A 220,622-nucleotide genomic window follows, 5' to 3' on the forward strand; every position below is an offset into this window, starting at 1 on the left:
AAGTTTCCCATTTGTTGAAGCACTTAGCAAATTAGCCATCAAGCACTGTAGAGTGGATATCGGCAAATTGGCGATAAACTACTGGCGTAACAACAAGGACGCAAGCGGCATTGAAGCTTATATGGCAGACGCATTAGCACCTGCTGTAAACCATGGAGATGATACTCCTGCACGTGATGTTGTGCTATACGGTTTCGGTCGTATTGGTCGTCTACTTGCCCGTTTATTGATTGAACGTACAGGTAAAAGCAACAAAATGCGTTTACGTGCCATTGTATTACGTGGCGGTAAAAAAGGTGATTTAGAAAAGCGTGCCAGTTTATTGCGCCGTGATTCAGTACACGGACCGTTTAACGGCTCAGTTGAAGTTGATGAAGACAATAACGCCATCATCGCTAACGGTACGTATATTCAAATCATTTATGCCAATTCGCCAGACCAAGTTGATTACACTCAATACGGCATCAACAACGCGTTAGTCGTTGATAACACCGGCATTTGGAAAGACGAAGAAGGTTTAGGCTTACACCTTAAAAGCCCAGGTGCAAGCAAAGTATTGTTAACAGCACCCGCTAAAGGCGCAATTAAAAATGTGGTTTATGGCGTCAATGAAAACGATATTTTAGACGAAGACACGATTGTATCGGCGGCAAGTTGTACCACTAATGCCATTACCCCAGTCCTCAAAGCGGTTAATGATAAGTATGGTATTGAAAATGGTCACGTTGAGACCATTCACTCTTATACCAACGACCAAAACTTAATCGATAACTATCACAGTGCTGAGCGTCGCGGTCGTAGTGCGCCATTAAACATGGTTATTACTGAAACTGGCGCAGCCAAAGCGGTTGCCAAAGCGCTACCTGTTTTGGCTGGCAAGTTAACCGGTAACGCGATTCGCGTACCAACACCAAATGTGTCTATGGCGATTATCAGTGTGAATTTGAATGCTGAAACCAACCGTGACGAGTTAAACGAATACCTTAAAGACATCGCTCTGCAGTCTTGTTTACAAAATCAAATCGACTTTACCGAGTCAACAGAAATTGTATCAAGTGACTTAGTGGGTTCACGTTATGCTGGTGTTGTTGACTCGCAGGCGACCATTGCAGAAGGTAAGCGTGCCATATTATATGTGTGGTATGACAATGAATTTGGTTACAGCTGTCAAGTTGTTGGTGTGATGCAAAAAATGTTGGGATTAACCACATTATCTTTGCCAAATGCTTAAGATCAGTTTAGTTAGCTGACGGCTAACTAATAAAGTTTAGATAGTAATAGCACCTCAAATGAGGTGCTTTTTATATTATGCCTTTTAGCACTTTCAAATATTGTAGTTAACGCATCATTGATTGAGTCATTAGTGACGATAATTTGTGTTAAATTATCAAATAATCAGCACAATGACGATTTATGCATCAAACAGTCATTTTGTTGCAATAATACTGTTGTTATTGATTGACTATCCAGACCAAATCGGTAGAATGCCATTCCGCAGTCAGGGGAAACATCCTCAGGTTGTAATGATTGAAAATGCGGCATTAGCTCAGTTGGACAGGTTGAAAGGCGATACCTTTCTTACAGATTTAATACAGCGTTTACGAAGATTGAAAATGCGACATTAGCTCAGTTGGACAGGTTGAAAGACGATACCTTTCTTGCAGATTTAATACAGCGTTTACGAAGATTGAAAATGCGACATTAGTTCAGTTGGACAGGTTGAAAGACGATACCTTTCTTACAGATTTAATACAGCGTTTACGAAGATTGAAAATGCGACATTAGCTCAGTTGGTAGAGCGATACCTTGCCAAGGTATAGGTCATCGGTTCGAACCCGATATGTCGCTCCAATTTCTTATCTCCTCCGATGGATTTGATTTTGGAAAGCATGGCGCGATGGCAGAATGGCTATGCTGCGGATTGCAAATCCGTCGATCTCGGTTCGACTCCGGGTCGCGCCTCCACAAAATTGCGTTTAATGGTTACTATTAGTAACGGTTAAAACAACACTTTGCCCGAGTGGTGGAATCGGTAGACACAAGGGATTTAAAATCCCTCGCTGAATAAGCGTGCCGGTTCAAGTCCGGCCTCGGGTACCATTATTTATAGTAAGAAATTACATACGTAAGTATGGTGCAAAAAAGCCTCGACATTAGTCGGGGCTTTTTTGCATCTGCCATCTGAGCTTTAAGGTTAATGGTTAAAGTCACAAGCAAAATCCCTCGCGCTCTGGTTGAACATCAGGCGTGCAAGCGCAAGTCCGGCCTCGGGTACCATTATTTATAGTAAGAAATTACATACGTAAGTATGGTGTAAAAAAGCCTCAACAGTAGTTGGGGCTTTTTTACGTCTGAAATTTGAAGTTGATTGCTCAGGATTAAAGTCACAAGCAAAATCCCTCGCGCTCTGGTTGAACATCAGGCGTGCCATTCTTTGCTATCAAGAGTAGTCCGGCCTCGGGTACCATTATTTATAGTAAGAAATTACATACGTAAGTATGGTGTAAAAAAGCCTCAACATTAGTTGGGGCTTTTTTACGTCTGAAATTTGAGTTTGATTGTTAAGGATTAAAGTCACAAGCAAAATCTCTCGTGCCAGGTTGAATGTACAAGTTATGGGGAAAATAGTATGTTGATGCTTGGTTAACTATTCAATAAGTTATTATGTTTAATATCGTTCTATGGATGGAGCCTAAACAATGGTTATGTTTTTTCTAACAGTTTCAGTAATATTTATTATTCTTAGTGCATTACTCAGATTTAGACATATTTTATTTGCATATGTGATTGGTAACATTTTGTTATTTATCTATTTTGCAATTTCTGGTCAAGTAGGTGGGTGGTTTATTTTAATTTATCAAATACCCGCCCTTGTACCTGCTTTTCTTGGTATTTGTATCGGAACAGCCATCGGTTATAACGTTAGACCGATTATTGAGAGTAAACTATCAATAATCGGTAATAAGTTGAGTACGCGAGCAACAAAAATGCAAGCCTCTGACTCAGCTTTAAATTTAAATGGTACACCTAGAACTTGTATTAATGCTGAGAATGATGATCTACTCGACAAAAATGATATTCCAACTAAATAGTCGTTATATTAACTATAACAAGAGACTATTACGTTAAACTAAATTCAACTGTGAACTTGAGGCTGATTGAACATTTTTACAAATGAGTGTGTGAGCTGGCCATAACTTTTCAGGCACATTGGACCGATAGGAATATTGGAAATATATGAAATGATCGTGGCGATAACAACAGAGCCAAAAACACCGGGTTCCCGGCTCAAAACATTGCCGGGACGACGAGAAATTTTGTATAAATCAGTTCTATGTCTTAACTAGCAAAGGTGCTTCTTCGTCATTTTGCTCATAAAGCACAATCTGCAGGAGCATAAGTAGTAAAAAATAGGATTGATACGATATGTTTAGCCTAAGTCATCTTGGGTGAGGTTATGCACATTTAACGGAATAATGTCGTGTTATCTATGGAGAGTCATGTGCGTAAATAAAAAGGCAACCTCGTGGTTGCCTTAATTTTGCTTGTTGATGATTGTTTTCACGGCTGGTTATAACGGTTTAATCATCATAATGATCATTATCTATCGCCTGTTGACGCTGCTTTTTAAATTGTGCGTCTTCAAAAGCTGCGTTGATTTCTTCAAGTACAGAGTCAATATCGGCAGCATCAGTATCATCTTCAAATACACCTGTGAGGACAGTGTCTGGTTCAAGTTCACCTTGTTCGTACAGGGCCCACATTTCTTTAGCGTATTTTGTTTGTAGCAGCTCTGGAGCAAATTGGCCGTAATATTCGGTCATGTTATTCACATCACGATACAACATGGCTCTGGCATTGTTGTTAGCCGATGCATCGACGGCTTGTGGAAGATCGATGATCACTGGGCCATGACTATCAACTAATACATTAAATTCAGATAAGTCACCGTGCACAATACCGGCACATAGCATACGTACTATGTAGCCCATCATAGTGTGATGTTGTGACATGGCTTGTGCATGGGTTAAGTTAACGTCGTTTAAACGTGGAGCCACATCGCCATTGGCATCGGTGATCAACTCCATCAATAATACGCCGTCAAAACAACCGTAAGGCACAGGTACGCGTATCTTTGCTGCAGCGCATTGATACAATGCATCCACCTCGGCATTTTGCCAGGCTTTCTCTTGTTCTTCGCGACCGTATTTCGAGCCTTTTTCCATCGCGCGGCCACGACGGCTATTTTTGGTTTTTCGTCCTTCTTGATATTGTGCCGCTTTTTTAAAACTTCGTTTAGCGGCTTCTTTATAGACTTTAGCGCAGCGAATATCTTTGCCACACCGGATCATATAGACGGTAGCCTCTTTGCCACTCATCAGTTGGCTTATCACTTCATCAACGAGACCATCGTCAACCAGTGGTTGTAATCGTATAGGGGTTTTCATAGCGCTCGTTATACCTTAGTTACGATGATGATGATATATCTGCCGTAACTATTTTTATCTCATACCCAATCAACTTTAAGATACATGTTTAAGAGCTTCACCGTGTTTTCAATACTCGGCGTGTAAATGCGTTAATACTGTTCATAATACGCTTGCCAAAACTTAATATCATAATGAGTCAAAAGTGAATCTAATTGATTAGGGCTTGTGAGGTTTACTTGCCAAAAGATGATATTTAATTTATTTAGTCGAGTGTATTTATTCTGTCCCGCTTTTTATGAGCATAGTGTGACTAAAATAGTGCTCGGTTAACGGGTTATATTGATCATTACGGTGAATATTTGAAGCAAGGTTGCGTCATCAAATCAGTGTAGTACAGGGGATTTCACTATTTAATATTTAGCTTTCGTGGGCAAGCTTAGTCATTGCGGGGACTGATGTGTTGGCTTCTGTGTATTGACGTTTCGCTACAACCTCAACTCCTTTAGTGGATAACTTAAGGTTGAGATCTGACTCTGGTACACAACAGCAGGGTAAACACTCGTTTGCTTTGAGTTCAGCTAATGGCGTAGTGAGATAACTGACTTCACCTGAAATCACTGTGGTTTTACAGGCGCCGCAAAACCCATTGCGGCACTCTGAAAAAACTTTTACCTTTTTCGACTCAAGCGCTTCTAATAAGCTTGAATGTTTGCCGTCAAACAAGATAACGGGTTGACCTTTCAAGCTTACGATTGGGGCTTTTTTAAAAAATTTCTTATAAGTCAAAGTCTAAAAACTCATCGCCATCGACAGAAGAATCAATTTGTCCGACAAGGTAGGAAGACACTTCAACTTCTTGTGGGGCAACTTGAACCGCATCACTTTCTAACCAGTTCTTCATCCACGGTAGTGGGTTTGAAGATTCTTCGTACGGTTGTGGTAAATGCACTGACTTCATGCGTTGGTTAGTAATATATTCAACATACTGACACAAAATTTGTTCGTTTAGGCCGATCATAGAACCGTCTTTAAACAGATACTTAGCCCATTCTTTTTCTTGTTCAGCGGCTTTAACAAACAAATCGTACGCTTCTTGTTGACACTCAATGGCAATTTCGGCCATTTCGGGGTCGTCTTTACCGCCTTGCATTAAGCTCAGAATGTGCTGAGTGCTGTTAAGGTGTAAAGCTTCATCACGGGCAATTAAGCGAATGATTTTGGCGTTACCTTCCATTAAGCGGCGCTCAGCAAAAGCAAATGAACAGGCAAAGCTCACATAGAAACGAATGGCTTCTAGTGCGTTAACCGACATCATGCACAAATACAGTGACTTTTTAAGGATACGTAAGTTAACGGTAATTTTTTCGCCGTTAATGACGTGAGTCCCAGAACCGTGCAAGTTATGCACTTGAGTGAGCTTAATTAAGTCATCGTAATATCGGGCAATGTCACCTGCGCGTTTTAAAATATGTTCATTTTCAACAATATCGTCAAATACCACTGATGGGTTATTAACAATATTACGGATAATATGGGTATATGAGCGCGAGTGAATGGTTTCAGAAAACGACCAGGTTTCAATCCAGGTTTCTAACTCTGGTAAAGACACTAAGGGTAAAAACGCCACATTTGGCGAGCGACCTTGAATAGAGTCCAGCAAAGTTTGATATTTAAGGTTTGAAATAAAAATGTGCTGCTCGTGCTCTGGTAATGCACCAAAGTCGATTTTGTCACGGCTGACATCAACTTCTTCAGGGCGCCAGAAAAACGATAATTGTTTTTCAATCAGCTTTTCGAAGACTTCGTATTTCTGTTGATCGTAGCGAGCCACATTAACTGATTGCCCAAAAAACATGGGTTCTTTAGTTGAATCGTTAGGTGTTTGACAAAATGTTGAGTAAGCCATTATTTAGGTGTCCTGAAAACGCATTTCAAAAAGCGGGGATGCCCCCGCTAATAATTCCATTAGATGATTAAATCTTGCAAGCACCGCCTGCGCAACCGTCATCTTCTTCCTCTACGGCAATCAAGTCGTCAAACTGATCTTTCGCGCCGTCACGGGTGTTATGATAATACAAAGTCTTAACCCCTAACTTGTACACACTTAACAAATCTTTAAGTAAGGTTTGCATGGGTACACGACCGCCTTCAAAACGGCTTGGGTCGTAGTTAGTGTTAGCTGAAATCGCCTGGTCTATAAACTTCTGCATAATGCCAACAAGTTGGATGTAACCATCATTGTTTGGCATGTTCCATAACAATTCATACTTGTCTTTAAGTTGTTCAAAGTCTGGTACGACTTGCTTTAATTGCCCGTCTTTACTCGCTTTAACACTGATTAAGCCGCGTGGCGGCTCGATACCGTTAGTCGCATTTGAAATTTGCGATGAGGTTTCAGATGGCATTAATGCAGACAAGGTTGAGTTACGTAAACCATATTGTTTAATGTCGCTACGTAATGTTTCCCAATCCATGTGTAATGGCTCGTCACAAATCTTATCGAGATCACGCTTGTAAGTGTCGATAGGTAAGATACCTTGCGAATAAGTTGTCTCGTTAAATAACGGACACGCACCTTGTTCTTTTGCGAGGGTCATTGAAGCTTTCAATAGATAGAACTGAATTGCTTCAAAGGTTTTGTGGGTCAGGTTGTTAGCTGATCCGTCTGAGTACTTCTTGCCATTTTTAGCAAGGTAGTTAGCAAAGTTAATCACACCAATGCCTAAGGTACGGCGGTTCATGGAACCTAATTTTGCAGACTTGATTGGGTAATCTTGATAATCCAATAGGTTATCAAGGGCACGCACTGCAAGATCGGCTAAAGGCTCAAGTTCTGATAAATCCTGAATCGCGCCTAGGTTTAATGCTGACAATGTACATAATGCGATTTCACCATTTGGATCGTCGATGTTAGTCATTGGCTTAGTCGGCAAGGCAATTTCTAAACATAAGTTAGATTGCTTAATTGGTGCGACTTTAGAGTCAAATGGGCTGTGAGTATTACAGTGATCCACGTTTTGAATGTAGATACGGCCAGTAGAGGCACGTTCTTGCATCATTAATGAAAACAGTTCTACCGCTTTAATTTGTTTTTTACGGACGTTGCTGTCTTGTTCATACTGTAGGTATAAGCGTTCAAATTCAACTTGATCTTCAAAGAAGGCGTCGTAAAGACCAGGCACGTCTGATGGGCTGAATAAGCTGATGTATTCGCCTTTAATTAAACGTTGGTACATTAATTTGTTTAACTGCACACCATAGTCAAGGTGACGTACACGGTTGTCATCAACACCACGGTTGTTTTTAAGGACCAGTAGTGACTCTACTTCTAAATGCCATAATGGGTAGAATAGGGTAGCTGCACCACCACGAACGCCGCCTTGAGAACATGACTTAACCGCGGTTTGGAAGTACTTATAAAAAGGTAAGCAACCTGTGTGGAATGCTTCGCCGCCACGAATCGGGCTACCTAACGCGCGGATACGACCTGCGTTAATACCAATACCTGCACGTTGGCTGACGTATTTAACAATAGAAGATGCCGTTGCGTTGATTGAATCTAGGCTGTCATCACATTCGATTAAAACACATGAGCTGAACTGACGTGTTGGAGTACGTACGCCAGACATAATTGGTGTCGGCAATGAAATTTTGAATAATGACGTCGCATCATAAAAACGCTTGATGTAATCCAAACGAGTGTCTTTTGGATAACGAGCAAACAAACAGGCCGCCACAAGAATGTATAAAAACTGCGCGCTTTCATACACTTCATGTGTGACACGGTTTTGTACCAGATATTTACCTTCTAATTGCTTAACAGCAGCATAAGAGAAGTTCATATCGCGCCAGTGGTCGATATAGCTGTCTAAGGTGTCGATTTCTTCACGAGAGTAATCAGCTAAAATATGGGTGTCGTATTTGCCCATTTCCACTAAACGCGTCACATGATCGTACAGCTTAGGGGGCTCGAACTGACCAAAGGCTTTTTTGCGTAAATGAAACACAGCTAAGCGAGCCGCTAAGAATTGATAATCTGGCGATTCTGGCGAGATTAAATCAGCAGCGGCTTTGATAATGGTTTCATGAATGGCTTCTGTTGGAATGCCGTCAAAAAACTGCAGGTGAGATCGAAGTTCAACTTCAGATACTGAGACGTTTTTTAATCCCTTGGCTGCCCAAGTGATTACGCGATGAATTTTATCTAAATCGATATTTTCACGTTCGCCACTGCGTTTAGTGACTGTCATATTGCTATTCATTGAAGAGAGGCCTTGGTTCTATATCAGGTCATGTGATCATGTTCTGGATGCTGTAGCTTTGATTCGATCAGAACAAATCACAAAACAGTTCCATGTTAAAACAATCAGTGTGAATGTATTTACTACAATGTCGATTGACAGTACATGCAAATACAAACTACGTCTTTTGTGCGACAACGGCGTAGTGTTTTGATTGTTACCCACACACAAGATATGGTGTTATTTATTAACTGAGATACAAGATAGTGAGGTTTGAGTTGATTTGCAAGCCACAATTGCATTAACTTCTTGTGGATAAGTTGAGGATAACGGCAAGGGTTAGTAACGACTAACCCTAGAGCCCAATTTTTTATAGTGTTTTTGATAGGTGATGTTTTTTTAATCGATAGATTAGAAAAATTTGATCGCTAAAATAAGCAGCGATCAAAATAATCAGCCCATTTTTAGATTGATCTTTTACCCTATTTGATCTGCGACGTTGGCCGTAATCAATTGAGTACAATCATTCTTAATTTGGTTGCAATTCACCACTGGTTTATTCAACAAAAAATTGCTTTAACGACGCGCCGTGTTCAAATTGGCGTTTAGCAGGCCACAAATGTGGATTGTCAGCTGCAGACAAGTATCCCCATAATGCAACGCCACCATGCATGTTGGCATTGTCAGCGGCCACTAAGTCACGCTCAGCATCACCAAGATATAAAATATGCTCTGGCGGGATAGCGATTTGCTGTGCCGCTAACAACATTGGCGCCGTATGGGGTTTGGCGTGGCGAGTACTGTCACCGCTTACCATCGCTTTAAGGTGAGGCGTTAAGCCTAGTTTATCAACCAGTGGCCGAGCAAAACGTGCAGGTTTGTTGGTGACCACTCCATAAGGAATGCCTTGTTGGTCTAATAAAGTGAGCAACTCTGGTAAATCATCAAATAAACGACTGTACTGACCATTGATGCGGCCATAATGTTGTAGCAGTCCTTGCTGAATACTGAGCTGTAAGGCTTCATCGGCATCAGGAATCGCGGTTTTAACCAGAAATAAACTGCCATGGGACGCGGCATGACGCATTTTTTCAAGGGGTTGAGCACTAAAACCGGCATCATCTAAACTTAAATTAAGTGCATAGATTAAATCTGGGGCAGTATCAGCAAGTGTACCGTCAAGATCAAATAGCACACCTTTGACATCATTTTTATGCACTGAATGATTCCTTTTATCCTGAGTGGAATGAAATTGAAGAGCAGAGCACCGATAAATCTACCATTTATCGGTGTTGTTAAACTGACAAAATGTTTAGTCGATTTTTTGTGTGGCAATCATGTAGTTAACATCAACACTACTGGTGTATTTAAATACCCCAGAAAGTGGATTGTAGGTAATGCCGAGGGCGTCTTTACACAATAAATCAGTGTTATCTACGAGTGCCATGAGTTCAGATGGACGTAAAAACTTGCTGTGGTCGTGAGTGCCGACAGGCAACATTTTCAATAGATATTCTGCACCAATAATGGTTTGCAGGTAAGACATCACATTGCGATTAATGGTCGAGAAAAACACAAATCCGTTAGGTTTAACCATGTCGCAACACGCCTGGATAACCGATTGTGGATCGGGAACATGCTCAAGCATTTCCATACAGGTCACAACATCATAGTATTCGCGGTGGTTATCGCGGTGTTCTTCTGCGGTCGTTTTAAGGTAGTTTACTGTTACCCCAGAATCTAACGCATGTAGCTTAGCCACTTCTAATGGTTCTGTGCCCATGTCGATACCGTCTACATTTGCACCGATACGTGCCATGCTTTCAGATAAAATCCCGCCACCACAGCCAACATCTAATACTTTTTTACCAAATAGGCCGCCTGAGGTTTGATCAATATAATTTAAGCGCAATGGATTGAGTAAATGCAGTGGCTTGAACTCACCATCAAGATCCCACCAAGTTTGTGCCATGGCTTCAAATTTTGCGATTTCTTGTGGATCAACATTGGCCGTTAATCGTTCAGCGTGTGACATAAGCTAACCTAAGTGTCTAATAATGTATGGCGGTTATTATAACGATAACCTTAGCGAATAGTAGTCAACAATGTGCTTTTGCCAGGTTGCGCTGGTTATAAAATCACCGTTCAGCATTGTCGCTGACTATTTTTATAAACCAAAGCGCTTAAAGCTGCAGCAGATTGGCTTATATGTCGGCATATATTAGTAAGAGACTAAACTAAGTTTGCTGAAAATATTGGCTTTTTTATAAATTTTGCCCTGCATAGTACATTTGGCCGGTGTTTGCTCTGGCGACAATAAATATCTGTGTTAGAATGCCAAATCACGTTTTTAAGCTAGATAATAATATGGAACATTTATTGTCAGCTAATTTTAGGGGAACGCGCAGTTTATGACTGATCTGGCATCATCTATTTCGCCAATTAATATCGAAGACGAACTTAAGAATTCTTACCTTGATTACGCCATGAGTGTAATTGTAGGTCGTGCATTACCTGACGTCCGTGACGGTTTAAAACCAGTTCACCGTCGCGTATTGTTCGCCATGAGTGAATTAAAAAACGATTGGAACAAACCATATAAAAAATCCGCTCGTGTTGTTGGTGATGTAATCGGTAAATATCACCCACATGGTGATACCGCTGTCTACGATACGATTGTTCGTATGGCGCAACCTTTCTCGCTTCGTTACACCTTAGTTGACGGGCAAGGAAACTTTGGTTCGGTTGACGGTGACTCTGCCGCAGCAATGCGTTACACCGAAATCCGGATGCAAAAGTTGGCGCACTCGTTACTTGCCGACCTCGAAAAAGAAACCGTCGATTTTGTTCCTAACTACGACGGCACAGAATTTATTCCTGCAGTATTACCCACACGTGTACCTAACCTGTTAATTAACGGTTCATCAGGTATTGCGGTGGGTATGGCGACCAATATTCCGCCACACAACTTAACTGAAGTTGTTCAAGGCTGTTTAGCTTTAATCGCAGAGCCTAGCTTGTCGATTGAACAGCTTATGGAATACATTCCAGGCCCTGATTTCCCAACAGCAGCATCGATTAACGGTCGTAAAGGCATTATTGATGCTTACAAAACCGGTCGCGGCCGCGCGGTGATGCGTTCTAAAGCTGAAATTGAAACCGAAGATAATGGCCGTGAACGTATTATTGTTCATGAAATTCCATATCAGGTGAACAAAGCTAAGCTCATTGAAAAAATTGCTGAGTTAGTTAAAGACAAAAAGATTGAAGGCATTAGCGGTTTACGCGACGAGTCTGACAAAGACGGTATGCGTATCGTGATTGAAATCAAGCGCGGCGAAGTCGGCGAAGTTGTATTAAACAATTTGTATGCTCAAACGCAAATGCAGTGTTCTTTTGGTATTAACATGGTGGCATTGACCAATGGTCAGCCTAAATTGTTTAACCTTAAAGAAATGCTTGAGTGCTTTATTCTTCACCGCCGTGAAGTGGTGACACGTCGTACCGTGTTTGAACTGCGTAAAGCTCGCGAACGTGCTCACATTCTTGAAGCGCTTGCAATTGCATTGGCTAACATCGATCCCATCATTGCCTTAATTAAAGCCTCTCCAACACCAGCTGAAGCGAAAGTGAAGTTAGTCGCTCAAGGGTGGGAATTAGGCCATGTTCAAGGCATGCTTGAAAAAGCTGGCGATGATGCTGCACGCCCTGAATGGTTAGAGCCTGAATTCGGTATCCGTGACGGCAAATACTATTTAACCGAGCAACAAGCGCAAGCGATTCTTGAATTACGTTTACACCGTTTAACCGGTTTAGAGCATGACAAGATTTTAGCTGAATACGAAGATCTATTAGTGCTCATTGCAGGGTTATTATTGATCCTTCGTAGTCCTGAGCGTTTAATGGAAGTCATCAAAGAAGAGCTAGAAGAAATTCTAGAACAATATGGTGATGCCCGTCGTACCGTGATTAACGCTAACGAAATTGACATGAGTCTTGAAGACTTAATCAATGAAGAAGACGTTGTGGTCACTTTATCTCACTTAGGTTATGCCAAGTATCAGCCATTGTCTGACTACCAAGCACAACGCCGTGGCGGTAAAGGCAAGGCTGCAACCAAAGTTAAAGACGAAGATTTCGTTGAAAAACTACTGGTTGCTAACACCCATGACACCATTTTGTGCTTCTCTGACTTTGGTAAAATGTACTGGCTTAAAGTGTACCAGTTACCGCTTGCGAGCCGCACAGCACGTGGTCGTCCAATTGTTAACTTATTACCACTGGCTGATGGTGAGCGTATTACTGCGATTTTACCTGTACGTGAATACGCTGATGACAAATACATCATCATGGCAACCGCAGACGGCACCGTGAAGAAAACGGCATTAACTGCGTACAGTAACCCTCGCGCAAACGGCATTATTGCTGTGAACCTAAAAGATGGCGACCAACTAATTGGCGTTGATATTACTGAAGGTAGCGACGACATTATGTTGTTCTCTAACGAAGGTAAAGTGGTTCGCTTTAACGAAAAAGCCCGCGATTCTGAAACTGGTGAAGTGAAGATTGATGCTGAAACCGGTGAAGAAATTATTGCACTGCGTCCAATGGGTCGTACTGCAACCGGTGTGCGTGGTATTAAGCTTGAAGAAGGGCAAAAAGTGGTATCACTGATTGTACCTAAGGGTGATGGCGCAATCTTAACCGTAACCGAAAATGGTTATGGTAAGCGTACTGAGCTAAGTGAATACCCAGCGAAGAGCCGTGGCACTAAAGGTGTTGTATCCATTAAAGTGAGTGAGCGTAATGGCTCTGTAGTGGGTGCAGTACAAGTGGGCGAGTTTGACGAAATCATGTTGATCAGTGATAAAGGCACCTTGGTTCGTACGCCGGCAGAAGGCGTATCAGTCATTGGCCGTAACACCCAAGGCGTGACCATTATTCGTACTGCTGAAGACGAGAAAGTTGTTGGCTTACAGCGTATTGAAGAAATTCAAACTGAAGAACTGCTTGATGCAGATGGCAATGTGATTGTGCCTGCCGATGTGATTGAAGGCGAAGTCGCCGAAGATTCGTCAGCTCAGCAATCTGCAACAGATGTAGCTGATGATGCAGAAGGTGACGAGCAGGAATAACCTGAACGTGTCATCAAACATCAATAACGGGCGCCTAATGGCGCTCGTTTTATTTTGCGGAAAATTATTCATCAAAATAGGCAGATAAAGGCCTATTCAATAACGAATAAAGCCCTTAGTATTAACGGCTATTATGATATCATCATATGCTGATTTTTTGTCGACAGTGCATATGATTGCTATGAGTACAAACTGAATCAAGGAGTTGTCTGTGAGCGCGATTTATAATTTCTGTGCGGGTCCTGCGATGTTACCTCAAGCTGTAATGCAAAAAGCACAACAGGAATTAATCAATTGGAATGGTCTTGGTGTCTCCGTGATGGAAATAAGCCATCGGAGTAAAGAGTTTATTGCGTTAACTGAGCAAGCCGAAACGACATTGCGCCAGTTAATGCACATTCCTAAAAACTATCACGTGTTATTTATGCACGGTGGTGGCCGCGCTCAGTTTTCTAACGTGGTGAACAACTTTTTAGGTGACAACGGCCGAGCGCTTTACCTCGTGAGTGGCCAATGGTCTTCAGCTGCGGTAACTGAAGCACATAAATTGGTCGGCGAAAGCCAAATAGACAGCCTTAATATTGTTGAAAAAGTTGACGGGCTAAACCAAGTTAACTTACCCGATCTTAATGCTATCGATAAAGACTACCGTTATGTGCATTACTGCTCTAATGAAACGGTTGACGGTATTGAAATATTTGAAGAACTGGACAGCCCATGGCCAGTAGTGGCCGATCTGTCATCAACCATTATGTCGCATGATATTGATGTCAGTAAATATGGCCTTATTTATGCTGGTGCGCAAAAGAACATTGGCCCATCAGGTTTATCGATAGTGATTGTGCGTGACGACATGCTTAAGTTACCAGCGTTACCACAGTCTTCAATCATGGATTATCGTGTGGCGGTTGAGCATGGCTCCATGTTTAATACGCCACCAACGTTTGCATGGTATCTCGCATCAGAAGTATTTGCTTGGTTAGCGGCTAATGGCGGCGTGAGTGCCATGGCTGAAGTCAATCAGCAAAAAGCGGCATTATTGTATGATTGTATCGATTCAAATCCTTTTTATAAAAATGGTGTTGCGCCTCACAATCGCTCACGCATGAATGTGACGTTCCAATTGGTTAATGACGCGCTTGATGGTGAGTTTTTAAAACAAGCAGAACAGGCCGGTTTAGTTGCCCTAAAAGGTCATCGTATTGTCGGCGGCATGCGCGCCAGCATTTATAATGCAATGCCATTAGCGGGTGTGCAAAAACTGGTCAACTTTATGAACCAATTTGCCACGCAACACGCTTAACGGCTGTTGCGATTCATCACGCCTCGATTGAGGTGTAAAATCAAAAAAGATCCCGAAAGGATCTTTTTTGTTTTGTGTAGGGCCTGTTGATTTTTCAAGGTTGTTTTTGCAGCGAATTGTTGGCCATTACTCATATACAAGTGCGCGGCAGAGACTTAGAGGTGTAGTTATTCTACATAAAAAGTCGATAACGCCGTAAAAATGGCCAACAAACGCTGCCCGAAGGGTTCGGCTAAAAACGTTTTACTCTTTGTTGAATGACTCTTTGCAAATAAAGAGTTGCTTAGATGACCAGGCATCAATCCATTCGTCTCGATTAAAATGTTTTTAACTCGAATACATTAAACCAGCAAAGTTCAACAGGCCCTAGTGTAAATGTGGATACGTCATCACTTATCTTTGCACAGTTTTACGCTTAAATACGTGTTTGTTAACCCCTTTTTAACCGCATAAGATTTATAGTCTTTCCATGGTGCTGACACTCATGGAGAACCCAATGACCACCCCAACAGTAACTAAAACGCCTATCCATAAGGCCAGTATTAACCCATTACAAATACCTAAATCGGCCAAGTTGGCAGTGGCTTACTTCTTTTTCATGATCGTGCCGTTTGTTATGGCACAGCTTTTAGGTATGGAAATTGAAGGTCTATATACCCGTTTATTAAGCGCGGTTAACTTAGTCGCAATGAGTGCGTTCTTTTTGCAATTTCCCCTTGCAGGACGCATCAAACCGTTACCTTTGTTCGCCAATATTGACTGGGGGATCACCAAGCACAAACAGTTCGGGCAGTATTTAGGCGTGTTCTTTTTCTTACATCCCATATTGATTTTGCTGCCCAAAGCAATGATGTCGTTTGACGATTTTAGTGTCAGTTTTGTCAGTGCAATTACCTCACAACATCTATTAACAGGGATGCTAGCTTGGTTAGCGATGGCGGTGTGGGTGTTGATGTCGGTGTTGAAAGATAAACTCAATATCACATATGAAACCTGGCGATTACTGCATGTGATTGGATTTAGCATTATCGCTACACTGGCAACATTGCATATCACTACGGTAGGCAGTCATGGCCAGTATAATCAGCAGTTTAATGTCATTTGGTGGCTGCTTTATACCGTGTGTATGACATTGATTGTTTACAATTATGTCATTAAACCGCGTTTTATTAAGCAACATCCTTATGCGATATCTCATGTTGAAAAAATCAATGAGTGTGATTGGCAAATCAATATTGCACCGACCACCTCCAATGCGTTGGCATATCAACCTGGGCAATTTGTGTGGCTCAATACCACGGGCAACCCTTACAGCGTAGAGCAACATCCATTTTCAATTGTACAAGGTGCAGAGCAAGGCCAATTAGGGTTTATTATCAGAGCATTAGGGGATTATACCTCGTCACTTGAACAACTAACGGTAGGCCAAACCGTGTTTGTTGATGGCCCATACGGCAGTTTGACATTAGATCAAAGCCAGCTTGCAAGTGGTATCACATTAATCGCTGGCGGAGCGGGGATTGCACCTATGTTAAGTCTGTTACGTCAGCTTGAAGCACAGCAGGATCCACGTCCGATCCGTCTACTTTATGCTAACCGTAATCAGGCGCGTATGGTGTATGTCGATGAGTTAGTCGAACTCGAAAAATCCATGAGCAACTTTAAAGTGAAACTAATATGTGAACAGTTAAATGTGCATGATGAAAGCCTACCGCGTCACCTCGTCCCAGGGTTGATTAATCAAACGCTGATTAATACCACTATGACAACAGGAAAAGAATCACAATGGTCGTTTTACATATGTGGGCCAAAGGGGATGATTTCTGCAACGACAACCCATTTACACCAGTTAGGTATCACTCAGCCACAAATCCATTTTGAACAACTTGCATTTTAGGAGCGCAATATGCCGATTAAACAAATTTCTGGGTGTATTGGTTGTGAGGCTTGCGTTAAAAGTTGTCCAACCGATGTTATCCATATGAATAAAGAAACGAATAAAGCAGAAATACGTTATCCGGAAGATTGTCAAATTTGTCATTTATGTAGACTGTATTGCCCCGTTGGGGCTATCACAATCACGCCCGATAAAAGTATCCCCGTTATGGTTTCTTGGAGGTAATGATGAACCCTAAAGCTCATTTATCGCGTCGCCAGTTTATTGGTATTGCGGGTGGCATTGCTGGGGCCGCAGCATTAGCCAATATTGCGTTTGATGCACCCGCACAAGAAAATAAACCTAAAATTGATACGCATGATTTTACGGTTGAAAATCGCCACCTTGATGTATTGGTTATTGGCGGAGGTATGGCTGGTGTGTTTGCAGCAGTTAAAGCCCACGATGCCGGCGCTAGCGTCTTAATGGTGTCTAAAGGGCGTGTCGGCAGTTCAGGCTTAACCCCTTTTGCCAAAGGTATTTTTAGTTACGATAAAGCCAATGCTAGGATGAGCATTGATGAGTTTGTTGACGCTGTGACAGAATCGGCCATACAAACCAACAACCCGGTGTTTACCAGACAACTGGCCGAACATTCTTATGCGCGGGTACAAGAATTAAAGGATTGGGGATTTTTCGACTCACCACTCTATAATCACAGTTTTATGAAGCCGCTAAGCGAGCGTAATATACCGATTGAAGAGCGCATGATGATCACTCATCTGCTCAAACAAGATGGCCGAGTTGTTGGCGCATCAGGCTTTAGTTTAGATGAACAAAAAATCGTGCATTACCATGCAAAAACCGTCGTATTATGCACCGGCTCTGGTGGGTTTAAACCCAATGGTTTCCCGGTATGCGACTTAACCCACGATGGTACTATCATGGCCTATAAAATAGGCGCTAAAGTCACTGGTAAAGAATGGAACGATGGTCATCCGGGCTCGGCAAAAAATTCGGGGTCAAGCTACGATAACTGGCATGGACAAATTGAAGAAAAACCATCAATCACCTCAGCGCAAATCAACCATCACTTGGGTGTAGACATGAATTATCAAGCGTACACGCAAGGTGCGCCCGTCATGATGATGCCACCTAGGCCTCAACGCCCAGGAGAGACGGTTACACAACCAGATAAAAGCCACAAAGATGTTTTTCCAGCAGGGCCATTTGTGCCAGCAGCATTTAAGCAATCAGGGCCTCCACCTAAACCACCAGAGCAAGGCTTTTTACGCAGCTTGGTGTCAAGTAAAGGCCATTCAGGCCCACCAGGTATGGGCGGAGAGCAAGTTGGCGGCTCAAGTGCCGGGATGGCCATCCATAAATCTGAAGGCTTGGTGCCAATCAATGCACAAGGGTTGTCGACTATTCCTGGGTTATATGCGGCAGGTGATGCCTTAGGTTCTTATATGTCGGGCGGTATTTATACCCAAATAGGCTCATCGTTAGCGGGGTCTGCTGTACAAGGGGCTATTGCAGGAGCTGCGGCAGCCAATGACAGTCTCGGCATGGCCAGTAAGTTGGATGTGTCTGAACAATATTTGGCATTGGTTAATCAACAAATTTTAGCGCCATTAAAGCGGGACCGCGGCTATAGCCCCGCTTGGGTGACTCAAGTGTTGCAGGGGGTGATGATCCCAAACTTTGTACTTTACATCAAAAAAGAACGAATGATGCAAGCCGCGTTAGCGTATGTTGAGGAGCTTAATGAGCACCATGTACCTATGTTAATGGCTGACGATTTACATACGCTTCGCTTAGCGCACGAAACTGAAAATATGATCATCACCGCAGAGATGAAACTCAAAGCATCCATTATGCGCAAAGAAAGTCGCTGTAGTCATTACCGTTTAGATTGTCCTGATATTGATTACGAAAACTGGCAAGCGTGGATAAACATCTCTAAAGATGAAAATGGCAACATGGTGTTAGAAAAACAACCATTTGAGAGTTGGCCAAATTTTAGCTAGTTTACTGCTTTAAGTTATTTAGCATCAGACAAAATAAAGCCGACTTTCAAAGAGTCGGCTTTATTATTAGAGTCAGTTCAACCAGACGCTATTTGATGACTGCTGCGATTGATTTTGCCAAATAATCAACGTTTGCTTCGCTAATACCCGCAATGCTAATACGGCTTGAACCGACCATATACACACTGTATTGCTGTTTTAACATCGCAACTTGTTCAGGGGTTACCCCTAAAAATGAGAACATGCCTTTTTGACGTGCAATAAAGCTAAAGTCACGTTCAACACCATTAGCAATTAGCTGATTAACCAGCATCTCACGGTTGCCGTTAATACGGTCGCGCATCACTTTAAGCTCGTCTAACCATTGCTGTTTAAGGGCTGGGTTACCTAAAATCGTTTCGACTATAGCTGCGCCATGAGCAGGCGGCATAGAGTAAATACAACGGATCACATACAACAACACTGATTGCGCGATATCTGCCGTAGCGCTGTCTTTTGCCACAAGGGTGCAAGCACCGATGCGTTCACGGTAAAGGCCAAAGTTTTTAGAGCACGAGCTACATAAAATCATGCTTTCAACTACCGCAGCCATTTGGCGCACACCGTAAGCGTCTTCGTCAACACCATCACCAAAGCCCTGATAAGCCATGTCGATTAACGGTGTAAATCCTTGCTTAACGGTAACCTTAACCACTTCGTCCCATTGCTCGATCGTTAAATCCATACCACTTGGGTTATGACAACACGCGTGTAATAACACCACATCGTCTTTACTTATGGTGTTTAAGGTTGCGATCATTTGCTCAAACTTGAGGCTCTTGGTGTCGTAATCGTAGTATGGGTAGGTTTTAACAGTGATACCCGCCGCTTCAAATAAACCAGTATGATTGGCCCATGTCGGGTCGCTCACCCATAAAACCGCATTAGGATTACAACGAGCAATAAAGTCAGCCGCTACGCGCAAAGCACCGGTTCCGCCTGGGGTTGATACTGTACGTACTCGGTTGGCTATAAGCGCACTGTGGCTGGCACCAAAGGCTAATTCAGCCATTAACTGATTAAAGGGGGCTGACCCCGTTGGGCCGATATAGACCTTGGTGGTTTCGGTGTCTAAACGAATTTTCTCTGCAGCTTTAACACAGTCTAAAATAGGAGTGTGACCAGCAGGATCTTTATAAACCCCAACACCTAAATCCACTTTATTGGGATGGCTGTCTTCGCGATATTGTGTCAAAAGCCCCAAAATGGGATCAGACGGTAAGGCTTTAAGGGTATCAAACATGAATGGAACCTTATATTGACTATTTGCACTAAGCATAACGCGCTTTAAACACAGAGTTAAAGTCATAATTGGTTGCGTAGATAATTAATTGCTCATTGAGATTTTTTCAATTGGAAACTTAAATGAACGGACAAATAATACTGTCATATCGAGAGATTATCTGCTGTAATGGTGCTCCATTACAGTGTTTGTTCGATATTAACGTGCAGTCACGGTGTTAACGACATAAATATTCAATTTTATGCTTGATATCACGGTGGCGATCCGTATTTTATAAACATCAATGCGTCGCTCGCAAAAAATGAACACTGTAATGAATTTGTGCCACTTGATTTACGCTGTTTGGCAATAACTGAGTGATGTTTACCACCAAGATTAATCTGAGGTTAATCTGTAGCAAAAGAAGAAAGCGAATGAAGCAACTGCGTCTTAACCCAATTACATGCATCAACGGCGAAATTAATATTCCTGGCTCTAAAAGTATTTCTAACCGTGCATTACTGTTAGCGACACTTGCCAAGGGCAGTACCACTCTCACCAATTTACTCGATTCAGATGACATTCGTTATATGCTGGCATCGTTGAAGCAACTGGGTGTTCAGTACAGTTTAAGCGACGACAAAACCGTGTGCGTGGTTGAAGGCAACGGCGGACCACTATCGTCTGACACCGCTCAGCATTTATTTCTAGGTAATGCTGGCACCGCAATGCGCCCTTTGTGCGCGGCATTGACGTTAGGTCAGGGCGAATTCACGTTAACCGGTGAGCCTCGTATGGAAGAGCGTCCTATTGGCGACTTAGTCGATGCACTGCGTCAATTAGGCGGTGATGTGACATACCTTAAAAACGATGGTTTTCCACCATTAACCATTAATGCAACGGGACTAAACGGCGGTGACGTTGAAATTGCCGGTGATTTGTCGAGCCAGTTTTTAACGGCTTTATTGATGGTTGCACCGCTAACCAGAGACAGCGTAAACATTAAAATTAAAGGCGAGTTGGTGTCTAAGCCTTATATCGACATTACCATTGCCTTAATGAAACAGTTTGGTGTTGACGTGATTAACCATCAATATCAGCGTTTTGAAATTAAATCCGGTCAACAGTATGTGTCACCCGGTAAAGTGTTAGTAGAAGGTGATGCGTCATCTGCTTCGTACTTTTTAGCTGCCGGTGCTATCCAAGGCGGTGAAGTAAAAGTGACTGGTGTAGGGCGCTTAAGTATTCAAGGTGATGTGAAGTTTGCCGATGCGTTAGCGCAAATGGGCGCCGATATTGAGTGGGGCGATGATTACATTATTGCCCGTAAATCACCGTTAACAGCCATCGAAATGGACATGAACCATATACCAGATGCGGCGATGACCATTGCTACCGCAGCGCTGTTTGCTAAAGGCACGACTAAACTGACTAATATTTACAATTGGCGCATTAAAGAAACCGACCGTTTAGCCGCAATGGCGACAGAGCTGCGCAAAGTAGGCGCAATTGTTGATGAAGGTCATGACTACATAACCATTACGCCACCGGCTCAGTTAAACACGGCCGATATCGATACCTACAACGATCACCGTATGGCGATGTGTTTTTCTATGATGGCGTTTGCAGATTGTGGCATAACCATTAACGATCCAGACTGTACCTCTAAAACATTTCCAGATTATTTTGCCCAGTTTAGCCGCTTAGCTAAATAAATTTATTACGGCGGTATAGCTGTCGCCCTGGAATGTTTCTTTACAATGTAAAAGGGCGATCTTGGTTTTAATTATTTAAAATTCATCAGTAATTAACATTTATTTGTTATACAATGCGCGCGCTTAATTTGGTAAACCCCTTTTTACTTTCAGGGAAGATAGATTTTTTCGGAGGAAATTATGTCTGAACGGTCTCCAGTGATCACAGTTGATGGCCCTAGCGGTGCAGGGAAAGGGACGATATGCCAATTATTGGCACAGCATTTAGGCTGGCATTTATTAGACAGTGGTGCAATTTATCGTGTGTTGGCGTTAGCCGCTATTCATCATGATGTCGAACTAGAAAACGAAGAAGCATTAACACTGTTAGCAGCCCATCTTGACGTACAGTTTTTAACAGGCACCGATAACGATGCCATTAAGGTCATTTTAGAAGGCGAGGATGTGACCAGCACCATTCGCACTCAAGAATGCTCAAATGCTGCCTCTAAAGTGGCTGCACTACCGCGAGTTCGCGAAGCATTATTACGTCGTCAACGTGCATTTTGTGCCGCGCCAGGTCTCGTTGCCGATGGTCGCGATATGGGCACGGTAGTTTTCGCCAACGCGCCGGTAAAAATCTTTTTAACTGCATCCGCTGAAGAACGGGCGCAAAGACGCTATAATCAGTTGCAGGACAAGGGCTTCGATGTTAAAATCGACCGCCTTTTAGCTGAAATTATCGAGCGAGATGACCGCGATATTAATCGTGCCGCCTCACCGTTAGTACCAGCTGAAGACGCACTTGTTATTGATACAAGCGGCGTAGGTATTGACGACGTATTAAAGCAAGTGCTTGAATATGTTGAACAAAAAATTACTGTAGCTTAATCGAATTCCCGATTAACGTTTACAGTAGGTATTCGTGTTAAGGATGATACGAATAATATTACTAGACTCCACATCTAGGATGGATGGTGGTTTATTTAATGAAAGTAACCTAAAACATGACTGAATCTTTTGCTGATCTATTTGAACAATCCCTTCAAACTCTTGAGTTCCGTCCAGGTTCTATCGTTCGTGGTACTGTTGTTGCCATCGAAAACGGTATGGTACTTGTTGACGCAGGCCTTAAGTCTGAAAGCCCAATCTCTGCTGACGAATTCAAAAACGCACAAGGCGTTTTAGAAATTCAAGTAGGCGATGAAGTTGACGTAGCGCTTGACTCTGTTGAAGATGGCTTTGGTGAGACTCAATTGTCTCGCGAAAAAGCTAAGCGTCATGAAGCTTGGATCGTTCTAGAAAAAGCGTACGAAGATGCTGAAACTGTAATCGGTATCATCAATGGTAAAGTTAAAGGTGGTTTCACTGTTGAATTAAACGGTATCCGTGCCTTCTTACCAGGTTCTCTAGTTGACGTGCGCCCAGTTCGCGACACCGCTCACTTAGAGTACAAAGAATTAGAATTCAAAGTTATCAAGCTTGACCAGAAGCGCAACAACGTTGTTGTTTCTCGTCGTGCAGTTATCGAATCTGAAAGCAGTGCAGAACGTGATGCACTTCTTGAAAATCTACAAGAAGGCCAAGCAGTTAAAGGTATCGTTAAGAACCTTACTGACTACGGTGCATTCGTAGATTTAGGTGGCGTTGACGGTCTATTACATATCACAGATATGGCGTGGAAGCGTGTTAAGCACCCATCTGAAATCGTTAATGTTGGTGACGAAATCAACGTTAAAGTACTTAAGTATGACCGTGAGCGTACTCGCGTATCACTAGGTCTTAAGCAACTTGGCGAAGATCCATGGTTAGAAATCAGCAAACGTTACCCAGAAAACACTAAGTTAACTGGTCGCGTGACTAACTTAACTGACTACGGTTGCTTCGTAGAAATCGAAGAAGGCGTTGAAGGTTTAGTACACGTTTCTGAAATGGATTGGACTAACAAGAACATTCACCCATCTAAAGTTGTTAACTTAGGTGATGAAGTTGAAGTGTTAGTACTAGACATCGATGAAGAACGTCGTCGTATTTCTCTAGGCCTTAAACAGTGTAAAGTTAACCCATGGGATGACTTCGCAACTAAGTTTAACAAAGGCGACAAAGTATCTGGTAAGATCAAGTCAATCACTGACTTCGGTATCTTTATCGGTCTTGACGGTGGAATCGATGGTCTTGTTCACTTATCTGACATTTCTTGGAACGGTACTGGCGAAGACGCAGTGTCTGAATACAAGAAAGGCGACGAAATCCACGCTGTAGTTCTTTCAGTAGACCCAGAGCGTGAGCGCATCAGCTTAGGTGTTAAGCAAACTGAAGATGATCCATTCAACGCATACTTAGCTGACAAGAAGAAAGGCACCGTAGTTAACGGTACTGTTTCTGCTGTTGACGCAAAAGGTGTTACAGTTGAATTAGCAGATACAGTTGAAGGTTACATCCGTGTAGCTGACATCTCTGCAGAGCGTATCGAAGACGCATCTACTGTATACTCAGTAGGTGATGCAATCGAAGCTAAGTTCATGGGTGTAGATCGTAAGAACCGTTCTATCAGCTTATCTATCAAAGCGAAAGATGAAGCTGAACAGAAAGAAGCGATCGCGACTCTGAACAAGCAAGACGATGCTGTAATCAGCAACGCTATGGCTGAAGCTTTCAAAGCAGCTCGTAAGTAATCGAAATCGTCTGTTGTATGGGGACGTTGTCCCCATTAGGCGACTGTGTTTGGCTTGATAATATGGGATAGCAAAGATGACAAAATCTGAACTTATCGAAAAACTCGCCACTAGGCAGTCGCAACTGTCGGCGAAAGAAGTGGAAAGTGCAATCAAAGAAATGTTAGAGCAAATGGCGACAACATTAGAAAGCGGTGATCGTATTGAGATCCGTGGCTTTGGTAGTTTTTCACTTCACTATCGTGCACCACGTACTGGCCGTAATCCTAAAACAGGTACTTCTGTTGAATTGGAAGGTAAGTATGTACCGCACTTTAAGCCGGGTAAAGAACTGCGCGAACGTGTCGATGCTGTTAATCTTTGATTAACGCTTTAATAAAAAGCCTCCTTTTGGAGGCTTTTTTGTATCTAATCACAGTCAATGCTGGTCAGTTTAGTAAATTTCTTGGATAATCATTATATTGATGCGTATACATGGAGAATAACGTGAGATCTTTTATTGTCATTGTACTAATTGGATTGCTGTTTGTTTTAGCCTTATTGTTTGGTGCTAAAAACGAACAAATTGTAACCTTGAGTTACTTTATTGCCGAAGGTGAATACCGTTTACCCGTGGTATTGGCGAGTGTGTTTTTTAGTGGCTTTATCATTAGCTGGATATTTGCCAGTTATTACATTATCAAACTGAAACTGGCATTACGTAAAAGTAATAAAGCACTTAAAAAATTTACCACGGTTGATGCAATAAACATCGACGTACCCGCTAAGGATCAAGCTGTCTAGTATGCTAGAAATCTTGTTCTTGCTATTACCCATTGCCGCTGGATACGGTTGGTATATGGGGCGACGCAGTATTCGCCATAATGATAGCCAACAAAGTAAGAAATTAAGCCGAGACTATTTTACTGGGCTTAATTTTTTACTGTCAAATGAGTCAGACAAAGCTGTAGACTTATTTATCAGTATGTTAGATGTAGACGATGAAACCATTGATACCCATTTATCATTAGGGTCATTGTTCCGTAAGCGTGGTGAAGTGGACCGTTCTATTCGGATCCATCAAAATTTAATCGCCCGGCCTAGCTTAACCAATGAACAGCGCGATATTGCCATGATGGAGCTAGGTAAAGATTACATGGCGGCAGGCTTTTACGATCGAGCAGAAGAAATCTTTATTAATTTGGTTAGCCAAGACGATCACAGTGAAGAAGCTGAAACTCAGCTGATTTTAATTTACCAAGTCACCAAAGAATGGCAAAACGCGATAGATATTACTAAGCGTCTACCGCGCAAGCGCCAGCAAGCGTTAAAAAATACCACCGCACATTTTTATTGCCAACTTGCCGATGAAACACCTAACGACGTAGACAAAATTAAAAAACTGCAACAGGCCATAAAACAAGACCCTAAATGTGGTCGAGCTTGGTTAACGCTTGCCAAAATTTACCTCGACGCTGGGCAGTTTGAGCAATGTAAACAAGCGCTGTCAGAACTCAAAGTGGCCGATATTGATTTATTTGCCGATGGCATTGCTATCGCAAAACAAGTCTATCGTGATACGCAAGACCCTGAAGGGTTTCAAGAGCTACTTGCCAAAGCGATTGCCGACGGTGCCGGTGCCAGTGTCGTGGTTGCACTAGCCGAACATAAAATTACCTTGAACCAACATCAAAGCGCCGAAACCTTGATGCTCGATAATCTATATCGCCATCCGACCATGAAAGGGTTTCAGCACTTAATGAAACTACACATCAAACAAGCAGAAGATGGTCAGGCAAAACAAAGTTTATCCATGCTTGAGCAGCTTGTTGAACAACAAATTAAATTCCGTCCTAGCTATCGCTGTACTGCCTGTGGCTTTCCATCCCACGGTTTATATTGGCATTGTCCGTCATGTAAACAGTGGGGCAGTATTAAGCGCATTAAAGGCCTTGACGGTGAATAAAACCACTGTACTTTCGACACATAATTATATTTGCACTAACACATGCTATTGCCGCTGGAGTTCTAATGACTGATAAATCAATTGTAGTTGCCCTCGACTATGACAATAAAGCTGACGCGCTGACTTTCATTGATAAACTAGACCCTGACATGTGCCGTTTAAAAATCGGCAAAGAAATGTTTACCTTGTTCGGCCCGCAATTAGTGAAAGACATTCACAACCGTGATTTTGATTTATTTTTGGATTTAAAGTTTCACGACATCCCTAATACCGTCGCGAAAGCGGTTGCTGCAGCTGCAGAGTTAGGCGTTTGGATGACCAATGTGCATGCCAGTGGTGGTTTAGCCATGATGCAAGCGGCAAAAAAAGCATTGCAGCCATATGGCAAAGACGCGCCATTATTAATCGCTGTAACGGTATTAACCTCAATGTCTGATGAAGACTTAGCCTTGCTAGGCATTAACGTGCCTGCGTTTGAACATGTGCTACGTTTAGCTAAATTAACACATCAGGCAGGGCTTGATGGTGTGGTATGTTCCGCGCAAGAAGCAAAATTACTTAAATCGTCATTTGGCCAGGATTTCACCTTAGTGACACCAGGTATTCGGCCTGCTGGTAGTGATGCAGGCGATCAACATCGGGTGATGACACCGCCACAAGCGATTGCTGCCGGTTCTGACTACTTAGTGATTGGTCGTCCGATTACCCAAGCCACAGATCCACTTGCAGCATTGACAGCAATCCATCAATCTTTACAGCTGTCGTAACATTAACGGCAATATCAATAAGGGATGATTATGACTTCAACAGGATTTTCAGCTGCATTTGATTACACTGGTAAAAATGTGGTTGTGGTGGGGGGTACCTCGGGTATCAATCTGCAAGTCGCCATAGCGTTTGCCAAGGCTGGTGCCAATGTAGCGGTAGCCAGTCGCAGTATTGATAAAGTGAATGCTGCAGTTGCCCAACTTAATCATGTCAACCCGAATGCTGTGCACATGGGGGTGAGTTTCGATGTCCGTGATAACGATGCATTAACCCTAGGCTTTAACGAAATTGCAAAGGCTTATACTCATATTGATGTGTTAATCAGTGGCGCGGCTGGAAACTTCCCTGCCAGCGCAGCTAAACTGTCAACCAATGGGTTTAAATCCGTTATTGATATTGATTTAATAGGCAGTTTTCAGGTGTTAAAACAAGCTTATCCGTTATTGGCACGCCCCAATGCCAGTGTGATACAAATTTCTGCGCCACAGGCCTTTATTGCCATGCCATTGCAAGCGCATGTGTGCGCCGCAAAAGCGGGCGTAGATATGTTAACTCGTACATTAGCGTTAGAATGGGGCGTTGAAGGTGTTAGAATTAACTCCATTGTGCCTGGCCCAATTGCCGACACCGAAGGGTTTAACCGATTAGCACCAAGCGATGAATTACAACAACGTGTGGCTAATAGCGTGCCATTAAAACGAAATGGTCAAGGACAAGATATCGCCAATGCGGCCTTGTTTTTAGCCTCAAACATGGCATCTTACATTACAGGCGTAGTATTACCGGTCGATGGTGGTTGGTCATTAGGTGGCGCCAGTATCGCGATGACCGAATTAGGCGACATTGCCGCCAAACATGGCTTATAGATATTCATTTTTAAAGGTAACAAATCATGGCAAATGCATTACAAGATCAATTACTCAAAGCCGGTCTTGCCAGTAAACAAAAAGTCCGCGACGTGAAAACTCAAAAACGTCGTGATAAAAAAGCCAAAGTTGATGACGGCAGTGCCGAACTTAAAAAGCAAATTGCCGAACAAAAGTTACAGCAGGCTAAAAAAGATAAAGCATTAAATGAAGAGCGCTTTGCACAAGCGTCTGAAAAAGGCCAAGTTCGCGGCTTAATTACTGAGTTTTCTAAATTTGCTATCAACATTCCTAAAGATGCTGAACTTAAGTTTAACTACACCTTAGAAAATAAAATTTACTCGTTATACATTACCGATAAAATACAAGCTGAATTGCTTAACGGCACCTTAGGCATTGTGCGTCATGAAGATAAAAGCTATTTAGTGCCACACAAATTGGCTGAGCGAGTCAAATTATTAGTGCCTCAATGGTGTGGTTACTTGTGGGATAAAGCCGCAAAAGATGCGGTCGAGCAGGTGAGTGATGCCGACGATCCTTATGCAGATTACGCCATCCCAGATGACTTAATGTGGTAATCAATCCCCTAAAAAAGCCTCTTTAATAGAGGCTTTTTTTGTATAAAATATTGATGCCCGTTCAACAATAATCATTACAACACGTTTTCAGCAGCTGGTTTTGCCGTTAGGGCAAGCACTTGCTGGCAGTACGCTAAATGATGGCGGATATTATCTAAAAATTGTGATGCCTGATAATCCACTAAATACCAATAACTGGCTTGCGTTTGCGGCTGCTCATTATAAAACAGCGCTTCAGCGGTGATTAAGTCATCTTGTGTCGCATATGACAACCAGTGCACGCTGGGTAAATTACTTAACGCCGCTAACAATGCATATTGTAAATCAGGCTGAGTAGGGCGCTCAGAGGTTACTTGCAAAGCCAGAGCATTGGATGTGGCTACATGATATGTTGGCTTAACATCGCTATTTTGGCGGCGAATATAATCACTCAATAACACTTCAAATGGGTTGATGTCAGGTTGCGCAGCTTGAGTATTAAGCTCTTCAGGAATGGTCGCTTGATCAATCAATAACCCCGGCCAGTAAATATGCGGGTTAGTGAGCTGTAATCCTAGTGCAAGTCTGCGCTCCCCTAACCAGTTATGTATCATGCAAGGTAAGTGATCCTGCTCGTTTAGCGTGCGCGAGCGGTTAAGCGATGGCATTAGCGACATACGGTGTACCGTCAACTCACTGGCTAAAATTGACATTAAAAAACAGGTCACAAGCCCTGATGAAGGCCAACAATGCAATTGCTGCTCGAGGGTTTGTGCGACTTGGGTTAATAGCGCAACTAATTGTTGATCATTAGGGCTGTTGCTTACCGCAAACGCATGAGGTGACTCTGCACAAGGACCATTACCAATATTAATGACATTCTCAGCCTCATGTTCAGTTGCATTAAACACAAACGTATGGCCGATGTCAGCAGGTTGCCATGCGCCAGGTGCATTACCTATCACCGTAACAGATTGGTAAGGATTGAGGTTGTTATCTTCTGGTGTGGCGGGATCTTGTGGGGTGTGCATTCAGTCTGGTTCGCTTTATAACGTATCGAAAATCGAAGCGTATCATTTCATTATTAACCTGATAGCGCTGGGTTACAGATAATTGTAACCCATTGATCTTGCATTATGTCGATAATCTTAGCGAAATGTTAAAAGGTCGTCTTAAAGGAATGCATCCGCTGATTTTTACTCTGTGTTATCGCTATTAGAAAGGGAACAACCATTACTACATAGCAACGCCTTAATCAAAAAAACGCTGGACGCATTCTGAGTGGTCACTTATTAATGCAGATTGGTAATAGATTAAAAACCCTTTCCATTTTGTTACGCTTTAGTATAAATTAAAACAACTGTTTTAATTATTTGTTTAAGAGAGCCCTATGTATCCGTATCAAGCCCCATTAAAAGACATGCAATTCTTGCTAGAAAACGTTTTTGATGCACCAACAACTTGGCAGCAGCTTCCTGCAATGGCAGAAACGGTAGATTTGGATACTGCATTGGCCATATTAGATGAATCAGCCAAAATTAGCCGTGATCTACTGCAACCTTTAAATCGAAATGGCGATGAGCAAGGCGTTGTTCACCGTGGCAATGACATTATTACCCCAGATGGTTTTAAAGAAGCGTATAGCCAGTTTGCCGAGGGCGGTTGGGTGGGTTTATGTGGTGAAGCTGATTTTGGTGGTATGGGCATGCCGAAAATGCTGGGTGTGTTAGTGGACGAAATGGGTTACAGCACCTGTAACTCTTTTACGCTTTATAATTCGCTTACAGCAGGCGCGGCGCTGTGTATCAATGCACATGCAACGGATGAGTTAAAACAAACCTATTTACCCAATTTATATTCTGGCCAATGGGCTGGCGCGATGGACATGACCGAGCCACACGCAGGTTCTGATTTACGCGGTATTCGCACTAAAGCTGAGCCACTTGAAGATGGTAGCTATTCAATTACCGGTAATAAAATATTTATCACTGGTGGCGATCACGACCTAGCTGAAAACGTTATTCATTTAGTGTTGGCCAAGTTACCCGACTCTAATGGTATTTCATTATTTTTAGTGCCTAAAATTCGAGTCAATGCGGATGGTAGCCTAGGCGAAGCTAATGGCGTTACTGTAGGTTCAATTGAACACAAAATGGGCCTAAAAGCGTCAGCTACGTGCGTAATGAACTACGACAATGCTGTAGGTTACCTCATTGGACGGCCTGCACGTGGCTTAGTGTGTATGTTTACTATGATGAATTACGAACGTTTAGCCATTGGTTTACAGGGTTTAGGCAATGGTCAAGCGGCTTATCAAATGGCCAGCGATTACGCCAAAGAGCGTCTTCAAGGCGTTGCGGCTGAAGGGTCACCAACAGGGGCGACCTCTGATCCTATTATTGTGCATGGCGATGTGCGTAGAATGCTGCTGACGATCAGAGCCATGACAGAAGCGGGTCGAGCACTATCTGTGTATACCGGTAAGCAACTCGATTTAGCCAAATACGCCAGCGATGATGTGCAAGCCAAAGCTGTGCGTTATGTTGGTTTGTTAACGCCAGTATCGAAAGCCTTTTTAACTGACCGGGGCTTAGATGCCACTGTCATGGGGCAACAAGTGTTTGGTGGTCATGGTTATATCCGAGAAACCGGTATAGAGCAGTTTGTACGTGATACGCGTATTGCACAAATTTATGAAGGTACCAATGGTATTCAGGCGATTGACTTTTTAGGTCGTAAAGTCACTGGTGACAATGTTGCAACCTTGACAGAGTTTGTGGCAGACGTGAACACGGGTCTAGCTGAGTTATCTCAAGCCAATGCCGATCATAAAGCAACAGTAAGCCAAGTCTTTGAAGAATTATTGGCCACAGCGAATTACATCAACAACAATAAACACGAACAACCTGCACTGGTTAACTCATGTGCGGTCGACTTTTTAGATGCGTTTGGTTATGCACTTTATGGCTATTTCTGGTTGTTAATGGCAGATAAAGCCAGCGGTCATGAAGATGCAACCTTTGCCGCACAAAAGCAATATGTAGCAGATTTTTATATGGACAAGTTATTGTCTAAGTCTCAATACCATTTATCGCAAGTTAATCAAGGCGATAAGTCTATCATGGCTATGCCAGCTGAGATGTTCTAAGCATCAATGTTAGTCACAATATGTTAGTCGCTATTTAGGTGATAAACACCAGCAAAGCCTTCCACTGGAAGGCTTTTGTATTTATGGCATGTTGCCAATAGCGTTACTTATTACTGCGTTTCCAGTATATAAATGCCACGATAGCCACTAAGGCAATGGCTGGTGCAAGATCCATTAAGTGATGAAATAATCCAACACCACCATGTCCCTCATGTGCCATAGCAAGAGTTGGAGTAGCGGCAAGAATAAAGGCAAGTGATAAGTATTTCATGATGTAGTCCTTTTATAGTGTGTACTTTTTTTTAACGGTGTATGTCATGGCTGCGAAGATTGTGACACGTTAGGTATCGAGTACCAGTTGCATTAACATCATGTCTTCTCCATCAACCACTAAGGTTTTATTACTATTACAAATAGGGCAGATTATGGTGCGCTCATCAACCTGCGACTGTTGGTTGCAATTGTGGCACTGCAATACCAATGGTTGAATATTCATCACCAGTTTGGCGTGATGGCAAATGGTATCAAGCTTAAAGGTTTCAAAGGCTTGAGCTAATAAAGCTGGCTCCACGCCACTTAACATACCAATTTTGAGCTCTACCTGTTCAATGTGTTGCGCCTGATGTTGTTGCGCAAGGCTTTCGCATTGTTCCATTAACGACATCACTATCGAATATTCGTGCATTAACAAATCCTTGGCAGTAATTCGCCTTGCGGTAAATCCAAATAACGGCTGCTGCCCCAAGGCGTGTTCAAAATGACTTTCCCAGGTTGCTTTGTGGTGACATGGCCAATGATTGCTGCCTGTTCACAATGACCATAACGTTGCATCACTTCTATAGCACCGTGGGCAATGTCTTTCGGTACTGATAATAAAAAGGTGCCTTCATTAGCTAAATCGTAAGGTTCAAAACCAAATAACTCACATAAGCCTTTTACTTCATCGCATACGGGGATGGTGGTTTCATCGACACTGATACCCACATTAGATGCCACCGCCCATTCATTTAATACCGCTGAAATACCGCCTCGAGTCGCATCGCGCATTGCATGGATTTTAATGTTCGCTGCCAGTAGTTGCTCAACAACAGGCCACAGAGTGTCACAGTCACTGTGAAGAGAAGACTCAAGGGTTAATCCGTCACGTGCCATTAAAATCGCAGCGCCATGACGACCTATATCTCTAGAGACAATAATCGCGTCGTCTATCTGTAAGTTTTTAGCCGAAATATCTGGGTTTAAAATACGTCCAACGCCTGAAGTATTGATAAATAGTCCATCAGCACAGCCTTTAGGCACCACTTTAGTGTCACCGCAGACAATTCTTGCACCAGATTTATGTAACTCTTCGGCCATGCTGTTCACAATGGTGTTTAAGTCATCAAGAGCGAAACCTTCTTCAATAATAAAGCTGCAACTTAAGTATTCTGGTTGAGCAGCCATCATCGCAAGATCATTCACTGTACCTGCGACGGCTAATTTACCGATATCACCACCCGCAAAAAAAAGTGGTGAGACAGTGAAAGAGTCGGTGGTAAAAGCGATATGACCACACATGTTTAATTTTGCGGCATCTTCTTGCGAGGCTAAAATAGGGTTATTAAACGCTTTAAAAAACATCTCAGTAATTAACTGATTCATTTCTTTACCGCCGCCACCATGACTTAGTTGTACTGTCTTTCTAGTTGCCATTTTGCACCTCTCCATAGCGATAATAAGCGTTACAAGCTCCTTCTGAGCTCACCATACAACTGCCCAATGGCGTTTGTGGTGTACAGCCTCGACCAAAGACTTTGCAATCCTTTGGATTAGACAGTCCACGTAAAATGTCGCCACATTGGCACGCTTTATGGTCATCAATTTCTGCTGTAGGTAATACCGCAGCGTAGATACGTTCGGCGTCTCGGTGTTGATATTCGAGCTTTAAACTAAGAGCAGAGCGGGCAATAGGCCCAAGTCCGCGCCAACGAAAGCTGTCACGTACCGTAAAGTATTTGTCCACCAGTTGCTGTGCTGCTAGGTTGCCGTCATAGGTCACTGAACGGCTGTATTGATTCTCTAGTACAGCTTCGCCAGACACTTTTTGTTTCACAATGCGTAAAATGGACTCCATGACATCAACGGGCTCAAATCCAGACACGACCACAGGTGTGTTGTAGGTGTCGACAGCAGGCTGATAAATTTTAGCGCCGCTAATCACGCTCACATGTGCCGGACCAATAAATGCATTAACCTGAGCACGGCTGTCTGCCATTACCGCATCAATAGCAGGAGGAACAAGTACATGATTAATGTGAAACAATAAGTTAGGTATGTTTTGTGCCTCAGCCTGAGCGATTAGCGCTGCGGTCATCGGGGCTGAAGTTTCAAAGCCGATGGCAAAGAAAATCACTGTTTTATCTGGGTTGTCACGGGCGATGTTTAATGTATCGAGGGGATCGTAAATAGGGCGGATATCGCAGCCCTGTGAGCGAAATTGCGCCAGGCTTCCCATAGACCCAGGCACTCTTATCATATCGCCTAGGGTGACTAAAATTACATCGTCCTGACTGGCAAGCACTGCGGCATGGTCAATACGCTCTTTTGGCATCACGCAAACCGGACAGCCTGGCCCATGAATAAAACGAATGTTGTCTGGCAGCAATTGCAATAACCCATATTTCATAATGGTATGTGTATGACCACCACACACTTCCATGATGTTAATTTGCTCTGACGTTTGTGCTGCTTGCTCTCGAATTAAAGCCGCTAAATGACCAATTGTTTTCGGATCTCGAAACCCTTGATAGAAGTCATTAAGGGTGATCATTACTCTGACTCCAATTGCATTTTTTCGACAATGTCTTGGTATAAATCGAGACTTTGTTGTGCATCTTTCTCATCGATTTTATTCATCACAAAGCCAATATGGATGAGTACAAAATCTCCTTCTGTTAATGGCTCTGTCATTAAATGACTACTCACACGGCGACGAACACCTAATGTGTCAACCGTTACGCTAGCATCGTCATGTATTTCAACAACTTTTGAAGGAACCGATAAGCACATGATTAGCGCTCCAGATTATCTGCAATCCAATGAGCAAAGGCGTTCATTGAGTCAGAATTTTTCACTGATATGACAAAAAGTTCGACATCAGGGTTTAATTTTTGCAGCTGAGCTTTGGCTTGCTCGATACTAAAATCAAAGTAAGGCAGTAAGTCCGATTTGGTAATTAACACCACATCCGCGCGGCGAAACATCACCGGATATTTTTCAATTTTGTCATCCCCCTCAGGGACAGACAACAAGACGATATTTTTGTGGGTGCCAACATCGTAACTGGCGGGACACACTAAATTCCCGACGTTCTCCACAAAGCAAATGTCGATGGGGTTGAGGTCAATATGGTGTAATGCGCCATGCACCATAAAGGCGTCGAGATGACAGGCTGAGCCAGTTTGAATTTGATATGCATTAATCCCTTTGGCAATTAAGCGGTCGGCATCACGTGAGGTTTCTAAATCGCCCTCAATCACCGCAAATTTATGATTAAGGTATTCGGGTAGGCATTCTAGTAACGTGGTCTTACCGCTACCAGGGCTACTCATTAAGTTAAATGCAGTGACATGTTGAGCCGCAAAATGATCGCGGTTGTGTTGCGCTTCAATATCATTTTTATCCAAAATTTTATGGATAACCGCCAACGTTTTCTTGTCGTTTAATTGAGGGTTGCTATGAAGTTGACTATGATGATCGCCATGGGAATGTTGATGCCCCGCATCGTCATGAGTGATAGAACAGCCGCAATCTTTGCACATGTTATTTCCTTGTAAATCTAATTTAGCTTAGCTCTAGTGTCAGATAACTAACACATGGATTCTTTGATGCAAGTCAGCTTTTAATAAAAACAAAGTGAACAAGCGCAAAATCAAGATGAATTTGTGATCTGCTCCACAGTAGTAATCTTGTAAACCATGCAGTTTGTATTCTTTTTTAATGCTTTTTTTGTGCCCATAAGTTTGCGCCATACCATAATTGCCCCAGTGCAATACCGCCATCATTAATAGGCACATGTTGACTGGCTAATACCTGATGATTGGCGAGTTTACTCTTAGTTAAACATTGACTGAGTAACGTTTTATTTTGAAACACCCCACCACAAAACACTTGAGGATAGTTACGGTAATCTTGTGCAACACAATCAATCTTATCAGCTATTTCAGCCATAAATTGCCAACAAACTTGCTGAGTTAACCGTGCAGTCGTTAATGCAAAATCTTGTTGGTGCGCCGCTAACACAAGTTGGGTAATAAATTGGCTGCTATGCCACTCAATCACTTTACTGTCTTGTGCTTTGGGGGCGGGATGTTGCGATAAGTTAATCTCATAGATCGCACAATTAAGCTGGCTGCCTTGATCGGTTCTTTGTTGTAAATATTGATTAGCTGCGGTTTCAATCATCATTCCGGCTTGGCCTTCATACTGGGTATGTTCAATTAAATTAAGCCCCACAGCCAAGGCATCAAATAAGCGACCCACCGAGCGGCACCTAATACAATGACTGTTATTTACCCATAACCTATGTAAATTCGCCACGGTTTGCGCGCCCAAATGCTGAATGGCGTTAATGGGTAAATTTAATACCTGCTCGAGGGATAAATGCTCAAATAACAGTGCCAATAATATGCGAACTGGCTGCTTAATGGCTTGTTCACCGCCAATCAAGGTAAACTCACTAAAATGGGCGAGGGTCGTAAAGCCATTCATGTTGGCTAGCATCACCTCGCTGCCCCATAACGTGCCATCATCGCCAAGTCCGGTGCCATCAAAACTCACCCCAAAAACTGGTTCTGTGTGCTGGTGCACAGCCATTACAGACAATACATGAGCGTAATGATGTTGAATGCCAACACATTGATGACTGGGTAAAGCATGTTGATGCTGATACGCCTTTGCCCATTGCGAAGGGGCATATTGTGGATGATTATCATGAACGACATGGCTAGCGTTAAAGTCATATAATCGGGTAAACGTAGCCAAACTTTGGTGAAAATATTGCTGAGCCTCAAGGCTGAATAAATCACCAATGTGTGGCGACAATATCATGTTTTGGTCAAAGCCAAAGGCGACTGCATTTTTTTGTTGAGCCCCTACTGCCAGCACATGGCTGGAGCCAAAGCTATGTTGAGCATCAAGGTTAATTGTCAGTGGAGCATAGCCTCGCGCTAAGCGGATCACTTGGAGCTGATGATCGACCACTTGTACCACGCTATCATCACAGGCATTAATAATGGCTCTGTTATGATTTAATATTGCATCAACAACATGGCCAAGGTGACGCTTAATCTCCGCGCTATCGCCAATAATTGGCTCACCGCTTCGATTCGCACTTGTCGCCACAATGGGAACACCAACCCGTTGCATCAATAAATGATGCAGTGGGGTATAAGGTAAAAATACCCCAAGCCTATCAATGCCTGGAGCCAAGTGTTCACTCAGGCCCAATGGGTTAACAGGTAACTTGGTCAACAACGTAATGGGTTTTTCAGCACTGCTTAATAAATCCCACTCGGTTTGATCAGCAGTCACGCACAATTTGGCTTGGTTTAGGTCTTTAACCATGATGGCTAATGGTTTTGCTGGGCGCTGTTTACGCTGGCGTAGCAAAGCTACGGCGTCATCGTTGGTGGCATCACACACCAAATGAAACCCACCTAAACCTTTAATGGCCACAATGGCACCTTGCTTAATCAGTTGGGCGGTTTGCGTTAGCAGATCACTCTGATTTAACTGACCATTTTGAGCTAAAGCGTTAAATGATGGCGTTAAAATACTCAATTGTAATTGAGGCCCGCATTGTGGACAGCTCACTGGCTGTGCATGGTAGCGCCTGTTTAGCGGATCTGTGTAAGATACCGCACACTCAGGGCACATATTAAAAGCTGCCATAGCAGTATTACAGCGATCGTAAGGCAGAGCATTGATAATGGTATAGCGCGGTCCACAATTAGTGCAGTTGGTAAATGGGTAATGATAATGACGATTATTGGGGTCGTTAATCTCGTCTAAACAATCCTGACAGACACTTTTGTCGGCCGATATTGCTACATTGGCATGTTCACCAGGCAAAACGTGACTATCGATAATGCTAAATGAGTTAAATCTAACATCAGTGCAGCTAGTTGTTTGCTCAATAAAGTCAATACGGGCAAGGGGGGGCGGGCTGCTTTGCAGTGTATTGATAAATGAATCAATAGCAGCAGACGGGCCCTGTAACTCAATCGTCACACCTAAGTGATTATTGAGTACTGTGCCAAATAAATTAAGTTCTGTGGCAAGTCGATACACAAAGGGCCGAAAGCCGACCCCTTGTACAATGCCTTTAACAAATACAGTCATTTGCATTGAGTGGTTACCGATTTAAATTGCGTAAATTTAAGGCCTGAGACACTCATTACCCCCGACGCTGTTTGAGATACAGGCCACCTACGGCAATATTGACCCCATCAAGATCCAACAATGGGTTGAGTTGCAACGGGTAGTTTTTACCAATACGTAAATGCACACGTTCAGCAAGCACCGGATTTGCAAAGTCACTGCCGGCGACCACCAGTTGTTTAACGCCAACATTTTGATCCACATGCTCAATCCAATGACTGAGATAATCGGCAAACGAGTCATGAAACGCAAAAGCCAGCTTGGCTAAGTTGGCATCGCCAGCCAGTTTAAAACTCATAAGCGAACCTAGTGTTCTGCACCAGTTGAGGCTGCGGTGGGCCATGCCTTTAGTGAGCGGAAAATCAATTCTAGGCGCATTATTGCCTTGATAAGTCATTGCTAACGCGATAAATCGGTCGGCCAGTTCAGCCGCACTGACCGGCTTACCCTGATGACTATTGATTAGGCCAGCACCAATAATCGCCGCTGCCACAGCCATTAATTGCGTTAATGCGCTGTCTTTGTCCGAGATATGTAAATCCAGTAGCTGGTTATATTCCGCTGGGTGTAACTGCTTAAATTTATCGAGTAAGCTTTTTTGAGGCGAATCCAACAAGCTATGGCACACCTCATATCCGCTGTTAGGTAACGTAGGTAACTGAAAAAATAACGCTGCATCACTTTGGCTGTCAACGGTGACAATTTGGCTGGCATGGTGCTGACCAAAATATAACACCGCGGCATTTTTGACATACAGCGGCTTGCTATGTGGCTCATGCTCATGATGGCGTAACAAGCCTGCCGACATTGCACATAAACTGTACTTTATGTCAGTGGCGCTAGTTTGCTCTACAGGTTCTGTTTGTGGTTCTTGTAACGTTACAACTTGCCATTGCAGTTGATTGTTGGTGCTTTTAGCTGAAAATTTATGTTGTTCTGTTTTATAGTGAAATTCATCGTGCAAACAGGTCAGGTTGCTTGGCATTGCCATGTTTCCTGCCTGTAAATCTGCTGTCGGTATCCAGTATTGCGCAACACTGGCTAATCTTAATGGTGGGTCAATGTGCGGATTGACCTTGTTTAATTGATTGACATATACCCAATGAATACCTTTTTGGCGCAGTATTTCACAGAGGATCACCAATAAGCGGTTGTCAGCAAACTGAATATCGTACAAGGGGGCGTGTAAATTAGGATGATCGCTACAAGGTCTAACCCGGATTAAGGGTTTTTCAATGCTCGACAGTGCTAATACTTGGGGGTCAGAAACACAAAATTGGCTATTGAGCGAATTAGGATTACAAATTAATACCCTAGGTTGTTGGTATTCAGTCAAGCTTGCATTGTTGTTCAATATGCTTAATTGCAGCCCTAGCATGGGTAACGCAAGCACCTTATCGGTTAACAAACTGTTTGCCATGGCGGCAATGTCTGCACGAGTCAACGATTTAAGTTCACGACTCAGTTTATAGTGACCTTTACAATGTTCACAGGGCAAATTAATTTCGCCAAATTGTGGATGTTGATTATCGCCAAATTGCGGTTGACAGTGCTGACAAAAATACAAAGGTAAGCCTTTATGATGTTTAACACTAAAAGCATTTGTTGACCCCGACTTAGTATCAATACGCTTAATTTCGGTTTGTTGTAACCACACCGACAGTAAAAAATCTGCAGCAATATCGTCAGCTAATTGTTCGAGTTCGGCTTGGGGAGCACAGGCTTCTATAAAATAACAAACCGCACCAGTGTCCACATTGCTCTCACGGCCTATGCTGATATTCAGTTTATCTAAGTGTAAGTATTGGTTGCATAAATGTGCATATAACGGCACAGGTTTTTGGCAAACAAAATTAAATCGAATGTTATGGTTACGCGTCGACATAGCAACCTCGTTTATAGGCATCAGGGATGACCTGCTCGATAGTTAAATCGGCCTTGCATAGGTAAGTAAAGCCAAGGGTGTCCATATGAGCAAGCAGGGCTTTTTCCATTGTTGGGATTGCTTGCAACAGGTGAGGTGTTAAGCCTAACGTCATAGGTTCAATTACCGTGGGAGTGACGCCTAAAACAAAGGTGTGTGGTCTGTCGCCAACAATGTCCATCATGTTTAGCGTTTGTAGCATTTCAACTTCGTGAGCACTGCCTTGCCAGTCAATTTCAGCAGGAGCATGGTCAAAATCAAAAAAGTACACTTCACCCGGCCCCACATCCACGCTATTGACCGTGTCGACGACGATTAAGTGATCATACTGGCAAATGATAGGGATAAGCCCTTGGGCCAAGGTGCCGCCATCGACAATATCGAGTTGATATTGCGAGTGGTTAAATTGATATTTATCATTGATATAATTGACAAAATGTACGCCGACTCCTTCGTCGGCGTACAATACATTGCCTATACCTAACAGCAATATTTTTTTCACGCTAATTAATGATCCTTATGATAATCGTAACCTGAAACAATGGAGTCGACGGAGTTATGTTTGAAGCGAATACCAGACCACACCGCCATATACACATGGATAACCACAAAGATGATAAATGCCCAGGTTAAATAGTGATGATAAATGCGAAGGTTCGCTAAGCCGCCACAAAGAGCCGTAAACCAGGCCGCCATGTCTACTAATAAGCCACCTACACCTAAATGGTATACGTTGGCATAAAGTGCCAAACCAGTAATCACCATGATGAGTGCCACAAATGAAATCGCCACATAGGTCATAAATTGCAATGGGCCATATACACCCGCTTTATGCAAATTACCCATCCATATGTAGGATTTAAGCTGCACTATCCAACTGTTAAAACTCATAACATCTTTAAATGATTTTCTTTCTATGTCATTACGACTGAAGAAAAACAAATAAAACCGCACGAAAGTGATACTGGTGAGTAAAAAGCCAAACACAATATGCGCAAATCGGATCCAACCTTGTACCAACACATCTGTACTTTCAGGTGCCACCAAAAATGGCCACGAGATATAAAACCCCGTGATCACTAATACCAAAATGGCCAAGGCACGTAGCCAATGAAATATGCGAATGGCCGGAGTAAATATCAGCTTCCTATTGTGGGTTGCGATATGTTCCATACTTTATCCCTCCTAATCCATTGGCCTAATTAAAATCCGTTAGGATCAATTTTGAATTGGCCAAGCGTTTGTTTGTTGTAATCCATCACATGGACAGAACACGCCATACAAGGATCGAACGAATGGATAATACGAATCACCTCCAGTGGCTTAGTAGGATCTTCAAGTTGTAAGCCAATGAGCGATGCTTCATAAGGGCCCATTTTTCCACGTGCATCAACGGGGCCAGCATTCCACGTTGTGGGCACCACAGCTTGATAGTTTTCAACTTTACCGTCTTTAATTCGTATCCAATGGCTAAGCATACCGCGGGGCGCCTCAATCATGGCGTACCCTTCGTAAACCTGATTAGGGTCAATGTCGGGTTTAACGTAAGTTGACTCATCCGATTGTATATTGGTCAGTAACGCATCAAATGTGGCTAAACTGGCTTGACCAACAAGCACCGTTTGCAGCATACGAGCGGCAGTACGACCAAGAGTGGTAAACAGCGCGTCTAATGGCAACCCTGTGCGAGCAAGTAAGCCATCAACAGCATTTACAACCGTTTGATTGCCACGGGCGTAGTTCACTAACAAGCACGCAAGAGGACCCACTTCAACTGGCTCGTCTTGATAGCGTGGCGACTTAACCCACGAGTATTTACCGTCACCGTCTAAGGTCGGTAATTTGCCATACACAGTATCGCGTTCCACAAACCCAGTGTAATCAGGAATGGTAGTGCCTTCGTACGGATGCTGAGGGCCATCGGCTTTGTACCAAGCGTGGGTCACATCCTCGCGGATAAGGTCTGGATTGATGTCCATGACATTGGCTAAATCACCTTTAATGATCACCCCTTGATTAAACAAGTATTCTCCGTCGGCCATGATAAAATCATCGCCACACAAGAAGCTGTTCACATTCACGCCGCCAAGCACACTGGCTTCTGTGCCAAAAGCCTCTGCTGCCATGACAATGTCAGCTTGATAAGCACGTTCAATAAAATCTTGAACGATGGCATGTTTTTGTTTCCATTCTTGTAAACGAGCTGGGCTTAGCATGTCGCGTACAGAGGTAACACCACCCACCACAATCGATTGTGGGTGAGGGGATTTACCGCCAAAGATGGCGAGCATTTCGGCAGCAACACGCTGAACTTCTAATGCTTTTAAGTAATGTGATAACGCAATCAGGTTTTGTTCAGGGCTAAAGCGATAAGTACCATTACCCCAATAGGCATTGGCAAATGGGCCGAGCTTGCCGGTTTCTACCAAACCTTTCACTCTAGCTTGTACTGCTTTTAATTCGCCTTCACCCGCCGCAATCGGCGCATCAGAGTATTGCATTGCCACTTTGGCGGCTAAGGCAGGGTCGGCGCTTAATGCCGACACCACATCCACCCAATCTAGGCCATGTAAATGGTAAAAATGCACGATATGATCATGCATATACAACGACGACTGCATTAAGCTACGTAAGTACTTCGCATTGAGTGGAATTTTTACCCCTAATGCATTTTCAACCGCTTCAGTACCACAGCGATAATGCGAATAGGTACACACGCCACAAATACGCTGCACAATTAAGCCCACATCCATAGGTGTGCGACCTTTTAATATCACTTCAATACCGCGCCACAAGGTCGATGATGACCAGGCTTTAGTGATGACATTGTTGTCATCCACTTCAACTTCTACGCGTAAATGGCCTTCGATACGGGTGATTGGGTCGATTACGACACGTTTACTCATGATTATTCCTCCAAAGGCTTAGCAAATACGCTAGCAACTGCATGGGCGCCAATACCAACAACGGTCGCACCTAAAATAACCGCTCCAATAGTGTCAGCGGTGGCATCAATGCCATGTAAAAGTTGACGTCCAAGCGGTTTCTCAAAATCCGCCATGTCATCCCAGAAATTCGGTTCAGAACAGCCCATACAGCCGTGACCGGCTAACACAGGCCAACTGGTATGGTGATTAAAACGCTCGGTAGGACAATTGTTATAGGTATAAGGTCCTTTACAACCCACTTTATATAAGCAATAGCCTTCTTTGGCACCTTCATCGCCAAATTCTTCAACAAACTCACCGGCATCAAAACGGCCCCGACGCTCACAGTTATCATGAACCCGTGCCCCATAAGCCCATTTAGGACGGTTAAACATGTCAAGCGCGGGCAACTTGCCAAACATAATGAAGTACATGAGCGTGCCCACAATGTTCTTTTCACTCGGTGGGCAACCGCCTAGGTTAATCACGGTTTTATCTACCACTTCATGTATGCCTTTCGCGCCCGTTGGGTTTGGCGCTGCAGCTTGAACCCCACCAAAGGCAGCACAGGTACCTACTGACACAATTGCTGCGGCATTTTTAGCGGCTTCTTTGACAATGTGCAGCCCAGTATGCCCCTTACACCCCACGGTTAAAAATGCACCGTTGTTGGCTGTGGGCACAGCGCCTTCAACTGCGAGCAAATAACGGCCCTTGTAGGTTTCTAATGCATGCTCTAGATTTTCTTCTGCTTGCCAACCGGCCGCGGCCATTAAGGTTTCGTGATACTCAAGCGAGATATGATCAAAGATTAAAGTGTCTAGATTGGGTGAGTCGGTTCGGATCAATGACTCAGAGCATCCAGTACACTCAGCCATATGTAACCAAATTAACGGTACACGATCGGCTAATTCAGCAGCTTGGGCCACCAGATTACTAAAGGGTAAAGGGAGAGCTAACATTGCGGTGACCGAAGCGGTCCATTTAATGAAGTCTCGGCGAGAGATGCCTAGGTCGGCCATTTTTTGTTGTAATGTTAAAGGCTGACGTTGAGCAAATTGACGTAAATAATCAATCCGCTCTTGGCCTTGCTTATAAAGGGCTGCATGTGTGTCCATGTTGATACCTTCTACTTAATGTAGCGCGGGGCTAATAAATAATTGCTTTCCATCAGTATCAATATTAAAACTCAGCAAAAAATCATCATTGATGTAAATCAACTTGTTTAAAACTCTCTTAACATATCCTTTATATTTGTGTCTAATTTATGATGATGATCAAGTTAACGAAATTGCACGTGGACAAATTGTCGCAATCGCATAATGCTCCCATAATGTGATCTCGATAAGGTGTTATCTGTCTATTATTAAATCTATAGTCACTCTCTATTCAATATTTGCAGGGTCATTCCTTGTTTTCTCACGGTATAGACAATAAAGTGTCGGCTATAAAGGCATAGCATTTTTTAATAAATCTTTAACAAATAGGGCGTGGGTTTGGCAGATAACATAGCATTAGTCATCGATTTTCTTTTTGAGCATAAATTGTTTTTCACGGCGCTAATCATCGTCATTATTTCATTGATTAAACACGTCATTATTACGGCAATCCGGGGTGATGTTGCATTTTTGTCTGATGTGCAGCGTAAATGGATGTCTCGGACTAAAAATGGCGTTTTTGTACTCACCATTTTGATATTGTTTTTATTGTGGCAAACCGAGGTAAGCAAATTTGCATTATCAGTTACAGCCATTGCCATTGCCTTTGTGATTGCTTCTAAAGAAATCATTCTGTGTTTTACTGGTTCGATTCAGCGCGCCAGTTCACGTTCGTTTGTCATTGGTGATTGGATTGAGGTGGGCAATATTTATGGTCAGGTGATTGAGCACAACCTAATGGCGACTGTCATTCAAGAAATTGATCTACAAAATGGCCAATATCATTTCACGGGTAAAACCGCGACATTACCTAACAGCATGTTTTTTACCTATGCTGTTAAAAACCATAACTTTTTGAAGCGTTACGTTTATCACCATATTACGATCACCGTAGCCAAATTTGACAACTTGTACCCGTTATTTCCGGCGTTAACCAAACAAATTGAACACTATTGTGAAGACTTTATTGAAGTTGCTAAACGCTATAACGGCGTGATTGAAAAGCATGCTGGCGTCGATTTACCAGGAAGTGAACCGCATATCCACGTGACCAGTGGTGCCACTGGTGAGCAAAATGTACATATTATGATATTTTGTCCAACCGAGCGGGCGATCGAATTAGATAACTTAATCCGCCAAGATTTTATGCAAGCCTACCAACAGCGCTTTGGGCAACAAACCCAACAGTAAGGTAATAAGTGGCTTTACGTGCATCGGCGAAGAGTGACACTTCGCCGATATTTTTATCTCTAAGGTTTTTGAGTGGCCACAACAGGTTGTGTTAAGGGGGACTTATGCTGAAATTTGATATAGATAAACAATGAAAAAATGACTATCCCGCCTCCAATTAGCTTTTGAGTTTCAACCACTTCCCCTAGAAAACTAACAGATAAGATCAAGGTCCAAATAGGTTCAAGAAGCATGATTAATGAAGCTTTTTCAATCTTAACGCTGAACTGTCCTAGGGTTTGAGATAAGTAGCGAATACACGTCGCAACAAATGTCGATACCGCAAACCAAAACAAAATGTGGCTATTTAAATGCACACTTTCAGGGCTCATAATCAGCATAACAATAAGACCGACACTGCCTATCATAAACAATTGCACACAAATGGAGGTTAGTGGCTTAACGCTGTTTAACACCTGTTTGTTGAGCACAAAATGCAGCGATAACAGCACCGACGACAATAAGAAAAACCATTGGCTTGTTTCAATAATCCAACCATCGGTTAAGGTCAGCAACATAATCCCAATACATGTGACCGGTAGCGTAAGCCAAAAAATACGTGGTGGACTGATTTTATACAGCAGCCATGAAATAAACGGCGCAATGATCATCGCTAGGCTCATAATAAATGCACCTACTGACAAGGTATTAGAGATAGAAATCGCATAAACCCACACCTCAATAGAGGCTGCCAATACTAAACCCACAGTACAAAGCGACAAAACCTGTTTAAACCTTAAGGCAAAAACTTGCTTAAAACAAAACGGTAATAAAATAATGCTGGCCAGTAAAAATCGGGCGGTAACAAAGGTTTCGCCAGGTACTTCTAAAATCACTAACTTTGAGGCTATCCAGCCTATACCGGCCAAAATAGTGGACAGTAAAATCAATAATTCACCACGGTATGATTGTGTGTTAATCAAAGTAGGACTTCCAAATTGATGACAGGGTGATGAGGAGTGTCAAATACTAACAAAAATAAGAGGTCGCTAAAATAAAAAAGCGACTCATCAGAGCCGCTTCTTGACTTAATTTACAATGTTAATAAGTGATTAACGATATTGATTTTTAAAGCAATTGATTCAAGCAATCAATTGAACATGCTTAACTAGCTTGCACTGTATTCTGGGTAATCAGTTAGGCCTTTTTCTGCGCCGCCAAATAATGTCTCAGGTGTATGCGACGTTAAAGGGTAACCGTGTTTAATGCGATTAGGTAAATCTGGGTTTGATATAAACGGGCGACCAAAACCAATCATATCAGCGAGTCCCGCTTCAATGGTTTGCGCAGCCGTTTGTGCGTTATATCGACCCGCATAAATTAATATGCCTTTATATGCCGCTCTCACAGATTCTTTAAAGCCTTTTGGGGTTTCTGGCGCATCATCCCAATCGACTTCAGCAAAATGAATATAAACCACATTGAGTTTATTCAATAATTTAGCCGCCGCGACATAGGTTTCAACAGGGGTGGCATCAACAGTACCATTGAGTGAGGTAAACGGGGCTAGGCGCACGCCAACTCGTTCAGCGCCAATGGCTTCAGATACCGCCGCCACCACCTCAGCAAGAAAACGCAGGCGATTTTCAATATTGCCGCCATATTCATCAGTACGGTTATTGGCATTTGAGTCAATAAACTGATTAATTAAATAGCCGTTTGCAGCATGTAATTCAATGCCATCAAAACCTGCTTCTATGGCATTCAACGCAGCTTGGCGGTATTGATCGACTACATGGTCAATATCAGTTTTTGTCATTGCGCGAGGCATCACTACATCAACAAAACCGGGTGCATTTGAGCCATCATCCACAAATACTTTTACATTTTCAGCTTTAAGGGCAGAGGATGAAATGGGCTGTTCGCCATTAATGTTATCGGGGTGAGTCACACGGCCAACATGCCAAAGCTGGGCAAAAATGGTGCCGTTGTTAGCATGCACAGCATCAGTGACTTTTTTCCAGCCAGCAATTTGCGCCGCACTGTAAATACCTGGTGTCCAGGCATAACCTTGGCCCATGGCTGAAATTTGTGTACCTTCTGCAACAATAAGGCCTGCAGAAGCTCGTTGGGCATAATATGTGGCCATTATGTCGTTGGCTTCGTTGCCCGGTTGTGTGGCACGCGAACGGGTCATTGGCGGCATCACAATACGGTTTTTCAAGCTTAAATGACCCAGTTCAATGGGTTGAAATAATGCATCTGACATTGGGTATTCCTTGCAAAGTAGTAGATTGAACTTGAATTAGTTAGATTGGGTCAATATCTGAAATGACATAAAAAGGGAATAAGGCTAAATGTATTTTTTCAGCGCATCAGCAAAATACAAACGAGCCTGACTGATGAAAGATGAATCACAATAGTGATATGTTACACCCACTGAATGAAAGATTTAAATTATGATAAATTATCAATTTAATAATTTTTTGTTATCACTCTCAATCAATTAACGTAAGTGGGAGGTCAGGCTTAGATATTGATAATCGCTATTCATCATCAATCACCATCGCTTCTTTAATTTCATCACTACTGAATCCCTTGCGTGACAAATAAGCATAAGCTTTCGATTTTTCTTTATAATCAGCTAAGTTATAACGCTTTTTGGCCAGCTCATTTTTGCAGCTTTGATAAAAATCGACGTCATCAGACAAACTGAGTTGATACACCGTTTCTTCAAAGTCAGTCACATCGATCAGCCGTTGTTTGAGTTCTTGTAAAATGAGGGTTTTACCTTTGCCTTTATTGAACAGCTTGATTATCTCTCGGGCTAAGTCGGCTTTGTCAGCTTTAATGGCCAATTTTGATCGCAAGGTATCACGTTGTGGATGTTGAGCTAACGCGTGGTCAATTTCGGCTCGCGAAAAACCTTTAGTGGTCATTTGCGAATAGACTTTTTCTTTGCTGGTGGCACCAAAGTGTTCAAATTTGCTTTGTAATTTGGCACTCGCCATGGCAAACGGATCAACATTTTGTGCATGCATAACATGCTCGATGGCGCTTTCGATGTCTGCCAGCGCAATACCGCGTTGTTGTAATTTACGTTTTATTGCACCCGAGCCAATCTCATTGCTAAACGCCAGTTCACAATAGCGCACCGCGAAATCAACATCTTGTTTGAGATAACCGCCTTCAATTAACCTCGCCAATACGGTGTCAATCCATTGTTGGTTATCGGTTTTGCGTTCAAGCTTACTGCGGATTTCATCGATGGTGAAATCTTGCTGGCTTAAATGCCAATACGCACTGTTAAACACGTTATCAATGGTTTTGGCTTGTCGAAGTGGGGGGCGCTGCATAATCGTTTGTCGATTGATAGTGAATTTAGCCACATTCTAGCAGAATGTGGCATAGGTTAGTTGTACATCAACTGCTCGTCTTATTCTTGTTTATGATGTTGTAAGATGATCAACAACAAAAGCCCTGTTTTTGGCCATAAACCACATGATGCTGGCTAACGCGCCAATGCTAAATTGAATAATTCCTAAACTGTGGATTAAATTATCTGGGTGTAATGTCACCAATGTCATCCCAATCGCACCGGCCATCATAGAACAAAACTGGATCACCGCTACCGCAGAACCAGTGTCACTAGTATGCTGCTCTAGCATTAAGTTAATACCCGGTACACGGGTGACAATGACCATTAATGTTGCCGGCGCGGCTAGGCAAGCAAACAGCCAGGGCGATAAGTGACCTAGGTTGTAAGTGAGTATGCCAATCAACATTAAAATCAAATAACACACACTAATAATGTTACTGACCTTAACTCGGTTAGATAATTTGATATAAATGGTTGGGCCAAATGAGGCAAAAAAGGCATTAAAGGCGAACGCATAACTGAAGGTTTGTTCAGACAAACCAAAACCGTCGATATAAATGTATGAACCGGCCGCTAAAAATGACATTAAGGTCATTGGTGGCAGAGTAAAAATCAACAGCAGCGAAATAAATCGAGGGTTATTTGACACCACTGCTAATCGGCCCCATGAACGCAATATCGAACCTGTATAACGTTTCGGTATGGTTTCACTAAACCCACAAGCAAGCACAGTCGAAAAAGCACCAAAAATAGCCAGTGCACTAAACATCATATGCCACGAGCCTATTTTTAATAAAAATGCGCCCAGTACAGGGGCGATCATCGGTGCAATAATCACTAACGACATTATCGTCGCCATAATTTTTTCGCGCTCGCGGCCATTGTATAAGTCTTTTACGATGGCGGTGGCCACCACAGTGACAGCACTACCACCAAAAGCCTGTATAAGCCGAGCACCAATCAGCATCTCAATATTGTTTGCCATTGCACACAACAAACTGGCCAGCACATAAATCCCTAAACCCAGTAACATAATGGGTTTACGGCCAAATTTTTCACTTAGTGGTCCCCAAAATAATAACCCCAGTGCATACGTGACAAAGTAAACACTGAGGGTCAGGTTAACCATGGTTTGCGTGGTATTCAGCATCTCAACCATCGTAGGTAAGGCCGGTAAATACAGATCGGTTGTTAACGGTGGAAATGCGCTGACAATCACCAAAAAGAACAATGTGCCAGATGAGCCTAACAAGGGTTGTTTAACGTTCAATCTTATACTCCAACTGATTGCAATTTATTCAAAACGATAACCATTTAAATTGACAATATATTTTATCTTATAGTGGGTTAAGGCAGGGTTAAGCTGAAGCATTTTTTTGGAAAACAACCATTAATTTTTATATTTCAAAACATATTGTTACATACCTATTTACATTCAATTACGTTGTGCAGACATAGTTTTACAACACGCCATGTAAAATTATCTCATTAAAATAATGTGCTCAATGTCTAGTAGAGTAAACCTTGAGTATTTTTGATGTGTTCACGTTCAAAATGACTCAGTGTAATTAACCCATGCTATACCAGTGGATGTGTCTAAAACATGAAAAAACCCAGTAGAAAAAAGCTGATTATTGTCATCATTGCGATTGTGCTGATGGCCGCAGGAGGTGCTTATTATGTTGTTAATCCCGCCAGTCCAGCTCCTAGTTACGCCACTGAGGCGGTACGTCGTGGTAATATTGAAAACAGTGTGCTGGCAAACGGCATGCTTCAAGCCTCAAAACTCGTTAGCGTGGGTGCGCAGGCGTCGGGGCAAATCATCAATTTACCCGTGACACTCGGGCAGCAGGTTAAACAAGGTGAGTTGATAGCTCAAATTGACAGCTTAACTCAGCAAAATACGCTTAAAGAAGCGCTTGCCTCCCTCAAAAGTAACCAAGCAGAATACCGAGCAAAACAAGCGCAAATCAACCAGGCTCAACAAGAGTTTGCTCGCCAACAAGTCATGCTAGCCGACAATGCCAGCTCAAAAGCCGATTTTGAAAGTGCACAAGCCTCGTTATTAGTTTATCAAGCCGAACTCGACCAGTTAAAAGCTCAGCAAGAACAGGTCAAACTCAGTGTCGAAAGTGCACAACTTAATCTTGGCTACACCACAATTAAAGCACCCATGGACGGCATGGTGGTTTATACCGCAGTGACCGTGGGGCAAACCGTTAACTCATCACAATCCACCCCAACCATAGTGGAGTTAGCCGACCTAAGTAAAATGACGGTTAAAGCGCAAATATCAGAAGCCGATGTGATTAAGGTTAAACCCGGACAAGCGGTATATTTTACCATTTTGGGCCAGCCACAAAAACGATTCAATGCAACTCTGCGCGCCATTGAACCCGGGCCGACCATTATGGATGGCGACGACAGTAACATGACCTCAAGTGATACCGACGCTATTTATTATAATGGCCTGTTTGATGTCGAAAACCCTGACGGTATTTTGCGGATCGGTATGACCGCGCAAGTCTCTATTGTGCTTAATCAAGCCGAAAACGTTATCTTGGTGCCATCGCAAGTGTTGCAACGTAATCCTGGGCCAAGGCCCAGCTTTAGCGTACCTGTGTTAGTGAATGATAAAATTGAATATCGCAATGTCAGTGTTGGGATTAACAATAAAGTGAATGCCGAAATTACTGAAGGACTGCAAGAAGGCGATCAAATCGTGCTCGGCGCGCCATCATCGGATACCTTTAGTAACAAAAGAGGCAATCGCCGCCCACCGATGGGATTTTAAGTCATGAATGAACCTTCTTTACTTAATATCAGTGGTGTTTATCGCTCTTTTAGTGCTGGCGAGCAGCAACTTACAGTATTAAAAGACATTCACCTCAACATTAAGCGTGGCGAAATGGTGGCGATTGTTGGCGCTTCAGGCTCGGGCAAATCCACCTTAATGAACATTTTAGGCTGCCTAGACAAACCCTCTACAGGTCAATATTTCATTAATGGTCAAGACACCTCCACCATGGACGCTGACCAACTTGCGCAGTTACGCCGTGAACATTTTGGTTTTATTTTTCAACGTTATCATTTGTTGGGCGATCTTGATGCCGTGGGTAACGTTGAAATGCCAGCCATTTATGCCGGAAAAGATAAAAAACAGCGCACCGAACGCGCCCAACGTTTATTGTCTCGTTTAGGTCTTGCCGATCGGCTTGACCATAAACCCAGCCAACTCAGCGGCGGACAACAACAGCGTGTGAGTGTGGCGCGCGCACTGATGAATGGCGGCGATGTGATTTTAGCCGACGAGCCAACCGGCGCCCTTGATAGCCACAGCGGTAAAGAGATGATGAGCTTACTGCAAGAGCTGCATCAAGATGGTCACACCATTATTTTAGTCACCCATGACATGGATGTTGCCCACTTTGCCGATCGCATTATTGAGCTTAAAGACGGTGTCATCATACGTGATGTCATTAACGCACAGCCAACAGCACAACAAACATTGCCACAGGTGAGTACGGCCAGTACCTCATGGTTAAACTGGGACCGTTATATCGAAGCATTTAAAATGGCCTTGCTTGCCATGTTATCGCATCGGTTACGCACCTTTTTAACCATGCTCGGCATCATTATTGGTATTGCCTCTGTGGTGTCAGTGGTAGCGCTTGGTGAAGGCTCGCAGCAATCTGTGCTAGAAAACATCAGCTCCATGGGAACCAACACCATTGATGTGCGATCTGGCACAGGCTTTGGCGACAGACGCTCGGCTAGAATACGCACCTTAACGGCGCAAGACAGCGAATCACTCAAAGTGTTGCCCTATGTCGACAGTGTGACACCTTCTATTAGTAGCGCTGGCACCATTCGCTATGGTAACCAGGCGGTATCAGCCAGTTTCAGTGGTGTTGGCATCGATTACTTTAGGGTACGAGGCTACACATTAGCAGATGGCCAATATTGGGACGACGCCAGTGAGACAGACATGGCACAACAAGCGGTGATTGACGACAACACCCGCAAATCATTGTTTCCTGAGCGCACAGCGGTCGGCGAAGTGATTTTTCTAGACGATTTACCCGTGCGAATTATTGGCGTAACCCAAGCCAAAGAAAGCGCGTTTGGTAACAGTGATTCACTGAATGTGTGGGTGCCTTACACCACAGTGTCTGCCCGTATGGTCGGTCAGCGCTACCTCGACAGTATTACGGTGAGAATTGATCAATCGGTTTCAAGCAGCGCAGCAGAGCAAGGCATTATTGCACTACTAAAAATGCGCCACGGTACGGAAGACTTTTTTACCATTAACACTGACACCATTCGTCAAAGCATCGAAAAAACCACCCAAACCATGACACTATTGATCTCAGCCATTGCCATTATTTCGCTCATTGTGGGTGGCATTGGGGTGATGAACATTATGTTGGTGTCTGTTACCGAGCGTACCCGAGAAATCGGAGTGCGTATGGCGGTAGGGGCAAGGCAAGGGGATATATTACGCCAGTTTCTTATTGAGGCGGTGTTGGTGTGTTTGTGCGGCGGCGCCATTGGCATTGGCCTTGCGTACTTAATTGGCCAAATATTTGCCTTTAGCGGCGGGAGTTTTCAAATGATTTACTCTACAACTTCGATTGTTGCCGCATTTGCCTGTTCAACATTAATTGGTATTTTGTTTGGCTTTTTACCGGCCCGTAATGCTGCACAGCTCGATCCCGTTGATGCATTAGCGAGAGAATAATAATGATAACGCCAAGAGATACATTCAAACTGTCTAGTATAGCCCTATGCCTAGTGCTTGTGAGCGCCTGTAGCAGTTTTACTCACACAGAATTTACCCCACCTGAGGTGACGATACCTGATAGCTGGCAAAGTGTTAGCGTCAATCAGCACGTTAAACTTGATCCCTGGTGGCAACGTTTTAATAACCCAGAGCTTAACCAGCTTATCGAGCAAGTGTTATTAACCAATAACGATTTAGCGCTTGCCACGTTAACCTTACGCAGTGCAAGGCTACAAGCGGGGTTAACCGACACACAGCGCTACCCACAAATTAATGCCAGCGTGAATGGCGACAAAACCAAAAGTCTTGATGGCGGGGCAAGCGTAAGTGACTATGGCACTAACGTATCACTGAGTTACGAAGTGGATTTATGGGGCCGAGTTTCTGCCGACATGGACGCGGCTAAATGGGCCAGTTTAGCCAGCGAGCAAGACAGAGAAAGCACCGCCCAAAGTTTAGTGTCTACAACGGCAATATTGTATTGGCAAATTGGCTACCTTAAACACAGCCTTACCCTAAGCCAAAAGAGTATTGATTATGCACAACAAACCTATGATCTTGCACAGCGTCAATATCGTTCAGGTGCCGTTTCGCAGCTCAATGTATTTGAAGCAAAACGCAGCCTAGCAGGGCAACAGGCAAGCCATAGCGAACTTGAGCAACAACTGGTTGAAGCGCAAAATGCCTTAGCCATTTTGTTTAATCAGCCGCCAACTCAAATGGGCATTCACATTAAGCAGTTGCCAGACAGTGAATTGCCTAGCATTGCAGAAGGGATCCCAGCAGATGTGTTAATTCGCAGGCCCGATGTGAAATCGGCACTTTATCAACTTAAATCGGCTTATTCAGCAAAAGATGCCACCTTTGCGGGGTATTTACCCACGTTGTCGCTGTCGGGGTCGTTGGGGACATCATCAACTGAGCTCAAAGAGTTATTACAAAATCCCATTGGTACGCTGGGAGCCAATTTACTCTTGCCCTTTGTGCAATGGAACGAGATGCAATTGTATAAAGCGCTGGCTACCGTTGAGGTTGAGTCTGCCGTTGTAACATACAGACAAACCTTATATAACGCTTTTAAAGAAGTGGATAACGCCATTTCTGCACGGCAGCATTATCAGTATCAAGCACAAAAGTTACGTGAACAATATGACGCCGCGACACAAGCAGAGCAGATTTATGCTAGCCAATACCGCAATGGCGCAGTGAGTATTCAAGACTGGTTAGATGCACAAGAAACCCAGCGAAGCGCCGAAGTCTTGCTGTTAGCCAACCGCTATAATTTGTTTAGCGCCCAAGCGACCTTGTATCAAGCCCTTGGCGGCAGTGATATTGCGCCGCCAATCACCAATAACTGATGCTTTGGTGCAACGAATGCTTTCGTGCTTGCACCATAAACATAGCAAGCACGATAAACCTTGTATCAGCAGCACAATCCAATATCAGCCATGATATTGGATTTTTGTTTTAGTGATGGTTTTTAACTTGTTTGAACATGGCTATAACGTGATTACAGCTTCACGTTTGGTCACTCATATCAGGATAGAGTTAAACCACTGCGCATTAATAAGTGACCACTCAGAATATGCTCAGCGTTTTTTGATTATGTGGCGATATTCAATGTAAAAGAAATAGAGTTTATAAGAATAAAGTGTACTGGATGATTTATCGTGTTGTTTACTGCGTATGTTTATTCATTTGAATAAATCGGGCGTAATAAAATACTAAAGCAGGATAAAATCATATTGTTTAGATTTATCTTATGTATTTGGGTCATTCCTTAACACCATTTTTAGGTATTAAAACCCACTTACATATGAGTCTTTAGTGATGTGCACACACTAGGTTAAGCGTGTTGTATTATGGAACCAATTCCAAGATGAGATCACTGAAACGCCAAGCCTTACCCGCGCTTGCCTTAGTGCTCACTCTATAAAAAATACAGAGTAGCATCACTAATTGGGTATAAAAATTAGCTATATATGAGCGGATGTTCAAAATCTACGGTAAAATCAATTTATAGTGCCTTATGTGTACAATAATTTATATTTAATTAATCAATAAGTATAAATTAAAGTGAGTATGCATGGGTGATTATCAATATTAATTTAGCTGGCTGGCAATAAAAATTTATCTGCAATATTGAGTTTTGTAAAAATAAATAACGGCTGGTTTAATTATATTCAATAATGATTTTAGGATAAAATAATGAACAACATAATTAATCCAATATTGTTAGCCAGCACAATATGCCTAATATTATCTTCATTCTACGCCCAAAGTAATGATGAAACGCCTAATGTCAACTCAGCAACACCCGCACATCCGCCAATGATGGAAGTCATCAGTCGCGGCGAATATGCTGGTGCCAAAGCGTGCGGTGCTTGCCATCAGCAAAAATACAATGACTGGGCAGGCTCGCGACATGGCTCTATGCTGAGAAAGCTCTACACCGATGGCAATACCATTACCGCGCCATGGGGCACCGCAGAAACCCCACTGACGTTTAAAGACAGTGGTAATCACCAATACACCTCATACATGAAAGGCGACAAATACTGGGTAACGCTACATGATGCCGTAAACAGTAAAAACGATCTCGACTTTCAAATTGATGTGGTTGGCTACAAAACAACGCAAATGTTTTTAAGTTGGGACGAAGCCAACCAAAACTACATCACCATGCCATTCATTTATTGGGACTGGCAAGACAGTAACCCAAAACAACCGTCTCCAGATAACCAATGGACGCCATTAACAAGCGGTATATTCTTTTATAATGCCGACGGCAGTTTATTTACCGGAGACAAACTTGAGCTAAGCAAGCGCGCCTTTGGCTTTACCAACTTTTGCATGGAGTGCCATAGCACAGGTTTTGAGGTTAGCAGCTGGGAAGTGCAAGATACGGCATTAGGTAACCGTGTTATCACCGTCGACAATACCAGTAAAACCGTTGAACTTGGTATCGCTTGTGAAAAATGCCACGGGCCAGGAGCAAAGCATGTGCGCACTCAAGATGCAGATGACATTATTCAGCCAATTAACGAACTCACCGGCGAGAAAGCTGGCGACCAATGCAATGTATGTCATATCGCGCCAATATCATTAAATAGCCCGGCAGCGAATCAAACGGGCTATGGTTATAAGTTTAATCATAACGACCCATTAGGACACGGTATGTTTCCCAATGTAGGTGATGACTTAAAAGCGTTTCAAGGTTCAGCACCTTACAATGTCAGTTACTGGCCAGGCACTAAAATTAGGCGCCAAATTAGAACTCACGCCTTAGAATTAGCAGAATCAAAACATGGTGAGGCAGGCTTTACTTGTGTGACATGCCATGACCCACACTCACAAAAACTTAAGTTTAACGGCGAACAAGACAGCGATAAATTATGCAGCAGTTGCCATGCTGAAAAAGACAGTGATGCACATAAACTTAACGCCCATAATGCCGTCGACATCAAATGTACTGATTGTCACATGCCATGGATGAAACATGCTGGAGGACGCGGACACCGTTACGATGGCCGATCACACTCTTGGGATTTATTAACCCCAACAGACTCGTTAAAAGGGTTTGACTTGTTACGACCCTATACCGAAAAGGGCGCAGATCCTGATGCACAATTAACCAAAGATTGGCAAAGTATTCAGGCCATTAAAAACTTATGCTACGACAACTTCAATTACCCAATTAACGTCGTAGGTTGTGTTAAGTTTGATATTTTGCCCAATGCTTGTTCAAGTTGTCATACCGACGAATTTCCAACACCTGGTGTCTTTACTGATGCAGAGCGTGCAAAATTAGTCGAAGGTGAAAAACGCTTAAAAGCCTTTAAAAAATTAACTCAGCAAGATTAAGCAGTATGTAAAAGTAAACAAAATAAAAAATGCCACTCAAGCAACTTGGGTGGCATTTTTATATGCAATATAAATCAATCATCACCTACATACTATTAAGATTGCCTAACAATCCAATATAGCTATAACCCTTGGATTTATAAAAGGCTAACTCCACTTTTTTAAATGAGTCGACATAGGCCGCCACCAAAGGCGTAAACGCAATAATCGCAAAAATGTGCTTAACCTCACCATCGGGTACAAAGCCCACAGAATGTATCAACCAATGTGTTAGATCAAACATCCTAAGAAAGATAATAGCGAACAACCCTAAGGCTAGAGAGATAAACAGCTGACACCATAAACACCGATCAAAACGCCAAAGTAGCCGAGATATATTAGAAAAGAAAAAGACATAAGCATAAAACCCACCAAGTAACATAACCGCTAATATATCCAGGGTTTCAGGCATTAAAAAATAACTAAAAGCGGGGATGACATACCAAATTATCCTCTTTTTATAAACAATAACAAATTGTTCTGCTTTAAGGATGATGTCGTTGGGTAATGAGCTGACGCGTTTCATGTTGGTTTGCTCTGTTTTCACCTTAACGATGCCACTTATGCTATTTCATCTTTACTAAAAGTGCAGCTAATTGGCTAAGTGCACCCTCAAAATCTAATTCATCAATCGACTGACACAGGGCAATGACATATGGTGCAAATGGGCTGTCTTTCGCCAACTTTGCTTGCACAGCCTGGCAATAGTCAACAGCATTAAGATTGGCTTCCAGTAAGTGTTGTTTAAGCGTATTAAGCTCAGCGGTTAACTGTGTTAGCGAGCGTGCTTCAGAAGCGTTTTCCGTTGATGCGATGGGGTCAACGTGGGTTGATGTGGCTAAAAGTGCATGGATTTGTGCTAATTCAGCTTGAGCGAGTTGGGTAATATGTTGGCCTAAATTGGCGTACTCGGCAGTGTTATCTGTTGTGCCATCAAGCTCGGTTAATTTACGTTCCCAATCATACAATGCTAAATGTAATGAGGTCAGTCCTGCGGTACCGGCAGTGCCTTTAAGGGTATGTATTAACACTAAAAGCTCACTCATTTTGCCTTGTTCAGCCAGTTGCTGAATGTCGAGTAGTTGTTGGGTGAGGTTTTTTTCAAAAATGGCAATCAAACGGCGATAAAAAGCTTCATTACCGGCAAAGGGGCTAAGTAAATCCTCTAGATTTGTAGGCTGTATATCGCTAAGCGACTGTGAGGTACCGACCATTTTGTTGGCTTTCATTACATCGAAACTCTTAGCTAAAGCAGGCGGTTAATCATTGTTTTTAATGCCTACTATGAGTAAATGTTGAAATACGAGAAATGCATTTAGGCAATATCAGTGTATTTATTCAATGGCTTAGTTTGCTTCATTAACAATAATAATACAATATTAGAGTCAGTTGATGCTAAACCTATCAAATAGGAGCCCAAATGCAATTAGATAAAATTTTACACGTAGAAGATGATGAGTCTATTCGTGTAATCGTAGAAATGGCGCTAGCCGATTTATCTGGATATACACTGGTTTCTTGTGATGGTGGAAAAAGCGCATTAACCCAGATAGATCAATTTACCCCAGATTTAATTTTACTCGACGCCATGATGCCAGGCATGGACGGTTTACAAACCTTAATTGAGTTGCGTAAAAAACCGCATTGCCAGCATATTCCTGTGGTATTTATGACCGCGCGAATTCAGCAAACCGAAAAACAAGAATACCTTAATGCAGGCGCTGTAGACGTTATTGAAAAACCGTTTGATGCAATGACCCTAGGCGATAAGCTCAACACTATTTATCAAGCTTATCTTTCGTCGTCCGACAGTGATGTCACGGAGTAACCCATGCAAGCGCCAGATTTACCTAAAAATGAGCCAAGCCGACTGAATTCATTAAAGCAAACTGGCTTGTTAGACACTCAGCCAGAACCACGTTTTGACCGCTTAACGCATTTAGCTCAACTGTGTTTAGGCACTGAAATTGTATTAGTGTCATTAATTGATGCAGACCGACAATGGTTTAAATCTAAACAGGGCCTTGATGCCTGCGAGACAATCAGAGACATCTCATTTTGTGGCTATACAATATTAGGCGAGGGTATTTTTGAAGTACCAGATGCATTACTCGATAACCGTTTTGCGGATAATCCTTTAGTGCTCAACGCCCCTCATATTCGCTTTTATGCCGGTGTGCCACTCGTCAGTGACGGTGAAAATATTGGCACACTGTGTTTTATCGACAGCAAACCACGGCAATTTACCGACAAAGAGCGCCAAATAGCCACAGAAATGGGCAAAGCGATTGAACAAGAAATACAAGACAGATTACAAGAACACGCCCACGAGCAACTTGCTGCAAGAGAACAAATGTATCGCTCAGTGCTTGAAGGGACTCGTATTGGTACCTGGCAGTGGAACGTACAAACCGGTGAAACCGTGCTCAACGAACGTTGGGCAGACATCATGGGCTTCACACTAGCGGAACTCGAACCTGTTTCAGTAGACACCTGGTTAAACCTGTTGCATCCAGATGATGTTGCCGACTCAGAAGCTCAATTAGAAGCCCACCTCAGTGGTAAAACACCATTTTATGACATTAAATGCCGCATGAAACACAAACAAGGGCATTATGTGTGGGTGCATGACCGAGGTAAAGTGGTCGCGAACACTGCCGACGGTAAACCATTAATGATGTATGGTACTCATGCTGACATTACCCTACAGCAATTGAGTGAAATCGCATTACAAAAAAACCGTGACGAGCTGTATAAATTAACCCAACAGTTACCTGGTGTGGTTTATCAATATCAATCATGGCCAGATGGCCGCAGCGCCTTTCCTTATGCCAGCTCCGGCATTGAAACGATTTATGGTGTCACCCCTGAAGAAGTGCGCAGTGATGCTACCAATGCATTTGCTAAAATTCACCCTGATGATTTAGAGTTGTTAGTCAACAGCATTGAACGCTCAATTGAAACCCTCAGCCTCTGGGAACTTGAATATCGTGTCATTGCTGATAATGGCTCGTCTAAGTGGCTTTCGGGCAGTGCCACACCAGAAAGAATGCCAGACGGCAGCACCTTGTGGCATGGTTATATTCAAGACATTACCCAAACAAAAGAGCATTACCTCAAACTTGAAGAGCTAAACCAGCAACTTAAAATAGCCCAACAAAGCCTCGATTTGGCCAGCGAACAAGCACAAATCGGCTATTGGCAAGCATCGCTAAAACACGGCACATTATGGTGGTCGCCAATGATCTACCAAATCTTTGGCTTAAATGAGCAAGACTTTAATCCCAGTGTGTCGCTGTTTAAAAGGGCACTTCATCCCGATGATGTTGTAAAAGTTGAACAAAGTGAAGACCAAGCCCGCATCACAGGCATTCACAATGTCATTCACCGTATTATTCGGCCAAATGGCGAGGTACGTTGGGTACATGAGCTAGGGCAACTTGTCTCTGAAGATAAAAACCCAGACTTAATCATGATAGGCTCGGTACAAGACATTACCGACAGGATGAAATTACAAAAGATTAAAGATGATTTTATCTCAACGGTGAGTCATGAACTGCGTACACCACTGACTTCCATTGGTGGCGCATTAAACCTATTACAATCGGGTAAAATTATCAGCCTGCCAGAAAAAGCCCAAAAGCTGATGGATATTGCCAGCAGTAATTGTATGCAGCTGAGCCGATTAATTAATGACTTGTTAGACATCGAGAAGCTGGCCGCCGGTAAGATGTTATTTGAAATGAAACCGTTAAACGTGCCGCCACTTATACAGCGTGCGCTTAATGACCATCAACCCTATGCCGATCTACACAATATTACCCTAGCGTTGCAACATGCTCCCCAAATCAACGATATAAGAATTTACGTTGACGAACACCGACTACTGCAAATTTTGACCAATTTTTTATCAAATGCCGTTAAGTTTTCACCTCAAAATGGCAAGGTAACCTTGTCTGCTTCAGTGATAGGTAATCAAATTGAAATCGCCGTGCAAGACCAAGGCAGCGGTATACCTGATGATTTTAAAAGCAGAATTTTTGAAAAGTTCTCACAAGCAGACGCCAGTAGCTCAAAAGCAAAAGGCGGCACAGGTTTAGGCTTAGCATTATGTAAAGAACTCACCGAAGCCATGCACGGTAAGATTGGCTTTGACTCAAGCACGGAGCAGGGTGCTCGTTTTTATGTGCGATTTGCTTTAACAGATTAACCCCTTAACACTAAAATCCCAGTGTTCGTTAATGCCCACTGGGATTTTTATTAGCTTGTGGCTCATAGATTAATGATTACTTATTGGGTGTTGTAGCTGCTTTACTCAACGATTCAAGCACATTACTGATTTTATCAAGCACCGCATCACAACCTTTAATGTCATGACGTTGTTTAAGATACTGCGGATTGTTATACGACAACCACACTTTATTGTTGGCATCTTCTGTAATTAACACTTTTTGCGGTAAATCAATAGCCACCTGCTGATTGCACTGCATTAATTGAGTGCCAATTTTAGGGTTACCAAAAATAATCACCTCAGTAGCAGGTAAACTTAACTCAACACCTTCAGCATTTTTTTGATGATCAATCCGCGCAAATACCGTAAAGCCCTTATCCTTAATAATCGACTCAAATCGGTCTGCTGTGATTTTAGGCGAAAATTGACTTTGATGACTCATCAAACTGTCGACAGCAAACACTGCCGTGCTGGTGAATACTGAGGTTGAGGTAAAAAACAGCGTAATCGCCAGCGAGAGATTTTTGATCATACAATGCTCCATTTGTAATGTTTAAGCTAAATGCTCAAGCCAGATGCTTATGTTAAAACTAGCACTAGAGATTAGCTACTAGAGATTAGCGTTTAAATACAACATATCGCCAAAGTCCTCATGAATATAAGCACTAATATAAGCACTAATATAAGAAATAACGATCCTATTTTGCTGGTGGCCGTAAAAAGCTAGCGGTGACGAGATTAGACTGACTACACACTTAATTATCAACCCCTATTTTTGACTATGCATTCACTTATCTGCATGTAAGTTAAAAAATTACCGAGGGTTATACTTTTATCTTTGCATAAGTTTGAATAAATATTCGTTTGCTGATGTTCATTCTAATGAGTGTTTAAAGCAGGTAAATCAATCGTTCTAGTGGTAGATAATCAGTCACTATGTGTAGATATACATGGCATTCTAGTTGTAAACTATCCGAGCAAATCCCTTGTTTAATAAGAGGTTCAGTTTTTTTATAAGAGGTTCAGTTTGGCGTCACATCATTCACTGTTAAACCACCAGCGCTACTTTGAACGCATCGGCCCAGACTATCGTAATGGCGCCTCGGTGAGCTTTTTAGACATCAAACACACCTTTGGTTTACGCCACATTCGCGTGGGTAAATGGGTTAACCGTGAAGAGTCTGCACTGGCCGCCAATTTGATTTTTGATTCCATGGCCGACCTTGCCAATATTCTACGCGTACCGCCCGAGTTAATTGGCCTGCGCGGTAGCCTCAGGTTTGCCTTTGGTTCAGGCGGTCAAAAAGGCGTACAGGCACATTACTCACCCGCTTATAAAGAATTAGCGCTAGCCAAAAATGCCGGAGCAGGGGCATTGGCCCACGAATTTTGGCACGCCTTTGATCACTACATTGCTGATAAAATGTTTATCGACGACAGCCTATTAAGCCCAGATGGTTACATGAGCACAGCAAACCGCTTTGCCTGCGCCACCGACCACTGGCTAGCGGATAAAAGCATGGTCAACCATCCGTTAAATCAGCAATTATCTAAGTTATTTCAAATCACTTTTTTAAGCGCCAACGGCCAAGAACCCCACGACTATGTTCGCCGCTCAATCGCATTAGACAAACAGCAAGCTTGCCACTATTTTGCCAAACCCACTGAAATGATGGCCCGCGCCTTTGAAGCCAGTATCGAAATGTATTCAGAAACCCACGCAGAGATAGCCAACCCATACCTAGTCAACAGCACCATTAACTCACCACTGAGCAAACACGGCGCCTACCCAGACGCCCAACACAGCGCGCAAATCTATCAAGCATTAATGGCTTATTTTGAACCACTGGGAATTGCATTTGATAAGCAGACGAATGGTTAAGCGAAAGGTAACAAGTAACAAGTAACAAGTAACAAGAAATAAGTGGACACTTAATCACAAGATTAAGCGGCATTATTTATTACTGCTTTTTATTACTGCATTCTGACGTTGTTACTCAACAAAATCAGCTGCATCTAACACCTGCTTTAAACGCGCAAAAGTAACCATGCTTTCATTGGCAATCATGGGGGCATAGTCAAGGTTATGTGCGTTGAGTTGGTATTGACCATTTGGCAATTTGCTCACTTTTCGCAGTAAGTATTGATTGTCTCCGGCTTCATCTTGGATTTCGATCGCCATGATTTTACCGGTAATCGAGCCTGCATTTATTGCTGTAACTCGTTCAAGTAATAATAAATCACCATCGTGAATGGGATTCTTACCGCCATTCATCGAATTACCGCTTGCTGGGGCAATAAAATGAATGGATGGGTCGAGTCGATTAAAACTCGAATTTAACTTGCGGTTTTCGCTATGCTCATCAGTACCCGTTTTAAAATGGCCACAAGCAATTTTTAAGTCAGGGTAAAAATTGATCTGCTGAATAGGTTCTTGAGGCTGATTTTCAGCTAGCGTAATGACATTTGCTGATGATTTTTTCGTGTTGGTCTTAGCGGCTTTTCGTTGGCTATAACGTGCAAGTAATAACGCGGTTAACTCCCGCATTGCCGTTGATAAAGTATCAATATCTGTGCCTGCAATATCAATATTTGCGTGAAGACAATCAGCCTCAACTTTAAACCAAGATTGAGTATCGGTGCTATCTTGTTTGCTTAAAAAAGTAATAGGGTTGCTTAACCAGTATTTTCGCCATTTTGGTGAGTCAGACTCGACTTGTTGTAAATCAGCTTTAACATCTTGGGTCCACAAATTTGGGTAGCGTTTAAACACTTGCCAACTTTTAATACAAACTGCGTCAATACTCGGTGGTGTGCGTAAACCATCCAACTCAATAAATGCTTCAAGTAATATGGCTTTGAAGCTTTTACTCATTGAGGCTTTTTCAACACCGCGGCTTAAAAATGTCAAATAGGGTGTTAATGTCTGTAAGGTTTTATCATCTTGCTCTTGGCTTAACACCAATTCAAACCAACTACCAAATTGCTGGGTTAATTTACCCCATGAATAATCACTATGATAAAATTCTGTTGCAGTAGGGCGATGGCCTAAATCATCTTTAAGCAATTGATATTGTTGATCTGCGTTAGAGTAATCAAGTTTTAGCTGTTGCCAAAAGTTAATCAGTTCAGGAGCAATATTAATTACACAATCAGGGTGCAGTTTCGGATCATTAAGCCGCTTTACAGTTTCATTAATATTTTTGGATTGCAATAACGCCATTGGTCGATTCAAAAAGCTGATGTGATTACCAATAAAGTCGATAACCGAAACAAACTGTTTATTGGTGTCGGGTGATGTGCGTAATCCGCGCCCCAATTGTTGTAAAAACAATATTTTAGACTCGGTGGGCCGTAAGATTAATATGGTGTCAATTGAAGGTAAATCAGTACCTTCATTGAATAAATCGACCGAGAAAATCACCTCGATTTTACCTGAAGCCAGCAAGTTTAACGCTTCTGCGCGTCTTACGTCTGAATCACTGTGCACTGACACCGCTTTTATGCCTCGAGCGGCAAACCAATGAGCCATAAAATCGGCATGGGCTTTAGAGACACAAAAGGCTAATGTTCTTTGCTGCTTGTGTGTTTGCCAATGGCTAAAAACATGCTTAGCCCGCTTTTGTGTGGCAAATGTAAATTCAAGAGCCTTGGGATCAAACTTACCGTTACGCCATGGTAAGTCTTGATAGTTAACTGTGTCATCATTGATGCCTTGGTAGTGAAATGGCACCAAAATACCTAATTCGATACCATCAACGATGTTCTTTTCGTACACCAAATTGTTATCGCATAAAGATAAAATATCCGCTTGATCTGTGCGCTCTGGCGTGGCTGTTAAACCTAATAAAAACTGCGGGGTAAAGTGGTTTAATAATGATTGATAACTACTGGCACCAGCATGATGAAACTCATCGACAATCACATAATCAAAATGATTTGGACTCACCTTATTGAGGTGTATTTGCTGACCTAATGTTTGAATTGATGCAAACACAATATCGGCATCAACGACTTTGGTTTTTGCATTAAAATGGCCGCTGACAAGTTTAGGTAATAATGACTTAAATGTGCGCTCTGCTTGCAGTAAAATTTCTTCTCTGTGCGCAACAAATAACACTTTACGAGCGTTAAATTGTTGCACATCAAATGCCGCTAGCCATGTTTTACCCATGCCAGTTGCTAATACCACCAAGCCTTTTGATTGCATTTGCCGACGTGTATTTGCAAGGGCTGCTAAAGCTTCTTGCTGGGCAGAGTTTGGCGCAGGCTCTTCCGGTTCCACTTCATTAACAATTGCAAGTGGCGGCTTAACCTTTTTACGTTTGTCGGCATAGCGATTGATAAATTCATCGTTAAGATGAATCGATTGCTGATGGTTAAAAATCTGCAAAAATTGTTGGCGGATATAGTTAAAATCATTGGGATCTTGGTTTTCAATCAAATCATGTCGTAAACACCATTCGAACGCATGGGTAAATGCGGCTTTACTGATGTTGTTGGAACCCACATAAGCGCAACCTTTGTCTGCTTGATCCTTTCGCTGTTGAATGAAAATGTAGGTTTTCATGTGAAAGCTTTGGCCACTTTTACAAGTGAATATTTTGGTTTTAGCACCACGAGACTGCAAAATCATTAGGTGGCGTAATGCCACTGGATCGGTAATGTAAAGGTAGTCAGAAGTGACAATATCAATAGTTGCTTGGCGTTCTAATGCATCTGACAAGGCATCAAAAATTAAATCCAGCCCAGAACGTTGAATAAAAGAAACGGAAATTTCAATACTGCTTGCTCGGTTGATTGCTTGCAATAATTTAGGTAAAAACGGGTCGTCCAAACCACCGCTAGTTAATACAGGTCCTTCTGCTAACTTCATGTTGTTTCTCTACTTTGAGGTCTTAATAAGAATGGCATTCAGCCACTTTTCGTTTTCTCTACCAGGGCGAACATCGGTTGTAACCCAGGTTTGTTTAATGTGTAAACCTGAGCCTTGTATCCATTGCTGAAGCAAAGATTCATTTGCATCAGTAAAGGAACGCCCATTATGAGTTCGCTCTTGTACGCCATATTTGAAAGAGCAATAAAATACACCATTTGCTACCAGTGTGCTGGCTAAAGTCGCAAATGTACTGGGTAGGGCATTTGCTTCAACATGAAGTAAAGACGCGCAGGCCCAAATCCCGTCAAATTGATTTGTTTTGTCTATTTCGTCAAAACGACACACCAAAACGGGTTGGCCAATAAATTTAGCTGCGGCGCTAGCCAGTTCACTGCTTGCGTCAATGGCGGTTACAGTAAAACCCATTTCAATAAACGCTTTACTATCACGGCCTGAACCACAACCAGCATCCAATATACGTGCATTCTGTTGAAGACATTCTATAAATGGTTGGTAGAGTTCACTCACATCGGCATTAACCGTTGTGTCAAAAAAGCTTTGGGAATGCTGATTGTAAAACTCGATGGTAGACATAACTAAGCCTATGATTTAATTAATTTGATTCTAGCTTAAATATAACAAATGGCTCAAGCACTGAATTGGTATTTACTAAACAAAACCGCATTTAAATACCGTCGTTAGCGCTTAAACCATCGGAGTCATCTGATGTGGTTAATTGAGTGGTGGTACACATCGATAATGACTCAAAGTGATCTGTTGATTAATAATGAACTTTAGCTAATGATAAGATTTTTTGTATTATTAACAATGCGATACAACGATAAATAATAATGGCTATATTGCTCTGATGGTGTAATGTTGTTTTTGTAAACAATCTCGGTGTTATCAGCGTGTTTTTACGCAGAGCATGATTTCGGATAAGGATATTGGAATGAAGTTTCAAACATTAAAAGATAAACAGCGGCTTATTCGTGGTGAATTTTGTGAAGGGCTTGCGTTAAGAGTGCATCGGTCTCTTAGTTGGTTAGACAAGTCTGAACATTGTGATGATAAAGACAGCCAGTTTATTTTTCTTTGGATTGCGTTTAATGCGGCTTATGCGCAGGACACAGAGGTGTTAAGGCATACAGAGTCTGAAGCATTTTCGAAGTTTATTAATAAGTTAGTTGACCTTGATACAAACAACCAGATTTATACTCTGCTTTGGCGTGAGTTTTCATCTAGCATTAGGGTGCTATTAGATAATCAGTTTGTGTTCCAACCTTTTTGGGATTTTCATAACGGAAAAATACCTGAACAGGAATGGCAAACGCGTTTTACTAAAGCAAAGGCGGCTGCAAATTATGCCCTTGCAACTAAATCGACTGCCACATTAACGGCCATCATTTTACAGCGCCTATACACCTTAAGAAATCAACTTATTCACGGTGGCGCGACCTGGCAAAGTTCGGCAAATCGTAACCAAATTCGAGATGGCGTTGCTTTATTATCTAAATTTATTCCAATTATTATCAATATCATGATGGATCACCCAAAAGAGTTGTGGGGTGATGCTAATTATCCTGTGGTTAACATTTAGCTCTTTTAGCCAATGGGGCGTTACTGTGGTTCTAGGCCCTCATCCTCAAGTGCTTGTATTGGGGGTCACAGTGTTAAGAGCTAAGTGTTGATTTTGTTTTTTATGTTGCGTAAGAGCTAGAGCGAACACCTGGATTCCTGCTTAAAAACATTGCAGGAATGACGGATGGTATGGCATTGCAGGGATGACGGGGCAATCGGCTAGCGCTGAAAATTGCAGGTGCGGTGCATCAATAATCAACCTGTTTAATTACGCTGATCGCGGTTAGCCCTCGGCCTTTTTTGGAGGGTACTCGGTGGCCGGTGTCGGCATTGGTTTTCATGGTTTGGATAAACTGATTCATTTGTGGGCCAATACTGATGTGTAGCGGGCGGTCTTTGCCGTAGTAGTAGAGACGGTCGAATTTAAGGTGTTCACAAATCCATGCTGCAACTTGTTGCATATCAATGGGTGTGCCAGCAGGGCTATTGAGTAAGGTGAAGTCGCATGCCGCACCTAAACGGTCGCAGATGATTTTTTGATTTTTATTGGTTTCGTGCGAGCAATGTTGGTCAAGTTGTGGAGCGATGTGCGGGTTTGGGTTTTTAGCGATTAGCCGCGCAAGTTCTGGTGAGCAAAATCCATAAGTTAAGGTGATTGGCCCAAATTGGTCGACGATAGGGTCGAGTAATTTAGTCGCCAATGCACTGAGTGCGCGCCAAGTATCAGGTTGTTTAGGTAAGTTTTCAATTTGATGCAATTGTGCCGTGCTGCCGCAGTTTATGAGGTTTGCATAAGTAAAGTGGCGGCTGGCTTTGCCATTGATATTGTAAGTAAACAATTAAGGTCCATTTAGTGTGTGCACATTGGCTGTAACCATACCCTGTATTGATTATGCTGACCAGATAGTCGTGCTAATTGAAGTCGCAATATGTTGATAAAGTTATGACGTGTGATCGGTTTAGATTTAGCAGCAACGCTTTTGCATGGCGGTATTGATAATCTTGCTTAGTGACCATTTGTATTACACTCTGTATTTTTTTAACTTGTTCAATAGCGCTTAAAGGATAAGGTGTTGTTGTGAAGATTTTGATGGTTAACGTTAACCCGTTAAAAAAAAGCCCAAAACCGTGGTGGTTTTGGGCTTTTAGCATAGCGCTAGTGGAATAAACAAAGCTTGATAGAGGCTTATATGCTCGTTAGCTACGCCTTGTATTGCGGGTAGTCGCTGTATCCTTTTGCATCACCGCCATACAAGGTGAGGCGTGCGTCGGCGTCAAATTCAGCAAGTGGCCAGTTATGGTAGAAACGTTCAACCAAATCTGGGTTAGTGACATAAGGCGTGGCAAATGCGACTAAATCTGCATACTGTTTGGCGAGCAGTACTTGTGCTGTCTCTTTGGTTAACTTGCCTGCAATCATGATTGGGTTTGGGTAAACCTCGCGTACTTGTTGGCGAAACGATTCTGGCACGTTAAGGTACCGTGAGATGTTTTCAGAGAAGTGCACGTAGGCTAAGTCTAATTTCACCATGTTTGCCAATGCTGCTAGCGTTAACTCAACAATTTCTGGATCTTCTTCTGTAAACCCTTCAATGACATGCGGTGAGAGTCGCACAGCCACTTTGTTGCCTCCAATTGCATCGGCTACTGCGGTTAACGTTTCTAATAAAAAGCGCATTCTATTTTGTTGACTGCCACCATATTGATCTTGGCGCTGATTACTTTCTAAGTGTAAAAAAGTGTCAAACAAATAGCCGTGTGCTGCATGAATTTCGACACCATCAAATCCAGCTTCAATGGCATTTTTAGCGCTTTGAACAAAGTCGTTAATGGTATTGTTGATATCTTGTTGTGTCATTGCTTTTGGTTGTTCGGTTTCGATCATGCCAAAACCACCTTCTGGCAATGGACCAAACACTTGGTCGGGGATTTTAATCGCTGAAGCTGCAACAGGTTGTTGGCCTGAAATGCTTGAATGACTGCGACGACCTACATGCCATAGTTGGGCAAATATCTTACCGCCGTTTGCATGTACCGCTTGAGTGACTTGTTTCCAGCCTTCAATGTGTGCTGCGGTATAGATGCCTGGGGTCATTGAGTAACCACGACCCACTGATGAAATGGGGGTACCTTCACTAATAATTAACCCTGCACTGGCTCGTTGCTGGTAATAATTGGCCATCATTTGGTTAGGCACATCACCTGGCTGTGAGCTGCGTGAGCGTGTCATTGGGGCCATGACAATACGGTTGTTGGTGTTGAGTGATGAGCCGTTAAAAGGTTGAAACAGTAAATGGTCTTGTACGTTGTAGGTTGGATAATCTGTTAAGCCTACTTCGCCACCACCAAAAAGGGTTTCGGGCACGTGTTTGGCTAATGGATAACCTTGTTTAATGCGTTCTGGCAGATCGGGATTGGCGACAAAAGGGCGACCAAAACCAATCATATCGGCTAAGCCTGAGTCAATGGCTTGATGGGCTTTATCGCCATTGTAACGGCCAGCATAAATGAGTACGCCGTCAAATGCGTTACGTAAACCTTGTTTGAATGAGACGGGGGTGTCTGGCGCATCGTCCCAATCTACTTCGGCAATATGTAAATACACAATGTTATGTTTGTTCAGTAATGCCGCCGCTGCTGTGTATGTGTTGATTGGGTCTGCATCGACTGTGCCGTTGAGTGTTGTGAGCGGGGCTAGACGCACGCCGACACGATTAGCTCCTATGGCTTCAACCATGGAACCGACCACTTCATCAAGAAAGCGTAAACGATTTTCTAAGCTGCCGCCGTATTGGTCGGTGCGTTGATTGGATTCTGAATCAATAAATTGGTTAATAAGGTAACCATTGGCAGCGTGCAGTTCGATACCATCAAAGCCTGCTTCTATTGCGTTAATGGCCGCTTGTTTAAATTGTGCAACGACTTGTTGAATATCTTCTATGGTCATTTCGCGTGGTTGTGCGGCATCAACAAAACCGGGGGCATCGGTATTGTTGTCGATAAATACTTTGACGTTTTGTGCTGTTAGTGCAGACGATGAAATAGGTTGCTGTCCGCCGATGTTGTCTGGGTGTGTGACTCGTCCAACATGCCATAACTGGGCAAACATGGTGCCGCCTTTGGCATGGACGGCATCAGTCACTTTGCGCCAGCCTTGAATTTGTTCTGCGGTATAAATTCCCGGAGTCCAAGCATAACCTTTACCCATGGCTGAGATTTGGGTGCCTTCTGAAATAATGAGTCCTGCTGTGGCGCGTTGTGCATAGTAAGTTGCCATTAAATCATTCGCTACGTCACCGGGTTGGCTAGCTCGAGAGCGAGTCATTGGTGGCATGACAATACGGTTTTTTAGGGTGATATCGCCAAGTTGGATGGGTTGAAAAAGAGAAGTTGTCATTTGTGAGCCCTCATAAAGAATTGGCTATAGGTTACCAAAACATGAGGATTGTATTTATAGCACTAATAGCAAATCATCTTTGTTAAAAATGAAATAATAAGTTAGGGGCATTCGCATAAAAAAAAGGCTAAAACCAAGACCAAAGGTTTATACCAATCTGCATTAGAATTTGCTTTTTTAGCGAAAGTTATCAGCGAGGTATTCGAGGCAGCCTAAAATAGATCACATTTTAATAAGGATTGATATTAGGTGTTGAGCAGGCGTAAACGCATTTTATCGGTTTTAATCGCGATGTTTATCATGTGTCTTAGCGTGCTTTGTCGAGTTCGATAATTAAAGTGCCATTTTAGCGGTTAAGGCAATGATAGTGATCTTATGAGGGCGTGTGGTATTGGGCTTTAGTTTGAAGGTCGTTTTTTAGAGCGTCTACGGTCGATAAATTAAGTCACGCAATATGAACCCAAGCCATCGACAGCGCGTTGTTGATATTTTGATATCTGGAAAATAAAAAAAGGTCTTCATTACGAAGACCTTTTCAATGTTGCATTTATTAAGCCTTTATTGGGCAATGCAATAGTACTATTTTGCTAGTTTAACAAAGTAATCAAAGATTTCAGGTACGTTACCGTTACCTAAGCCTGCATCAAATGCAGCTTGTAGATTAGCTGATGAGCCTTCTGCAATTTTAGATTCTGTGCCTAAGTCTTCTACCATTTTTAAGAAGTAGCCTAAATCTTTATTCGCGTTAGCAATTGAGAAACCTAAGTCACTTACGCCATCTACCGCGTAGTTTTTACAAAACTTCATAAACGGTGAGTTAGAGGGGCCGGCTGACATGATGTCGAACAGTTGTGCACGGTCAACCCCGGCAAGTTCTGCTACAGCAAAGGCTTGTGACATAGCACAAACGGTGGTCATGCCCATAAAGTTATTAATTAACTTAGTGGTGTGGCCTGCGCCTAATGCACCAAGGTGGAAGACGTTTTCGCCTTGGTCGTCAAGTACAGGTTTAACCTTGTTAAAGGTGTCCATGTCGCCAGCGGCCATGATGTTTAATAAACCGTCTTTTGCGTGTGCAGGTGTACGGCCGAGTGGGGCGTCGATCATACCTGCGCCTTTAGCGGCAAGGTCTGCACCGATTTTGCGTGTAGATGATGGGATTGATGTACCAAAATCAATGAGTACAGCACCTTCTTTAATACCTGCTAGGATACCGTCGTCGCCATATACAAGTTTTTCAACGACTGCAGATGTGGTTAGACACAACATGACAATGTCACTTGCTTCGGCAAGTGCTTTACCTGAGGTGACTGCGTTTGCGCCACGTGCAACACACTTTGCTACTGCATCTTGGTTGAGGTCCATTACATTAAGTTGATAACCTCTTTTTTGTAAGTTCTCAACCATGTTGCCGCCCATAAGGCCAAGACCGATGAATCCGATGACTGGCTTTGTCATATCTAACTCCTACATATATTGGTTTTGCTTAACTGAGTGTTGTAAATTGCAGCCCCTTAAGTTGGTTTTCTATGTGTATGTTATTTACATAACCTTAAGGTTTAGCGATTTGTTATTTCGAATTTTTTGAACCCGTATAGTGGCAGGATTTTGACCTGCTTACCAAGCTGTCTTACAAAATGGTAATAGACCTAACTCTTGTTGTCAAACAATTACTAACAGTTGGACTGACAAACTTAACTTAGTCGCAATTTTGTGTGTTTTATATACTCATTACAGCAAGTTATAAATTGTGCAAACAAGGTTAACGCGTCATCTTTTATGGGTTTATAGTGTCGTTTAGCACTAATTAACGGTTATTTTAATGGCTAAAGGCTTGATATTATCAGTGTGTATTGTCAGTTTGTTTGCGCACAAATGCGATGACGATGTTAGGTTAGGGCATAAGGTGTTGTGACAATACCATTACGTAAAAACAAACACTTTAATCAAAAGAGCCTATCAACTTGATAGGCTCTTTATGTTGTTGGCTATTAGAACTTAGCTCGAACGCCTAGTGTGTATCGTTGGTCAGCTTCGCTGTATGCCCACACTGAGCCTAGCTCTGTGGTGTATTCAATTGGCTCACCTGTTAAGTTTACTGCGTTGGCAACAACGGTAAAGTGCTCGTTGATGTCGTAACTAACAGAGAAGTCGAATTGTCCACGTGCTTCACGGTAACTATTACCTACAGTAGGGTCGTAGTTGTCTGCTGTAGGGTCGTTTTGGTTAAATACGTTGTAACCTAATGCACCTACAGTTTGTACACGCTTAGTGCTTTGGTCATCTAAATAACGGTCACGCCAGTTGTATGCAAGGCGTAGTTGTAAGTCTTCACCTTCCCAGTACACTTGAGTGTTAGCAGTATGCTTCGAGATATTCAGCAATGGGTTGCCGTCTGGTTGCTCACTGTCTGCGTAAGTGTAGTTAGCGTTAACCCCTAGGCCTGACCAAATACCAGGTAAAAAGTTAAACTGTTGTTGATAACCAAGCTCTAAACCGCGCACTTCACCACTACCGCCGTTAACGTCTGTTTCAATCACAATACCGGTACGACCCGCTGCTTTTTCAGCATCGACATAGGCTAAGCCTTGGTCTTCGGTTGCATTGATGATGTCGCCTTGGCTTTCACCTGCAGTATCAAGTAAACAGATATTGTTCCACTGTGTGGTGTTTTGGCCTGAAATGGTGCTCGAGTCGGCTAAACAGCTACTGTCGGTTTGGGTGAACGATTTAACATCTTTATAGAATAGTGCTGCAGATACGATACCGCCGTCACCAAAGTAGTGTTCTACTGATAAGTCATATTGCGTTACACGGTAAGGATCTAATTGGTAAGAACCTTGAGTACCGGTTACTAACGAGTTATCGATAGACAGTGCAGGGCTTAACTCATCAAAGTCAGCACGACGCATGACTTTTGCTGCCGCAAAGCGTATTAAGGTTTCTTGTGACAAGCTATAAGTCACGTTTAAGCTTGGTAAAAAGTCTGAGTAGTCATTTTTACCGGTATCAAGTACTTTGTTTCCGTTGGCATCAACTGAATCGACAATGCTTGATTCCAATTCTGTTTGAATATAACGACCACCGACAACGGCTGAAATGTCTTCAAAGTCTAAATGGAATTGCGCGTAGATTGCGCTGGTTTTCTCATTAATGGCTTTGTAAGCACCTGTGTCTTCTACCATGTTGTCAGCTAATGAGCCGTCCATCGCATAAGATGTGCCTGCTAACATTTGTTGTACTAATGCATAGGTTGCTTCAGCATCTTGTAGTTTTTCAGCATCGTAAACATTGTAGGTCAGTAAGTCGTTTTGTCCGGCAATGCCTGTTTGGTCAAAAGAGTTGTCCATGTTAATGGTTTTAAAGCTGTCAGCGATAATGGCGTTATCAATCCAAGTAGGGCTGTATAAACCGTCTTCGTTGGTGGCTCTTTTATAAGCATCTTTTAAGGTGTTACCGTTTGGCTTAAGGTCAAAGCGGTTTGCAGTGTAGTCTCGGTCAGTAAAACGAACACCAGTTTTAACTGCTGTGACAAAGTCGAGGCCAATATCATTGATTTTAAGGTCAAAACGTAACGCTTGTTCTTCGTTGTCTGTATCTAGCGTTTTGTGGTAAAACTCACGGAAAACAAGGTTGTCTGGGTTGGTAAGCATGCCGGTGTCAGCAAACACATATGACGGAATACCACTACCACTCGTTGAGCTGCCGGTACTGGTGTGAGTCACTAAATCTAATGTTGGCTCTGTACGTTCAATTGGACGTAAGTTGAATTCTGAAGCCGTTTGGCGCTCTTCTGATTTTGAAATTGAATATTCACCAGACACTTCAAAGTTGTCGTTAATAACCCATTCTGCACCAATGGCATGAGAGGTTGTTTCGTTGGTGGTAAAATCACTCCAAGTTTTAGGAATGGTGAGTACGCCGGTTAAATCATAATTATGCAGCTGACCATTACTGTCATAATAAGAGTCGCTACGTGGTGATACTGAGCCACCGACGTCAAGAATAGAGTAGGCAGCTTGGCCACCATCTAATTCTGTCGCATTCATGTCGAGATAAACGTTAAGGTCTTCGTTTACTGGTGCCCACTGTAATGATATGCCGTAAGCGGTACGTTCACGCTCTTCGGTTTTTTGTTCAACAGTGCTTTCTGTACGGCGTAAGTATTTACCGTTAGGGCCGCCAGATACATCAACTGTGCCGTCACCATCAATATCAATGTCGTCTTCTAAAGTGACTTTGTTAAAGAATTCATCACGACGTAATTCGCGATCTTGATATGACAAGTTAATCGATGCACCAAAGGTACCATTGTCGCCTAAGTCCCAGTTATCACCCATTGCTGCAGTGAAGTTAGGCGCAACGTTTTCTGTTTTGTCGGCATATTCGCCGTCAAGTGTGATGGCAACGAGTGGCTCAGAAAGTTCAAGTGGACGTACAGTTTGCATATTAACTGTACCGCCAAGTGCACCTTCAATCATTTCTGGTGTAGGCGACTTAATGACTTCAACTGTTTTTAAGAAGCTTGAAGGGAAGTCATCTAGGCTAATACCGCCACGTCCAGGACCTGCAGTAGAGCGTCCGTTAAGGAGTATTAAGTTTTCAGATACACCACGAATGGTCACTGACTCGCCGACACCAAAGTCGGATTCGATTGACACACCAGTAATACGTTGAAGTGCTTCAGCAATGTTATTATCAGGTAATTTACCAATATCTTCTGCAACGATAGCGTCAACAATACGGCTGTCTGTACGCTTTAATAGGTTAGCGGCTTTTAAGCTGCCAAAAATTCCGCGTACTGCTATGACTTCAATTTCGCTTGTGTCTACTTCTTCTGCTGTTTGCTCAGTATCAGCAGCAAATGCGCCAGGCATAGTTAATACTGCCGTTAATGTGGCACCAAAAATGGTAATGTTAGTCGCTTTAAATTTAGAGTTACTAAACAATGCACTTATTTTATTAAGCTTCATAATTCCCCCCAAAGAATTTATATTTGGTATGACAATCCGGTCTACCAATTCTTGTTGTTTTATTCAACAGCAACATTTATATAACACGAAGTTGGTGAATGCAATCTATATTACCAAATTATTAACATTGTCATACCAAGGTCTATGTCGTGGTCATTTGTCTTATTGGGCACTACTTCAAGGGTTTGCGGCCAATTTTAACCCTAAATGGGTAGGTATTTATCACGAATGAAAAAACACAATCCCAGATAGCATTAACGAAATCGCTACATTCGTTAATTTTAAGTGTGTCGCTTTGGTAATGTGTTTGGTTGACCGCGTTTTAATTATTGGTATTACCTGTGTCTAATTTCAGTGTCACAAAGCATTTGCGACAGACAATAAACATCGTGTAAATCATCTTACGTTTAAATTGCGGTATACCAAGGCGATATTTTGACCTAAGAACGATGCCAATTTCGCATGATTTGTTTGTTAGTTTGGTGATGTATTGATGCAATTTTTCCGTGTCGATTATTTATGGGATTGTGGATTTGATGACAAAATCTAATCGAAAGTGTTGACCACTTGGCACAATCATGAGGATTGTTTATCTCTGGTGGTGATGTGTTTGTAGAAAGACGGTTATCGTGATGATGGGCTGTTACCAAAAATATGCTCTTGTTTTGACTCTAGCCATAATGGGTATTGGGCCATGACTTTGGTGAACATGTTGCTTTGCAAATAGTGGTTAAGCCAGTGGCGTAAATGTGGGTAAGGTGCTTGTCGGTACCATTGACGCTCAACTCGTGCAAACTGACGAATAAACGGCATTAAGGCTAAATCGACGAGGCTAGGGTTGTTTGACATTAAATATTGATGTTGTGTTAAGCGTAATTCGAGCTTGCTGATATATTGCTCGCAAGCTTGTCTATCGGTAGTGAGTGTCGGTTCATGATATCGTTTGGCGCAGCGGTATCGCTCAAGGAGCCCTTTAAACTCTGTATCAAACTGAGTGATCATCGCAAGCATTTCGGGTAATGCGTTAGCTGATTGGCTGTGAAGATAGTTATTGGGGTCTGTTTGAGAAAAGGCCCACTGCATAATGGCGAGGCTTTCATCAATAACATCACATTGGCCAGTCACTGTGTTGGCTTTGAGCACTAATACCGGCACGGTGGCTTTGGGTGATGCGGCTAGTAGCTCAGCGGGTTTATTGCTTAACACTAAGTCACGAATATACACTTGCTGACCAGATGCATAAATTGCCAACCTTGCGCGCATTGCATAAGGGCAGTTTCGTAATGAGTAGAGCACAGGCAGTGTCATGATGTGTTCTCTTTTTGCTGTTGTTAACGCTGTTATTACGATGATCGCACTGGTATTGGGTTAATTTACGCTGACTAAATCAAAGCTTTACACCAATACCTGGCGTGTGTTGGCAATATAGTGATGGATCTGTTGTTCTGTTTTGCTGTCGATCATTTTTTCTGGAGCACGATTTTCGGGGCATGGCATCCGAGGGGTCGTACCAAAGAGTCGGCAAATGAGCGGCCGTTGTTCATAGACTTCGCAGCCATTCGGGCCTAAATGCACACAGTTCCATTCCGCTAGTGCGGCGTCATGCTGCGCATCGGTTTTAACGGGTAATCTGGCCATTTCAGCAGATGAAGTGGTGACAGGCCCGCAGCAATCATGGCAGCCAGGTTTGCATTCAAAAGAGGGAATACGCTCACGGAGCAGATCGACTATTTCGATGTCATTATTCATATCGTGACTTCTTTTTTGTTAACTTTTTTATTTATATTGTGATTTTTAGCTATTGATTTGCTTAAACTTACATCGATCAAAAGCGTATCACATACCCCATCCGTTCAGCCATCTTGTTACCATTTAGGTTGATATAGTTGATACTGAATCAATGGGGTGGGCTAAATGCGGTCGGCTTTATAACCCTTGTTGATATTGTGCGTTGGTTGACACTGTCACTAATTGGTTAAGTTGTACTTTGGCTTCGCTGACACCTTTTAGCACGTTTTCAAAATGGTTAACCAATTGCAGTTTGTCTATTTCTGCTTTTGAACCTGAACCTATGTTGGTTAGGTCAATAAAGAACTCATCAAATAAGTGGGATAAGTCTTCTACTGCTTCAATATTTAAAAACTGTTCATGGTTATATATGCTTGGGTAGCCACCTTTTTGTTTGTCGACCGCAAATGAAATGCCTTTAACATTAGTAATGGTGGTGGCTTTTTCACATTTAAGCATGCAGCCGTCTTCAATACTGGGCTTGTTACAACCTACCGTTTGCTGGAAAAAGCATTGGCGGCTGGTCATCATCAAAATGGGGTGATAGATACTGTAGAGTAATTTAAAGTTTTTCGGTCTGGCGATGTTTCTAATTTGATTACGGTTAATCTCGTTAGAAATAAACGCACCGGCGCAATATAAATGCTCTTGCAGTGTCAGTAATGCGTATGAGTTAGTGGTATTTAAAAATGGCCCAGCTATCCATTCTATACCCATTTCACAGGCTTTAAATGCCACGCCGGTATTATTACTGACAATACGTGCAGGTTTTACCGCTTCTAACAGTCGCACTGCTTCTGTGTAGTCTTTACCAATCAATACGGCCGGAAACCACGGGATTAACCTTGGGTTACGTAAAAATATGTCGATGTATTTATTGTCGTTTTTCTTAAAGCTTTCTGGCAGTTTAAAGTAAATGTCGGCATCGGTAACATCGCATAAATGAATGTCTTTCTCATCGCTGATTAGCAATGATAAGGTTGGTGTCTCGGTTACTTTTGGGTGTTTAATTAACTTGGGCAATGTAACTGCGCCAATGTATTCCCGCTGTGTAAGTTGCAGTAATAATTGGTTTTTAAGCTGCGTGAGTTGGCTAAACGGCAGTGTTAAATCGGTATCTAGGTTATCGAAATTAAACGGTTGTAACGAGTAACCTGTGCTTTTTAAAGTCTTAAAGCGTTTTTCAATTGCTGCTTCATCAATAAATGACTCCGTCGCTTGTGTGAGCGCAGAGCTTGATTCAAGCACAAAGTGCTGCTCTGGCGTGGTGACCGTAATCGATAATGTTTGGCCCGCTTTACCCGCAAATGCGAGGTTTAAAGACGGTTTTGCGATGCTTAAATGGTTAATTTTTTCAGCAACCAATTCAACGATGGCATCTTTAGCGGTTGATAATGTGTGTTGTGCTTCCTGGATTTGCACCACAGAAATAGCATTGCTGACGTCGTTGGCATGTTTAAAGCTGTTATCGCGCGGATTGTCGATAAACATGTCTTTGGTGAGATTACCTTTTAGAAATGAGTTGGTAAAATCGCGGTTAAACACTTTATATAGGTTTGAGTCGTCGGCCAATAACTTGCCGGTGTCGACAAACTGGTCAATTTGCTTGCGCCAAGTGTCTACCACGGTGTGGACGTATTGCGCGCCTTTAATTCGGCCTTCAATTTTTAATGAATCAACCCCAGCATCGACTAATTCGGGTAAATCGAAATAGGCTGAATTGTCTTTTAAATTCAACGGAAACTTATTTCCTGCTGCGGTGATTTCATATTCGTCACGACACGCCTGGCTACAGCGCCCGCGGTTACCTGAGTTACCGACACTCACTGAGCTTGAATAACACTGACCAGAGAAAGCAATACACAATGCGCCGTGAACAAACACTTCAGTGAGTACACCATGATCGTGTGCCACGGTGGTGAGGCTTTTAATTTCACCCAGGTTTAACTCACGCGATAAATTGACACGCGTGGCGCCAATGGTGGCTAAGAAACCAATTTGACCTTCATTATGTGTCGTCAACTGGGTTGAGGCGTGAATGGCTAATGATGGGAAATGTTTGCTGACTAGGTTAAATAACCCTAAGTCTTGCACTATGATGCCGTCGATGCCGGTATTAACCAGTTGATTAAGTAATTTAACTAAGGTGGGGACTTCGTTTTCCAGAATAACAATATTCATGGTTAAGAAGACTTCACATTGGTATTGGTGGGCTAGGGCGATCACTCCGATTAAGTCATCGAACGACAAGTTAGCCGCTCGGTTACGTGCGTTGAAGGTATCTAAGCCACAATATACGGCATTGGCGCCGGCTATGATTGCCGCTTTGATTGCATCGACGTCTCCACCGGGTGCCAGTAATTCGATTTTTCTCTTCATGATAGGTTCGCTTTGTTAGTCCGTTAATAAGGATGGGTAAACGTCTATACGATGTTGCTAAACCGCGATGGTCATCTGGTTTAAAAGTAAAAGGCCTCTATTGTGGCTTAAGTACGCCATCAATAAAGGCCTTCATTACATCGCTAACTGCGATGAATCGCAAGCTTATTAGCCGTTATGACTTGTTTTCGACCTCTGCTTGGCTTGCAAGATATTCATCATAAGTACCCTGGAAGTTAATCAGTTTTTTATCTTTTAAATCAATAATACGGTTAGCAAGTGAAGATACAAATTCGCGGTCATGACTCACAAATATCAAAGTGCCTTCAAATAATTTCAAGGCTTGATTTAATGCTTCAATCGCTTCCATGTCCATGTGGTTTGTCGGCTCGTCCATTACCAGTACGTTAATATCCATCATCATTAACTTACCAAATAATAGACGGTTTTTCTCACCACCTGAACAATTACGCACTTTTTTATTGGCGTCATCTTCAGTAAATAACAATCGACCCAACATGCCGCGAACCATTAAATCATTGTGTTTTGGTGTACGCCATAACGACATCCAATCAAATAAAGTCATGTCATTATCGAAGTCGGCACTGCTGTCTTGCGGGCAGTAACCAATGGCGGCATTTTCTGACCACTTGATGCGACCATGATTATGTTGGATTTCATTGACTAAACAACGTAGTAGAGTTGTTTTACCGACGCCGTTTTCACCAATAATCGCCAGTTTAGAACCCGCCTCTAAGATGAGGTCGCCATGTTCAAATAAGACTTCATCAAAACCATGACCTAACTCTTCAAGCACTAGGGCTTGGCGATGTAGTTTTTTCGATTCGGTAAAGCGAATTGATGGGGTAATACGGCTAGATGATTTAACATCATCAAGTTTAATTTTATCCATTTTTTTAGCGCGAGAGCTGGCTTGTTTGGCTTTAGAAGCATTAGCACCAAAACGGTTAACGAAGTCTTGTAACTCTTCGATTTCAGCACTCTTTTTGGCATTACCGGCTAATAGTTGCTCACGAATAAGGCTTGATTGCTCGAGAAAGTACTCGTAATTACCAGGGTAAATACGTAATTCGCCGTAGTCGATGTCGGCCATATGAGTACACACTGAGTTCAAAAAGTGTCTGTCGTGCGAAATGATGATCATGGTGCACTTACGCTTGTTTAGCTCTTCTGCTAACCAACTAATGGTATGAATGTCTAAGTTGTTGGTGGGTTCGTCGAGTAACAAAATATCTGGGTTGGCAAACAATGCTTGTGCTAATAACACACGCAATTTCCAACCTGGAGCGACCTGCTGCATTAAACCAAAATGAAATGACTCTTCGATACCTGCTTCTAATAAAATTTCACCTGCGCGGCTTTCTGCTGTGTAGCCGTCCATTTCAGCAAATTCGCTTTCAAGATCGCCAACACGCATGCCATCTTCATCGGTCATTTCGGCTTTGCTATAAATGAAATCACGCTCTTGTTTGACTTTCCATAACGCAACGTCACCCATGATCACGGCATCAACTACGCTGTATTTTTCAAAGGCAAACTGGTCTTGGCTTAATGTACCCACTTTTAAACCTGGTGTGATAGATACGTTGCCAGAGGTTGGGGCTAACGCGCCACTGAGAATTTTCATGAATGTGGATTTACCACAGCCATTCGCGCCAATTAAGCCATAACGATTGCCATGGCCAAATTGCGCCGAAATGTTTTCAAACAACGGCTCAGGGCCAAACTGCATAGTAATATTAGCGGTAGAAATCAAAACAAGTTTCCATAGAGTGGTACAGCATCGTTATCGACAAACAGTAGCGTTGTGAAAATAAGACTGATAGGGCTTAAGACATAAGGTCGCGGATTATACAGGGAAGTGCTCGATTGTCGATTTATTATCTATGTTACTTAGGTTTTAGGAGATGAACCAACAACCACATAATGTGCGGCTGTTGGTTAAGAATGAGTTAGCTAAAAATGCGATTTACTGCGCCAAGGACTTTATCTTTGCTGGCGCGAAGACGAGAATCGTCTGATTGATCTATCCAGCGCACGATGCCTTGTTCATCAATTAATATTGTAGTGGGTATCGCCATTGACCTATAACTAACAAACCCACCAGTTATCGATAGACCTAATACGTTAAATACCTTTTAGAATTAGCCCTGAGTGTTTTGTGGTGTTCAACATTGTATTAATGAGTTGTAGCCACCACTATTCTCCTTTGTGTGAAAAAGATTTTTAATTATTGTTTAACTGGCATGTTTGTGAGTGACTTATTTAATAACAGCCAGCAGAAAACCAAACAGCTGTTTGTTTGAATTAATAAAAAATGTTCATTTTTGAGAAATGATTCACAACAATAAGTAAAACAAGTGCCGTGCTGAGTTATTTTCACGTTAACCAACTGTTTTACGCTTATAATCTCAATATATTACAGCTTACTAATTTTACGTTGTGTATTTCATTTATTATGGATGATGACGCCGGTATTTTGTGACCTTGTGTTTTAACATAATGTGTATTTTTTATTGTTAATGTGATGTTTTCACTGTTTTTAGATTCAATGGAGTACGGCTAACTATGGTTTTGAGAGTCAAAACTAATGCGATTACATTGCTTGTTGTGGGAATGCTGCTCCTTTTTTTGTCGCCGACTTTGATTGCACACAATATTGACGAGAATGATCAATCCTCCATTGTGTTAACCAAACAAGAACAACAATGGTTAGCTGAAAACCCTGTGGTTAATATTGGTGTTGACGGCTATTTCCCACCTTACAGTTATTTTAATGAAGATGATCAACTTGTAGGGCTAGCGATTGATATTTTATCATTAATCAGTGTTAAAACAGGCATTGATTTTGTCATTGATGACGAGCATAAATGGCAAAACATTGTTGAAAATTTACAGCAAGGCAATATCGATGCTATTTTAACAATGGTAAAAACACCTGAGCGTGCACAAGCTTACTTTTTTACTACACCCATCATTTACAAGTCTTTAGTGGTGATCACGCAAGTGCATAATCACCACATTACCGACCGAGAAGATATCGCTAATAAAACCGTTGCTTTGGTTAAAGGGTATCAATATTCCGACAGTGTTGGGGAAGAGTTCCCGAATATCATACCTGTTTATGTTGATACTATGCGTGAAGCCTTTGAATTAGTTGCTGCGGGGCAAGCCGATGCCACCATTAGCTTTTTAGCCGCCGCCAATTACTTTCAATTAAAGTATGCCTATAACGATTTAAAAATTGCTGCATTTTACGAAAAACATAACGCTAATGATGCCATTGCGGTAAGTAAAACTAAGCCGTTATTGGCGAGTATTTTTCAAAAAGGGATTGATTCACTCACTTCGCAACAAAAAAAAGCCCTGAATGAAGCATGGGGCGCCAATATTAAAGCCCCTAAGGATTATACTGAGCTCATTGAGTTTGCTTTAATTTCTGGTTTGTTGATGTTGCTTTTAAGCATTTGGGGTTTACAAGCCAAGCGACATAACCGTGATTTGGTTAAAGCTAATCAAAATGCTGAAGCGGCGAATTTAGCACTAAAAGATCTTAAAGATAATTTGCAGCAATTAGTGGCTGATCGCACCCAACAGCTTACACAAAGTGAAAATCGTTATCGGGGTTTGGTTGAGTCATTAGAAGATGAATATATTTTCTATCAACACGATACCAAGGGCTTTGTCAGTTATGTCAGCCCATCTTTAACACATATCCTTGGGCATCCAGTTTCAGGTAAAGGGGGATTTTATCATCAATTTTTAACAGACAGTCCTAAAAATCAGGATGTTGCCAGTTATGTCGAACGTATTTTACAAGGTGAGTCTCTGGCACCGTTTGAAATTGAGTTAAATGATACAAAAGGCAATGTTCATACCTTCGAAGTTCTTGAGCGCCCCATGTATGATGACAATGGCAAATGCATTGGGTGCGAAGGGATTGCACATGATGTTACTGCGAGAAAACTGCAACAAGATAAACTGTTTTATTTGTCACACTATGATGATTTGACTGGATTGGTTAATCGTTACTATTTTAAAAAGTTACTCGATGATGACATTCAAAATTGTAAAAATAACGGCCAATCTTTGGCATTATTATTTTTAGATTTGACCCGATTTAAAGTGATTAATGACAATTTTGGTCATACTGCAGGCGATTATATTTTAAATCAGGCTGCCTCGAGAATTGAACAACACGTAAAGGGTAACTTTGTCGTGTCGCGTTTTGCGGGTGATAAGTTTTGTATTTCGTTGCCGAATACTCTTGCTGCAGATGCAAATTTAATGGCTATTGAGTTGATTGAAGCATTTCAACCGCATTTTGAGTTCCTTGAACAAACCATCATTATTGGCTGCCGGGTAGGGATAAGTTTGTTCCCTCAAGATGGTCTTAATGCCGAGACATTGATTAGTCATGCGGATTCTGCTCTTTATGAAGCGAAAAAGAACCCTAATTGTGTGGCTTTTTGTAATAAAGAAATGGCGTTGTACAATAAAAAACGTCATGTCATCGAGCAAAATTTAAGTAAAGCATTATTTGTAAATGATGATCTGTTGACACCTCAACTCTTTGTTGTGTATCAGCCTTTAATGCGTTTGCCTGAATGTCAATTAGCCGGCTTTGAAGCGCTTGTGCGTTGGAAACACCCTGAATTAGGTGTTATTTCACCAGCGGAATTTATCCCTATTGCAGAAGACACAGGGTTAATATTTACGTTAAGTGATTGGGTCGTCAATAGCGTATGTTTACAGTTAGTGGAATGGCACAAACGAGGATATGATTTTAAAAGAGTGTCGGTGAACATCTCGGCTCTTGAGCTAATGAACGTTAAATTTGCGGAAGATTTACTCAGTTTAGTGGTTAAAACTGGGGCAAAACCGAGTTGGTTTAAATTAGAAATTACCGAGACCGCTTTGATGGCTATTCCAGAGCAAGCCATTGAGATTTTACAAAAGTTAACCAAGGCTGATTTTCAAGTCGCTATTGATGATTTTGGTACAGGGTATTCGTCACTGAGTTACCTTAAGTCACTACCCGCAAGTACTTTAAAAATTGACCAATCATTTATTCGTAATTTAATTGAATCCAGTGAAGATCAAGCTGTGATAAATGCAGTGATCAGCATGGCACATTCGTTAGGGAAGCAAGTCACCGCAGAAGGCGTTGAGCAGCAAGAGCAACTTGATTACCTCGTTGCACATGGCTGTGATGTCGCCCAAGGATATTTCTTTTCACGGCCGATAAATGCCCATGAAGTGAGCCGATTATATTTTGAAGTTTGAACGCATTTAAATGACATTCAATGTTGTTCGTAAACGTTAAATACTTGGCGGTGATTTGATTAATTAGCGGCGCAGTATGCTTTGTTGCTATTATAGTGTTATGTGCCACGTTGGCAGCGAAGACAACATCGGAAATACCCATGGTAGAAGAGCAACAAAACAATCCATTACATGGACTTAAGCTTGAAACATTAATAACAGAACTGGTTGAATGTTATGATTGGAAAATTTTATACGCCGCATTGAAACTCGAATGTTTTAACCTAAATCCTTCGATTGAAGGTTGCCTTAAGTTTTTGAAAAAAACCGAATGGGCCCGTGAAAAAGTCGAAAATTTTTATTTATATCGATATAAGCGCATGCCTAAAGCAGTAGGCGATCAGTTTGATCTCAAGCCACGTGAACGGGGTTTTGCTGCAGGTATAGTGCCGCGTAAGCCAATGGAGCTTACTTTTGAGTCTATCGCGAGAATGCACGCCCAAGCGGCCGAAAATTTTGAAGCAAATCGTAACGCTAAAGGCCCTAAAAGTTCAGCTAAAGCCCATGGTAGTCGTAATAGTAGCGGTTATGAAAAGCGCGTTACGTCTGGTAAATCATCTAACAGAGCTCCCTCAGCCGATCCAAGTAACCCTTGGGGTAAATAATCTCATTGATACTAAAAAGCCCTGAATCATCAGGGCTTTTTTTGTACTCGTTTTATTTATTTAGAGCTTAATTGGCAATCGAAAGATCAGATTCTGCGGCAGCTAACATCGCGAACTCTTCATCAGCATTTTTAGCGACGAGTCGCTTTGAACTGTAGCCAAAGTAATAAGTCGCACCAATCACAAACAACCCCATGGTGAACAAGAATGCACGTGGATCAAATGCATACACACCGGTTAGTGCAATTAATGACAATACTAAGGCAATGCTAGAGGTGATTACACCTCCGGGTGTTTTGTATGGGCGAGCTAATTCTGGTTGTTTTATACGAAGTAAAATATGGCTAAGCGCCATTAATGCGTACGATACTGTTGCACCAACAACGGCCATTGCTAGCATCAAGTCGCCTTCACCGCTCAGTGATGCAATAAAGCCAAATATTGCAGGAACAATTAACGCGCGAGCAGGGACTTTACGTGAAGTGGTAATCGATAACGCACGTGGTAAATAACCGGCGCGAGATAACGCAAAGACTAGGCGACTATACCCATAAATAATCGAGAAAAATGAAGCAACTAAGCCTGCTAAACCGAGAATGTTGACTATGGTGGCTAAGCTGTCATTGCCAGTCACTTTTAATGCATCAACTAAAGGTACAGCGCTCGCACCCATTGTTGCAGCACCGCCAACGCCTGGTACTAATACCACCACGAGCAAGGCTGTAAATAATAAAAATATCATTGCACCAATAATCCCTTTGGGGACATCCTTTGCTGGGTTTTTAGCTTCTTCGGCGGCTAATGGTACACCTTCAACAGCCAAAAACAGCCACATCGCAAAGGGTAATGCTGCCCATACACCGTACCAACCTAATGGCAAAAATTCACTGGCTCCGGCTGCATCAGTAACGGCAACATCGTACAAGTTACTGGCATCAAAATTAGCCACTAACACCACTGCTGTAGCAATAATGGCCAGTACCGCTAAACCACTGATTACCATCATTACTTTTAATGCCTCGCCAACACCGGCTAAGTGGATGCCAACAAACACTAAATAAAACACCGCATAAACCCAAGGGCCATTAAAGCCAAGCAGTTCTTGTACCGCAGAACCAATAAAAATAACAATGGCAGCAGGTGCTAGGGCGTATTCAATTAATACTGCTAACCCCGTCAAATAGCCACCAGCAGGTCCCATGGCTTGACGTGCAAAGCTGTATCCGCCACCCGCAGCGGGGATTGCCGCTGACATTTCTGCCAATGAAAGGACTAACGTTAAATACATCACTGCCATTAAGATAGCGGCAATGGCAAAGCCACCCCAACCAGCTTCGGCGATACCGAAATTCCAACCTGCGAAATCGCCTGAAATAACATACGACACGCCTAAGCCTGCTAGTAAAATCCAGCCTGCGGTGCCGCCCTTTAATTGCCGTTTGGCAAGATACTCTTGGTTATCTGACATGATGTTTCTCCTGGTTTATTATTTATAATTCTGCGATTAAAAAATTAGTTGTTTGTTGTTGATTTTCGATCACATCATCTTGAGTGCGATCTTTTAGGTCTACTCCTGTAAGTTGACGTTTTCTGGCTTCATTTATTAAGTATTCAGCCTTTTTTGCGGCTTCATTGAAGCTGAGACCCGCGGGACGAATATTAGAAATACAATTACGATAAGCGTCTGTTAGCCCTGTTTTTGGGGACCAGGTCATATATAAGCCAAGGCTATCTGGGGAACTTAAGCCGGGGCGCTCGCCAATAAGCACTATGACTATTTGGGCGTTAAATATTTCACCAATATCGTCACCAATGGCCACACGACCTTGTTCAACGACTGTAATAGGGGCGAGGGTAAGTGGTTTTTGCTGTTGGTTCAGTCGTGTTAACAATGCATTAATAAAGGGTTTAGCATGGCTTTGAACCGCTAATGACGATAAGCCATCTACGACTACAATGGCCAAATCGAATCGTGGTGTTGGTGCTTCGCCCTGATTGAGATGTTTAACTAATGAGTGACGACTTGCATCTGCCAGTTTTCGGCCTAAGTCTGGACGTTGTAAATAGGTCACTCGATCATGTGCTTGACTTGCTACAACTAATACAGGAGTCGCATTCGCTAATAACGGAATGGCGTTAAGCTGGGCTGTTAACGCACTTACCTCTAATGGTAAGTTAACGGCATCACGAGCCTGCGCATGTGACAATTGAAAGGCTAATAATTCAGCTGTTGGTAAGCTGATTCCCGCGCGGCCAAGCCCTATTCGAGCATCGGTAAATTGGCGTAAATCTCGCCATGGGTTAGCAATGACGGCCCCATTTTGTAATTTTTTTGGGTTTGTGGATGTGTAAACCGTTTGCTGATCTGAAGGAGGTTTCATTAGCAGCCTCCTTGTAACGCACGCAATGGTTTAGCAAACGCGCTGGGTAAATCTGTAGATAAAATGGTGTTTTGCATGATGTTCATGTGCATTAACCACTGTTCAAATTCAGGTGATGGGCGAGAACCTAATACACGGCGTACATACAGGGCATCGTGAAATGAGGTAGTTTGATAATTAAGCATTATGTCGTCTGAGCCTGGAATACCCATCACAAATGAACACCCCGCGACACCTAATAAGGTTAGGAGATTATCCATGTCATTTTGGTCTGCTTCAGCATGGTTGGTGTAACACACATCGCAACCCATAGGTAAACCGAGTAATTTGCCGCAAAAGTGGTCTTCTAATCCTGCGCGGGTGATTTCTTTTCCATCGAATAGGTATTCAGGGCCGATAAATCCCACCACGGTATTAACTAACAATGGTTTAAATTTGCGTGCAACAGCATAAGCTCGCGCTTCACAGGTTTGTTGATCTAGCCCATGGTGTGCATTGGCTGACAATGAACTCCCTTGGCCGGTTTCAAAATACATGACGTTTTGGCCAACAGAGCCACGATTAAGGCTCAGTGCAGCTTGTTGAGCTTCAGCTAAGGTATTTAAGTTAAAACCAAAACTACTATTAGTAGCCTCTGTACCGCCGATGGATTGAAACACTAAGTCAACCGGTGCGCCGGCTTCAATGCATTCAATGGTATTGGTGACATGGGTGAGTACACAACTTTGAGTCGGAATTTGATATTTTTGGATAACCTCGTCCATTAATGTCATTAATTTAATCGCTTGCGCCACGTTATCTGTGGCGGGATTAATACCAATAACGGCATCGCCATTGCCATAGAGCAAACCGTCTAACATTGACGCTGCAATACCGTTAACATCATCGGTTGGGTGATTGGGTTGTAAACGGGTAGAGAGGTGACCCGGTAGGCCGATAGTGTTTCGAAATGCGCTTGTGACATGACATTTTTTAGCAACGAGAATCAAGTCTTGATTGCGCATTATTTTGCTCACAGCAGCAGCCATCTCTGGGGTAATGCCCATTTTTACTGTCGCCAAGATTTCTGGGGTAACGTAATCACTTAACAGCCAATTGCGAAAGTCGCCAACGGTTAGGTGACTAATATGACTGAAGGCCTTGCTGTCATGATCATCTAGGATCAGCCGGGTAACTTCATCTTGTTCGTAAGGAATTAATGCCTCATTCAAAAAGGTTTTTAACGGTAAGTCTGCCAATGTCATTTGTGCTACCGCCCGTTCTTTTGCAGAGTGTGCAATAACGCCCGCTAAACGATCGCCAGAACGATGAGGTGTGGCTTTTGCCATAAGCTCAGCTAAGTTGGCAAATTGATAAGTTTGGCTACCTAATGTGTAGCGATAAGAATGACCCATTCGTAACCTCAATACTTTATGTTGTGGTATAGCTTTTGCTCTGATGTTGATTAACCCAATGACTTTGATGTTTTAGCGCAGCTTAAAGCGTACCAACTGACTATCAAATTTTGGCAAAAGTCGATTTAATGTTTATTTTCAGCTAGATAAAGTTAGGTTTTTGTCAAATATTGTTAAATGGTATGCGTAAGATGTGAGTTAAGGAGGCCCCAATGCAGTTCGACAACGTGCATGACGCACCACAAAAGCACATAGTGCAAACGACTGACGTTGATGAGCAGGCACATAATTTAACCTTGTGGCAGCAAATTTATGATCAAACCAGTAATGGTCAGTTTTATGGTTGTATAGAAGGGATTGATTATCCAGATTCACACGTATTTAAAGAATTTACACAGCGGGCACTCAGGCAGCAGTGTAATATTGCCCCTGAATCGTTATGGCTTGGCATTCCAGCACTATCTACCGACAGTAAAATAAATGGCTTACAAGTAGAGTCACATCATTTTATGTGCCGTAGTAGTGATTGTGAGTTTGAATTGATCACCCCAGATGATTTCGATATTTATGGTGTGGTGATAAATCGAGACACATTGTTAACAATGGCTGATATTCAAGGGTTAACGCTTAAAGATGTCTCGAATCAATGCTGTGCTCGCTTAGCGACAAATCCTACAATACTTGCGCAAACACGCACCACGATTGAGCAGCTTATCAGCCATAATCATTTGGGCTTACACACGCAATTACAACAAGATATACTCAACACTCTGGTATTAACATTACTAACTGATAACCATGTAAACCAACAGATTGCGCCAAGTTATCATCATAGGTTAACGGTTGTTGAACAGGCAAAAGACTACATTCAGCAGCATCCTCACCAGGCGATAACCATCACCCAATTGTGTCAGCATACCCATGTGAGTCGCCGCACTTTACAATACAGTTTTGAGTCTATTTTAGGGATTAATCCATTACGATTTTTACGCTTAACCCGCCTCAATAATGTTAGGCGAGAGCTAAAAAAACCGCAGCAAGATAAGCCTATTGCAGTGATTGCAGCCAATTGGGGCTTCTGGCATCCAGGACAATTTACCAAAGACTACACAAAATTATTTGCTGAGAATCCATCTCAAACTCGAAATCGTTTTCAATATTGAACGTAAATTTTCTTATCTTCGTATCACACTTACACTATTGTTATATTTTGTATGTACGACAAGCCACATTTAAAGTAGAGGGAACCTATGCAACAAGATAAATCTAACATGATTCCGCAACAAGCGTTTGACTGGTATGACGCTTATGCTCATGGTGGCATGGATCGTCGAACCTTTATTGCTAAGCTTGGTTCGTTAGTGGCACTTGGCTATTCAATGAGTGTGTTAACGTCTGCTTTATTACCTAATTATGCATTGGCTGAACAAGTGTCGTTTAATGATGCAGATATTAAGGCCACGTACGTTAATTTTGACTCGCCTTATGGACATGGTAATGGCCGAGGTTACTTAGTTGAACCGGTTAATAAAGAAGGGCGCTTACCTGTGGTGCTGGTAGTACATGAAAACCGCGGTTTAAACCCTTACATTGAAGATGTCGCGAGGCGATTAGCCAAAGCGGGTTTTATCGCTTTAGCGCCCGACGCATTGTTTCCCTTAGGGGGATATCCTGGTAACGATGATGAAGGCCGTCAAATGCAAAGCACGCTGGACAGAACTAAAATCGAACAGGATTTTGTCGCAGCGGCTGAGTTTTTAAAAGCCAATCCACGCAGTAATGGCAAATTAGGCGCGGTTGGTTTTTGTTTTGGCGGATATATTGTCAATCATCTTGCTGCATATAAACCTGATTTATTGCAAGCTGGGGTGCCGTTTTATGGCACACCGGCTGAAAAAACATTAAGGGCCAATATTAAAGCACCGTTACTCATTCAATTAGCTGAACTTGATGAACGTGTTAATGCAACCTGGCCAGAATATGAGCAAGACTTAATCGCAGCTAAAGTGCCTTACACCTTGTATATGTATGACAAAACCAATCATGGGTTTCATAATGATTCGACCGCAAGATATGATGAAGCAAATGCAGAACTGGCATGGCAAAGAACGTTAGCTTTTTTCACCCAGCATTTGAGTTAATTGGATGCTGCTAATAGTGGATGGATTGACGAGTCAGTATTATTTAGGATGATTCTCCAGCTCAAAAAATATTCGAGACGAGTGAATCATCCTGAGCAATAGTCAATACGATATTAATGGCTAGCGAGGTACTAATCTTTTGTTGATTTAACGGCATTGGACGCTGCAAGTATCATCTTATTTCTTAGCCATTTGTTAGCGGGTTCTTTATCGACATTAACGTGCCAATACAAATGAATGCCTATTTCGGGTAAATCCACTGGCATGGGATGAGTGGCTATGTCGAGCATTTCACTGTACATCTGAGCGGCGGTTTTGGGTAAGGTTAGTAGCATGTCATTGTTTAATATAACTTTACAAGCAGATAAAGCCTGCTGACAACGCAGTGCTATTTTGCGGTGATAACCCATTCGTGATAACTCAAAATCCTCTAAGCCCGGTCCTGTCGAACGAGAGGATACCAATACATGATCAAGTTTCAGGTAGGTGTCTAAATCAAGCGTTGTGGACAGTGCTGGGTGGTCTTTGCGAGCCACTACCACTAATTGATCGCGTTGCAGTTGGGTATGGCAAATGTTGCTACTAACAGGTAATAACGCATCAATGGCTAAATCAATATCACCACTGGCCAATTTGTTTTCTAACTCGCTGCGGTTCACGCGTTTATTACTGTTTAAGTGGATTGCAGGCGATTCGACCGAAAGGTGTTCTTGCAAAATGGGTAAATAATAGGGTTCTAACGAACCATGTAATGACAACGAAAAGCTTTTGCGAGACGTCAGCGGTTCAAATTGTCTCGATTGTACCAAGCACACTTGTAACTGGTGCAAGGCTTCTCGCACGTCATCAATCACATTTTTGGCCACAGGAGTGGGCCGCATTTCGTTACCTTGTCTGATAAACAAAGGATCATCGAAATGATTACGTAATTTACCTAAAGAATGACTGACCGCGGGTTGCGACAAATTGAGTACTGATGCCGCTTTCGTAATATTGCCTTCGCAATATATGGCATCAAACACCACAAACAAATTCAAATCAATTTTCATGCTCACTCCATTGAATTAATGACAAATTAACTCACTTGTCACAACGCATGTTATCTCGCTAATAAACAACATGATATGCACAACCAACTATTTAAATGACAAATAGTAGGGTATTAGAACTATTCATTTGTTCAATTTAGAGCTTGGGATTAGCATAGTCAAGTAGATTCGATTCAGCGCATTATGGTTTTCAGTCGCGCAACAATTAAGTTAGAGACTCACAATGGCAACGATTTATTTGATCCGACATGGACAAGCCTCATTTGGCAGTAGTGATTACGATCAACTGTCTGACAAGGGGAGTCATCAAGCTGCGATACTTGGCCAATATTGGCGTTCACGACCATTGCCAAGTAAATATTATTGTGGCGATTTATTACGCCATGGCCAGACCTTGTCACATTTTGCTAAAGGCTTAGAAACTGACGCTGCGCCTATGGTGATACATTCAGGTTTTAATGAATTTGATCATGTTGATATTTTGCAAAAGTTTAATGGTGAATGGCATCATTTTGCAGAAAAAACCAAGCAACTACAGGAATATGAGCATCCCAAAAAAGCCCTTCATCACGAATTTTATCAGGCATTAACTCGGTGGATGAGTGGCAAACATGATTTGGAATACAAAGAAAGCTGGCCACAGTTTAAAAGCCGCTGCATCCGCGCTTTGAAAGATATTATTGAACAAGAGCTCGCTTCTCGGCGAGCATTAAATAGTAGCAAACCTGATGTTAAAGGTAATGCAAAGCAAGCCAAAGACATTTTAGTGTTTACCTCTGGCGGTACTATTTCAGCCATATTGCAGCACATGTTGCAGCTAAATGATAAACAAACCCTGGCCATTAATCAGCAAGCCAGAAACACCAGCGTCACTAAGATATTGTTTTCGGAAAAATTGTTAAGTGTTGATTATTTCAATAACTACAGCCACTTAGAACAAGCTGGTGAAGAGTGGATAACTTTTAGGTAAGGGTACAGATAAGCATTTACACCCTCTGCGGTGCTACACATGATAACGACAACAAGGACATAAAATGAATACTGGTAATTTGTTTGATTTAACAGGGAAGGTGGCGTTGGTTACAGGTGCAAGCCGAGGGATTGGTGAGAGTGTGGCTAAAGTATTGGCGCAATATGGTGCCCACGTTATTGTTTCTAGTCGTAAAATTGAAGCATGCCAAGCCGTTGTAGACCAAATTATTGCCGATGGCGGCAGTGCCCAGGCCATAGCGTGTCATATTGGTGAACTCGATCAAATTGATGCTATTTTTGCAGCCATTACGGAGCAACATGGCAAGTTAGATATTCTGGTGAATAATGCGGCGGCCAATCCCTATTTTGGTCACATTATTGATACTGATTTAGCTGCTTTTCAAAAAACCGTTGATGTGAACATTCGCGGTTACTTTTTTATGTCGACGCAAGGCGCAAAATTAATGAAAGCCAGTGGCGGCGGCTCGATCATTAACGTGGCGTCTGTGAATGGGGTTATTCCTGGTGATTATCAGGGCATTTATTCAGTCACTAAAGCCGCTGTGATCTCAATGACTCAGGCATTTGCCAAAGAATGTGCCCAATTTAACATCCGTGTTAATGCCTTACTGCCTGGCGGTACAGACACAAAATTTGCCTCAGCATTGGTAGACAATCCTGCCATTTTAAAACAAATGATGCATCACGTGCCGATGAAGCGCGTTGCGCAGCCTGACGAAATGGCTGGCACTGTGTTGTATTTGGCCTCAAACGCTTCAAGTTATACAACCGGTACTGCCATCAATGTTGATGGTGGCTATTTGATTGGTTAATGCAGCTCAACAATATCCATATCAATAATAAGAACACTTTTAGGAATGAATGATGACTAGCACTCAACACACTGGCATTAATAAGCTATTTGAATCGTTTTCAAATAAATCATTATCGCTTAAAAACAAAACGGTAATGGCACCAATGACCCGCGCGTTTTCGCCTAACTATGTCCCAAATGATGAGGTTGCAGGTTATTACCGTCGCCGTGCAGAAGGGGATGTGGGATTAATTATTACTGAAGGCACCTTTATTTCCCATAAAGCGGCCAACGGCTATGAAAACGTACCCGCCATTTATGGCGAGGCTGCGTTAGCCGGATGGAAGCATGTGGTTGACGAAGTGCACGCTGCAGGCGGCAAAATTGCGCCTCAGCTTTGGCATGTTGGCGCAGTGAGAAAGCCCGGTATAGGCCCAGACAAAGAAGCTCCTGCATACAGCCCATCTGGATTATACAAACCTGGTGCACCTAATGGCGTTGCCATGACACAAGCTGACATTGACGAAGTCGTCGCGTCATTTGCCCAAGCTGCGCTTGATGCAAAAAACATTGGTTTTGATGCGATTGAAGTTCATGGCGCACACGGTTACCTCGTTGACCAATTCTTTTGGGAAGGCACCAATCAACGCGATGATAAATACGGTGGTTCGCTAGAAAATCGTACTCGCTTTGGCGTTGAAATTGTTCAAGCCATCCGCGCAGCAGTGGGCGAAGACTTTACGATTATCTTCCGTTTTTCTCAGTGGAAACAACAAGATTACACCGCAAAACTGTGTCAAACCCCTGAAGAGCTAGCCACCTTTTTAGGCTTATTAAGCGATGCGGGTGTAGACATCTTTCATGCCAGTACTCGCCGTTTTTGGGTTCCAGAATTTGAAGGCTCTGATCTAAACCTTGCCGGTTGGACTAAAAAACTGACCAACAAACCTGTCATCACCGTGGGTAACGTTGGGCTTGACGCTGACTTTATTGGCGAAGGCAATGCTGATTTGTCTGGCACTTCAAACCCTACGGGCATTGATGAATTATTGGTGCGTTTAAATAACGACGAGTTTGATTTAGTTGGCATTGGCCGTGCGTTATTGGTTGATCCGCAATGGGTAAATAAAATTAAAACCAATGCCATCAATGAGATTAAGCCGTTTAACAAAAAATCATTGATGTCGCTGAGCTAACCCATTTGCAGCGATTGATTAGCGCCACTTATTACGCACTAAGTTCCAGTAAAAGGACAGCATATGAATTTTGAATACAGCGAAAAAGTTCAAGGGTTAATTAACCAGGTCAACGAGTTTATGGATTTGCATGTTTATCCGGTTGAGGACGAAATGCACAGGCAAGTTGCCCTTGAACCTTGGTCAACGCCGCCGTTAATGGAAGAGCTTAAGGCCAAAGCAAAAGCACAAGGTTTGTGGAACCTGTTTTTACCTGTGGCATACGGTCAATACAGTGGCGGATTAACCAATTTAGAATATGCACCATTAGCTGAAATTATGGGTAAGGTCATGTGGGCGCCCGAAGTGTTTAACTGCGCCGCGCCCGACACAGGCAATATGGAAGTATTGGCTAAATACGGCAGTGAAGCCCAGAAAAAACAATGGTTAGAGCCACTGCTTGAGGGCAAAATCCGCTCTGCATTTGCCATGACCGAACCTGAGGTCGCCTCAAGTGATGCAACCAATATCGAGTTAAGTATTGTTCGCGATGGTGACGAATATGTTATCAATGGCCGTAAGTTTTACATCAGCGGCGCCTGTCGTAAACAATGCGAAATCATGATAGTGATGGGCAAAACCGATCCAGATAATGCCAATCGCTACATTCAACAATCTCAAGTGCTTGTACCAATGAATACCCCGGGCGTTAAGGTGGTGAGGCCAATGCAAGTGTTTGGCTACGATGATTCGCCTGAAGGCCACGCTGAAGTGACCTTTACCGACGTGCGGGTGCCAGTTGACAACATTATTGTGGGAGAAGGTAAAGGGTTTGAAATCGCCCAAGGCCGATTAGGCCCAGGACGAATTCATCACTGCATGCGCTCAATTGGCATTGCACAGCGTGCTTTAGATTTAATGTGCAAACGCGTCAGTGAACGCATTGTTTTTGGTCAGCCGATGATTAAGCAGCAATCGGTTCGCGAAGACATTGCCAAATCTGCCTGTCAGATTGAACAGGCACGGTTAATGACCTTAAAAGCGGCGCAAAAAATGGACACAGAAGGCAACAAAGCGGCGAAAGATTTAATCGCCATGATTAAAATTGTCGCCCCTAGCATGTCACTTGATGTTATCGATCGCGCCATTCAATGTCATGGCGCCGTGGGTGTTAGCCAAGATACCTTTTTAGCGCATGCCTGGGCTGGTCAGCGAACCCTACGGTTAGCCGATGGCCCTGATCAGGTGCACATGATGCAACTTGGTCGTGATTTAGTGAAAAAAGTGACGCAATAACTTTGCCGGCAGGCCAACAAGCGCTGGGGTGAGTTGGCCTGCCATTATTATTGATGACTCTCATTGATCAAATAATAAGAGTATTGACAAATGCCACATACGTTTCCAATTGATAATGAAAAGCTTAGTGCTTATTTGCAGCAACATGTTGATGGCTTTCAAGGGCCTATTAGCCTTGAAAAGTTCTCGGGTGGGCAATCTAATCCTACTTATAAAGTGACTGCACAGTCTGGCGTGTATGTATTACGCCGCCAACCACCGGGTAAGTTATTAAAATCGGCCCATGCGGTTGATCGCGAATACCGCGTACTCGATGCTCTCAAAAACACTGCTGTGCCGGTTGCTAAGGTTTATCACCTGTGCGAAGACACGAGTGTGATTGGTTCGATGTTTTATTTAATGGAATATTGCGATGGCAAGGTGTACTGGAGTGCATCGTTAGCAGAGGTTGACACCAATGAACATCGAGCCGCTATGTACGATGCGATGAATAAAACCCTCGCGTCACTGCACAGTGTCGATGTTGAAGCCATTGGCCTAAGCGATTTTGGTAAGGCAGGTAACTATTATGAGCGTCAATTGGGGCGCTGGACCTCGCAATATCGCTTAACTGAATTGCAAACCATCCCTGCGATGGATGTGTTGATCCAATGGCTTGAAGACAACTTACCGCCAGATGATGGCCGTGTGTGTCTTGTGCATGGTGATTTTCGTTTAGACAACATGATGTTTGCCAAAAACAACGTTGAGATCATTGCGGTGCTTGATTGGGAGCTTTCAACCCTAGGCCACCCGTTTGCCGATTTAGCTTATCAATGTATGCAACTGCGAATGCCTGCAGGCATGGGGACGATTGACGGCTTAAAGGATGTCGATAGAGCCAGTTTGGGCATTCCGAGCGAAGAAGAATATGTTGGCCAATATTGTCAGCGTATGGGCATTGAACGTATCGATAATTGGGCGTTTTATTTAGCGTTTAGCTTTTTCCGTTTAGCCGCAATTGCTCAAGGTGTGGCTAAACGCGCCACCGAAGGAAATGCCTCTAACGAAAACGCCAATAAAGTCGGTTCGTTTGTTGCGCCACTGGCAAAAATGGCATTACAAGTCATCAACACCGCTGAATAACCATCAAAACAACAAGACCATCAATGACAGGAGTTACTCGCATGGATCCATTATTAGATTTTACTGGCAAGGTTGCCGTCATCACAGGTGCTGCACAAGGTTTTGGTAAGCTACTGTCGCAGGAACTGGCTAAGCGTGGCGCAAAATTAGTGATAAGCGACATTAATGAAACTGGCGTGCATCAAGTGGCTGATGACATTGCTGCCACGGGCGCTGAAGTGGTCGCAATGAAATGCGATGTATCAAAAGATGAGTCCTGTAAAGCCATGGTCGATACCGCGCTTGAGTATTTTGGCCGCGTTGATATTGGGGTTAACAATGCCGGGATAGCTCACGAGTTTATGCCACTGCACATTATTGATGAGTCGATAATGGACCACCAATTTGCCATTAACGTTAAAGGGGTTCAGTTTGGTATGCGCCATCAAATAGCCCAAATGCTTAAACAGGGTGAGGGCGCCATTTTAAATGTCAGTTCAATGGCTGGTTTAGGCGGCGCAGCCAGAGGCAGTGCCTACTCTATGGCTAAACACGCCGTAATTGGCTTAACCAAAACCGGTGCGGTTGAATATGGCCGCGACAACATTCGTATCAATGCCATTTGTCCTTTCTTTACCTTAACACCTATGGTGACCAACTTTGCTGACGAAGAAAAGCAAAAGAAAATGGCCCGTGGTGCGCCAATGAATCGATTAGGTGAGCCGAAAGAAATTGTTGCGGTCATGCTCATGATGTTATCGCCAAGCAATACCTACATGACAGGGCAATGTATTGCCGTTGATGGCGGCGTGTCTGCATTTTAAACCGCGGTGATATTAGCCGTCACCTTTGGAATACGTAAAAATAAGAAGAGAATATTATGCCTGCAACATTAATGAATGAACGCGATCTCGAGTTTATGCTTTACGAGCTGTTTGACAGTGAAGGGTTAGCAAGCCGCGAACGTTACCAAGATCATGATCGCCAAACCTTTAATGAAGTCATTAACACGGCAAAAGTCATTGCTGAAAAACATTTTCTTCCTATTCGCCAAAAACTTGATACCCATCAGCCCACGTTTGATGGCAAAAAAGTGCATATTATTCCTGAGTTAAAAACCGCAATCGATGCTGTTAATCATTCCGGTATCGGCTCTGCCACTGCCGATTACGACGTTGGCGGCATGCAACTGCCGCCCATTATTGCCAGTGCTGCATCATCGTTTTTAACCGTAGCGGGCGGTGTGGGCATGGGCTACAACATGCTGACTACTGCCAACGCTAATTTATTACAAGCACATGGCAGTGATGAGCTTATCAACACTTGGGTTAAGCCGATGCGAGAGGGCCGCTTTATGGGCACCATGGCCATGACCGAACCCGGCAGTGGATCGTCTTTAGGTGACTTAATCACCAAAGCGGTAAAAGCTGATGACGGCACTTATCGAATTAGCGGCAATAAAATTTATATTTCGGGTGGCGATCATGATTTAAGCGACAACATAGTGCATTTAGTGCTGGCGCGAATTCAAGGCGCGCCTAAAGGGGTAAAAGGGATTTCATTGTTTGTTGTGCCAAAGTTTTTACTCAATGATGACGGATCCATTGGTGCAGATAACGAAGTGGCGCTTGCAGGTTTGTTTCATAAAATGGGCGGCCGGGCACAAACCTCTACAGCACTGAGTTTTGGTGAAAAAAATGGCTCAGTGGGTTACTTGGTTGGTGAAGAACATTGTGGCCTTAAGTACATGTTCCACATGATGAATGAAGCCCGCATTATGGTGGGTACCAGTGGTGCGGTTCTGGCGGTGGCCGGTTATCAATATTCAGTTGATTATGCAAAAAACCGACCTCAAGGACGCTTACCTTCGTGTAAAGATCCGCAATCACCTATGGTCAATATTATCGAGCATGCAGATGTAAAGCGGATGCTGCTGGCACAAAAAGCCTATGCTGAAGGTGCAATGGCATTGGTGTTATACGGCACCCAATTAAGCGATGATGAACACACTGCCGCCACAGAAGAGCAGCGACAATATGCCCATACCTTATTAGATTTTTTAACGCCCATCATTAAAACCTGGCCATCTGAATATGGGCCTAAAGCCAACTCACTGGCAATACAAGTGATGGGGGGACACGGTTATATTAACGAGCATCCTGTTGAGATGTTTTACCGTGACAATCGTTTAAACCCCATACATGAAGGGACTACCGGGATCCAATCGTTAGATTTACTCACCCGTAAAGTGCCAATGAATAAAATGCTGGGTTATCAGGCGACACTAAATGAAATGCGCAAAACCCTTGATGAAGCTAAGCAATACAATGGTTTGCAGCAGATGACTGAGCAGCTTAGTGAGGCTCTGACCACGCTTTCAACCACCACTGAGGCGGTATTAAGCGCCATGGCCACCAAAAATATTGATTTGGCGTTATCCAACTCGGTTAAATACCTTGAGCTATTTGGCCATGTCATTATTGCCTGGTTATGGTTAAAGCAAAGTATTGTAGCCACTAAAGCCTTAGCGGAGCAGCCCCACCAGGACGATGTGTATTTTTATCAGGGTAAATTACAAGCTGCACAATATTTTTACCGCGTTGAGTTACCAGAGATCAATTTGTGGTCGCAGTTGTTAATACACACCGACAGTACCAGCTTTGATATGCAGCCAGAATGGTTTTAACTATATAATTGATTTATATTAATTTAAGTTGATTTGTCATTAAACATTATCCATCAAATGGGTAATGTTTTTGTTTTTAAGCGTGCAGCTAAAAAGCATTTACTATTCATATTGATAATAACTAAGTATCAAAACTATTCATTTGTTTAATTCGTTTACCCCAATTAGCATGAGATATCGCTTAAATTTCATTCATGGAACGTACTGTTACAGTACCAAGGGGAACGGAAATGCCAACAGTGATCCATCGTAACGACATTGCTCAATATATTGGCCACCAAGCCGCGCCAACTCATTGGCATCAAATTAATCAACAGCAGATTAACCAATTTGCTGATTGCACCTTAGATCACCAATTTATTCATGTTGATGAAGAAAAGGCTAAAGCCACGCCTTTTGGGTCAACCATTGCCCACGGGTTTTTATCGTTATCCATGCTGTCGCATTTTGCTGAGGAGTTTAGCGTGATCATCGACGGCTTTTATATGGGATTAAATGCCGGATTCGACAAAGTGCGATTTTTGCAACCGGTTACCGTTAATAGCCGGATTCGAGCGCATGCTAAAACCTTGTCGATAGAAGAAAAAAAGCCTGGGCAATTTCGTCTATCAACTGAAGTGACCATTGAAATAGAAGGCGTAGATACCCCAGCATTAGTGGCTGAGTGGATTTCGGTGCAAATGGTTAAGTGAACAAACAAGGGTTAAGTATCACGTTAACCACAAAATGAAACACAACGCTTACCTATAACAATAAAAATGATACAGCAAATTAGGGGAATCAAGATGACTATTAGTTTTGCAGGACAAGTGGCTATCGTAACAGGCGCAGGTAACGGGCTTGGGCGCTCACATGCATTAGCTTTAGCTAAACGCGGCGCTAAAGTGGTGGTGAATGATCTTGGTGGTGCGCGCGATGGTAGCGGCGCCTCTTCTGCAGCCTCACAAGAGGTGGTTGAATTAATTCAAGCCATGGGCGGCGAGGCCATCAGTCATGGCGCTAATGTGGCCAACTTTGATGAAGTGCAAGACATGGTGCAGCAAACCATGGACAAATGGGGCCGTGTCGACATTTTAATTAACAACGCTGGCATTTTACGTGATAAGTCTTTTTCGAAAATGACATTAGATGATTTTAAGCTGGTGATGGATGTACACGTTATGGGGTCAGTTAACTGCACCAAAGCAGTGTGGGAAATCATGAAGCAGCAACATTATGGCCGAATTGTAATGACCACCTCATCTAGCGGCATGTACGGCAACTTTGGCCAATCTAACTATGGCGCAGCCAAAATGGCAGTGCTTGGCTTAATGAATACCTTAGTTCTTGAAGGTGCAAAAAATAATATCCGTATTAATGCATTAGCTCCCACCGCGGGCACCCGTATGACCGAAGATTTAATGCCCGAAGAAATCGTTAAAGCCTTTGCGCCAGAGGCCGTCACAGCCGGCATGCTGACCTTGTGTGATGAAGCCGCACCTAACCGGTTTATTCTATGCGCTGGCGCTGGCGGCTATTCAAGTGCCAGTATTTTTGAAACCGACGGCTGCTTTATTCCCACCGCAAAACAAAGCCCAGAAGCTGTACGCGACAATTGGAACCAGATAACCGCGCAAGACAATCAAAAAGCATTAGTGTCGGGTGCGCAACAAGGTGAAAAGTTTATCATGAAAGCCATGGCGTTCATGAAATCGCAAACCGTGTCGTCTTAGCACGAATATATTAAGGTGGCGTAAATAACCTGAGCTCGGGATAATAAATGCCTTTCAAACAGTCCTTTGCCCTGCTCACTGCGTTGAATCGACTTACAATAGGCTAGCTATTGACGCGTCAATTCGCCTTGTTAGCAGAACAAATGACAAGCTTGAAAGTGAGAATGGGTAACATGTTGATTTTAAATAGTATAAGTTCATCCCTTATCCCGAGCTCAGGTTAAATAGATATGTCATTAGACATTGCAGATTAGAACGTCACCAAACCATTTTTATAGTGAATCAATGATTGAATAATAACAAGAAAGGGATTTGTCATGAGAGAAGCCGTCATAGTATCAGCCGCCCGCACGCCTATTGGCAAAGCTTACCGTGGGGCATTTAATGATTTATCAGCGCCTACATTATCAGCTGTAGCAGTAAAAGCCGCCGTAGAACGTGCACGTATAGATCCCAACGAGATTGATGATTGTATTTTTGGTGCCGCGCTGACTCAAGGTAATCAGGGGATGAACTTTGGTCGCCAGGTGGCTATGGCTGCTCAGTTACCTGTGTCTGTGGCTGGCATGACGGTTGATCGCCAATGCTCGTCAGGCTTGATGTCGATTGCTATTGCCGCAAACCATATTGTCGCAGACGGTGCTAACGTTGTTGTGGCCGGTGGATGTGACTCAATCAGTTTGGTGCAAAACGATAAAATGAACATGCACCGCGCCGTAGACCCAAGTGTTAAAGCTTACCGACCAGCCATTTACATGCCCATGCTTGATACTGCCGAAATAGTGGCTAATCGTTATAACATTTCGCGCGAACGCCAGGATGCCTATGCACTCACGTCACAACAGCGCACCGCTGCTGCTCAGGCGTCGGGAAAATTTGATGATGAAATTGTACCGGTAAGCTGCATTAAATTGGTCATGGACAAAAACACAGGTGACATTAGCCAAGAACCTGTTACGTTAACTCAAGACGAAGGCAATCGTCCGTCAACCACTATTGAAGGCTTAGCCGGCTTAAAAGCGGTAAAAGACAATGGTTCAATTACTGGCGGTAATGCCTCGCAATTGTCAGATGGCGCAGCGGCAGTTGTTGTTATGGAGCGTGGGTTAGCAGAGCAACGCGGCCTTAAACCATTAGGTGTTTACCGCGGTATGGTGGTTGCTGGGTGTGAACCTGACGAAATGGGCATTGGGCCGATTTATGCCATTCCTAAGTTGCTTGAACGCAATGGCTTAACCATGGATGACATTGGTTTGTGGGAAATCAATGAAGCCTTTGCGGTACAAGTCATTTATTGTGCAGACAAATTGGGGATCCCGGCAGACAAGCTCAACGTCAATGGCGGGGCCATTTCAATTGGTCACCCTTATGGTATGAGTGGCACACGCATGGTGATGCACGCATTAATAGAAGGTAAACGTCGCGGAGTTAAATACGTGGTGATTAGTATGTGTATTGGTGGCGGTCAAGGCGCAGCGGGTTTGTTTGAAGTGTTGTAAGCGTTTAGTTGCTTGTTTGAAGGTCATCATAATAATAAAAACGGCGATAGTTTTCGCATCATAATAAAGGGGACAGTATTATGGAAAAAGTTTGGCTACAAAAGAGTTACCCGCCTGGGGTTGAGTTTGAAATCGATCCAGATAAATACAATTCGTTGGCAGAATTGTTTTTTAAATATACCAAGCAATATGCAAGTAATACGGCATTTATCAATATGGATGTCAGCATAACCTATCAACAACTCGAACAACAAGCGACAGAATTTGCGGCTTACTTGCAAAACGATTTAGGCTTAGTCAAAGGTGACAAGTTCGCCATTATGATCCCCAATGTGTTGCAATATCCTATCGCCTTATTTGGTGCTTTAATTTCAGGGTTAACCGTTGTTAACGTTAATCCTTTGTACACCGCACGAGAATTAGAACACCAACTTAAAGATTCGGGTGCAAAGGGCATTCTCATTCTAGAAAACTTTGCCCATGTATTACAGGCTGTTATCAATAATACAGACGTTAAACATGTTATTACCACCAGTGTTGGGGACAGGTTAGGCTTGATTAAAGGCGCGTTAATTAATGGCGCAATCAAGCATCTTAAAAAACAAGTTCCACCTTTTGTTTTACCTAATGCGGTTAAGTTTAATGATGCCATGGCCAAAGGCAGTAAAAGCACATTTACGCCTGTCGACATAACGGGTGCTGATTTAGCCTTTTTACAATATACCGGTGGTACGACAGGCCCTTCAAAAGGTGCGATGTTGACGCACCGTAATATGGTGGCCAACCTTGAACAATCAAATGCGGTGACCAAAAATGTCTACGAAATTGGCAAAGAGTTTATGGTTACGGCATTGCCGCTTTACCATATCTACGCATTAACCTCTAATTGCTTGGCCTTTTTACCCTTTGGTGGTCAAAATTTACTGATCACGAATCCACGCGATATGCCTGGTTTTGTTAAAGAGTTAGCCAAGTATAAATTTACCGTTATCACGGGAGTCAATACCTTATTTAATGGTTTGCTTAATACTCCGGGTTTTGATCAATTAGACTTTAGCGCACTTAAAATGGGTTTTGGCGGCGGTATGTCTGTACAGCGTCCTGTGGCTGAACATTGGGAGCGAGTGACTCACTCTAAATTATTAGAAGGTTACGGCTTAACAGAATGCGCACCATTAGTCACGATGAGTCCGTACAATCAAGAAAAATACAATGGCTCTATTGGCTTACCTGCATCGTCTACTGATATTCGTTTAGTTGGCGCTGATGGTGAAGATGTTGCCTTGGGCGAGCCTGGCGAAATGTGGGTGAAAGGCCCGCAGGTCATGAAAGGCTATTACAATCGCCAAAAAGCCACCGATGAAGTGTTAAGAGACGGTTGGTTAGCCACGGGGGATATTGCCACCATGGATGAAAACGGTTTCTTTAGAATCGTTGACCGTAAAAAAGACATGATTATTGTGTCGGGTTTTAATGTATTCCCAAATGAAATTGAAGAAGTCATTGTGGCCCATGAAGGTGTGCTTGAAGCCGCTGCGGTGGGGGTGTCATGCGATGCCACTGGTGAGCGGGTAAAAGTGTATATTGTGCGTAAAGATCCCAATCTTACTGAGCAAGATATTTTTGATCATTGCGCCGAAATGCTCACCAATTATAAGCGCCCTAAAATCATCGAGTTTATGGACGAATTACCCAAAAGTAATGTCGGTAAAGTATTGCGTAAAGACTTGCGTAGTAAGGCATAGCTAATCCACAGCACTGAGTCGGTTGTATAGCGACTCAGTGTGTCTTTTTTCCTAAATCAACGACAGTTAATCGTCATGCCGCGGAGAATCTTCACGTTAACCAGATTCACTTTGGCATTGCGTCGCTGTAAGAGTCAGTAACCATTATTATATGTTAGAAATTTATGCCGGTGACACGGCCTTAAAAACAATACAACAAGATGGCTTTTCTCCTGAGCTATTTAGCGCATTTTTAGGTGCCAGCGGTGGCCCCAAGTGGTTCACCTTGTTTGGCTTAGACAAATATCTTTTTGGCGACTTTTTTAAAGACAGACAACAGCCATTAAACCTAATAGGCTCGAGTGCGGGGGCCTTTCGTGCTGCATGTTTTGCACAAAAAAATCCGGTTGCCGCCATAGAACGTTTGGCTAAAAACTACAGTGAAACCGTGTATTCAGATGATAAAAAGCCACAACCGCTGGAGATTACAACCAAGGCATTTGAGTTACTCGAACAATTATTTGGCGCAACAGGCGCCGATGAAATCGTCAATAATCCAGTATTTAAAGCGCATTTTATAGTGGCTAAATGCAATGGTTTTGTGGCTTCAGAAAACAACCTTAAACAAGGTATAGGGTTAACCAATAGCTTTATTCGTAATGCGCTAAGTAGGCCGTTACTTAAAAGCCAGTATGAACGGTTTATTTTTCAACATTATCAAAGTGATTTAGTGATAAATGACCCAGATAGTATTCCGACTACCGTCGTAGGTTTATCTGAGCAAAATATCAAACGCGCCTTGCTTGCGTCAGGCTCTATCCCGATGGTGATGCAAGGGATTAAGGATATTCCTGATTGTCCACCCGGTATGTACCGAGATGGCGGCATTATCGATTATCATTTTGACTTTACTATTCAAAATGAAGGCTTAACCTTGTACCCACATTTTAGCTCCACCTTAAAAGCGGGATGGTTTGATAAAAATTTGTCTCGCAATGTCAGATTACAACATTACGATAAAACCGTGTTGCTTTGCCCCTCTGCCGAGTTTGTTGCATCGTTGCCATATCAAAAAATTCCCGACCGCAAAGACTTTATTGAATTAACACCCGAGCAACGAATTAAGTATTGGAAGCAAGTGTTTGTTGATAGTGAAAAATTAGCGTTTCACTTTAAACATTTTTATCGTAACCAGAAGATCAGCAGCATTAAACATATTAGCCAGCTTTTTAGCTAAAAATATTTATATAACGCCTAATACAGGCACCTAACTAACAGAAAATGAGAGTGTACACATGAGCACATTTACTGCAATCAATCTTATCGCTCGTCCACAAGGCGGCCCAGTAGGCCCAGAATTATTTGAAGTAGTACAAAAGCCGATGCCAATCGTTGCCGATGGTCAATTTCTCGTTAAACAGAGCCATATGTCACTTGATCCTGCCATGTTTGGCTGGATGAGCCCAGACACAGAAAGCTATATTCCACCCGTTGAGTTAGGCGAGGTGATGCGCAGCTCAGGGATTGGTGAAGTGGTTGAAAGCAAGCATCTAGACTTTAGCGTGGGTGATCGTGTAATGGGCATGATGGGTTGGCAAGAATATTTTTTAAGTAATGGCCCAGGGTTAAACAAAGTGACCGCGCCATTACCCGATGAAGCCATATTGTCAGTTTTTGCGTTACCAGGCTTAACGGCTACCCAAGGACTTTTTAATGTGGGTAAACCTAAAAAGGGCGAAACCATTGTGGTTTCAGGTGCGGCGGGCTCAGTGGGCTCTATTGTTGGACAGCTGGCGAAAGCGGATGGATTAACGGTCATTGGTGTTGTTGGCAGCGATGAAAAAGCAGAGTGGATTGTAAACGAATTAGGTTTTGACGGTGCCATTAATTACAAAACAGATGATATAGAAGCCAAGCTTGTGGAGCTAACGCCAAAGGGTGTTGATATCTATTTTGAAAACACGGGCGGTCCTATTCAACATCATGTATTCGCCAGAATGAATGCCCATGGACGCATAGTGGTGTGTGGCATGATTGCTGATTATGCTAAAGCTGTGCCTGATTTAGGCCCTAATTGGATCCAGGTGATCAAAAAGCGCCTCACTATCCAAGGCTTTACTATGCCAGACCACTTTGGCGATGTTCCGGCCTTATTACAAAAACTGACACCCTATGTCATGAATGGACAGATTAAGCATCGCGCGCATGTTTTAGAGGGACTTGAATCAGCAATGACCGGACTTAATTTGTTCTTTACGGGTGCTAACAAAGGCAAATTAATCGTTAAAATTTAATCATTAATTCATTAGCACAACCGACATCTGGTTGTGCTGATTGATTGAACATCTGGCCAGCAGGTAAACAATATGAGCGAAATCAATACCCATTATCGAAATTGCAATATCTGTGAGGCCATGTGTGGCTTAGAAATTAGCTATCAAGATCAGCAAATTATCTCTATTAAAGGCGATCAACTTGACCCATTTAGTCAAGGTTACAATTGCCCCAAAGCATTAGCGTTAGAAGATTTTTATACGGATAACGACCGTTTAAAAACCCCAATAAAACGCACGGCCTCAGGTTGGCAAGCCATTAGTTGGGATGATGCGTTGACTGAAATTGTCGATAAATTCAAAAGTATTCAGCAACAACATGGCAAAAATGCATTAGCGGTGTATTTAGGCAATCCCAACGCTCACAGTTTAGGCAATGCGTTATTTCTCAAACCGTTTATGAAATCACTCGGCACCCTTAATCGGTTTAGCTCAGCCTCTGCCGATCAATTACCGCATCATGTGGCCGCAAATTTTATGTTTGGCGCAGGCATGTTAATCCCCGTGTCTGATATTGACCGAACTAATTTTATGTTAATTATTGGGGCAAACCCTGTCGTGTCGAATGGCAGTATGATGACCGCACCAAATGTTATTGGTCGCTTAAAAGCCATCCAAAAACGCGGTGGCAAAGTCGTGGTTGTCGACCCGCGAAAAACCCGCACCGCTAAAATAGCCGATCAACATGTGTTTATTCGCCCTGAAAAAGACGCCTTTTTACTGCTGGCATTGATACATTGTGTATTTGTGCATAACAAGGTCAATTTACGTCATTTAAGCGACAAGGTTGAAGGGTTAGATGACGTCGAAAACCTAGTGAAAGATTACTCGCCAAATGTTGTCAGTCCATTAGTGGGCATTGCTGCAGAGGAGATTGAATCCTTATCAGCGCAAATGTTAGCTGCAGACTCAGCTGTTTGTTATAGCCGCATGGGGGCATCAACCCAGTCATTTGGTGGTATCTGTTTATGGCTCACTAATGTACTCAATATCATTACTGGTAACTTTGATCGCGCTGGTGGGGCAATGTTTCCACAACCAGCTTTTGATTTATTGCGTAATCACCATGCGGGTCATAAAACATCATTTGGTCAACATCAATCACGCGTGCGTAAATTACCGTTTTTTAATGGTGAATTTCCAGTCGCAGCGTTAGCTGAAGAAATCCAAACACCGGGTGAAGGCCAAATTAGAAGTTTGATTACGGTTGCTGGTAATCCTGTATTATCTGCACCGAGTGGTCATCAGCTTGCCGCGGCATTTAACGAGCTTGATTTTATGGTGTCGATTGATATCTACCTCAATGAAACCACCAAATACGCTGACATTATTTTACCGGGCACCACGGGTGTCGAAAACTCACATTTTGATATTTTCTTTAACTCGTTTTCTGTTAGAAACACGGTTAAATATTCTGCGCCGCTATTTGAAAAGCACAGCGATCAACGTAACGATTGGCAAATATTGAAAGAGATTTCTGCACGCATGCTCAATATTGGTGCCGACGACCCAATGCAGCAAGTTACCCCTGAAATGATTTTGGATATGGAGCTTAAACAAGGTCCATATGGCAAGCAGGGCATGAGTTTGAAAAAATTAATCGATAATCCACACGGCATTGACATTGGCCCATTAATGCCATGTTTATTAGAGCGAATTAAAACCACTAATGGCAAGATTGATTTATTCCCGCAGGTGTATCGCGACGATTTACCGCGCTTGCAGGCGGTCATGACTCAAACCACACGTGATAATCAATATCCATTTGATTTAATCAGCCGACGATTAGTGAAAAGCCACAACACTTGGACCCAAAATTCAGAGCGGTTAATTAAAGGAAAAAATCCTTGTACTTTAGAGGTCAATTCTCTTGATGCCAAAGCACTGGGTATTGAGCAGGGACAAGTGGTTACTGTTACCTCAGCCGTGGGAGAAATTAACATAGAAGTGGTCATCACAGATGATATTCAGCCAGGCGTTGTCACCATGCCGCAAGGGTGGGGTCATAATCAGCAAGGCACCAATATGTCTGTTGCCCAGACTCAACCTGGCGTGAGCATTAATGATTTAACAGATGCTAAACGAGTTGATATGCTGACAGGAAACGCGGCGTTTAATGGCACTCCAGTTGCGATCAAGCTTGCTTAATGATTCAAAGTATAAACAAAAATAACGAATGAATAGAAAGGTTAACCATGTTTAAAAGTACCCAAAACTACATTGCATCAAACGACCTCACATTAGCGGTTAATGCCGCCATTGCGCTCGAAAAACCGTTATTGATAAAAGGGGAGCCTGGCACGGGTAAAACACAGTTAGCAGAAGAGTTAGCGTGCTCACTTAACTGTAAACTGTATCAATGGCATATTAAGTCGACCACGAAAGCCCAGCAAGGTTTGTATGAATACGATGCCGTATCTCGCCTGCGTGACAGCCAGTTAGGTGATGCCCGTGTACATGACATTAGCAACTACATTGTGAAAGGTAAGTTATGGCAGGCATTTGAAGAAGAACAACGCCCCATTTTATTGATTGATGAAATCGATAAGGCCGACATCGAATTTCCTAACGACTTGCTGCAAGAGCTCGATAAAATGGAATTTTATGTCTATGAAACTCAACAAGTGATTAAAGCAAAACAACGTCCCATTATTATCATCACCTCTAACAACGAAAAAGAGCTGCCCGATGCCTTTTTAAGACGTTGTTTTTTCCATTACATTAAGTTTCCGACCAAAGAGGAAATGGCCAAGATCATCGATGTGCATCATCCGAATGTTAAGCAGGAGTTGTTACAGCAAGCATTAGAGGTATTTTTCGATTTGCGTGACGTCAATGGCATTAAGAAAAAGCCGTCAACATCTGAGCTCATTGATTGGTTAAAACTGCTGATATCGGACGACATTTCACAACAGACCTTACTGAATAAACAATCTGACATCGTTCCGTTGTTTGGCGCATTATTAAAGAATGAACAAGATGTGTCGTTGATCGAAAAACTGGCCTTTATGAGCCGCAGAAACAGGTAGTATAGCTGTGTTTATTGATTTTTTTCTCACCCTAAAAAAACACAAAGTACCGTGTAGTTTGCGTGAACTACTTGATCTTATTGCTTTGCTTAAAAAAGGCGTGGTGTTTGCTGACGTTGAAGCGTTTTATAATTTAGCCAAGATTGTCATGGTAAAAGATGAGATCTATTACGACAAATACGACAACGCCTTTGCTGAGTATTTTCAAGGTATCGAACATATTGATATATTTGACAATATTTTACCAGAGGACTGGCTGCGTAAAGAGTTTGAAAAACATTTAAGCCAAGAAGAAAAAGACCAACTTAACGCACTTGGCGGTCTTGAAGAGCTAATGAAAACACTGAAAGAGCGTTTAGAAGAACAAAAAAAACGTCATGCTGGTGGTAATAAATGGGTTGGTACAGGTGGCACATCGCCTTTTGGCGCTTATGGCTATAACCCTGAAGGCATACGAGTGGGTCAGGATAAAAACCGAAATTACAGTGCGGTTAAAGTCTGGGATAAACGCGAGTTTAAAAACTTTGACCAGGACCGAGAGCTTGGCACCCGTAATATTAAATTGGCCCTTAAAAAGTTACGTAAATTTGCACGAACAGGTGCCAGTGAAAAACTCGATATTAATACCACTATTCGCTCAACCGCTCAAAATGGCGGCCTGCTCGACGTACACATGGAGCCAGAGCGTCATAACGCGGTAAAAGTGCTGATGTTTTTTGATATCGGCGGTTCAATGGACGATTACATTCATACCTGTGAAGAGTTATTTTCTGCCGCGCACAGCGAATTTAAACACTTGCGCTTTTTTTATTTTCATAACTGCTTATATGAAAGAGTATGGCAAGACAATAATCGCCGGTTTGATAAAACCATCGAACTAGAAGAAGTGTTACGGACTTTTTCGTCTGACTATAAAGTGATTTTTGTTGGCGATGCTACGATGGGGCCATACGAGATTATTGCCAAAGGTGGCAGTGTTGAACATTGGAATGAAAAACCCGGAATAGACTACATGAATCGGTTACTTGGTCATTTTCATAAAGTGGCCTGGCTAAATCCACAGCCAGAACAATACTGGCAGGTGCATCATTCAATTTCGATTATTCAAAAGCTGGTTGGCAACAAAATGTACCCTTTGACAGTCGATGGCATAGGCCGGGCCATTAAAGACTTGAGTTAATCTCATATCAGGTTAGTTAATTCATATTAAGGACAGCTATGTTGTATCACGGATTATCGATTATGTTGGCCCCAGTGTTGATATTACAAGGGCTCAAAGTGCGCCGCACAACCCCAAGACTTGCAGAGCCAGAAGGCGAACGTGTCGGTCAAACCGGGCCAAACCCCACGTTAAAATTATTGATTTTAGGAGACTCTGCAGCAGCAGGCGTTGGGGTGACAAATCAAAGTGAGGCGTTATTGGGCCAAATCCTTGAGCAATTAAGCCCCAAAGTAGATGTCAATTACGCTTTATTTGCTAAAACAGGGGCAACCACATCAAGTACCTTACAAGCACTCAATGAGCCGGTTGAGTGTAGTCATCCCATACTCGGGCAAACGCATTTTGATGTTATCGTCACGTCATTAGGGGTTAACGATATTACCTCATCGGTGAGTTGTGGAAAGTGGGTACAGCAACAACAGCAATTTTTTGAACTCATCAGAGTGCGTTATCAACCTAAACTGATCCTCGTAACGGCTTTACCGCCATTGGGGTTGTTTCCGGCATTGCCCAATCCACTTCGGTGGAGTTTAGGCAAACGTGCAAATCAGTTTAATCGCAGGTTGCAGCAATTAATATTCAAACTTAACCAGCAGGGCAATCGAACGAGTCAATTTTCCATGATTACATTGCCCTTAGACAACCCACAACCAGAACTATCTATGCTGGAATTTATGCGCCAAGTGATGGCGAGCGATGGGTTTCACCCAGGCGCACCCATTTATAATGCATGGGCGAGTTTAGTGGTAGAGCAGATAGTTGATGGTGGTGTTGTCCCAACGTTCGTTTAGCCACTAATACGTAAGGTAAGCATGAGATTAATCTGTATCGATTTAGTGGGGCTATATTACTGTTTGGTATTTTCTAAAAATTGAATAAACTCTGCTGCCGATACATACCAAATATCATCTTTGTTTGAGATAGTCCGAATAAGCTTTTCAGCGTAATCCCAATTATTATTTTGGGTCTTTTTATCAAACTCCCAAGCGTGGCCCCATATCATCATCACGGTCAGTTTTTCGCTTTTAAGTGCGATATATTGTTCAACTAATGGCATTGCTTTTTCGTGGTGTACAGTAGGGTTCCACTCCATATGGTTTTTGGGTAGTTCAAAATTATGGGTATCGTTTGTGGTTCTTGCATTAGTCAATCCAGTTTGTTTAACTAATTGCATGGCGGCGCTATCGTACGAACCTAAAGGGTAAGCAAATGATTTTAAGGGGCTGCCTTTAATCGGCGCTAAAATTTGTTGATCGCGAGAAAGTTGAAATTTGAGTTCTGCTTCGTTTAAGCCAGCAAAGCCAGGATGTGAGTAGCTGTGACTTGCAATTTCATGGCCTTTGTAAAGCGACTTGATTTCATCAAGGTTAATGTATTCACCTTCTTTGCCAGTAAAGGCTTTCATCCAAGGTAGTTTTTTACCAAACAACCCAGAATTTAAGTTAAATGTACCAATAACACGATATTGATTAAATAATTCAACCAATTTTCTATCTTGAATAACACCATCATCATAACTGAATATAACGGCTTTTGTTGCCCCGTTTGGGTAGTTGTGTATGGGTTTTTCATCTGCAAGGCAAAAATTTATAGCTGCAAAATAGATGATAAAAATATACTTCATTTTAACTCTGCCATTATTGGAGCCAGTTGCTCCGCCCATAGTGCGTAGCCTGCTTGATTTAAATGTGTCCCATCGGTAGTGAGAGCCTTGTTCATTGTGCCATTTGAGGATAAAAATGCAGCATGTAAATCGATATAGGTAAAACGTGCGTGTTTAATCATTTTGATTTGTTGATTAACGGTTTGCACCATGTCAGTGATAAAAGCGCGATGATCAGGCAGAATACTTTGCACAAAAATAGGCGTATTAGGCAGGGCTTCGTTTAGTTGTATTACGATGTTTTCGATGTTTTCACTGACAGACGATAAGTTTTTTACTTGTTTAATATAATAAAAATTATAAATATCGTTTACACCTATTTTTAAAAATATCGCCTTAGGTTGTGTCATTTTTAATTCGTCTAGGCGAGCCAAAACACCATAGGTCGTGTCACCGCTAATACCACGGTTTCTCACTCGCAGATCATTAAACCTAATTGCCCAATTTAGCCCTTGCTCTGTAATACTGTCGCCGATAAATACAATATCATTTGATCGCAAAGGCTGTAATGTAAAATGTGCAATTCGTTCTGAGTAATGATTTTTCAGCCAGTCAGATTGATAAGGGATTGGTTCTTCGGCATTTGCATGAACACTGGCAACGCCAGAGCATACAAAAAGCAAAAAAAGAACAAATGATGTGTTTTTGTGTGAAAATTGACTTCGTTTAACGTCCATAAAAATACCGTACTTACCAACATACTCAAATTACAATGTATCGATTAATGCCAGATTTTGATATGTATTACATTCGTATTCAGTCAATATCGGTTTTCTATCAATAAGTAAATTTATTAGCTTAATACCATCAACATGGCCATATATGACATTTTTTAAAATGTAAATTTAGCCACTTAGTGAAAAGCATGTGTTTTTGCCTAGGCGCTTACATATTAAGAATCGGTGAACAAAAATCAATCTAAAAGACTATGTTGAGAAAATTAGAGCTATTTTAATATATTATTGTTGTTTGGTTTATTTTTACATTTTATCTTGAGCCTTTTAAGGTGCAATTTAAGTTTTTATTTGAGTGTAAGAGTCATTAAATTGCTTTAGTTCAGAGATATAGGAAATGTAGGGTGATGTTAATCAATAACACAAAGGTCGGCTTTTATCGGAGAGCCGCTCAATAAGCTGTTAGGTGTTTAATTCGCCCGATACCTAGAGCATTTCTTTATTTGGGCGAACAAAAGGTAACAGTATGACAAAATTAATTGGCATTATTTCGATTATCAGTTTGTGGCTATCAGCTAGTGTTTTCGCTGCGGATGCGCAGCACTGTGTATTACTCGACGATAGCTGGGGAAATAGCTGTGGCTCTCCAGACTCATTGCAAATTAAAGTAAAGAACGGTTGCTCGCAAACGATTTATGTGAAGATGTGCATAGAAAAGAAAGATGGGAAATGGAGTTGTGGTAGTGATTCTTCGCTTGCCCCAGGTAGAACAAATACCGGTTTTTACACATGTCATGCAACAAGTCGGTACAAGTGGTCTGCGTGCACTGGTGGCTATAAAGAGTGTGGATTTAAGAACCTGTAACATCTAAATAACCTTAAACCCCGTTTGCTTGGTGGTCAAAATAAGGTTTATAAAGGTGCCCACGCGGTTACCGTCTTGGTAGCCGTGTATACAAAATTGTCTGCGTCAATCATGACTTAAAGTAATTTCGTGAGGTCAGGGTAAACTTTTATAAACAATTCAAAACTTGTGCCTTAAGCTAAATTCTATCTAAAATTAGTCAGAAGTCATGACTGGAATTACTCAAATCAAACCTGAAATTGAGGCACTTGAATCCTTTACACAAAAGAACACGTTAACTTATCATTGCCTGTCACATACATCTTAGCCACACACATTTTAGCCAAAACTAAAAAACACAACAAACACTTGGAGCCCAGCTCAACAGCTCTGCTGGGACGACAAGAAGTGGCTTAGTAAGTTTACTATCATCTAAGATTAAGCCTGAAAAACATTACTGCTTGTTATAACTCACCCGATAAATTGCATTGGCAAAGTCATCTGATATTAAGATTGAGCCGTCAGTAAGGGTCATCACATCCACTGGGCGGCCCCAGCTTTGCTCACCCTCAAGCCATCCGGTAGCGAAGGGGTTGTAGGCAATGACTTTATTGTCTTTAAGCTCAACCTGCATAACACGATAGCCGACTTTGTTAGTGCGGTTCCACGAGCCATGTTGGGCAATTAAGATTGATTGCTGAAAAGCTGAAGGGAATTGACTACCTTGATAAAACTCCATGCCTAATGCCGCAACATGAGCGCCTAACGTTAATACCGGAGGCGTGTTGAGTTTAGCTATTTTGGCGTTTGTGAAATCAGGATCATTAATGTTTGTGTTGTGCACATAGGGAAAACCAAAATGTTGCCCAATTTGAGTAGCATGATTAAGCTCATCGTCGGGTAAATCGTCGCCCATCATGTCGCGGCCGTTGTCGGTAAACCATAGCTCGCCCGTAACGGGATGAAAATCAAACCCAACACTATTACGCACACCTTTAGCCACAATCGTGGTTTGTTTAGTGTCGACATTGAGTTTTAAGATGGACGCAAAAGGTAAATCACTTTCACATACATTGCAGGGTGCGCCTACGGGAATATATAAGTGTCCATCTGGCCCAAAGGCAATAAATTTCCAGCCGTGATGGGCTTTGCTGGGCAGTTTATCGAAAACTAATTCGGGTTTCGCAATAATGGGTAGTGATGCCTCAATAGCTGGGTAACGCCAGATCTTATCCACTTCAGCGACATATAGGCTACCGTTATGATAAGCAAGTCCGGATGGCATAAACAAATCTTTCGCAATAATGATTTTTTTATCGGCTTTAAAGTCATTATCATTGTCTATAAGCGCATAAACCTTGCCTGCTTTGCGACTGCCTACAAAAACAGTTCCGTTTTCACCAAGGGCCATCTGTCTCGCATTCTCTACATTCTCGGCATATAGATCAATGGTAAATCCTGCAGGTAATTGAATTTTATCAAGAGGCAAAGCCATCGTTGAGCCGATAAACACCAGATTACAGGTTAGGGCAGTAAATAATGTGGCTATTTTCATAATGGCGTGCTCCTATTTATTGACTCACTTGTACGACGTTTTTTTACCAATCTTTGATTATCTCTTTGACTATGGCTGCGGTGTTTTCAGGCTGTTCTAATGGGAACATATGGCCGCCCTTTGGCAATGCGATTAATTCAATATTATTGAGCTTGGCAAAACGATAAAAATGTTTAATCGGAAAGATTGTGGTGTTTTCACCGTAAATCAGTTTTGCAGGTACGGTTAACTTGTTTTTGTACTTAGCAAGATTAGTCGGTAAATGCCTAAAAATATCCGCTTCTACGGCTGGAGAGAAGGTCAGCTCTAATCGTTGATTTCGTCGTATCGCTCCCGAATGTACATAGTCTTGTAGGCAGCGGCGATCAAAGTTTTTAAACAAAGCCTTCTGTGAAAAATATTCAACCAAATTGGTGTTTTCTGGCCATTGGTTCTGCCGTGTTTTTGCTTTACCGGCAGGGGAAAGTTTATCAATATAAGGCGTACGCTTAATAACACGCAATAAATGCGAAAACGCGCCGGTGACAACGGGTGGATCTAACATCACTAATCCACGAAACAACTCTGGGTGTTGGCAGGCGGCAATAAATGAAATAACGCCACCAAATGAGTGCCCAACACAAATCACTGGTTCATTTTGTTTTTTAATAAATTCAATTAATTCAGTGACAAGGTGTTGCCAGTTGTTGTGTATGGGGTACCGCGCATTATGGCCAAATTGATTGTGGGCAACAGTGCGATAGTCGTTTTCAAATTCAGTAAGCAATGTTTTATAGCTTCCCGCTGGAAAGCCGTTTGCATGCACAAGATTAATTAAGGGTTTTGTCATTGTTTGCTCTACAGAGTTAGCGATATTGTCGATTAAATTTATTCACTTATAAAACGAATTAATTGGCAATCGCACAATAATATCCCATGCTTAAAATATTTTTGTTGGATCAATTTGAAGCAGCTCAGCAAATTGCGGTTCGCGCTTTTGTGCTTTGGCTGTAAAGATTTCCATCATGTCGTTTTGTGGTTGAAACATGCCACTTTGCCACACCGACATATAATTTAAACTGTCGGCGACACTGTGATCACGGGCATAGTTAATCATTTCTTTACAACCCGCGACAGCTAAGGGCGAGCGGGCGGCCATTTCTGCTGCGATGCCTAAAACAGCACTAAGCATTGACCCATGGTCGTCATACACTTGATTAACTAAACCGGCTTGCTTGGCTTCTGCCGCAGGCATTCTGCGACCCGTGTAGGCGAGTTCTTTTACTAAGCCAATAGAGATAAGCTTTGGTAAACGTTGTAATGTGCCCACATCGGCGGTCATACCGAGTTTGGTTTCTTCTATGCTAAAAAACGCGTCGCTGGTGCAATAACGGCAATCGGCTGCAGTGACCATATCAACGGCGCCACCAATGCAGCCACCTTGTATGGCCACAAGTACCGGCATGCGGACTGTTTCAAGGACATTAAAGCAATCTTGTAATTTAAGAACTAATCGGCGTAATTGCTCGTGTTTACGGCCTAATTCGATATTGTCATCATTGTTGTTTGCACTAAACACGGCTAAATCCATCCCGGCGCTAAAATGCTTGCCAGTTGATGAGATCACAATGGCACGAGCCGCAGATTGATGGTTAATCTCCTGAATGACGCTTGGAAATTCATGCCAAAAGTCGACATTCATTGAGTTAAGTTCATCTGGTCGATTAAGCACGATATGGGCGACTTTATTGTTAATCTCAACGGTAAGAGTGTTATAGCTTTCCTGTAGACTCATGGTGATATCCTTATACTATTTTCGTTGTTAATGCGTCATGTTCTATTGCAGCATCTAAGGCTGCTAGAATGTGCTGACGTTCTTTTAATTTTGTCCCGTGATGGGCTTTCATATTCAGTTGTTGCATTTGGCTTGCTACTGCATGTGCGCTTTTCATGAGTTGCTCAGGGGCGACAACGAGATCTAGAAAGCCTGCGTTTATAGCGGCTTCTGGGCTAAAAAGCTCAGCATTAATGACCGCGCGCGAGAGGTAATTAATAGGAATTCGATTACGCGCAATTTCAATACCAGCCTGGTGCATTGTCATGCCGATGGCCACTTCGTTTAACCCAATTTTAAACGTGCCACTGCAGCCGATGCGATAATCACAGCTCAATAATAAAAAGGCACCTTTAGCAATAGCATGACCACTGCACACTCCAATAATGGGAGTGGCGAAGGCCAGCATTCTGCGAGATAACGTTGAGCCTGCAGTGACCAGTGCCATTGCCTCTTCTGGGCTTTTTTTCATGGTGTTTAAATCGTATCCGCCTGAAAACATCCCAGGCTGTCCTGTGAGTATCACCACAGCATTTTGTTGCTCTGCATCATCTAGCGCGAGATTTAATTGGGTAATGACCTCCGGCGATATGGCATTCACTTTGCCATTATTTAAGCTGATGATATGAACATTATTTTCTATCGCTATATCGATTAATTTCATGTTGCACCTAATGGGTTTGTTTATTGTTGTTAGTTTTTAACCACGGAACGAGTTAACTGCCTCGCTTTTACATACTTAGCGTTCAACATACCGACTAAAATACCCGCAGTAAATAGCATGGTTAGCGTGTAAATAGCCGGAGTGAATGACATTTTATAATTGGCGAGTAGGGTTAGTGCCATAAACATAGATAACGTACTGTTTTGCAGACCGACTTCGATAGTGATTGATGTTCGCTGCGCAAAATTAAGCCCGAAATATTTACTCGAATAGTAGCCTAAAAGCATGGTTGAAATATTAAGGATGACTGACACTGGTCCTGCTGCAATTAATGCAGGAATGACAATATCTTGTTGAATATACGTCAAAAAAATTATCAATAAGGTTAAAAATAAAATACCAAAACGTGACACATGCACCTGGGTGCTTTCTGCTATCTTTGGGGCGTATCGTCTCACTAACATGCCTAGTGCAATAGGGACTATAGTCAGTTTCATCAGGCTTATCATGGTGGCGATAATGGGTAACTGAAATTCACTGCCTTCACCCATAAAGTGAATAAGGGAGTAATTGAGCACCACTGGTATTGTGAACACAGTAATTAAACTGGCTACAGCGGTCATAGTGACCGATAAGGCCACGTCGGCTTTAGCCAAGTGTGAAAACATATTGGACGTTGTGCCACCGGGGCACAATACCAATAACATCACTCCAACGGCGTATTCAGGTTCTAACGGCATAATATTGGCCAATGCAAACCCAATGATAGGGAGCAGTAATAATTGGTTGGTTAAGCCAATGGCCACCGCTTTAGGATATTTAACGACTCGCTTAAAATCGTTAACCACTAACGATAAACCCATTCCCATCATAATCAAAAAAATACATATAGGAATCACTTGTGTATTGACTAACGTTATCAGTTCCATGTTGTCCATAATAACCTCGAGTAAACCTTGTTTAGTTAAAGAAACATCCGTTCATACACGTAATTCATGACTTGTTAGGTAAGATTATCTGACCGATAGACGCCTCTGCGCTGCCAGCCAGTACGCTTTGATAAACATCATTTAGATTATCAAGTTGGTGGGTGTGTTTAATTGAAATTACGCTTTTACAAAAAGCGATATATTGTAATAAAGCCAGACTCATTTGCTTCATGGTTTCGCCAGCGCCCCAATCTAGAGTGCGCTTTTTCAGCTGTGTTGGTGCAAAAAAGAAGGTAGGGGTTGCGCCTGGAAGTTCAGTGCTTTGAGCGGTTTGGTCGAGCTCAATGTCATGATGTTGTGTCGCGCCGATGCGACAGGAGTATTTAAGCTTATCTGCAAAATGATGATGTATTGCAGCTAAAATGGTTTTGCCACCTGCCATATCCACCAGTATTGAGCTGACATTATTTGCTAGGTCTTGGATGCGTTGATAACTGATGACTTTGTCATAGCAATTGAGCCTTTCTACAAATGCTATGTTGGCCTCCGAAGTTATGCCTATCGCGGGGCGATCACCCCGTTGCTTAATGTTAAAGGCGAGGGCAATACTGGTTTTACTTGATGCACTGGTGATGAGATATTGTTCGGCATCAAAATACTGGTTATCGCACATAAAATCATCAACTAACCATGAGGTGGTAAATAATCCTCTAAGTAAAATGTCGTAATCTTCGTTTTGTGGTTGATAAAATGGATTGGCACTAACACGGTCAAACTTACTGTATACCGGTGACAAAACTTCTCTGCATGGGCTGATATCGCTAAAGCCTCCCTGATTAACTTGGCCAGCTAAAACGATGAAATGCGTTGCCATAGGCATAAAGCCCCATACTCTTTCGCCGATTAATACTTGGTCATGTTTTGATGCGATAACTTCTGCATAGCCCATGACGGGTAAACGTCCCCAATGTTGTGGTTTGCTTGATGGAAAAAAATGCCAGTAACCCAATGCATCACCGGTAATACCATAGCTAATGTTATTTGCTGTGAGTGCAAACTTGTCTATCCGCAAAAGCACTTCGTTATGGGCTAAGGGGGCTGATACCGATAAGTCGATGATCCGAGTTGTGCTTAAATTATGTTTTTCGACTTCAAATACGCATGCTCGGATTTGATTTTGTTCAATCTCTGTCATAACACACCTTTATGGTTATTATTTTGATGGGTTTATAAATTCATTGATTGCTTGATTCACTTCATCGGGGCGTTCGTGTTGGATCCAGTGACTGGTATTGGGAAATCGTTTGATAGTGCAATGTGCTACGTAATCGAGTAATCCATCGAGGTTTTCATTAACGAATGCCAAATCTTGCTCGCCCCAAAGCACCAGCGTAGGTATGTTTAGTCGAATATTGGGGATTTTGATTTCACTCGTGGGCTTAACTTGAGTTGCACTGGTTGAGTGATGTTCACTTTGCTTATGAGCGGTTTCTTTCTCCGCCAGTTGTGGCATTGCACGATAATATTGCAGCATGCCATTAATCGCGCCCGGTTGCTGCCAAACATGGCGATATGTGTCGATGATCTCAGGGGTAAAAAATGCACTCGTTTGACACTGAAAAATATTATCAGTGAGATAACGGTAATGATGTTGAGTTAATAATCGTTCACCATCGCTGCCTATAAGTTCATGAATATAATTACTTTTACTCCGTTGGCGAGGGTTGTTGATCATTTCGCGAGTAAAAGTACTGGGATGAGCGGCATTTAGTATGATCAATTGCTGTAAAAGATGTGGTTTAAACGCTGCTAATGGCCATGCGATGGCGCCACCCCAATCATGCGCCACCAACGTAACAGGATGGTCTGGACTTAATGCAGTAATGAATTTACTGATAATATTAATCAGATTAGGCAGGGCATAAAAGTCAATATTTTGAGGCTTTTCGCTGAGATTGTACCCCGGTAAGTCAGGTGCAATAACCCGATATTGTTTGGCAAAAAACGCGAGTTGTTTATTCCATGTTCCCCAAAACTCTGGGAATCCATGTAAAAAAACAATCGTTTCTATCGATGGTTGAACGGTCTGAGGGCCTGACTCAACATAATGAATATTGATATCATCGATTAGTATATGGTTATGTGTGAGTGTCATATGCAATCTCAATGTTAAAACCAATTAGCGTTAAGTCAGCTCAAATCGCAGTTGTTTAGTCAAAAAATGTTACTGCAGTCTCTAAGGTTTCACGTTCAGTACGGGTACGGTTAACAGCGGCGTTATCATCGGCATAGCCAAAAGACATACCAAATAAAATGCCACGCTCATCGGGTAAACCTAAGATTTCACGAACCGGATCGGGAAATTGCCCTAATGCACCTTGCATACAATTTGCCACGCCATGTTCTGCCATCACTAATGATAAGGTTTGCGCATAAATGCCTAAATCGACCGCACCCATAATGTCCAGGTACTTATCCATAGTAAAAAATACCGCATGGGGCGCATCAAAAAACTGCCAGTTACGTACCATGGCCATTTGACGGGCTTTTTTGTCTTCTCGGGTAATACCCACTGAGCTGTATAGTGCATTTGCAGAACCAAATTGACGTTCACGGTGTACACTTTGATATTGCGGTAACCAATTAAAGTCAGGATTGGGGGTTGCACCGCTCATTAACGTTTCAATAAATTTTGCCTTTAATTTATCTTTCGTCGCACCTGAAACCACACAAGATTGCCAAGGTTGTACGTTACAGTTTGAGGGTGATAACTGAGCACTGGAAAAAATCTGTTTTAAAACATTTTCTGGTACAGGCTTGGGTTGAAATGCACGAACGGAATAACGATTTTGTAAAATAGATTCTATAGACATAGTGACAACTCTTATTGTAATTAATCATGTGGTTGATAGTGTAATTCTGTGTACTAATATTGCTTGTTGTTCAACATCTGCGGCATCAGAAATTGCTGATACCGCAGAACATTTTTTAAACATGGAGCTAATTAAAATTGATAAGCAATATTGGCTCCAAAGGTACGGGGTTGATTTGGATAACCATTAAAGCTACCTGCTTGAATAGGCGGTGGAAAAGCCGACAACAAATACTCGTCATTGGTTAAATTACGTACCCACAGTTGCACACTCACGCCATTGTCAAATGCTAGGCCAGTGCTCGCGTTTACGGTATTGACTTCGCGCGTTAATGACTCAGGTGTGTTTTCTGCTACTTTGACGTCGCTTTCATATAAATAATCAGCACGTAGGTAACCATCTGCGCCGTTAAATACCTCAAAGTTATACACCACACCGGCAGAAATACTCACTTCGTGAATGCCTGCTGGTTGTTCACCGGATAAATCAACCGGCCCCTCTAAACCCGATGCCCCTTCAAACGAATCATAAACGGGATCAAGGAAGGTGCCTGCTAAGGTGAATGACCAATCGTCGCTGAGGTTATAGTTGGAGTCGAATTCAAAGCCTTGGGTACTTTGCTTACCCGCATTCGCTAACACATAGCCGGTGCCGATAAAGATTGATGATTGAAAGCCCTCAATGGTTTGGTCAAATAAGGTAGCGTTAAAGGAGCCATTTTCAAATTGGGTTTTAATACCAATCTCATACACCATAGCTTCTTCAGGCGATGCATAACGGCCACCGTACACCTGGTTTGGCTCTTCTATCCCCGCCGTAGTTAATGCCGCTTGATCTGCCGCAAATGGGCTAGAGTATCGCGATAAGTTCCACGATGAAGCCTTAAACCCTGTTGCGGCAGTAGCAAACACGTTAATGTTGTCGTTAATTTCGTAAGATAAACGCAACGACCAAGTGGTTTTACTGTCATCGGTTTTATTGTTTTCAACGCCATTGGGTAGGCCTAACATGGGTGGCAAAAATTGTAAGCTTTGTAAGGTAGGCACTGCTGGCGCTAATGTGGGGATACTGCCAATAGGTACCCCAAATAACGTTGGCTCGGTGGCTAAATCTAACGACGAGAATACGTCGGTATTATTTTGCGCAATGGTCACTTCTTTTTGATCATTGGTGTAACTGACCCCAAATATGGCAGTAAATTGATCATTGATGTGGTAATCAAAGCTGGCAAATAATGAATAGGCGTCATTTTCTTGCTCAAAGTCTGAACTGACAGCCGATGTATTAGAGAAAAAGGTGCCTGGATCCAATCCATATACTCCTTCAACACCACCGAGTAGGCCCGGAGCTCCACCCGCAGCCATTAACACATCAAAATAGTTACGGATGTCATTGCCGTAATATAAGGTGTCGCCAGTGGTGACTTCTTCATGAAATAAGTATGCACCAAACATCCATTCAAGCTTCTGCTCACCTGTAGAGGTTAAGCGAAACTCTTGGGTGATGGTGTCTATGTCGGTGTAACCGCCTTCAGTCAAGATGTCTAATGTGGTGTAATCTACATCATTCATAAAATCAGATTCGTTATTACGTATCGCACTGATTGAGGTGAATGAGTAACCGTCAAAATCAACATCAAGTTGCAGCGACACGCCACCGTCTTTCACCTTGTTGATGGGGTCAGAATTGAGGGTAGATTGATAAGCAAATGAACTGGTTTCATCCAAATCCATCCCACCCAGTGCTCGAACTGCGGCAGTTGTTGGGCCATTTATTGAGTTTTCGACGGTACAACATGCTTCTTCAATTTCACTGTAGTCTGCAATGAGACGAAATTTGACATCTTCAGTCGGTTCAAAAAGGGCTTGGCCGCGCACGTTCCAACGATCTTTGTCGTTAACATCTTCTAAACCAGAAACCGATTCTGTGTAGCCATCGCGAGTATTGAATCCACCCGATACACTAAAGGCCCAATTGTCATTAATGCCATTGGTGTAATAGCCTTTCATCACTTGTTGATTGTAATTACCGATGCCGGCTTCAATTTTGCCATGTTCATAATAAGAAGGTTCACGCGTGGTCACACTAATGACGCCTGCTGATGCATTTTTACCGAATAAGGTACTTTGTGGGCCGCTCAATACTTCAATTTGTTGCAGCCTGGGTAAATCGCCAATTTGTGCGGCTGCACGTGAGCGGTAAACTCCATCAATAAATACCCCAACAGAGGGTTCAATACCGGTATTATTAGTGCCATTACCAAAACCCCGAATGGCAAAATTGGTATTGGTTGAACGTTGTAACGGTGTGACGCGTAAGGTGGGCACTAACGTTTGTAAATCATCGATGTCCATAACCTTTGCCTGCTCAATGGCTTTACTACTGACCACAGTGACTGCAACAGGAGACTCTTGTAATCCTTTAGGTCGTTTAGACGCGGTGACCATAATGCGTTCCATATCCTCATCTTGCTTTACCGCTTCTTCTTCGGCAGCGTTAACTGTTGAAGTCAGCACCCCAAAAACCGCAAGTGAAAGAATAGAGTATTTGAAAATCTGTGACTTATTATTCATTTATTTCCCCAGATAAAGACTAATCGTTATTAAACAAGCTAACTAATACGTTGAATTACCAAAGAGATATACGACGCTTAAGCGTTCTTGTTTGTGATGTATAAATATCGATCTTTGTAAAACAGCTTTATTCAATAACAACAAGGGGGAACCTTCAGGTAGTAACTTTCTTAACCCAAATTTACCTGAAAATACGAAATTACCACTTATAGTGAACAATTAACCGCAAATTCATGCTAGGACGAGTCGCAACATTAAACAAATCAATTATTTTAATAAGCTACTATTCATTTAAAGAATAACGTGTCAGTAAATAAGTGTTTTTACTCAAATTTTACGTCAAAGAGGCATTGTGAGTTGTCTTAACGCTGCAAGTAAGGTTAATTTAAGTAAGTGACTCTAGTCCTTACTAAGCCTCAACTATAGATTTCGCGAATGTGAACATATAATTAATATGCATTTGGATAATATTTACAGTTCACTTAGCATCAAGGTTAACCTTTATAGTTGGTTAGTTTGATCAACTCATTTATATGCAATTGGACTGATAAATACTTGGAGAGCAACAATGCCTGAATACAAAGCCCCCATCCGTGATGTTAAGTTTGTGATGCAAGAATTGCTCGAGTGTGAGGCGCACTATCAACATTTAGGTTATCAAGATGCCACGCTTGATATGGTTGATGCCATTATCGGCGAAGCAGCAAAATTAACTGAAGAAGTGGTCGCGCCACTAAACCAAATCGGCGATCAACAAGGATGTACATGGAAGGATGGGGTGGTCACCACACCTGATGGATTTAAAGAAGCCTATGCGCAGTATGTGGAAGGTGGATGGCCAACGTTATCACAATCTGAAGCATTTGGTGGTCAAGGCTTACCTCATTCGTTAAACATCAGTATTGCGGAATTATTCTCAAGTGCAAACCACAGTTTTGCAATGTACCCAGGCTTAAGCCACGGCGCATTAGCAACCATTGAAGCCCACGGCACCGAAGCCCAAAAGCAACAATTTATGCCAAACCTTGTTGACGGAAAATGGACCGGCACTATGTGTTTAACTGAGCCACATTGTGGTACTGACTTAGGCATGCTGCGCACCAAAGCTGAATTACAAACTGATGGCACTTATTCGTTAAGCGGTACTAAAATATTTATTTCCGCGGGAGAGCATGATTTATCAGACAACATTGTTCACATTGTTATTGCCCGAATTCCTGGCTCTCCAGAAGGTAATAAAGGCATTTCGTTATTTATCGTTCCTAAATTTAATGTGAATGAAGATGGCACAATTGCGGACCGTAATGGTGTCAATTGTGGCTCTATTGAACACAAAATGGGGATTAATGGTAACGCGACGTGTGTGATCAATTTTGATGGTGCAACTGGTCATCTGATTGGTGAGCCTAATCGCGGTTTAAAATGCATGTTTACCTTTATGAATGCAGCCCGAATTGGTGTAGCTAACGAAGGTGTTGCCGCCGCTGAAGCATCGTTCCAAGGTGCGCTTGCATACGCTAAGGATCGCCTACAAATGCGCTCCATTAGTGGCGTAAAGAATCCAAATGGCCCAGCCGATCCGATTATTGTACACCCAGATGTTCGTAGGATGCTTTTAACGCAAAAATCGATTGCAGAAGGTGGTCGTGCGTTAGTGTCTTACTTAGCGCAACTCGTTGATATTGGCCATGCAGAAAAAGATGAAACCGTAAAAGCCGATGCAGAAACTAAACTTGCATTACTTACACCAATTGCCAAAGCGTTTTTATCTGAGCTTGGTTTTGAATGTACTAGCCACGGCGTACAAGTGTTCGGTGGCCATGGCTTTATTAAAGAGTGGGGCATGGAGCAGCTGATGCGTGACACAAAAATCAGTTGCTTATATGAAGGTACAACCGGTATTCAGGCACTTGATTTGTTAGCCCGTAAAATCATTGGTACACAAGGCGAAGTGTTAAAGCCGTTTTCTAAAGATGTGACCGTATTTTGCCAGCAAAACATGGACAATCCTGCCATGGCTGAGTTTATTAAACCTATTATGGCCTATGCCAAAGAGTGGCATGAATTAACCGTACTGATTGGCGGTAAAGCCATGAAAAACCCTGATGAAATCGGCGGTGCGTCGGTTGACTACTTAATGTATGCAGGTTATGTCACCCTGGCTTTTTTCTGGGCAAAAATGGCAAAAGTAGCGCAAGATAAATTGGCCGCAGGAACTACCGAAACTGCGTTTTATGAAGCAAAAATCAAAACCGCACAATTCTATATGCAACGTATGTTACCCAGAGCAAAAGGTCATGCAGCCTGTATTCAAAATGGCGTAGATTCAATGATGGCGCTAGACAGTGAACATTTTGTATTTTAAACGTGTGCTGTAATAACAGATTGTAAATCGTTGCCGTCTCAATAAAATCGTAACGTGGATGCGTTGCGATTTTTTTTGACTCATTTTTAAAGAGGACGTAATGATTGTCGTTATTCAAAGGCAAAAAAAGCCCTGTTGTCTATTTGCTTATTACAAAGCAAGACAAAGGACTCATTGAGATTATATTGCAAAAGATGAGATACACTAACCTTGATAGGACAGGCCGTCTCTACAGAATAATTAATCGACAGCTAGCATAACGTTTGACGCTTTAACAATCGCGTATGTCGTCGAACCGACTTTCAAATCAAGTGATTTTACAGCTTGGTTAGTGATAATCGAAGCAATTCGCTCACCACCAGATAATTCAATTGTCACCTCAGAATTAACAGCACCCATTTCGATTGATTTAACCGTTCCTTTCAGCTGATTTCTAGCACTTATTTTCATGTGTTCTCCGTCTAAAATTTATGAATGAATAACCGTATTTCCAATACTGTAAATGATTGTAGTCATATTTATGATTGCAATATCTATTTAAATCACTGAAAAACAGCATCGGTCACATTTTTTATATCGTCATCTGTCGGTTGAACGCATTGACATAGCGACAAAATCCAAGGGTAAATCCTCATCAATTTGTGTCCACTAGAGCGTGCTAATTAATTGTGGCATCGTTTAAATTGACCAATTTAAAACGGTAGCTACAAAAGCTAATGATGCATTGCTAACAATATATTTTGTAACCAATTCGTTACTTTTCTTTAGCCCTTAACTCCGTTGTAGTGCTTACTTTTATGCTAATTCGGGTATAGTGAGACTTTATTTATCTATCAAAAAGGGACTTGGAACATGTCAGGCAAAGTGCTCAGTTCAATCATTCCGTTGATTGTGTTACTCCCAATGACGGCCGCTGCTGATTCTTGGGTTGATGTGAGTAATCAGTACACTAATAAACAAATCAAACTAACCAGTGAGTTTCAACCAGAAATGGCTAGCTCGATAGGCATTGTTGAAGCTGATGAACTGTGCAGCAACATTAGTCGGGCACAACAAGATAAGTATTTAACAACTCTTAAAGCCAGTAAAAAAACTTTGCTCGCTGCGCTTAACACCGAAACGTTACTGCCTGTACGTCAAGACCTGAATATTATTATTGATGATATTGATCAATCTATTGCTACCGCAGCGCTAGACGATAAATACATGTTGCCTTGGGTCGATGTGCCGTTGATTATCTTTCGAGGTGTATCAGCGTTATTAGATGGGCAAATGCCTGAAACACGTAAACAGGCGGCAATAACACGTTTAGCCTGTTACGTCGGCAAAACCGGTCAACCAGCGTTAACCCATCAAGCACAAACCTTATTTGAAGCTGCGTTAACCAATGACCAGCTTATCGGACCAACCAAAGAAGAAGTAGAGCAAGCACTGGGCAGAACGGATAAATTGCTTGAAGGATTACAGCAGTTATTTGCCGAGCATAACTTGTCTAAAGCCGAAACTGATTTAGCATTGCTAAACCAACAAATCACCGAATTTCGACAATGGGCACAAGCAACAGTTATCCCCCATACACGTAGCAACTATCGATTACCCGATGAAATCTATGCGTTAAAACTCAAAAATGTCGGTATCGATATTGATCCTAATTTATTGATTGAGCGTGCTAAAGCCAGTTATATGATCACCAAAGCCAATATGCAGGCTTTAGCTCCCTTGGTAGCGAAAAAGTTTGATATGCCATCAACTGACTATCGTGATGTCATTAAACTATTAAAAAAGAATTCGCTAGCAAATGACAAAATCGAAGATCATTACCGCCAAATTAACAGCAAACTAGAAACCATTATTAGTGAGCAACATGTGGTGGATTTACCGAAACGTAATATGATTATGCGCCTTGCGACAGATGCTGAGGCCGCTGGCAGCCCAGCACCGCATATGCAACCGCCACCGTTTATTGGCAACACTGGCGAGCAAGGTCAGTTTATTCTAACGACGGGTAACCCTGCGTTAACAGGTGACGCCGCCTATGATGACTTTAATTTTGATGCTGTAGCCTACACCTTAAGCGCTCATGAAGGACGCCCTGGCCATGAATTGCAATTTGCAGTAATGCTTGAGCAAGGAGTGTCATTAGCCCGAGTCTATTACGCGTTTAACAGTGTTAACGTTGAAGGCTGGGCACTGTACGCTGAAGCAGAAATGTTACCTTATTTACCAATAGAAGGTCAGTTGATTGCATTGCAACATCGATTATTACGCAATGCTCGAGCAATGTTAGACCCCATGTTAAACTTAGGTTTAACCACTAAAGAGCAAGCTTATCATTTGTTAAGTGAAGATGTGGTGTTTTCAAAAGCGGCTGTAAAACAAGAAGTTGATCGTTATACCATGCGTATGCCAGGTCAAGCTGGCAGCTACTTTTATGGTTTATCTCGATTACTTGAGATCAGAGCGGATGTTGAATTAGCCCTCGGTGACAAATTTGATCGTCTAGCCTTCAATAACTTTGTATTAGAACAAGGCTTAATTCCTCCTAAGCTCATGGCTGAAGCGGTCAAAGCGCGTTTTATTACGCCAGTGAAAAATACCCACTAAGTCATTATTGCTTGACCTTAATGAAACATCCCATTCAATCTGATTTGAATGGGATGTTTCATTATGAGTGCATCTAAAAATATCCTGTATTATTTTTAGCGTAAGGCAGACGGGCTAATTTAGTCGTTATGTGATAACTATCAAGTCCAGTAATCGCCACTGTGTCTAATGCCTGTAAATCAATAAAACCATCATCTTCAACGGCGTTATCATCAACATATATATCACTGATTTCACCTATCACTAATTCGGTCCCATTCACGGCTAAATGTTGATGTTCTACAAACTTAACGGAATACTTAAGTCGACTTTGTTTGACAAAAGGCGCGTGAAAATCCGATAAGTATTCAGCAGTTAACCCTGTGGCAGCAAACTCTGATTCATCTCTGTCATAACGAGCCGAAGTTTGGTGGGCTTGAGAATAAATAGACTGATTAACCTGGTTTATGGTGTAAAATCCCGTTTTTAAAATATTCTCAAACGTGTGCCGTGCCACACTATGAGGTCGTATTATCATGCCCACCAGTGGTGGGTTAGCGCCCAAGTGGAACACCGAACTCACTATAGCCAAGTTGGTGTGGCCCTGATCATCTTGCGTACCGATGAGATTGGCGCTCTTAAATCCCGACAACGAATTAATAAAATGTGCACGCGTGCGTGTGTCGAGTGCGCCAATGTGGGCTTGAGTATAATGCATTTGGGATCCTTCGTAATGACCTAATCAAACTGATGTTGTCTCAACAGCTAAAACAGCGTTAAATTGTATTAAAGCAGTCATTACGTTACAGGGTATTGAATGGATCGATTAAATTGCTAATCAATCAATACATTATACTCATCTAGCGTGGTATGGCCTCGAGAGGCCAAAAAACTTAACAATGCCACTGGGCTGCGATTTAATAATCGCTCAATAGGAAAATCGACCGCGGAAATAACTTCTAATGATTTGTCAAAATCACCTAGGCTAAATGCCACATGAGAGTCTGACCCCATCACTAATAATCCACCAGCGTGTTTTACGGCTTCTGCTATTGCAGTGCAATTGATTAAGCTGCCTTTTCTTGAGTTTAAAAATGATGAGTTGTTAATTTCTAATGCCACGTTATGTTTAGCCGCAGCTTGGGCTACACGTTCAATATCAATAGGGTAGGCAGGATTACCTGGATGGCTGATAATATCGACATTGCCACTTTCAATACAATTAATTAATGCTTGTGTATGCGCTTCTCGCGTAGCAGGAGCAAAAACAGGCTCATGAAAACCCGCTAAGACAATATCGAGCTGCTGTAAGTAATCACCATAAAAATCAATCTCGCCAGATATATTTTTAATATTAGCTTCAATGCCACGCAGCATACCAACTCCATCAACCACTCTTGGTAACACACGCATATTCACAAAATGCCAAAAGTGGGGCGCATCAGCCATATCTGGGCCATGATCGGTTATCGCAAACAATTTTATCCCTTTGCTTTTGGCCACCGAAAAGTAATCATGAACTGTGCTGTAAGCGTGAGTTGAAGCGATGGTATGAGTGTGAATATCTACAAGAAAAGCCATGAAAATCTCACTTAGTGAGCGATTAGAATATTAATTAGTCTACTATGTTACTCAGTTCAGCTCTATGAATTATCGGCAAATTCTCCATTAGTGGCATGTCGATTACAAAAACAAAATAAGTATGAGTTTAATGTCAAATATTATTATGCCAACATGTTTGGCACGAAATGGGCACAAAATTGCAAAACGCACTTTTATGACGTCACAGTAACAAATTTTGATTGCGTGATTAAAGCTTCACTAAGCGGTGGGCTGGGGTAGGGTGTGTTTGAAAATTTCTGCAGCATTCGTGATTAAGGAACGAATTATTTTGTTTAGGCACAAACGTAAACTAAATATAAATTCAGGATTATTTGTAATCTGATGTTTTTCAAGGAATTAAAGCAATAAATGGTACACCCGAGTGGACTCGAACCACCGACCCCTACCATGTCAAGGTAGTGCTCTAACCAACTGAGCTACGGGTGTATTGTTTGAATTTCAATGTTTAGACTCTTTGAAAAGAGTGGTACACCCGAGTGGACTCGAACCACCGACCCCTACCATGTCAAGGTAGTGCTCTAACCAGCTGAGCTACGGGTGTATTGTTTACTTTTTAATAAAATCTGACTGTTTAGACTCTATCAGAAGAGTGGTATACTCGAGTGGACTGCTTTTTACATCGAGAATACCGACCCCTACCACAGCTTATCAAATGAGTAGGTAGTGCTACTCTTTTTTACCAGCTGAGCTACGGGTGTAATGCTTAACATCAACATAGATTATGTTTTGTTTCAAAGCGGTCGCTATAGTAAGTGGGATAGGTGGTTGCTTGCAAGCAAAAAAAGCATTTTTATGACTAAATGGTGATTTGCTGTGCAACTTGATTCAAGGTTAAGCAATCTGTTAGCAATATACCTTGTAAAACAGCCACATTAACCCTTTAATTGAAATTTAATACCATGCTTTTGAATATACTTTAATCGAATAGCAAACAGTATAGCTGCGACAGTTAATCCAGCGATGAGCCCAATCCAAAACCCTTTAGCACCTAATGGATCACCGAATAAGTTGGTATAACCTAATAAATACCCCGCAGTCATACCTATACCCCAATATGAAAAAAGCGTGATGTAAAATGCGCTACGGGTGTCTTTATAACCTCGTAATGCACCAGCTGCAACAACTTGGACCGAGTCTGATATTTGATAAAAAGCAGCTAACATCATTAAGCTGCCTGCAAGTTTAACCACTTCAGGGTTGTCGTTATAGAGTAGAGCGATTTCGTGTCTAAAGGTAACCGTTAAGAATGCTGTACAAACCGCTAATACTAACGATAGTCCCAATCCTACTTTTGATACTAATGCAGCAACCTCTGGTTGATCGCGGCCAAGGTAGTAACCAATACGAATTGAAACCGCTATACCAATAGATAACGGCAACATAAAGACGATGGAGGAAAAGTTAAGGGCAATTTGATGACTCGCCACCACGGTAGCACCTAACGGTGCTAAAAATAATGCGATGATGGCAAATAAACTGACCTCAAAAAATATTGACAGCGCAATTGGCATACCTAATTTTATCATTGACCACATACTGGATAAATGTGGACGGTAGAATTGACTAAATGGCTTAAGTTCTTTAAATGTCTTATCGACTAACATATAGACAATCATTGCGAATAACATTGCCCAAAATACAATTGCTGTAGCTACGCCGCATCCCGCGCCCCCCATTGCTGGGATCCCAAATCCGCCATAAATAAAGACATAGTTAGCAGGAATATTAACGGCTAAACCAATAAACCCAATTACCATTGTAGGCATGGTGTATGAAATCCCCTCACTACAGCCCCGCAAAACCTGGTAAAGAACAAAGGCTGGAGCACCCCACAATATTGCGTCGATATAACCCACGGTGAGAGATTGTAACTGCGGCTCTAAATCCATTAAGTCGAGTAAATAAGTAGAAGATGAGAGAAAGATCATCACCCCAATCGCACCAATTATGGCAATATAGCTGGCTTGAAAAAGTAATGAAGGAATGACTTGTTGGTTATTTGCACCATGATGCTGTGAAAACACCGGTGTAAACGACATCAATAACCCTTGAACAAATAATATAGCAGGTAACCATAAACTAGTACCTACAGCCACAGCGGCCATATCAACGGCACTAACACGACCCGCCATAACGGTATCAATAAACCCCATCATGGTTTGTGTCACTTGTGCAATAAGTACCGGAAGCGCTAATTTTATTAAGCGCTTAATTTGAAAACCTGTATTATTCATTAAAAAGCCTATAACGGAACAAAAATATGTTTACTGGTATCGTACAAGCCACTTGCGAAGTGGTTTCTATTCAAAAGCAAGCGGGTCTTAAAACATTTGAAGTCAAGATGACACCAGAATTGACACAGGGATTAGTGACGGGAGCAAGTGTTGCTAATAATGGCGTTTGCCTGACCGTCACCAAGGTGCTAAATGATAAAGTTTTCTTTGATGTAATGGAAGAAACATTAACGTTAACCAATCTTGGCAAAATTAGTGTTGGCGATGCGGTAAACATTGAACGTTCATTAACATTTGGTACTGAAATCGGTGGTCATATTCTATCTGGACATGTCCATACTCAAGCCACTGTAAAAACAGTCAGTCATACGGCCGAGCATTACAATATTGAATTAAACGTCGACCCTCGATGGATGAATTACATTTTTTATAAAGGCTTTGTCGGTATCAACGGCTGTAGTTTGACAGTAGGTAAGGTCAGTGAAGATGGCTTTATACTGCATTTAATTCCTGAAACATTAAAGTTAACTAACTTAAGCCATTACAAAGCCGGTGATAAAATCAATATTGAAATCGACAGTCAAACACAAGTTATCGTTGACACTGTAGAGCGCATACTGGCGAAAAAACAGTTACTCAATAACTAGTGCTTATTGAATAAACGGTTTGTATAGTGATTAACGCCTTTATTTTTTCAATAATGGCGTTAATTTTTCAAGAAGGTCACCTAATAGATTTGCTCATCATCAGAGTCGACATGCAGCTCAATCATCCGGCGATTATCATCTAAATGCATGCGAATATGGATGGGATTACAGCAGATTCTGCAATCATCATAATATTCTTGATCACCCGCGCTAGCATCTATGGTTACATGCTGATTATGCCCACAGTGAGGGCAACTAATTGTGCGTGATAATAATCTCATATAACTATCTCCCACAGAGGTATCGATAATCACATTATAGTGAGGATTTTGGAATGTGGATCGACCATAAGGTTGATTTGCTATGAGGTGAAATAAATGGGTTTAATTATTTATTTTTTTCAAAAAATAACATGAACACCTTTAAAGCAAAGGGTTTTGACATCAAATTATTTCAATCAATACCGTGATGTTGTCAGCTTGCTACCCAGTTTATCGTTTCGCTGCAGTCTAATTATCTGTAAATTATTGAATTTTTTTATGGCTTATTTTGGGGAGTTATTGACAAAAGAACTTCTTTTTAATCTTTTGTTATAAATATATTCCATATTGACCTTTGTATGGTTGCGCCACAAAGCGCTTATCACATAGAATAACCGCCTACGTTTCTGGGTAACTAAGACTCCTGTACTGTCTTGATTTCATTAACGTGTCATTCGTTCAACTGAACATACTTTATTACCATGTGGCCCTACGTGTGGGTCACCACTGGACAAGGACATTTCATGCCTATTATTACATTGCCTGATGGCAGCAAACGTGAGTTTGCCAATCCTGTATCAACTCTTGATGTTGCACTCGATATCGGTCCTGGTTTAGCCAAGGCTTGTATTGCTGGCCGTGTTAACGGTGAGCTTAAAGATGCAACAGACTTAATCACAGCAGATTCAGAGTTAGCTATCATTACGGCTAAAGACGACGAGGGTGTTGAAATCCTTCGCCATTCTTGTGCGCATTTATTAGGTCACGCGATCAAACAAATGTGGCCTGAAACAAAAATGGCTATTGGCCCTGTTATCGACAACGGTTTTTACTACGATATCGATTTAGAACACAAGTTAACTCAAGAAGATATTGAAGCGCTTGAAAAGCGTATGCAACAGTTAGCTAAGACCAACTACGACGTGATAAAAAAAGTCGTATCTTGGCAACAAGCGCGTGATGCATTCAGTGAGCGCGGTGAAGAATACAAAATCGCCATTTTAGACGAAAATATCAGTAAAGATGCTACCCCTGCATTATATCATCACGAAGAATATGTGGATATGTGCCGCGGACCGCACGTACCAAACATGCGTTTTTGCCAACACTTTAAATTAATGAGTGTAGCCGGCGCATATTGGCGTGGTAATTCTGATAACAAAATGCTGCAACGTATATACGGAACAGCATGGGCAGACAAAAAAGCACTCAAAACACACTTAGTGCGTTTAGAAGAAGCGGCAAAACGTGACCATCGTAAAATTGGTAAGCAACTTGACTTATATCATATGCAAGAAGAAGCACCTGGCATGGTGTTTTGGCATAACGATGGCTGGAGCTTATTCCTAGAGCTTGAAAAGTTTATCCGTCAAAAGCTAGGTCAATACACTTATCAAGAAGTGAAAGGCCCATTAATGATGGATCGTTCTTTATGGGAACGCTCAGGCCATTGGGACAAATACGCAGAAGCGATGTTCACAACAAGCAGTGAAAGTCGCGAATATGCGATTAAACCAATGAATTGCCCAGGCCACGTCCAGATATTTAACCAAGGATTAAAGTCTTACCGTGATTTACCATTACGTATGGCTGAATTTGGTTGTTGTCACCGTAATGAACCATCTGGTTCATTGCACGGTTTAATGCGCGTGCGCGGATTTACTCAAGATGATGCACACGTATTTTGTACTGATGACCAAGTACAGCAAGAGGTCAGTGCCTGTATTCAAATGGTATATGACACTTATGCTACGTTTGGTTTTGAAAACATCGTTGTAAAATTATCAACACGTCCAGAAAAGCGAATTGGTGATGATGCAATGTGGGACCGTGCAGAAGAAGCACTTAAGCAAGCATTAGCCGCAAATAATATCGAATTTGAGATATTACCAGGCGAAGGCGCGTTTTATGGCCCAAAAATCGAATTTACCTTACATGACTGTTTAGATCGTGCATGGCAGTGTGGTACAGTACAACTCGATTACGCATTACCTTCGCGTTTAGGTGCAACTTATGTTGCTGAAGACAACAGTCGCCAGACGCCAGTAATGATCCATCGTGCTATTTTAGGCTCGTTAGAACGCTTCTTAGGCATTTTGATAGAAGAATACGCAGGTAAATTCCCAACTTGGCTTGCTCCTATGCAAGTCGTTGTGATGAATATTACCGATAAACAAGCTGATTATGTTGAAGATATTGTAAAATTCTTCAAAGATCAGGGTATTCGAGCATCTTTTGACTTGAGGAATGAGAAAATAGGCTTTAAAATACGCGAACACACACTAAGACGTGTGCCTTATTTGTTGGTCGTTGGTGATCAAGAAATGGAAAATAAGGAAGTCGCGGTGCGTACACGTGATGGTATTGATTTAGGCAAGTTAAAATTAGAAGATTTCGCCTCGATGATACGTCAACAAATTTCGCTCCGTAGTCTCAAATTGTTGGAGGAATAGGTCATAAAGATCAAAAGAACAGCAGGGCGACAGCCAGCCCCTAATAGAATCAATGATGAAATCACTGGTGTACCTGAAGTCCGCTTATCGGGCTTGGACGGTGAAGCAATTGGTATCGTTAGCATTAAAGAAGCTCAGAGTATTGCAGATGAAGCAGGTGTTGATCTCGTAGAGATTAGCCCTAATGCTGAGCCTCCTGTCTGTCGCATAATGGACTACGGTAAGTTCCTTTTTGATAAAGCGAAAGCTCAAAAAGAACAAAAGAAGAAGCAGAAACAGGTTCAGGTTAAGGAAATAAAATTCCGTCCTGGCACTGATGAAAACGACTATCAGGTAAAACTACGCAACCTGATTCGTTTTCTAGAAGATGGGGACAAAGCGAAGATTACGCTGCGTTTCCGTGGTCGCGAAATGGCACACCAAAACCTAGGTATGGATCTTTTGAACCGTATCAAGGCTGATTTGGAAGAGTATGCGGTTGTCGAATCTTTCCCGAAAATGGAAGGTCGTCAAGCAATTATGGTGCTAGCACCTAAAAAGAAATAGTAGGGCAACCTAAAAGTAGCAAAAGTCTCTTGAGGCTTTTGCTCGCCTTACGTTTATTAACGTCCCAATGCGGAGTTTTAGAAATGCCTAAAATGAAAACAGACAAGGGTGTACAAAAGCGTTTTAAGAAAACCGCTAATGGTTTCAAGCGCAAACAAGCACACTTACGTCACATTTTGACCAAGAAGAGCACTAAGCGTAAGCGTCACTTACGTGCTAAATGTTTAGTTGCTAAGTCTGATGTGCCAGCCATTGCACGTCAACTACCATACGCTTAATTAAAGGAGAGATAAACAATGCCTAGAGTTAAGCGTGGTGTAACCGCTCGTGCTCGTCACAAGAAAGTACTTAAACTAGCTAAAGGTTATTATGGCGCTCGTAGCCGTACTTACCGTGTTGCTGTTCAAGCAGTAACTAAAGCTGGTCAATATGCTTACCGTGACCGTCGTCAGAAAAAACGTCAATTCCGTCAATTATGGATTGCACGTATTAATGCGGCTTCACGTCAAAATGGTCTGTCTTACAGCCGTTTCATCAACGGTCTGAAAAAGGCGTCTATCGAAATCGATCGTAAGATTTTGGCTGACATCGCTGTATTCGACAAAGTTGTATTTGCAACTTTAGTTGAAAAAGCAAAAGAAGCATTAACTAAGTAATTAGTGAAACGCTTTAGAAAAAGGAACCTTAGGGTTCCTTTTTTTATATTACCATTTCACTTGTTTATCGTCCTCGTCATTCCTCAATCATCACTCCAGCCCCCAAAGCAGCGTCAATATTGCAGATATTTAAATCGATTACGTGATTTTGTCTCAACAATCAAAAAACTCACTACTCAGCTTGCCCATAGAGTGGTATAACTAAGCAAAATTCGTCTCATCACCTTACTTAGGATAGTTGTAATGATCTTTTCTCAAGTCACTCTTGCTCCAGCAGACCCCATTTTAGGCTTAACAGATGCGTTTAAAGCCGATACTCGTGCTCATAAAGTCAATTTAGGCGTAGGTATTTACAAAGATGAAGCAGGGCAAACCCCTGTGTTATCGTCAGTTAAAAAAGCAGAAGCTATTCTACTTGAGACAGAAAAGAGCAAAAACTACCTAGGTATTGAAGGCGTTCAAGCATATAACCAAGTTGTTCAAGGTTTATTGTTTGGTGAAGACAGTAAAATCATTACCGATAAACGTGCAGCAACTGCACAAGCACCAGGCGGTACAGGTGCATTGCGTGTCGCCTCTGAATTTTTAGTGCGTAACACTCAATCAACTACCATTTGGGTGAGCAATCCAACTTGGGCTAATCATAATAATATTTTTGAAACCGCTGGCTTAACAGTTAAAGAATACCGTTATTATAAAGCTGAAACCCATGATATGGATTTTGAAGCCATGTTAGCGGATCTTGAACAAGCTCAAGCAGGTGATGTCGTTCTCCTTCACGGATGCTGCCATAATCCTACCGGTATTGATTTATCGTTAGCGCAATGGCAACAAGTGGCCCAAGTGTGTTTGGCTAAAGAGCTATTGCCATTATTTGACTTTGCTTATCAAGGCTTTGGTGCTGGTATTGATGAAGATGCTCAAGGTCTACGTGCAGTTGCTGCCGTGGTGCCTGAACTGTTAATTGCTAACTCATTTTCAAAAAACTTCGGTTTATACAATGAACGTATTGGCGCAGTGACTGTAGTAGCAGAAGATGCAGAATCCGCTACAAACAGTTTTAGTCAAATCAAAAAGACCATTCGTGCAAACTACTCTAATCCTCCTGCACATGGCGGTTTAATTGTCAGCACTATTTTGTCTGATGCAACATTACGTCAAGAGTGGGAGGCTGAATTGACTGAAATGCGTCAACGTATTGCAGAAATGCGTACGTTGTTTGTCGATAGTTTAAAAGCTGAAGGTGTAGAGCAAGACTTTAGCTTTATTTCACGCCAAAACGGTATGTTTAGTTTTTCAGGACTGAACAAACAGCAAGTTGCACGCTTAAAAGATGAGTTTGCAATTTATATCGTTGGTTCGGGCCGTATTAGCGTTGCTGGCTTAACTAAAAACAACATGCCAGCAGTATGTAAGGCCATCGCACAAGTACTGTAATATTGATGTGTTGACAAGCTCAACGCTCGATCTAAAAAGGCTGCTACTGCAGCCTTTTTTATTGTAGTCACACTCAATGTCGCATCAAACTAACTGCATTTGGGCAAATGTAACTGTGCTAATTGAAACTGGCAAACCTGTTCAATGGCGTCCGCTAATGCTTGTTTGTCGTGTAAACCTGGATGATGATCGCTAATAAGTGGAAATTGGTTAAACCTAACATCATGGCTGTAATGACTTGCGAGTTGAACCTTGATGCCATGTTGAATAACATCAGCGATAACATTTTTACCGATAACTTGGTTCAACCACACAATTTTATCTTCAATACTAAACGTACTGGCGGGAGAATATTCTGCGGTTAAATTATCAATTAAAATGACATGAGCATGGGCATTTCGAAGGCTATTAGCAATTTCAGGGAGTAATAATGGTGGCATGATGCTGGTTAAAAAACTACCAGGACCAAGAATGATTAATTGTGCTTGTTCAATGGCTGAGCAGGCTTCTGACGTTGCTTGAACTTGTGGCTCAAGCGTTAAAGCTATTGGGGCTTCTTTCATACCATCAACATTTAACTCTCCAAACACTCTATTACCGCAATGGCTAAGTGCGACTAGGTGAGTTGATGCTTCTGACATCGGAATAATTGAGGTTTCAATTTTTAACAGGCCGCGGATTAAATTAACAGCTTCAAGCGGACGCACACACAATTGGTCTAAAGCATGTAACACCACATTGCCAAGGTTATGTCCGGATAATTCATTGTTACCGGTAAAACGATGATCAAACAACATGCTACCTAATGATGGCCTATGAGCGAGGTGAGATAGGCAATTACGTAAATCCCCCCAAGCAATAGTTTGTTGATCTTGTCTGAGCCTGCCGGTTGACCCCCCATTATCTGTGGTTGCAACAATACCGGTTAACCGCGGGCCAAGCGAAGACAACGAAGCTAGTATTCGGCCTAAACCATGCCCGCCGCCAATGGCTACCACATGATTAATGTGCATTAATTTTTGATTCAACATGGGCTATCTCTCAAATCCTTGAGGTGTTGAATGGAAGATGCCATACCTATTATCAATAAGACTCTTTTACGTCGCTCAATTTTACCTGTTCCATGTCATTAATGTGTAATTAATTTTATGGATTCGTGACCCTTAAGTTATTCTATTCAATACCCTAAGGGCAATCCATTAGGGAATACTGCAATATCAGCTATTTATGGTTATAATCACATAGTTTTTTTAATGTTTTAGGTAATAGGTAGGTCAATTTGAAGATAGGCAATATTGGTCAAATTACATTTTCGTTAGGGTTAGCGATTTTTGCGTTATTGGCAATCAGATTATTTGTTATCCCACAAACACCACAAAACCCTGAAAAAAACATACTCGGTCAACTGCAAAATATTGACTTAGGAAAAATGCCAGACTTTACTGAAATCAATGACATACCAACTAAAAAGCTAACTTTCTTCAATTATTTACGGCCAGCGATTGAAGCGCAAAATCAAATCATCATACATGACCGTCAATTTGTTTTAGCAATACTTGAACAAATCGATAATGGTATTGGATTAAGTTCTGCAGATGAACAACGCTTACAATCCATTCTTGATAAATACCAATATGATGTAAAATCTTTTACACGCAAAACATTGAATCCTATACTCAAACGCATTGATATTATTCCGGTTAACATGGTGCTAGTGCAAGCGGCTAATGAAAGTGGTTGGGGCAGCTCACGCTTTGCCACTGAAGGATTTAATTTTTTTGGTCAATGGTGCTTTACGGAAGGTTGTGGTTTGGTACCAAACTCGCGCGATCAAGGTAAAACTCATGAGGTCGCAGTATTCGACTCGCCAAAAGACTCAATTATTGCCTATATGATTAACCTAAACACCCATTCTGCATATCGTCTCTTTCGCTCTATTAGGGCGGATTTAAGGGAGCAAAAAATCAAACCGACAGCAGAAAAGTTAGTGTTCGGTTTGGTTAATTATTCAGAACGCAAACACGAATACATCGATGAACTTCTTGAAATGTTAAAACATAACAAACCATACCTAACAGGAACTAAAGCCAATGCGTAGTCGTCCGCTTATTAACGGATTTATTTTTCTTTCATCTATATTGATCATCAGCAACAGTATGGCCGACACTGTTTCTTTAGAATATGTCGGTTTTTACGATCGTTTAAAGCAAGTCAATAAACAGAATTACCAACTTGTTGAGCTTACTTTTAGTGTTCCTATCACTTCAGATTGCACCATAAAGTCTGGCAGTATCACCACCGAAAATGCCACTTACCCTCTGACTTATAGTAAGCAACAACGACTGTTTATTCCGTTTGATGCACAATTAAAGTCTGATCGTGGTTTAGTTAATATTGAAGTCGCTGGCGATGCAAGCCAATGTGCAATTGCAATGCAGGTTCGCGCTCGTGATACTCAACAACACTATACACAAGCACAATTGTTAGCGCTAAATACTGATATGAATCGGTTGTTAGACGGATTGCAAGGCTTTCCAATGAAGTATTTTAGAAAGCCTATTGATGGTATCAATTTTGATTTTGCAAATGAAAATGTCACCGTGAGTATAGATGGCAAAGAGCAGCAGATGACAAATAAATTTACGCTCGAGCTTGCACAAATTAACCAGTTAACGCAATTAAGTTTTACTGCCAAGCCTAGTGTGGTTAGCCCATTAGTGTTGAACAAATAACAGTAAATAAAAGATGTTATTCATAAAAAAATGGCGTTGCAATTGCAACGCCATTTTTATATCAACAGCTTTGATTATGGTTTAAATGTTGCCACAACATCAATTCGGTTACCTACATCTAAATTAATATGGCCATTATTATTGATATCAACGAAATCAAATGCAGGTAAATCAGCATCAGCCACGTCACCATGATTAACGGCATCAGGGTTACGCATGAGTGAGATAAAATCAAATTGCTCACGGTCAACACCTTGAGAAGGTGCAGTATTTTGCATTGCTGTAAAAATAGTTTCTAAACGACCAGGTGCTTGTTTATCCCAAAGCTTAAGCATGTTTTTAATTTCTCCACGCTTAAGGTTTTCTTGTGAACCACATAAGTTACACGGAATGATAGGAAACTCTTTCAACACAGAATAAGCTTCAATGTCTTTTTCACGGCAATAAGCTAATGGACGGATCACCATATTAGCACCGTCATCAGACAGTAATTTAGGTGGCATCGCTTTGAGTTTGCCACCATAAAACATGTTCAAAAACAGGGTTTCAATAATGTCATCGCGATGATGCCCTAAGGCGATTTTGGTTGCACCAATGTGCTGTGCAAAACCATATAAGGTTCCACGGCGTAATCGTGAACATAATGCACAGGTGGTTTTACCTTCAGGCACTTTTTCTTTAACGATAGAGTAGGTGTCTTTTTCGAGGATATGATATGCCACGCCTAACTTATCTAAGTAAGCAGGTAACACATCTTCAGGAAAGCCAGGTTGTTTTTGGTCTAGGTTAACTGCAACGATTTCAAATTTAATTGGAGCACGTTGTTGAAGGTTCATTAAAATATCTAGCATAGTGTAACTGTCTTTACCGCCAGACAAGCAACACATGACGCGATCGCCATCTTCAATCATGTTGTAATCAGCAATCGCTGAACCCACTTCACGTCTCAAACGCTTTTGCAGTTTATTCATGCGAGTAATATTTTTTTTAACGAGTGTTTCGACTTCAACGTCAGACATAAAATGCGCCCAGTAACCAAGTGTTTCAGGGCGCGTATTATTCCAGTAATCGAGGGCAGGGTAAAGAGTTTACCTTACTCTATATCGACTATTCTTCTAAAGGAGATTTATATCCGTTAGGTTTAATCGCTAATAAGTCGCAATTAATACTATCGATGACATGCTCAGCCGTATTACCTATCAATGCAGCTGAAAAACCAGTACGACCGACAGTACCAAGGACCACAAGTTCTGCGTCTAATTTACTGGCCAGCTCAGGAATAACATCTTCAGGTAAACCTTCTTCCACATGGCAATTTTCTAGTGGAATGTTATACGCCTGAGCAAGGTACTGCACGCGTTGCTCATGCTGCATTCTCACGGTATTGTTATAGATGTTGGCATCAAAGTCAGGCAGTTCAATTGCTAAATTGACTGGCGTGCCGGGATAACCATTCACTAGATGAACGCTAGCGGAGAACTTTTTAGCTAAATCAAGGGCGTGGGAAATGATTTTGCCATTTAACGTTTGATGATCATCATCTTCGCTGACCACATTTACCGCACAAACAATTTTACCCGCTACTGGCCAATCATGTTCTTTAACCATTAATACAGGTACTGGCGATTTACGCATTAAATGCCAATCAGTAGGCGTGAATATTACGGCTTTAAGTTTGTCATGTTGATGGGTGCTTTTGACGATTAAATCAAAGCCGCCATTGATAGCAAAATTAATCACACTTTCAAAAGGACGGTTATGCCAAACCACTTCGGTGTTTATGGTGAGCTTTTTATTGCTAAACCCACTAATGGCACTCTCTAACCAAGCGATACGTTGATCAATAACGCCCTGGCGCATCGCTTCACGTTCTTGGCTAGACAGAATTGAGGTCATTTCATAAGAGAAATCGAAAATGGATAAAAATGCTGTGATTTCAGCATTACTTTTAGAGGCCAGTTCCACTGCACGTGCTAATGCAGGTTGATGATCAGTCGTTGGATTAATCACCACTAAAATCTTTTTATAATCCTTCATATAACCTCCAAAGCTGTTGAATTTATTTTATTTTAACTAAATACAGTATTACCGTTTCCTAATAAATAAACCATGAGGTAGATCATACAAATTCATTTTAAGTTGCAATACGAGAGCTGCCTGCCAATTGAGCAAGTGCGTCGTTGTCGACAATACTGATGTATTTGCCATTGACTTCTATCAAGCCAGCTTTTTGAAAACGTCCGAGTAAACGGCTGATTGTTTCGACAGTCAGACCGAGATAGTTACCAATGTCACCGCGTGTCATGGTTAATCTAAATTCTTTATTTGAAAACCCACGGCTGCCAAATCGCTTGGCAAGATTACTGATAAATGCCGCAAGACGTTCTTCAGCGTTCTTTTTCGAAAGCAATAGAATCATCTCTTGATCGCTCATGATTTCACTGCTCATTAAGCGCATAATTTGTTGACGTAATTTAGGCATGGTACCGGCGAGGGTATCGAGAGTATCAAATGGGATTTCACATACCATTGATGTTTCGAGCGCTTGAGCAAAACTTTGATGCAGTTGAGCATGTATACCATCAAACCCAATAACGTCGCCAGCAAGATGAAAACCTGTAATTTGTTCATCACCTTGCTCTGTAATAGTATAGCTTTTAATGGTCCCTGAGCGGATTGCGTACAGGGATTTTAAACCATCACCTGATTTAAAGATGAGATCACCTTTTTGAATGGGCTTTTTACGCTCAATAATATTATCTAGTTTATCAAGCTCATCATTATTCAACGTAAAAGGAATACATAAAGATTCCATACTGCAATCGTGGCAATGAATTGCACAACCGCTGGTTGATGGTCGACGAGCTTTATTTAGATCTGAAGTCATACCCAATCTCAGTTGATGTAAACATTAACATAATAAACCAAATTGTTATTACTAACTAGTTTAGCTGGCTAAAAGCAATATAAAGTGTTTGTAAACCAAAGAGCACTAACAATAAGCCACTCAACAGTCTAACCGCTTTCTTTTGTACCCAATTAGCGAGTGTTTTAGCCGCTACGCCAGCTGCGAGTAAAGCAGGCAATGTGCCAAGGCCAAAGGCAAACATAATCAGACCACCTTGAAGTGCGCTGCCAGAAGCAACTGACCATGTTAAGGTACTGTAAACTAAGCCGCAGGGTAACCAACCCCATACCATTCCTGCCAAAAGTGCTTGTCGAGGGTGCTTAATGGGTAACACTTTATGCGTTAAAGGCTGTAAATAGCGCCATAAAATTTTGCCTAATCGTTCAATATGAACAATACCAGACCAAATTTGCGCAATGTATAGTCCGGTACATATCATCATGATCCCGGCAAAAATTCGCAATACTAATAAATAGGTATCTGCATCAAATAAGTGACCTAGCGCAGATGCACTCGCACCCACAAACGCACCGGCAAGGGTATAGCTTGTAATTCGGCCAAGGTTGTAACTAAGCAAAAAGGTTAATTGGTTGGCTAATTGATTTGTGCCACGATTAGGGATATTAGCTGAAAAAGCACCAATCAGGCCGCCGCACATCCCAAAACAATGGGCTGCACCCATGAGCCCAACTAAAAAAGCACCACCAACATTATATTCAATCATAACGATTACTCAGTTTTTGTTGGCTTTTTGTCTGCATTAGCAGATGGTGTTATTTGCTCATCATCAAATAAAATTGACACACTTTGACGGTCTAAATCGTCAAATTGTTCAGATTTAACCGCCCAAAAAAAGATAGCAACAGCAATAAGCACAAACAACATTGCTATAGGGATTAATACATAGATGATACTCATAGCTTTATCCTAAGTAGCCTTAAACTGTTAGACACAACAATCAGTGAGCTAACAGACATACCAATAGCGGCGAGATAGGGAGCAACATGGCCCGTTACCGCTAAAGGTAAAATAATCACGTTATAGGCAAACGCCCATAATAAATTTTGATGAATAATTCGTTGTGCTTGTTTAGCTACTGTAATCGCATCGTTAAAACGTGACAAGTGATCGCCAAGCAATATCAGATCTGCACTGTTTTTAGCAATAGCACTGCCACTGCCCATCGCGACAGACAGGTTAGCTCCTGCTAAAACAGGCGCGTCATTAATACCATCACCAAACATAGCCACTTTTTTAGTTTGTTGTAATTGATTTATTAATGACAGTTTACCTTGAGGTGACAATCCAGCGTGAACATCTGTAATCCCTAAGGTTTTGGCTAAATACTCTACATGACCAGAATTGTCACCACTGGCAATACTTAAGTCGATTTTAGCTTGAGTTAATTTGTCGACTGTATGTTTACTGTCTACGCGTAATTGGTCGAGCAACTCAATAGTGGCAACTAACTGATTGTCTATCGACATGTAAATCAACTGAGAATGCTGCACATTGAGATCAGATAAAGACGCGTGGGGTATTACAAATGCATGTTTACCTATCCTAACACGTTGATTGTCTACACAAGCGGCAATGCCCAAACCGACATGGTGTTCAATGTCGGTCACATTAAAGCGATTATCAAAGTAAGGTGCAAATGCTTGAGCAATTGGATGCAATGAACCTTGTTCAATAGCCGCAGCAAGCGCAAGAATGTACTCAGGTTGACAATCATTTTCTAGGATGACTTCACCAATCGACAATTGTCCGCAAGTTAAGGTGCCGGTTTTATCAAACACGACATGATTAATTTGTGTCAGTTTTTCAAATACACCAGCTTTGCGAGTAATGATACCTAATTGGGTAAAAATAGCCGTTGCGCAGGTAACGGCAGTAGGTGTTGCTAATGCAAGTGCACAAGGGCAGGTTGCCACTAAAACCGATAAGGTAACCCAAAATGCATCTTCGGGAGATATAAAATGCCAAACAATATAAGTAACTAATGCTATTGATAAAATTGTTGCAGAAAAATACCTCGCCAGTCTGTCGGCAACCAATGCAATAGCAGGCTTATTATTAGACGCGAGCTCTTGTAAACGGATAATTTCAGCAACAAGTTGATCTTGCCCTAAAGCCGACACCTTAACTTGTAAAGGCTGTTCAACATTGATGGTACCAGCATAAACCGGGTCATTTAATTGTTTGGTTATTGGCATTTGCTCACCAGTGAGCATAGCTTCATTGGCACTCGACTGACCAGAAACAACAACGGCATCAGCAGCAATGACCTCACCAGGTTTAACTAAAATCACATCACCAACACGAAGTTGTTTTGCCGCGATTTCAGTCGTTTGACCGTTTTGAATTAAGTGAGCCGTCAGCGGAATAAGTTTATGTAAATTACTCGAGTTAATAGAGGCTTTTTGTCGTGCAGTTTGCTCAAAATAACGCCCAAGCAATAAGAAAAAGGTAAACATGGATACCGATTCAAAGTACACCTCACCATTACCTTGTACCGTGGCAATACAACTGGCAATAAACGCACCGCCAATGGCAATCGAGACCGACACATCCATATTGAGCTTGCCACTGAGTAAACTTCGCAGCGCACTAAAATAAAATGGTTGTGCAGAGTACAGCACAACTGGTGCGGCAAAAATTAAACTGACCCAGCGGAAATAATCCCTAAATTCAACGTCTAAATCTGTAAAGTAGCCAGTGTATAAGGCAAGGGCGAACATCATCACTTGCATGGTTGCAAAGCCGGCTAAACCTAAACGCAGTAAAAACTTACGACTGTCAGCTTTAGACTGTTTTTCTTGTTCATCAACTTGGTAAGGCGCCGCTTGATAACCAATTTGGCTAATAAGCTGTAAAATCTCACTTAACTGAATAGTCTTATTGTTCCAACTCACTAATGCTCGCTGAGTCGTTGAGTTAACCTGGACGTTGTTGACACCGGCAACGGGTTTTAATTTGTGTTCAATTAACCAAGCACATGCCGCGCAGGTTATGCCGTCAATCGATAATGACGTTGAGTCAATATCGCCTTGTTTATGTACAAAGTCTTGTTGCACTTCAGGGAGGTCATAGGCACTGTATTGCGTTAATTGCTCTGGCACTAATGCAGTTTGTCGATTACCCGGTTCACTGCGAAATTGATAATAACTACTTAAGCCTGCATCCATAATCGCTTGCGATACAGCTTGGCAACCCGGGCAACACATAGGCTGTGCTTGCCCGTTGATGACTGTAGTAAATTGCGTTCCGGTCGTAACGGGTTCATTACAATGAAAACAGAGTGTCATGGATTAGTTCAGCCAATATTCAACGTCATCTTTAATATCGATACGTTGTTGAATACGCCATTTACCGTCAAAACCTTCAATACGCACTTCCCAAGGGCCGCTAATGGCCTCCGTTAACGGAATGCGATAAACATAATTGGCATCGGCTGTTGCCTGGATATTAAAATCTTTTTCTTCAATGGTAGGGTGATAAAACTTTACGTTTAATGCAGCACGATATTCTGGGCCACCTTGTTGGGTGATCAATAGGGATTCATCAGTCACTTTAATTAAGAATTTCATGCCAATTTGTTGTGCGTATTTTATTTTACGCAGGTCCATATTGATGCCTTTGCCTTCTTTATAGTATTCATCTGCCACCAATGAGTCAGAATTATCTAACGCAATTTTTAATGTGGTTAAGCTGGCAATCACTGCACACATTGGTAAAACGATTAAAAACCAAGGCCAAAACTGTTTATACCAAGGGACTTGCTTAGACATAATTCTTCCTAAAAACCTATTAAATTAACCGCACTATTTTAACGCGTAACGGCTTAATAATCACTTAAAAAAAAGGCCTCGATTAAATCGAGGCCTTTTTATCAGTATTGTTAACTATTTGTTTGATAAGCTATAAACATAAGCTGCAATCACATGGACTTTCTCTTCACCGAGAATGTCTTTCCAAGCCGGCATGACACCCGCACGGCCATTAACAATCGATTCAGAAATGACGCCACGACTACCGCCATATAACCACACGTTATCTGTTAGGTTAGGGGCACCCATGAACTTGTTCCCTTTTGCATCCATACCATGACATGCAAAACAACCTTTCATAAATGAACCTTGACCTTGTGCAGCTAATGCTTCGTCGTGCTCACCACCAGACAGTTTAATGACGTATTCAGCTAGACCTTTAATCTCGCTGTCTTCGATAGGTAAACCACCTTTAGGCGGCATCATACCGTTACGACCATTCATTAACGTGGTTTTAATTGTGGCTAAATCACCACCATATAACCAATCGTCATCAGTTAGGTTAGGGAAGCCTTTTGAGCCACGAGCATCAGAACCATGACATTGAGCGCAGTTTTGTAAAAACAAACGGCCACCCACTTTCAATGCTTCTTCGTCCTTAACTAACTCTTCTAGCGGCGTGGCGAGATAAGCAGCAAAAATAGGACCATATTTTTCGTCAGCTTGCGCGACTTCGCGGTCATATTGTGACAAACGATTTTCTGCCTTGGCTGCTTCAAGTGCTGCAGCTGAGTCAGCTTTAAGACCTTGTTCAGTACCAATGCTTTGGTTAGAACTTGTCCAACCAAACAAACCTTTGTAGTTACCAAGGCCTGGGTATAGAGCTAAATAGATCACACCGAACACGATAGTAAGGTAGAACATATAAGCCCACCACTTTGGTAGTGGGTTGTTTAGTTCTTCAATTCCATCAAACTCGTGGCCCATTGATTTACCTTCTTCAACACCGGTGTAGTTTTTATTCACCACTTTTAGAAGGATAAAACAACCAACAATGACCACAATAGTCAGTACAGAAATCCAAATGCTCCAGAAGTTACTCATAATCATTACTTCTGCTCTCCTGAGTCTTTAGACATTTTTGCCAGTTCATCATCTGAAAATACTAAGTTAGCCGCTTCGTCAAATTTAGACTTGCTGTGCTTACTGTATGCCCAGTAAAAAATGCCGACAAAAGTCACCATTACAATAATGGTTAAAATGCCTTGAAAAGTACCGTAATCCATTATTGCCTCCTACTTGAGTGCGTGACCCAAAGATTGCAAATACGCGATTAGTGCTTGTAATTCAGTTTTGCCTTCAACCGCTTTTTGAGCGCCAGCAATTTCTTCGTCGGTGTAAAGATCACCACCTTTATAACCGCCTTTGTGCAGGTTACGTAGGATAGACATCTTCTCACCAGTTAAATTGCCGTCTAGCGTGTTTTCAGCTAACCAAGGGAAAGCAGGCATGTTTGATTGTGGTACCACATCACGTGGATTGATTAAATGCACTTCATGCCATTTATCGCTGTAGCGACCACCCACACGAGCAAGATCGGGGCCCGTACGCTTAGAACCCCATTGGAAAGGGTGGTCCCAAACTGATTCACCGGCAACAGAGTAATGACCATAACGTTCAGTTTCTGCACGTAATGGACGGATCATCTGGCTGTGACAGTTATAACAACCTTCACGCACATAGATATCACGACCTTCAATCTGCAGCGCAGTGTAAGGTATTAACCCTTCAACGGCTTGAGTGGTGTCTTTTTGGAAAATCAGCGGCGTAATTTGCACCAAACCACCAAAGCTAATGGCAATCACAGTGAAAATAGCAAGCAGACCCACATTCTTTTCAATTAATTCATGATTAAATTTCATCGAATCTGCTCCTTAAGCTTCTGCTAACGCTGGTAATGATTCTTTAGGTGCTTTAACAGTGCGTAGCACGTTATAAGCCATAATCAACATACCGGTTAAGAAGAAACAACCACCAAGAAAGCGCACAAAGTAGAATGGGTATGAAGCTTCTAAACTCTCAACAAAACTGTACGTTAACGTACCGTCAGAGTTTACTGCACGCCACATAAGACCTTGCATAACACCAGAAATCCACATACTAACGATGTATAAAACAGTACCGATAGTAGCCAACCAGAAGTGGACATTCACTAGCGAAGTGCTATACATACGACCATGGCCAAATAACACAGGCACTAGGTGATATAGCGAACCAATTGACACCATTGCAACCCAGCCTAGCGCGCCAGAGTGAACGTGACCAACGGTCCAGTCAGTGTAATGAGATAACGCATTTACCGTTTTGATTGCCATCATTGGGCCTTCGAAGGTAGACATACCATAGAAAGACAATGAAACAACTAAGAAACGCAATACTGGGTCTGTACGTAGCTTATGCCAAGCACCAGATAAAGTCATAATACCGTTAATCATACCGCCCCAAGATGGCGCGAATAAGATTAATGACATCACCATGCCTAAAGACTGAGTCCAGTCAGGTAGGGCAGTGTAATGTAAGTGGTGAGGACCAGCCCAAATATATAACGCAATCAATGCCCAAAAGTGAACAATCGATAAACGATAAGAATAAACAGGACGTCCAGCTTGCTTAGGTACGAAGTAATACATCATCCCTAAGAAACCAGCAGTCAGTAAGAAGCCTACAGCATTATGACCGTACCACCACTGTACCATTGCATCGACCGCACCAGAGTACAGCGAGTAAGACTTAAACAGACTTACAGGTACTGCCATTGAGTTAACAATGTGCAATACAGCTACAGTGATAATAAAGGCACCAAAGAACCAGTTTGCCACATAAATATGTGACGTAGTTCGTTTAGCGATTGTGCCAAAGAAAACGATTGCATAGCTGACCCAAATTACCGCAATCGCGATATCAATTGGCCACTCTAATTCTGCGTACTCTTTACCTTGGGTGTATCCCATTGGTAAAGTGATTGCAGCGGCAATAATAACGGCCTGCCAACCCCAAAACGTAAATGCGGCTAATTTAGGCGCAAATAGACGGATTTGACAAGTGCGTTGCACAACATAGTAGGATGTAGCGAAAAGGGCTGATGTTCCGAACGCGAAAATCACCGCATTGGTATGTAAAGGTCGTAAACGACTAAACGTTAACCAAGGTGTTTCAAAGTTCAGTTGTGGCCAGATTAACTGAGCCGCAATCAATACACCGACTGCCATACCAACGATTCCCCACAAAACTGTGGTGAGTGCGAATTGGCGAACAATAGTGTAGTTGTAATCAGCGCCTGTAGACTGGGAATGGTTCATCATAATGCTTCCACGGCTTATTACTTTTACTTTTAATATTTAGTAAAGCGAGCTTTACCAGTTAAGTTGACAAATGGTTACAAAACGAACCGCTATGGTTATTTTTACAACAGTTTGTCAAGGTGTTACCTCGTTTTTGTTGTCTCTATCACGAGGCGATGTAATGATACTTGAGCTGAGTCAAAAAAGATACTTCGCAACTTGACTCAAATTTGATCTAGATCAATATCTGCCAGTTAAAATGTTCAATTTATCACTAAAGGTTAATCACAGTGCCTAAAATAAACAAAATAGTTTCAGTTGTATTTTTCTTAATGTTTTTAATAGCATGTGATAATAAAAAAATAAATCAACATTCTGAATTTCCATTTGACACAACACTGTGTCAATTTTCAGCAGGTGAATGTTATAAAAAAGTTGCTGATTTAACTGTCGGTTTGATGATCGATCCAGTGCACACTCCAAGTGAAAAACCACTTAATCTTACGCTCAAATTTAATCAAGCGATCACTAATATTTCAATAAGAATAGAAGGGCGCGATATGTTTATGGGAGTAATACCTGTGACATTATCTGCAATAGAAAACAATCAAGCACACGGCACACTTATATTTGGCTCTTGCAGCAGTGGTTACATGGTATGGCGTGTGTTTGTCAGTTTTGACTACCAAGGGCAGCGACGTACACTTATCTATGACTTTTTAGCAGATAATCCACAGAGTTAACATGTTCATAATAATGCATATATAAAGTAGTAGGGCACAAGACGATATGTCATTAAAACGACTACACATTATTTGATGGCAATAATTTTGAATAATAGCGGTTATATTATCGTCAATCACATGGCCTAATACACAACCTTATATACAGCATTTTTTAATTGCCTTAGCTTAGCGTTAAACCAGGTGCATCTATTGTTACAATATCTTCAGCTAGGTGAGTGGTTTAAGTCACAAAAACAAGCACGGCATAACAATCTAATTGATAATCATTCTCAACAATGTATTATGAGATATAAGATACAATTTGAATGAGAAGGCGATATGTCTAGAGTCAATGTAACAATCGACACTGCCAAACTGGCTCAATTAATAAAAGCAGGTCATTTGTGTGCTGCTGATTTACAGTGTTTAGACAGAGACAGCAAACAAACCTTGTGGCAATTATGCTTATGGAGTTGCCAGCACAGAGTGGGATGTCAAAATAGCCAATGTCAGCAATCATGTAGTAAAAACAGCAATCAACCAAACTCAACCAAAATGCCGATTACAATAATAGACTATCTAGAGTCATAAATGTCGAATCAATTAATGCCGATAAATAACGTTATCGGCATTAGCGATAAAACGCTATAATAGCTATTAAAACAATAACCTAATCTCTACTATGTATTCACTATGACAACTGAGCTATTGCCTCCAGTATTACCACTTTTTGACGCTGCAGATTTTATATTGCAAGGTAATCCCACTATAAATCAGTATTTAACGCGTATTTCTATCAATAAAGTGACAGATGCAGGCCTAATTATTGAACACTGTGCAGACTGGTTATTTGAGCAGAAGCAATCAGAAAACAACTACAAAGCATACCGAAGCGAACTCACCACGTTTTTACATTGGTGCTTTGACGTAGTCGCTCTATCGCCAATAGCCGTTACACGTAAAGACATCGCTAAATACATTGATTACTGCCAGTCGCCACCAAACCATTTGATTGGGTACTTTAATGTTGCACAATTTAAACTCGACAAAGCGAGTGGAGAACGGCAACCAAATCCCCAATGGCGGCCGTTTATTGGTAAAAAACAGTTCGGTAAATGTCTGCCATATCAATTAAGTGATAATGCACTTAAAACCAAAATAGCCGTTTTATCATCATTTTACGGGTACTTAATTAGTGAAGAATACACAGAGCGCAACCCAGCACAGCTTTGGTTAAAGCACAGTAGATTTGCCATTAAACGTAAATTCACCCTAGAGGAAGACTGTAATCACCATGCATTTACCGAGTTACAATGGTCTTATGTTGTCAGTACCGTAAAGCATTTATCGCAAACACAACCAGAGCAACATCAGCGCAGTTTATTTTTAATTACACTGTTATATAGCTGCTATTTACGCATATCTGAAATCAGTGCGCGTGCAGGCTATGCACCCATAATGAGTCAGTTTCGGCAAGATCCACATTCCAGAGTGTGGTATTTTCATGTGCCATATTCTAAAAGTGGCAAAGCACGTAACATTGCCATATCCAAAGTATTATTAAGCAGCTTAATCGAATACCGACGATACCTGGGTTTAAGTGATTTACCAGACATCAACGATCAACACCCAATATTTGTTCGCCATAAAGCCGCTGCACATGGCCGAGAATCCGGAGTGATTAACGCCAATCTAGGCATAAGACAGATCCGAGATGAAATCGATAAATTAATTAATCTTGCTGCAGACAATGCTGCCAAAGATGGATTTGAACACGACAGTCGTTTAATGAGACAACTCAGTGCGCATAATATTCGTCACACAGGGATCACGCACGACATTAATATCAACCGCCGGCCGTTATCACACGTTCAGGCCGATGCAGGCCATGAAAGTATCGACACCACATCTCAGTATTTGCACACCACACAAACAGAACGCCACCAAAGTGCGGCAAATAAACCTTTAAATCATCTTGCTGAGATTGAATAATTGGCTGGTATGAGTGGTAAAAAAGAAAAGCATGCAATGTAAGCACGATTTTAAACGGTAATTTAGGCATAAAAATGCCATCCATAAACCATGGGACGACATAAATACAGCCACTATGACGGTAAGGTATAAACCGCATATACCTGTAAATTTAACATAAACCCAAATATGCGCACAATGTATATTATGTTAAATAGAGTTTATATGTTTTTGTAATCATCCCTTGTTGTGTGGCTTCTCAAACCAAATGAGTTTTGTCTCACTTCGTGGATCTGGCCTTTTAGTATTTAGAATCATATGGTTATTTTGGTATTAACGATTTGTTTGCCCTGTTACGGTGCAACAATCTAATCAGAGCGCTTTTTGATGCAAGTTTTTACCACCTGACTTTTTCAAATCCTGCGGTATGTTTTTGGTTTGATTGTCAGTGTGTTTTAGTAAGCGTTACTTTGGTTCTGTGATTAGTCATAACTGTTTATTTGAAATGGTCATGTTGAAATTGTTCAAAACTCTTGTAGTTCCCAAAGACAGAATCCATAGATTTAAGTTTTCGGTACTGTCACTCCGAACCCCAGCGACATTATTTTCAACAATATGATTCATACAACTACACTCAACGGCTCTTTAAGACTCACTAATAGACACTCATCAGTTTCAAGATCATAAGGCACCACAATCAACTTTAACCCTGGTTTAAAGTCGAAGTTTGCCAGAGGTTCAATAAAGCCAATATACTTAGGATAAATCAAGTACAGATCACCCTGGCCTCTAAGGTACTTTTCACCATAAGCAAATAACTGGTACAAATCTGACTGACTCAAGTTGTACTTATGCTTTGTAGTATTAAGTGAAGCATCAAGAAGCTTCCACTTGGTATCCATCACAGTAACCACTTTTGATTTATCATAAACCACAATGTCAGGTTTTAGCCTAAACCAATCATTGCCGTTATGGTGGGTTAAGCAATGGCTAGACACCTGCTCTCTTAACTTTAAATGTGTAGGTAACTGACGCTTTAGCTGCTTGGCAACATAACGCTCAAATAGCTGTTCCATCGGAAATAAGAAAGATAACCCATCATGATTGCCGACCATTGCTACAGGTGATTGATAACTCAAAATCAGTTCACACCATGGCTTTAAAGGCCGGTAATGAGCAAGTCCTCTATCATCCTTCCACTGTCTAAAATCTAAAGCATAATTCGTAGACAAATTTATATCATTAAATACAAACAGTAATTCGCGAGCTAACCGTTGATTTGCACTCGACTTAGACCAATTAAGTACTTGCTTCAATGAAGAGTGCAGTAAACGGTTTTCAGCCCGATTAGCATTATAGATATCATAAGCAACATGAAAATGATGTTGCTTACCAGGACGTTGCCTGAGTTGTTTAGCAACTTGCAACTGCCCTTTTAGGTAAGGCGATTCACGTTCAATTCGCTGATACTCATTTCTAATACCTTGCCGTACAAGCTTTGAAACGGCTTTTAAAAAATGCGTAATCAGTAGCTCATAAAGCGGTTGCTTCAAAAGCTGCAATTGAGATTGTTGAAACTCTTCTAACTTTAACGTTTCAACGCTGGCTAACATCTTTAGCAAGATTTTACGGGCTGATACAGGGTCACAAGTATCAGTTGACGTTTTAGGTAAAATCTCGATTCGTGTTTTACAAGGTGTTTCTAACACACCAACAAAGTTAATGACCTGAAGTGCAATAGATTTACCGTATCGCTTAGCTTTAACCAATTCACGTTGACTATCGCCATTACTGACACCATTAGCCAATAACCACTCAAACGCTGATTTAGGGATTGAGTGGCAATCTATGCTGTGGTTATTACCGCCATTAGTTAATAAGGCAAACTCTCTAACAGTGACATTATTAACCTTGTTGCGCATCATAAATGCCTTTATATGCGTCAGGATTACTTAATGCAGCATCATTTCGTTGATAAGGTCTAATGCCGTCTTGTGACCAATCATTTCCCATCAACTGTAATACTGAGCTATCAGTAAACTTCTCTTCAATAAACTGTAAACTGGCATCGGTTTTTAGGTGGTCACCCAATACCTGCCCTACACGTTCCCAGTCTTCAAAAAAGTATTCTTCTAATAAAGGAAGAATTTCTAACTCAAAAATACGTGCCAAACGCTCAATGGATGGATCATCTTTTAATGGTAAAAAGAAGCTATGGCCTATGGTATGTTCACGGTCATACAACAACTCAATACGCTGGTTAATCGTTTTTAGCATCTTCGCTACATCTATACCATCAATAGCAATACCTGAAAGTAAGCCATGTTGTGGCATCATCTCAACAAATTCAAAGCGACGACGCAGCGCTATATCGACTTGAGCTAGCGATTTATCTGCGGTGTTCATAGTACCGATAATATGCAGATTCGAAGGTACTGAAAATGACTCTTTCGAATAAGGCAGTTTTACTGATAAAGCTTCAGCGCAACCCGAACGTTTACTAGGCTCGATTAGCGTAATTAACTCACCAAAGATATTTGAAATATTGCCACGGTTGATTTCATCGATGATAAGGACAAATGGTTGTTGCGTAGTTTCATGGTCAGCAACTTCAGGCACATATTCTTTTAGTCCAAAGTGTTTCTTCAAGTAGAGTAAAAAACCTTCTACATAGGAGGTGTTGTAGATATCTTGTTTCGATCCTGTTAGATAAAGCTTTCTCACATTCGCTATTGAGGCGACATATTTAGGGTCTGTGCTTTCAGTTGAGTGTGGGAATATTTTAAAAGTAATGCCACCAACATATTCGATTTCAAACTTCTTTCCACGTACAGTTTCCATTTCTATACGGTCGTCAGCTTCTTCATATTTTTCTTGAAGCTGTATAACTGCATCATCAAAAGCATCGACAGATACCACCTGTAAATGGCTTGAACTTGCTCGTTCACATATCGATTTAAACACACCAGGGTCAACACTATATGACAGTACACCGTTATCGCTATTAGCCTTTAATCCTTCAACAAAATCTTCATAGCTAAAGCTTTGATGGAAGGTAACAAAACCAATACGATTCTTCGTCACTAGCTCATCAAAACGGGCTTTGATTTTATGGCGGTCATGTTCATATTCAGTTAAATAAGCTGGATCAACAATAGCAAGTGCTTGGTTAATGGTATTGTAGGTTTTACCAGTACCAGGGGGTCCATACAAAATTTGGTTTAATGCAGCCATGTTGCCACCTGCTTTAGTTGATTGTTTGGTCTTGTTCATTTCAGGATGCCCATTGGAAATTCCAATTAAATAAAGTAATTGCTGGATAGCACCTTCACTTTCAACATTAAAGGCATAACCATATTGTGACGTGCCATTAAGCTTTGGATACCGACGAAAACTGGTGTTCTTAGTTGGCTGCCAATCAGTCTCTACGCCTTCTATTGCATCAACCTCGCCTTTCAAATGAATGATACTAGGGTGAAGCACAAGTGGTTGTTTTTTCACTATTAGATCTGGTTTATGCTTAACATAAATATACGAATCTTTATAGAGACAGTGCTCATGAGCATAGGAAGGGTGATTATGTTTATCATTAGTCCCTATTAATCTAAGTAATATTTCATGAATTTGTTCTGAATTTAGCATCTAAATACTCGAAATTTTTTTGTTAATTTATTAATATTTATTACTATAATTAGGACGGAATGTATCTCCACTCTCTGTTACGGCTCAAGTTTGTATAAGCAGTGTTAAAGAATGACAGATGTTTAGGTTTTATAGTGAAAGTATTGTTTTCAATATCCTTTGCTCTAAAAATTTCCATTCCTTTACCTATTTGAACCACATGTTGACCAATGCAGATCATACGGTCATGAGCCTCCTCACCAAAAATCTTATTTTTACAAAGTGAAAATTTGATTTGTAAATTTATTTCACTGAAATAAGGCTTCTTTTTTAAGACAGCATTAATATAATCTTTTATCTTATCGGCACTAACCGATTGATTATGAATGTCACAAGCAGAAAAAATATCGATACTATATTTAGTGCCATAAGATGAAAGCCTTTCAAAAAGACACTCTAGTGAAGTTTTATGGCCATCTCTGATATCACGCTCCAAATTCAAAGCTAAATATCTATCTATTATCGTTATTTTATTAGAATGTGCGACTAAACTACTAAATCTATCATTCCACACATCATTAAAACTTGAGCCAGCATTGATGTCTGATTCACATGACATTTTGCTTTTAGCGAAATTTATAGATTCATTAAAATTATTTGGAGTGATCACCTCCAAATCAATTCCATTAACTATCAATCTATTCTCATGAAAAATCTCGTCGTAATCACTAGTCAATATGCCAGTAACTACCTTCTTAGAATAAAAACATCTTTCAAAATCTGCAATATCATCAAGTTCAGACAATTTACTTTTCACAAGTTGAACTTGATACTTTTTAAAGCCATCTGAAGTTAAAGCTGTCACCCATTTTTGCTTATATTTAGTTGGTACAGAATTAATAGCTTTTATTATTTCATCCTTGTTTTCATTACAAAAAGCTAAACAACCACACTTATGCCACATATCGAGAATAGCATGATTTACTACAGGTAAAGTCCTGATGGAAATATCATCAAATAACTCTTGTTCAAAATAGAAAGGTGTAATCATTTATCCCCCAAAAACTTCTTCTAATCTTTCTTCGAAAAAGCCTTCAGGCCAATCTGTTGTAAAGTCACCATCATCATCTAATTCGATTTGAGTGACTTGAGAACCAGAATTTCCAACATCGACATACAACACAGAAACCAGCTCTTTTGGTATTTTTCCTTCTCTAATTCTTCTTTGAATACGTAGCATGAGCGCTTCACTATGCGTCTCAATAATCCATTGGTTTTTCTGCGATTCGGAAACGGAATCAATAAATAGGTCCGCAAGGTGAGCCTGCAAACGTGGGTGCAGGTGAATTTCGGGTTGTTCAACACAGATTAGCTTGCTTTTAGATATCACGGCCTCAAGTATAATAGGAAGAACTTGTCCAATACCAAAGCCTACATCTTTAGGTGTAATGGTGGCCCCATTACGTAAGTCTTTAAGCTGTATTGAAATAAGCTGCCCAGTATTAATATTACCTAAGTCAACAGCTTCAATCTCATAAGGTATTTTAAAGTCAGATAAAAACGAATTTAGCTTAAGTTTAGTTTCATCTGTCGAATTAAATATTGCATTGCCTAAATTACTTTTTCCTTGACCTTTTTGGTAATTACCAATTTCGTCTGAGTAGTATCTTTTAGGTGAACTCCTTAATGGCCCAAGGTATTTCAACTGATCGAATACATTAGCAATATCATCAACAACTCTATTTGTATAGCTAACTAAGTGACTCTCTACTCTTGCCGTACTGACAGGAACGTTTAATGAGCGACTAACTCTAAAAAACTTCCCTAAAGAGTCTGTCAAATCTAACCAAGAAGAATCTTTAGGTGAGATTTTATGTCGTTTTGCTAGACTCTTTTTTAAACTATCTGAATTGTCCAAAGCAAAAGTTTCACCATTAGAGCCTTTTCTTACTCTCGTTAGTTGAAAATCTACTTTTTCAATATGCTTATTACGGCAATTAAATCCGTAATTTGTCAAAGTAGGTTTATGATTAATGGGACTATAGCTAAATGAAATAGTTCTGTAGTCACTATTAGCAAATAGCATTTCATGCCCATGCTTAAGTTTATATTCCTCTGCCTCATATTGGCTATCATATTCTATTGAGAAAAACATTTTATTATCAATGTTCTGTCCATGAACGAGTGAGTTGTACGTCCCTAAGTTAATAAAATCCCCGGAGGGCACCAGCTCACTATCACTCTTAGACAACATCGTTTGCTTTAGCATCATCAATGATTGAATTACAGAGCTTTTACCAGATGAATTCGGACCAAATATCAATGTTATTGGAGCAAACTTTAGCGATTGTTTCCCTGCAAAAGATTTAAAATTTTCTATTTCAAAATTAGTTATCATTAACTCTATTTCCCTTAAAGTTATTAGTTAAATTGTCTTTCGACGATGGCGTCGGTGAGGTGGAGTTGAGTTGTTTGGGCGTCACTTAAACGGGCTTTAAGTTGGTCGCAAAGTGCCATTAGCTCATCGACTTTAGCTACGATACGGTGTTGTTCTTCGAGTGGTGGTAGGGGTGATAATTTTTTCTTTAAATCCCCAAGTAATAAGTTATTAATAGCACTTCCCCCAGATTTTTTTAATAGATTAGGAGTTTCAGATTCAAGGAATAATGCTATGTATCTATTTGATATAAAAAGATTAGCAACTTTAATAACTGCAACACTCTTTTGAAACGTGCTTTTGCTTGTATAAGAATGTTCTTCGGCTATAGCCATCTTACCAACCGTAGCACCAGTGTTTACCATACAAATATCACCAGCTTCCAAGTTAGTGCGCTGATGAACTTCTGCAAACTCTGATTCAACAATTTGCCTAGCATTGTCGTAAATCAGTTTGCCATTTTGGATATCTTTGGCTGATAAAAAATAGAAACCAGAATTATCTAAGTTATTGCAATCACCATGCTTTCCGTCCGTTATCAGCAGAGTAATATCTTGCAGACAACACCACTCCCACCCATTAGGCAATTCAAACGGTTTTTCTTCGTCGGTGATGGCGGGCAATGGTTTCTGTTTTTTGATTTTACCGTCTTTAATCAACTGAGCTTTTTCTGCTTTGATCCGCTCTAGTAGCTTGGCGGCTGGTTCATCATTAGCATCTTGTGGTACCAACTTGCCCATGACGGCGAGTTGGAGGATGGTTTGTTTTAGGGTGTCGATGCTGGCTTCTGTGGTGAATAGCGTGTCGAAGTGTTCGGCGACACGATGCCAGCTGTCTGCAAAACTATCATTAAGTGCAGACTCAAGGCTGGCTGAATGGCTATCTGCTGGCTGATTAGTGTTATGCTGTAGCAGTGCATTTAGCAGAGTTTCTACTAAGGTTTGGTGTGCTGTAATGCTTGCTTCTGTTTGTGCTTCAAGGGCATCACACAAGCTCATTAACTCGTCGACTTTAGCGACGATACGGTGTTGTTCTTCGAGTGGTGCAAATGGTAGTGGATTATATGCAAAAAAATCTTTAGGAACTCGTTTTTGACCTGCTGTACCAGTCATCTTAGTTTCGCCGACTTTTAGAAACATTGGTGCTTTCAAATATAAAAGAATAAAGAGTGGATCTACTGTTGATTCTATTGGCCTGGCAATGTGCAGTTCCGTTGTTCCCGTTCCGACACCGTTAACTAATCCAGAAAAAACAGCTGCTTTACTGTTCTCAAAACAAGGAGTTATTTTTGCTAATCCAATATCACCATCAGCAAAGTGTGTATATCCTTTTTTTATTTCTTTCCATAACCTTGTTTCAGAACCATGATCCCCTTTATAACTGGTACTAATTAGAGGCATCGGCACAAAAGAAGCTTCTGTATCATCATCAAAACTAGAATTTCTTGGACCTATTTCTGCGAGTTCTGCTAAACAAGTCCACGCCCAACCTTGCGGCAGTGCAAACGGCTTTTCATCGTCACAAATCTCTGGCAAAGGCTTTTGTTTCTTTATCTTACCTTCTTTAACCAATTGTGATTTTTCAGCAGCGATGCGCTTAAGCAATACTGAAGCGGGTTCGTCATTCTCATCTTGCGGCACTAACTTACCGCGTACGGCCAGTTCTAAAATCAGCTCACGCAGTTTTTTAATACCATAGAGTGAAAATTTATTCGAGGTACCACGCCCTGCTGAAGATTTTTGCTCTATGGCGCTTGTCCAAATATCAATGTTCTGGGTGATTAAGCTTTCTGCTGTTTGCTCAGATTGACCGTCGTTGGTAGGTGTTGATAGATCAGCCATTACTTGCCCTCACCGTCTGCTGTTGATGGTGACGATAATGCGGCTGACAAAATGCCTTTTAGTTGATCCCGCAGTGCTTGAATATCGGCTTGTTGTTTGGCGTAATTGTTCAGTAACTCTTGTGGGTCATGGCTAATGACTTCGCCCACATGAGGGTTTTTAATGTCGAGGTTATAGTTGCGAGCAATGATGTCATCGATTGACACTTTCCAGGCTTGTTCGTTTTCTACCCGCGATGCAAAGCCATCGGCCTCGTTGCCCCACCATTCAAGTTCTGTTTCAAACTCTTCAAACTTCATCGGCTTGGTTTTATTGTAATTTTTTACCCCTGCCGGGTAGGGATGCTCGTAAAACCACACCTCTTTGGTAGGCGTGCCTTTGGTGAAGAACAGAATATTGGTTTTAATGCCGGTGTAGGGATTAAACACGCCATTAGGTAAACGCACTATGGTGTGTAGATTACATTCATCCATTAACATTTTTTTGATTTTGGTTTTAACACCTTCACCAAACAAGGTGCCATCTGGCAACACCACTGCTGCACGTCCGCCACTTTTAAGCGCTGATGGCTCATTACCCGCTGAAGGCGCTGCTAATACTTCAATAATAAGTTGCAGGAACAAGTCGGCGGTTTCACGGGTTTGAAATTCGCTTGGAAAGTTTTTTTCAATGCCGTCTTCTTCGGTGCCACCAAATGGCGGGTTGGTGATGATAACGTCAACTTGCTCGTCCCAACTTGAAAGCGGTTTGTTTAAGGTGTTGCCGTGTCTAATTTGTACTGGTACTTCAATGCCGTGCAACATCATGTTGGTGGTACACAATAAATGCGGTAACTGCTTTTTCTCGACACCAAAGATTTGCTGTTGCAGGGTTTGGTGATCATCTGCTGTTTTAACGTAGTTGGCTTTAACATGGTCAAATGCACAGGCTAAAAATCCGCCAGTACCACACGCTGGGTCCATAATCGACTCACCCAGTTTGGGGTCAGTTACCGCCACAATAAACTTAGTAATAGCGCGCGGGGTATAAAACTCACCAGCGTTACCGGCACTTTGTAAGTCTTTTAATATTTGCTCGTACAAATCACCAAACAAGTGGCGCTCGTTTGAGTCGGTAAAATCAATCTCGTTAAGCTTGTTTATCACCTGACGTAATAGCGTGCCGTTTTTCATGTAGTTAAAGGCATCTGAAAACGCCTCTTTCACCACATAACCACGGGGGTTTTTATCTATCGGCGCGGTGAGGTTTTTAAGCTGTGGGAACAGCTCATCATTAACAAACTCAAGTAGCTCGTCGCCTGTAATGCCTTGATTATCAGCCGCCCAGTTGCGCCATAAAAACTGCGCGGGAATTGGCTCACGGTAATCGTCTAGTTCTAGCTCTAACTCTTGTTCTTGGGCATCAAATACTTTTAAGAACAGTAACCAAGACATTTGCCCAAGGCGCTGGGCGTCACCGTCGACACCGGCATCTTTACGCATAATATCTTGGATGGATTTAATTGCTGAACTGATAGACATGAACTTGCTCTCAAAACATGATAATTGCTTGGGATAGTAGCAAAATCATCATGCCAATTCACTGATATAGTGTTGGATTTCTCTAAAAAACCAAACTAATTACAATTTGCGGTATATCCGAAGCACACAACTACAAAATAAGTAGTATACATTTATTTCTGAACTATGAAGTAGGCTATGCATAAAGCAGACTTTTATGTTTTAATATGTTTTATTACAACTAATTAGCAAGGAAGAATGTTAGTGGTGCAATATGTTTATTGAATGTCCTCATTGTCAACACGATAACGAAATCGAGTTCGCCGAAAATATACTCTGTAAAAAGTGTGAAAAGGATTACAAGGGAGTTAAATTTTCTAAACGAAAATTTATCACAGGCACAGCGATGATCCTTTTAACTTATGTTGGCGTTCATACCCTGAATGACGAGGTCAAAGGTTACGGAGATCGTTATCCGATAGCGGTTGAATATGCTTTGTTGGACAGCTGTATTAATGGAAGTAAAAATTCTATTTCTCAAAGCCGTTATCTCAGCAAGCGCGATGTTTGCCTATGCGCTCTCAAAGGAGCGCAAGAAGATTATCCCTACTCTGATTATAAAGATGATGCGAAAGGCTTTGTTTCTATTTTTCGACGTTATGCTAACAGTTGTCGATAATTTTATACGTAAAAAGCGGTCACCTTCAGGGACCGCTTTTGCTAAATTTAACGTTAAATGGTTTTATTTACTCTTTGGAACGTTACCTCGCCCATTACCAGAAGGTTTACCCGTCGTGCTTGGGTAATTGGGATTGTTACTTGGACGTGGTGTTGCTGGTGCTTTTGAGGTTGGTGTTGATTTACTCAAGGTAGTCTCCTTATTTGCCTGACTTTTGGTTAGTTTCTGAAGCGCGCTGTGCTCGGGGTGCAAAAGTACCTTTTTCGACTTTGCCACCATTTTTAATTGCTTCAGAAGACTGAATACGAGCAGCGGCTTCTGGTGTCATTGGAGTTTTACTTTTAGTCATGTTCAATTCCTTTTTACTAGTTAATATTATTGGTGTCTTCGCTAAGACATGCACAGAATGACATAGGAGGTGGGGACTCATGGGGACAGAAATAAAACAGAAACAAATAAAAGAGTTACTGCAAAAGCTAAACCTCAGTATTAACAACTTTGCAGGGTTAGTTTATGAAGCTCTTTATGATGATAATAATGATGAAGCAGAGAAAAAGCTTGCAGAGAACATTAAGAAGCAACTACAACGGAAAACAACCAAAGAGGAAGTTTTAGATTCATACCTTGATATATTGGTAGAGCACCCTAGTTATCAAGGCCTCAACCTTGATAAGGTTCGCAGCCAATATGTTATTCATAGCTGCTTAAATGATGACATTACGATGAGTATCACAGCACTTTCAGGTGAACTAGACAGCTAATCAACAACTAATTCGACGACCAATTTTACAAGCAAAGGGGTGGTTAACTGCCCTTTGTCATTTCTATTAAGCTGATTGCTGGTGAATTTGATAAATTTGCGCTTCTAGTTCACTGATGGCTTGTTCGTATTCGGTTTTGCCACCAAAGCCTTTTTTAACGATCTCGCTTAAATTACCGTATTCCGTAAACGGGGCGACTTTAAGTACTTGCATGTTTTCGATTTCTTGCACGCCGACATCGGCATATTTTACCAGTAAATTTTGCAGTACGGCTTGTGCTGTGGCTGAGTATTTAGTGAAGTAATTGCGCTTTTGTACATTGTTTGCGCGCTCCTTGCGGGTTAATGGCGGTTGGTCGTACACCACGTGGCAAATCATATCAAAGGGGTCCATTTCTTTACCGACTTCATCCTCTAAAGCTGACCAAATAATGCCTTCTAGTGCTAGCTCATCAATTATCGCTTGTTTGCGGTCAGACTCATTCCAACGCTTCACAAATTCATCTAGTGAACTAAATTGCTTGGCCATGGTTTTACGGGTGTAATCTTTAAAAGATTCGGTGACTAATTTACCGTCGCTGTCGTAATACTGCACTCGCTCGGCTATTTTACTGACAGTCACACCTGACACGCGGTATTTGTTGATTTTGCGGGTTTCGCCTTCGTCCCATTCTCCATCAAGGCTGCCATCGCCTTGGGGGTCGTTTATAGTGTCATTTTGAGTCGCATCTGGTTCGTCATCTTGGTATTCACCTTGATTGTCTGCCGCACCGTTATTACCAGTTAGATCGTCGTCAACAGTATCAATATCAACATTTTCATCTTCGATGTCTTCAGGGGTTACTTTAATGATTTTTTCGGGTGTACCGTCAAAGCGCTCGTCGGCAAATAATTCAGTGGCTTTTTTAAAGTCTAAAATAGTGAACCAGAGCTTGCCGTATCTATCGTCAATACGGGTACCTCGGCCAATAATCTGTTTAAACTTGGTCATGGATTGAATGTTTTGATCTAGCACTACTAATTTGCAGGTTTTCGCATCGACACCTGTGGTCATAAGCTCAGAGGTAGTGGCAATAACAGGATAGGCTTTTTTGGGATTAATAAAGTTGTCTAACTGCCCTTTACCTATTTCATCATCGCCGGTGATTTTCATCACGTACTTTTCATTTTTGGTCATTTGCTCAGGGTTAAGATTGGCAATAGCACGACGCATTCGTTCAGCGTGGTCAATGTCGTTACAAAACACGATAGTTTTGGCCATCGGGTCGGTGCGCTTTAAGTAGTTGGTAATGGTTTCGGCAACCAGTTGGGTACGCTCGTCTATCACCATGGTGCGGTCGAAGTCTTTTTGGTTATAAATGCGGTCTTCTATCACTTCACCATTGTTATCGATTTGGCCTTTTGTGGGGCGCCAGCCTTGTAAATCGACATCAATATCGACTCTCACCACTTTGTACGGCGCTAAAAAGCCATCTTCAATGCCTTCTTTGAGTGAATAGGTATAAACAGGCTCACCAAAATAATCCGTGTTAGAGACTTCATCGGTTTCTTTAGGGGTTGCGGTAAGGCCAACTTGGGCCGCGCTTTTAAAGTACTCTAAAATTTCACGCCAGGCACTGTCTTCAGAAGCACTGCCACGATGGCACTCGTCGATAATGATTAAATCAAAAAAGTCTGGGTCGACTTGTTTAAAGGCTTTTTGGTGCTCTTCTGGACCGGTTAATGCTTGATAAAGCGCTAAATGAATTTCAAATGCAGGATCAACCGTACGCCCAGTAATTTTGGTCATTGAGGTGCCGAAGGGCTGAAAATCATTAATGCGAGTTTGATCAACCAGGATATTACGGTCGGCTAAAAACAAGATGCGCTTTTTAGCACGAGACTTCCATAATCGCCAAATAATTTGAAACGCCGTATAGGTTTTACCCGTACCGGTCGCCATGACAAGTAACACGCGGTCTTTACCGGATGAAATGGCTTCAATGGTTTTGTTAATGGCTTGCAGTTGATAATAACGAGGGTGCTTACCCGTACCATCGTCATAGTATTCTTGATTGATAATGGGTAATTGCGCTGGGGTGTAGCCTTTCCAAATACAGTATTTAGTCCAAAGCTGTTGCGGCGTTGGAAAGTCTTCTAAGCGGATTTCTGTTTCGAGTTGGTGCGATTCGTTAGTCCCGAGACTGTTTGTGACTGCATGGGTTTTATCATGAAAGATAAAACCATCACCGTTTGAAGCAAAGATGAAAGGCACATCAAGCAAACGGGCATAATCTAGCCCCTGTTGCATGCCTTTACCCACTTCATGTTTATTGGCTTTAGCCTCAATAACGGCCAGTGGCATACTGGGTTTGTGATATAGCACAATGTCAGCAGACTTAACCGTTTTACGCACGCCCATTTGCCCACGCACTATCACTTTACCGTCGCGTAACTTCACTTCCTGGCGAATTTGCGACATGTCATTCCAGCCCGCTTGTTTAATGGCTGGCATGATGAATTTGCTAATGATATCGGTTTCGGAAAGCTTGGCTTTATTGATGCTCATATGAAATCTAGGTCCTTCTAGCACAGCAACAAACTGCAATTAAAAATTAGTTTGCCACAAAATAGCTCAAACACCAATGATTACATGCAGATACAGTCACTTAAATCTAAAAAATTAGAAACCAGACAATAGTGTTAAGCCCTCAGTTCAGGCTCATGATTAAATCTCTGCATATACGTTTTCTTTACTCTCGCAAACCACGCATAGACTAATTCACGTGTTTCATTGGTTGCCATTGCATTACGTATCCCGGAGATTTGATCCAATTCAAGCATGCCTATTCGTTTATTGACTTTCACCCCAATGGTCACTCTTTGTGGGTGCTCCATTTTAAATGCACAATAATGTCCTGCGACAATCCGGTTGTGATAAACAGCAATACAATGCTTTTGGTCCATTCCTTCTCTAAGCAAAGCATCATAATTATCAATTGCGACAAAATTTGGCTCACTCGAAATAAGTTGTGGATATGGTGTATCAGCGTCAACCGGTCTGGATTCGGATAGCCGAGTAGCATTACGGATATCTATCCATTGTTGATGTAATCTTTCAAGCTCATCCAGTGTCGACAGTTGGCCAATTCGTTTTGCAGGCTCATTTATCCCGAGTGCTAAACCAAGTGCAATCGTATCAGCTAGACATGCACGTAAAGGCCCTCTTTTGATATTTTTATCATTTGCTATGGCATGGCCTAATTTTGTGCAGGTTAAAAATGGATATCGGTTATCTAGGCTTATGGTTGCATAGTTTATTGTGTGGTGATGTTTAAACACTTTGTAGCGACACATTGTTTTGTCTAACAATTTTTTTAAATATTTTACCTCGATATCTCGCTCAAATTTTAGAGACAATTTGTCTATAAATTTAAGTGTCGCTTTTGCGTTGTCATAGCCGAGCTTATTGAGAATGTCGCGTTGTCCTAGATGACTTAAGGCTAATGCCTTTGCATTATCAATGGGATAATGCTCACAAATAAGCACTAATATTAACGGTCTAATTAATAACAATTGAGCGGCTTGCTCACTATTAGCTGCAAGCCACAACAGCTGATATTGGTGTTCAGGAAAAGCCATTGTCACGGCTAAATACTGTTTAGGGATCTGCGCTAACCATTCAGCACCTGATGAAAACTGAGTGATGAAGTTAAGCCCTAAGCCTAATCCACCTTCTAATAATTCTTTGGGTTTAGCCGCGAATACCCTATAAGCACATAGTTTTTTATGCCAACTATGAAGCTCTATATCATAGTCAAAACCAAAGTGAGTTGTGTGTATGGTTAGTTGTAAATCCATATTTCTGCCTATTGAATATCAAGATTTCACTCAAACACAGTGTTAAATAAACCCTGATCCGCGACAATTCTATTGTTTGCAAGTAAGGTGAGTGACAACATTATCTCATCACTAAAACATTGACTAGTATACGGTTGTATTTTCAATAATTTTGACATATTCCCCAATGTGTAATCTAAAATAAATTGCTTGACACGTATCTATATTTATAAATTGGCATTATTAATGCTTGTTATTTTGTGATTAGTATTAATGAATAAGGCGTTTAGCTGAAACAGAGGCAACATTGGCCTTAACGTTTACTATCTGTAATTTAAGGCTTATGTTTACTGCAAATCATGATTTTATGGTGAGTTAAGTATTACCTAACTAAAATGATGACGATGGCAAGCGATTAACGGGAGAGATAATGAAGTATTTACTAGTTATAGTTTGTTTAATTCAAAGCTCGTGGTTATTTGCGCAAGAATATACCTTTGGCGTAGTTCCGCAGTATGAGCCACAAAAGTTAAATGCCATTTGGCAGCCTTTGCTTAACGAAGTGAGTCAACAAACGGGTATTAAAATTAAACTGATCACTGTTGAATCAATCCCTGTGTTTGAACAAGCATTTGCCAATGGAGATTATGACTTTGCTTACATGAATCCTTGGCACAGTGTGATCGCCAATGAAAAGCAAGGGTATATGCCGTTAATAAAAGACGCAGGACGTAAGCTTCAAGGCGTATTGGTTGTCAAAAAAGACGGTGGCATTAATGATTTGAGTCAATTGCAAAATGAAGAGATTGCCTTCCCTGCCCCAAATGCGTTAGGTGCTTCATTATTAATGCGAGCTGATTTAGCACAATTATATGACTTATCGATAAAACCCGTTTATGTACAAACCCATTCCTCGGTATATCTTAATGTTGCCTTAGGCACTACAAAAGCTGGCGGTGGTGTGTTGGGTACCTTGAAGCAACAGCCGCAAAATTTACAAGATAAGTTAACCATTCTATATAAAACACGTGAAATCAGTCGTCATCCAATTGTTGCGCATCCTAGAGTCGATACAGCTGTTCAACTCAATATTCAACAAGCTATTTTAACTATCGGTCAAAGTGAAAAATATAAGCATTTACTTGCAGGGATACCGATTACTCAACCCAGTACGGCAACGTTGGCAGAATACCAGCAATTAACACAATGGGGGTTACGCTCATTTTATGTCGAAAATTAATTGGTGGCGAAGTCTACGGGCACAGAGTTTTTTGGCGGTTTTTTCGTTTGGGCTAATGCTGATTTGTTTATTTGTGTTTTATACCTTACCCGAACAAGCTCGGTGGGTTAACGATGGCTTATCCAAAACGGCTCAGCGTTCATTGCAACAACTATCAACCTCTATCACTACGCCGTTGCTGACCCGACAATATGCTGAGCTGTATGAACAAATCAATAATCAACTTGAAATACATCCAAATTGGAAAGCCATAAAAATAGTAGATGCTGAAACGGGTAATCAATTGTATCCACTAGACTCATGGGTTGGCGCTTTTGAAAGTGGTGATATGTTATTGAGCCAAGACATTATTTTTTTAGATAAGCCGCTTGCAACAATTACCTTGGTGGTTAATTTTACAGCTGAAATTAATGAGTCATCTAAATTACATTACACGCTGATTTATATTCAATTTTCTATCTTGTTACTCATTTTAGTCGGCCTTGCATGGCTAGTAGACTATCGAATCACTTCCCCACTACGTGCGTTAGAGCATGCATTCACTCGCTTAGCTAAAGGTGATTTTGACTGTCATGTAGACAAGCAGCAACACAATGAAGTTGGCAGCGTGATTAATGGATTTAATCAAATGGTCAATGAGGTTGCGGGAAGTCAGCAAAAACTCAATAGTTTAAGGATACAGGCTGAATCTGCTAGTAAAGCGAAATCTGATTTTATGGCCAGTATGAGCCATGAACTACGTACCCCTCTTAATGCCATTTTAGGCTTATCTCAGCTGTATGATTATGATCAATCGGCGAGCCAAATCCAAAAAAATAATGCCAAAAGCATCTACCGTGCTGGTGAACACTTGTTGCTATTAATCAACGATGTACTTGATATGACTGCTATTGAGTCAGGTAATATGCAGTTCAATTTTGAATATGTGCCAATTAAACGAGTTATTGAAGAGTCTGTTGAATTAGTTACTGAGTTAATCAATGCGCAATCAATTTCACTTCACCTTGAGGGACTTAACAACCTTGAAGGCTTGTGTTTTTATGTAGATGAGCGCCGTTTCAAGCAGATCATGTTAAATCTATTGTCTAACGCCATTAAGTACAATAAACCACAAGGTAAGATTTATATTCGTTGTAGTGAGTTAAACAATAATCAATGCCGAATCAGCGTTGCCGATACTGGATATGGTTTAACTGATGACGAAGAGTCGCGATTATTTAAACCATTTGATCGTTTAGGCGCTGAAACTAGCGAAATAAATGGTACTGGTATTGGATTAGTTATCACCAGAGAATTAGTAGAAAGAATGCAAGGTGAGATAACCGTTCAAAGCGAAGTCAACCAAGGTTCTTGTTTTAGTTTATTATTTAATAGTTTTGAACAATCTAATAAGACAACCAATACACAATTTCCGAATGACAATGCGTTGCATACAGAAGTTGATGCATTGCCTATCTTAAACGTGTTGGTTGCAGAAGATCAGGTTACCAATCAGCAAGTATTAAAACAGCAATTAACCCTATTAGGTGTGCAATCAACGTTTGTGAGCAACGGTGAACAAGCCTGGCAAATATTACAAGATATACCATTTGATGTGTTACTGACCGATATACAAATGCCGCTGTTAGATGGTTTAGGCTTAACAAAAAGAATACGCCAAGATGACCGATATAATGCTTTGGTCATTATTGCGGTGACAGCCAATATCATTAAAGAAAATATTGATGATTGTTATGCTGCTGGCATGAATGGTTTTTTGACTAAACCTGTCGAGTTGGTTCAACTTAAAACACTATTAATCGAGCATTCATCAATAACCATTAACGCCCCTATTGAACAAGAACATTCATCAGCCTCGATGAATGACAAGTTTGCTCAACTCGATATCGGTTTGTTAGTGTCGATGCTGGGTGAAGACACTGATGTGCATTGCATGGTATTTAATGCGTTTATACAATCAGCAGGTGAACAAGTTAAGCTGATTAACGCCTACACAGAAAGCGAAAACTATGTTGATTTATCATTTCAATCACATGGACTAAAGTCTGCATCAAAGTCGATTGCGGCTTTAGGTTTAGCGGATATTTGTCAACAAATAGAATCGCTTGCAAACATTAATAGTATTAATGAACAATTAATCATAGACTTAAACTTATGCTTTGAGAGCGTTATGGCTGATCTGAAGTATTATTGTCGGCAACATGAAGCACCTTAACATTAGACATACAATCAACGTATTGATTTTTATGCTTGCTAAAAGTGTAGTGATTCATTTTTGAGGAAAATAGTTTCCAATAGATAATGTGTGAATAATGTTTGATACGCAGAAATAATGTGGGGGTGATGATTAAGTCATTATTGACGCCATCCATGGCACCGAGTTTATTTTTATCACTTAAAACTCAACAATCACCCTCACCCGATCTCGATAAACACCAGGGAGTGGAAACCTATCTTCCACCAATGTTTCAACCAAAAATTGAAACGCCTGGTTATTACCCACACCAATACCTGCCACACTGGCCGACAAATCTGGTCCTATTAGGGTGTTGCCGTCGGTCGTGGTAATTTTATAGGCGATGGTCTCGCTGTTAAATGCCATATTCCTTTGGCCGGCATTAAAGTTATCGCCACCATCAACATAATATTGATAACTCAGCTGCTTAGTGCAATTGATATCCAATGGCAATATGGCGCTGTGAGCACTGCCCAGATAAGACACCGTACCAAGCGAGACATCTGATGTTTGAACGCTACAACTTTCGGTAACACTAAGTTGCACATTAATCATCACGGTTGCACTGCCATTGTCGCGACCTAAACAGATCCCTAATAAGCCAATACCAGAACAATAATCCCATTGCCATAGTATCGATATGGTGTCGTTATACGTGCCTACACCGACATTCGCCGTACCTGTAGACAGATAAATAGGTATCGTGCCGTCATCGCCAAACAGGCCCAATAAATCCAGTAAATTAAATGATCCAAAACTCACCGTTTCATTAAGGGTGAAAGGATCTGAGCGCTCAGGCGCGGTATACAGTGTGTAAGGCACTGCATCACCATTGGCAGCTGTTAATTGAAAATCAGCCCCCACTAATGTGGCATCAATTTCGCTAAAGTCCAGCAGGTTAACAAAGCCTGAGCAACTAAAATCTGAACTGAATGAGGTTTCTATAATACCTGTAGAAATTGATGCAGAGCTAAACGCGCCTAAGTTTTGATTGCTGTTACCGCCCACTACACAGTCTGCGTAAGCTTGTTGGCAAGTGAACACCATGACTGCTGTACAACACAGTTTGCTAATTATGTTCATACTGTCTCTCCTTTACTTTGCTGTGTAATGTTATTTGCGCGTTGTTTAAAGAATAAATCTGGTTGGGGTGGTGCTTGTTGTGTCGAGTCATGATGAGGAACAAGATCGATATTAGTGTAATCAAGCCACCTCGCTTTGTCCCAATTGGGGGCATTTGGCATGCCCGCCTTAGACGCTATGTCATTCGTTAATAAGTAAACGTCACTTACCTTGTTCTGTGTAAGTAACGCATTGTTTATTGGATTAAATTGACTATCCGCATTCGATGATAGGATTAACCTTGGGGTGTTTGCAGTGTAAGTTTGCTTAACCGCCTCTTTTGTCGTTGATGCTGTTTCATGTATTTGAGCAGATAATACTAACTGTGAAGCAACCTGTTGCACTGTAACTGTAATGAACTCCAGATCTATGCTGCCCTGATGTTGTTCAATCATAGAGGCTTGAGTGTTCACTGCAGCCTCTGGATTTACTAGGGTTTGGGTCTGTTCATCTGAGTGAGTTTTCTCAATCACATGAGTTGGCTCAACATCAATAGCAACCGTATTGATCACTTTAACCACTTCAGACTTTGGAGTATGTATGGCTTCTGGCGATGTTACATTAACCATGCTGTCAGATTGTTCGCATACCAAAGGCCCAATGATGGCTTTTTGATGATTGATTTGGGTATAACTAAACTCAACTGAGCATTGTTTATTGTCCCACTGCAATACCATCTGATTTTGCGCTTGTAGCGCTTGCGGATAAACTTCTCCGTGATGCGCTACTGTCTGTGGTTGCTTATCACTGTTAATGATAGCGCTGGCACCTGCAGGAATAGGGTTACCTTTGCTGTCGTTTACAATCACAGTCGCAATAAATTGTTTAGGTTCACAGATAATTGGACCAATCACGGGTGTTTGCTCATCTGTTTTACGGTAAGAAAATTCAGCGGAGCATTGTTGATCAGCCCAGTTAAGGGTTATGATGTTTTGCGTTCTAAGCGATGATAATGACAATTGACCATTTTTACCGACAACTTTTGGTTCAAGCTGATCATTAATGATGGCTAAGGTACCTGCTGGTACAGGTTGGCCTTGTTGATCATTAATCATGACCAGTGCATTGGCATCCTCAGTAGCACATACCAATGGGCCAATGACAGGAATGTCATCTTCTTGCTTGCTGTAGGCAAACTCAAGTACGCACTGCTTACCGTCCCATACAAGCGTTAAGGTATTGTTATCCTGTAGCTTTTCAAGATACAACTCACCGTCCCAACCGACAAAGTCACCATTTTGTTCACCATTTAGGGTCGCTAATGCACCGACCGGAATAGGCTGACCTTGCTCATCGTTTACAATCACAATGGCTGCTTTGGTTTGATACAGTTCAAAATCAACATCTACACCGTGGTTTTCTGCTGCCATCACTTGTATTTGATCGTTCACCACGTTGGTGTCTAGCGGTAATGATTTGGTGTTAATACTGATATTGACTGGGTTATATGATGCAAGCCCGGTAACCAATAACATGCCGTCATCATCTGACTCACCGACTTGCTGGTTTTCAATTAATACTGGCACATCTGCAATACCGCCCGTTGATACCACGGCAAACGTATCGGCGACCCGATTACCTAACAAGAAACGACTATTAGACCAAATTAATGAGCCCGAGGCCTGGCCCCAATGGCCACTTGAACCACCACGGTTGTAGTAACCGCCAGTTAATTCAACTTTGTCACCTCTCCAACTGCCGTTAGCTGAAAAATCACTGGTGCCTACAACATTGCTGACGTTACCTCTAAAACCACGATTGCCATTGCGAGCAAATGAAGCTGAGGCTACGGTACGGTCTTCGCCTTTATTGTCACGCACATGGCTTACGCTAGCACGGGAACGAGTGCCAAATGGCATCGAAAAATTCAAGCCAACGCTCACATCGTCACGATCGGGATCCCAGTTAACACTGGCTGAAATAGAGGCTGTATCGATTGATTGATTATAAAAAGCAGATACCAGGCGACGGTCATCATCATCGAACTTAGTGATATCAAAATACCCCATCCCCACTGAAACGCCATTATCAAATGAGTATGCGGCATTGGCTTGTACTTCACGCTCGATTTGCGACACAAATTGGGTTGACCCTGTGTCACGGTAACCTTGTTGCTGTTGCTTGAGTTGGGCAGAAACCCCCCAGTTATTAGCCTGAAAACGATAACCAGCAAGCCCTAACCAACCGCTGCTATTTTTGTCTTGGCCATGGGCAGCCGCAAACGAAAATACCCCTAGATTACCTAGTGTAAAATCAGTTCCAAAACCTAAGTTGTAAACATCTTTGCTCAGTTCGGCATGCGATGACACCGACATGCTGTCGGTTAAGCCATAACGAACATCGGCAATAGCGGTTAGGTTTGAGTCATAATCAAATGAATCAAGACCAAAACCTTGTCTTAGTACCCCTAGGTTAAGGTCGTAGTCGTACACTCCCTGTTTAAGCAACTCTGGTGCAACATAAAATTGCAAATCACGGCTAACTGCTTGACCATAAATATCGGTGGTAACAATACTGGCGCTGGCAAAGCCATTAACTGTAGGTTCACTGTCTAGAATAAAGTTACCAGGCTCAACATTCCCAGAGTACATTTTGTAATTATTTACAAAGACTTCAATATCTGATGGCAATACCGCACTACCAATGAATTCAGGATAAGGGTAACTGATAAACTGTGGGTCTAACTCAAAACGTCGGGACAGCTTAATCCCCCCCATTCTGACTTGACGAGCCCAAGGGTTACCGCCACTTATCATGTCGCCGACACGCCAATAGCGCATATTTTCCTCGTCATTGTATTGCCAAAAACTGTCGTAGCGGATCATTCCTTCGTCGACAAAGCTGTTATGACTGCCACCCAGTTGCTTACGATAATTACCTGTGGTTTCAACGACTCCCCAATCGCCAAATGCGCGCCACTGTTGCAATAAATCGACTGTGGTTGTGCCAGATTGGTAATCACGATAATAGATATCGTAATTCATTAACGCACCACTAGAGCGCGTAATCGGGATAGAGGTTCTTTTTTTGCTGTTAATCACCTGAGCAGGAAACAAATCTATGTCAGCGGTAAGATAAAGACGTTGTGTTTCGTAACTATATTCACAAGTGACGGCTTGTAAATTACAGTAATCAACACGACCATTTAAGCCACTGGCATACTCAGCTAATGATGAGGTGCCCAAAACGTCTTCGCTACTCCAAAAATGATTTTGAATACGGTTAAATTCTATTAGTTGGTTAACTTGGACGCCATTAAGATACACATCCAAATATAAGGTTTCAGCTGAGGCTACACTGGTGTATGAGCATGCTGCGACTAAGATAACGTTGGTTAGTTTTTTCATCGTTACCTCCCATCGTGGTTAATCTCCACATCGACACCATTGATTTCTGCGAATAGTTTCGACGAAGAGGTAATCGCAACGGGTGATACTTCAAACGCTGCCTGAGTGTTGGCTGGTACGTAACCCAGTAAGCCACCAAACACAACGCTCTGTGTGTTGCCGTCGTTGCTGTAACGTACTTTAGAGATTCTGGCGTGCCCGTTTGCTTGATTGTTGAAGACCAACTGATTGGTTTTGTGATTGTATGAATAGCTTAATGCACGGTTCCAGATACTGGTTAATTGCTCAAAATTATCTGTGCGTGCCACTGACAAGTCTGGACCACCAATAAACAAAGGTAAGGCATAACGCACTTGCAGCAATAAGCCTTGTTCTGATGTGTTTTGCATATCAGGAATTTCATCCAAAAATACTCGATATAAGCGTTCATTATTGATGTCACTTGCAGGGCCAGTATTAACGATACGAACCACCTGCTGTTTACCCGGTAAAATGTTGAGGGATGATGGGCTGACCACCACTTTAGGCTTGTCTTGAGTGTTGTTGTGTGTATCCCAATGTCGCACACGAACTTGAATCTTCATGGTGGTGTTACTGTTATTTTGCAGTTTCAGTAAAGCGGCTTTTTCGCCTGGGGCAATATCAATATTTACCGGTGAAATCAATAATTCGGCAGCGGTAAGGCTAAAAGGGTTTATGACCATTAAGCTGGCTAATATAAGCAATACTAAATGCTTCATGTTGTTTCTCCTTAAAAAATAAGTACAACCTCTACGCTGTCTTGGTAGTTACCTGTAGAGGGAGTCACTGCTTGTGGCGCAATAGCTGCATAGATTGGCAGCCATTCAAACAAACCACTGGCAGTCCCGCTTATCGCATTAGCGTTGTCCCATACTTGCGAACGTCCAGGGTCTTGAAATAGTTGATAAGGCACCATTTCACCGGTGACGTTATTGAGTAACTTACGGTTACTACTGTCGGTGCCGTTTAACCCATTACCAAGTTCAATTCGGTAACTTAAATTGGGGGAACATCTAAAGCCAATAGAACCACTTCCGGGTGTCGACGTGGCTTGTGCTCCATAAGTTAAACTGCTCAGTTCACCAAAATTAATCACACCAAATGCCGTGGCACCGCTGCCGTTGTCTAGCACACAACCTTGTTCTATTTGGATGCTGATTTCACTCACATCTTGCGCTTGTTCTGCAACAACAATTAGCGGGGTCATAGCAAGTAGTGCGATTAATGTCTTGGTCATCATTGTTTCATCCTCGTTTGATGAAGAATGCGGCGTCATTTACTGAGATTAAATGACGCCCTGCAGGTTGATTACCACGAGATGGTCATACGTACAGTATCTAAGTAGTTACCCGCTGCTGGGGTGGTTTGTCCTGCCAAAACACGACCATAAATCGTTAATGGTTGCGCAGCGCCAGTTCCGGTTAAAGCTTGTGACTGTGGACCTTCCCCCCAACGCACAGAGCGCGCTGCATCTTGATAAAGCTCATAGTTCACAAAATCTAAACCACCGCGAGATACACGACGTTGGCCGGCCTGCGGGTTTGAACCATCATCAAGCGCTACGCTATAGGCTAAGCTGGTATTACAGGTGAGCTCGATACTACCTGTTCCTGCTGAGCCAGCAGACTCGGCATCAATAAACAGGTCTAAATTACTTTGTTCACCAAAGTCGACTGAGCCAAATTTATTAATACCGGCACCGGCATCTGCGGTACCGTTTACGGCACAGCCTTCACCTATAACCAGTGATACATCAACATCACCACGTATTTCACTTGCAAATGATGGGCTCATCGCTACTGAAGAAGATAATAATGCTGCGATTGTGATATGTAGTTTTTTCATATGTCACCTCAGTGTTGTTTTAAATTAAGAGTTATTTTGAACTCGATTAAGGTATTGCAGGTACGGTGCCAACTCCTGACAAAATATTAAGTTATTGTTTAATAATCATTTTATCTAATTAAAGGTTTGGGTTGTGCTTTAACACTGAGGGTGGCTTGCAAAATGCAACGCTACATTCGCATTTTGCAAAGGATGAAAAATATACGAGGGCTTAATTGTTAATGGACATTATTTGATGAAGTTTAAGAGTGATCGCGGATATATAGCCATAGCACCATTAACAATACACTCGCTTGTGTAATGTTATTGAAAGCCATTGATGGGTAATTGGCGTGTATTAGCACTAAAGCAGAATAGAATTGGTTTAGCTGGATGAGATGAAGAGTACAGAAGTTAACGATCTACTGACCATTATGTATTGGAGGCATGGTAATTGAGTAATTGTTAAACATTATAAGCTTACCTGTTAACGATTTTCTGGTTTTGATAAATTAAGTTTACTGCTAAAACTTATTCATTAATTTGTGTCTTAATCAAATTACCCAAGAGATTTAATTAAGACACAAATTCGTCATCGCCAACAAATAACATATTTTTTAATTTAATTTTCAACCCAGCTTTTCATTTTTCGGTATATCGTCGATGCACTTATACCGAGGTACGCAGCTGCAAGCGGTATATTGCCATCACACTGGTTTATGGCATCCTCAATGGCATTTTTTTCAACGACCCACAGTTGTATAATATTGTTGTTTGGCTCAGGTTGTACTTTAACATTTGTATTCACATCTTTAGCTGAATGGGGCTGTGAGATGTGATTGTGCAAAGGATGCTGCTGTTGATTGACAACACTATGACCAAAATTATTGGGTAGCATGTCTTGTTGGACACTTTGACCATCATAAATCACTACGATATTTTCTATCACATTTTGTAATTCACGAATGTTACCGGGCCAATCATATTGTCTAAACGTTTGTTTTACATCTTCGCTAAAGCTCTGAAATTTTTTGTTATTTTCAGCTGATTTTGCCATTAAGATATGATTAGCTAATAATAAAATATCATCACCCCGTTCGCGCAATGGCGGTAACGTTACAGGGATCACATTGAGGCGATAATATAAATCTTCACGGAAACGCCCCTCGCCGACTTCAGCGGCAGGATTACGGTTGGTTGCACATACAATCCGCACATCACTTTGTAATACTTCATTGCTGCCGACTTTACAAAAGGTACCCGTTTGTAAAAAACGTAATAATTTGGCTTGAAGATTTAATTGCATCTCACAAATTTCATCTAAAAATAGTGTGCCACCGTTAGCCACCTCAACAGCCCCTTTTCTATCGGTAAGCGCACCACTAAAGGCACCTTTTACATGGCCAAAAAATTCAGATTCAAATAATTCTGCTGGTATTGCTGCACAGTTAATCGCAATAAAAGGCCCATTATTACGCGCGCTGGCTTGATGGAGCCCTAATGCACAGACTTCTTTACCCGTACCACTTTCACCTGTAACAAAGACACTGGCTTTACTGCGAGCTGCACTTTCTAATAAGCGAAATACCGTGTGCATTGACAAGGATTCACCAATAAAATTTTGTCTATCAAGTGACGTCGATTCGGGTTCAACTTCAACGATTTCTAACTCTTGGTGTTGTTGTTTAATTGCGTTTGAAACCGAGGTGATTAAGCGCTCAGAAGTAAACGGTTTCTCGATAAAGTCATAACCACCTAATCGCATCGCATCAACGGCTATATCAATAGAACTATTAGAAGTGATGATAATAACTTTGGCTGAAACTTCTTGTTTATTAACATATTTAAGGACTTCTAAACCACTAATATCAGGTAAACATACATCTTGAACTAATACTGCAGGCATCTTCGCTTTAATGGCAACTAATGCAGAATACCCATCCACAAAATGTTCAGTCTCAAAACCGGCTTTTTGCAACTGGCTGCAATACAAAGCGCCACTCGACAAGCTGTCTTCTACGACGTACACCAGTGGCTTATTAGTGGTATCCATGGCAACTCCCTATTCAGCTATCGAGCTGATATGTACTTTATATTCGATTAAAGTCGCGTCAATAATGTTAATTAACGTTAATGTGGCAGGTATAAATGATTGTTCAGCGTTAAGTTGATAAACAAAACTGGCACTTTGAGATAATCGTTCTGCACCATATAAGGCTGCCGTATTTTTTAATATGTGGGTAGCATTGTTAATGGCTTGGAAAGCATGATTATCAACGGCAGCACTGATATCGGCATGCAATTGTTTGAGTTCTTGTTCAAACAACACAAGCAAGTGTTGGTAGGTATCACTACCGAGATCAGACTTTAACTTGTCGAGTGTGCTGAGTTGCATCATAGGGTACGCACTGAACTCGGTGTGTTGTGACATGTTGAACCCCGTATTCATCATATATTTAAGGTGAACTTGTTATACAAGGATATTCGCAATTGGCGTGCCAAATCGCGAAGTAAAATAAAATCAACAAATATAATATCTTACAACGGTTTTATACAATGAAAAATAGAAAGCTTATCAATAAATTCGCATATTGATTGGCATTTTGCAAATCATTATGCGAGTAGAAGCCTATCGCAGAAGTGTGTAATCTTATTGTTAGCGCCATAAACTTAAACTTTTCTCTAAGGTTTGTGGCTTACCTAATAAATACCCCTGGACGACATCGCAGCCAAGTTGGCTTAGAATATGTAATTGATTTTCAGTTTCAACCCCTTCTGCCACAATATGCAACCCTAAGCGCTGCGCCATAGCAATAACGGCACTGCATAAAGTAAAGTCTTCATTATTATCGGTAATTCCACTGACAAAACTACGGTCAATTTTGAGTCCGTCAATATTAAATTTTCGCAATAAGCTTAATGACGCAAAGCCAGTACCAAAATCGTCTAACCAAATTTGGACATCTTCCTGCTTAAAGGCATTAAACACTTTACAAATTGTCTGAGGGTCATTGATTAATGCAGTTTCTGTTAATTCTAATTTGATTGCCGAAGGTGGGATATTAAGTTCAATAATTAATGACATAAGCTGTTCATATACGTTGGTATGTAAAAGCTGTACTGGAGATACATTCAACGATAAACAAATGTTTTCCATACCATGATTACGCATGCGTTTTAGATCTAATAATGCTTGTTGAAAAATCCAGCTACCCAATTCTAAAATTTGACCACTTTGTTCTGCACAAGGAATAAAATCACAAGGTGATATCACCCCAAATGTGGGTGATTCACAGCGTACTAATGATTCAAATCCAACAATTTTACCGCTTTGAACTGATATAAGAGGTTGGTATACCATGCTAAAACAATGCTGTTTTAGTGCCACATCAATGACATCGGTTAATTTATTCCAGTTTGAATTACTCGCATCCTCGTTTATAACAGTATTTTTTTTGGCATACATAGTTAGCTCCAAGACAGTCATTGTAAATGTAATAAATACAGAGCAAGACTTGAGCCAATAGCCACATCAAGCGGCGTCAATTAAGCAATTGATTTCAAAATGTTATTTTATCACTTTTATGAGTTTGTCATTTTAAATAATAACAATGTTGCAAGTTGCTAGAATGTTTGCATTTTGCAAATCATAATTCAAAGCAAATAGTGACCCAACAGCAGTAAGCAATGTTGACTGAGAGTATTGAGCTAGCAATATTTAGACAGTGTTTTTAAAAGATTGTGTTTATTGACGGGCTTTGAGATGTAATCATCCATCCCTGCATCTAAAAATCGATGTTTATCGCCTTCCATTGCGTTGGCGGTAAAAGCAATAATGGGTGTTGCAGATGATAAAGAGTTTGCGCGAATGCATTTTGAAGCGTTAATTCCATCCATTTTAGGCATATAGATATCCATTAAAATGATGTCATATTGGACTTTTTGTGCGGCTTTTACGGCTTCAACACCATTTTGAACAAAATCAACATGACAGTGAAGATTAGCAAACATTGCCTTCATAACTAGCTGATTTGTCATATCATCATCTGCCAATAATACCTTAACACTTTTAGATTTCACGTTCAGTTCATCGATAATAGCTTGTGAGTTAAATTCAATCGTATTTGCAAGCTTAAAAGGTAAATTAATGATAATTTTCGTGCCTAGTTGTTCTTCACTTTGTATTGTTAATGTTCCGCCCATTAATTTAACTAAATTATTGCTAATGGCTAATCCCAATCCCGTTCCAGAATGCTGTTTATTCGCTGAACTATCTACTTGAGTAAAAGGTTCTAAAATATGCTGTAACATCGATTGTGGGATGCCAATACCTGTATCTTGAATAGTGATAACGACATTGGCATCAGTATCAGATATTATTTCATAGTTTGTCTCTAAATAGACTTTGCCTTTGCTCGTAAACTTAATTGCATTAGAGAGAATATTGAGTACAAGTTGACGTAAGCGCCCATGGTCACCAAGTAAAGTTAAGTCTCTGTCTGGCAAGCTTTGCTCTAATGCCAAACCACTTGATTTAGCATTGGTCGACATTAATCGGCAGGCAGAATCTAAGGTTTCATTTAAATTAAATTGCTCGGTGATCAGTTCTAACTTGCCTGCTTCAATTTTGCTGATATCTAATATGTCGTTTAAAATTTTTAATAAACTATTAGAAGACTCGAGCATAGTAGACAGATAAAACTGTTGTTGAGTCGATAAAGTTTCATCTTCTAGCAACACATCGAGTAAACCCATGATGCCATTCAATGGTGTTCTGACTTCGTGACTCACGTTAGCTAAAAACTTTGATTTAACTAAATTAGCCATTTCTGCTTTTTGACGAGCTTCAATTAACTGCAGTTCATTGCGTTTTAAATCGGTAATGTCGATATGAAACCCTACTATACCGCCATCACGCATCGGCCGTTCCACCATTTTTATCCAGCGGCCATCGGTGAGTTCTATAATTCGTTCAGGTGCATTTATTCGAAGTTTATCGATATCGAGTAATTCAGGATCTTTAACTAATGCTCTCACTGTTTGATTATTGCTAAGATCTTTATAACGTGTCCCTTCTCGAATAATGTCAGCTAATTCTGGGTATAACGAAATAAAGTTTTGGTTATAAACAGCCACTTTTTGTTGGTTATCAAAAATGATAAAACCATCTTCTAGAGCTTCTATTGCATCCCTAAATCGACGTTCATTTCTGATTTGGTTAACTGATAAAATATGCAGAATCTTACTCAGGTTACCAGGCAACCGCAGTAAAAAATAAATCAATACTGCTAAACTGGATCCTGCCAATACAAACAAACCATAATGTATCCAAGAATCAATTAACACATCCGATTTACTTTGTTCAGTAATCAATTCTATGTGTGAAATACTGTGTAGGTTATCGGTGTAATAGGCCAAAAATAAACTTAATGTAAACACAACAGCACTCAAGCTAAATGCCACAGTCTTGTGACTCCAAATGGGTGCTTTGTTGGTGATGAGGTTAATAAAACCTTGTACAGAAGAATTTTGTTTGTCGATTTCAACTTCGACACTTTGTTGGGTAATAAGATTCTCGACAACTTTACCAAAATCTCGCAAATGCTGTTTGTCACTAAAACTAAATTCCCTTGGCTGAGTATCAATAATGCATAATGTGCCAATACGATGTCCCCCCGGTGTTTGTAAGGGAAACCCGGCATAAAATCGGATACGAGGATCATTAACGACCAAAGGATTATCCCTAAAACGAGGATCGCTTAAGGTATCTTCTACGACAAACACTTCACTTGAGTGGATCGCATGGCCACAAAACGATTCAGCTCTTCCCGTCTCACACACATCTAAACCTTGAGAAGACTTAAACCATTGACGGTCCTTATCGATTAGGCTAATTAAACAAATAGGGACATTAAAATATGTTTTAACAAAACGCGTCATATGATCAAATTGCTCTTCAGGAGCTGTATCAAGTAATTCAAGTTGTTGTAACGCTTTTAGCCTGCTGGCTTCATCATGTGTCTCTGTGGCCGGTTCCATATGATTCCTTTTGAGATAGCATTAAAGGATGTTAATTACAAATGAGCAAGTTGCTGTAAGGTATATTGTAATTTTTCTAATTTACTGCGTTTAACGTTATGACTTTGATTTAAATAACGCTCCAACAGATCGTATAACATGTCTCGATTAATCGGTTTAGCTAGATAATCGTTCATTCCAGCTTGGATAAACCGTTTTTTGTCACCGTGTATCGCATTGGCCGTTACCGCTACAATAGGGATTTGGCTATAAGATTGACGACTTGAACGGATTTTCTCTGTCGCTGTCACCCCGTCCATTACAGGCATTTGAATGTCCATCAGTATTAAATCTGTTTGATTTTCAATTAAGAAATCTATTGCGGCTTGTCCATGGTTTACGCAATGGGTTTTACAACCCAATTGTGAAAGCATTTCACTTAACACCACTTGATTATTGATATTGTCTTCAACAATCAACACATGCTTATCATAATAAGCATCGCTCACAGTGCTCGGTAATACACTATTACACTGATGAACTAGATCAAGGTTAACAAGCGGGTCATCAATGAGTTCCAGAGCCCAATTAAGGTGCGATAATTTAAATGGCCCATTAAGTAAAATTTCATTTTGGTTGTGATAACTAAAATCGTTAACTTTACCTGTTAAATTAATGCAGAACAGACACACTTGTCTTGTTATAAGTTGATTAACTTCATTAATATATTTTCTACATCCAGCCAACTGCATAGGATCGGTAAGCAGTAAGATATCAACATTATCGGCAATAGTTTTGGGCAGCTCAGAATGATGCAGAAACGATGAATAACTGAGTCCATAGTGTTGTAACATATTAAATACGGCTGGGTTCAAACTTGTGTGCGCTCCAATGACCCAACAATGTGAACGCTGACGTTGCTTAATGATGCTTGCTTTAGAATCACATACTCTAGGTTCCACCAATAAAGGGATTTCAACCGTAAAAACACTGCCTTTGTTAATCGTTGAAACAACGTTGATATTTCCGCCCATTGCATCACATATTTGCCGGCAAATGGCTAAACCTAAGCCACTCCCGCCATACTCCCGTGTAGATGAAGTATCAGACTGCACAAAAGCTTCAAACATATTACTTATTTTATCTTCAGCTATGCCGATGCCCGTGTCTTGCACCGCTAATTGTAAAATCATCTCTCCATTACGATTAAAAGAATCAACCTTAATGAGCACCTCACCTTCATGGGTAAACTTCACTGCATTCGCTAATAGGTTAATCAATATTTGTCTCAAACGCGCTTTATCCCCCATGATTGACAGGGGGACATTCGGCATGACATTTAACACAACAGATAGGCTTTTTTCTAATGCTTCACCAGAAACAATATCAATGGCCTCTTCAATACAATTGTCTAATTTAAAAGGGTCATTAACTATGTTGATTTTACCGGCTTCAAAACGAGAATACGTCAATACGTCATCTAATATGCTAAGCAATGCATCACTGCTGGTTCTGATCATTTCTGTAAAACGGCTTTGTTCACGCGTGAGACCGCTGTCTAATAAGATGTCAGCAGAACCAATCACAGCATTTAATGGGGTACGAATTTCATGGCTAATATTCGCCATAAAGCGACTCTTGGCTTCGGACAACTGTTCAGCTTGTAACTTAGCCTCTTTTAACGCAGTCAATGCCGCCCTGCTTTCAGTGATATCCGTTTGCACAGCAATAAAGTGACTAATGTTGCCGGTACTATCTACGACAGGACTGGTATTGATATTTACCCAATATGGATCTCCTGCTTGGGTATAATTAACAATATCAATTTGAAAACAGCGCCCTTGTGCCAATGCATCTGACATCGATTTAATGGCTGCTTTATCGCTTTGTTTACCTTGCAGAAGTTGCCCAGGTTTCTGGCCTATAATATCGTTAAGTAAATAGCCTGTTCTTTCTTCAAAGCTTTTATTTACCCATTCAACTCTCCCTTCTCTATCAGTAATAACCACTAGGTTTTGTGTATGGCTTGCAACGAGAGATAGGCGTTTTACGTAATTCTGTTGGTGTAATAACTGTGCTTGAATATCTTTATGCTGTTGGATTTCAAATAACGAACCGATGTAACCTCCGTTACCATCCTGCACTATCCGTAATTCGAACCAATGGTGCTGGCCATTTTTTAGGGCTAACTGCACTTCAATAATGGCAGGTTTTAGATGATTTTTATCGGCCAGCTTTTGCAAACTTACATCAAGCAATGCTTGATGAGTTAACGAACGAATAAGGCTATAAAGGTTCATGTTGGCTAATGAATCACTGTCGTAGCCTAATCGAGTTTGCCACGCAGGATTGGTGAACGTAAATTCGAGGCGTTCATTACACTCGAAAATACATTCATCTAATAATTCGAGTAACTTAGTTTGACGCTTTTGTGCAAGAGACAGTTTTTCGACTAACGCATACTGGATCTGTGTTTGCAGTTCATCATTAGGATCGGCCGCCATGTGGAATATTCCTCGTTAATTAGCGTAAATCTGTCGAACGACAAACCGTTGCATAAAGAGGAAACACCTCTTTGCAATAAAATGTTTGTTCGAATGGCGTTCTGCTTGATGTGCAATCATCTAAAATGGTGGTATTAAATCCAAGGTCAATTGCCGAGCGCGCAGTTGAATCAATACAAATAGATGTAACCGTGCCAGCTAGTACCACTTCTTCAACGCCAGCGTGTATTAATGTTTCAGCTAAAGCGGTGTTTGAAAACGCGTTAAGCCCACGCTTACCCGGTATCACTTTAATAAAATCATTAAATTCGTTAAGTTCTGGGATCACTTCAGCACCATAAGACCCCTCTTTAAAAGCCCCGACTTCACTGATCACTTTTAATATACCTACAGGATTGTGCAATTCACTGTAATCAGTGGTAAAAAATATTGGCGTATTCACTACAATCCCAAAATCTCTTCCATGGTTACGTAATAAACTAATGGTGTTTTCAAGTACACCTGTTACTTTTGAAGACTGTTCAATAACACTGTGTAAAATGCCGTCTTTAGAGAAATAGTCATTTTGATAACCAATTAATACCAAGGCTTTATTTGCTAGTTTAGTCATGTGAAATTGTCCTTTTATGATTGATTCCCTTTTAAACAATTTATGCTTGCCATTGAGTTAAAAAATGCTCGAGTGCTAGTTTTGTCACGGGCTTTTCAAGGTAATGTGTAATACCTTTACTAAAAAGCTGTGTAATTTCTTCAGGTTCAGTTAATCCTGTTAACGATACCTTCGGCGTTAATCGATTAACGCCGTCTTGCTCTATAAGTTGCTTAGCGACATCACTGCCATATAAACCCGGCATCCTTTCATCTAATAAAAGCAGGTCGAACTGTTGTTGTTGTGCAAGCGCGAGTGCTCGCGTTCCATCATTTGCGGTAACCACTTTACAGCCTAATTTTTCTAACATGGCTTTTGTCGCAATTAAACTAGGAATGCTGTCATCAGCGATGAGAATACACAAAGGTTCAGGTGTGATTTTAGTGTCCATCATGTTGATAATGTCCGTATCATAAAAAGGCCAAAATAATGTATTGGTGTCTGAAATATCAGTATTTGATACTTTGCTTATTTCGCAAAATTGGATTGTAGTGACATTTGCTGAAACAGGTACATTCTTCACTATATCTTTAGCATCTATTAAAGAAATACACTGGTCGGCTTGCTCTATTGAAGATATAAAATTAACCATTGAATGCGATATCAATGACGCCATAATGGTGTTTATTTGGCTCGATGTTGCCTGCACCGCGATAGTGTGTGAAGGTAATTTAATTGCTTGCGAATAAGTCACTTTTTCTGGCGTTGTACATTGCGCCGCAACCTCTTGGTTATCATCTGCAAATATTGACAACTCAAGATGTTTATTTTTATTAGTCACCACTACCACAAGTTGATGCTGTGCAACGTTCAATGCTTGTTGAATCAGTTCATTTAATTGTTGGTGCATAAACGATGGGTTACATTGATAAACCACACTATAAAAACCTGTTTTATTAATCAGGCAGGGTGCGATTTTTTTATCATGTTGCCGCAGAATGTTCGCTAGCACACATTGGATAAATTCCAATAATTCAACTTTAATCTTCATAGCGACCTCTGATGACAACAACTCTATATTAATAGCAATTAATACGCCACAAAAGCGACCAACTTTAAATAATTGTTTTGTAAATACTATTTTATGCCTGCATCTTGTAAATCTCAGTGCAGCAGTGGTGTCGCACTTTAAGACGCAATTTGAATTGCATTTTGCAAATCAAATTGCGTCTTAAAATGGATAACCAAGATTTGATCATATTAAGTATACAAAAGGCACCCGTTTTGTTTTTGGTCCTATTGATATCAACTGTAAAGTTACAATCTTGTGGGGTTCAGATGTCGAAATATGTGAGGAGTTATGACGCCGTTATCGAGTGATTATTACCATAATTGTTTTGCAGGCAACGCTTTACTGTACAAGTATCCTTGTATGTCATTACAGCCAAGGCTTTTGAGTATTTCAAATTGCTCGGTGTACTCTACGCCTTCGGCAATAGTAGTGAGCTCAAGGTTTATCGCTAATTGAATTATAGTACGAGCAATAGCAGTGTCTTTTTGATTAGTGACAATTTCATCAATAAACGATTTATCAATTTTTAAAGTATCTATTGGGAAATTTTTTAAATAATTTAAAGACGAGTAACCAGTACCAAAGTCATCAATGGCGAGTTTTACGCCTAACTCTTTTAATTTAACTAATAATAAAATTGCATCGTCTATATTTCGAATAATCGCAGATTCAGTAATTTCCAACTCAAGTAAATGCGGCGAAACCTGAGTGTGTTCTATAGCAAACTTCACATAGTCATAAATGTTTTCATCATTAAACTGTAAAGCCGATAGATTGACCGCCATACGTTTAAATTCAATGTGCTTGTTTTGCAAAATTTTGGCTTGTTTACAAGATTCAATTAGCACCCACTTCCCTATCTCAATAATTAAGCCACTGCTTTCTGCTACGGCCATAAAATCAATTGGAGATAAAATGCCTTTTGTTGGGTGGTTCCAGCGTAAGAGTGCTTCGTAACCTACAATTTGAGAGGTCACGGCATTATATTGAGGTTGGTAATAAAGTTCTAATTGGTTACCGCATTGTATTGCTTCACGAAGTTCTGCTTCTGTTTGAAGCCGCATCATAAGTGATTGATGCTTTTCATGTGAAAACAATTGGTAGCCATTCTTACCATTGTTTTTTACTTCATACATGGCAGTGTCCGCATGTTGAAGTAATATATCTGCCGTTGTACCGTCGTCAGGGTAAAAAGAAATACCAATACTGGCTGAAATAAACGTTTGTAAGCCTTGAATAAAATAAGGTTTACAGAGTGAGTCGATGATTCTCTGCGCAATAACTGCAACGCTGTCAAAATCAGCAAGATCAGATAAAATCAGCGTAAATTCATCACCACCGAGCCGAGCGATATGTTGTTCATTAAACATCGAACGCTCACCGACTGCTAAGGTGTCAGAGACTCTGATGGAGTCTTTTATCCGCTGCGCCGCCTGGCACAATAACTCATCACCTGCTTTATGACCTAATGTGTCATTTATTTTTTTGAAATAGTCTAAATCAATAAATAAAAGCGCTAATTTGGTGGTATGACGTTGTGCATTTGCAATCGCTAAATCTAACTGCATTAAAAATTTACGCCGATTAGGTAAGTCAGTTAATGTGTCGTAAAAGGCGTAATAGCTTATTTCTTGTTCGGTTTTTTTACGCGTTGTAATGTCATGTAAAGTACCGTTAAGCCTAGGCTCACCAAAATCATATGTAATATCTGTAACATCATGTACGGTTATCACCTCACCAGAGCTGTTCAATACACGGTATTCAATATCATAAGGCTGTTTAGTTTGTAGCGCATTTAATACTGTCGTTCTTACAAACTCTCTGTCTTCTGGGTGAACAATTTCGATAAGATAGCCCATTGTCATTTCAACTTGCTTTGGTGCCACCCCCACCATGCGATAAACTTCATCAGAACAATCTAATGTTTCTGTTTTAAAGTCCCATTCCCAAGACCCTAAATGAGCAATGCTTTGTGCTTTAGCCAGTTTGTTTTTGCTTTTTCTTAATTCTTTTATGGTTTTATTCGCTTTTAGAACATATTGGATCCGATGGCTGAGCAGTGGCCATTTTACCGGTTTTGTCATAAAGTCTGTTGCACCCACATCAAATGCTTTTTGGATGTCTTGGGGCTGATCTAATGCCGTAACCATAATAATTGCTACGTTTTCACCTTCTGGTAATGCACGAATAATTGAACAGCATTCAAAACCATCCATATTTTCCATTGAGACATCAAGCAAAATAAGATCAGGAGAATAGCGCTTAAACTGAGCGATGGCCTCTTCACCATTACTTGCTTCGATAATCGATGCTTCAGACAATGTTAATGCTTTACGCATCAGGATACGCATCACCGGATCATCATCCACTAACAATATTACCTCGCGAGCTGAAGATAATGCCATTACGAGAGTTCCTCTAGCTTATGCAACAAGGCTTGTTTACTTCGGTCAAATACATTCATTAATGTATCAGTAATATCGCCAAGCACATTTAATTGTTCATTACGAGCAGACCGTTCAATTTGGCTGGCTAGGTTTTGCATTTTCATTGCGCCTAAGTTTGCTGAACTAGACTTAAGTGAGTGCGCTGCTTTAAATACTCTATCGGCATCATTATGAGTCATGCCAACAATGATCTGGTTAATCAACTCGGGCGCCGTTTGCAAATATATCTCGACAATATTTTGTACAAGTTCCTTCGCATCATCAGGTGAAATCTGAATAATATCGTTCAACGGGTCATCAGAGAATATCGGTGGTTCATCAGTATCACCATTTTGGCTTAGGGATGTTGATTGAGCGCCATCAAACAACCATTTATTAAAACACTCTGTTAGATTTTGACGCGTAAAAGGTTTGAGAAGTGTATCTTTAGCGCCAGCCTCCCTAAAACGTCGCTTAACATTGGGTTGTATATCTGCGGTAAGCGCGATGATTGGGGTGGAATAGTTAATGCTGGTTGGCCCCAAATGACTTATCGTTTGAGTCGCATCTATGCCATCCACGACTGGCATATGGTAATCCATAAAGATCAAATCAAATTTTTTTTCGCTTGCAGCTGCAATTGCTTCCATTCCATTTGAGACTATTTCACAAGTATGCCCCAATGATTCGAGTAAACGCTTAACCACCATTTGGTTAATCACATTGTCTTCAGCAACTAATACTGACGCTTTACGATAACCTGCTGTATTTTGTTCAAGTGTCACGACATCTTGTCGGTCATTCTGAACAAGACAATTATTTTGTATCAACGGAATGCTAAACCAAAAAGTACTGCCAATATTTGGCGTGCTTTCTACCCCATAACGGCCATTCATTAATGCAATAAGTTGTTGGCAAATGGCTAAACCTAAACCGGTTCCACCGTACTCTCGGGTAATTGAATTATCTGCTTGTGTAAAGGGCGTAAAAATAGATTCTAATTTATTAGCGGCGATGCCCATCCCCGTATCTTTAACCGTAAACGTAATAAAGGTCTCTGAACCTTCAATATGTTGTCGTACCTTGACCTTAACCCCGCCTTGGCGAGTAAATTTTAGTGCATTTGATAATAGGTTATTAAGAATTTGCCTAATTCTTACAGAGTCGCCTAAAAAGACGTCTTGAGACAATGGCTGAATATCGAGATCAAAAATGAGATGCTTCTTTTCTGCTACGGCTTGATGCGATTTACACGTCGTACTCACGAGTTCGTATAAATTGAACTCATGAATATCTAAATCTACTTTGTTGGCATCAATTTTTGAAAAATCTAATACTTCATTCAACAATAGCAATAAGGTTTGCGCTGATTCATTAATCAAATGTACGGTATTGGACACATCTTGTTCGAGTTTAAATGAGCTCAGTAAATCTGAAAATCCAATAATACCATTCAGGGGGGTTCTGATTTCATGGCTCATGACTGCTAAAAACTCAGACTTAGCCAAATTAGCATTTTTAGCGATTTCCAAGGTTTGCTGTAATTCAAATGTACGTTCGTTAACTCGATTTTCAAGCTCATGATTAATGGTTTCGAGCTGCTGACCTCGGGCGTCAACCTCAGCTATCATCACGTTAAAACTGTCGGCTAATTTTGAAAACTCGTCATTTGATTCAATATGAACCCGTTGTGAGTAATCTTTTTTATTTGATATTTGTTCTATAACCGACAACAAGGTATTGAGCGGCTTAGTAAACAAAGATTGTAACCACAACATCACCAATACACTGGCCATGAAAGCAGAAACACCTGTTGAAAAAACTAACAGTAAATATTCGTCCAGCTGTTTTGACAAGGTATTCATATTGTCGGTGATATATAACACCCCTAAAAACTCCCCTTCTGAAACTAATGGGGTATAAGAATGTACACCTACAGTATCGAGACTAAGGTGTTTTTGTTTTAGTGACGTTAAGTTGTTTATTGCCTCTAATTGTGGTTTATCAGTGCCATTTTTGCCTTGATAAACCGCAAATACCTCGCCTAAGGCATCATAAATAACCGCATGCACAATATCTGGCTGAGCAACCAATGCTGACAAGGTTTTTTCTGCTGACGAAGGATCATTAAAGATCACTGCAGCAAGACTATTACTGGCTACGATATCACTCAATACGGTTAGGTTTTGTTGGGCTTTTTGTTGGGTAATTTCATACTGTTTATTAATTAAAGATGTTGAAATAATGGTAATGACAATAAGAGAAATCAACAGCATTGAAAAAATCAATTTTGTTTTAATCGAGAAAAAGTTTTTTATTTTCATCGTTTAACCTCAACAGCTAATTTCAACACTTGTGAGCTAATGGTTAAGCCCGACTTTTCTAACACCTGCTGATTCACTTTGAAATATAAACGTTGGTCTTGTTCAATAATTTCAATCATCCCACCTTGTGAAGTAAAACCCGAAATGTCAGATACCGTTAAAATGGCTCTATCATCAACGGCTAAAAATAAACGGCGGGTTAATTCACGGTAATTGCTATCAATAAATATGGCATCACATTGATTGACTTGATTGGTTTCGGTTAACTCTATTGGCGAGATTGATTGGTTGCCAATTTTCTTTTTTGAAAGAGCCATAAAACTGTCTCGGTATTGTTTACCAAAATAGCATATGTGCCAAGCCGACTTCTGCTCTGTGCGTGTTTGCGGCCATTGGGTAAATTTTACAAAGTTATAGGTAAAAGCCGCTTTTAATTCAAAAGCGTCTTCTGCCATAGATGAACCTGAATACAGGACAAATACAGTCAGTAACCCATAAATGAATTGCCTATAAATCGTCATAATTTTCATCAATCAGCTTAAAAGTTAACGCTAGCTTTAACAAAATAACTAGGGCCAACACGATAAGGCAGCAAAATGCTTTCGGCTTCATATTCTAGGTGAGCAGGATAAAATAAGTTTTTACCGTAAGCCGATAACATAACATTGGGTGACATCGCCCAATTTATTGCAACGTCAACACCTTGATAACTTTCAATAGTTTTAGTAGTGCTTCCGTTACCTGAAATTAATTCTGTATTGTCAATAAAACGCCAAACCAAATTAACATCGAGTGTTTTATGTAGTTTCCAATCAATAATACTCGATACCATATGTCCTGGCGCTTTAGTGTTTTGGGCAAGCACGCCATCGAATTCATTGTGGATGTAGCTGTAGTTAGCTCTTAACTGTAATTGTTCATTTATAGCCCATAAAGCCGATAATTCTGCGCCATAGTTATAACCATCATATTGGTTTTCAAAAACAGTAGATTGAGTCACATAGTCAGGATAAGTACTAAAGTCGGTGGTTCCTTCTGATACGCTACGTAATTTGTCGTATTGGTTATAGAAAATGGCAGTATCAAAAGACAAAGTTTTTATCGGCATAAACCGATAACCCACTTCATAGGAGGTAATTTCTTCTGATTGATAATCATCAGAGCCTATCACAAGCACTTTGACTAAGGGCGATGACTGAGTAGGAGCAATGTTAAGTGCATTAACCGAAATATTATTTTCGACTCTAGAAGGCGTCCTTACCGCTCTCGCGATAGATGTCCAAAGGTTATTTTGGTTATCTATTTGCCACATTAACCGGATATTAGGCTGAAATTCAAAGCCTGTATAATCATTATGTTCAAATCGGGATGCTACGGTAAGCCATAATTTGTCATCAATTAGTGTCAATTCGTCACTAATAAATGCACTCCATAACTGAGTGTTGGTCGAGGGCGACTCTGTACTGGTTAATATTGACGTTGAATGTAAATCATCTTCAATAAAGCGGTACCCTAAACCCCACAAAATATTATGGTCATTACCCATTATAAATTGATGTTGAAAATCCACATCAAAAGTGTTGGTTTTTAACTGATACAGTTGTTCATCTCTATTAGTATAATCAAAATATGATTGCAGGCTGTATTCTGATGTTGCAGATAAAGCTTTAGTGTATTTTACTAACAAATTAACACCTTCGCTTTTAAGTTCTTCATCATAAAAGTCACGATAAGCGGGTGCTTCAACTGAAGCGATATTTGATGCTTGCTCCATTTTGGTGGTGTAAAAGTCACTACTGATTGTCAAACTGGTGTCAGCTTCTAGCTGAGCATCTAAACGGCCGCCCATTTGTAGATGGTTCCAGCTATTGTCTTTACTCACCGAGGCGGCAGATTCAACCAGATTACTCTCTAAGTCTTGTGACTGATGCTCTAACGAATCTCTTGAATTTGCTTTAATATAAACTCTTGATGTTGCACTGTCTGATAATTGCGTGCCATAACGTAAACCAGCAAAGGCTTGTTCATAATCACCCGCTCCAATTTCTGCATAGCCATCTAGTGTATCGGCACTGTGTTTGGTAATAATATTGATCACACCATTAACTGCATTAGCACCCCATAATGCAGCACTTGGTCCACGAATCACCTCAATACGCTCAACATCAGCCATCAATACATCTTGTACCTCCCAATAAACACCAGAGAATGCTGGCGAATAGAGGGTTCTTCCGTCTATCATCACGAGCAGTTTGTTGTTGTAACGTCCGTTAAAACCACGGCTACTGACAGCCCACTTTTGTGAGTCCATTTGTGCAACATGAAGTCCAGGTACATCACGTAGAGCTTGAGGGATAGAGGTTGCACCAGAATGACGAATGGCTTCATTAGTAATCACATAAATGGCGGCGGGAGAATTTGAAAGAGGCTGCTTTTGCTTTGATACTGATGTGACTTCTACATTCATCAGCTCTTGTAAACTGAGATCTAATGAATTGGCTTCTTCTGCGAGAGCCGAAGAGCTGACTAACAACGTAAAAAGTGCAGAATAAGGAATAACGTGCAATTTTAACATCTCAACAATGCCCTCTTTAAATAACATTAGCTGTATTTATTAAACTAACTTACATCAACATATAAAAAAAGTATGCTGTAGGGTATGTTTTTTTTACAAAATGATGGCTAGGTGAGATCAAGCGCGCAGTTTATGGCTATACGAATTAAATAATCCACTCAACAACGCGCGAAAGCTATAGAACTTGTGCCGATTTATGAGTGCTCGATTGATAAAACTTTAGTTTTTTTCCGACAATCAGTTTGTCTTTATGAAGCATATTATTCCAATAAATAATTTGCTCAACACTGACATTATACACTTTAGCAATACTCCACAGTGTGTCACCGTGTTTTACCGTGTGATCTGCTGTAGGCGACACAACAGCACTCACCGCCATTGGTTTAACAATGTTATTAGCATTATTAGGTTGATTTACAGTAATAAGCACTGATTTTACAGCGGGCAAATGCGTATCTGGATCCACTTGGGATTGTGTATGTGGCATATATAAAAATTCTCCAGCAATAATTTTATCGCCGTTGATGTCATTCATGTGTTTTATCTTGGCCACTGTTGTTTGATGTCGTTTGGCAATAATGCCAATATTGTCACCCGGCTGAATAATGTATTTATACCACTGCACCCGCTCATTGACGTCGGTATTGGCTAGAGCTTGTTTAAATTTTTGTGCTTTACTGACTGGCACAACAAGTTGATGTGGTCCATGCGGTGAGGTTGCCCAGCGGTTAAAACCTGGATTAAGTTTTTGCAGGTGTGAAACGGGCATCTTAGCCAGTTTTGCTGCAACAGCTAAGTCGATTTGTCCTCCCACATCTATCACTTCTACAATAGGTTTATTAGGAATGGGTTGAAGCTTAATACCATAGGCTTGCGCATTTTTTATCACATCGGCAATGGCAAGTAATTGAGGAACATATTGCTTGGTTTCTGTTGGTAAATTTAACGCCCAAAAATCAGTGCTTAAGCCACGTTCCTGGTTGTACTTAATTGCCTGGTTTAGTCGCCCTTCTCCGGCATTGTAGGCCGCTAAGGCATAATACCAGTTGTTTGTTTTTTGATATAAATACTCAAGCATGTCTAAGGCTGCAGATGTTGCCGCAGGCACATCTTTACGACCGTCATACCACCAATTCATGTTTAAGCCAAAATGAGTGGCCATGGGTAAGGTAAATTGCCACAAACCAGAAGCGTCAGCTTTAGAATATGCGAGTGGATTAAAAGAACTTTCAACGATAGGCAGCAAGGCAATTTCTATCGGTAAATCTCGATGATCAAATTCTTCAACAATTAAATATAAAAACGGTTTGGCACGTTGCGAAATTTGTTCAAGATGCTCAGGGTGATGAATAAACCAGTCGCGGTATTGATTAACTAAAAACTCATCAGGGATTGGCATGTCCATTTGCATACGGATCCGCTCCCATACGTCGTCAGCTTGTTTACTTTGCTGCCTGACCAATGCTCTTGGGACGTTAATCTGTTTTGTATTGACCTTGTTATTTGCTAATTTCGTCGGTTGAGCATCATTTAAGGTAGCTGTTTGGCAACCGGTTAAGACTATGACACTCGCAGCAAGAAGAATAATGGTTGATTTCAATTCGAGTTAACCCTTAGCTATCACTCAGGCAATTTTGTATACGAATATTGAGCATTGTAATTGAGTTATAAAAGGCATTCCATTTCTTTTGTGTACCTAAAATAGTCATTTTATTCAGCTTGATAAAGTGTTATTTAGGCTTAATCAAATCAATTTTTCAGCTTGCTTATGGTCAAACTCTTTTAATGTTTTTCTTGCTAAGTACCTAAACGGCAATGCTTTTACTGCCTCTTCAAATGGCATTACTGCGAAAGCCCAAAAAATAGATGCATCAAAATATAAAATGAGCACCCCACAAAGTGGAATAGAAATTAACCATTGTCCTGTAAAATTAATTTTGAAAACTGCTGTCGTTTTACCTAATGCACGCAATATATGACCATGGACTGTGTTATAACCCCGAATAAACGGCAACAATATATATAGCGGAGCAATGGTAGTGAGAGCTAAATAGGTTTCTGAAGCTAACCCAGGATAAATGTCTGCAATAACAAAACTTAACCCCCAGAATAGCCCACAAGAACACACAGATAACACCACCGCCATAATGATGCTGATATCTACATCGGCTGTTAGGTTGTCGAGTTTTTTAGACCCTATAGCCTGGCTAATGGTAATAGCTGATGCATGGGCCCAAGACGTAATAAACTGAGTTCCGCCCCTTATCCACGGCATTAATACGGTAATCGCAGCGTAAGCATTAATTGAAAGCTGTGAATACAATAATTGATAAATCGTCGCCCCAATTGATAACATAGTCACGTTTGCCGCAACTGGAAAAATCTCAAAAAAATGTAATTTCATGTTATTAATAAATACACTGAATTGACTGCTAAAACTCAATGTTAATTCAGCTTGATATTTTAAGCATACTGAGAGAAATACCATACGTAAACTAATGGCTGTGACACTGCCAATAGCAGCACCAATGACCCCGAGACCTTGCCACTCGTTAAAGCCATGTATTAAAAGATATGACGCAATGGCATTGATGGGCAACTCTATCAAATAACTTTTAAATGGTGTTTTACTACTGCCTATCGCGTTGAACATTGCGGTTATCACTTGAGTAATAGCAGTAAATAACACAAGGTACTTGGCAATATTTAAGTATGCGCCGATTTCAACATATAAGGTTTGATTGTCGGTCAGTTGGCGTATCAGGTCTTGATCGAGCCAAGTTAGTAATAACCAAAAAACAATGGCGACACTGAGATTGATTAACATTCCTGACCAATAAGCATTGGACAATTTAGTTGGGCTACCTGACCCTACAGCTCGGCTCATAACCAATTGAGTACCATTAGCCAGCGCCATTTGAATGCCAAGAATAAACGACACTATGGTCGTCGCAATTCCCATTGCAGCAAGCGACACCTCTCCTAAAGGACTCACCAATAAGGTATCAATCATTAACATTGATTGCATCAACAACGCGTTAAGTGCTAATGGCCAACCTAAGGCAATGTTTTTTCTTATATAATTATTTGATAGAAACGTTGTAAACACTGCACACCTTATTACACCAGATTGAAACCACAACCTATTGAATAGATTACATTAAAATCAAAAAAAATCTCAGATGAGATTTAATCCAAATACAACATGATTTTAGCCGCTTGATAATAGTAATACAATAAGATTAAATTAAAGACGCAAATACCGATTGAATCAAGATTTTTATTGGTCGTTAAAGCGATAAATCAAACACTCATTTAAAAATTCATGCCATATATTTACAAAATATGAATATAAACCGATGAGCAAGATCTTGCTATAACCCTTGTATAACCTACACTTTAGATGATAATGAATCTCAGTAAACCAAATTTATGCAAAAAAAGTGATTTATTATATAAACAAAACAACCAAGGTCACATTTTAATAAATAAGCTATTTGGTAATACCAATTTTTGGGTGTACAATTGTATTAAATAGTATATATAGCCAATTGGAAAGATTATGAATGGTGATTTTGAGTCTATTGCAGGTTCTAAACGAAGCTTACATGTGCAAGTCGCTCGTGAAATTGCAAGAAAGATTTTATCTGGTCAATTACCACAGAATTCAGTGATACCAAGTGAAGTTGACTTGTGTGAACAATTTGGGGTGAGCCGAACAGCACTGCGTGAAGCGGTTAAACTGTTAACCTCCAAAGGATTATTAAAATCTAGGCCCAAAGTTGGTACTAAAGTGGTCGAACGTGCCTACTGGAATTTCTTAGATTCACAATTGATTGAGTGGATGGATGGCATTTCTGACAATGACGAATTTTGTTCACAATTTCTTGGCTTACGTAATGCTATCGAACCAGAAGCATGTGCACTCGCCGCGCGCAATGCTACCGTTGAACAACGAATGAAACTGTCTGAAATATTCGAGCAAATGTGCGACATTGCCAACGCTGATGTATTTGACCAGGCAAAATGGACTTCTGTTGATACTCAGTTTCACAGTTTAATATTTAACTCAACCGGTAATGTTTTCTATCTGCCATTCGGTAATATTTTAACCACCATGTTTGCAAATTTTATTCATCACTCATCTACAGATGGGAGTACCTGTATTGAAGAACACCGTCAGATTTACAGTGCGATTATGGCGGGCAATAGTGACAAAGCCCGTTTAGCTTCATCAACTCATTTGCAAGCGGTTAAAGACAAATTACCAATATAATTAATTTTTAAAAAACATATCGTCACCTTATGACTTCGTTTCGATATGTTTTTTATTAATTTAACCCAGCGGCGAGCACATCAACAGTCACTATTTATTCATTCAATTAAACACATCATTGTGATAGCCAGCGAATTATAACTTTATGATAGATTGACAATTAACCTATCAAGAGACTTTTTATGCCACAGTCACTTTTACCTAATATTTCACTTTTTATTAGCCAAATAGACCCATTTGATAAAATTGATACAGAAAAGTTAAGAGAGCTCTGTACTCATGTCAAAATAAGCTATCTAGCGAAAGGCGAAAAAGTCGATTTAGCAGAAAAAGATAAAGAAACATCACTGTACATTGTTCGCACAGGGTCAATGGAACAACGAAAAACCAATGGCGTATTAAGAGCTCGTTTAGGGCCTGAAGATTTATTTGGTTTCACCTTTTTGAATGCCGCCGTTGATGATAATGAAGGTTATTACGCCACTGCAATTGAAAATACCCTACTGTATTTAATTCCGCACTCAGCATTACAGACCTTGTTTAAGCAATCACCGCATATCGCTGAGCATTTTGCCTCGCAAGCTCAAGTCCGCTTAAAGTCTGCACTCGATGTTGTTTGGTCTAATAAAGAAAAAGGCTTATTTTTACGTCGTGTAGGTGATATAGCAACCGGACGAATAGCCATTGTGACTGCAGATATGAGCATTCAACAGGTCGCTCATGAAATGCGTAATGTACTGCGAACCTCATGTGCGGTCATTTATAAAAACAACGAAATCGTTGGCTTAATTACTGACCGAGACATGACAAAACGTGTCATTGCTGATGGTGTAGCGGTTGACCGCCCCATTGAAGATGTTATGACGTTATCGCCATACATTATCAATCCAGACGATCTCGTGTTACATGCAGCGTCATTAATGATGCAGCATAACATTCGCAATTTACCTGTAGTAAAAGACAATAAAGTCATTGGGTTATTAACAACAACACACCTAGTACAAAATCACCGTATGCAAGCAATATTCTTGATTGATAAAATCAAATATGCTGGTAGCACTTCCGTTTTAGCGAGCTTCACCTCTGAGCGACAAGCTATTTTTGAAGCTTTAGTCGAAGGCAAAGTTGCTCCTGAAACCATTGGTAAAGTGATGACTATGATTATGGATGCCTATAATCGACGGTTGATTCAAATTGCTATTGATAAATTAGGTCCACCGCCTTGTGAATTCTCTTGGATAGTTGCTGGATCTCATGCGCGAAATGAAGTCCATATGCTGTCGGACCAAGACAACGCAATCGTGTTAGCTGACAATGCTACCGACAACGACAAAATTTATTTTAAACATTTGGCTAACCTCGTCACCCATGGCTTAGCCAGTTGCCATTACTCTCTTTGCTCTGGTCACTATATGGCATCAACATCTAAATGGTGCCAAACAGTATCGATTTGGAAAGCATATTATAAAAAATGGGTTGCCAATCCAGAGTATGAATGCTTGCTCAATATCAGTGTGTTTCTAGAAATCCGTACTATCTATGGAAACCCTCATTACGAAACAGAATTGCGGAACGAATTGTATAGCAACATTAAAAATAACCGCGAATTTTTAAGTTCATTGGTAAAAGATGCAGTGAACACCAATCCGCCATTGGGGATTTTTAATAAATTGGTATTGGAAAAGTCAGGTGAAAACAAGAAAACACTCGATGTAAAAAAGTACGCGATTAATTTAATTATTGATCTTGCGAGAATTTATGGTCTAGCCGTTGAATGTGATTTATCTGCAACCGATGAGCGTTTTAAAGCCGCTAACGAAAAAGGCATACTCAGTGACGACTCGTTTAAAAATATCATTGGTGCGTATAAATTTATTTTATCGTTTAGGTTTAACCACCAATTAGTCGCATTGAAACAAGGTGAAGAACCCAATAACAACATTAACCCAGATCATTTTGGCAGCTTTGAACGCAAACATCTAAAAGATGCTTTTAGAATTATTGCCGATTTACAAGAGGCCGCAAAAGTAAGATTTGGGAGTCGTTAATGAAGTCGATTATTCATTACTTTCATCCATTAATGCGAATAATGCGTGAACGTCAGCAATTTTTGCTCAATGAAAGTATACCCAAATTTATTCACGACAATTTACTGCAAACGCTACCCACGCTTAACGATACTGCTGAAGCATTTGACTATTTAGTGCTCGACTTTGAAACTACAGGTTTAGATGTCGACAATGATTTAATTTTATCGATTGGCTGGGTAGAAATAATCAACTCTCAAATTGACCTTGCCTCATGTAAGCATCATTACATTAACTCAAAATCGCAAATCAAACCGGTTACGGCGGTGATCAATCACATCACCCCACAAATGCTGAACGAAGGCGAATCGATACACGATGCAATTAAAGCCTTGTTTCACGCTTCAAAAGGTAAAATCCTGGTTGCCCATGGTTGCTTAGTAGAAGCAAGATTTTTACAAAAATACATGTTACGTAATTTTGAGTTATCAAGTTTACCTTTACTGTGGATAGACACTCTTAGTATCGAAAAGCACATGGCAATGTCGGTCAATAACCCAGACATCGATTTAACTCTTGCCACCACTAGGGAACGTTACAATTTACCCGAATACAATAATCACAATGCATTGGCCGATGCGGTATCAACAGCTGAATTATTCCTAGCACAACAAAAAAAACTACAGCCACACAATAACATTCTTTTTGGACAACTGTACAAGATGAGTCAATAACCCAAACCAATACAACAAGGGCAATGCGCAACCGGCAAATTGACACACTGCCTCGACGTTATTGATGTGTTACGGTTATCTCACTGAAGCCCACCTCAAATACTTGGTTACTATATGCACTATCCACAATGATTTGCGGGTAAATGCCCGCTTTAAAATAGTAGCTTTCATTCAACCAGTTTTTTGACAAGCTATAATAGTTTCCATCATTTGCAAGCACCGCTTCACCCCACTTTAACGTTTTAATGGTGTCGACCCCAGCAACGCTTGTTTGTAATTCAATGCCTTGCTTGTTAACGCTGATCCTGTATTGCCATTGCTCATACGCTTTCGCCACCCCAAGGTTAATACTAAACGGCTGGCAATCACTGCATGTTTGATTATCCTGTGCAAATGAATCATTGAGAATAACTCGTACAGGTTTATCATCACCTTCCCATAATAGCTTTACCAACGCTTGCTTAATCTCATAACCATGGACTTGACCAAGTACCACCTTTGGCGCCACACCAATAATGGAAGGATATTGAGCAATAATAAGACGGGCTGACAGTTGATGCTCACCGGTAATAAACCAATTTTGATGACTCGAACTGCAGCGATTTTCAGTATCAAAATAGCGCAGCTCGCGTAACTCTGAGCGCACATAACTCGAATTGTCGGTTGTGGCGCCGACTTCATCTAAATTCACTTTAAAATGTAATATGTCAGGAGACGTTTCCCGCCAAAAATACTCAAGCGAAGTGTCATTTGTCAGTGTTTCTTTGCCACTACACTCTGCTGGGATCAATTCAGCGGCACTACTCCCACCGGTTCCATAATAATCATCTTGGCTCACAGGCAGTGTTAATTTCCATTGATTGATATTCCAACCGCAGTCGTTGCAATCGTCAGACTCACTACCACTATTATTAGGTAGTGTGTCTGACACATCTTGACCATCAGTACTTGAACCGCCACATGCAGACAGTGCCAATACAGTGGTTAATGTTAGCCATTTTAGTTTAAACGCCTTCATACAACCCCCTTATTAGTATTACAATACCATAAGGCACAATACCGATAACGCATACAAAAAACTCTGTGACAGAGGTCAAACTATCGCGTAAATGTTATTGCATATAAGCTAACCCTAAAGTTAACGGAAAAATAAAATTAGATATTTTAGCTATTTATATAAATTTTGTTATTTTTTAGCACATATTTACTACAACGACGTAAAAGTTTGTTTCACATCACAGAAAACTATCACCTAAAAAGAGAGAATGCTTTCAGAGCTTATTATAATACAAATAGGGGATAAATATGAAAAAGACATTATTAGCAGGAGCAATCGCCCTCAGCTTACTAGGCGGCTGTGTTTCGACTGATACGTCAAATGAGGTACCTAACAATCCAGTTGTGAATACTGCAGCGTTAGAAACCAACTCTAAACTGCTTATTAGCAGTAATACATTGACAACTGCTGATGCCCAAGCATTAAAAGCCCAACTACTCAATTTAAAAGACGGTGACACATTTGACATCGCACCAGGCAAATTTGCCAATTTGGGCAGATTCGACATTACAGCTAACAATGTCACGATAAAAGCAAGTGAACCGGGTAAAACATGGTTTACAGGTTCAACTCAACTTAACCTTCGAGGTAATAACATCACACTAGACGGTGTTGTGTTTACTGAAGGGGGTCCAGCAGAACGTATGGGCGGTATTGTTTTTCGTGGAAATAACAACCTAGTGACTAACTCAACATTCTATTTCTTTAATGATGGTTACGAATATGAACCTATGGGCGATCGTGACGAATACCCCAAATATTTATGGGTATCTATTTATGGAAAAAATAATCAATTAATTAACAACACGTTTGAAGGTAAACATAAGCGCGGTACATTAATCGGTATTCAAAAAGCTAAAGGTGACAAAACCCCCGATAACCATGTCATCAAAGGAAACCTGTTTTTTAACCAAAAAAGCAATCAATTCTACGAATTCGATTTTAAAGCCGCTGAGCGTTATAACTCAAACAGCTGGGAAGCTATCCGAGTTGGCGATTCAAAAAGTTCTATTTACCCCTCTCAAACCCTAGTTGAAGGTAATTTATTCCTGCAATGCGACGGTGAAACAGAACTGATCACCTTTAAGTCTGGCGAAAATATCCTTAGAGGTAATACGATTGTAGACAGTGCATCAATGATTTCATTACGTCACGGTAAAAACAATACCGTTGAAAACAATGTGATTATTGGTAATGCCAAACGCTATACCGGTGGTATTCGTTTTTACGATGAAGGCCATGTTATTCGTAACAATTACATTGAGCGCGTTATGGGAACGGGTAATGTGCGTGGTGGTATTGCCGTTAATACCGGTATTACTGACGTCCAAAATGGCGAAAAACTAGGTGGCGGCGTTAAAGGTAAAGGCCTCAATAAACAAGCAACCCCATACAAAGTATTAGTTGAAAATAATTCGATTATCGATTCTCGTCAAAATATTCTTTATTCATCAAAAGTGCATAGTGTTAGCCAATATGATAACTCCAAAGTTTCGACGGTTTATGCAGGTACAGATATCACTTTTAGAAACAACCTTTCTTTTGCAGACCAGAAAAAAACCTTAGCGGTTAAAGGCGATGATGGTAATGCGCCATTAGTGAATCCCGTTTACGAAAATGAACTGTATTACGGCGAAGTAGCAGAAACAACTTTGCCAAACATTCCAGGCATCATTACTGACTTAAAGCCTGAGTTGGTTCGCGGTGAAAATGGCTTATTAGAAGCAACAAATTACACAGGTGGTGCTAGAGGGTTAACGGTACTGACGGTTAACGATACAGGCGCATCATATCGAATTCAAAAATAATCGAATCAATTCATCCAATTATATTAAAACTTCACTTCATAAAAAGAAGTGTTAACTAGAGAGATGTTACAATGAAAAAAAGTACATTAGCTAGCTTAATTTGTATTGCTTTATCTGCTGGTGCTTTAAGTGGTTGTGATTTTTATGATGAACCTTCCACATCAGAAACAATAACAGACACCACACCAGAACCCACACCTGATGAACCCACGGCATTTGTTTCAACAACTGCCGAACTCATTGCCGCAATTGATACGGCCGAAACCGGTGATTTTATTGGTTTAAGTACCACTGGAGATTTTTCCAACACAGGTACAATTATATTAGATAAAGCGATTACCTTGATTTCTGCAGATGCTTTAGGAAATATTCTTGAAGTTGATGGGGATACCACGACAGACCAAGCAGTGTTTACCGGTGCTGTTTGTATCGACATTCCAACAGAAGCTGTTGAAACTCTTAATGATGGTAATCAAGTTCGTATTTCAAACATCGCATTTGAAAACATTATCATGGATTCATGTGGTAGTGGTGAAAGTACTTCAAACTCAATTATTAACATAGGAAAAGTAGGCAAAGGTAAAACTGCTGTACTGCTTGATAATCTGACCTTTGATGGAACATCGTTTACAGAGACAACAGGTTCAAGTGATGCTTGGGTATATTCACGTGGTTTAGTTGACCTTTCAGACAGCACGTTTACCAATAAATCAGAAAATGCACAAAGCATTTTGTATTTAAATTGTGGTAGTTCAACCTCTCGCGGCGGCAGTAATGATGACCCACGAGGTTCAACTTTTACAGGTAATACTTTCTCACTTGCTGGGTTGAACTCTGCAGGTGTCGTTAAAGCCGCAACCATTGGTGTACCAAGTAATTTAGGGCAAGATAACAAAAATTGTGCGACTACATTTACAGATAATACATTCGAAAACTTTACGTATTTAATCAGTGAAACCAGCGATCCATCAACCGCACTTTATGATGTCTTTGGCGATACAGTGCTAACTGACAATACATTAGTTAATGATCTTGATGACACTACTACCCCACCAGTAACTGGTACCACTGATCCTAAAAATGTCGATGAACTTAACGCAGCTATATTAGCGGCAACAGCAGGCAGTACGATCACTTTAGGTGCAGGCGATGACTACGACTTTTCTGCTGGAACAATCACCATTGATAAAGCAATTAAATTAGTGGGTGAAGATGGCGCTCTAATTACTGGTACAGCCTGTATTGACGTACTTGATGCAGCAGTTGGCACCGAAATATCTAATATTACCTTTACAGAAATCACCCTAGACGTATGTGGTGATACGTCAGGAAGTTCATCTAATTCAATTATTAACATTGGTAAAGTAGGTAAAGATAAACTGGGTGTTACCCTAGATAAACTTAATTTTGATGGTGCTGAATTTATTGAACCTACTGGGTCTAGTGACGCTTGGATCTACTCACGTGGTTTAGTTGATATTTCTGATAGCATTTTTGCTAATAAATCAGCTGATGCGCAGAATATTTTATATTTAAACTGTGGCAGTTCAGCCTCTCGTGGTGGCAGCAACTCAGACCCACGAGGATCTATATTTTCAAACAACACTTTTGCATTAGCAGAGTTCAATGCTTCAGGCATGACCAAAGCAGCCACCATTGGGGTACCAAGTAACTTAGGTCAAGAAGATAAGAATTGTGCAACCACATTTACAGCTAATACATTCACAAACTTTAGTGCATTAATCAGTACCACTGAAGATAACTCGACTGCGCTTTATGATGTGTTTGGTGATACGACAGAGTCCGAAAATATTTTAGAAAGCACCCCAACTGAAGAGCCAGTGTTGCCGCTAAATGTGGCTGAAATAAATGCAGCAATTGTTGCTGCAGAATCTGGCGCAACAATCACTTTAGGTGCAGGCGATCAATATGATTATTCATCGGGTGTTATCACTATCGACAAAGCCATAAAGTTAGTCGGACAAGAAGGTGCAACCATTTCTGGAAACACCTGCATCGATGTGGTTGATGGTGCAGCTGGCGCCGAAATTTCGAATATCACGTTCGCTAACGATGCGATTGCGTTATGTGGAACAACTGATGATGCAAAAGAAGCGGTAATCAACATCCAAAAAGTGGGCGAAGATGAGATGCCAATCATCTTAACTGACCTCACCTTTAATACCACTTTGATCACCTCGCAAGATCAAATTGAAAACAAAGGTGCATGGATCCGTTCTTATGGCTTTATTAATCTCACAAACAGCAGTTTTACAACGCAAGACTCTGGCTTACAAAATGACTTAGTTAAACTCACTTGTAGCTCGTCTAAAGGCAAAATGGGAACCCTAATCGATGGCAATCTATTTTCTATTGCCGGTGCCGACGCTAAAGAAACCGCAGCAATTAAAATTGGCGACTCAAGCAGCGGCGCGATCAAAGATGCTGACAACGAAAACAACTGCAATGTAACGGTCAGTAATAACACATTTACCGGATACACATTCGACATTGTCAATAGTGTTGGTTCAAGTGGGGCACGTGATGCCGCTATCTTCGCTCGCTTAGAAAGCGAAAGCACAAACCAGTTCCCTGGCAACACTTTCAACTAAAAATTAATAATTTAACCCTCTTTGTTTCTCAATTATTGAGTCTCAAAGAGGTGTTTCAAACAAAATTGGGATATGAATATGAATAAATATGTTGCCGTAGGTGCTGGTGTTCTGGGGTTACTTGCTTTTAATGCTTTAGCAGATGATTCAGATGATGTAAGACCTGGCACAAGTACGATATCAATAAAATGGGAACACAAATTATTAGAAGGCCGGACTGATAAGCCAAAAGTTGAATTTGCACATCGTATGCGGAACGGCTTTCAATTTGGCTTTGAACAAGTATGGCTATATGACCGCAGCGAGTCTGAAGTTGATGCTGGGTTTGCACCAGAACAATATGAAATGAACTTTAAAACGGATTACAAATGGACATGGGGTAATAAAAAACACCAAGCAGGTCCAGTTCTTGATTATCAGTTAAAAGAAGATGCAAAAAATATCCGTGCAGGTGTTTATTATGGTTACCGGGTTAGCAAAAACTTAAGTACAAAAATCAGGGCTCGTTACTCAACTAATTTAGAAAGAATAAGAATTGGTGAAGGTGACCGTGATGATACAAACAAAGAAATGCGCTATGACTTTTGGTTAACTTATAGATGGGATGCATTTACATTTGTTTGGGATGCCATTTTCTTACAAAAACTATCATCAAATCTAAATAGTTCAGGTGTTGAACAGCATATATTTGACAACAATAAACAAACAGCTTGGGAGCATGAGTTTAGTGCTGAATATCGTATGCCTAACTCTCGTGAACATGCTTTTTACGGCAAATTTAAATTTAAACAAGAGTTAAATAAACCGAGCCATACATCTGATAGAAATGGGGGTTATGATTGGTATGGTAAACGTGATAATGCAATAGAAGTTGGTTATAAATACCGTTTCTAAACACAAAATGCAGCCTACACAAGTTAATCTTGCTGTAGGCTTCAACGTTTAATTGACATTAATCATCAAAGACAGCTCAGCGCCAAGGTGATTGTTGATTAAATTCATGCATATAAAGGAAACATTATGGTCCTAAAACAATCTACAACGATGTTAATGTTGTCAGGTGTATTACTAACCGGCTGTATGAGTACATATGAGCCAATCAAAGTGATGCCAAGTAATGGTGAGCAAGGTATTCCTGCTGATTACTCAAAATTCCATTCAATCTTAAGCGTATCAAAATTACAAATCTCAACACCTAACGCCAAAGAAGGTAGCAAAAATGAAGTTGCCACAGACAGTAATTTTGCAGGTGTAATGGATGAAAACTTTTATGTAGATAAAGGTTCTGAGGCATTAGTCTTTAAAATGCAAGGTTATAAACTTAGAAATGAACTGCGTATTTTAGAGAACTTTAAAACAGACAATCCTTATAAAATTTATAAGTTAAGCGCTGATTTAATGTTAAAAGATCCTATGACGGCAATAAAAAATAGTGACCCTAATCGTGATGAAATGACCTTTTTACAAGTTCATAATAAAGGAACACACGATGATGGAAAACACGGTGCGGGTTACATCCCTCACCCACTCGTTCGTATCGTTTGGGAAGGCGAGCGTCGAGGTATAACCAATCATTATTGGGCAATTGTTAAAAATAACGCGGTAAATTGTTCAAAAGACTTTGGTAACCGTGAAAAACAAATCTGTAAAAAAGCGTATACACGCTATGATTTAGGCGAACATGATCCGATAAACCCAGTCCACTTTGACATTACCGTCGGTGATAGAAGACTGCTCATCGACTTTAATGGTGACAACGTTGTCGATCATAACCTCGATTACTGGACTCACATGCGTAGTTATTTTAAAGCTGGAGTGTACAATCAGTTTGAAAACGGCCAAAGCGAAGCGCACTTTTATAACTTGAAATACTCAGTTGAAGAAACAAAGTTTTAACACTGACCAAGACATAATCAGTGATACATTAACTTTGATGTAGGTTATACAAAATCGCAGTTGAATTGTTCAACTGCGTTTTTATGTTATTCATAGAGGGTGTAACAGCTTAAACGATACTAGCATTGTCTCAAAAGTGATCATTTCGCAACATTGAATGACCTCATTCTTCATTTTTTCTAAATGATGACTAATAGATTTCTCTTGTAAGTTGTCTCGTTGTGATACATCTGCTATTCCCTTATTATTTCTGTATTCAGTAGAATTAAATTCATCGATATTTGCAAAGCTACGTTGTAAATACCCCATGAAACTATGGTGTTGTTCATTAGAATGCTTAATGTCTTTATCAAGTTGGATATCAATATCCCATTCAGCAAATGCCATTGTAATTTCTTGTTCAAAATGTGCTGACATTAATTCCCTATCGCCATTTGCATCTGCTAAATTATCAGCAGTAAACACATGAGTTATGACCAATTCAAATTGAACAACCAGGTCAAATATATCACGATCAACCATAAGGATCTCCTATCCAGTAATTCACTGAATTTGTAACACTCTAAACGTGCAGTTCATTGATATTTTTGCCGCATGTGATTGACGTATTATTCAACGATTTGAATTTAGATTAGTTTATATCTAATAATTTATTGATGTAAAGATAAGCGTTACCCAAACAACCTGAAGATGCATATTTCAGAGCATCATCGGGTGTTCAGTACTAGGCACGTTAATGCGGTGATGTAAGCATATTATGTATTAGCGCACCAACCGAGTGGTAAAGGATGAAACTCCTAAGGGGCAAGTTTTACACACGTTTATGCTGTGTTTTTTGTCAATATTAGCTGGTTTTAGGAAGGGATAAGCCATTACCAGTAACGACTGTCTTGAGGCTATTGAATATCATGCGACAGTAAACAACATAGTGTAGCCATTAAACAATGGCGCCATAACCGAAAATGAACGTAAACATTAAAAACATATTCCGGATCAACGCCATAAGCTTAAGATGTATAAAGGTTTATTGGCTATTTTTTCAAATAAAGTAACTCAATATCTCGTTGCGCCCAGACTTCAGATAAATCGTTCTTAACTGTAAAAGAACTAAAATCTGTTTCTGTGGCTAACCTAATCCATTCAGCTTTATTTAGAGCAATGCCCGCTTTTAAATACAGTGGTGTCATGCGTTCAACACGGCGACGTTTATCTTTTTGACTGTAAGGCCATTTTATTGCGGGGTCATGATAATTGGCCATAAACAAGATACCTTCAATTAACGAGCCTCCTTTTTCATTTTTATACTTCCACAAATCAATACCTAACTTGTCGCCTAACTGTGCAATGCCGACTAATGGGTCGAGGCTAAAATAATGATAATGGTATGCGCGAGTACGTTCAATTTCATGAGGTTGCGAACCATCAGCTTCAAATTGAGTGTCGATACGCATTTTACCTTTTTGTACCATTTGTTTTGCCAATGCTTTATTACCTAAAAAGTAAGCAATACCCGCTAATTGATAATCATACCAAGTGCCGTGATTATTGGCCGAATAAGCTTCGCCTTTGGGCCCCCCACTAAGATCATCGATAATCATCCAATCAAGATATTCACTGTACCATTGATGAATTGCTAACTCGTCAGCCTCTGTCCAATGAGGCGAGCTTGATAATATTGCTATCGAATCAAGCATGCGTTCTACCAAGGTTCTAGTATCAATAATACCGCTACGTCGTCCATCCGCAACGCCCGGCACACCTTGCCCAAATTTAACATTGGGGTTCATTCTAGTCGGTTCATTAATAAACCAAGTTCGAATATAGTGGATTCCTTTCTGAGCGTATTGTTCATCTTGACTAAAGTAATATGCCAATGCGATAGCTCTTACACTGCGTGTAAAATTGCCTATCCGTTTTGAGTCTGTTTGATCAGTTTTAGAAGCAGGGTTAGTTTTGCCATCATGACGGACCCACGGTAATCCGTCAGCTTTATTCTCATCTGGCCACCAATATGGACTGATACTCATGTAATCATGCTTATCACCACTCGGTGGTGTCATCCCTTTATGGGTCACACTAAAAGGACCAGCCTGAATTGCAATATCAGCTTCTTCAAGCAGCAATTGATAACTGTGTTTCATTGACATCGTTACATCATCTGAGTGTAACAATGCGCGATTGGACGCTAATATTTGTGGCTCTAGAAAAACAAATTCACTGGCCATGATTGGTGAACTTAATACTGAAATAATACATGCCATTAAGGGCATTTTATTTAACACTGTCATGCTGTACGCCTTATATTGCAATCACATTATTTATTAAGCCGTTTCAGCATCTGATACCGACTCAACGTTATCATCAACCGCTTTAACCAACAGCAAACCAACGGCGAATACAATGAGGCCGCATAATACAAATGTCATTCGTCCCCAAAACGGATTAGGTAATGCGAACATGGCCATAATCGCAATGCCAACAGAGGCAATTAAGCTACCTAGCATTTTACGTTGTTTGTTATCTAATTTTTTCTGCACTGTACCCTCTGACACTAATGGTGTGGCAAGGTTGTCAAAAAAAGCATCAACGTTACGTTGACGGTCATCAGACAATGGTTTGTAAAATAATGTCGACATAACAAAGAACCCACCGGTAAACACTATGTGCCCTATTAAGCCAATAGCCACTTTTAGATCTGCCCATTCACGAGTGGTTAATTTATTGTCTAATGCAAACAGAGTTTCAATCATTTCAGGAGTAATAATGAACCCCACAACAATTGATACACAAGCCCCCATAATAAGCGTGCCCCATGCAGCCCAATCAGGGGTTTTCTTGATAAAAAAACCACAAAATGCAGGGATTGTCATCGGAAAACTGAGTAATGCTCCCACATACATCATAGTGTCAAATAAACTTAACCCTTTTAGAGAGTTAATAAATAATGCAACCAAAATAATGGCCACACCAAAAGCTGTTGAAGTCAGTTTAGAAACGGTCACTAGCTCTTTTTCTGAAGCATGAGGTCGTAAGATGGGTTCATAAAAGTTTTTAACGAAGATGCCTGAGTTACGATTTAATCCAGAATCCATTGATGACATAGTCGCAGCAAACATAGCGGCAATAAGCAAGCCCACCATGCCAATAGGCATATAATTTTCAACAAAATATAAATACGCAAAATCTGCAGCTTTACTGCCAGCCTCAGGATACGCAGCGGCTAAATCAATCCCTTGCCCAGCTATAAACCAACTTGGCATAAACCAAATAACCGGACCAAGCGTCATCAAAATGCAAGCTAATAATGCGGCTTTTCGGGCGTTATTTGAATCTTTTGCCGCAAGATATCGATAAGAATTCAACATATTGTTGGTAATGCTAAACTGCTTGATAAAGATAAATACTGCCCATAATGTAAATATACTCAGGTAATTTAAGTCTCCACCAGTGACAAACGACTCTGTAGGAAAGCTCTCTATAATATTAACCGGACCACCACCGTAAACCATGGCAGATATTGCACATGTTAATGTCACAGCAATAATGATCACCATTTGCATAAAATCAGAAGCAATAACCGCCCAAGAACCACCGGTAACAGACATTGCTAATACCACTAAACCTGTTAATACGATGGTAGTCGTCATATCAAAACCGAATATGCTTGAAGCAATAATGGCTAATCCATTTAACCAAATGCCTGCAGATACCACGCTATTTGGCATTCCCGTCCAAGTGAATACTTGTTCGTTAGTGTTACCAAAACGCATCCTAATGGCTTCAATAACAGTAACTACTCGTAATTGGCGAAACTTAGGCGCAAAATAAACGTAATTCATTAAATAACCAAACGCATTGGCTAAAAATAAAAACGCCACAGCAAAACCATCGGTGTAGGCCTTACCTGCCGCCCCCGTAAATGTCCAAGCACTAAATTGCGTCATAAAGGCTGTTGCCCCCACCATCCACCACAACATGCTCCCGCCACCCCGAAAGTAGTCACTGGTATTGGTAGTAAACGTTCTAAACATCCAACCGATTGCGATTAGGAATAGAAAATAGATCCCGACAATAATGGTATTGAGTTCCATTTTTTGACCTTCTGTAATTTTTGATAAATTCAGTATAAAATTTTAACCAGACTATTTGTACTACAATAACTTAATTTAGTGACTCTGATCGAATTTAATCTGTTATGGGTATTCAGTGCCAGAATTTGTGTGGGAGGTATAACAATATACCATGCTCTCTGTTAAGTAATAATGTCTGCGGCAATATCACATAAAACATAAAGCATGTTATTTCAACATTATAAGTAAAATGTTAAGTGATACATTCAATTTGACACAATCTTACCAAGCATCAATCAACATTCATTTATTTGATGAAATTGTTAGCAGCATTGTCAATACATCGTACTGCAACCTTTTTATTTGTATGACTAATGAGAGCATATTTTTAGTGCAGAAATGAATAAAGTGAGAATCAATATGAAAATATCTCTGATGGATAAACTCTCGAGTGTGTGCATTGTTGGCATTACACAAATATCGGTAAATTTGGCTGCAGCCAATTATCAGCAACTGTGGCGGTAGACTGGTTGAGCACTAGCGGTGATGACAGTAAATCCCTAGGAACACTCAGTGGTAGTCGGTTAAATTCGTGGTGCCAAAACCGAACCAGTTAACATTTATTAGCGAAAATTGCCGCTACTTGATACTGGGTCATTATTTTAGAATTACGAGGTTACCCCGCAACGTTGTCTCACAACGTTATGATGTTCCCCATCCTATTTGGGGCAAACCTCATTAAACGGTAACCATTCAGCACCGGAAGATGGCATCAAGTTAAGTAAACGCTTTACCTACAAAATTAATGTCGTTGAAAATACCATGACGTGAACGTTTACTAAAAATCCAAGCACGTCTTTTGCCGAAACGAAAGTCTTTACAACTGATTTAAGTAAAGGATTACCAGGGCATAGTGATGATGTCTGTTTTGCTGACGATACGATGTACTTCAAGGCCGATGCATATAATCAATGTAACCAAGGAACTGAGCACCGTATCTGGGGTACAGCTTGTAATCATGATGGGATTGAGGCGGGTGATTATACTCAAGTGAGTTTTTATCAATTGTCATAACAACAATATTTAAGTAAGAGATTGATTAATATAATGTATTAACCAGTAATATTTGTTTCACCCAAGTAAAAAAAGGTTGAACATCTTGTTCAACCTTTTTGTTATTCAACCTGTTTATTTTGCTTTAAATTATCGAAAAAGCGCCCTGCCATTGATATGCTTGGCCATCGAATTCTGCCGTGTGCTGACCTTCTAGCGCTTCACCACTGAGATTTGAAATCGCGATGGTGTAACAATTACCACTCGTGGTAATAATATTAATCACTGTTGCGCTGTCATTATGTCCAACCACGGTAACCTTACTGACTAAACCGCGAGCACCAACCGAAGCTTCAATTGATTCGTTAAAATAACCATGGGTCTCCAGTACTGATGCAAAAACATGGTTTTGACCAGATTGACGTAATATAAACGCAGGTTCGCTGCGTAAATTAAAGTCAGGATCGTTTGCCCCTGTTCGCGCAAATATCACTTTGCTGTCTGATGTGGCGCTCGACACTAAACTGTAATAGCTATTGCCATGCAACCAGCTAAGTAAGCTGCTACCGCTGACCATACCAGATCCTACATTCCATAAATGCTGATAACCATTATCGACGCCGAGTGCTGTCAATGTTTTCTCGGTGTGATAGTCAAAGTCAGTACGGATTATTTGCCCAGAATAATGTACTGGTAAATCGTATTGATGTGGTTGATCTGCCTTAATACGGTAAACATCAATTACTAACGGCTTTTCAAACTCTGCGAGCTCGGCAATAATAATGCTACGTTGCATTTCAGTGCCATCGTAATAACCGGATATACGGCCGCTCATGCCCTGTAAGCTTGAGTCATCGGCCTTAAAAAAGTGCTTTTGGCCAAATTTAGATTCAGCCCTAGCGGTATCAAAATTATTTTGAGTCTTTTGATCCACTGTGACCGTGTTGTGAGCAACGGTTTGCTTACAATATGATTTGTTTTCTGGAATATAACGGCCACCAAATTTAGGCTCTACGTTCACCCAACGGCCAAAACCGTAATCGTGCAATACTTCCTGGCCACGGTTAAACACACTGAGGTGCAAACCATCGTAATGGCCGTGGTCGAGTGCGGAATGGTATTGATGATCACTGCCATGTTGACCAAACCAAATCAGTGCCATGGTATCGTCGTTTTTAGCATCGCGATGACGTAAAATACCGACGCCGCCCTTTTCACCTTCTGGACCGTCTGTCACAAACAAGCTGCCCCAGCTAAAGGGTTTAATGTCTTTGGTGTCGCTTACTGCGTTAGATAAGGTTAAGCCAGAAATATGCACCCATACATCTTGTTGATGGTTTGCCATGCTAAGTAACGTATCGTTTTGCTCATAACGGTGATAACACACGCTGGTGGCCATGATCACACCTTCATCATTAATACTGATGGTTTTAGATGAGTCATTAAGCGCAGGCAATGTGCCGTCTGGAAACGCGGTCGACATAACGGCATATGAAGTGGTTTTAATCACAGAATCATTAAATTGGTAAATACCAATTTCAGGTTGGCGACGTTCAATGGCTTCGGCAAAAAGATAAATTGGACGTAACGAGAAACGATGGTAGTAAGGCCCTTCCATGTAGTAACCATCAGGAGAAAACAATTGGTCTAATTGCGCTAAAAAGCCGCCACTGACTTTATCTAACTTAAGCCCATATAGTGCTTTATCAACTGATGCTTGATCGTTTATCGCATAACCACAAATACCCACTGCGGCCACGGCCCATAAACCATGATTATGAATAATATCAAAGTCATGTGCATAAGTGACTACAAACATATCAATCATTTGTTTGAGTAAGTTGTCTTCAATATGTTGTTTTTGAGCATCATCTAACGTGTGATAAATGCAGCTATAGGCACACGATGCGTAGAGCATCCACATGTTTTCGTTCAATGTTTGGTGGAACAGTTTACCTGGAGGATTACTGTCACGGCTGACATTACTTTCAAGT

175 protein-coding genes, 5 tRNA genes and 1 pseudogene (2 of these 181 cut by a window edge) are annotated in these 220,622 nt (G+C 41.2%); 75 read left to right on the forward strand and 106 right to left on the reverse strand.

The genetic code is table 11. The annotated features are described in order from the left end of the window. The 5 genes from PQR79_RS04400 to PQR79_RS04420 all read left to right on the forward strand — a co-directional run. Nucleotides 1-1,231, forward strand: the 3' portion of a protein-coding gene (locus tag PQR79_RS04400; protein ID WP_238103907.1) for a glyceraldehyde-3-phosphate dehydrogenase. The gene continues 206 nt to the left of window position 1, outside the view; the window shows 1,231 of its 1,437 coding nt (coding positions 207-1,437); its start codon lies off the left edge, out of view; the stop codon is at nucleotides 1,229-1,231. A 544-nt stretch (nucleotides 1,232-1,775) separates the two neighbouring features. Next, nucleotides 1,776-1,851: transfer RNA gene (locus PQR79_RS04405), tRNA-Gly, on the forward strand. A gap of 40 nt (nucleotides 1,852-1,891) precedes the next feature. Beyond that, a tRNA-Cys gene (locus PQR79_RS04410) sits at nucleotides 1,892-1,965 on the forward strand. A gap of 49 nt (nucleotides 1,966-2,014) precedes the next feature. Beyond that, nucleotides 2,015-2,100 (forward strand) — tRNA-Leu (locus PQR79_RS04415). Between the two features lie 599 nt (nucleotides 2,101-2,699). Continuing rightward, nucleotides 2,700-3,092, forward strand: coding sequence for a hypothetical protein (locus PQR79_RS04420; protein ID WP_238103903.1), 393 nt, complete (start codon nucleotides 2,700-2,702; stop codon nucleotides 3,090-3,092). 489 nt (nucleotides 3,093-3,581) lie between these two features. Here the strand turns inward: PQR79_RS04420 and PQR79_RS04425 are convergent, their stop codons facing one another. The 6 genes from PQR79_RS04425 to ubiG form a co-directional block, all read right to left on the reverse strand. Then, a complete protein-coding gene (locus tag PQR79_RS04425; protein WP_238103901.1) occupies nucleotides 3,582-4,448 on the reverse strand; it encodes a PA4780 family RIO1-like protein kinase in 867 nt (288 codons plus the stop codon). 399 nt (nucleotides 4,449-4,847) lie between these two features. After that, on the reverse strand, nucleotides 4,848-5,216 hold the full coding sequence (gene yfaE / locus PQR79_RS04430; RefSeq protein ID WP_238103899.1) for a class I ribonucleotide reductase maintenance protein YfaE: 369 nt from the start codon (nucleotides 5,214-5,216) through the stop codon (nucleotides 4,848-4,850). Then, nucleotides 5,206-6,336 (reverse strand): class Ia ribonucleoside-diphosphate reductase subunit beta, encoded by a 1,131-nt coding sequence (nrdB, locus tag PQR79_RS04435; RefSeq protein ID WP_238103898.1) that lies wholly within the window; start codon nucleotides 6,334-6,336, stop codon nucleotides 5,206-5,208. Before nrdB ends, yfaE begins: the two co-directional genes overlap by 11 nt. Nucleotides 6,337-6,403: 67 nt before the next feature. Then, a complete protein-coding gene (gene nrdA / locus PQR79_RS04440) occupies nucleotides 6,404-8,692 on the reverse strand; it encodes a class 1a ribonucleoside-diphosphate reductase subunit alpha (protein ID WP_238103897.1) in 2,289 nt (762 codons plus the stop codon). 535 nt (nucleotides 8,693-9,227) lie between these two features. Next, on the reverse strand, nucleotides 9,228-9,890 hold the full coding sequence (locus tag PQR79_RS04445) for an HAD family hydrolase (protein WP_238103896.1): 663 nt from the start codon (nucleotides 9,888-9,890) through the stop codon (nucleotides 9,228-9,230). Between the two features lie 93 nt (nucleotides 9,891-9,983). After that, nucleotides 9,984-10,706: a bifunctional 2-polyprenyl-6-hydroxyphenol methylase/3-demethylubiquinol 3-O-methyltransferase UbiG gene (gene ubiG / locus PQR79_RS04450; protein WP_238103895.1), complete on the reverse strand. Its 723-nt coding sequence runs from the start codon at nucleotides 10,704-10,706 to the stop codon at nucleotides 9,984-9,986. 376 nt (nucleotides 10,707-11,082) lie between these two features. Between ubiG and gyrA the strand changes: the two genes are divergently transcribed. From gyrA to PQR79_RS04480, 5 genes are all read left to right on the forward strand, one after another. Continuing rightward, nucleotides 11,083-13,806, forward strand: a complete 2,724-nt coding sequence (gyrA, locus tag PQR79_RS04455) for a DNA gyrase subunit A (protein WP_238103894.1) — start codon at nucleotides 11,083-11,085, stop codon at nucleotides 13,804-13,806. A 211-nt stretch (nucleotides 13,807-14,017) separates the two neighbouring features. After that, on the forward strand, nucleotides 14,018-15,109 hold the full coding sequence (serC, locus tag PQR79_RS04460; protein ID WP_238103893.1) for a 3-phosphoserine/phosphohydroxythreonine transaminase: 1,092 nt from the start codon (nucleotides 14,018-14,020) through the stop codon (nucleotides 15,107-15,109). 496 nt (nucleotides 15,110-15,605) lie between these two features. Then, a complete protein-coding gene (locus tag PQR79_RS04470) occupies nucleotides 15,606-17,006 on the forward strand; it encodes a ferredoxin reductase family protein (RefSeq protein ID WP_238103892.1) in 1,401 nt (466 codons plus the stop codon). Between the two features lie 9 nt (nucleotides 17,007-17,015). Then, nucleotides 17,016-17,231 carry a 4Fe-4S dicluster domain-containing protein gene (locus PQR79_RS04475; protein ID WP_137227248.1) on the forward strand — a complete coding sequence of 72 codons (216 nt, stop codon included), beginning with the start codon at nucleotides 17,016-17,018 and terminating at the stop codon, nucleotides 17,229-17,231. Further along, the gene (locus PQR79_RS04480; protein ID WP_238103890.1) at nucleotides 17,231-19,015 is read left to right on the forward strand and encodes an FAD-dependent oxidoreductase; all 1,785 of its coding nucleotides are present in this window, start codon (nucleotides 17,231-17,233) and stop codon (nucleotides 19,013-19,015) included. The genes PQR79_RS04475 and PQR79_RS04480 overlap by 1 nt, the downstream gene beginning before the upstream one ends. An 88-nt stretch (nucleotides 19,016-19,103) precedes the next feature. Here PQR79_RS04480 and PQR79_RS04485 read toward each other — a convergent pair whose 3' ends face one another. Beyond that, nucleotides 19,104-20,297, reverse strand: a complete 1,194-nt coding sequence (locus PQR79_RS04485) for an amino acid aminotransferase (protein ID WP_238103888.1) — start codon at nucleotides 20,295-20,297, stop codon at nucleotides 19,104-19,106. 413 nt (nucleotides 20,298-20,710) lie between these two features. Here PQR79_RS04485 and aroA point away from each other — a divergent pair, with 413 nt between their 5' ends. The 9 genes from aroA (at nucleotide 20,711) to PQR79_RS04530 (ending at nucleotide 28,802) form a co-directional block, all read left to right on the forward strand. Next, on the forward strand, nucleotides 20,711-21,991 hold the full coding sequence (gene aroA, locus PQR79_RS04490) for a 3-phosphoshikimate 1-carboxyvinyltransferase (protein ID WP_238103887.1): 1,281 nt from the start codon (nucleotides 20,711-20,713) through the stop codon (nucleotides 21,989-21,991). A gap of 180 nt (nucleotides 21,992-22,171) precedes the next feature. Further along, nucleotides 22,172-22,861 carry a (d)CMP kinase gene (gene cmk, locus PQR79_RS04495; RefSeq protein ID WP_238103886.1) on the forward strand — a complete coding sequence of 230 codons (690 nt, stop codon included), beginning with the start codon at nucleotides 22,172-22,174 and terminating at the stop codon, nucleotides 22,859-22,861. A 116-nt stretch (nucleotides 22,862-22,977) separates the two neighbouring features. After that, nucleotides 22,978-24,645, forward strand: coding sequence for a 30S ribosomal protein S1 (rpsA, locus tag PQR79_RS04500; RefSeq protein ID WP_238103885.1), 1,668 nt, complete (start codon nucleotides 22,978-22,980; stop codon nucleotides 24,643-24,645). Between the two features lie 76 nt (nucleotides 24,646-24,721). After that, nucleotides 24,722-25,009 (forward strand): integration host factor subunit beta, encoded by a 288-nt coding sequence (gene ihfB, locus PQR79_RS04505; RefSeq protein ID WP_238103883.1) that lies wholly within the window; start codon nucleotides 24,722-24,724, stop codon nucleotides 25,007-25,009. A 122-nt stretch (nucleotides 25,010-25,131) separates the two neighbouring features. After that, entirely contained in the window at nucleotides 25,132-25,428 is a 297-nt protein-coding gene (locus PQR79_RS04510) for a LapA family protein (protein WP_238103881.1), read from the forward strand. Nucleotide 25,429: 1 nt separating this feature from the next. Beyond that, nucleotides 25,430-26,590, forward strand: a complete 1,161-nt coding sequence (gene lapB / locus PQR79_RS04515) for a lipopolysaccharide assembly protein LapB (protein WP_238103879.1) — start codon at nucleotides 25,430-25,432, stop codon at nucleotides 26,588-26,590. Between the two features lie 65 nt (nucleotides 26,591-26,655). Then, nucleotides 26,656-27,357, forward strand: a complete 702-nt coding sequence (gene pyrF / locus PQR79_RS04520) for an orotidine-5'-phosphate decarboxylase (protein WP_238103876.1) — start codon at nucleotides 26,656-26,658, stop codon at nucleotides 27,355-27,357. 30 nt (nucleotides 27,358-27,387) lie between these two features. Further along, on the forward strand, nucleotides 27,388-28,224 hold the full coding sequence (locus PQR79_RS04525; protein WP_238103865.1) for an SDR family oxidoreductase: 837 nt from the start codon (nucleotides 27,388-27,390) through the stop codon (nucleotides 28,222-28,224). A gap of 26 nt (nucleotides 28,225-28,250) precedes the next feature. Next, nucleotides 28,251-28,802 (forward strand): DUF2058 domain-containing protein, encoded by a 552-nt coding sequence (locus PQR79_RS04530; RefSeq protein WP_238103863.1) that lies wholly within the window; start codon nucleotides 28,251-28,253, stop codon nucleotides 28,800-28,802. 74 nt (nucleotides 28,803-28,876) lie between these two features. On the opposite strand, the gene PQR79_RS04535 is transcribed toward PQR79_RS04530, so the two are convergent. Next, the gene (locus tag PQR79_RS04535; protein ID WP_238103862.1) at nucleotides 28,877-29,812 is read right to left on the reverse strand and encodes a hypothetical protein; all 936 of its coding nucleotides are present in this window, start codon (nucleotides 29,810-29,812) and stop codon (nucleotides 28,877-28,879) included. A 359-nt stretch (nucleotides 29,813-30,171) separates the two neighbouring features. Between PQR79_RS04535 and PQR79_RS04540 the strand changes: the two genes are divergently transcribed. After that, the gene (locus tag PQR79_RS04540; RefSeq protein ID WP_238103860.1) at nucleotides 30,172-31,929 is read left to right on the forward strand and encodes an acyl-CoA dehydrogenase C-terminal domain-containing protein; all 1,758 of its coding nucleotides are present in this window, start codon (nucleotides 30,172-30,174) and stop codon (nucleotides 31,927-31,929) included. Between the two features lie 103 nt (nucleotides 31,930-32,032). Here the strand turns inward: PQR79_RS04540 and PQR79_RS04545 are convergent, their stop codons facing one another. The 12 genes from PQR79_RS04545 to hyaA all read right to left on the reverse strand — a co-directional run bounded on the left by PQR79_RS04545 (nucleotide 32,033) and on the right by hyaA (nucleotide 44,318). Then, nucleotides 32,033-32,200 (reverse strand): hypothetical protein, encoded by a 168-nt coding sequence (locus PQR79_RS04545; RefSeq protein ID WP_238103858.1) that lies wholly within the window; start codon nucleotides 32,198-32,200, stop codon nucleotides 32,033-32,035. A 69-nt stretch (nucleotides 32,201-32,269) separates the two neighbouring features. Beyond that, nucleotides 32,270-32,614 carry a hydrogenase maturation nickel metallochaperone HypA/HybF gene (locus tag PQR79_RS04550; protein ID WP_238103857.1) on the reverse strand — a complete coding sequence of 115 codons (345 nt, stop codon included), beginning with the start codon at nucleotides 32,612-32,614 and terminating at the stop codon, nucleotides 32,270-32,272. Beyond that, a complete protein-coding gene (hypE, locus tag PQR79_RS04555) occupies nucleotides 32,614-33,621 on the reverse strand; it encodes a hydrogenase expression/formation protein HypE (protein ID WP_238103856.1) in 1,008 nt (335 codons plus the stop codon). The genes PQR79_RS04550 and hypE overlap by 1 nt, the downstream gene beginning before the upstream one ends. Continuing rightward, nucleotides 33,611-34,738 (reverse strand): hydrogenase formation protein HypD, encoded by a 1,128-nt coding sequence (hypD, locus tag PQR79_RS04560; RefSeq protein WP_238103855.1) that lies wholly within the window; start codon nucleotides 34,736-34,738, stop codon nucleotides 33,611-33,613. Before hypD ends, hypE begins: the two co-directional genes overlap by 11 nt. Then, nucleotides 34,738-34,977, reverse strand: a complete 240-nt coding sequence (locus tag PQR79_RS04565) for a HypC/HybG/HupF family hydrogenase formation chaperone (protein WP_238103854.1) — start codon at nucleotides 34,975-34,977, stop codon at nucleotides 34,738-34,740. The genes hypD and PQR79_RS04565 overlap by 1 nt, the downstream gene beginning before the upstream one ends. A gap of 2 nt (nucleotides 34,978-34,979) precedes the next feature. Next, nucleotides 34,980-35,729, reverse strand: coding sequence for a hydrogenase nickel incorporation protein HypB (gene hypB / locus PQR79_RS04570; protein ID WP_238103853.1), 750 nt, complete (start codon nucleotides 35,727-35,729; stop codon nucleotides 34,980-34,982). Between the two features lie 175 nt (nucleotides 35,730-35,904). Beyond that, nucleotides 35,905-38,316, reverse strand: coding sequence for a carbamoyltransferase HypF (hypF, locus tag PQR79_RS04575; RefSeq protein ID WP_238103852.1), 2,412 nt, complete (start codon nucleotides 38,314-38,316; stop codon nucleotides 35,905-35,907). Nucleotides 38,317-38,365: 49 nt separating this feature from the next. After that, nucleotides 38,366-40,234, reverse strand: a complete 1,869-nt coding sequence (locus PQR79_RS04580; protein ID WP_238103851.1) for a NiFe hydrogenase — start codon at nucleotides 40,232-40,234, stop codon at nucleotides 38,366-38,368. Further along, on the reverse strand, nucleotides 40,221-40,775 hold the full coding sequence (locus PQR79_RS04585; RefSeq protein ID WP_238103849.1) for a HyaD/HybD family hydrogenase maturation endopeptidase: 555 nt from the start codon (nucleotides 40,773-40,775) through the stop codon (nucleotides 40,221-40,223). Before PQR79_RS04585 ends, PQR79_RS04580 begins: the two co-directional genes overlap by 14 nt. Before the next feature lie 5 nt (nucleotides 40,776-40,780). After that, the gene (cybH, locus tag PQR79_RS04590; RefSeq protein ID WP_238103847.1) at nucleotides 40,781-41,446 is read right to left on the reverse strand and encodes a Ni/Fe-hydrogenase, b-type cytochrome subunit; all 666 of its coding nucleotides are present in this window, start codon (nucleotides 41,444-41,446) and stop codon (nucleotides 40,781-40,783) included. Between the two features lie 29 nt (nucleotides 41,447-41,475). Then, nucleotides 41,476-43,179 (reverse strand): nickel-dependent hydrogenase large subunit, encoded by a 1,704-nt coding sequence (gene hyaB, locus PQR79_RS04595; protein ID WP_238103846.1) that lies wholly within the window; start codon nucleotides 43,177-43,179, stop codon nucleotides 41,476-41,478. A 2-nt stretch (nucleotides 43,180-43,181) separates the two neighbouring features. Next, nucleotides 43,182-44,318, reverse strand: coding sequence for a nickel-dependent hydrogenase small subunit (hyaA, locus tag PQR79_RS04600; protein ID WP_238103845.1), 1,137 nt, complete (start codon nucleotides 44,316-44,318; stop codon nucleotides 43,182-43,184). A gap of 378 nt (nucleotides 44,319-44,696) precedes the next feature. Between hyaA and PQR79_RS04605 the strand changes: the two genes are divergently transcribed. Further along, the gene (locus tag PQR79_RS04605; RefSeq protein WP_238103844.1) at nucleotides 44,697-45,548 is read left to right on the forward strand and encodes a mechanosensitive ion channel family protein; all 852 of its coding nucleotides are present in this window, start codon (nucleotides 44,697-44,699) and stop codon (nucleotides 45,546-45,548) included. A gap of 59 nt (nucleotides 45,549-45,607) precedes the next feature. Here the strand turns inward: PQR79_RS04605 and PQR79_RS04610 are convergent, their stop codons facing one another. The 4 genes from PQR79_RS04610 to PQR79_RS04625 all read right to left on the reverse strand — a co-directional run bounded on the left by PQR79_RS04610 (nucleotide 45,608) and on the right by PQR79_RS04625 (nucleotide 50,176). Beyond that, nucleotides 45,608-46,510 carry a DMT family transporter gene (locus PQR79_RS04610; protein ID WP_238103843.1) on the reverse strand — a complete coding sequence of 301 codons (903 nt, stop codon included), beginning with the start codon at nucleotides 46,508-46,510 and terminating at the stop codon, nucleotides 45,608-45,610. A 185-nt stretch (nucleotides 46,511-46,695) separates the two neighbouring features. Next, on the reverse strand, nucleotides 46,696-47,796 hold the full coding sequence (locus tag PQR79_RS04615; protein ID WP_238103842.1) for an alkene reductase: 1,101 nt from the start codon (nucleotides 47,794-47,796) through the stop codon (nucleotides 46,696-46,698). Nucleotides 47,797-48,073: 277 nt separating this feature from the next. Continuing rightward, a complete protein-coding gene (locus PQR79_RS04620) occupies nucleotides 48,074-48,883 on the reverse strand; it encodes a RecX family transcriptional regulator (RefSeq protein WP_238103841.1) in 810 nt (269 codons plus the stop codon). A 90-nt stretch (nucleotides 48,884-48,973) separates the two neighbouring features. After that, a complete protein-coding gene (locus PQR79_RS04625; RefSeq protein ID WP_238103840.1) occupies nucleotides 48,974-50,176 on the reverse strand; it encodes a multidrug effflux MFS transporter in 1,203 nt (400 codons plus the stop codon). Nucleotides 50,177-50,509: 333 nt separating this feature from the next. On the opposite strand from PQR79_RS04625, the gene PQR79_RS04630 reads away from it, so the two are divergent. The 4 genes from PQR79_RS04630 (at nucleotide 50,510) to PQR79_RS04645 (ending at nucleotide 57,553) form a co-directional block, all read left to right on the forward strand. After that, the gene (locus tag PQR79_RS04630) at nucleotides 50,510-51,700 is read left to right on the forward strand and encodes an efflux RND transporter periplasmic adaptor subunit (protein WP_238103839.1); all 1,191 of its coding nucleotides are present in this window, start codon (nucleotides 50,510-50,512) and stop codon (nucleotides 51,698-51,700) included. 3 nt (nucleotides 51,701-51,703) lie between these two features. After that, on the forward strand, nucleotides 51,704-53,647 hold the full coding sequence (locus tag PQR79_RS04635) for a MacB family efflux pump subunit (protein WP_238103837.1): 1,944 nt from the start codon (nucleotides 51,704-51,706) through the stop codon (nucleotides 53,645-53,647). A 2-nt stretch (nucleotides 53,648-53,649) separates the two neighbouring features. Continuing rightward, complete coding sequence (locus PQR79_RS04640; protein ID WP_238103835.1) at nucleotides 53,650-55,047, forward strand: efflux transporter outer membrane subunit; 1,398 nt, start codon at nucleotides 53,650-53,652, stop codon at nucleotides 55,045-55,047. A gap of 850 nt (nucleotides 55,048-55,897) precedes the next feature. Continuing rightward, a complete protein-coding gene (locus PQR79_RS04645) occupies nucleotides 55,898-57,553 on the forward strand; it encodes a cytochrome c3 family protein (RefSeq protein WP_238103834.1) in 1,656 nt (551 codons plus the stop codon). A gap of 85 nt (nucleotides 57,554-57,638) precedes the next feature. Here PQR79_RS04645 and PQR79_RS04650 read toward each other — a convergent pair whose 3' ends face one another. Both PQR79_RS04650 and PQR79_RS04655 read right to left on the reverse strand, forming a co-directional pair. Then, on the reverse strand, nucleotides 57,639-58,118 hold the full coding sequence (locus PQR79_RS04650) for a hypothetical protein (protein ID WP_274408392.1): 480 nt from the start codon (nucleotides 58,116-58,118) through the stop codon (nucleotides 57,639-57,641). Between the two features lie 40 nt (nucleotides 58,119-58,158). Beyond that, nucleotides 58,159-58,821 carry an Hpt domain-containing protein gene (locus tag PQR79_RS04655; RefSeq protein WP_238103832.1) on the reverse strand — a complete coding sequence of 221 codons (663 nt, stop codon included), beginning with the start codon at nucleotides 58,819-58,821 and terminating at the stop codon, nucleotides 58,159-58,161. Between the two features lie 191 nt (nucleotides 58,822-59,012). Between PQR79_RS04655 and PQR79_RS04660 the strand changes: the two genes are divergently transcribed. Next, nucleotides 59,013-59,420, forward strand: coding sequence for a response regulator (locus PQR79_RS04660; protein ID WP_238103831.1), 408 nt, complete (start codon nucleotides 59,013-59,015; stop codon nucleotides 59,418-59,420). Nucleotides 59,421-59,423: 3 nt separating this feature from the next. Next, entirely contained in the window at nucleotides 59,424-61,802 is a 2,379-nt protein-coding gene (locus PQR79_RS04665; protein WP_238103830.1) for a PAS domain-containing protein, read from the forward strand. Between the two features lie 76 nt (nucleotides 61,803-61,878). On the opposite strand, the gene PQR79_RS04670 is transcribed toward PQR79_RS04665, so the two are convergent. After that, a complete protein-coding gene (locus PQR79_RS04670) occupies nucleotides 61,879-62,355 on the reverse strand; it encodes a DUF302 domain-containing protein (protein WP_238103829.1) in 477 nt (158 codons plus the stop codon). A 513-nt stretch (nucleotides 62,356-62,868) separates the two neighbouring features. Here PQR79_RS04670 and PQR79_RS04675 point away from each other — a divergent pair. Further along, nucleotides 62,869-63,705 (forward strand): CLCA_X family protein, encoded by an 837-nt coding sequence (locus PQR79_RS04675; RefSeq protein ID WP_238104182.1) that lies wholly within the window; start codon nucleotides 62,869-62,871, stop codon nucleotides 63,703-63,705. A 111-nt stretch (nucleotides 63,706-63,816) separates the two neighbouring features. On the opposite strand, the gene PQR79_RS04680 is transcribed toward PQR79_RS04675, so the two are convergent. Together PQR79_RS04680 and PQR79_RS04685 are read right to left on the reverse strand one after the other, a co-directional pair. Beyond that, complete coding sequence (locus PQR79_RS04680; RefSeq protein WP_238103828.1) at nucleotides 63,817-66,699, reverse strand: DEAD/DEAH box helicase family protein; 2,883 nt, start codon at nucleotides 66,697-66,699, stop codon at nucleotides 63,817-63,819. 9 nt (nucleotides 66,700-66,708) lie between these two features. Continuing rightward, nucleotides 66,709-67,296, reverse strand: coding sequence for a class I SAM-dependent DNA methyltransferase (locus tag PQR79_RS04685; RefSeq protein WP_238103826.1), 588 nt, complete (start codon nucleotides 67,294-67,296; stop codon nucleotides 66,709-66,711). A 358-nt stretch (nucleotides 67,297-67,654) separates the two neighbouring features. On the opposite strand from PQR79_RS04685, the gene PQR79_RS04690 reads away from it, so the two are divergent. Continuing rightward, the gene (locus PQR79_RS04690; RefSeq protein WP_238103824.1) at nucleotides 67,655-68,302 is read left to right on the forward strand and encodes a HEPN domain-containing protein; all 648 of its coding nucleotides are present in this window, start codon (nucleotides 67,655-67,657) and stop codon (nucleotides 68,300-68,302) included. Nucleotides 68,303-68,531: 229 nt separating this feature from the next. Here the strand turns inward: PQR79_RS04690 and PQR79_RS04695 are convergent, their stop codons facing one another. The 10 genes and pseudogenes from PQR79_RS04695 to PQR79_RS04740 form a co-directional block, all read right to left on the reverse strand. Continuing rightward, nucleotides 68,532-69,122: a hypothetical protein gene (locus PQR79_RS04695; protein WP_238103823.1), complete on the reverse strand. Its 591-nt coding sequence runs from the start codon at nucleotides 69,120-69,122 to the stop codon at nucleotides 68,532-68,534. 362 nt (nucleotides 69,123-69,484) lie between these two features. Beyond that, nucleotides 69,485-70,573 carry an alkene reductase gene (locus tag PQR79_RS04700; protein WP_274408404.1) on the reverse strand — a complete coding sequence of 363 codons (1,089 nt, stop codon included), beginning with the start codon at nucleotides 70,571-70,573 and terminating at the stop codon, nucleotides 69,485-69,487. Between the two features lie 18 nt (nucleotides 70,574-70,591). After that, nucleotides 70,592-71,680, reverse strand: a pseudogene (locus PQR79_RS04705) (alkene reductase); the annotation flags it as partial. 579 nt (nucleotides 71,681-72,259) lie between these two features. Then, a complete protein-coding gene (locus PQR79_RS04710; RefSeq protein WP_238103821.1) occupies nucleotides 72,260-73,138 on the reverse strand; it encodes an NAD(P)-dependent oxidoreductase in 879 nt (292 codons plus the stop codon). Between the two features lie 533 nt (nucleotides 73,139-73,671). Beyond that, the gene (locus PQR79_RS04715; protein ID WP_238103819.1) at nucleotides 73,672-76,653 is read right to left on the reverse strand and encodes a TonB-dependent receptor; all 2,982 of its coding nucleotides are present in this window, start codon (nucleotides 76,651-76,653) and stop codon (nucleotides 73,672-73,674) included. 624 nt (nucleotides 76,654-77,277) lie between these two features. Beyond that, nucleotides 77,278-77,961, reverse strand: a complete 684-nt coding sequence (locus PQR79_RS04720) for a glutathione S-transferase (protein ID WP_238103817.1) — start codon at nucleotides 77,959-77,961, stop codon at nucleotides 77,278-77,280. A gap of 87 nt (nucleotides 77,962-78,048) precedes the next feature. After that, entirely contained in the window at nucleotides 78,049-78,402 is a 354-nt protein-coding gene (locus tag PQR79_RS04725; protein WP_238103815.1) for a YkgJ family cysteine cluster protein, read from the reverse strand. Between the two features lie 177 nt (nucleotides 78,403-78,579). After that, complete coding sequence (locus PQR79_RS04730; protein ID WP_238103813.1) at nucleotides 78,580-80,820, reverse strand: peptidase U32 family protein; 2,241 nt, start codon at nucleotides 80,818-80,820, stop codon at nucleotides 78,580-78,582. Nucleotides 80,821-80,995: 175 nt separating this feature from the next. Further along, nucleotides 80,996-82,597, reverse strand: coding sequence for an ABC-F family ATPase (locus PQR79_RS04735; RefSeq protein ID WP_238103812.1), 1,602 nt, complete (start codon nucleotides 82,595-82,597; stop codon nucleotides 80,996-80,998). 196 nt (nucleotides 82,598-82,793) lie between these two features. After that, complete coding sequence (locus PQR79_RS04740) at nucleotides 82,794-82,922, reverse strand: hypothetical protein (protein WP_274408393.1); 129 nt, start codon at nucleotides 82,920-82,922, stop codon at nucleotides 82,794-82,796. A gap of 487 nt (nucleotides 82,923-83,409) precedes the next feature. Between PQR79_RS04740 and PQR79_RS04745 the strand changes: the two genes are divergently transcribed. Together PQR79_RS04745 and PQR79_RS04750 are read left to right on the forward strand one after the other, a co-directional pair. Further along, nucleotides 83,410-86,127, forward strand: coding sequence for an EAL domain-containing protein (locus tag PQR79_RS04745; RefSeq protein ID WP_238103811.1), 2,718 nt, complete (start codon nucleotides 83,410-83,412; stop codon nucleotides 86,125-86,127). Nucleotides 86,128-86,267: 140 nt separating this feature from the next. Then, a complete protein-coding gene (locus PQR79_RS04750; RefSeq protein ID WP_238103810.1) occupies nucleotides 86,268-86,771 on the forward strand; it encodes a VF530 family protein in 504 nt (167 codons plus the stop codon). A gap of 67 nt (nucleotides 86,772-86,838) precedes the next feature. On the opposite strand, the gene eat is transcribed toward PQR79_RS04750, so the two are convergent. The 3 genes from eat to PQR79_RS04765 are packed head-to-tail and all read right to left on the reverse strand — an operon-like array spanning nucleotide 86,839 to nucleotide 90,546. Further along, nucleotides 86,839-88,239, reverse strand: a complete 1,401-nt coding sequence (gene eat, locus PQR79_RS04755) for an ethanolamine permease (RefSeq protein WP_238103809.1) — start codon at nucleotides 88,237-88,239, stop codon at nucleotides 86,839-86,841. Nucleotides 88,240-88,261: 22 nt separating this feature from the next. Next, nucleotides 88,262-89,152 (reverse strand): ethanolamine ammonia-lyase subunit EutC, encoded by an 891-nt coding sequence (gene eutC, locus PQR79_RS04760; RefSeq protein WP_238103808.1) that lies wholly within the window; start codon nucleotides 89,150-89,152, stop codon nucleotides 88,262-88,264. Further along, nucleotides 89,152-90,546, reverse strand: a complete 1,395-nt coding sequence (locus PQR79_RS04765) for an ethanolamine ammonia-lyase subunit EutB (protein ID WP_238103807.1) — start codon at nucleotides 90,544-90,546, stop codon at nucleotides 89,152-89,154. Before PQR79_RS04765 ends, eutC begins: the two co-directional genes overlap by 1 nt. Nucleotides 90,547-90,758: 212 nt before the next feature. Between PQR79_RS04765 and PQR79_RS04770 the strand changes: the two genes are divergently transcribed. Both PQR79_RS04770 and PQR79_RS04775 read left to right on the forward strand, forming a co-directional pair. Then, nucleotides 90,759-91,709, forward strand: coding sequence for a helix-turn-helix domain-containing protein (locus PQR79_RS04770; protein WP_238103806.1), 951 nt, complete (start codon nucleotides 90,759-90,761; stop codon nucleotides 91,707-91,709). 87 nt (nucleotides 91,710-91,796) lie between these two features. Then, complete coding sequence (locus tag PQR79_RS04775; protein WP_238103804.1) at nucleotides 91,797-92,687, forward strand: dienelactone hydrolase family protein; 891 nt, start codon at nucleotides 91,797-91,799, stop codon at nucleotides 92,685-92,687. Between the two features lie 131 nt (nucleotides 92,688-92,818). On the opposite strand, the gene PQR79_RS04780 is transcribed toward PQR79_RS04775, so the two are convergent. After that, nucleotides 92,819-93,736, reverse strand: a complete 918-nt coding sequence (locus tag PQR79_RS04780) for a LysR family transcriptional regulator (RefSeq protein WP_238103801.1) — start codon at nucleotides 93,734-93,736, stop codon at nucleotides 92,819-92,821. A 223-nt stretch (nucleotides 93,737-93,959) separates the two neighbouring features. On the opposite strand from PQR79_RS04780, the gene PQR79_RS04785 reads away from it, so the two are divergent. From PQR79_RS04785 to PQR79_RS04865, 17 genes are all read left to right on the forward strand, one after another. After that, nucleotides 93,960-94,706: a histidine phosphatase family protein gene (locus PQR79_RS04785; RefSeq protein ID WP_238103800.1), complete on the forward strand. Its 747-nt coding sequence runs from the start codon at nucleotides 93,960-93,962 to the stop codon at nucleotides 94,704-94,706. Between the two features lie 64 nt (nucleotides 94,707-94,770). Continuing rightward, nucleotides 94,771-95,541, forward strand: coding sequence for an SDR family oxidoreductase (locus PQR79_RS04790; protein ID WP_238103799.1), 771 nt, complete (start codon nucleotides 94,771-94,773; stop codon nucleotides 95,539-95,541). A 49-nt stretch (nucleotides 95,542-95,590) separates the two neighbouring features. Next, nucleotides 95,591-96,718 (forward strand): NADH:flavin oxidoreductase, encoded by a 1,128-nt coding sequence (locus PQR79_RS04795; protein ID WP_372943317.1) that lies wholly within the window; start codon nucleotides 95,591-95,593, stop codon nucleotides 96,716-96,718. 63 nt (nucleotides 96,719-96,781) lie between these two features. After that, on the forward strand, nucleotides 96,782-97,993 hold the full coding sequence (locus PQR79_RS04800) for an acyl-CoA dehydrogenase family protein (RefSeq protein ID WP_238103798.1): 1,212 nt from the start codon (nucleotides 96,782-96,784) through the stop codon (nucleotides 97,991-97,993). 90 nt (nucleotides 97,994-98,083) lie between these two features. After that, entirely contained in the window at nucleotides 98,084-99,118 is a 1,035-nt protein-coding gene (locus tag PQR79_RS04805) for a phosphotransferase family protein (protein ID WP_238103797.1), read from the forward strand. Nucleotides 99,119-99,159: 41 nt separating this feature from the next. Beyond that, nucleotides 99,160-99,921: an SDR family NAD(P)-dependent oxidoreductase gene (locus PQR79_RS04810; protein WP_238103796.1), complete on the forward strand. Its 762-nt coding sequence runs from the start codon at nucleotides 99,160-99,162 to the stop codon at nucleotides 99,919-99,921. 56 nt (nucleotides 99,922-99,977) lie between these two features. After that, the gene (locus PQR79_RS04815) at nucleotides 99,978-101,783 is read left to right on the forward strand and encodes an acyl-CoA dehydrogenase (protein ID WP_238103795.1); all 1,806 of its coding nucleotides are present in this window, start codon (nucleotides 99,978-99,980) and stop codon (nucleotides 101,781-101,783) included. 230 nt (nucleotides 101,784-102,013) lie between these two features. Continuing rightward, the gene (locus PQR79_RS04820) at nucleotides 102,014-102,475 is read left to right on the forward strand and encodes a MaoC family dehydratase (RefSeq protein ID WP_238103794.1); all 462 of its coding nucleotides are present in this window, start codon (nucleotides 102,014-102,016) and stop codon (nucleotides 102,473-102,475) included. 93 nt (nucleotides 102,476-102,568) lie between these two features. Next, complete coding sequence (locus tag PQR79_RS04825; RefSeq protein ID WP_238103792.1) at nucleotides 102,569-103,495, forward strand: SDR family NAD(P)-dependent oxidoreductase; 927 nt, start codon at nucleotides 102,569-102,571, stop codon at nucleotides 103,493-103,495. Between the two features lie 317 nt (nucleotides 103,496-103,812). Then, nucleotides 103,813-104,994, forward strand: coding sequence for an acetyl-CoA C-acyltransferase (locus PQR79_RS04830; RefSeq protein ID WP_238103790.1), 1,182 nt, complete (start codon nucleotides 103,813-103,815; stop codon nucleotides 104,992-104,994). A gap of 80 nt (nucleotides 104,995-105,074) precedes the next feature. Beyond that, entirely contained in the window at nucleotides 105,075-106,739 is a 1,665-nt protein-coding gene (locus PQR79_RS04835; protein WP_238103788.1) for an AMP-binding protein, read from the forward strand. 151 nt (nucleotides 106,740-106,890) lie between these two features. Further along, nucleotides 106,891-107,955 carry a patatin-like phospholipase family protein gene (locus tag PQR79_RS04840; protein ID WP_238103787.1) on the forward strand — a complete coding sequence of 355 codons (1,065 nt, stop codon included), beginning with the start codon at nucleotides 106,891-106,893 and terminating at the stop codon, nucleotides 107,953-107,955. 58 nt (nucleotides 107,956-108,013) lie between these two features. Beyond that, on the forward strand, nucleotides 108,014-109,012 hold the full coding sequence (locus tag PQR79_RS04845; RefSeq protein WP_238103786.1) for an NADP-dependent oxidoreductase: 999 nt from the start codon (nucleotides 108,014-108,016) through the stop codon (nucleotides 109,010-109,012). Nucleotides 109,013-109,084: 72 nt separating this feature from the next. Further along, nucleotides 109,085-111,199 (forward strand): molybdopterin-dependent oxidoreductase, encoded by a 2,115-nt coding sequence (locus PQR79_RS04850; protein WP_238103785.1) that lies wholly within the window; start codon nucleotides 109,085-109,087, stop codon nucleotides 111,197-111,199. 47 nt (nucleotides 111,200-111,246) lie between these two features. After that, nucleotides 111,247-112,080, forward strand: coding sequence for an AAA family ATPase (locus PQR79_RS04855; RefSeq protein WP_238103784.1), 834 nt, complete (start codon nucleotides 111,247-111,249; stop codon nucleotides 112,078-112,080). A 7-nt stretch (nucleotides 112,081-112,087) separates the two neighbouring features. After that, nucleotides 112,088-113,260: a vWA domain-containing protein gene (locus PQR79_RS04860; RefSeq protein ID WP_238103783.1), complete on the forward strand. Its 1,173-nt coding sequence runs from the start codon at nucleotides 112,088-112,090 to the stop codon at nucleotides 113,258-113,260. Nucleotides 113,261-113,298: 38 nt separating this feature from the next. Further along, the gene (locus tag PQR79_RS04865; protein WP_274408394.1) at nucleotides 113,299-114,093 is read left to right on the forward strand and encodes an SGNH/GDSL hydrolase family protein; all 795 of its coding nucleotides are present in this window, start codon (nucleotides 113,299-113,301) and stop codon (nucleotides 114,091-114,093) included. 56 nt (nucleotides 114,094-114,149) lie between these two features. Here PQR79_RS04865 and PQR79_RS04870 read toward each other — a convergent pair whose 3' ends face one another. Further along, nucleotides 114,150-114,926: a polysaccharide deacetylase family protein gene (locus PQR79_RS04870; RefSeq protein WP_274408395.1), complete on the reverse strand. Its 777-nt coding sequence runs from the start codon at nucleotides 114,924-114,926 to the stop codon at nucleotides 114,150-114,152. After that, on the reverse strand, nucleotides 114,923-115,642 hold the full coding sequence (locus PQR79_RS04875) for a GDSL-type esterase/lipase family protein (RefSeq protein ID WP_238103780.1): 720 nt from the start codon (nucleotides 115,640-115,642) through the stop codon (nucleotides 114,923-114,925). The genes PQR79_RS04870 and PQR79_RS04875 overlap by 4 nt, the downstream gene beginning before the upstream one ends. Nucleotides 115,643-116,165: 523 nt before the next feature. Here PQR79_RS04875 and PQR79_RS04880 point away from each other — a divergent pair. Continuing rightward, nucleotides 116,166-116,504 (forward strand): hypothetical protein, encoded by a 339-nt coding sequence (locus tag PQR79_RS04880; RefSeq protein WP_238103779.1) that lies wholly within the window; start codon nucleotides 116,166-116,168, stop codon nucleotides 116,502-116,504. A gap of 433 nt (nucleotides 116,505-116,937) precedes the next feature. Here the strand turns inward: PQR79_RS04880 and PQR79_RS04885 are convergent, their stop codons facing one another. The 9 genes from PQR79_RS04885 to PQR79_RS04925 all read right to left on the reverse strand — a co-directional run bounded on the left by PQR79_RS04885 (nucleotide 116,938) and on the right by PQR79_RS04925 (nucleotide 126,890). Continuing rightward, nucleotides 116,938-118,038: a PQQ-dependent sugar dehydrogenase gene (locus PQR79_RS04885; RefSeq protein ID WP_238103778.1), complete on the reverse strand. Its 1,101-nt coding sequence runs from the start codon at nucleotides 118,036-118,038 to the stop codon at nucleotides 116,938-116,940. 43 nt (nucleotides 118,039-118,081) lie between these two features. After that, on the reverse strand, nucleotides 118,082-118,867 hold the full coding sequence (locus PQR79_RS04890) for an alpha/beta fold hydrolase (RefSeq protein WP_238103777.1): 786 nt from the start codon (nucleotides 118,865-118,867) through the stop codon (nucleotides 118,082-118,084). Nucleotides 118,868-118,957: 90 nt separating this feature from the next. Beyond that, the gene (locus PQR79_RS04895) at nucleotides 118,958-119,812 is read right to left on the reverse strand and encodes a crotonase/enoyl-CoA hydratase family protein (protein ID WP_238103776.1); all 855 of its coding nucleotides are present in this window, start codon (nucleotides 119,810-119,812) and stop codon (nucleotides 118,958-118,960) included. 10 nt (nucleotides 119,813-119,822) lie between these two features. Next, complete coding sequence (locus tag PQR79_RS04900; RefSeq protein WP_238103775.1) at nucleotides 119,823-120,515, reverse strand: crotonase/enoyl-CoA hydratase family protein; 693 nt, start codon at nucleotides 120,513-120,515, stop codon at nucleotides 119,823-119,825. Between the two features lie 29 nt (nucleotides 120,516-120,544). Next, nucleotides 120,545-121,444 carry a bile acid:sodium symporter family protein gene (locus PQR79_RS04905; protein WP_238103774.1) on the reverse strand — a complete coding sequence of 300 codons (900 nt, stop codon included), beginning with the start codon at nucleotides 121,442-121,444 and terminating at the stop codon, nucleotides 120,545-120,547. A 64-nt stretch (nucleotides 121,445-121,508) separates the two neighbouring features. Beyond that, the gene (locus PQR79_RS04910; RefSeq protein WP_238103772.1) at nucleotides 121,509-122,639 is read right to left on the reverse strand and encodes a DUF2855 family protein; all 1,131 of its coding nucleotides are present in this window, start codon (nucleotides 122,637-122,639) and stop codon (nucleotides 121,509-121,511) included. An 18-nt stretch (nucleotides 122,640-122,657) separates the two neighbouring features. After that, nucleotides 122,658-123,599, reverse strand: a complete 942-nt coding sequence (locus PQR79_RS04915) for an alpha/beta fold hydrolase (RefSeq protein WP_238103770.1) — start codon at nucleotides 123,597-123,599, stop codon at nucleotides 122,658-122,660. Between the two features lie 55 nt (nucleotides 123,600-123,654). Continuing rightward, nucleotides 123,655-124,317: a nitroreductase family protein gene (locus PQR79_RS04920; RefSeq protein ID WP_238103768.1), complete on the reverse strand. Its 663-nt coding sequence runs from the start codon at nucleotides 124,315-124,317 to the stop codon at nucleotides 123,655-123,657. Nucleotides 124,318-124,448: 131 nt separating this feature from the next. Next, entirely contained in the window at nucleotides 124,449-126,890 is a 2,442-nt protein-coding gene (locus tag PQR79_RS04925; protein WP_238103767.1) for a TonB-dependent receptor, read from the reverse strand. Between the two features lie 568 nt (nucleotides 126,891-127,458). Between PQR79_RS04925 and PQR79_RS04930 the strand changes: the two genes are divergently transcribed. Beyond that, nucleotides 127,459-129,255 carry an acyl-CoA dehydrogenase C-terminal domain-containing protein gene (locus tag PQR79_RS04930; protein ID WP_238103766.1) on the forward strand — a complete coding sequence of 599 codons (1,797 nt, stop codon included), beginning with the start codon at nucleotides 127,459-127,461 and terminating at the stop codon, nucleotides 129,253-129,255. A 240-nt stretch (nucleotides 129,256-129,495) separates the two neighbouring features. Here the strand turns inward: PQR79_RS04930 and PQR79_RS04935 are convergent, their stop codons facing one another. Beyond that, entirely contained in the window at nucleotides 129,496-129,705 is a 210-nt protein-coding gene (locus PQR79_RS04935; protein WP_238103765.1) for a TOBE domain-containing protein, read from the reverse strand. A gap of 402 nt (nucleotides 129,706-130,107) precedes the next feature. Between PQR79_RS04935 and PQR79_RS04940 the strand changes: the two genes are divergently transcribed. Beyond that, the gene (locus tag PQR79_RS04940; RefSeq protein ID WP_238103764.1) at nucleotides 130,108-131,859 is read left to right on the forward strand and encodes a DUF885 domain-containing protein; all 1,752 of its coding nucleotides are present in this window, start codon (nucleotides 130,108-130,110) and stop codon (nucleotides 131,857-131,859) included. Between the two features lie 73 nt (nucleotides 131,860-131,932). Here PQR79_RS04940 and PQR79_RS04945 read toward each other — a convergent pair whose 3' ends face one another. From PQR79_RS04945 to PQR79_RS04965, 5 genes are all read right to left on the reverse strand, one after another. Then, nucleotides 131,933-132,556: a flavin reductase family protein gene (locus tag PQR79_RS04945; RefSeq protein WP_238103763.1), complete on the reverse strand. Its 624-nt coding sequence runs from the start codon at nucleotides 132,554-132,556 to the stop codon at nucleotides 131,933-131,935. 116 nt (nucleotides 132,557-132,672) lie between these two features. Beyond that, on the reverse strand, nucleotides 132,673-133,419 hold the full coding sequence (locus PQR79_RS04950) for a phosphatase (protein ID WP_238103762.1): 747 nt from the start codon (nucleotides 133,417-133,419) through the stop codon (nucleotides 132,673-132,675). 391 nt (nucleotides 133,420-133,810) lie between these two features. After that, nucleotides 133,811-133,887: transfer RNA gene (locus PQR79_RS04955), tRNA-Val, on the reverse strand. Nucleotides 133,888-133,925: 38 nt separating this feature from the next. Beyond that, nucleotides 133,926-134,002 (reverse strand) — tRNA-Val (locus tag PQR79_RS04960). A 331-nt stretch (nucleotides 134,003-134,333) separates the two neighbouring features. Then, the gene (locus PQR79_RS04965; protein WP_238103761.1) at nucleotides 134,334-135,695 is read right to left on the reverse strand and encodes an MATE family efflux transporter; all 1,362 of its coding nucleotides are present in this window, start codon (nucleotides 135,693-135,695) and stop codon (nucleotides 134,334-134,336) included. A 26-nt stretch (nucleotides 135,696-135,721) separates the two neighbouring features. Between PQR79_RS04965 and PQR79_RS04970 the strand changes: the two genes are divergently transcribed. Next, a complete protein-coding gene (locus PQR79_RS04970) occupies nucleotides 135,722-136,342 on the forward strand; it encodes a riboflavin synthase subunit alpha (protein WP_238103760.1) in 621 nt (206 codons plus the stop codon). An 80-nt stretch (nucleotides 136,343-136,422) separates the two neighbouring features. Here PQR79_RS04970 and PQR79_RS04975 read toward each other — a convergent pair whose 3' ends face one another. Then, nucleotides 136,423-136,623 (reverse strand): CPXCG motif-containing cysteine-rich protein, encoded by a 201-nt coding sequence (locus PQR79_RS04975; protein WP_238103758.1) that lies wholly within the window; start codon nucleotides 136,621-136,623, stop codon nucleotides 136,423-136,425. Between the two features lie 503 nt (nucleotides 136,624-137,126). Here PQR79_RS04975 and thrS point away from each other — a divergent pair. From thrS to PQR79_RS05000, 5 genes are all read left to right on the forward strand, one after another. Then, nucleotides 137,127-139,055, forward strand: a complete 1,929-nt coding sequence (gene thrS / locus PQR79_RS04980) for a threonine--tRNA ligase (protein ID WP_238103756.1) — start codon at nucleotides 137,127-137,129, stop codon at nucleotides 139,053-139,055. Nucleotides 139,056-139,058: 3 nt separating this feature from the next. Continuing rightward, on the forward strand, nucleotides 139,059-139,601 hold the full coding sequence (infC, locus tag PQR79_RS04985) for a translation initiation factor IF-3 (RefSeq protein ID WP_261734785.1): 543 nt from the start codon (nucleotides 139,059-139,061) through the stop codon (nucleotides 139,599-139,601). 83 nt (nucleotides 139,602-139,684) lie between these two features. Continuing rightward, a complete protein-coding gene (rpmI, locus tag PQR79_RS04990; RefSeq protein ID WP_011865828.1) occupies nucleotides 139,685-139,879 on the forward strand; it encodes a 50S ribosomal protein L35 in 195 nt (64 codons plus the stop codon). An 18-nt stretch (nucleotides 139,880-139,897) separates the two neighbouring features. Then, nucleotides 139,898-140,257 carry a 50S ribosomal protein L20 gene (gene rplT / locus PQR79_RS04995; protein WP_011637486.1) on the forward strand — a complete coding sequence of 120 codons (360 nt, stop codon included), beginning with the start codon at nucleotides 139,898-139,900 and terminating at the stop codon, nucleotides 140,255-140,257. Between the two features lie 243 nt (nucleotides 140,258-140,500). Further along, nucleotides 140,501-141,694, forward strand: coding sequence for an amino acid aminotransferase (locus tag PQR79_RS05000; protein ID WP_238103755.1), 1,194 nt, complete (start codon nucleotides 140,501-140,503; stop codon nucleotides 141,692-141,694). Between the two features lie 89 nt (nucleotides 141,695-141,783). Here PQR79_RS05000 and yvcK read toward each other — a convergent pair whose 3' ends face one another. Next, the gene (gene yvcK, locus PQR79_RS05005) at nucleotides 141,784-142,725 is read right to left on the reverse strand and encodes a uridine diphosphate-N-acetylglucosamine-binding protein YvcK (protein WP_238103754.1); all 942 of its coding nucleotides are present in this window, start codon (nucleotides 142,723-142,725) and stop codon (nucleotides 141,784-141,786) included. A gap of 248 nt (nucleotides 142,726-142,973) precedes the next feature. On the opposite strand from yvcK, the gene PQR79_RS05010 reads away from it, so the two are divergent. Together PQR79_RS05010 and PQR79_RS05015 are read left to right on the forward strand one after the other, a co-directional pair. After that, nucleotides 142,974-143,792, forward strand: a complete 819-nt coding sequence (locus PQR79_RS05010; RefSeq protein WP_238103753.1) for a glucosaminidase domain-containing protein — start codon at nucleotides 142,974-142,976, stop codon at nucleotides 143,790-143,792. After that, nucleotides 143,785-144,426 carry a DUF2987 domain-containing protein gene (locus PQR79_RS05015; protein WP_238103752.1) on the forward strand — a complete coding sequence of 214 codons (642 nt, stop codon included), beginning with the start codon at nucleotides 143,785-143,787 and terminating at the stop codon, nucleotides 144,424-144,426. Before PQR79_RS05010 ends, PQR79_RS05015 begins: the two co-directional genes overlap by 8 nt. Before the next feature lie 74 nt (nucleotides 144,427-144,500). Here the strand turns inward: PQR79_RS05015 and ttcA are convergent, their stop codons facing one another. The 11 genes from ttcA to ccoN all read right to left on the reverse strand — a co-directional run bounded on the left by ttcA (nucleotide 144,501) and on the right by ccoN (nucleotide 154,466). After that, nucleotides 144,501-145,445: a tRNA 2-thiocytidine(32) synthetase TtcA gene (gene ttcA, locus PQR79_RS05020; protein ID WP_238103751.1), complete on the reverse strand. Its 945-nt coding sequence runs from the start codon at nucleotides 145,443-145,445 to the stop codon at nucleotides 144,501-144,503. Nucleotides 145,446-145,533: 88 nt separating this feature from the next. Beyond that, complete coding sequence (uspE, locus tag PQR79_RS05025) at nucleotides 145,534-146,463, reverse strand: universal stress protein UspE (RefSeq protein WP_238103750.1); 930 nt, start codon at nucleotides 146,461-146,463, stop codon at nucleotides 145,534-145,536. Between the two features lie 97 nt (nucleotides 146,464-146,560). Next, the gene (gene etrA, locus PQR79_RS05030) at nucleotides 146,561-147,313 is read right to left on the reverse strand and encodes an electron transport transcriptional regulator EtrA (protein ID WP_238103749.1); all 753 of its coding nucleotides are present in this window, start codon (nucleotides 147,311-147,313) and stop codon (nucleotides 146,561-146,563) included. 55 nt (nucleotides 147,314-147,368) lie between these two features. Further along, complete coding sequence (locus PQR79_RS05035; RefSeq protein ID WP_238103748.1) at nucleotides 147,369-148,058, reverse strand: sulfite exporter TauE/SafE family protein; 690 nt, start codon at nucleotides 148,056-148,058, stop codon at nucleotides 147,369-147,371. Nucleotides 148,059-148,063: 5 nt separating this feature from the next. Continuing rightward, the gene (gene ccoS, locus PQR79_RS05040) at nucleotides 148,064-148,252 is read right to left on the reverse strand and encodes a cbb3-type cytochrome oxidase assembly protein CcoS (protein WP_238103747.1); all 189 of its coding nucleotides are present in this window, start codon (nucleotides 148,250-148,252) and stop codon (nucleotides 148,064-148,066) included. Beyond that, nucleotides 148,249-150,642 (reverse strand): heavy metal translocating P-type ATPase, encoded by a 2,394-nt coding sequence (locus PQR79_RS05045; protein ID WP_238103745.1) that lies wholly within the window; start codon nucleotides 150,640-150,642, stop codon nucleotides 148,249-148,251. The genes ccoS and PQR79_RS05045 overlap by 4 nt, the downstream gene beginning before the upstream one ends. 3 nt (nucleotides 150,643-150,645) lie before the next feature. Continuing rightward, a complete protein-coding gene (locus tag PQR79_RS05050; RefSeq protein WP_238103743.1) occupies nucleotides 150,646-151,125 on the reverse strand; it encodes a FixH family protein in 480 nt (159 codons plus the stop codon). Between the two features lie 114 nt (nucleotides 151,126-151,239). After that, the gene (gene ccoP, locus PQR79_RS05055; RefSeq protein ID WP_238104178.1) at nucleotides 151,240-152,208 is read right to left on the reverse strand and encodes a cytochrome-c oxidase, cbb3-type subunit III; all 969 of its coding nucleotides are present in this window, start codon (nucleotides 152,206-152,208) and stop codon (nucleotides 151,240-151,242) included. Between the two features lie 5 nt (nucleotides 152,209-152,213). After that, nucleotides 152,214-152,390 (reverse strand): cbb3-type cytochrome oxidase subunit 3, encoded by a 177-nt coding sequence (locus tag PQR79_RS05060; protein WP_188921498.1) that lies wholly within the window; start codon nucleotides 152,388-152,390, stop codon nucleotides 152,214-152,216. Nucleotides 152,391-152,399: 9 nt separating this feature from the next. Then, on the reverse strand, nucleotides 152,400-153,026 hold the full coding sequence (ccoO, locus tag PQR79_RS05065) for a cytochrome-c oxidase, cbb3-type subunit II (protein WP_238103741.1): 627 nt from the start codon (nucleotides 153,024-153,026) through the stop codon (nucleotides 152,400-152,402). A gap of 12 nt (nucleotides 153,027-153,038) precedes the next feature. Beyond that, nucleotides 153,039-154,466 (reverse strand): cytochrome-c oxidase, cbb3-type subunit I, encoded by a 1,428-nt coding sequence (gene ccoN / locus PQR79_RS05070; RefSeq protein WP_238103740.1) that lies wholly within the window; start codon nucleotides 154,464-154,466, stop codon nucleotides 153,039-153,041. Between the two features lie 269 nt (nucleotides 154,467-154,735). Between ccoN and PQR79_RS05075 the strand changes: the two genes are divergently transcribed. The 3 genes from PQR79_RS05075 (at nucleotide 154,736) to PQR79_RS05085 (ending at nucleotide 157,162) form a co-directional block, all read left to right on the forward strand. Continuing rightward, entirely contained in the window at nucleotides 154,736-155,188 is a 453-nt protein-coding gene (locus tag PQR79_RS05075) for a hypothetical protein (RefSeq protein WP_238103739.1), read from the forward strand. Between the two features lie 321 nt (nucleotides 155,189-155,509). Continuing rightward, nucleotides 155,510-155,761 (forward strand): hypothetical protein, encoded by a 252-nt coding sequence (locus PQR79_RS05080; RefSeq protein WP_274408398.1) that lies wholly within the window; start codon nucleotides 155,510-155,512, stop codon nucleotides 155,759-155,761. A 102-nt stretch (nucleotides 155,762-155,863) separates the two neighbouring features. Then, complete coding sequence (locus PQR79_RS05085; RefSeq protein ID WP_238103738.1) at nucleotides 155,864-157,162, forward strand: tyrosine-type recombinase/integrase; 1,299 nt, start codon at nucleotides 155,864-155,866, stop codon at nucleotides 157,160-157,162. Between the two features lie 599 nt (nucleotides 157,163-157,761). On the opposite strand, the gene PQR79_RS05090 is transcribed toward PQR79_RS05085, so the two are convergent. Genes PQR79_RS05090 through PQR79_RS05115 form a run of 6 tightly spaced genes read right to left on the reverse strand, consistent with a single transcriptional unit; the run spans nucleotide 157,762 to nucleotide 166,560 of the window. Then, nucleotides 157,762-159,066 (reverse strand): McrC family protein, encoded by a 1,305-nt coding sequence (locus tag PQR79_RS05090; protein ID WP_238103737.1) that lies wholly within the window; start codon nucleotides 159,064-159,066, stop codon nucleotides 157,762-157,764. Beyond that, nucleotides 159,047-160,783, reverse strand: coding sequence for an McrB family protein (locus PQR79_RS05095; protein WP_238103736.1), 1,737 nt, complete (start codon nucleotides 160,781-160,783; stop codon nucleotides 159,047-159,049). The genes PQR79_RS05090 and PQR79_RS05095 overlap by 20 nt, the downstream gene beginning before the upstream one ends. Nucleotides 160,784-160,832: 49 nt before the next feature. After that, the gene (locus PQR79_RS05100; RefSeq protein WP_238103735.1) at nucleotides 160,833-161,813 is read right to left on the reverse strand and encodes a hypothetical protein; all 981 of its coding nucleotides are present in this window, start codon (nucleotides 161,811-161,813) and stop codon (nucleotides 160,833-160,835) included. Continuing rightward, on the reverse strand, nucleotides 161,814-163,160 hold the full coding sequence (locus PQR79_RS05105; RefSeq protein WP_238103734.1) for an AAA family ATPase: 1,347 nt from the start codon (nucleotides 163,158-163,160) through the stop codon (nucleotides 161,814-161,816). It lies immediately after the preceding gene. A 23-nt stretch (nucleotides 163,161-163,183) separates the two neighbouring features. After that, a complete protein-coding gene (locus PQR79_RS05110) occupies nucleotides 163,184-165,040 on the reverse strand; it encodes a restriction endonuclease subunit S (protein ID WP_238103733.1) in 1,857 nt (618 codons plus the stop codon). After that, on the reverse strand, nucleotides 165,040-166,560 hold the full coding sequence (locus tag PQR79_RS05115; protein ID WP_238103732.1) for a type I restriction-modification system subunit M: 1,521 nt from the start codon (nucleotides 166,558-166,560) through the stop codon (nucleotides 165,040-165,042). Before PQR79_RS05115 ends, PQR79_RS05110 begins: the two co-directional genes overlap by 1 nt. A gap of 253 nt (nucleotides 166,561-166,813) precedes the next feature. Between PQR79_RS05115 and PQR79_RS05120 the strand changes: the two genes are divergently transcribed. Continuing rightward, nucleotides 166,814-167,218: a hypothetical protein gene (locus PQR79_RS05120; RefSeq protein ID WP_274408399.1), complete on the forward strand. Its 405-nt coding sequence runs from the start codon at nucleotides 166,814-166,816 to the stop codon at nucleotides 167,216-167,218. 63 nt (nucleotides 167,219-167,281) lie between these two features. On the opposite strand, the gene PQR79_RS05125 is transcribed toward PQR79_RS05120, so the two are convergent. Together PQR79_RS05125 and PQR79_RS05130 are read right to left on the reverse strand one after the other, a co-directional pair. Beyond that, nucleotides 167,282-167,407, reverse strand: coding sequence for a hypothetical protein (locus PQR79_RS05125; protein WP_259397000.1), 126 nt, complete (start codon nucleotides 167,405-167,407; stop codon nucleotides 167,282-167,284). Between the two features lie 10 nt (nucleotides 167,408-167,417). Continuing rightward, nucleotides 167,418-167,567, reverse strand: a complete 150-nt coding sequence (locus PQR79_RS05130; protein WP_182750692.1) for a hypothetical protein — start codon at nucleotides 167,565-167,567, stop codon at nucleotides 167,418-167,420. A gap of 79 nt (nucleotides 167,568-167,646) precedes the next feature. On the opposite strand from PQR79_RS05130, the gene PQR79_RS05135 reads away from it, so the two are divergent. Then, nucleotides 167,647-167,979: a hypothetical protein gene (locus tag PQR79_RS05135; protein ID WP_238103730.1), complete on the forward strand. Its 333-nt coding sequence runs from the start codon at nucleotides 167,647-167,649 to the stop codon at nucleotides 167,977-167,979. Nucleotides 167,980-168,045: 66 nt separating this feature from the next. Here PQR79_RS05135 and hsdR read toward each other — a convergent pair whose 3' ends face one another. After that, a complete protein-coding gene (gene hsdR / locus PQR79_RS05140) occupies nucleotides 168,046-170,526 on the reverse strand; it encodes an EcoAI/FtnUII family type I restriction enzme subunit R (RefSeq protein ID WP_238103729.1) in 2,481 nt (826 codons plus the stop codon). A 134-nt stretch (nucleotides 170,527-170,660) separates the two neighbouring features. Further along, complete coding sequence (locus PQR79_RS05145; protein ID WP_238103728.1) at nucleotides 170,661-171,818, reverse strand: PcfJ domain-containing protein; 1,158 nt, start codon at nucleotides 171,816-171,818, stop codon at nucleotides 170,661-170,663. Between the two features lie 409 nt (nucleotides 171,819-172,227). Here PQR79_RS05145 and PQR79_RS05150 point away from each other — a divergent pair, with 409 nt between their 5' ends. Both PQR79_RS05150 and PQR79_RS05155 read left to right on the forward strand, forming a co-directional pair. Beyond that, a complete protein-coding gene (locus PQR79_RS05150; RefSeq protein ID WP_238103727.1) occupies nucleotides 172,228-173,037 on the forward strand; it encodes a phosphate/phosphite/phosphonate ABC transporter substrate-binding protein in 810 nt (269 codons plus the stop codon). Further along, on the forward strand, nucleotides 173,024-175,252 hold the full coding sequence (locus PQR79_RS05155) for an ATP-binding protein (RefSeq protein ID WP_238103726.1): 2,229 nt from the start codon (nucleotides 173,024-173,026) through the stop codon (nucleotides 175,250-175,252). Before PQR79_RS05150 ends, PQR79_RS05155 begins: the two co-directional genes overlap by 14 nt. A 180-nt stretch (nucleotides 175,253-175,432) precedes the next feature. Here PQR79_RS05155 and PQR79_RS05160 read toward each other — a convergent pair whose 3' ends face one another. The 18 genes from PQR79_RS05160 to PQR79_RS05245 all read right to left on the reverse strand — a co-directional run bounded on the left by PQR79_RS05160 (nucleotide 175,433) and on the right by PQR79_RS05245 (nucleotide 202,204). After that, a complete protein-coding gene (locus tag PQR79_RS05160; RefSeq protein ID WP_238103724.1) occupies nucleotides 175,433-176,356 on the reverse strand; it encodes a spore coat protein U domain-containing protein in 924 nt (307 codons plus the stop codon). Further along, on the reverse strand, nucleotides 176,353-179,742 hold the full coding sequence (locus PQR79_RS05165) for a FimD/PapC C-terminal domain-containing protein (protein ID WP_238103722.1): 3,390 nt from the start codon (nucleotides 179,740-179,742) through the stop codon (nucleotides 176,353-176,355). Before PQR79_RS05165 ends, PQR79_RS05160 begins: the two co-directional genes overlap by 4 nt. Nucleotides 179,743-179,744: 2 nt before the next feature. Continuing rightward, nucleotides 179,745-180,482: a fimbrial biogenesis chaperone gene (locus PQR79_RS05170; protein ID WP_238103720.1), complete on the reverse strand. Its 738-nt coding sequence runs from the start codon at nucleotides 180,480-180,482 to the stop codon at nucleotides 179,745-179,747. 11 nt (nucleotides 180,483-180,493) lie between these two features. Beyond that, on the reverse strand, nucleotides 180,494-181,003 hold the full coding sequence (locus PQR79_RS05175) for a Csu type fimbrial protein (protein ID WP_238103718.1): 510 nt from the start codon (nucleotides 181,001-181,003) through the stop codon (nucleotides 180,494-180,496). A 68-nt stretch (nucleotides 181,004-181,071) separates the two neighbouring features. After that, entirely contained in the window at nucleotides 181,072-181,608 is a 537-nt protein-coding gene (locus PQR79_RS05180; RefSeq protein ID WP_238103717.1) for a Csu type fimbrial protein, read from the reverse strand. 601 nt (nucleotides 181,609-182,209) lie between these two features. Then, nucleotides 182,210-183,640 (reverse strand): sigma-54-dependent transcriptional regulator, encoded by a 1,431-nt coding sequence (locus PQR79_RS05185; RefSeq protein ID WP_238103716.1) that lies wholly within the window; start codon nucleotides 183,638-183,640, stop codon nucleotides 182,210-182,212. A gap of 9 nt (nucleotides 183,641-183,649) precedes the next feature. Beyond that, on the reverse strand, nucleotides 183,650-184,018 hold the full coding sequence (locus PQR79_RS05190; RefSeq protein ID WP_238103715.1) for an Hpt domain-containing protein: 369 nt from the start codon (nucleotides 184,016-184,018) through the stop codon (nucleotides 183,650-183,652). A gap of 225 nt (nucleotides 184,019-184,243) precedes the next feature. After that, nucleotides 184,244-185,053, reverse strand: a complete 810-nt coding sequence (locus PQR79_RS05195; protein ID WP_238103714.1) for a putative bifunctional diguanylate cyclase/phosphodiesterase — start codon at nucleotides 185,051-185,053, stop codon at nucleotides 184,244-184,246. 242 nt (nucleotides 185,054-185,295) lie between these two features. Beyond that, nucleotides 185,296-187,626 (reverse strand): GAF domain-containing hybrid sensor histidine kinase/response regulator, encoded by a 2,331-nt coding sequence (locus tag PQR79_RS05200; protein ID WP_238103713.1) that lies wholly within the window; start codon nucleotides 187,624-187,626, stop codon nucleotides 185,296-185,298. A 35-nt stretch (nucleotides 187,627-187,661) separates the two neighbouring features. Next, complete coding sequence (locus PQR79_RS05205) at nucleotides 187,662-190,109, reverse strand: ATP-binding protein (protein WP_238103712.1); 2,448 nt, start codon at nucleotides 190,107-190,109, stop codon at nucleotides 187,662-187,664. 19 nt (nucleotides 190,110-190,128) lie between these two features. Next, nucleotides 190,129-190,719 (reverse strand): cysteine hydrolase family protein, encoded by a 591-nt coding sequence (locus PQR79_RS05210; protein WP_238103711.1) that lies wholly within the window; start codon nucleotides 190,717-190,719, stop codon nucleotides 190,129-190,131. 40 nt (nucleotides 190,720-190,759) lie between these two features. After that, a complete protein-coding gene (locus PQR79_RS05215) occupies nucleotides 190,760-191,749 on the reverse strand; it encodes a response regulator (protein WP_238103710.1) in 990 nt (329 codons plus the stop codon). Nucleotides 191,750-192,081: 332 nt separating this feature from the next. Next, complete coding sequence (locus PQR79_RS05220; RefSeq protein ID WP_238103708.1) at nucleotides 192,082-194,175, reverse strand: two-component system response regulator; 2,094 nt, start codon at nucleotides 194,173-194,175, stop codon at nucleotides 192,082-192,084. After that, the gene (locus tag PQR79_RS05225) at nucleotides 194,175-196,520 is read right to left on the reverse strand and encodes an ATP-binding protein (RefSeq protein ID WP_238103706.1); all 2,346 of its coding nucleotides are present in this window, start codon (nucleotides 196,518-196,520) and stop codon (nucleotides 194,175-194,177) included. The genes PQR79_RS05220 and PQR79_RS05225 overlap by 1 nt, the downstream gene beginning before the upstream one ends. Next, nucleotides 196,517-196,975: a YfiR family protein gene (locus PQR79_RS05230; protein ID WP_238103704.1), complete on the reverse strand. Its 459-nt coding sequence runs from the start codon at nucleotides 196,973-196,975 to the stop codon at nucleotides 196,517-196,519. Before PQR79_RS05230 ends, PQR79_RS05225 begins: the two co-directional genes overlap by 4 nt. An 83-nt stretch (nucleotides 196,976-197,058) precedes the next feature. Continuing rightward, complete coding sequence (locus tag PQR79_RS05235; protein WP_274408400.1) at nucleotides 197,059-199,095, reverse strand: TonB-dependent receptor plug domain-containing protein; 2,037 nt, start codon at nucleotides 199,093-199,095, stop codon at nucleotides 197,059-197,061. 175 nt (nucleotides 199,096-199,270) lie between these two features. Then, nucleotides 199,271-200,695 carry a transglycosylase SLT domain-containing protein gene (locus PQR79_RS05240; protein WP_238103700.1) on the reverse strand — a complete coding sequence of 475 codons (1,425 nt, stop codon included), beginning with the start codon at nucleotides 200,693-200,695 and terminating at the stop codon, nucleotides 199,271-199,273. A 144-nt stretch (nucleotides 200,696-200,839) separates the two neighbouring features. Continuing rightward, nucleotides 200,840-202,204, reverse strand: a complete 1,365-nt coding sequence (locus PQR79_RS05245) for an MATE family efflux transporter (RefSeq protein WP_238103699.1) — start codon at nucleotides 202,202-202,204, stop codon at nucleotides 200,840-200,842. A 453-nt stretch (nucleotides 202,205-202,657) separates the two neighbouring features. Between PQR79_RS05245 and PQR79_RS05250 the strand changes: the two genes are divergently transcribed. The 3 genes from PQR79_RS05250 (at nucleotide 202,658) to PQR79_RS05260 (ending at nucleotide 206,132) form a co-directional block, all read left to right on the forward strand. Then, nucleotides 202,658-203,371 (forward strand): FadR/GntR family transcriptional regulator, encoded by a 714-nt coding sequence (locus tag PQR79_RS05250; protein ID WP_238103698.1) that lies wholly within the window; start codon nucleotides 202,658-202,660, stop codon nucleotides 203,369-203,371. A gap of 182 nt (nucleotides 203,372-203,553) precedes the next feature. After that, nucleotides 203,554-205,419 carry a putative nucleotidyltransferase substrate binding domain-containing protein gene (locus tag PQR79_RS05255; protein WP_238103697.1) on the forward strand — a complete coding sequence of 622 codons (1,866 nt, stop codon included), beginning with the start codon at nucleotides 203,554-203,556 and terminating at the stop codon, nucleotides 205,417-205,419. After that, the gene (locus PQR79_RS05260; protein WP_238103696.1) at nucleotides 205,419-206,132 is read left to right on the forward strand and encodes a 3'-5' exonuclease; all 714 of its coding nucleotides are present in this window, start codon (nucleotides 205,419-205,421) and stop codon (nucleotides 206,130-206,132) included. The genes PQR79_RS05255 and PQR79_RS05260 overlap by 1 nt, the downstream gene beginning before the upstream one ends. Nucleotides 206,133-206,190: 58 nt before the next feature. On the opposite strand, the gene PQR79_RS05265 is transcribed toward PQR79_RS05260, so the two are convergent. Beyond that, complete coding sequence (locus tag PQR79_RS05265) at nucleotides 206,191-207,150, reverse strand: polysaccharide lyase family 7 protein (protein WP_238103695.1); 960 nt, start codon at nucleotides 207,148-207,150, stop codon at nucleotides 206,191-206,193. A 287-nt stretch (nucleotides 207,151-207,437) separates the two neighbouring features. Here PQR79_RS05265 and PQR79_RS05270 point away from each other — a divergent pair, with 287 nt between their 5' ends. The 4 genes from PQR79_RS05270 (at nucleotide 207,438) to PQR79_RS05285 (ending at nucleotide 213,505) form a co-directional block, all read left to right on the forward strand. Beyond that, a complete protein-coding gene (locus tag PQR79_RS05270; RefSeq protein ID WP_238103694.1) occupies nucleotides 207,438-208,997 on the forward strand; it encodes a polysaccharide lyase 6 family protein in 1,560 nt (519 codons plus the stop codon). A gap of 71 nt (nucleotides 208,998-209,068) precedes the next feature. After that, entirely contained in the window at nucleotides 209,069-211,609 is a 2,541-nt protein-coding gene (locus tag PQR79_RS05275) for a hypothetical protein (RefSeq protein ID WP_238103693.1), read from the forward strand. A gap of 78 nt (nucleotides 211,610-211,687) precedes the next feature. Continuing rightward, a complete protein-coding gene (locus tag PQR79_RS05280; RefSeq protein WP_238103692.1) occupies nucleotides 211,688-212,503 on the forward strand; it encodes a hypothetical protein in 816 nt (271 codons plus the stop codon). Nucleotides 212,504-212,629: 126 nt separating this feature from the next. Next, nucleotides 212,630-213,505, forward strand: a complete 876-nt coding sequence (locus PQR79_RS05285; RefSeq protein WP_238103690.1) for a polysaccharide lyase family 7 protein — start codon at nucleotides 212,630-212,632, stop codon at nucleotides 213,503-213,505. A gap of 90 nt (nucleotides 213,506-213,595) precedes the next feature. On the opposite strand, the gene PQR79_RS05290 is transcribed toward PQR79_RS05285, so the two are convergent. From PQR79_RS05290 to PQR79_RS05305, 4 genes are all read right to left on the reverse strand, one after another. Beyond that, on the reverse strand, nucleotides 213,596-214,027 hold the full coding sequence (locus PQR79_RS05290; RefSeq protein WP_238103688.1) for a hypothetical protein: 432 nt from the start codon (nucleotides 214,025-214,027) through the stop codon (nucleotides 213,596-213,598). Between the two features lie 509 nt (nucleotides 214,028-214,536). Further along, on the reverse strand, nucleotides 214,537-215,793 hold the full coding sequence (locus tag PQR79_RS05295; RefSeq protein ID WP_238103686.1) for an alginate lyase family protein: 1,257 nt from the start codon (nucleotides 215,791-215,793) through the stop codon (nucleotides 214,537-214,539). 33 nt (nucleotides 215,794-215,826) lie between these two features. After that, nucleotides 215,827-217,596 carry a sodium:solute symporter family transporter gene (locus PQR79_RS05300; RefSeq protein WP_238103685.1) on the reverse strand — a complete coding sequence of 590 codons (1,770 nt, stop codon included), beginning with the start codon at nucleotides 217,594-217,596 and terminating at the stop codon, nucleotides 215,827-215,829. A gap of 1,177 nt (nucleotides 217,597-218,773) precedes the next feature. After that, on the reverse strand, nucleotides 218,774-220,622 hold the 3' portion of the coding sequence (locus PQR79_RS05305) for a heparinase II/III domain-containing protein (RefSeq protein WP_274408401.1). Its footprint extends 302 nt past the window's final position; only the last 1,849 of its 2,151 coding nucleotides appear in the window; the start codon falls outside the window, past its right edge; it ends in the stop codon at nucleotides 218,774-218,776.

The organism is Shewanella metallivivens, from assembly GCF_028750675.1.
Classification (GTDB): Bacteria; Pseudomonadota; Gammaproteobacteria; order Enterobacterales; family Shewanellaceae; genus Shewanella; species Shewanella metallivivens.

What these genes read in the sequence shown, in the direction of transcription:
- PQR79_RS04930 (WP_238103766.1), top strand. Translation starts at nt 127,459, where the DNA reads ATGCCTGAATACAAAGCCCCCATCCGTGATGTTAAGTTTGTGATGCAA.
- PQR79_RS05115 (WP_238103732.1), bottom strand. Translation starts at nt 166,560, where the DNA reads ATGTCTATCAGTTCAGCAATTAAATCCATCCAAGATATTATGCGTAAA.
- PQR79_RS04470 (WP_238103892.1), top strand. Translation starts at nt 15,606, where the DNA reads ATGACCACCCCAACAGTAACTAAAACGCCTATCCATAAGGCCAGTATT.
- PQR79_RS04925 (WP_238103767.1), bottom strand. Translation starts at nt 126,890, where the DNA reads ATGAATAATAAGTCACAGATTTTCAAATACTCTATTCTTTCACTTGCG.
- PQR79_RS05130 (WP_182750692.1), bottom strand. Translation starts at nt 167,567, where the DNA reads ATGACTAAAAGTAAAACTCCAATGACACCAGAAGCCGCTGCTCGTATT.
- PQR79_RS05105 (WP_238103734.1), bottom strand. Translation starts at nt 163,160, where the DNA reads ATGATAACTAATTTTGAAATAGAAAATTTTAAATCTTTTGCAGGGAAA.
- PQR79_RS04865 (WP_274408394.1), top strand. Translation starts at nt 113,299, where the DNA reads ATGTTGTATCACGGATTATCGATTATGTTGGCCCCAGTGTTGATATTA.
- PQR79_RS05015 (WP_238103752.1), top strand. Translation starts at nt 143,785, where the DNA reads ATGCGTAGTCGTCCGCTTATTAACGGATTTATTTTTCTTTCATCTATA.
- PQR79_RS05215 (WP_238103710.1), bottom strand. Translation starts at nt 191,749, where the DNA reads ATGAAGATTAAAGTTGAATTATTGGAATTTATCCAATGTGTGCTAGCG.
- PQR79_RS04935 (WP_238103765.1), bottom strand. Translation starts at nt 129,705, where the DNA reads ATGAAAATAAGTGCTAGAAATCAGCTGAAAGGAACGGTTAAATCAATC.
- PQR79_RS05095 (WP_238103736.1), bottom strand. Translation starts at nt 160,783, where the DNA reads ATGCTAAATTCAGAACAAATTCATGAAATATTACTTAGATTAATAGGG.
- PQR79_RS04780 (WP_238103801.1), bottom strand. Translation starts at nt 93,736, where the DNA reads ATGAAAATTGATTTGAATTTGTTTGTGGTGTTTGATGCCATATATTGC.
- PQR79_RS04535 (WP_238103862.1), bottom strand. Translation starts at nt 29,812, where the DNA reads ATGCACACCCCACAAGATCCCGCCACACCAGAAGATAACAACCTCAAT.
- PQR79_RS04770 (WP_238103806.1), top strand. Translation starts at nt 90,759, where the DNA reads ATGCAGTTCGACAACGTGCATGACGCACCACAAAAGCACATAGTGCAA.
- PQR79_RS05255 (WP_238103697.1), top strand. Translation starts at nt 203,554, where the DNA reads ATGCCACAGTCACTTTTACCTAATATTTCACTTTTTATTAGCCAAATA.
- PQR79_RS04750 (WP_238103810.1), top strand. Translation starts at nt 86,268, where the DNA reads ATGGTAGAAGAGCAACAAAACAATCCATTACATGGACTTAAGCTTGAA.
- PQR79_RS04475 (WP_137227248.1), top strand. Translation starts at nt 17,016, where the DNA reads ATGCCGATTAAACAAATTTCTGGGTGTATTGGTTGTGAGGCTTGCGTT.
- gyrA (WP_238103894.1), top strand. Translation starts at nt 11,083, where the DNA reads ATGACTGATCTGGCATCATCTATTTCGCCAATTAATATCGAAGACGAA.
- PQR79_RS05135 (WP_238103730.1), top strand. Translation starts at nt 167,647, where the DNA reads ATGGGGACAGAAATAAAACAGAAACAAATAAAAGAGTTACTGCAAAAG.
- hyaB (WP_238103846.1), bottom strand. Translation starts at nt 43,179, where the DNA reads ATGAGTAAACGTGTCGTAATCGACCCAATCACCCGTATCGAAGGCCAT.
- PQR79_RS05185 (WP_238103716.1), bottom strand. Translation starts at nt 183,640, where the DNA reads ATGGATACCACTAATAAGCCACTGGTGTACGTCGTAGAAGACAGCTTG.
- PQR79_RS04690 (WP_238103824.1), top strand. Translation starts at nt 67,655, where the DNA reads ATGAAGTTTCAAACATTAAAAGATAAACAGCGGCTTATTCGTGGTGAA.
- PQR79_RS04915 (WP_238103770.1), bottom strand. Translation starts at nt 123,599, where the DNA reads ATGACACTCACACATAACCATATACTAATCGATGATATCAATATTCAT.
- PQR79_RS04895 (WP_238103776.1), bottom strand. Translation starts at nt 119,812, where the DNA reads ATGAGTCTACAGGAAAGCTATAACACTCTTACCGTTGAGATTAACAAT.
- PQR79_RS04480 (WP_238103890.1), top strand. Translation starts at nt 17,231, where the DNA reads ATGATGAACCCTAAAGCTCATTTATCGCGTCGCCAGTTTATTGGTATT.
- PQR79_RS04630 (WP_238103839.1), top strand. Translation starts at nt 50,510, where the DNA reads ATGAAAAAACCCAGTAGAAAAAAGCTGATTATTGTCATCATTGCGATT.
- PQR79_RS04840 (WP_238103787.1), top strand. Translation starts at nt 106,891, where the DNA reads ATGTTAGAAATTTATGCCGGTGACACGGCCTTAAAAACAATACAACAA.
- PQR79_RS04855 (WP_238103784.1), top strand. Translation starts at nt 111,247, where the DNA reads ATGTTTAAAAGTACCCAAAACTACATTGCATCAAACGACCTCACATTA.
- PQR79_RS04850 (WP_238103785.1), top strand. Translation starts at nt 109,085, where the DNA reads ATGAGCGAAATCAATACCCATTATCGAAATTGCAATATCTGTGAGGCC.
- hyaA (WP_238103845.1), bottom strand. Translation starts at nt 44,318, where the DNA reads ATGGACACACATGCAGCCCTTTATAAGCAAGGCCAAGAGCGGATTGAT.
- PQR79_RS05150 (WP_238103727.1), top strand. Translation starts at nt 172,228, where the DNA reads ATGAAGTATTTACTAGTTATAGTTTGTTTAATTCAAAGCTCGTGGTTA.
- PQR79_RS05225 (WP_238103706.1), bottom strand. Translation starts at nt 196,520, where the DNA reads ATGAAAATAAAAAACTTTTTCTCGATTAAAACAAAATTGATTTTTTCA.
- PQR79_RS05195 (WP_238103714.1), bottom strand. Translation starts at nt 185,053, where the DNA reads ATGTATGCCAAAAAAAATACTGTTATAAACGAGGATGCGAGTAATTCA.
- PQR79_RS04525 (WP_238103865.1), top strand. Translation starts at nt 27,388, where the DNA reads ATGACTTCAACAGGATTTTCAGCTGCATTTGATTACACTGGTAAAAAT.
- PQR79_RS04645 (WP_238103834.1), top strand. Translation starts at nt 55,898, where the DNA reads ATGAACAACATAATTAATCCAATATTGTTAGCCAGCACAATATGCCTA.
- PQR79_RS04820 (WP_238103794.1), top strand. Translation starts at nt 102,014, where the DNA reads ATGCCAACAGTGATCCATCGTAACGACATTGCTCAATATATTGGCCAC.
- PQR79_RS04965 (WP_238103761.1), bottom strand. Translation starts at nt 135,695, where the DNA reads ATGAATAATACAGGTTTTCAAATTAAGCGCTTAATAAAATTAGCGCTT.
- PQR79_RS04710 (WP_238103821.1), bottom strand. Translation starts at nt 73,138, where the DNA reads ATGACAAAGCCAGTCATCGGATTCATCGGTCTTGGCCTTATGGGCGGC.
- PQR79_RS04845 (WP_238103786.1), top strand. Translation starts at nt 108,014, where the DNA reads ATGAGCACATTTACTGCAATCAATCTTATCGCTCGTCCACAAGGCGGC.
- PQR79_RS04540 (WP_238103860.1), top strand. Translation starts at nt 30,172, where the DNA reads ATGTATCCGTATCAAGCCCCATTAAAAGACATGCAATTCTTGCTAGAA.
- PQR79_RS04685 (WP_238103826.1), bottom strand. Translation starts at nt 67,296, where the DNA reads ATGTCTACCATCGAGTTTTACAATCAGCATTCCCAAAGCTTTTTTGAC.
- PQR79_RS04660 (WP_238103831.1), top strand. Translation starts at nt 59,013, where the DNA reads ATGCAATTAGATAAAATTTTACACGTAGAAGATGATGAGTCTATTCGT.
- PQR79_RS04835 (WP_238103788.1), top strand. Translation starts at nt 105,075, where the DNA reads ATGGAAAAAGTTTGGCTACAAAAGAGTTACCCGCCTGGGGTTGAGTTT.
- PQR79_RS05060 (WP_188921498.1), bottom strand. Translation starts at nt 152,390, where the DNA reads ATGGATTACGGTACTTTTCAAGGCATTTTAACCATTATTGTAATGGTG.
- aroA (WP_238103887.1), top strand. Translation starts at nt 20,711, where the DNA reads ATGAAGCAACTGCGTCTTAACCCAATTACATGCATCAACGGCGAAATT.
- PQR79_RS04815 (WP_238103795.1), top strand. Translation starts at nt 99,978, where the DNA reads ATGCCTGCAACATTAATGAATGAACGCGATCTCGAGTTTATGCTTTAC.
- PQR79_RS04655 (WP_238103832.1), bottom strand. Translation starts at nt 58,821, where the DNA reads ATGAAAGCCAACAAAATGGTCGGTACCTCACAGTCGCTTAGCGATATA.
- PQR79_RS05265 (WP_238103695.1), bottom strand. Translation starts at nt 207,150, where the DNA reads ATGAAGGCGTTTAAACTAAAATGGCTAACATTAACCACTGTATTGGCA.
- PQR79_RS04945 (WP_238103763.1), bottom strand. Translation starts at nt 132,556, where the DNA reads ATGCATTATACTCAAGCCCACATTGGCGCACTCGACACACGCACGCGT.
- PQR79_RS04550 (WP_238103857.1), bottom strand. Translation starts at nt 32,614, where the DNA reads ATGCACGAATATTCGATAGTGATGTCGTTAATGGAACAATGCGAAAGC.
- PQR79_RS05000 (WP_238103755.1), top strand. Translation starts at nt 140,501, where the DNA reads ATGATCTTTTCTCAAGTCACTCTTGCTCCAGCAGACCCCATTTTAGGC.
- eutC (WP_238103808.1), bottom strand. Translation starts at nt 89,152, where the DNA reads ATGAAACCTCCTTCAGATCAGCAAACGGTTTACACATCCACAAACCCA.
- PQR79_RS04485 (WP_238103888.1), bottom strand. Translation starts at nt 20,297, where the DNA reads ATGTTTGATACCCTTAAAGCCTTACCGTCTGATCCCATTTTGGGGCTT.
- PQR79_RS05035 (WP_238103748.1), bottom strand. Translation starts at nt 148,058, where the DNA reads ATGATTGAATATAATGTTGGTGGTGCTTTTTTAGTTGGGCTCATGGGT.
- PQR79_RS04665 (WP_238103830.1), top strand. Translation starts at nt 59,424, where the DNA reads ATGCAAGCGCCAGATTTACCTAAAAATGAGCCAAGCCGACTGAATTCA.
- lapB (WP_238103879.1), top strand. Translation starts at nt 25,430, where the DNA reads ATGCTAGAAATCTTGTTCTTGCTATTACCCATTGCCGCTGGATACGGT.
- PQR79_RS05155 (WP_238103726.1), top strand. Translation starts at nt 173,024, where the DNA reads ATGTCGAAAATTAATTGGTGGCGAAGTCTACGGGCACAGAGTTTTTTG.
- PQR79_RS05175 (WP_238103718.1), bottom strand. Translation starts at nt 181,003, where the DNA reads ATGATGACCAAGACATTAATCGCACTACTTGCTATGACCCCGCTAATT.
- PQR79_RS04635 (WP_238103837.1), top strand. Translation starts at nt 51,704, where the DNA reads ATGAATGAACCTTCTTTACTTAATATCAGTGGTGTTTATCGCTCTTTT.
- PQR79_RS05250 (WP_238103698.1), top strand. Translation starts at nt 202,658, where the DNA reads ATGAATGGTGATTTTGAGTCTATTGCAGGTTCTAAACGAAGCTTACAT.
- PQR79_RS04910 (WP_238103772.1), bottom strand. Translation starts at nt 122,639, where the DNA reads ATGACAGAGATTGAACAAAATCAAATCCGAGCATGCGTATTTGAAGTC.
- PQR79_RS04670 (WP_238103829.1), bottom strand. Translation starts at nt 62,355, where the DNA reads ATGATCAAAAATCTCTCGCTGGCGATTACGCTGTTTTTTACCTCAACC.
- etrA (WP_238103749.1), bottom strand. Translation starts at nt 147,313, where the DNA reads ATGACTTCAGATCTAAATAAAGCTCGTCGACCATCAACCAGCGGTTGT.
- nrdA (WP_238103897.1), bottom strand. Translation starts at nt 8,692, where the DNA reads ATGAATAGCAATATGACAGTCACTAAACGCAGTGGCGAACGTGAAAAT.
- PQR79_RS05165 (WP_238103722.1), bottom strand. Translation starts at nt 179,742, where the DNA reads ATGAAAAAACTAACCAACGTTATCTTAGTCGCAGCATGCTCATACACC.
- PQR79_RS04730 (WP_238103813.1), bottom strand. Translation starts at nt 80,820, where the DNA reads ATGAAGAGAAAAATCGAATTACTGGCACCCGGTGGAGACGTCGATGCA.
- PQR79_RS05270 (WP_238103694.1), top strand. Translation starts at nt 207,438, where the DNA reads ATGAAAAAGACATTATTAGCAGGAGCAATCGCCCTCAGCTTACTAGGC.
- PQR79_RS04615 (WP_238103842.1), bottom strand. Translation starts at nt 47,796, where the DNA reads ATGTCAGATGCATTATTTCAACCCATTGAACTGGGTCATTTAAGCTTG.
- cmk (WP_238103886.1), top strand. Translation starts at nt 22,172, where the DNA reads ATGTCTGAACGGTCTCCAGTGATCACAGTTGATGGCCCTAGCGGTGCA.
- rpsA (WP_238103885.1), top strand. Translation starts at nt 22,978, where the DNA reads ATGACTGAATCTTTTGCTGATCTATTTGAACAATCCCTTCAAACTCTT.
- PQR79_RS04530 (WP_238103863.1), top strand. Translation starts at nt 28,251, where the DNA reads ATGGCAAATGCATTACAAGATCAATTACTCAAAGCCGGTCTTGCCAGT.
- PQR79_RS04680 (WP_238103828.1), bottom strand. Translation starts at nt 66,699, where the DNA reads ATGAAGTTAGCAGAAGGACCTGTATTAACTAGCGGTGGTTTGGACGAC.
- PQR79_RS05085 (WP_238103738.1), top strand. Translation starts at nt 155,864, where the DNA reads ATGACAACTGAGCTATTGCCTCCAGTATTACCACTTTTTGACGCTGCA.
- ccoN (WP_238103740.1), bottom strand. Translation starts at nt 154,466, where the DNA reads ATGATGAACCATTCCCAGTCTACAGGCGCTGATTACAACTACACTATT.
- PQR79_RS04810 (WP_238103796.1), top strand. Translation starts at nt 99,160, where the DNA reads ATGGATCCATTATTAGATTTTACTGGCAAGGTTGCCGTCATCACAGGT.
- uspE (WP_238103750.1), bottom strand. Translation starts at nt 146,463, where the DNA reads ATGAAGGATTATAAAAAGATTTTAGTGGTGATTAATCCAACGACTGAT.
- PQR79_RS05120 (WP_274408399.1), top strand. Translation starts at nt 166,814, where the DNA reads ATGTTTATTGAATGTCCTCATTGTCAACACGATAACGAAATCGAGTTC.
- ubiG (WP_238103895.1), bottom strand. Translation starts at nt 10,706, where the DNA reads ATGTCACACGCTGAACGATTAACGGCCAATGTTGATCCACAAGAAATC.
- PQR79_RS05160 (WP_238103724.1), bottom strand. Translation starts at nt 176,356, where the DNA reads ATGAACATAATTAGCAAACTGTGTTGTACAGCAGTCATGGTGTTCACT.
- PQR79_RS04830 (WP_238103790.1), top strand. Translation starts at nt 103,813, where the DNA reads ATGAGAGAAGCCGTCATAGTATCAGCCGCCCGCACGCCTATTGGCAAA.
- PQR79_RS05190 (WP_238103715.1), bottom strand. Translation starts at nt 184,018, where the DNA reads ATGTCACAACACACCGAGTTCAGTGCGTACCCTATGATGCAACTCAGC.
- yvcK (WP_238103754.1), bottom strand. Translation starts at nt 142,725, where the DNA reads ATGTTGAATCAAAAATTAATGCACATTAATCATGTGGTAGCCATTGGC.
- PQR79_RS05275 (WP_238103693.1), top strand. Translation starts at nt 209,069, where the DNA reads ATGAAAAAAAGTACATTAGCTAGCTTAATTTGTATTGCTTTATCTGCT.
- ihfB (WP_238103883.1), top strand. Translation starts at nt 24,722, where the DNA reads ATGACAAAATCTGAACTTATCGAAAAACTCGCCACTAGGCAGTCGCAA.
- PQR79_RS04800 (WP_238103798.1), top strand. Translation starts at nt 96,782, where the DNA reads ATGAATTTTGAATACAGCGAAAAAGTTCAAGGGTTAATTAACCAGGTC.
- PQR79_RS04790 (WP_238103799.1), top strand. Translation starts at nt 94,771, where the DNA reads ATGAATACTGGTAATTTGTTTGATTTAACAGGGAAGGTGGCGTTGGTT.
- PQR79_RS05100 (WP_238103735.1), bottom strand. Translation starts at nt 161,813, where the DNA reads ATGATTACACCTTTCTATTTTGAACAAGAGTTATTTGATGATATTTCC.
- PQR79_RS04875 (WP_238103780.1), bottom strand. Translation starts at nt 115,642, where the DNA reads ATGGACGTTAAACGAAGTCAATTTTCACACAAAAACACATCATTTGTT.
- PQR79_RS05285 (WP_238103690.1), top strand. Translation starts at nt 212,630, where the DNA reads ATGGTCCTAAAACAATCTACAACGATGTTAATGTTGTCAGGTGTATTA.
- PQR79_RS04825 (WP_238103792.1), top strand. Translation starts at nt 102,569, where the DNA reads ATGACTATTAGTTTTGCAGGACAAGTGGCTATCGTAACAGGCGCAGGT.
- pyrF (WP_238103876.1), top strand. Translation starts at nt 26,656, where the DNA reads ATGACTGATAAATCAATTGTAGTTGCCCTCGACTATGACAATAAAGCT.
- PQR79_RS05090 (WP_238103737.1), bottom strand. Translation starts at nt 159,066, where the DNA reads ATGATGCGCAACAAGGTTAATAATGTCACTGTTAGAGAGTTTGCCTTA.
- PQR79_RS04745 (WP_238103811.1), top strand. Translation starts at nt 83,410, where the DNA reads ATGGTTTTGAGAGTCAAAACTAATGCGATTACATTGCTTGTTGTGGGA.
- cybH (WP_238103847.1), bottom strand. Translation starts at nt 41,446, where the DNA reads ATGGAACATATCGCAACCCACAATAGGAAGCTGATATTTACTCCGGCC.
- PQR79_RS05170 (WP_238103720.1), bottom strand. Translation starts at nt 180,482, where the DNA reads ATGAAGCATTTAGTATTGCTTATATTAGCCAGCTTAATGGTCATAAAC.
- PQR79_RS04425 (WP_238103901.1), bottom strand. Translation starts at nt 4,448, where the DNA reads ATGAAAACCCCTATACGATTACAACCACTGGTTGACGATGGTCTCGTT.
- ccoP (WP_238104178.1), bottom strand. Translation starts at nt 152,208, where the DNA reads ATGAGTAACTTCTGGAGCATTTGGATTTCTGTACTGACTATTGTGGTC.
- PQR79_RS04940 (WP_238103764.1), top strand. Translation starts at nt 130,108, where the DNA reads ATGTCAGGCAAAGTGCTCAGTTCAATCATTCCGTTGATTGTGTTACTC.
- PQR79_RS05280 (WP_238103692.1), top strand. Translation starts at nt 211,688, where the DNA reads ATGAATAAATATGTTGCCGTAGGTGCTGGTGTTCTGGGGTTACTTGCT.
- hypE (WP_238103856.1), bottom strand. Translation starts at nt 33,621, where the DNA reads ATGGCAACTAGAAAGACAGTACAACTAAGTCATGGTGGCGGCGGTAAA.
- PQR79_RS04975 (WP_238103758.1), bottom strand. Translation starts at nt 136,623, where the DNA reads ATGAGATTATTATCACGCACAATTAGTTGCCCTCACTGTGGGCATAAT.
- PQR79_RS04785 (WP_238103800.1), top strand. Translation starts at nt 93,960, where the DNA reads ATGGCAACGATTTATTTGATCCGACATGGACAAGCCTCATTTGGCAGT.
- PQR79_RS04880 (WP_238103779.1), top strand. Translation starts at nt 116,166, where the DNA reads ATGACAAAATTAATTGGCATTATTTCGATTATCAGTTTGTGGCTATCA.
- thrS (WP_238103756.1), top strand. Translation starts at nt 137,127, where the DNA reads ATGCCTATTATTACATTGCCTGATGGCAGCAAACGTGAGTTTGCCAAT.
- PQR79_RS04870 (WP_274408395.1), bottom strand. Translation starts at nt 114,926, where the DNA reads ATGAAGTATATTTTTATCATCTATTTTGCAGCTATAAATTTTTGCCTT.
- hypF (WP_238103852.1), bottom strand. Translation starts at nt 38,316, where the DNA reads ATGCAAATGACTGTATTTGTTAAAGGCATTGTACAAGGGGTCGGCTTT.
- PQR79_RS05080 (WP_274408398.1), top strand. Translation starts at nt 155,510, where the DNA reads ATGTCTAGAGTCAATGTAACAATCGACACTGCCAAACTGGCTCAATTA.
- PQR79_RS04950 (WP_238103762.1), bottom strand. Translation starts at nt 133,419, where the DNA reads ATGGCTTTTCTTGTAGATATTCACACTCATACCATCGCTTCAACTCAC.
- eat (WP_238103809.1), bottom strand. Translation starts at nt 88,239, where the DNA reads ATGTCAGATAACCAAGAGTATCTTGCCAAACGGCAATTAAAGGGCGGC.
- PQR79_RS04765 (WP_238103807.1), bottom strand. Translation starts at nt 90,546, where the DNA reads ATGGGTCATTCTTATCGCTACACATTAGGTAGCCAAACTTATCAATTT.
- PQR79_RS05205 (WP_238103712.1), bottom strand. Translation starts at nt 190,109, where the DNA reads ATGGCGGCCGATCCTAATGATGAACTGCAAACACAGATCCAGTATGCG.
- ccoO (WP_238103741.1), bottom strand. Translation starts at nt 153,026, where the DNA reads ATGAAATTTAATCATGAATTAATTGAAAAGAATGTGGGTCTGCTTGCT.
- PQR79_RS04420 (WP_238103903.1), top strand. Translation starts at nt 2,700, where the DNA reads ATGGTTATGTTTTTTCTAACAGTTTCAGTAATATTTATTATTCTTAGT.
- PQR79_RS04805 (WP_238103797.1), top strand. Translation starts at nt 98,084, where the DNA reads ATGCCACATACGTTTCCAATTGATAATGAAAAGCTTAGTGCTTATTTG.
- PQR79_RS05230 (WP_238103704.1), bottom strand. Translation starts at nt 196,975, where the DNA reads ATGGCAGAAGACGCTTTTGAATTAAAAGCGGCTTTTACCTATAACTTT.
- PQR79_RS04620 (WP_238103841.1), bottom strand. Translation starts at nt 48,883, where the DNA reads ATGCAGCGCCCCCCACTTCGACAAGCCAAAACCATTGATAACGTGTTT.
- hypD (WP_238103855.1), bottom strand. Translation starts at nt 34,738, where the DNA reads ATGATCACCCTTAATGACTTCTATCAAGGGTTTCGAGATCCGAAAACA.
- rplT (WP_011637486.1), top strand. Translation starts at nt 139,898, where the DNA reads ATGCCTAGAGTTAAGCGTGGTGTAACCGCTCGTGCTCGTCACAAGAAA.
- PQR79_RS05260 (WP_238103696.1), top strand. Translation starts at nt 205,419, where the DNA reads ATGAAGTCGATTATTCATTACTTTCATCCATTAATGCGAATAATGCGT.
- PQR79_RS04795 (WP_372943317.1), top strand. Translation starts at nt 95,591, where the DNA reads ATGATGACTAGCACTCAACACACTGGCATTAATAAGCTATTTGAATCG.
- PQR79_RS05045 (WP_238103745.1), bottom strand. Translation starts at nt 150,642, where the DNA reads ATGACACTCTGTTTTCATTGTAATGAACCCGTTACGACCGGAACGCAA.
- ccoS (WP_238103747.1), bottom strand. Translation starts at nt 148,252, where the DNA reads ATGAGTATCATCTATGTATTAATCCCTATAGCAATGTTGTTTGTGCTT.
- PQR79_RS05180 (WP_238103717.1), bottom strand. Translation starts at nt 181,608, where the DNA reads ATGAAAAAACTACATATCACAATCGCAGCATTATTATCTTCTTCAGTA.
- PQR79_RS05210 (WP_238103711.1), bottom strand. Translation starts at nt 190,719, where the DNA reads ATGACTAAACTAGCAAATAAAGCCTTGGTATTAATTGGTTATCAAAAT.
- PQR79_RS05110 (WP_238103733.1), bottom strand. Translation starts at nt 165,040, where the DNA reads ATGGCTGATCTATCAACACCTACCAACGACGGTCAATCTGAGCAAACA.
- ttcA (WP_238103751.1), bottom strand. Translation starts at nt 145,445, where the DNA reads ATGTCTGACGTTGAAGTCGAAACACTCGTTAAAAAAAATATTACTCGC.
- PQR79_RS05050 (WP_238103743.1), bottom strand. Translation starts at nt 151,125, where the DNA reads ATGTCTAAGCAAGTCCCTTGGTATAAACAGTTTTGGCCTTGGTTTTTA.
- PQR79_RS04740 (WP_274408393.1), bottom strand. Translation starts at nt 82,922, where the DNA reads ATGGCGATACCCACTACAATATTAATTGATGAACAAGGCATCGTGCGC.
- PQR79_RS05295 (WP_238103686.1), bottom strand. Translation starts at nt 215,793, where the DNA reads ATGACAGTGTTAAATAAAATGCCCTTAATGGCATGTATTATTTCAGTA.
- PQR79_RS04900 (WP_238103775.1), bottom strand. Translation starts at nt 120,515, where the DNA reads ATGAAATTAATCGATATAGCGATAGAAAATAATGTTCATATCATCAGC.
- PQR79_RS04775 (WP_238103804.1), top strand. Translation starts at nt 91,797, where the DNA reads ATGCAACAAGATAAATCTAACATGATTCCGCAACAAGCGTTTGACTGG.
- PQR79_RS04890 (WP_238103777.1), bottom strand. Translation starts at nt 118,867, where the DNA reads ATGACAAAACCCTTAATTAATCTTGTGCATGCAAACGGCTTTCCAGCG.
- PQR79_RS04920 (WP_238103768.1), bottom strand. Translation starts at nt 124,317, where the DNA reads ATGTCTATAGAATCTATTTTACAAAATCGTTATTCCGTTCGTGCATTT.
- PQR79_RS05290 (WP_238103688.1), bottom strand. Translation starts at nt 214,027, where the DNA reads ATGGTTGATCGTGATATATTTGACCTGGTTGTTCAATTTGAATTGGTC.
- hypB (WP_238103853.1), bottom strand. Translation starts at nt 35,729, where the DNA reads ATGTGCAAAGATTGCGGCTGTTCTATCACTCATGACGATGCGGGGCAT.
- rpmI (WP_011865828.1), top strand. Translation starts at nt 139,685, where the DNA reads ATGCCTAAAATGAAAACAGACAAGGGTGTACAAAAGCGTTTTAAGAAA.
- PQR79_RS04720 (WP_238103817.1), bottom strand. Translation starts at nt 77,961, where the DNA reads ATGACACTGCCTGTGCTCTACTCATTACGAAACTGCCCTTATGCAATG.
- PQR79_RS04650 (WP_274408392.1), bottom strand. Translation starts at nt 58,118, where the DNA reads ATGAAACGCGTCAGCTCATTACCCAACGACATCATCCTTAAAGCAGAA.
- PQR79_RS04545 (WP_238103858.1), bottom strand. Translation starts at nt 32,200, where the DNA reads ATGAAATACTTATCACTTGCCTTTATTCTTGCCGCTACTCCAACTCTT.
- PQR79_RS05200 (WP_238103713.1), bottom strand. Translation starts at nt 187,626, where the DNA reads ATGGAACCGGCCACAGAGACACATGATGAAGCCAGCAGGCTAAAAGCG.
- PQR79_RS05220 (WP_238103708.1), bottom strand. Translation starts at nt 194,175, where the DNA reads ATGGCATTATCTTCAGCTCGCGAGGTAATATTGTTAGTGGATGATGAT.
- PQR79_RS04565 (WP_238103854.1), bottom strand. Translation starts at nt 34,977, where the DNA reads ATGTGCTTATCGGTTCCTTCAAAAGTTGTTGAAATACATGACGATGCT.
- PQR79_RS05235 (WP_274408400.1), bottom strand. Translation starts at nt 199,095, where the DNA reads ATGTTAAAATTGCACGTTATTCCTTATTCTGCACTTTTTACGTTGTTA.
- PQR79_RS05145 (WP_238103728.1), bottom strand. Translation starts at nt 171,818, where the DNA reads ATGGATTTACAACTAACCATACACACAACTCACTTTGGTTTTGACTAT.
- PQR79_RS05300 (WP_238103685.1), bottom strand. Translation starts at nt 217,596, where the DNA reads ATGGAACTCAATACCATTATTGTCGGGATCTATTTTCTATTCCTAATC.
- PQR79_RS04580 (WP_238103851.1), bottom strand. Translation starts at nt 40,234, where the DNA reads ATGTCGACGCGTAACCATAACATTCGATTTAATTTTGTTTGCCAAAAA.
- nrdB (WP_238103898.1), bottom strand. Translation starts at nt 6,336, where the DNA reads ATGGCTTACTCAACATTTTGTCAAACACCTAACGATTCAACTAAAGAA.
- PQR79_RS04885 (WP_238103778.1), bottom strand. Translation starts at nt 118,038, where the DNA reads ATGAAAATAGCCACATTATTTACTGCCCTAACCTGTAATCTGGTGTTT.
- PQR79_RS04715 (WP_238103819.1), bottom strand. Translation starts at nt 76,653, where the DNA reads ATGAAGCTTAATAAAATAAGTGCATTGTTTAGTAACTCTAAATTTAAA.
- PQR79_RS04725 (WP_238103815.1), bottom strand. Translation starts at nt 78,402, where the DNA reads ATGAATAATGACATCGAAATAGTCGATCTGCTCCGTGAGCGTATTCCC.
- PQR79_RS04905 (WP_238103774.1), bottom strand. Translation starts at nt 121,444, where the DNA reads ATGGAACTGATAACGTTAGTCAATACACAAGTGATTCCTATATGTATT.
- PQR79_RS04970 (WP_238103760.1), top strand. Translation starts at nt 135,722, where the DNA reads ATGTTTACTGGTATCGTACAAGCCACTTGCGAAGTGGTTTCTATTCAA.
- PQR79_RS04640 (WP_238103835.1), top strand. Translation starts at nt 53,650, where the DNA reads ATGATAACGCCAAGAGATACATTCAAACTGTCTAGTATAGCCCTATGC.
- hsdR (WP_238103729.1), bottom strand. Translation starts at nt 170,526, where the DNA reads ATGAGCATCAATAAAGCCAAGCTTTCCGAAACCGATATCATTAGCAAA.